This is a genomic window from Streptomyces sp. NPDC085596 (genome assembly GCF_044541565.1).
Lineage (GTDB): Bacteria > Actinomycetota > Actinomycetes > Streptomycetales > Streptomycetaceae > Streptomyces.
The window spans coordinates 233,622-405,756 of record NZ_JBITTC010000003.1 but is presented as its reverse complement, the minus strand read 5'-3'; the positions used below and the strand labels follow the sequence as shown (position 1 = coordinate 405,756).

The 172,135-nt window shown below is 73.0% G+C and carries 154 protein-coding genes and 3 pseudogenes (1 of these 157 running past the window's edge); 71 read left to right on the top strand and 86 right to left on the bottom strand.

The annotated features are described in order from the left end of the window. Positions 1-143 precede the first annotated feature (143 nt). The gene (locus ACIGA3_RS11815) at positions 144-683 is read right to left on the bottom strand and encodes a hypothetical protein (protein ID WP_399713393.1); all 540 of its coding nucleotides are present in this window, start codon (positions 681-683) and stop codon (positions 144-146) included. Here ACIGA3_RS11815 and ACIGA3_RS11810 point away from each other — a divergent pair. Further along, positions 640-792 (top strand): annotated as a pseudogene (locus tag ACIGA3_RS11810) (helix-turn-helix domain-containing protein); the annotation flags it as partial. The gene ACIGA3_RS11815 and the pseudogene ACIGA3_RS11810 sit on opposite strands and share 44 nt — an antisense overlap. 56 nt (positions 793-848) lie before the next feature. Here ACIGA3_RS11810 and ACIGA3_RS11805 read toward each other — a convergent pair. The 3 genes from ACIGA3_RS11805 to ACIGA3_RS11795 form a co-directional block, all read right to left on the bottom strand. After that, complete coding sequence (locus ACIGA3_RS11805) at positions 849-1,154, bottom strand: hypothetical protein (protein ID WP_399714031.1); 306 nt, start codon at positions 1,152-1,154, stop codon at positions 849-851. Between the two features lie 478 nt (positions 1,155-1,632). Next, positions 1,633-2,598, bottom strand: coding sequence for a pirin family protein (locus ACIGA3_RS11800; protein WP_399713390.1), 966 nt, complete (start codon positions 2,596-2,598; stop codon positions 1,633-1,635). A gap of 47 nt (positions 2,599-2,645) precedes the next feature. Continuing rightward, the gene (locus tag ACIGA3_RS11795; protein WP_399713387.1) at positions 2,646-3,431 is read right to left on the bottom strand and encodes a pyrroline-5-carboxylate reductase family protein; all 786 of its coding nucleotides are present in this window, start codon (positions 3,429-3,431) and stop codon (positions 2,646-2,648) included. Positions 3,432-3,545: 114 nt separating this feature from the next. On the opposite strand from ACIGA3_RS11795, the gene ACIGA3_RS11790 reads away from it, so the two are divergent. From ACIGA3_RS11790 to ACIGA3_RS11780, 3 genes are read left to right on the top strand one after another with little or no spacing between them, the layout of a single operon-like run. Then, complete coding sequence (locus ACIGA3_RS11790; RefSeq protein ID WP_399713384.1) at positions 3,546-4,226, top strand: ABC transporter permease; 681 nt, start codon at positions 3,546-3,548, stop codon at positions 4,224-4,226. Then, a complete protein-coding gene (locus ACIGA3_RS11785; protein ID WP_399714012.1) occupies positions 4,223-4,894 on the top strand; it encodes an ABC transporter permease in 672 nt (223 codons plus the stop codon). The genes ACIGA3_RS11790 and ACIGA3_RS11785 overlap by 4 nt, the downstream gene beginning before the upstream one ends. Positions 4,895-4,920: 26 nt before the next feature. Continuing rightward, a complete protein-coding gene (locus ACIGA3_RS11780; protein WP_399713382.1) occupies positions 4,921-5,862 on the top strand; it encodes an ABC transporter substrate-binding protein in 942 nt (313 codons plus the stop codon). A gap of 1 nt (position 5,863) precedes the next feature. Here the strand turns inward: ACIGA3_RS11780 and ACIGA3_RS11775 are convergent, their stop codons facing one another. The 4 genes from ACIGA3_RS11775 to ACIGA3_RS11760 all read right to left on the bottom strand — a co-directional run bounded on the left by ACIGA3_RS11775 (position 5,864) and on the right by ACIGA3_RS11760 (position 9,951). Further along, a complete protein-coding gene (locus ACIGA3_RS11775) occupies positions 5,864-7,018 on the bottom strand; it encodes a betaine/proline/choline family ABC transporter ATP-binding protein (protein ID WP_399713380.1) in 1,155 nt (384 codons plus the stop codon). Between the two features lie 64 nt (positions 7,019-7,082). Beyond that, on the bottom strand, positions 7,083-7,724 hold the full coding sequence (locus ACIGA3_RS11770; RefSeq protein WP_399713378.1) for a lactate utilization protein C: 642 nt from the start codon (positions 7,722-7,724) through the stop codon (positions 7,083-7,085). Then, positions 7,721-9,199, bottom strand: coding sequence for a lactate utilization protein B (locus ACIGA3_RS11765; RefSeq protein ID WP_399713376.1), 1,479 nt, complete (start codon positions 9,197-9,199; stop codon positions 7,721-7,723). The genes ACIGA3_RS11770 and ACIGA3_RS11765 overlap by 4 nt, the downstream gene beginning before the upstream one ends. Next, on the bottom strand, positions 9,196-9,951 hold the full coding sequence (locus tag ACIGA3_RS11760) for a (Fe-S)-binding protein (RefSeq protein WP_399713373.1): 756 nt from the start codon (positions 9,949-9,951) through the stop codon (positions 9,196-9,198). Before ACIGA3_RS11760 ends, ACIGA3_RS11765 begins: the two co-directional genes overlap by 4 nt. A gap of 95 nt (positions 9,952-10,046) precedes the next feature. Here ACIGA3_RS11760 and ACIGA3_RS11755 point away from each other — a divergent pair, with 95 nt between their 5' ends. Then, positions 10,047-10,871 (top strand): pentapeptide repeat-containing protein, encoded by an 825-nt coding sequence (locus ACIGA3_RS11755; RefSeq protein ID WP_399713371.1) that lies wholly within the window; start codon positions 10,047-10,049, stop codon positions 10,869-10,871. Here the strand turns inward: ACIGA3_RS11755 and ACIGA3_RS11750 are convergent. Next, complete coding sequence (locus ACIGA3_RS11750; protein WP_399713369.1) at positions 10,833-12,347, bottom strand: cytochrome P450; 1,515 nt, start codon at positions 12,345-12,347, stop codon at positions 10,833-10,835. The two genes, ACIGA3_RS11755 and ACIGA3_RS11750, sit on opposite strands and share 39 nt — an antisense overlap. Before the next feature lie 144 nt (positions 12,348-12,491). Between ACIGA3_RS11750 and ACIGA3_RS11745 the strand changes: the two genes are divergently transcribed. Next, complete coding sequence (locus ACIGA3_RS11745) at positions 12,492-13,097, top strand: TetR/AcrR family transcriptional regulator (RefSeq protein WP_399713365.1); 606 nt, start codon at positions 12,492-12,494, stop codon at positions 13,095-13,097. A gap of 108 nt (positions 13,098-13,205) precedes the next feature. Further along, positions 13,206-13,931: a DUF2470 domain-containing protein gene (locus ACIGA3_RS11740; RefSeq protein ID WP_399713363.1), complete on the top strand. Its 726-nt coding sequence runs from the start codon at positions 13,206-13,208 to the stop codon at positions 13,929-13,931. Here ACIGA3_RS11740 and ACIGA3_RS11735 read toward each other — a convergent pair. From ACIGA3_RS11735 to ACIGA3_RS11720, 4 genes are all read right to left on the bottom strand, one after another. After that, the gene (locus ACIGA3_RS11735) at positions 13,899-15,083 is read right to left on the bottom strand and encodes a lactonase family protein (protein ID WP_399713361.1); all 1,185 of its coding nucleotides are present in this window, start codon (positions 15,081-15,083) and stop codon (positions 13,899-13,901) included. The genes ACIGA3_RS11740 and ACIGA3_RS11735 overlap by 33 nt on opposite strands. Positions 15,084-15,231: 148 nt before the next feature. After that, entirely contained in the window at positions 15,232-16,491 is a 1,260-nt protein-coding gene (locus tag ACIGA3_RS11730; RefSeq protein WP_399714010.1) for an aromatic acid exporter family protein, read from the bottom strand. A gap of 96 nt (positions 16,492-16,587) precedes the next feature. Beyond that, on the bottom strand, positions 16,588-17,082 hold the full coding sequence (locus ACIGA3_RS11725) for an FBP domain-containing protein (protein WP_399713358.1): 495 nt from the start codon (positions 17,080-17,082) through the stop codon (positions 16,588-16,590). Between the two features lie 135 nt (positions 17,083-17,217). Then, a complete protein-coding gene (locus ACIGA3_RS11720) occupies positions 17,218-17,862 on the bottom strand; it encodes a PAS domain S-box protein (protein WP_399713356.1) in 645 nt (214 codons plus the stop codon). 231 nt (positions 17,863-18,093) lie between these two features. Between ACIGA3_RS11720 and ACIGA3_RS11715 the strand changes: the two genes are divergently transcribed. Together ACIGA3_RS11715 and ACIGA3_RS11710 are read left to right on the top strand one after the other, a co-directional pair. Next, the gene (locus tag ACIGA3_RS11715) at positions 18,094-21,267 is read left to right on the top strand and encodes a cytochrome P450 (protein ID WP_399713353.1); all 3,174 of its coding nucleotides are present in this window, start codon (positions 18,094-18,096) and stop codon (positions 21,265-21,267) included. 115 nt (positions 21,268-21,382) lie between these two features. Continuing rightward, positions 21,383-22,672: an ROK family protein gene (locus ACIGA3_RS11710; protein WP_399713351.1), complete on the top strand. Its 1,290-nt coding sequence runs from the start codon at positions 21,383-21,385 to the stop codon at positions 22,670-22,672. Between the two features lie 177 nt (positions 22,673-22,849). On the opposite strand, the gene ACIGA3_RS11705 is transcribed toward ACIGA3_RS11710, so the two are convergent. Next, entirely contained in the window at positions 22,850-23,878 is a 1,029-nt protein-coding gene (locus ACIGA3_RS11705; protein WP_399713348.1) for a PHP domain-containing protein, read from the bottom strand. 123 nt (positions 23,879-24,001) lie between these two features. Between ACIGA3_RS11705 and ACIGA3_RS11700 the strand changes: the two genes are divergently transcribed. Continuing rightward, positions 24,002-24,262, top strand: coding sequence for a hypothetical protein (locus tag ACIGA3_RS11700; RefSeq protein ID WP_399713345.1), 261 nt, complete (start codon positions 24,002-24,004; stop codon positions 24,260-24,262). Positions 24,263-24,296: 34 nt separating this feature from the next. Here the strand turns inward: ACIGA3_RS11700 and ACIGA3_RS11695 are convergent, their stop codons facing one another. The 3 genes from ACIGA3_RS11695 to ACIGA3_RS11685 form a co-directional block, all read right to left on the bottom strand. Continuing rightward, a complete protein-coding gene (locus ACIGA3_RS11695) occupies positions 24,297-25,529 on the bottom strand; it encodes an RICIN domain-containing protein (RefSeq protein ID WP_399713342.1) in 1,233 nt (410 codons plus the stop codon). Between the two features lie 117 nt (positions 25,530-25,646). Then, complete coding sequence (locus ACIGA3_RS11690) at positions 25,647-26,231, bottom strand: VanZ family protein (RefSeq protein WP_399713339.1); 585 nt, start codon at positions 26,229-26,231, stop codon at positions 25,647-25,649. An 84-nt stretch (positions 26,232-26,315) separates the two neighbouring features. Then, complete coding sequence (locus tag ACIGA3_RS11685) at positions 26,316-26,945, bottom strand: DUF4230 domain-containing protein (RefSeq protein WP_399714007.1); 630 nt, start codon at positions 26,943-26,945, stop codon at positions 26,316-26,318. A gap of 247 nt (positions 26,946-27,192) precedes the next feature. Between ACIGA3_RS11685 and ACIGA3_RS11680 the strand changes: the two genes are divergently transcribed. Continuing rightward, positions 27,193-27,816 carry a ribose-phosphate diphosphokinase gene (locus ACIGA3_RS11680; protein ID WP_399713336.1) on the top strand — a complete coding sequence of 208 codons (624 nt, stop codon included), beginning with the start codon at positions 27,193-27,195 and terminating at the stop codon, positions 27,814-27,816. On the opposite strand, the gene ACIGA3_RS11675 is transcribed toward ACIGA3_RS11680, so the two are convergent. Together ACIGA3_RS11675 and ACIGA3_RS11670 are read right to left on the bottom strand one after the other, a co-directional pair. Further along, the gene (locus tag ACIGA3_RS11675; RefSeq protein WP_399713333.1) at positions 27,813-28,181 is read right to left on the bottom strand and encodes an anti-sigma factor antagonist; all 369 of its coding nucleotides are present in this window, start codon (positions 28,179-28,181) and stop codon (positions 27,813-27,815) included. The two genes, ACIGA3_RS11680 and ACIGA3_RS11675, sit on opposite strands and share 4 nt — an antisense overlap. Before the next feature lie 176 nt (positions 28,182-28,357). Next, a complete protein-coding gene (locus tag ACIGA3_RS11670; RefSeq protein ID WP_399713331.1) occupies positions 28,358-28,675 on the bottom strand; it encodes a DUF4235 domain-containing protein in 318 nt (105 codons plus the stop codon). Between the two features lie 201 nt (positions 28,676-28,876). On the opposite strand from ACIGA3_RS11670, the gene ACIGA3_RS11665 reads away from it, so the two are divergent. Further along, on the top strand, positions 28,877-29,806 hold the full coding sequence (locus tag ACIGA3_RS11665; protein ID WP_399714005.1) for a cation diffusion facilitator family transporter: 930 nt from the start codon (positions 28,877-28,879) through the stop codon (positions 29,804-29,806). Between the two features lie 75 nt (positions 29,807-29,881). Here the strand turns inward: ACIGA3_RS11665 and ACIGA3_RS11660 are convergent, their stop codons facing one another. Further along, positions 29,882-30,331 (bottom strand): nitroreductase family deazaflavin-dependent oxidoreductase, encoded by a 450-nt coding sequence (locus ACIGA3_RS11660; RefSeq protein ID WP_399713329.1) that lies wholly within the window; start codon positions 30,329-30,331, stop codon positions 29,882-29,884. A gap of 351 nt (positions 30,332-30,682) precedes the next feature. Between ACIGA3_RS11660 and ACIGA3_RS11655 the strand changes: the two genes are divergently transcribed. From ACIGA3_RS11655 to ACIGA3_RS11645, 3 genes and pseudogenes are all read left to right on the top strand, one after another. Then, positions 30,683-31,912 carry a cytochrome P450 gene (locus ACIGA3_RS11655; RefSeq protein ID WP_399713327.1) on the top strand — a complete coding sequence of 410 codons (1,230 nt, stop codon included), beginning with the start codon at positions 30,683-30,685 and terminating at the stop codon, positions 31,910-31,912. A gap of 13 nt (positions 31,913-31,925) precedes the next feature. Further along, on the top strand, positions 31,926-32,126 hold the full coding sequence (locus ACIGA3_RS11650) for a ferredoxin (protein WP_399713325.1): 201 nt from the start codon (positions 31,926-31,928) through the stop codon (positions 32,124-32,126). Positions 32,127-32,162: 36 nt separating this feature from the next. After that, positions 32,163-32,654, top strand: a pseudogene (locus tag ACIGA3_RS11645) (flavoprotein); the annotation flags it as partial. A 24-nt stretch (positions 32,655-32,678) separates the two neighbouring features. On the opposite strand, the gene ACIGA3_RS11640 reads toward ACIGA3_RS11645, so the two are convergent. Further along, positions 32,679-33,491 carry an endo alpha-1,4 polygalactosaminidase gene (locus ACIGA3_RS11640; RefSeq protein ID WP_399714003.1) on the bottom strand — a complete coding sequence of 271 codons (813 nt, stop codon included), beginning with the start codon at positions 33,489-33,491 and terminating at the stop codon, positions 32,679-32,681. Positions 33,492-33,953: 462 nt separating this feature from the next. On the opposite strand from ACIGA3_RS11640, the gene ACIGA3_RS11635 reads away from it, so the two are divergent. Beyond that, on the top strand, positions 33,954-35,681 hold the full coding sequence (locus ACIGA3_RS11635; RefSeq protein WP_399713322.1) for a ricin-type beta-trefoil lectin domain protein: 1,728 nt from the start codon (positions 33,954-33,956) through the stop codon (positions 35,679-35,681). 17 nt (positions 35,682-35,698) lie between these two features. On the opposite strand, the gene ACIGA3_RS11630 is transcribed toward ACIGA3_RS11635, so the two are convergent. The 4 genes from ACIGA3_RS11630 to ACIGA3_RS11615 all read right to left on the bottom strand — a co-directional run bounded on the left by ACIGA3_RS11630 (position 35,699) and on the right by ACIGA3_RS11615 (position 39,862). Continuing rightward, on the bottom strand, positions 35,699-36,214 hold the full coding sequence (locus ACIGA3_RS11630) for a universal stress protein (RefSeq protein WP_399713320.1): 516 nt from the start codon (positions 36,212-36,214) through the stop codon (positions 35,699-35,701). Positions 36,215-36,244: 30 nt separating this feature from the next. Next, positions 36,245-37,498, bottom strand: coding sequence for an arsenic transporter (locus ACIGA3_RS11625; RefSeq protein WP_399714001.1), 1,254 nt, complete (start codon positions 37,496-37,498; stop codon positions 36,245-36,247). A gap of 91 nt (positions 37,499-37,589) precedes the next feature. After that, on the bottom strand, positions 37,590-38,294 hold the full coding sequence (locus ACIGA3_RS11620) for a DUF4232 domain-containing protein (RefSeq protein WP_399713317.1): 705 nt from the start codon (positions 38,292-38,294) through the stop codon (positions 37,590-37,592). A 188-nt stretch (positions 38,295-38,482) separates the two neighbouring features. Continuing rightward, positions 38,483-39,862: a serine/threonine-protein kinase gene (locus ACIGA3_RS11615; RefSeq protein ID WP_399713316.1), complete on the bottom strand. Its 1,380-nt coding sequence runs from the start codon at positions 39,860-39,862 to the stop codon at positions 38,483-38,485. Between the two features lie 47 nt (positions 39,863-39,909). Between ACIGA3_RS11615 and ACIGA3_RS11610 the strand changes: the two genes are divergently transcribed. Beyond that, positions 39,910-40,458 carry an RNA polymerase sigma factor gene (locus ACIGA3_RS11610; RefSeq protein WP_399713314.1) on the top strand — a complete coding sequence of 183 codons (549 nt, stop codon included), beginning with the start codon at positions 39,910-39,912 and terminating at the stop codon, positions 40,456-40,458. Positions 40,459-40,497: 39 nt separating this feature from the next. Here ACIGA3_RS11610 and ACIGA3_RS11605 read toward each other — a convergent pair whose 3' ends face one another. Next, a complete protein-coding gene (locus ACIGA3_RS11605) occupies positions 40,498-42,114 on the bottom strand; it encodes a multicopper oxidase family protein (RefSeq protein WP_399713312.1) in 1,617 nt (538 codons plus the stop codon). A 162-nt stretch (positions 42,115-42,276) separates the two neighbouring features. Between ACIGA3_RS11605 and ACIGA3_RS11600 the strand changes: the two genes are divergently transcribed. From ACIGA3_RS11600 to ACIGA3_RS11590, 3 genes are all read left to right on the top strand, one after another. Continuing rightward, on the top strand, positions 42,277-42,519 hold the full coding sequence (locus ACIGA3_RS11600; RefSeq protein WP_389000448.1) for a hypothetical protein: 243 nt from the start codon (positions 42,277-42,279) through the stop codon (positions 42,517-42,519). A gap of 6 nt (positions 42,520-42,525) precedes the next feature. Further along, the gene (locus ACIGA3_RS11595; protein ID WP_399713309.1) at positions 42,526-42,903 is read left to right on the top strand and encodes a toxin Doc; all 378 of its coding nucleotides are present in this window, start codon (positions 42,526-42,528) and stop codon (positions 42,901-42,903) included. Between the two features lie 323 nt (positions 42,904-43,226). Further along, the gene (locus tag ACIGA3_RS11590) at positions 43,227-44,834 is read left to right on the top strand and encodes an RICIN domain-containing protein (RefSeq protein ID WP_399713306.1); all 1,608 of its coding nucleotides are present in this window, start codon (positions 43,227-43,229) and stop codon (positions 44,832-44,834) included. On the opposite strand, the gene ACIGA3_RS11585 is transcribed toward ACIGA3_RS11590, so the two are convergent. The 4 genes from ACIGA3_RS11585 to ACIGA3_RS11570 form a co-directional block, all read right to left on the bottom strand. Then, the gene (locus tag ACIGA3_RS11585; protein ID WP_399713304.1) at positions 44,831-46,000 is read right to left on the bottom strand and encodes a lactate 2-monooxygenase; all 1,170 of its coding nucleotides are present in this window, start codon (positions 45,998-46,000) and stop codon (positions 44,831-44,833) included. The two genes, ACIGA3_RS11590 and ACIGA3_RS11585, sit on opposite strands and share 4 nt — an antisense overlap. A 48-nt stretch (positions 46,001-46,048) precedes the next feature. Beyond that, positions 46,049-47,335 carry an MFS transporter gene (locus ACIGA3_RS11580; RefSeq protein ID WP_399713301.1) on the bottom strand — a complete coding sequence of 429 codons (1,287 nt, stop codon included), beginning with the start codon at positions 47,333-47,335 and terminating at the stop codon, positions 46,049-46,051. Positions 47,336-47,404: 69 nt separating this feature from the next. After that, complete coding sequence (locus ACIGA3_RS11575) at positions 47,405-48,550, bottom strand: tetratricopeptide repeat protein (RefSeq protein ID WP_399713298.1); 1,146 nt, start codon at positions 48,548-48,550, stop codon at positions 47,405-47,407. 38 nt (positions 48,551-48,588) lie between these two features. After that, entirely contained in the window at positions 48,589-51,906 is a 3,318-nt protein-coding gene (locus tag ACIGA3_RS11570) for a CHAT domain-containing protein (RefSeq protein WP_399713295.1), read from the bottom strand. A gap of 141 nt (positions 51,907-52,047) precedes the next feature. On the opposite strand from ACIGA3_RS11570, the gene ACIGA3_RS11565 reads away from it, so the two are divergent. Then, positions 52,048-52,470, top strand: a complete 423-nt coding sequence (locus tag ACIGA3_RS11565; protein WP_399713292.1) for a hypothetical protein — start codon at positions 52,048-52,050, stop codon at positions 52,468-52,470. After that, positions 52,467-53,375, top strand: a complete 909-nt coding sequence (locus tag ACIGA3_RS11560; protein ID WP_399713289.1) for a hypothetical protein — start codon at positions 52,467-52,469, stop codon at positions 53,373-53,375. Before ACIGA3_RS11565 ends, ACIGA3_RS11560 begins: the two co-directional genes overlap by 4 nt. Positions 53,376-53,439: 64 nt before the next feature. Here ACIGA3_RS11560 and ACIGA3_RS11555 read toward each other — a convergent pair whose 3' ends face one another. Further along, positions 53,440-55,005 carry a purine-cytosine permease family protein gene (locus ACIGA3_RS11555; protein ID WP_399713286.1) on the bottom strand — a complete coding sequence of 522 codons (1,566 nt, stop codon included), beginning with the start codon at positions 55,003-55,005 and terminating at the stop codon, positions 53,440-53,442. 453 nt (positions 55,006-55,458) lie between these two features. Here ACIGA3_RS11555 and ACIGA3_RS11550 point away from each other — a divergent pair, with 453 nt between their 5' ends. After that, positions 55,459-55,881, top strand: a complete 423-nt coding sequence (locus ACIGA3_RS11550) for a subtilase-type protease inhibitor (protein WP_399713284.1) — start codon at positions 55,459-55,461, stop codon at positions 55,879-55,881. A gap of 188 nt (positions 55,882-56,069) precedes the next feature. Here ACIGA3_RS11550 and ACIGA3_RS11545 read toward each other — a convergent pair whose 3' ends face one another. From ACIGA3_RS11545 to ACIGA3_RS11530, 4 genes are all read right to left on the bottom strand, one after another. Next, a complete protein-coding gene (locus ACIGA3_RS11545) occupies positions 56,070-58,886 on the bottom strand; it encodes an NHLP bacteriocin export ABC transporter permease/ATPase subunit (protein ID WP_399713281.1) in 2,817 nt (938 codons plus the stop codon). A 1-nt stretch (position 58,887) separates the two neighbouring features. Next, entirely contained in the window at positions 58,888-61,122 is a 2,235-nt protein-coding gene (locus ACIGA3_RS11540) for an NHLP family bacteriocin export ABC transporter peptidase/permease/ATPase subunit (protein ID WP_399713279.1), read from the bottom strand. After that, positions 61,119-61,925 (bottom strand): HlyD family efflux transporter periplasmic adaptor subunit, encoded by an 807-nt coding sequence (locus ACIGA3_RS11535; protein WP_399713276.1) that lies wholly within the window; start codon positions 61,923-61,925, stop codon positions 61,119-61,121. The genes ACIGA3_RS11540 and ACIGA3_RS11535 overlap by 4 nt, the downstream gene beginning before the upstream one ends. A 107-nt stretch (positions 61,926-62,032) precedes the next feature. Continuing rightward, positions 62,033-62,248, bottom strand: coding sequence for a hypothetical protein (locus ACIGA3_RS11530; protein ID WP_030805100.1), 216 nt, complete (start codon positions 62,246-62,248; stop codon positions 62,033-62,035). A gap of 654 nt (positions 62,249-62,902) precedes the next feature. Here ACIGA3_RS11530 and ACIGA3_RS11525 point away from each other — a divergent pair. Continuing rightward, positions 62,903-64,285 carry a S1 family peptidase gene (locus ACIGA3_RS11525; RefSeq protein ID WP_399713273.1) on the top strand — a complete coding sequence of 461 codons (1,383 nt, stop codon included), beginning with the start codon at positions 62,903-62,905 and terminating at the stop codon, positions 64,283-64,285. A gap of 115 nt (positions 64,286-64,400) precedes the next feature. On the opposite strand, the gene ACIGA3_RS11520 is transcribed toward ACIGA3_RS11525, so the two are convergent. Next, positions 64,401-66,533: a SpoIIE family protein phosphatase gene (locus ACIGA3_RS11520; protein ID WP_399713999.1), complete on the bottom strand. Its 2,133-nt coding sequence runs from the start codon at positions 66,531-66,533 to the stop codon at positions 64,401-64,403. 206 nt (positions 66,534-66,739) lie between these two features. Between ACIGA3_RS11520 and ACIGA3_RS11515 the strand changes: the two genes are divergently transcribed. Further along, on the top strand, positions 66,740-69,202 hold the full coding sequence (locus ACIGA3_RS11515; RefSeq protein WP_399713996.1) for a SpoIIE family protein phosphatase: 2,463 nt from the start codon (positions 66,740-66,742) through the stop codon (positions 69,200-69,202). 125 nt (positions 69,203-69,327) lie between these two features. Beyond that, complete coding sequence (locus ACIGA3_RS11510; RefSeq protein ID WP_399713270.1) at positions 69,328-69,597, top strand: hypothetical protein; 270 nt, start codon at positions 69,328-69,330, stop codon at positions 69,595-69,597. Positions 69,598-69,667: 70 nt separating this feature from the next. Here ACIGA3_RS11510 and ACIGA3_RS11505 read toward each other — a convergent pair whose 3' ends face one another. Further along, positions 69,668-70,252 carry a hydrolase gene (locus ACIGA3_RS11505; protein ID WP_399713267.1) on the bottom strand — a complete coding sequence of 195 codons (585 nt, stop codon included), beginning with the start codon at positions 70,250-70,252 and terminating at the stop codon, positions 69,668-69,670. A 58-nt stretch (positions 70,253-70,310) separates the two neighbouring features. Beyond that, complete coding sequence (locus ACIGA3_RS11500; protein WP_399713263.1) at positions 70,311-70,748, bottom strand: MarR family winged helix-turn-helix transcriptional regulator; 438 nt, start codon at positions 70,746-70,748, stop codon at positions 70,311-70,313. Positions 70,749-70,836: 88 nt separating this feature from the next. Between ACIGA3_RS11500 and ACIGA3_RS11495 the strand changes: the two genes are divergently transcribed. Then, a complete protein-coding gene (locus tag ACIGA3_RS11495; protein ID WP_399713261.1) occupies positions 70,837-71,331 on the top strand; it encodes a metallophosphoesterase family protein in 495 nt (164 codons plus the stop codon). A 90-nt stretch (positions 71,332-71,421) separates the two neighbouring features. After that, the gene (locus ACIGA3_RS11490; RefSeq protein WP_399713258.1) at positions 71,422-72,450 is read left to right on the top strand and encodes an alcohol dehydrogenase; all 1,029 of its coding nucleotides are present in this window, start codon (positions 71,422-71,424) and stop codon (positions 72,448-72,450) included. 207 nt (positions 72,451-72,657) lie between these two features. On the opposite strand, the gene ACIGA3_RS11485 is transcribed toward ACIGA3_RS11490, so the two are convergent. Continuing rightward, positions 72,658-73,023 carry a nuclear transport factor 2 family protein gene (locus ACIGA3_RS11485; protein WP_399713256.1) on the bottom strand — a complete coding sequence of 122 codons (366 nt, stop codon included), beginning with the start codon at positions 73,021-73,023 and terminating at the stop codon, positions 72,658-72,660. A 172-nt stretch (positions 73,024-73,195) separates the two neighbouring features. On the opposite strand from ACIGA3_RS11485, the gene ACIGA3_RS11480 reads away from it, so the two are divergent. From ACIGA3_RS11480 to ACIGA3_RS11455, 6 genes are all read left to right on the top strand, one after another. After that, entirely contained in the window at positions 73,196-73,495 is a 300-nt protein-coding gene (locus ACIGA3_RS11480) for a hypothetical protein (RefSeq protein WP_399713253.1), read from the top strand. Between the two features lie 171 nt (positions 73,496-73,666). Further along, entirely contained in the window at positions 73,667-74,755 is a 1,089-nt protein-coding gene (locus tag ACIGA3_RS11475) for an S-(hydroxymethyl)mycothiol dehydrogenase (RefSeq protein WP_399713250.1), read from the top strand. Beyond that, a complete protein-coding gene (locus ACIGA3_RS11470) occupies positions 74,755-75,384 on the top strand; it encodes an MBL fold metallo-hydrolase (protein ID WP_399713247.1) in 630 nt (209 codons plus the stop codon). Before ACIGA3_RS11475 ends, ACIGA3_RS11470 begins: the two co-directional genes overlap by 1 nt. A 77-nt stretch (positions 75,385-75,461) precedes the next feature. Next, positions 75,462-76,268 carry an SDR family NAD(P)-dependent oxidoreductase gene (locus tag ACIGA3_RS11465; protein ID WP_399713245.1) on the top strand — a complete coding sequence of 269 codons (807 nt, stop codon included), beginning with the start codon at positions 75,462-75,464 and terminating at the stop codon, positions 76,266-76,268. Between the two features lie 143 nt (positions 76,269-76,411). Further along, positions 76,412-77,107 carry a L,D-transpeptidase family protein gene (locus ACIGA3_RS11460; RefSeq protein WP_399713242.1) on the top strand — a complete coding sequence of 232 codons (696 nt, stop codon included), beginning with the start codon at positions 76,412-76,414 and terminating at the stop codon, positions 77,105-77,107. Between the two features lie 142 nt (positions 77,108-77,249). Next, positions 77,250-77,435 (top strand): hypothetical protein, encoded by a 186-nt coding sequence (locus ACIGA3_RS11455; protein ID WP_399713239.1) that lies wholly within the window; start codon positions 77,250-77,252, stop codon positions 77,433-77,435. Between the two features lie 82 nt (positions 77,436-77,517). On the opposite strand, the gene ACIGA3_RS11450 is transcribed toward ACIGA3_RS11455, so the two are convergent. Together ACIGA3_RS11450 and ACIGA3_RS11445 are read right to left on the bottom strand one after the other, a co-directional pair. Beyond that, the gene (locus ACIGA3_RS11450; RefSeq protein ID WP_399713237.1) at positions 77,518-78,894 is read right to left on the bottom strand and encodes a S1 family peptidase; all 1,377 of its coding nucleotides are present in this window, start codon (positions 78,892-78,894) and stop codon (positions 77,518-77,520) included. Positions 78,895-79,030: 136 nt separating this feature from the next. Continuing rightward, complete coding sequence (locus ACIGA3_RS11445) at positions 79,031-79,873, bottom strand: SAM-dependent methyltransferase (RefSeq protein WP_399713234.1); 843 nt, start codon at positions 79,871-79,873, stop codon at positions 79,031-79,033. A gap of 142 nt (positions 79,874-80,015) precedes the next feature. Here ACIGA3_RS11445 and ACIGA3_RS11440 point away from each other — a divergent pair, with 142 nt between their 5' ends. Further along, a complete protein-coding gene (locus ACIGA3_RS11440; protein ID WP_399713231.1) occupies positions 80,016-80,408 on the top strand; it encodes a PPOX class F420-dependent oxidoreductase in 393 nt (130 codons plus the stop codon). A 15-nt stretch (positions 80,409-80,423) separates the two neighbouring features. Here ACIGA3_RS11440 and ACIGA3_RS11435 read toward each other — a convergent pair whose 3' ends face one another. Together ACIGA3_RS11435 and ACIGA3_RS11430 are read right to left on the bottom strand one after the other, a co-directional pair. Next, positions 80,424-80,837 (bottom strand): Zn-ribbon domain-containing OB-fold protein, encoded by a 414-nt coding sequence (locus ACIGA3_RS11435; protein ID WP_399713229.1) that lies wholly within the window; start codon positions 80,835-80,837, stop codon positions 80,424-80,426. A gap of 87 nt (positions 80,838-80,924) precedes the next feature. Then, positions 80,925-81,701: a TetR family transcriptional regulator gene (locus tag ACIGA3_RS11430; protein ID WP_399713226.1), complete on the bottom strand. Its 777-nt coding sequence runs from the start codon at positions 81,699-81,701 to the stop codon at positions 80,925-80,927. A 176-nt stretch (positions 81,702-81,877) separates the two neighbouring features. Between ACIGA3_RS11430 and ACIGA3_RS11425 the strand changes: the two genes are divergently transcribed. Further along, complete coding sequence (locus ACIGA3_RS11425) at positions 81,878-82,729, top strand: hypothetical protein (RefSeq protein WP_399713223.1); 852 nt, start codon at positions 81,878-81,880, stop codon at positions 82,727-82,729. A gap of 67 nt (positions 82,730-82,796) precedes the next feature. Further along, positions 82,797-83,480, top strand: a complete 684-nt coding sequence (locus ACIGA3_RS11420; protein ID WP_399713220.1) for a peptidoglycan-binding protein — start codon at positions 82,797-82,799, stop codon at positions 83,478-83,480. A gap of 3 nt (positions 83,481-83,483) precedes the next feature. On the opposite strand, the gene ACIGA3_RS11415 is transcribed toward ACIGA3_RS11420, so the two are convergent. The 5 genes from ACIGA3_RS11415 to ACIGA3_RS11395 form a co-directional block, all read right to left on the bottom strand. Continuing rightward, entirely contained in the window at positions 83,484-85,832 is a 2,349-nt protein-coding gene (locus ACIGA3_RS11415) for a SpoIIE family protein phosphatase (RefSeq protein ID WP_399713993.1), read from the bottom strand. 123 nt (positions 85,833-85,955) lie between these two features. Further along, the gene (locus tag ACIGA3_RS11410; RefSeq protein WP_030805039.1) at positions 85,956-86,336 is read right to left on the bottom strand and encodes a hypothetical protein; all 381 of its coding nucleotides are present in this window, start codon (positions 86,334-86,336) and stop codon (positions 85,956-85,958) included. 176 nt (positions 86,337-86,512) lie between these two features. Beyond that, on the bottom strand, positions 86,513-87,454 hold the full coding sequence (locus ACIGA3_RS11405; protein ID WP_399713218.1) for a MurR/RpiR family transcriptional regulator: 942 nt from the start codon (positions 87,452-87,454) through the stop codon (positions 86,513-86,515). Between the two features lie 53 nt (positions 87,455-87,507). Next, positions 87,508-89,181: a phospholipid carrier-dependent glycosyltransferase gene (locus ACIGA3_RS11400; RefSeq protein WP_399713215.1), complete on the bottom strand. Its 1,674-nt coding sequence runs from the start codon at positions 89,179-89,181 to the stop codon at positions 87,508-87,510. Between the two features lie 164 nt (positions 89,182-89,345). Next, positions 89,346-90,011 (bottom strand): nucleoside/nucleotide kinase family protein, encoded by a 666-nt coding sequence (locus ACIGA3_RS11395; RefSeq protein WP_399713212.1) that lies wholly within the window; start codon positions 90,009-90,011, stop codon positions 89,346-89,348. 103 nt (positions 90,012-90,114) lie between these two features. On the opposite strand from ACIGA3_RS11395, the gene ACIGA3_RS11390 reads away from it, so the two are divergent. Together ACIGA3_RS11390 and ACIGA3_RS11385 are read left to right on the top strand one after the other, a co-directional pair. After that, complete coding sequence (locus ACIGA3_RS11390; protein ID WP_399713210.1) at positions 90,115-90,855, top strand: HAD family hydrolase; 741 nt, start codon at positions 90,115-90,117, stop codon at positions 90,853-90,855. Further along, positions 90,852-93,203, top strand: coding sequence for a glycoside hydrolase family 65 protein (locus ACIGA3_RS11385; RefSeq protein WP_399713208.1), 2,352 nt, complete (start codon positions 90,852-90,854; stop codon positions 93,201-93,203). Before ACIGA3_RS11390 ends, ACIGA3_RS11385 begins: the two co-directional genes overlap by 4 nt. Positions 93,204-93,211: 8 nt before the next feature. Here ACIGA3_RS11385 and ACIGA3_RS11380 read toward each other — a convergent pair whose 3' ends face one another. Next, a complete protein-coding gene (locus ACIGA3_RS11380; RefSeq protein WP_399713205.1) occupies positions 93,212-93,622 on the bottom strand; it encodes a BlaI/MecI/CopY family transcriptional regulator in 411 nt (136 codons plus the stop codon). A gap of 155 nt (positions 93,623-93,777) precedes the next feature. Here ACIGA3_RS11380 and ACIGA3_RS11375 point away from each other — a divergent pair, with 155 nt between their 5' ends. Next, positions 93,778-94,767: a lysylphosphatidylglycerol synthase domain-containing protein gene (locus ACIGA3_RS11375; RefSeq protein ID WP_399713202.1), complete on the top strand. Its 990-nt coding sequence runs from the start codon at positions 93,778-93,780 to the stop codon at positions 94,765-94,767. A 36-nt stretch (positions 94,768-94,803) separates the two neighbouring features. Here the strand turns inward: ACIGA3_RS11375 and ACIGA3_RS11370 are convergent, their stop codons facing one another. Beyond that, the gene (locus ACIGA3_RS11370) at positions 94,804-95,010 is read right to left on the bottom strand and encodes a hypothetical protein (protein WP_399713199.1); all 207 of its coding nucleotides are present in this window, start codon (positions 95,008-95,010) and stop codon (positions 94,804-94,806) included. 148 nt (positions 95,011-95,158) lie between these two features. On the opposite strand from ACIGA3_RS11370, the gene ACIGA3_RS11365 reads away from it, so the two are divergent. After that, a complete protein-coding gene (locus ACIGA3_RS11365; RefSeq protein ID WP_399713197.1) occupies positions 95,159-96,997 on the top strand; it encodes a glycoside hydrolase family 15 protein in 1,839 nt (612 codons plus the stop codon). 2 nt (positions 96,998-96,999) lie between these two features. On the opposite strand, the gene ACIGA3_RS11360 is transcribed toward ACIGA3_RS11365, so the two are convergent. The 5 genes from ACIGA3_RS11360 to ACIGA3_RS11340 form a co-directional block, all read right to left on the bottom strand. Continuing rightward, positions 97,000-99,738, bottom strand: a complete 2,739-nt coding sequence (locus ACIGA3_RS11360; RefSeq protein WP_399713194.1) for a SpoIIE family protein phosphatase — start codon at positions 99,736-99,738, stop codon at positions 97,000-97,002. A gap of 159 nt (positions 99,739-99,897) precedes the next feature. Further along, on the bottom strand, positions 99,898-100,188 hold the full coding sequence (locus ACIGA3_RS11355; protein ID WP_399713191.1) for a YkvA family protein: 291 nt from the start codon (positions 100,186-100,188) through the stop codon (positions 99,898-99,900). A gap of 80 nt (positions 100,189-100,268) precedes the next feature. Further along, positions 100,269-101,438 (bottom strand): hypothetical protein, encoded by a 1,170-nt coding sequence (locus tag ACIGA3_RS11350; protein ID WP_399713188.1) that lies wholly within the window; start codon positions 101,436-101,438, stop codon positions 100,269-100,271. Positions 101,439-101,671: 233 nt separating this feature from the next. Further along, the gene (locus tag ACIGA3_RS11345; protein ID WP_399713185.1) at positions 101,672-103,036 is read right to left on the bottom strand and encodes an FAD-dependent oxidoreductase; all 1,365 of its coding nucleotides are present in this window, start codon (positions 103,034-103,036) and stop codon (positions 101,672-101,674) included. 115 nt (positions 103,037-103,151) lie between these two features. Next, positions 103,152-104,879 (bottom strand): NlpC/P60 family protein, encoded by a 1,728-nt coding sequence (locus ACIGA3_RS11340; protein WP_399713182.1) that lies wholly within the window; start codon positions 104,877-104,879, stop codon positions 103,152-103,154. A gap of 467 nt (positions 104,880-105,346) precedes the next feature. Between ACIGA3_RS11340 and ACIGA3_RS11335 the strand changes: the two genes are divergently transcribed. Beyond that, entirely contained in the window at positions 105,347-107,320 is a 1,974-nt protein-coding gene (locus ACIGA3_RS11335; RefSeq protein WP_399713991.1) for a DUF1996 domain-containing protein, read from the top strand. Between the two features lie 56 nt (positions 107,321-107,376). Here the strand turns inward: ACIGA3_RS11335 and ACIGA3_RS11330 are convergent, their stop codons facing one another. Then, positions 107,377-108,018 (bottom strand): class I SAM-dependent methyltransferase, encoded by a 642-nt coding sequence (locus tag ACIGA3_RS11330; RefSeq protein ID WP_399713180.1) that lies wholly within the window; start codon positions 108,016-108,018, stop codon positions 107,377-107,379. 109 nt (positions 108,019-108,127) lie between these two features. Here ACIGA3_RS11330 and ACIGA3_RS11325 point away from each other — a divergent pair, with 109 nt between their 5' ends. The 4 genes from ACIGA3_RS11325 to ACIGA3_RS11310 all read left to right on the top strand — a co-directional run bounded on the left by ACIGA3_RS11325 (position 108,128) and on the right by ACIGA3_RS11310 (position 112,591). After that, positions 108,128-108,580 (top strand): flavodoxin family protein, encoded by a 453-nt coding sequence (locus ACIGA3_RS11325; protein WP_399713178.1) that lies wholly within the window; start codon positions 108,128-108,130, stop codon positions 108,578-108,580. A 213-nt stretch (positions 108,581-108,793) separates the two neighbouring features. Next, complete coding sequence (locus tag ACIGA3_RS11320; protein ID WP_399713175.1) at positions 108,794-110,878, top strand: acetoacetate decarboxylase family protein; 2,085 nt, start codon at positions 108,794-108,796, stop codon at positions 110,876-110,878. Between the two features lie 22 nt (positions 110,879-110,900). Continuing rightward, positions 110,901-111,218 (top strand): hypothetical protein, encoded by a 318-nt coding sequence (locus ACIGA3_RS11315; RefSeq protein ID WP_399713172.1) that lies wholly within the window; start codon positions 110,901-110,903, stop codon positions 111,216-111,218. 128 nt (positions 111,219-111,346) lie between these two features. After that, positions 111,347-112,591, top strand: coding sequence for a beta-ketoacyl-[acyl-carrier-protein] synthase family protein (locus tag ACIGA3_RS11310; protein ID WP_399713170.1), 1,245 nt, complete (start codon positions 111,347-111,349; stop codon positions 112,589-112,591). Here the strand turns inward: ACIGA3_RS11310 and ACIGA3_RS11305 are convergent. Continuing rightward, the gene (locus ACIGA3_RS11305) at positions 112,588-113,763 is read right to left on the bottom strand and encodes a glycosyltransferase family 4 protein (protein ID WP_399713167.1); all 1,176 of its coding nucleotides are present in this window, start codon (positions 113,761-113,763) and stop codon (positions 112,588-112,590) included. The genes ACIGA3_RS11310 and ACIGA3_RS11305 overlap by 4 nt on opposite strands. A 152-nt stretch (positions 113,764-113,915) precedes the next feature. Here ACIGA3_RS11305 and ACIGA3_RS11300 point away from each other — a divergent pair, with 152 nt between their 5' ends. From ACIGA3_RS11300 to ACIGA3_RS11280, 5 genes are all read left to right on the top strand, one after another. Continuing rightward, a complete protein-coding gene (locus ACIGA3_RS11300) occupies positions 113,916-114,665 on the top strand; it encodes a class I SAM-dependent methyltransferase (protein ID WP_399713165.1) in 750 nt (249 codons plus the stop codon). 34 nt (positions 114,666-114,699) lie between these two features. After that, positions 114,700-117,384 (top strand): NACHT domain-containing protein, encoded by a 2,685-nt coding sequence (locus tag ACIGA3_RS11295; RefSeq protein ID WP_399713162.1) that lies wholly within the window; start codon positions 114,700-114,702, stop codon positions 117,382-117,384. Continuing rightward, positions 117,381-118,187 carry an SDR family NAD(P)-dependent oxidoreductase gene (locus tag ACIGA3_RS11290; RefSeq protein WP_399713159.1) on the top strand — a complete coding sequence of 269 codons (807 nt, stop codon included), beginning with the start codon at positions 117,381-117,383 and terminating at the stop codon, positions 118,185-118,187. The genes ACIGA3_RS11295 and ACIGA3_RS11290 overlap by 4 nt, the downstream gene beginning before the upstream one ends. A 67-nt stretch (positions 118,188-118,254) precedes the next feature. Then, complete coding sequence (locus tag ACIGA3_RS11285) at positions 118,255-119,232, top strand: acyl-CoA desaturase (RefSeq protein WP_399713157.1); 978 nt, start codon at positions 118,255-118,257, stop codon at positions 119,230-119,232. Between the two features lie 56 nt (positions 119,233-119,288). Next, positions 119,289-119,786: a hypothetical protein gene (locus tag ACIGA3_RS11280; protein ID WP_399713155.1), complete on the top strand. Its 498-nt coding sequence runs from the start codon at positions 119,289-119,291 to the stop codon at positions 119,784-119,786. 55 nt (positions 119,787-119,841) lie between these two features. On the opposite strand, the gene ACIGA3_RS11275 is transcribed toward ACIGA3_RS11280, so the two are convergent. The 7 genes from ACIGA3_RS11275 to ACIGA3_RS11245 all read right to left on the bottom strand — a co-directional run bounded on the left by ACIGA3_RS11275 (position 119,842) and on the right by ACIGA3_RS11245 (position 126,330). Then, positions 119,842-120,831, bottom strand: coding sequence for an aldo/keto reductase (locus ACIGA3_RS11275; RefSeq protein ID WP_399713152.1), 990 nt, complete (start codon positions 120,829-120,831; stop codon positions 119,842-119,844). A gap of 189 nt (positions 120,832-121,020) precedes the next feature. Beyond that, on the bottom strand, positions 121,021-122,247 hold the full coding sequence (locus tag ACIGA3_RS11270) for a cytochrome P450 (RefSeq protein WP_399713149.1): 1,227 nt from the start codon (positions 122,245-122,247) through the stop codon (positions 121,021-121,023). Continuing rightward, complete coding sequence (locus ACIGA3_RS11265; protein ID WP_399713147.1) at positions 122,244-123,464, bottom strand: cytochrome P450; 1,221 nt, start codon at positions 123,462-123,464, stop codon at positions 122,244-122,246. Before ACIGA3_RS11265 ends, ACIGA3_RS11270 begins: the two co-directional genes overlap by 4 nt. Beyond that, the gene (locus tag ACIGA3_RS11260) at positions 123,464-124,045 is read right to left on the bottom strand and encodes a GTP-binding protein (protein ID WP_399713988.1); all 582 of its coding nucleotides are present in this window, start codon (positions 124,043-124,045) and stop codon (positions 123,464-123,466) included. The genes ACIGA3_RS11265 and ACIGA3_RS11260 overlap by 1 nt, the downstream gene beginning before the upstream one ends. A 13-nt stretch (positions 124,046-124,058) precedes the next feature. Then, positions 124,059-124,406, bottom strand: a complete 348-nt coding sequence (locus tag ACIGA3_RS11255) for a DUF742 domain-containing protein (RefSeq protein WP_399713145.1) — start codon at positions 124,404-124,406, stop codon at positions 124,059-124,061. After that, entirely contained in the window at positions 124,403-124,810 is a 408-nt protein-coding gene (locus tag ACIGA3_RS11250; protein WP_399713142.1) for a roadblock/LC7 domain-containing protein, read from the bottom strand. Before ACIGA3_RS11250 ends, ACIGA3_RS11255 begins: the two co-directional genes overlap by 4 nt. After that, positions 124,807-126,330, bottom strand: a complete 1,524-nt coding sequence (locus ACIGA3_RS11245; protein ID WP_399713139.1) for an ATP-binding protein — start codon at positions 126,328-126,330, stop codon at positions 124,807-124,809. Before ACIGA3_RS11245 ends, ACIGA3_RS11250 begins: the two co-directional genes overlap by 4 nt. A gap of 318 nt (positions 126,331-126,648) precedes the next feature. Here ACIGA3_RS11245 and ACIGA3_RS11240 point away from each other — a divergent pair, with 318 nt between their 5' ends. Beyond that, positions 126,649-127,470, top strand: a complete 822-nt coding sequence (locus ACIGA3_RS11240; protein WP_399713136.1) for a hypothetical protein — start codon at positions 126,649-126,651, stop codon at positions 127,468-127,470. A gap of 76 nt (positions 127,471-127,546) precedes the next feature. After that, positions 127,547-130,921, top strand: a complete 3,375-nt coding sequence (locus tag ACIGA3_RS11235; protein ID WP_399713134.1) for a pyruvate carboxylase — start codon at positions 127,547-127,549, stop codon at positions 130,919-130,921. A gap of 58 nt (positions 130,922-130,979) precedes the next feature. Here the strand turns inward: ACIGA3_RS11235 and ACIGA3_RS11230 are convergent, their stop codons facing one another. From ACIGA3_RS11230 to ACIGA3_RS11220, 3 genes are all read right to left on the bottom strand, one after another. Then, positions 130,980-131,429, bottom strand: a complete 450-nt coding sequence (locus ACIGA3_RS11230) for a hypothetical protein (protein ID WP_399713132.1) — start codon at positions 131,427-131,429, stop codon at positions 130,980-130,982. A gap of 91 nt (positions 131,430-131,520) precedes the next feature. Next, positions 131,521-132,291: a polysaccharide lyase family 7 protein gene (locus ACIGA3_RS11225; RefSeq protein ID WP_399713130.1), complete on the bottom strand. Its 771-nt coding sequence runs from the start codon at positions 132,289-132,291 to the stop codon at positions 131,521-131,523. 129 nt (positions 132,292-132,420) lie between these two features. Beyond that, positions 132,421-133,635, bottom strand: coding sequence for a chitinase (locus ACIGA3_RS11220; RefSeq protein ID WP_399713127.1), 1,215 nt, complete (start codon positions 133,633-133,635; stop codon positions 132,421-132,423). A 289-nt stretch (positions 133,636-133,924) separates the two neighbouring features. Between ACIGA3_RS11220 and ACIGA3_RS11215 the strand changes: the two genes are divergently transcribed. The 3 genes from ACIGA3_RS11215 (at position 133,925) to ACIGA3_RS11205 (ending at position 137,915) form a co-directional block, all read left to right on the top strand. Continuing rightward, on the top strand, positions 133,925-135,016 hold the full coding sequence (locus ACIGA3_RS11215; RefSeq protein ID WP_399713126.1) for a GNAT family N-acetyltransferase: 1,092 nt from the start codon (positions 133,925-133,927) through the stop codon (positions 135,014-135,016). Between the two features lie 201 nt (positions 135,017-135,217). After that, the gene (locus ACIGA3_RS11210; RefSeq protein ID WP_399713123.1) at positions 135,218-137,377 is read left to right on the top strand and encodes a discoidin domain-containing protein; all 2,160 of its coding nucleotides are present in this window, start codon (positions 135,218-135,220) and stop codon (positions 137,375-137,377) included. 301 nt (positions 137,378-137,678) lie between these two features. Then, complete coding sequence (locus ACIGA3_RS11205; protein WP_350902580.1) at positions 137,679-137,915, top strand: chaplin; 237 nt, start codon at positions 137,679-137,681, stop codon at positions 137,913-137,915. Positions 137,916-138,031: 116 nt separating this feature from the next. Here the strand turns inward: ACIGA3_RS11205 and ACIGA3_RS11200 are convergent, their stop codons facing one another. Beyond that, entirely contained in the window at positions 138,032-139,207 is a 1,176-nt protein-coding gene (locus tag ACIGA3_RS11200) for an acyltransferase family protein (protein ID WP_399713121.1), read from the bottom strand. 417 nt (positions 139,208-139,624) lie between these two features. On the opposite strand from ACIGA3_RS11200, the gene ACIGA3_RS11195 reads away from it, so the two are divergent. The 3 genes from ACIGA3_RS11195 (at position 139,625) to ACIGA3_RS11185 (ending at position 143,113) form a co-directional block, all read left to right on the top strand. Beyond that, on the top strand, positions 139,625-140,065 hold the full coding sequence (locus tag ACIGA3_RS11195; protein WP_399713118.1) for a Fur family transcriptional regulator: 441 nt from the start codon (positions 139,625-139,627) through the stop codon (positions 140,063-140,065). 34 nt (positions 140,066-140,099) lie between these two features. Further along, positions 140,100-142,340 (top strand): catalase/peroxidase HPI, encoded by a 2,241-nt coding sequence (gene katG, locus ACIGA3_RS11190; RefSeq protein ID WP_399713116.1) that lies wholly within the window; start codon positions 140,100-140,102, stop codon positions 142,338-142,340. A 170-nt stretch (positions 142,341-142,510) separates the two neighbouring features. Then, a complete protein-coding gene (locus ACIGA3_RS11185) occupies positions 142,511-143,113 on the top strand; it encodes a hypothetical protein (protein ID WP_399713114.1) in 603 nt (200 codons plus the stop codon). Positions 143,114-143,120: 7 nt separating this feature from the next. On the opposite strand, the gene ACIGA3_RS11180 is transcribed toward ACIGA3_RS11185, so the two are convergent. Then, positions 143,121-144,044 (bottom strand): serine hydrolase, encoded by a 924-nt coding sequence (locus ACIGA3_RS11180; protein WP_399713111.1) that lies wholly within the window; start codon positions 144,042-144,044, stop codon positions 143,121-143,123. Continuing rightward, complete coding sequence (locus tag ACIGA3_RS11175) at positions 144,041-144,904, bottom strand: LysR family transcriptional regulator (protein ID WP_399713109.1); 864 nt, start codon at positions 144,902-144,904, stop codon at positions 144,041-144,043. Before ACIGA3_RS11175 ends, ACIGA3_RS11180 begins: the two co-directional genes overlap by 4 nt. A 134-nt stretch (positions 144,905-145,038) precedes the next feature. Between ACIGA3_RS11175 and bla the strand changes: the two genes are divergently transcribed. The 5 genes from bla (at position 145,039) to ACIGA3_RS11150 (ending at position 149,223) form a co-directional block, all read left to right on the top strand. Then, a complete protein-coding gene (bla, locus tag ACIGA3_RS11170; protein WP_399713106.1) occupies positions 145,039-145,947 on the top strand; it encodes a class A beta-lactamase in 909 nt (302 codons plus the stop codon). A gap of 260 nt (positions 145,948-146,207) precedes the next feature. Continuing rightward, positions 146,208-147,134 (top strand): hypothetical protein, encoded by a 927-nt coding sequence (locus tag ACIGA3_RS11165; RefSeq protein WP_399713104.1) that lies wholly within the window; start codon positions 146,208-146,210, stop codon positions 147,132-147,134. A gap of 234 nt (positions 147,135-147,368) precedes the next feature. Continuing rightward, positions 147,369-147,551 carry a hypothetical protein gene (locus tag ACIGA3_RS11160; protein WP_399713101.1) on the top strand — a complete coding sequence of 61 codons (183 nt, stop codon included), beginning with the start codon at positions 147,369-147,371 and terminating at the stop codon, positions 147,549-147,551. A gap of 110 nt (positions 147,552-147,661) precedes the next feature. Next, entirely contained in the window at positions 147,662-148,069 is a 408-nt protein-coding gene (locus tag ACIGA3_RS11155; RefSeq protein WP_399713098.1) for a YciI family protein, read from the top strand. 8 nt (positions 148,070-148,077) lie between these two features. Further along, on the top strand, positions 148,078-149,223 hold the full coding sequence (locus ACIGA3_RS11150) for an RNA polymerase sigma factor (protein ID WP_399713095.1): 1,146 nt from the start codon (positions 148,078-148,080) through the stop codon (positions 149,221-149,223). Positions 149,224-149,410: 187 nt separating this feature from the next. On the opposite strand, the gene ACIGA3_RS11145 is transcribed toward ACIGA3_RS11150, so the two are convergent. Beyond that, complete coding sequence (locus tag ACIGA3_RS11145) at positions 149,411-150,400, bottom strand: phosphotransferase (protein ID WP_399713093.1); 990 nt, start codon at positions 150,398-150,400, stop codon at positions 149,411-149,413. A gap of 42 nt (positions 150,401-150,442) precedes the next feature. Beyond that, the gene (locus ACIGA3_RS11140) at positions 150,443-151,561 is read right to left on the bottom strand and encodes an ROK family protein (protein WP_399713091.1); all 1,119 of its coding nucleotides are present in this window, start codon (positions 151,559-151,561) and stop codon (positions 150,443-150,445) included. Between the two features lie 92 nt (positions 151,562-151,653). Here ACIGA3_RS11140 and ACIGA3_RS11135 point away from each other — a divergent pair, with 92 nt between their 5' ends. After that, positions 151,654-152,949 (top strand): DUF1479 domain-containing protein, encoded by a 1,296-nt coding sequence (locus ACIGA3_RS11135; protein WP_399713088.1) that lies wholly within the window; start codon positions 151,654-151,656, stop codon positions 152,947-152,949. A gap of 7 nt (positions 152,950-152,956) precedes the next feature. Here ACIGA3_RS11135 and ACIGA3_RS11130 read toward each other — a convergent pair whose 3' ends face one another. Further along, positions 152,957-153,733: an isoprenyl transferase gene (locus tag ACIGA3_RS11130; RefSeq protein WP_399713085.1), complete on the bottom strand. Its 777-nt coding sequence runs from the start codon at positions 153,731-153,733 to the stop codon at positions 152,957-152,959. 196 nt (positions 153,734-153,929) lie between these two features. Between ACIGA3_RS11130 and ACIGA3_RS11125 the strand changes: the two genes are divergently transcribed. Next, a complete protein-coding gene (locus tag ACIGA3_RS11125; protein WP_399713083.1) occupies positions 153,930-154,898 on the top strand; it encodes a TAXI family TRAP transporter solute-binding subunit in 969 nt (322 codons plus the stop codon). Here ACIGA3_RS11125 and ACIGA3_RS11120 read toward each other — a convergent pair. From ACIGA3_RS11120 to ACIGA3_RS11105, 4 genes are all read right to left on the bottom strand, one after another. After that, positions 154,877-156,274, bottom strand: coding sequence for an ATP-binding protein (locus tag ACIGA3_RS11120; RefSeq protein ID WP_399713080.1), 1,398 nt, complete (start codon positions 156,272-156,274; stop codon positions 154,877-154,879). The genes ACIGA3_RS11125 and ACIGA3_RS11120 overlap by 22 nt on opposite strands. Continuing rightward, positions 156,271-156,969, bottom strand: a complete 699-nt coding sequence (locus ACIGA3_RS11115) for a response regulator transcription factor (RefSeq protein ID WP_399713078.1) — start codon at positions 156,967-156,969, stop codon at positions 156,271-156,273. Before ACIGA3_RS11115 ends, ACIGA3_RS11120 begins: the two co-directional genes overlap by 4 nt. A gap of 70 nt (positions 156,970-157,039) precedes the next feature. Next, the gene (locus tag ACIGA3_RS11110) at positions 157,040-158,404 is read right to left on the bottom strand and encodes an MFS transporter (RefSeq protein ID WP_399713075.1); all 1,365 of its coding nucleotides are present in this window, start codon (positions 158,402-158,404) and stop codon (positions 157,040-157,042) included. 119 nt (positions 158,405-158,523) lie between these two features. Continuing rightward, positions 158,524-159,282, bottom strand: a complete 759-nt coding sequence (locus ACIGA3_RS11105) for a GNAT family N-acetyltransferase (RefSeq protein ID WP_399713073.1) — start codon at positions 159,280-159,282, stop codon at positions 158,524-158,526. Between the two features lie 167 nt (positions 159,283-159,449). Here ACIGA3_RS11105 and ACIGA3_RS11100 point away from each other — a divergent pair, with 167 nt between their 5' ends. Together ACIGA3_RS11100 and ACIGA3_RS11095 are read left to right on the top strand one after the other, a co-directional pair. Then, complete coding sequence (locus ACIGA3_RS11100) at positions 159,450-160,073, top strand: transcriptional regulator (protein ID WP_399713070.1); 624 nt, start codon at positions 159,450-159,452, stop codon at positions 160,071-160,073. 49 nt (positions 160,074-160,122) lie between these two features. Then, positions 160,123-161,091, top strand: a complete 969-nt coding sequence (locus ACIGA3_RS11095; protein WP_399713067.1) for a threo-3-hydroxy-L-aspartate ammonia-lyase — start codon at positions 160,123-160,125, stop codon at positions 161,089-161,091. 58 nt (positions 161,092-161,149) lie between these two features. Here the strand turns inward: ACIGA3_RS11095 and ACIGA3_RS11090 are convergent, their stop codons facing one another. From ACIGA3_RS11090 to ACIGA3_RS11060, 7 genes are all read right to left on the bottom strand, one after another. Further along, on the bottom strand, positions 161,150-161,641 hold the full coding sequence (locus tag ACIGA3_RS11090) for a peptidylprolyl isomerase (RefSeq protein ID WP_399713064.1): 492 nt from the start codon (positions 161,639-161,641) through the stop codon (positions 161,150-161,152). 212 nt (positions 161,642-161,853) lie between these two features. Beyond that, positions 161,854-163,098, bottom strand: a complete 1,245-nt coding sequence (locus ACIGA3_RS11085) for a cytochrome P450 (protein ID WP_399713061.1) — start codon at positions 163,096-163,098, stop codon at positions 161,854-161,856. 143 nt (positions 163,099-163,241) lie between these two features. After that, complete coding sequence (locus ACIGA3_RS11080) at positions 163,242-163,397, bottom strand: DUF6131 family protein (RefSeq protein ID WP_135793346.1); 156 nt, start codon at positions 163,395-163,397, stop codon at positions 163,242-163,244. Between the two features lie 128 nt (positions 163,398-163,525). Next, the gene (locus ACIGA3_RS11075) at positions 163,526-164,599 is read right to left on the bottom strand and encodes an NAD(+)/NADH kinase (protein ID WP_399713058.1); all 1,074 of its coding nucleotides are present in this window, start codon (positions 164,597-164,599) and stop codon (positions 163,526-163,528) included. A gap of 98 nt (positions 164,600-164,697) precedes the next feature. Continuing rightward, complete coding sequence (locus ACIGA3_RS11070; RefSeq protein WP_399713055.1) at positions 164,698-165,576, bottom strand: CAP domain-containing protein; 879 nt, start codon at positions 165,574-165,576, stop codon at positions 164,698-164,700. 377 nt (positions 165,577-165,953) lie between these two features. Next, the gene (locus tag ACIGA3_RS11065; RefSeq protein ID WP_399713052.1) at positions 165,954-166,130 is read right to left on the bottom strand and encodes a hypothetical protein; all 177 of its coding nucleotides are present in this window, start codon (positions 166,128-166,130) and stop codon (positions 165,954-165,956) included. Positions 166,131-166,344: 214 nt separating this feature from the next. Continuing rightward, entirely contained in the window at positions 166,345-167,256 is a 912-nt protein-coding gene (locus ACIGA3_RS11060; protein WP_399713049.1) for an alpha/beta hydrolase, read from the bottom strand. A gap of 194 nt (positions 167,257-167,450) precedes the next feature. On the opposite strand from ACIGA3_RS11060, the gene ACIGA3_RS11055 reads away from it, so the two are divergent. Further along, the gene (locus ACIGA3_RS11055) at positions 167,451-168,332 is read left to right on the top strand and encodes a helix-turn-helix domain-containing protein (protein ID WP_399713046.1); all 882 of its coding nucleotides are present in this window, start codon (positions 167,451-167,453) and stop codon (positions 168,330-168,332) included. On the opposite strand, the gene ACIGA3_RS11050 is transcribed toward ACIGA3_RS11055, so the two are convergent. Further along, positions 168,324-169,175, bottom strand: coding sequence for a helix-turn-helix transcriptional regulator (locus ACIGA3_RS11050; protein WP_399713044.1), 852 nt, complete (start codon positions 169,173-169,175; stop codon positions 168,324-168,326). The two genes, ACIGA3_RS11055 and ACIGA3_RS11050, sit on opposite strands and share 9 nt — an antisense overlap. Positions 169,176-169,261: 86 nt before the next feature. Between ACIGA3_RS11050 and ACIGA3_RS11045 the strand changes: the two genes are divergently transcribed. After that, on the top strand, positions 169,262-170,053 hold the full coding sequence (locus ACIGA3_RS11045; RefSeq protein WP_399713041.1) for an SDR family NAD(P)-dependent oxidoreductase: 792 nt from the start codon (positions 169,262-169,264) through the stop codon (positions 170,051-170,053). Positions 170,054-170,074: 21 nt separating this feature from the next. On the opposite strand, the pseudogene ACIGA3_RS11040 reads toward ACIGA3_RS11045, so the two are convergent. Beyond that, positions 170,075-170,877 (bottom strand): annotated as a pseudogene (locus ACIGA3_RS11040) (DUF1206 domain-containing protein). A gap of 131 nt (positions 170,878-171,008) precedes the next feature. On the opposite strand from ACIGA3_RS11040, the gene ACIGA3_RS11035 reads away from it, so the two are divergent. Continuing rightward, positions 171,009-172,135 carry the 5' portion of an MFS transporter gene (locus ACIGA3_RS11035; protein WP_399713038.1) on the top strand. 79 nt of this gene lie beyond the right edge of the window, so only the first 1,127 of its 1,206 coding nucleotides appear in the window; its start codon is at positions 171,009-171,011; its stop codon lies beyond the right edge, outside the window.

Below are 172,135 nucleotides of genomic sequence, written 5' to 3'. Positions count from 1 at the left end.
TTCCATCGCGGGGGGGCGCCCCGGGCGAGGGGGGCCACTTTGACCCGGGCTCTGACGTTCAGGTTGATGTTTTTCTTGATCTTGCCCCCCGGCGGCGTCGCCCGGCCGCTCGCGGGGCGACGCCTCATTGGGTTGGGTGAGAGCTACCGGGCCATGAGACCGACAGGCAGGCGCGGGTGTCGCAGGAAGACACGGGTCGCGGCGCGCATCGGGAGCTCGCGGGCGAAGTTCGGTGCGAGTTCGGTGTGCTGCCGGACCGGTTGAGGGATGTGTCGGTCCGGCGTGAAGCCGAGCATCTTGGAAAAGGCGGTCCACGCGCGGGAGTCGGCGTTGGGCCCGGTTGCCGCGTGGTGGGCGGCGAGAAGGTGCGCGGCGAGCGCGTCACCGGCACCGGCGGCGAATCGCCACCAGTAGGTGGCCGACTCGCGTTTGTCGAGGCTGTAGGGCAGGCATCCGAAGGTTCGGGCGCCAGCCTCGTCGTAGTCGGCTGCGAAGGCTTCGAGGGTGTCGATCTCTGCGGAGCGCAGGACGGTGCTGCACAGCTCGGTCACGTAGCTGAAGGCGAAGCTCTGGCTGGCCTTCAGGTCGAAGGGGTTGATGGGGGTGGGGCGGCGCCGGCGCGAGCGCGGCCGCGCAGCTCCCGCCCCGGCGGAACGTGCCCGGCTTCGCGAGGCCGCCGGCATCACCCAGGCCCGCCTCGCGGCTGCGCGGAAGACCACGACGCAGACAGTCAAGAACTACGAGAACGGCCGCTGCCAGCCGAAGTCGCCGCGCCTGGAGGCGTACCAGCGGCCTGCCGCCGTCGTGAATGATCAGTCCGTACTCCTGGAACTTGGCGCTGTAACCGATCAGCGCGTCCGGGCAGGCGAAGGGGGTCGTGCTGGTCGCAGGCCGAAGGTGAGGCGGTCGACGATGGCCGCGCAGATCCGGGGGTCGGTGAAGGGCTTGGTCCGGCCGGAGAACGACTGCCCGGCCGCCGCCGCGATCCGCGCGGCGGCCGCCGCCATCCCGTCCGGACCCTTCAGCCAGCGCTCGCCGCCGTCGACGGCACGTGGCGGGATCGGGCGCAGCAGCCGGGCCGCGTCCAGCACATCGGCCAGACGGTGCTGACCGGTATCGGCGTGGCGCACCGCGTTCGAGACGACGACCGGCACTCCGGCGTGATCTCGGCCGACGGTGCTTGGCCTCCACTGGCGTCTCCGGTGGAGTCGGGTCGTCCCAGGGCACGTGTTGTGCTGCGTCGGGGGGGTGTGACGCGCCCCGCGCTGCGTTTGTGGGAACCCCATAACAGGGGCCTTAGGTCAGCATCGTTCCGATGAAGGCGGCGTTTCGAGCTCGCCGGGCGAGCGCTGCGCCGCTGGCGGCTCGCGGCGCGACTTCGAAAACGCGGTGGTGAGAGGGGTGCGGGATGAGCGAGTACCCCCTTCCGCAAGGACCTGACTGCCTGTCGGCAAAGTCAGCATTGGGTCAGCATCAGTCCGAGCAAGGGTGGTTAAGCCTGGCGAAACTTGCACTTCGAGGGTGGGTGGAATGAGTGGCTGGAGAGGCGTTTGCTTGTGCAGTGCGAACGGGCCGGGCGGGGCATGTGTCCCTTCGCCTGGCTGCGCGTACTCCCGTCCAGAAAGTGCCAGGTCAGCGCACTCGACCCCGTGGTTTCAGTGGCACGGACGGCAGTTCAGGCGCGAGCAGTCGCTCCCCCTCGTACCCCTTCACCTCACCAAATCGCGAACCCCTCATCCAGTCCTCCCGAGCCCGGCTGATGTCCTCCTGCGTCCGCCCCACGAAGTTCCACCACATGATCAACTCCTCCGCGAACGGCTCCCCGCCCAGCAGCATGATCGAGGCGTCGGAATCCGCATGGAGGGGGAGGTCGGTGCGGCCGCAGCCGAGGTAGAGCATGGAGCCGGGGGTGACGGGGACGCCGTCCACGTGGACCTCGCCGGACATCGACAGGACGCCGTACTCGAAGTCGGGGTCGAGGGGGAGTCGGGTTCGGGTGCCCTCGGTGAGGGCGAGGTCGGCGCCGACGAGGGGGGTGTACGTGGTGCCGGGGGACGTCGTGCCGTCCAGAGAGCCCAGGATCACCGTGGCCGTCAGGCCCGGTGCGGTGACCGTCGGCAGGTCCGCGTGGTACTCGAAGTGCGGGTCGGTGTGGCGGTGTTCGTCCGGCAGGGCCACCCACAGCTGGGCTCCGTGCAGGTAGCGCGCGTGGGACCTCGGGCTCTCCTCGGAGTGGCTGATCGCCCGCCCCGCCGTCATCAGGCCCAGCTCACGCGGGCGGATGGTCTGGCGGCTGCCGGTCGAGTCCCGGTGCAGCACCTCGCCCTCGTGCAGCCAGCTCACCGTCTGGAGGCCGATGTGCGGATGCGGCGGCACCTGCATGCCGGGCTCGTCCGCGATGTCGTCCGGGCCGTAGTGGTCGACGAACGCCCACGCGCCGATCATGCGGCGGCCCAGGTTCGGCAGCAGGCGGCGGACCTCGGTGGACTCCCCGAGCTTCACCGTACGGGGGCTCAGCAGTTCGCGGACCGGTTCGGCGACGACGAAGCCACGGCCACCGCATGCGCTCGGCTCCGGCGCGAGGTCAAGGTTGCTCATGCGGCCAACCTAGCGCTCACTCCACCGGCCGGTGGGGCCGCGTCCCCTCACCCCGCCAACTCCCGCGCCCGCTCCGTCGTAGCCTCCAGTGCCGCCCGTACCGATTCCCCCACCCGGTGTTCCCGCAGCGTGGCGATGCCCTCTGCCGTTGTTCCGTGCGGGGTGCTCGCCTGGCGGTACAGGGATTCCGGAGTCACCCCCGGCTCCGTCAGGAGGTCCGCCGTTCCCCGCAGGACCTGGCTGGTCAGCACCAGTGCGTCCGCCGCGGCGAACCCCGACCCTCGGGCGAAGCCCATGAAGGACTGGGCGAGGTAGGCCACCAGGGCCGGGCCGCTGCCCACCAGCGCGGTCGCCGCGTCCAGCAGGGACTCGTCCCGGACCACCAGCACCCGGCCGATCACCGACAGCGCCCGCTCCGCGCGCTCCACCCCATCCGGACGCACCTGGCCACCAGGGCACAGCACCGTCATGCTCTGGCCCACCCGCGAGGCGAGGTTCGGCATCGCCCGCAGCACCGCGTCCGTGCCGAGGGCCGACGCGAGCGTCTCCAGCCGTACCCCCGCCATGATCGAGACGACCGTCGTGTCCGCGCACGCCTTCGGCGAAAGGCCGTCGGCGAAGGACTCGAACGCCTGCGGAGGGATGGCGAGGACGAGAAGGTCGCCCGGCCGGGGATCGTACGCCGCCGCCACCTCCGCGCGGCCGTCCGGCGACGCCCGGCGTTCGGCCGAGGGCTCCACGATCACCACCTCGACCCCCGGCAGCCCGTCCAGCAGGCCCCGTACGATGACCGACCCCATGTGGCCGGCACCGACGACGACGATTCGTTCCACAGCCGCCACACTCCTCGCTTCGGATGCCAGAAGTGATACCAAAAGGGATGTTCCGGCCCCCGTACGGGCCACCACAACGCGCCGACCCCCTGCCCCGGCCGGTGCAATGGACGGGTGACCGCCGCCCCGGACGACTGCCTCGCGCGCAACGAGTGGATCTGCGGCGACTATCTGAGCACCCGCCGCCAGATCCTCCTCGACGCGGTCGGGCAGCACCTGGCGCTGACGGCGCTGTCCGTGCTCATCGGGCTGGTCATCGCGCTGCCGCTCGCCGTGCTCGCCCGCCGCTGGGGCTGGGCCGCGGGGCCGGTGCTCGCCGTCACCACCGTCCTCTACACCATCCCGTCCCTGGCGATGTTCTCCCTGCTGCTCCCCGTCTACGGCCTGTCCGCCACCCTCGTCGTCGCCGGGCTGGTGCTGTACTCGCTCACCCTGCTGGTGCGGAACATCCTCGCCGGACTGCGCGCCGTGCCGGAGGAGACCCGGGAGGCCGCGCGCGGGCTCGGCTTCGGGCCCGTCCGGCTGCTGCTCACCGTCGAGCTGCCGCTCGCGCTGCCCGCCGCGATGGCCGGGCTGCGCATCGCCACCGTGTCGGCGGTCTCCCTGGTGACGATCGGCGCGATCGTCGGCTTCGGCGGGCTCGGCAATCTGATCTACGCGGGCATGAACACCTACTTCAAGGCCCAGGTCCTCACCGCGTCCGTGCTGTGCGTGATCATCGCCGTCGCCGCCGACCTGCTTCTGCTGGGCGTGCAGTGGCTGCTCACCCCGTGGGCGAGAAAGGGCCGTACATGAACGTGCTCGGCTCCACCTGGGACTGGCTCGCCGACCCCGCCCACTGGTCCGGCGACGACGGTGTCTGGCACCGGCTGCTGCAGCACCTCCTGCTCACCGTCGTCTGCCTGATCGTCAGCTGTCTCATCGCACTGCCCGTCGCGCTGGTCCTCGGCCACCTCGGCAGGGGCGGCGCGCTCGCCGTCAACATCTCCAACGTCGGCCGGGCCGTACCCACCTTCGCCGTGCTGGTGCTGCTCCTGCTGACCCCGGTCGGGAAGTGGGGGGAGGGGCCCACCGTCGTCGCCCTGGTGCTGTTCGCCGTGCCGCCGCTGCTCACCAACGCCTACGTCGGCATGCGCGAGGTCGACCGTGGCGTGGTGCAGGCCGCGCGCGGCATGGGGATGACCGGGCGGCAGACGCTGGTCCGGGTCGAGGTGCCGCTCGCGCTCCCGATGATCCTCAACGGGGTGCGGATCGCCGCCGTCCAGCTCGTCGCCACCGCCACCATCGCCGCGCTCGCGGGCGGCGGCGGCCTCGGCCGGATCATCACCGCGGGCTTCAACCTGGCCAGCACCCCGCAGGTCGTCGCGGGCGCCATCCTCGTCGCCCTGTTCGCGCTGCTCGTGGAGGGCGTCTTCGAGATCGTGGAACGGCTCGGCCCCACCTGGGCGAAGGGCGGCCGGTGAAGGCCCGCCAGGGCGAACGGCGGCCGATGAGAGCCCGCGCGGCCCTCGCCGCCGCCGCCCTCGCCACCCTCACCGCCTGCGCCTCCGGCCCCTCCCTGGAGAACCAGGGCGCCGTCACCGCGCCGCCCGGCGACAGCCACCACCTCACCATCGGCTCGGCCGGTTTCACCGAGAGCGACCTGCTCGCCCAGCTCTACGCCCAGCTCCTCGACCAGGCCGGCTACAAGACCTCGCTGATCACCGTGGCCAACCGCGAACTGTACGAACCCGCCCTGGAGTCCGGGCAGATCGATGTCGCCCCCGAGTACGCCGCCACCTTCGCCGACTGGCTCAACGCCAAGGAGCACGGCGCCGACGCGCCCCCGGCCGGCTCACCCGACCTCGCCGCCACCATGAGGAACCTGCGCGCCCTGGCCACCCCGCGCGGACTCACCGTCCTCCCGCCGGGCCGGGCCGTCGACCAGAACGCCTTCGCGGTCAGCGCCTCCTACGCCCGCCGCCACCACCTCAAGACCCTCAGCGACCTCGGCGCCTCCGGGCTCGAGGTGCGCCTCGCGGCGGGCGACGAATGCGTCAAGCGGCCGTACTGCGCCCCCGGCCTGAAGAAGGTGTACGGGATCGACATCACCGCCGTCGATCCCAAAGGTGTCGGCACCACCCCGGCCAAGCAGGCCGTGCAGTCCGGCCGGGACCAGCTGGTGCTGACCACCACCACCGACGCCACCCTCGGCTCCTTCGGCCTGGTCCTCCTCGCCGACGACAAACACCTCCAGAACGCCGACTACGTCGTCCCCGTCGTCAACCGCGCCCGCGCCGGCAGCGAGCGGGTCGCCAAGGCGCTCGGCAAGCTCAACGACGTACTCACCACCCAGGACCTCGCCGACATGAACCGGCAGGTCGACAGCTGGCGGCGGCTGCCCGCCGACGTGGCCCGCACGTACTTGCAGGACCACGGCCTGATCAAGTGACCTACGCGTCCGACACCGAGTCGAACGGCACCTGCCCCCGCGCCACCCCCAGCGCGTCCGCGTCCACCGACCGGCGCAGCGCCTCGTGCAGCTTGGCCGGGGTCAGCACGCCCAGCAGCCGGGACCCGTCCAGCACCGCGACCCACCCGGCGTCGTACTGGAGCATCACCCCGAACGCCTGCTTCAGCGGGGCGCCCACCGGTACCCACGCCGTCATCCGGTGGGCCAGCTCACCGACCGTGCCGCCCGCCGCCAGCTCGTCCAGCCCCACCCAGCCGTGCAGATCGCCGTCCGCGTCCAGTACGACCGCCCAGCGCGCCCCCTCCTCACGCAGACGCCGGGCCGCGCCCTCGGCGGGCTCGTCCGGTCGGGCCACCGGCGGCTGCTCCAGGTCATCCGGCTCGATCGCGGTCACCGACAGCCGCTTCAGCCCCCGGTCGGCGCCCACGAACCCGGCGACGTACGGGGTCGCGGGCGCCCCCAGGACCGCGCCGGGGGTGTCGTACTGCTCGATGCGGCCCTCGCCGTACACCGCGATGCGGTCACCGAGGCGGACCGCCTCCTCGATGTCGTGCGTGACCAGCAGCACCGTCTTGCGCACCGCCTGCTGCATCCGCAGGAACTCGTCCTGCAGCTGCTCGCGCACCACCGGGTCGACCGCGCCGAACGGCTCGTCCATCAGCAGGACCGGGGGGTCGGCGGCGAGCGCCCGCGCCACCCCGACCCGCTGCCGCTGCCCGCCGGAGAGCTGCTCCGGGTAGCGCGCGCCGAACGTCTTGGGGTCCAGGCCCACCAGGTCCAGCAGTTCGGCGGCGCGCGCCCGGGCCTTGGCCCGCTTCCAGCCGAGCAGGGACGGCACGGTCGCCGTGTTGTCCAGCACCGTGCGGTGCGGGAAGAGGCCGACCTGCTGGATGACGTACCCGATCCGGCGGCGCAGCCGGACCGGGTCGACACGCGCGATGTCCTCGCCGTCCACGACGATCCGGCCCGCGGTGGGCTCGATCAGCCGGTTCACCATCATCATGGTGGTCGTCTTGCCGCAGCCGGAGGGGCCGACCAGCGTGACGAGTTCGCCCTCGGACACCTCGAAGGACAGGTCGTCCACGGCCGTCGTACCGTCCGGGTAGCGCTTGCTGACCTGCTCGAACCGGATCATTCCCCCACGCTAGCCGGGGTCCCGGCCCCCCGCCCGGCCCCGCTGGCCGAAGGGATGACACGGCTCAGCCCAGCAGCACGACCTCCAGCGTGCGCGGCCCGTGCACGCCCTCCACCCGGTTCAGCTCGATGTCGCTGGTGGCCGACGGGCCGGAGATCCAGGTCAACGGGCGGGCGGGGGAGAGGCGTTCGAGGGCCTGCGGCACGGACGCCACCACTTGGCCGGGGACCCGGACCACGCAGATGTGGTGGTCGGGCACAAGGGTGATCCGGCGGCGGCCCTGGCCGGGCCCGCCGTCCAGGACGAGGGTGCCGGTCTCGGCGACGGCCACCGCGCAGCCGGTCACCACACTGTCCACGGTGTCCAGCTCGTACGGGGTGCTGTCCGCGCGGTCGGGGACGTGCACCGGGTCGGCGGCCGCGAGCCACGCCGACGGCAGCCCCTCCGGCACGAGAACACTCCGAGCGCCTCGTGCCGCCAGCAGCCGTGCGATCAGGGGCGAGAGTTCGGCCTCCCCGCAGCGGTGCACCACGGCCCGGTAGTCGGCCAGGTTCGCCGCGAGCAGCTCCACCGTCTCCTCGGGGGTGCGCTCGCCGTGCTCGCGCGCATAGTCGCGCGGGACCGCCCGGTCGTACGGCGTGTCGTCCTCGGGTACGTCGGCCAGCGCGCGCCGGACCCGGCCCAGGACGCGTTCCCGGTCGCTCACTTCGTCTCCTCCTTGCCGCCTCGGGTGCGTACCCACCAGTCCCGGAACGGCTCGGCGGGCAGCTCCGGCAGATCGCGCGTCGCCGTCCACGCCGCGCCGGGGCCCGGCAGGGTGCGCGGGCGCAGGCGGCGGGCGCGGGAGGCGAGGCGCTGGCCGGTGCGCAGGGCCGTCGGCCGGGTGAAGGTCCAGCGGGCTGCCCGCATGGCCGTCCGTTCCGCCGTGTGTCCCTTGGCCGGCTTCAGCACCACCCGGTTGCCCTCGCGCACCGCCGGGCCGCCCTGAACGACCCGTTCGCGCAGCCGGACCAGTACCTCGGGGATGTCGATGGCGACCGGGCACACCTCGTAGCAGGCCCCGCACAGCGAGGACGCGTACGGCAGCGAGGCGTCGATCTCGCTTGCCGTACCGCGCAGTTGGGGGCTGAGGATGGCGCCGATCGGGCCGGGGTAGACCGAGCCGTAGGCGTGGCCGCCCGCGCGCTCGTACACCGGGCACACGTTCAGGCAGGCCGAGCAGCGGATGCAGCGCAGGGCCTGACGGCCGACCTCGTCGGCGAGGGTGTCGGTGCGGCCGTTGTCCAGCAGCACCAGATGGAAGGTGCTCGGGCCGTCGCCGTCGGCCGTGCCGGTCCACATGCTGGTGTACGGGTTCATGCGCTCGGCCGTGGAGGAGCGGGGGAGGGTCTGCAGGAAGACCTCCAGGTCACGCCAGGCGGGGATGACCTTTTCGATGCCGACCACCGAGATCAGGGTCTCCGGCAGGGTCAGACACATCCGCCCGTTGCCCTCGGACTCCACGACCACCATCGTGCCGGTCTCCGCGACCATGAAGTTGGCCCCGGACACCCCGACCTTGGCCCGCAGGAACTTCTCCCGCAGATGCAGCCGCGCCGCCTCCGCCAGCTCGGCGGGGCTGTCGGACAGGCCCTCCGGAGCGGGACGGCCCCAACGGGCCATCGCGGTACGGAAGATGTCGCGGATCTCGGCCCGGTTGCGGTGGATGGCCGGGACCAGGATGTGCGAGGGGCGGTCCTCGCCCAACTGCACGATCAGCTCGGCGAGATCGGTCTCGTAGGCCCGGATGCCCGCCGCCTCCAGCGCCTCGTTGAGCCCGATCTCCTGCGTGGCCATCGACTTGACCTTCACGACCTCCGACTCGCCCGTTTCATGGACGAGTCGGGTCACGATCCGGTTGGCCTCAGCCGCGTCCGCCGCCCAGTGGACCGTGCCGCCCGCCGCGGTGACCGACTCCTCCAACTGCTCCAGATACCGGTCGAGATGGCGGAGCGTGTGCTCCTTGATCCGGCTGCCCGCCTCGCGCAGCTCCGCCCAGTCGGACACCTCCGCCACGGCCGCCGCCCGCTTGGCGCGGATGGTGTGGGTGGCGTGCCGCAGATTGGCGCGCAGGGTGTCGTCGTCCAGCGCTTCCCGTGCCGCCTCCGGGAAGGCGGGCATTCCGACGAAGGTCTCGTTCACCGGGCCGGTTCCTCCTCCGTGCTCGCCAGGATCTCCGCGATGTGCACCGGCCGTACCGCCGAGCCGGCCCGGCTCATCGTGCCACCCAGGTGCATCAGGCACGAGTTGTCGGCCGCGCACAGCACCTCGGCGCCGGTCGACTCGGCGTTGCGCATCTTGTCCGCGCCCATCGCCGCCGACACCCCTGCGTTCTTGACCGCGAAGGTGCCGCCGAACCCGCAGCACTCGTCGGCGCCGGGCAGCTCGACCAGTTCGAGCCCTCGCACGGCCTCCAGCAGACGGCGCGGCCGGTCACCGAGGCCGAGAGAGCGCAGGCCGTGGCAGGTGGGGTGGTAGGTGACCTTGTGCGGGTAGGCGGCGCCGACGTCGGTGACGCCCAGCACGTCCACCAGGAACTCCGTCAGCTCGTACGTCTTCGGCACCACCGGCGCCAGTACGTCGGCCAGGTCCTCCCCCCGGCCCTCCGCGCGGGCCCGCTCGCCCAGCCTCGGGTACAGCTCCCGCACCATCGCCGCGCACGAACCGGACGGCGTGACGATCGCGTCGTACTCCGCGAAGACCTCCGCGAAGTGCCGGGCCAGGGGTTCCGTCTCGTGCCGGTAGCCGGTGTTGTAGTGCGCCTGCCCGCAACAGGTCTGCGCCAGGGGGAAGTCGACGTCGACGCCGAGGCGGCTCAGCAGTCTCACCACGGCGCGGCCGGTGTCCGGGTAGAGCGTGTCATTGACACAGGTCAGGAACAGGGCGACACGCATCGCGGCTCCTCGGGCCTCGAAGATCGGACAGGGGCAGCGTAGTCAGGCCGGAGCCCGGCGGAAGAGGGACCGCGCAGGTCAGTACCCTTGCCGCGATGCCTGATCACATACCCGTCCTCAGCGCCGATTGTGCCAACTGCTTCGGCCTCTGCTGTGTCGCCCTGCCCTTCGCCCGCTCCGCCGACTTCGCGCACGACAAACCCGCCGGGAAACCCTGCGTGAATCTGCGCGAGGACCACGCCTGCGGCATCCACACCGAGCTGCGCGCCAAGGGGTACGCGGGCTGCACGGTCTACGACTGCTTCGGCGCCGGTCAGCGCGTCTCCCAGGTCACCTTCGGCGGCCGCGACTGGCGCACCGGCGGCAAGGCGCAAGCCCGGCTGATGTACGAGGTGTTCCCGGTCGTCCGGCGCCTGCACGAACTCCTGTGGTACCTCACCGAGGCGCTCGGTCTCGACGCCGCCCGCCCCCTCCACCCGGAGCTGCGCGGCGCGCTGGAGCACACCGAGCGCCTCGCCGAGCAGGAACCCGAGGAACTGGCCGCGCTGGACCCGGCCGCCCACTGGCACGAGGTGGCCGCACTCCTCCTCCGGGCATCCGAGTTGGCCCGCAAGGGGGTCGGCCGCAAGAAGGGCCGGGACCGGCGGGGCGCGGATCTGGCGGGCGCGCGGCTGGGGGGTGCCGATCTGCGCGGGGTCAGCCTGCGCGGCGCCTGTCTCATCGCGGCCGACCTGAGCGGCGCGGACCTGCGGCACGCCGATCTGATCGGGGCCGACCTGCGGGGCGCCGACCTGGCCGACGCCGACCTCACCGGTGCCCTGTTCCTCACCCAGCCGCAGGTCAACGCGGCCCGAGGGGGACCCGGCACCCGGCTGCCGGGCTCACTCGTCCGCCCCGCGCACTGGACAGCGTCCCGCTGAACCGGCGTCCGGCTCCGGGGCGCCCACCGGCGCGGCGGCGGGGACGCTCCGGCGTTCCAGGCCGAGGCGCAGGCCCTCCGGCATCAGGGTCAGGCGCTCGGTGACCTTCAGCCGGTAGCCGGGGTCGGGGATCAGCTCGTAGCGGCGCAGCAGCAAACCGAGCACCAAGGTGGCTTCGTGCAGGGCGAATTGACGCCCCACGCAGGCCCGGGCGCCCGTGCCGAACGGCTTGAAGGTGTGCGGCGGGCGGGCCCGTACGGCCTTGGCGTCGAAGCGGTCCGGGTCGAACCGCTCGGCGTCGTCGCCCCACACCTCGGGGTCGCGGTGCAGCATCGGGGTGAGCACCAGCGCCCAGCCGCCCCGGCGCATCGGATGCTCCCCGGCCAGCACGGTGTCCCGCGTGGCCTCACGGGCGAAGGCCGGCGCGGTCGGCCAGAGCCGCAGCGACTCGTCCAGCACCCGGCGCAGATAACGCAGCCGGGCCACCTGCTCGTAGCCCGGCTCCGGGGTGTCGCCCCAGACGCGGTCCACCTCGGCGCGGGCACGGGCGGCGACCTCGGGATGCTCGGCCAGGTAGTACAGGGCGAACGACAGCGCGCCCGAGGTGGTTTCGTGGCCCGCCACCAGGAACGTGATCACCTGCTTGCGGACGTTCTCCGGTGACAGCCGCTCCCCGGTCCCGGGGTGGGCCGTCTCCAGCATGCGGTCCAGCAGGTCGCCGTCCCCGCCCCCGGAGCTGCGGCGGGCGGCCACCAGCGCGTCGACCGTGTCGTCGAGGTAGGCGATGTCGGCGGCGTTGCGCCGGGCGGCGCCGCGCTGGAGCAGCGGGGGCATCGGCACGCTGTTGAGCCGCTGGGCGTGGGCGAGGGTGCCGACCATGGCGGTGACGAACGGGTGCGGCCGGTCGCGTTCGAAGGAGCCGAAGTCGTGCCCGAAGCCGGTGCGGGCGATGGTCTCCAGCGTCAGCCGGGTCATGTCGCCGGGCACGTCCACCGTGCGCCCGGCGGCCAGCTCGCGGTCCCAGTGACCGGTCAGCCGGCCGGCGACCGCCAGCATCATCGCGTGGTACCCGGCCATCGCCTCCCTGCTGAAGCCGGGCGCGAGCACGTCGTGCGCCAACTGCCAGTTGGGCTCGTGGTTGTACGCGGTGAACAGCCCGTCCCCGGCGACCGGGCGCAGGTTGGCCACCCCGAGGCCGACGTGCTTGGCGAACCGGGTCTCGTCCGCCAGATCGGCGGCCAGCTTCGCACCCCACAGGAACACGAACTCCCGGTCGAGCACCCGGCGCCGGAAGATCGGGCCCAGCTCGCGCGCCAGGCGCATCGAGTCCTGGACCGGGGTGCGCCGGTCGACGCCCAGCACATCGCCGAGCAGTGGCAGTCTGCGCGGCGGATGCGGGATGCGGTCCAGCTCCGGCCAGCCCTGCTCGGCACTGCGGAACCCCTTGGGCAGCGTCGCCCCCGTCGTCTCGGCCATGACGCGATCTCCCTTGATCCGGTGGCCTGTTGACCGTCCGCCACGCGCGTGTTGAACGCCAGTTCAATAGTGCTGGCAGTCTGGTCCGCCTACTGAACCGACGTCAAGCAACGTGCCGCAGGGGGTGTCCAGTAGGGTGACGGCATGCCCGCGAACCAGGGGGAACGCGCCCGGCGCAGAATGAGCACCGAGGAGCGCCGCGAGCAACTGCTGGCGGTCGGGGCGCGCCTGTTCTCCGAGAGCCCGTACGACGACGTCTGGATCGAGCGGGTCGCCGAGATCGCCGGGGTCTCCCGAGGTCTGCTGTACCACTACTTCCCGACGAAACGGGACTTCTTCGCCGCCGTGGTGGAGCGGGAGAGCGAGCGGATGCTGCGGATGACCGCGGCCGTCCCCGGCGTGCCGGTCCGCGAACAGCTCGGCGCCGGGCTCGACGCCTATCTCGGGTACGTCGAGACGCACGCCCACGGCTTCCGCGCCTTCCACCGCGCCGACGCGGCCGGTGACCAGGCCGTACGCCGGGTGTACCAGCGGGCGCTGGCCGCGCAGGAGCGGCAGATCCTCGCCGCGCTGGCGGCCGACCCCGAGTTCGGGCCCGCCTTCGAGGGCGCCCCGCAGGCCCGGCTGGCCGTGCGCGGCTGGCTCGCCTTCACCACCGCCGTCTGCCTGGAGTGGCTCCGCGAGGGCGAACCGGGCCGGGACAAGGTGCGGGAACTGTGCGCGCGGGCGCTGCTCGGCGCCATCGCCTGACGTCGCGTTCTACGGAACTCCGTCCGCGTCACCCGATCGGCGCGGCGCGGTTGGCGTATACCCGGATCTTCGATAAGTTAGGCAAGGCTTACCTAAGGAGGGCTCGGGATGGGTGACACGCAGGACTGGGCGGCAGGACCCGGAGCGGCGGAGCGGGCGCGGTCGGTCCTTGCGGCCGCGTGGTCGTGCGCGGTGACCGCGGACGGCGCCCGCGAGGAGTACGTCGGCGCGCACACCGTGACCGGGGAGGGCGGAGTGCTGCTCGACGTGCCGGAGGACAGCGCCCTGTTCGCCGCCGCGCTGTGCGCCCCGCGCGGCGAGCCCACCGCCGTGCTGGAGTTCGCCGACGTGTCCCCGGTGCCGGTGCGCCAGCGCATCCGGGCCCGGCTGTGGCTCGCCGGCTGGTTCACCCAGCGCGGCGCGCGGCTGCTGTTCCAGCCCACCCGGGTGGTGCTGCGCCAGCCCTCGGGGGCCGTCCTGATCGGTCTCGAGGAGTTCGCGGCCGCCCGGCCCGACCCGCTGGCCACCGCCGAGGCGCAGCTGCTGACCCACCTCGCCGACTCCCACCCGGACGCCGTGGAGCGGCTCACCCGGCTGGTCCGGCCGGAGAGCCTGCACGCCGTGACCCGCGTGGCACCGCTCGCGGTGGACCGGCACGGGCTCACCCTGCGCATCGAGCGCACCCGGGCGCACGGCGACGTACGGCTGGCGTTCCACACGCCCGCCGATGACGTCTCGCAGCTCACCGAGCGCATGCACGCGCTGCTCACCCAGGCCAGCGCCGCCGCCTGCCCGCGCGCCCTACAGCGGCACCGCGCAGACGGCGACGGGTGACGCGTACGGCTCACCCGCCGGGCTGAGCGCTCCGGTACCGGTGTCGACGTGGAACACGCTCACCGTGCCGGAGCGCTGGTTCGCCGTGAACAGCAGGCGGCCGTCCGGCGTGAGCGCGAGCTGGCGGGGGAAGTCCCCGCCCACCGGCACCGTGCCCAGCAGCCGCAGCCGGGCGCCGTCCTCCTCGACGGCGTACCGGGCGACAGTGTTGTGCCCCCGGTTGGCGAGGAACGCGAAGCCGCCGTCCGGCGTCACCACGAACTGCGCCGGGTAGTTGGTGGCGTCCCCGGTCGAGCCCGAGGACTGCGGCTCGCCCACCGTCAGCCGGCCGGTCGCGGCGTCGTAGGTGCAGACGGCCACCGTGTCGTCCACCTCGTTGGCCAGATACGCGTACCGCCCGTTCGGATGGAACGTCAGATGGCGCGGGCCCGCGCCCGGCCTGGTGTGCGCCTGGGACACCTCGGTCAGCGTGCCCCGCCGCTCGTCCAGCCGGTAGGTGTAGACGGTGTCGGTGCCCAGGTCGACGGCGAGCACATGGCCGCCGTCCCGGCTGGTGATGAACTGGTGCGCGTGCGGGCCCTGTTGGCCCGGTCCCGGCGCCGGGTCGGTGTGCGTGACCAGCGCGGTGCGCTCGCCGAGGGCGCCCGAGGCGTCGACGGGGTGCACGGCGACACTGCCCGAGCCGTAGTTCGCGCTCAGCAGCCAGCGGCCGCTCGGATGCACAGAGAGATGACAGGGCCCCGAACCGCCCGTGCTCCGGCTGCCCAGCACCTTCCGGTCCGCCGGCCGTACGGCGGTGACCGCGCCGTCCTCGCGCTCGTCGACCGCGTACAGCGTGTGTCCGTCCGGGTGGACGGTGAGATACGACGGGTCGGGGATCTCGGCCAGCGGCTCCGCGTCGGTGATCGCGCCCGACACCGGGTCGTACCGGGCCACGGACACGCCCTTTCCGCCGCCCTCCACGGAGGTGTAGGTGCCCAGGTAGAGCGGGCGGGTCCCCGGTTCGGCCCGGTGGGGCCGCGGCGCCGGTGCGCTCTCGGGGGGCGGCGCCGCGGGTGCGGGCACCGTCACGACGGCGGCCGTGCCCGCCATGGCGCCGACGAAGCGCCGCCTGCTCCAGCCGTCCCGTTCCGCCCGCGCTTCGCTGTCCATGCCGCCCCTACCGTGCTCACCCGTCACCGTGGTCCCGGCCACCCTGTCGCGGACCGGCCGCCGAAGGCAAGACGGACCGGCAGGCAAGACGGGGCGGGCGGTGAGGGCAAGGCGGGGCGGGCGCCCGCCAGTCCCCTCCGGTGTCCCCTCAGCCAGAACGCCCGCCGACCCCCGTACGGTTCCGCCACAGGTCCTCCTGGACGCCCAGGCGCTGGCGCAGCCGGTTGATGCGGGGCATCTTCGCGCGCTGCTGGCGGGACACCCGGTCCAGCTCCTCCAGCAGGCGGTGGCTGCGGTGCTCGGTGTCCAGCTCGTCGATGATCCGGCTGACCTCGGTGAGGACCGCGCCGAGCAACTGCCAGTCCTCGAAGTCCTCCTCGACATGCGCCTGGAGCTGTTCCGCGAGCCGGTCGCGGGTGGCGGCGGCCATGTGCAGCTCGGCGGTCAGCCGGGACTCGGCCGACTCGGCGTTCGCGCTCAGGTCGGTGGTCACCAGCACCGCGAAGCTCACCACCGCGTCCGCGATCTCGGACAGCACCTGCTCGACGGTCGCCCCGATCGGCGGCGGGAACAGCTCCTTGGCGCCCCGTGACTTCGCCAGGTCCGTGAAGGAGCGGGCCAGGACCCGCAGGACGACCGTGCAGATCTCCAGCGTGTCCAGGCCGGTGCGCAGCACCACCCGGTGCAGCAGGCCCTCCTTGACGCGCGGGTTGAGCCGCAGGCTCTCCTCGGCCTGCCGCAGGGCCGCGTCCACCTGGATGATGTCGTGGTCCAGCCGGCGCGCCTCGTGCAGCCGCTCGGCCGCCCGCTGCCAGGGGATGGTGCCCGCCGCTTCCTCACCCATACGGAGCATCAGCTGACGCACCCGGCGGGCCAGCCACTCGATGGAGCGGCCGGCCGCGTCCACCCACACCGGGGGCGGCAGCAGCAGATTGCAGGCCATGCCGATGATGGCGCCGATCAGGGTCTCCACGATCCGCGCCCAGGCGGTGTAGCCGACCGTGGTGACGCCGAGCACGAGCATCGCGCTGATCGCCACCTCGTTCACGTACTCGTGCACGCGCACCAGATGACCCACGCTCAGCGCGGCCACCAGCAGCAGCGCCAGGCTCCACCAGGTCAGGCCGACCAGGAGGCTGAAGACGATGGCGACCAGGACACCCGTCACCACCGCGTTCACCCGGCGGATGCCGTTGGTGAGCGTGGCGAAGAAGGTGACCTGGACGACCAGCAGGGCGGTCAGGGGCGCGGTCAGCGGCGCCGGTTCCGGGCTGAGCCGCAGCGCGATCACATAGGCGACCGTGGCCGCCGCGGCCGACCGCAGTGTCTGGACGACCACCGGCTCCCGGCGGCGCGCGACCAGGCGCCGCAGCGCGTCGGCCCACTTGCGTCGCTGCGGCGCGTCCATCCACTTCCGTACGTCTGGCATCCTTTGGCGTCTTCCCTTTCCGTCACCGCGCCGAACGGGGCCGTTCGAGCACCGTGTACGCGAAAGGGCTTCCCCTCAGGCGTACAGCTGATCGACGAAGGCCGTCAGGTTGCCGCCCGCGCGGGCGATCTGCTCCTCCGTCGTGAGGCTCTCCTCGAACCTGCTCCCCGACTCCGGCACCTTCTTCCCCCGGAGATACAGGGAACACGCCAGGTCGGCGCACATGTACACGCCGACGGAGTTGCCATCACGGCCCGCCGGGCCCACCTTGCGGGCGGTCATGAGGGAGACACCGCCGCCACGATGGGTCGTCAGGCACACCGAGCACATGCTGCGGTGCTGGAACCCGCGACGGACCGTCGGGGAGCGCAGCGCGATGCCCACGAGGCTCTCGCCGCGTTCGAGCACCAGATAGCCGCGGTCGGGTGCGCCCGGATCGCGCCAGCCCAGGAAGTCGAGGTCGTCCCAGGGGCGTTCGCCCAGGTCGCGGGGGACCGCCAGCCGCTTGGCGTCACCCTTGGAGCAGTTGACGAAGGAGGCGCGGATGTCCTGCTCGGTGAGGGGGCGCATCGGGGGAGTCCTTCTGTTGTAGCCACGAGCCTAGGGGGTCTAGGTTTTACGAGGTTACAGAGAGCGGGCGCGCCGGGCCAAGGGGTTTTCCGCCCGCCGCCCGCCTGCTGCCCGTCCACCGCCCGCCCGCGACCCCTACTCCGCCTCGGCTCCCCGGACCCGTGGCGGCCACACGCCCGGCGCGAGCACGCCCAAGGCGTAGGCGCGGGCGACCAGTTCCGTCCGGTTGGCCGCATGCCAGCGGGCGGACAGACGGCGCAGGTGATAGGTGACACCGTCCCGGCTCAGGCCCAGCTCACGGGCGGCCCGGCCGGTCGTGGCACCCCCGGCCAGCAGCGCCAGCACCGCGCCCTCCACCGGGGTGACGGGCACCGGCTCGGGGGCGGGTTCCGGCTCGGTCTCCCCGAGCACCCGGAGCATCACCAGCAGTGCCGGAGTCGCGTCCACGCGGTCGCTCACCGGGTCGGCGGTCAGCTCCCCGTACCGCTCCGCCCCGCCGGGCGTGCTCCAGCTCACCGACACCTGGTAGCGGGAGCGGTGCCGCAGCCGCAGGGCCTCCGCGATCCGCTCCACCTGGCCGGCCTCCTGCGGCCGGAACAGCTCCAGTACGTCACGACCGCGCAGCTGCCCCGGTGTCGTACCGCACTCGGCGGCCATCGCCGGGTTGGCCAGCACCACCTTGCCGTACACATCGCAGACCGCGACCGGCACCGCCACCCGGTCGAAGAGCGTCAGGGCCCGGTTGCGCCACACCACGGCATCCGCCAGCCCCCATTCCACGCCAGCCTCCCAGGTGCCGAACCGTCCCCACCATCCAAGACGAAAACCCAGGTCAGCGGCAACTTAGGACGTACTTCAGAGCCGGTGCGCAAGTACTGGCGCCGACTTTCCACTGCACGTTCGTGTAGTGGCCCGGCATGGGCGCGCCCCGCCGCTGGAGCACGCTGGAAAACGCCAGTCCCGCCCCCCGCGAAACACTAGTCCCGCCCCGCGAAAGGCAGTTGCCGCGCCATGCCCCCCACCGCACCGCACCCCGAGCCCCCCGCACTCACCGGCGTGCCGGTCGTCGACATCACCGCCACCGGGCCGACCCGCACCCCCATCCAGCAGGTCATGGAACTGATGCGGACCCACGGGCCGGTGCTGGTGCGCCGCCTGCACGGGCGCGACGCGCTGTTCGTCGCCGACGCCGACCTGATCGCCGACCTCGCCGACGAGGACCGCTTCGCCAAGCACATCGGCCCCGCGCTGGAGAACGTGCGCGCCTTCGCCGCCGACGGCCTGTTCACCGCGTACAACGACGAGCCGAACTGGGCCAAGGCCCACGACATCCTGATGCCCGCCTTCGCGCTCGGCTCCATGCGCGCCTACCACCCGGTGATGCTGAAGGTGGCCCGGCGGCTCATCGAGGCATGGGACCGCTCCGCCCGCGCCGGACAGCCGGTGAACGTCCCCGACGACATGACCCGGATGACGCTCGACACCATCGGCCTCGCCGGGTTCGACTACGACTTCGGCTCCTTCGAGCGCGCCGAGCCGCACCCCTTCGTCGAGTCGATGGTGCGCTGCCTGGAGTGGAGCATGACCCGCCTGGCCCGCGTGCCGGGCGGCGACTACACCACGACCGACGCCGCCTTCCGCAAGGACGCCGACTACCTCGCCGGAGTCGTGGACGAGGTCATCGCCGCCCGCACCGGCACCGACCAGAGCGAGGCCACCGACCTGCTCGGGCTGATGCTCACCGCCCAGCACCCCGCCGACGGCACCACCCTGGACACCGCGAACATCCGCAACCAGGTCATCACCTTCCTCATCGCCGGCCACGAGACCACCTCCGGCGCGATGTCCTTCGCCCTGTACTACCTGGCCAAGCACCCCACCGCGCTCCGCCTGGTCCAGCGCGAGGCCGACGCCCTGTGGGGCGACGCCGCCGACCCCGAGCCGTCCTACGACGACATCGGCAAGCTCACCTACACCCGCCAGGTGCTCAACGAGGCGCTCCGCCTGTGGCCGACCGCCGCCGCGTTCAGCCGGGAGGCCCGCGAGGACACCCTGCTCGGCGGGCGCGTTCCGCTGCGCGCCGGGCAGGCCGTCAGCGTGCTCGTGCCGATGCTGCACCGCCAGCCCGTCTGGGGCGACAACACCGAGCTGTTCGACCCCGACCGCTTCACCGCAGAGGCCGAGGCGGCCCGCCCGGTGCACGCCTTCAAGCCCTTCGGCACCGGTGAACGCGCCTGCATCGGGCGGCAGTTCGCGCTGCACGAGGCGACCATGCTGCTCGCCATGCTGGTCCACCGCTACCGGCTGCACGACCACGCCGACTACGCGCTGGACATCAAGGAGACCCTCACCCTCAAGCCCGAGGGCTTCACCCTCACCCTGACCCCGCGCACCGACGCCGACCGCGTCCACTCCCCGCTGCCCGGCGCCGCCGCCGTGACGGCCGCCGAGGACACCGACGCGCAGGGTCTCCCCGCCCGCGTCCGCCCCGGCACCGCCGCCCTGTTCCTGCACGGCAGCAACTACGGCACCTGCCGCGACTTCGCCGGACAGCTCGCCGACGAGGCCGCCGCGCTCGGCTGCGCCACCGAGGTCGCCCCGCTGGACGCCTACGCCGACGGCCTGCCCACCGACCGGCCCGTCGTCATCGCCGCCGCCTCCTACAACGGCCGCCCCACCGACGACGCCGTCGCCTTCGCCGCCTGGCTGGAGGGCGACCACGACCTCACCGGCGTCACCTACACCGTGCTCGGCGTCGGCGACCGCAACTGGGCCGCCACCTACCAGCACATGCCGACCCGCATCGACGCCCGCCTCGCCGAGCTGGGCGCCACCCGCCTGACCGGGCGCGCCGCCGCCGACGCCTCCGGCGACCTCACCGGCGCCGTCCGCGACTACACCACCGCGCTGCGCACCGCCCTGCTCACCGAGTACGGCGACCCCGACGCCACCACCCCCGCCGACGAGCCCGACACCGCCTACGAGGTCCGCGCCCTGACCGGCGGCCCGCTCGACGCCCTCACCGAGCGGCACGAACTGGTCCCGATGACCGTCACCGAGGCGTACGACCTCACCGCGCCCGGACACCCGCGCGTCAAGCGGTTCCTGCGCGTCGCCCTGCCCGACGGCGTCACCTACCGCACCGCCGACCACCTCACCGTGCTGCCCGGCAACGCCCCCGAGACCGTGGAACGGGCCCTCGCCGCGCTCGGCGCCGACCCCGACGCGGTACTCGACATCCGCGCCACCCGCCCGCGCCGCGACGGACTTGCCGTGGACCGCCCGCTGACCGTGCGCGAACTCCTCACCCGGCATGTCGAGTTGCAGGAGCGGCCCACCGCGCGCCAGCGCGAACTGCTCGCCGCGGCCAACCCCTGCCCGCCCGAGCGCGCCGCCCTCGCCGCCCTCACCGGTGACGACCCGCGCACCCTGCTCGAACTGCTGGAGGACCACCCCGCCCTGCGCGAGGCGCTCGACTGGCCCCGCCTGCTCGACCTGCTCACCCCGCTGCGCCCGAGGCACTACTCCATCTCCTCCTCCCCGGCCGCCGACCCGCGCCACGCCGACCTCATGGTCTCCGTGCTGGACGCCCCCGCGCGCTCCGGCAACGGCCGCTACCGGGGCACCGGTTCGGGGCACCTGGCCGGTCTGCGAGCCGGTGACACCGTGTACGCCCGCGTCCAGCCCTGCCGCGAGGCGTTCCGCACCGACACCTCCACCCCCATCGTGCTGATCGCGGCCGGCACCGGTCTCGCGCCGTTCCGCGGAGTGGTCATGGACCGGGCCGCCGCCCGCGCCCAGGGCGCCGAACTCCCGCCCGCGCTGCTCTACTTCGGCTGCGACGCCCCCGACGCCGACTATCTGCACGCGGCCGAACTGGGTGCCGCCGAGACCGCCGGAGCCGTCTCGCTGCGCCCCGCCTTCAGCGCGGCCCCCGTCGACGGCGCCCAGTTCGTCCAGCACCGCATCGCCGCCGAGGCCGACGAGGTCTGGGAACTGCTCGGCGCCGGGGCGCGCGTCTACGTCTGCGGCGACGGCGCCCGCATGGCACCCGGCGTCCGGGAGGCGTTCCGCGCCCTGTACCGCGAGCGCACCCCCGGCACGGACGAGGCGGCGGCGACGCGCTGGCTGGACGAGCTGGTCGGCGCCGGCCGCTACGTGGAGGACGTGTACGCGGCCGGCTGAGCCGTGCCCGCACCCCCTAGAAATCTCACAGCATGAAATAAGGGGGCCCGCGAAGTCGTGTCCGGCCTGTTCCGAGAGGTATGTTGCAGGCCGGGCACGGGTCGGAAGGGGCCACATGGCGGGGCGGAACGGGCGCACGGTACGCGATCTGAGGCGGGGCAACCGCACGGCCGTGCTGCACAGGCTGTACTTCGACGGTCCCCTCAGCCGCTTCGAACTGGGCCCGGCCACCGGACTCAGCTCCGGCTCGGTGAGCAACGTCGTCGCCGACCTGATCGCGGACGCACTCGTGGAGGAGGCCGGCAGCGTCGACTCCGACGGCGGCCGCCCGCGCACCCTGCTCCGTGTCGCCCCGCACAGCGGCCAGATGATCGGCGTGGACGTCGGCGAGACCCGCGTCCGCGTCGAGCTGTTCGACCTCGCCCTGACCGAACTGGCCCGCGCCGAGCGCCCGTTGACCCGGCCCGGCTACGACGTCGACGACATCACCGGCCACATCCGCGACGGCGTCGCCGAGGTGCTGGCCGCCGAGGGCGCGCGACCCGAGCGGCTGCTCGGTGTCGGCGTGGGCGTGCCCGGCATCGTGGAGCACACCGCCGACCGGGGCGCCGTGGTGCACGGCCAGACCATCGGCTGGGACGCCGTCCCGCTGGAGCGGCTGCTCCGCGCGACCTCCGGGCTCCCCGAGAGCGTGCCGTACTTCATCGACAACGGCGCCAAGACGCTCGGCCAGGCCGAGATGTGGTTCGGCGCCGGGCGCGGTGCCCGCAACGCCCTGGTGGTGCTCTTCGGCTCCGGCGTCGGCGCCTGCCTGGTCACCCCCGAGGTGGAGCACGGCCGCGCGGTGGAGTGGGGGCATCTGACGGTACGGGTGCGCGGGCGCCGCTGCCGCTGCGGGGCGCCGGGCTGCCTGGAGGCGTACGCGGGCGCCGAGTCGCTGCTGGCCCGCTGGCGCGAGGAGGGCGGACGCCCGCCCGAGGGCACCGACGAGGAGACCGCGCTCACCGCGATGCTCGCCGCCGCCTACCCGGCCGGGGACGCGGAACCCGACCCGGTCGCGCTCGCCGTGCTGGAGGAGACGGCCGAGTACCTGGGCGCGGGCCTCTCCGACCTGATCAACCTCTTCCAGCCCGAGCGCATCCTCATCGGCGGCTGGGCCGGACTCCAGCTCGGCACCCGCTTCCTGCCCGCCGTACGCCGGCACGCGGCCACCTACGCGCTGCGGTACCCGGCGGACCAGGTCACCATCGACCTGGGGCGGCTCGGGCCCGACGCGGTCACCGTCGGCGCGGCCATCCTGCCGCTGGCCGACTTCTTCGGCCGGGGCGGCCGGCGCGCCGAACCGGCCCCCGAGGACCGTCCGCCCGCCTGGCGGGCCGCGCTGGACGAGCGCACCCCGCGCTGACCCGGGCCGGGAGACGAAGATGCCCCGGCCGTGACGGGGGAATCACGACCGGGGCGGTCCATCAGCGGACGGGGTCCAGGTCAGGTCGGGCCCACGTCCACGTCTCGTTCAACGGACAACCACGGGGTGGCGTTCCCGTCCGGCGGAGTGATCCGGGTCACGCGCGCAAATGCCTGGTCAGGACGCCGGAATCCGCCCCTCGCGGGTCCACTCCAGCAGCTCGTCCGCCGTCCAGGTGTTCACCACCCGCTCGGCGGGCACCCCGCACTCCTCGGCGCGGGCGCAGCCCAGGATCTGCCAGTCCAGCTGGCCCGGCGCGTGCGCGTCGGTGTCGATGGCGAACAGCGTCCCGGCCGCCACCGCCTCGCGCAGCAGCCGTTTCGGCGGGTCCAGCCGCTCCGGACGGCTGTTGATCTCCACGGCGGTGCCCGCCCCGGCGCACGCGGCGAACACTTCGTCGGCGTCGAAGGCGGACTCGGGCCGCCCGCGCCCGGTGATCAGCCGGCCGGTGCAGTGGCCGAGCACGTCGGCGTGCGGATCGGACACGGCGGCCACCATCCGGCGGGTCATCGCGGCGGCGTCCATCTTCAGCTTGGAGTGCACCGAGACCACCACGACGTCCAGCCGCTCCAGCAGCTCCGGCTCCTGGTCCAGCGTGCCGTCGTCCAGGATGTCGCACTCGATGCCGGTGAGCAGCCGGAAGGGCGCCCAGCGCTCGTTCAGCGTCTCGATCAGGCCGAGCTGCTCGCGCAGCCGCTCGGGGGAGAGGCCGCGGGCCACGGTGAGGCGGGGGGAGTGGTCGGTGAGCGCGGTCCACTCGTGGCCCAGCCCGGCCGCCGCCCAGCCCATCTCCTCGATGCCGCTGCCGCCGTCCGACCAGTCCGAGTGGGTGTGGCAGTCCCCGCGCAGCAGGGCCCGCAGTTCCTCGCCGCCGTCCGCCGTCAGCGGGCCCCCGGCGTCCTCCTCCAGCGAGCGCAGATACGCGGGCGTCTCCCCGGCCACCGCCTCCTCGACCACCCGCGCGGTCTTCGGCCCGATCCCCTTGAGCGTCTGGAGCGTCCCGGCCGCCGCCCGCCGGGTGATCTCGTCCTCGGGCATGTCCTTCAGCACGCGTGCGGCCGTGCGGAAGGCCCGTACCCGGTAGGTGGGCGCGAGCGAGCGCTCCAGCAGGAAGGCGATCCGGTCCAGCGCCGCGACGGGTTCCATGGCCACCTCCCGGCTCCGCACGGACCTCCAGGGTTGCCCACGGGGGCGTCCGCCGCACGGCGGCGGCCCGGACGGCCCGTGCGGACGAGTCGTCCGTCCGCCTCGCGTTCTAGGCTCTAAGACATGACCGAACAATCAGCTCCGTACATGTCCAATCCGCGGATTCGGGTGCTCGGGGTGTGTCCGGGCAAGCCCGGCTCGCCGCCCTTCCGGATCATGGAGATCGACGGCGAGGTGATCGGCGAGGTCACGTCGATCACCGGTGTGCTGGAGGCCGCCGCCGCCCGCGGCATCGTCATCCACGATCTGGACGACCCCGACGTGGTCCGCTGGGTCGGCGGCGACAAATTCACCTGGCGGGTGCGCAGCACCAAGAGGCACTAGCGGCACCCGGAGGCACTGGCGGCACCAGGAGGGGCTAGCCGACCGTCCACTTCTGGGCGGCGGTGCCGTTGCAGGTCCAGAGCTGGAGCCGGGTGCCGTTGGCCGAGTTGGCGCCCGTCACGTCCAGGCACTTGTTGGCCTGCGGGTTGACGATGTCGTTGGCCGAGGAGACGACCCACTTCTGATTGGGGCCGCCCGCGCAGTCCCACAGTTGCAGGACCGTACCGTCCGCCGTGCCGTTGTCCTTCAGGTCCAGGCACTTGCCGAGCGCCCGGATCGTGCCGTCCGAGCCGACGGTCCACTGCTGCGCGGCGCTGCCGTTGCAGTCGTAGAGCTGTACGGGGGTGCCGTTGGCGGAGCTTGCCGCGGCCACGTCCGCGCACTTGCCGGCCAGGCCTCGGATGGCCTTGCCGCCCGTCGAGCCGCCGCTCGTGGTCACCGACACCGAGTCCACCACCAGCTGCGCCGGGAACTGGGTCGAGCCGTCCGGGTCGCCGGGCCAGTAGCCGCCGACGGCCAGGTTCAGGATCAGGAAGAACGGCTTGTTGAACACCCAGGTCTTCCCGCCCAGGTCGGCCGGGGTGCGCCGCTGGTAGACGTTGCCGTCCACCGTCCAGGTGATGGAGTCAGGCGCCCAGTCGACCGCGTAGGTGTGGAAGGCGTCGGCGAACGCCTGCCCGTTCGGCAGCGAGTAGCCCGCGCCGATGCCGCCCGCGCCCGAGTAGCCGGGGCCGTGGATGGTGCCGTGCACGGTGGAGGGCTCGAAGCCGACGTTCTCCATCACGTCGATCTCGCCCGAGTCCGGCCAGTTCACCGGCGTGCCCAGCATCCAGAACGCGGGCCACATGCCCTGCCCGCGCGGGATCTTCATCCGGGCCTCGACATGCCCGTACTGCGCGTTGAACTTGCCCGAGGTGTTCAGCCGGGCCGAGGTGTACTGGCAACTGCCGTACCAGCACTGGTAATTCGCCGGGTTCTCGCGCTTCGCGGTGATGACCAGGTGGCCCTGGCCGTCCAGCGCCGCGTTCTTGGTGCCCGAGGTGTAGTACTGCCGCTCGTGGTTGTTGACGTTGTCTCCGGTCTCCAGCGTCCACTTGGAGCCGTCGACGGCCGAACCCGCCGCGCCGTCGAAGGAGTCCGAGAACGTGGCCGCCGCGGCGGCCGGGGCGGCCGTCTGCGCCCTCGCGGGAGCGACGGCCGCCGAGCCGACCAGCGCGGCGGAGACAGCGGCCAGGAGGCATCTGCGGAGCAGGCGTGGGGATGCCATGACTCTCCGTTTCACATGGGGGGAGTGATGCCTCTTGTTGTAGAGATCGGGACCGGGGCCGTCAATACCTTGGTACAGACCAGTGGTCGGCCGACCGGACAAACCGGTGGAGGGCGCTCACTCCGCCACGACCTTGCGCCGCCGCGCGTGCACCCCCCGCCCCAGCCGGCGCCCCAGCAGCAGCCAACCCAGCAGCGCACCGGTGGTGTTGAGGATGACGTCGTCGATGTCGAAGGCGCGCCCGGTGATCAGCGCGCCCTGGGTCAGCTCCACCATCAGCATCACCAGGGCGGTCAGGAACAGGACTTGGAGCATGCCCCGCGCCCGCGGAGCCAGCACCGGCACCAGTACGCCGAACGGCACGCCCAGCAGGACGTTGCCGCCGATCTGCTTCAGGGTGTCGCGCACCGTCCCGTAATCGAAGTACGCCTTCAGCGAGTTGCCCGGCCGCATGTTGCTGTGCGTCAGCGCCTCCGACGCGGGCGACGGCTCCAGTGTGATCCGGGCCAGCGCGATGGCGAACGCCACCATGAACACGAACGCCAGCAGCATGATCGGCAGCCGGATCGGCAGCGGCAGCGGCCTGTGCTCCGGCACCACCGGCGCCGGGTCCGTCACCGGCTCCGGCTCGGTCTTCTCCAGGCGCTCCCGCCGCCAAGGGGTGCGCAGTACGGTCGGCAGGCGTAGGGCGGAACGGGCCATGCGGTGGTCCTCCAGTCGTGAACATCCCCGTGAGAAGCAGCGAGTGCCCCGAGGACGGCCGGTGATGCCGGTCGGGGCGAGGCTTCAGGAGCCGTACGAGACGCGTACGTCCTTGAAGCCGAGGGAGCGCAGCAGGCCCTGGAGCATGCCGGTGGTGTTGGACTCGGCGCGCGTGGTCAGCTCGCTGTCCTGGGCGGCCTCCCCGATGTGCTTGACGGCCAGTTTCTGCACCGCCTGCTCGCCGTTGGGGTTGTCCGAGAACAGATCGCCGAGCCGGTCGAGCAGGCCGCGCTGCTTGGACACGGCGTAGGAGCGGTCCGGGTCCAGCGCGGGCTTGCCGAGCTGGGCGTGCGGCAGCTTCAGGACGGCGGAGGTGCGGTCGTCGTTGACCGTCACGTCCTTCTCGCCGACCTTGCCGAGGTCCACATAGGCGTCCACGGTGCCCGCGCCGACGTACAGGGTGCGGGTGCCGCGCAGCGCGTCGGGCAGGTACTTGGCGTTCTTCTCCAGATCCACGACGACCTGGAAATTGCCCGAGGCGGCCTGGTAGCGGCTCATGTCCTGGATGGACTGCAGCAGCGCCGGGCCCGAGCGGTCGCGGGACTCGGTGCCGAACAGGTCCTTGATGCCGGGCAGCACGGCCAGTCGTATGCCGGCGAACAGCAGCACGAGCACCAGGGCGATGCCGGCCAGCACCTTGGCCCAGACCGGCATCCGCCGGGGCCGCTGTTTCACCGAAGTCGTCCTGCCGGCCGTAGTCGTCTTGTCCACGGTTCTCCCTTCCCTCTCCTCGGATGCCCACCAAGTAAGCGAACAGGCAAGCGAGTTGACCATCCCGTCCCGCTGACGTACGTACCCCCGCCATCCCCGTACGAGACCCGCCGCGCCAGGCGTCCGGGCGGGGCGGGGGACGGCCGATAGCATGGCCGCCCAGCCGTACCGATCATGCGAGGAGCGGATCGTGCGAGACATCGCCGTCTTCAGCGGCAGCGCCCACCCCCGGCTGGCCGAGGAGGTGTGCGCGCACCTGGGCGTCCCCCTCAGCCCGGCACGGGTCAGCAGGTTCGCCAACGACTGCCTGGAGGTCCAGCTCCGGGCCAACTGCCGGGAACGGGACGTGTTCCTGCTCCAGCCGCTGGTGAGGCCGGTACAGGAGCATCTGGTGGAGCTGCTGATGATGTGCGACGCGGCCCGCGGCGCCTCGGCGGCCCGGATCACCGTCGTCATGCCGCACTACTCCTACGCCCGCTCCGACAAGAAGGACACGCCCCGCATCTCGCTCGGCGGCCGCCTGGTCGCGGACCTGACGGTACTCGAACTTCTCGACCGGCTGCGGGAGTTGGGGCCCCGCTCGATCCGGGTCGCCTGCACCCACGGTCTGTTCGCCGCGGGCGCCCTGAAGCGGCTGGGCGAGCAGCCGGACGTACTGGAGATCGTCTGCACCAACACCGTCCCGGTCCCGGAGGACGAGCACTCCGAAAAGCTCCGCGTGCTGTCCATCGCCCCCGCTCTCGCCGAGGCGGTACGGCGCATCCACGACGGGGAATCGGTGAGCGCGCTGTTCGAGCAGCCGGCGGAAGCCTAGGGGGTGTCCGAGGCTCGCAGGGCCGATTCCAGGGTCGGGTGCGGGGGCAGGATGCGGGTCAGGCCCGTGGCCCCGAGGACGCGGAGGGTCAGGGGGTGGACGCAGACCAGATGGAGGCGGCCGCCGCGTTCCAGGACGCGGCGCCGGGCCCGGTTCACCAGGCGCAGCCCCGAGCAGTCGAAGAACTCCACGGGGCGCAGATCCAGTACGACATGGGCGTGTTCGCGGCCGGTGAGCCGGTCCAGCAGGGGCGAGATCTCCGCCGCCGAAGCGATGTCGATCTCACCCCGTAACTCCAGCACGGTGTACCCGCGGTCCTCGTGCACGCGAAGATGCCGGGTGGGCGGGGTGGGTTCCTCCCGCACGACGGCACCACCTCCCACCCGTGCCCGCGACGCACCGCGCCGTCCGGCAACCAAGCTCGACAGGAGGAATTTGAGCATGTTCGCTTGACATATGTCTTCGGGTTTGACGTAGCTGGTTCGAATCTGCGCGTTTGTGATCGACCGGCTGCCTCGGGCTCCGCTGCCGGCCGTGTGACTCAGCGCTTGGCGGGCGCGGCGTTCGGGTGCGGCCAGGTGCCCGTGGAGCGCGCGACCGCCTTGGCGCGCGTACGGTCCACCACGCTGCGGGCCACCGCGAAGATCGCGCCCTGCACCGCCGCCGCCAGCAGGATCTCCCCCCAGCCGCGGTCCGGGTCCAGCGGGTCGGGCGCCTCCTCCTCGTGCCGGATCACCATCCACGCCTTCCGGAACGCCAGCCCGGCCAGCGCACCGCCCGCCCAGCTGATCGCGAAGCCGACCGGTTTGTGGAGGAGGGGCGCCTTGACCTTGCTCATGTTCTTGTTTTTCTTCGCCATGTGTCACTCCTTCCTCACCGGGTCCGTGTCCTCTCCTGAGAGCCCCCGACCTCCCCCGTCCGGGCCCGTGTGATCCTCCCCGCCGGGGGCATTCGGCGACAGGTGAGCGCTACTTCGGAACAGCAGCCGGACACGAAGACCGGCGACAGTGGCGGCCAGGAGGCCGCCAAGACCGACAGACACACCCGCGTCACCGTCCTCGTGGCACTCGCCGCGAATCTGGTGATCGCGGTCGCCAAGGCCGTCGGTGGGATCTTCGCGGGCTCGCCCGCCCTGCTGTCGGAGGCCGCGCACTCCGTGGCCGACAGCCTGAACGAGGTGTTCCTGCTGGCCGCGCTGCGCCGCAGCCGTCGCCCGCCGGACGCCCGCCACCCCTTCGGCTACGGCAAGGAACGGTTCTTCTGGTCCCTGCTCGCCGCGGTCGGGATCTTCGTCATGGGTGGCTGCTTCTCCTTCTTCCAGGGCTTCGAGGCGCTCAAGGGCGGCAGCGAGGAGAAGTTCAGCGGCTACGTCGCCGGCCTGATCGTGCTCGGCGTCGCCTTCGTCGCCGAGGGACTGTCCCTGCTCCGGGCGGTTCGCCAGGCCCACCGGCAGGGCGGCGGCGTCGGCGACGTACAGGACCCGGCGCTGCGCACCGTGCTCGCCGAGGACGGCACGGCGGTGCTGGGCGTGACGTTCGCCGCCATCGGCATGGCGCTGCACATGCTGACCGGACAAGCAGTCTGGGAGGGCTGTGCCTCCATGGTGATCGGCGCCCTGCTGGTCTACGTCGCCTACCGGCTCGGCCGCGACGCCCGCGACCAGCTCATCGGCGAGGCCGCCGACCCGGAGCTGACCGCCCGGATACGGGAACTGCTGCGGGCCCAGCCGGAGATCGACAGCGTGGAGGCCCTGTTCACGATGAAGACCGGCATCGACTCCGCCCTCGTGGCCGCCCGGATCGACCTGGTGCCGGGCATGGACAGCGAGGAGGTCGAGGAGGTCGCCGTCCGCATCAAGCGGTCCGTCGCCGAGATGTTCCCCGACGCCGGACAGATCTTCCTCGACGTGACCGACCGCGACGCGAGCGACCGCCCGCCCGGCGAGGCATACGAAAGCCCCGCCGCGACGGGGGAGCGCGGCGGGGCCTGACCCCCGCGTGCCCGCCGGGGGACGGTTCACACCCGCGATGCGCGGGATGTGCGCGAACCGTCCCCCGGCGGCCAGTCAGCTCGCGTCGGCGGGCTCCAGGACGAAGAGCGGGATCTCCCGGTCGGTCTTCTGCTGGTACTCGGCGTACGGCGGGTAGGCCGCGACGGCCCGCTCCCACCACTTCGCCTTCTCGTCGCCCGTGACCTCGCGGGCCCGCATCTCCCGCTTGACCGGCCCGTCCTGGAGCTCGACCTCGGGATCGGCCCGGACGTTGAAGTACCAGACCGGGTGCTTGGGTCCGCCGCCCACGGACGCGACCGCCGCGTACGTCCCGTCGTGCTCCACCCGCATCAGCGGCGTCTTGCGGATCTTGCCGCTGCGGTTGCCGCGCGTGGTCAGCACGATCACCGGCAGCCCGGTGTCACGCAGCGTCGTCCCCTCCTTCCCGCCGGAACTCTCGTACAGCTCGACCTGATCGCGCACCCATTGCTCCGGGCTCGGCTCGTACTCGCCCTCAAGAGGCATGGCTTCGTCCCCTTCGTCGTGTCGACGGCTTCACTCCTGCGGTCCACCGCAACACCGGGGGCCGCAGGAATCATCCGTACCGCGCGTTCTATGGGCCACGCGGGTGAATAGCCGGATCTCTCGGTCAGGCCAGGGCCGGGGGTGGCCGAAAAGGGGCGTACGCGACGACACTGGGAGGACCGATGTGCGTCGGACGACCGGATTCCGGTGCCCGGACACCTCCGGCGGACGCGCTTCTTCGGCCAGATCCGACGGGTTGCCGATCTGGCCGAACTTGGCGTCGCCCCATAGGTGCCCCGGGCATCTAATGAAGATCGGTACGAGGCACCTCTTCGTCTGCGAGGTCTATCCATGACGGAACTTACGGACACCACCGGCCCGGCGAAGGCGGCCGACCCCGTCGCCTTCCCGCAGGACCGCACCTGTCCTTACCACCCGCCCACCGGGTACGGCCCGCTGCGCGAGGGGCGGCCGGTCTCCCGCGTCACCCTGTACGACGGCCGGGAGGTCTGGGCCGTCACCGGGCACGCCGCGGCCCGCGCGCTGCTCGCCGATCCCCGGCTGTCCAGCGACCGGTGCCGCCCGGAGTTCCCGATCCCCACCGCCCGGTTCGCGGGCGTCCGGGACCGCAGGGTCGCCCTGCTGGGCCTGGACGACCCCGAGCACCAGATCCAGCGGCGGATGATGATCCCGTCGTTCACGGTCAAACGGGCCGCCGCGCTGCGCCCCGTCATCCAGGAAATCGTCGACGACCTCCTGGATGCGATGATCGAGCAGGGCCCGACGGCCGAGCTGGTGTCGGCGTTCGCGCTGCCGGTGCCGTCCATGGTGATCTGCGGCCTGCTCGGGGTGCCGTACGCCGACCACGAGTTCTTCGAGGAGCAGTCCCGCAAGCTGCTGCGTGGGCCGACGGCCGAGGACAGCCAGAACGCCCGCAAGGAACTGGAGACCTACCTCGGCGGTCTCATCGACGCCAAGGCCGCCCACCCCGAGCCGGGCGAAGGGGTACTGGACGACCTGGTCCACAAGCAGCTCAGCGAGGGCGCGCTGGACCGGCGCGAACTCGTCTCGCTCGCCGTCATCCTGCTGGTCGCCGGGCACGAGACCACCGCCAACATGATCTCGCTCGGCACCTACACCCTGCTCCAGCACCCCGAACGGCTGGCCGAGCTGCGCGCCGACCCCGCACTGCTGCCGACCGCCGTCGAGGAGCTGATGCGCATGCTGTCCATCGCGGACGGCCTGGTCCGGGTCGCCGTCGACGACATCGAGATCGACGGCGTCACCATCCGCGCCGGGGAAGGGGTGATGTTCTCCACCTCGGTGATCAACCGCGACGACTCCGTGTACGCGGACCCCGACGCCCTCGACTGGAATCGCTCCGCCCGTCATCACGTCGCGTTCGGTTTCGGCATCCACCAGTGCCTGGGCCAGAACCTGGCGCGCGCGGAGCTGGAGATCGCCCTCGGCACCCTGCTCGCCCGGCTGCCCGGCCTGCGCCTCGCGGTTCCGGCCGAGGAGATCCCGTTCAAGCCCGGCGACACGATCCAGGGGATGCTGGAACTCCCCGTGACCTGGTAAGAGGCTTCTCGCCATGCACACCGACATCGAGATCGACAAGGACCTCTGCATCGGCGCGGGCCAGTGCACGCTGGCCGCGCCGAGCGTCTTCACCCAGGACGACGACGGCTACAGCACGCTGTTGCCCGGCAGCGAGGACGGCGCGGGCAGCCCGATGCTCCGCGAGGCCGCCCGAGCCTGCCCGGTCGGCGCGATCACCGTCACCGACGACTGACCCCCGCCCGCCACCCGCCGCTTATAGGGTTTCCCGGTGACCGAACCCGCCGGGAAACCCTTTCTCCACGTCGTCGTCTGCGCGGCCGGTGTCGCCTCCGGCGTCGGCACGCTGATCGCCGAGGCCCAGGAGCGGGGCTGGGAGGTGGGTGTGATCGCCACCCCGGCGGCGATGAACGGCTTCTTCGACGCGGCCGGCGCCGAGTCCCGCACCGGCCGCCCGGTCCGCTCCGCCTGGCGCTCACCGGCCGACCCGCGCCCCTTCCCGCCGCCGGACGCGGTCGTGGTGGCCCCGGCGACCTTCAACACCGTCAACAAGTGGGCCGCGGGCATCGCGGACACCCTGGCTGTCGGCACCCTCTGCGAGGCGCTCGGGCTGGGCGTGCCGGTCGCGGTGCTGCCCAGCGTGGGCGAGGCGCTGGCCGCCCACCCCGCCTACCAGGAGAGCCTGATCCGGCTGCGCGGTCTCGGCGTGCGCTTCGGCGAGGGGCGGGTGCCGGGGGCGGGTTCGACTGGACACACGGGCTGGAGCTGCTGGAGCGCCCCTGAAGCGTCAGCCCGTCCGGCGTACGTACCCCGCCTCGCCCGGTGTGGAGACGTCCAGGTCGCGGCGGACGATGCTCAGCCGCGAACCCCACCCGGCCGCCGCTTTACGCAGGCCCGGGTCGGTGTACTCGATGTCCAGCACCCGGTCGTCGTAGGCGCGGGCGTAGGTCCCGCACTCGTCGTACTGGCCGCACTCCTCGGCCACCGCGAAGTCCAGCCCGGCGCGCTCGCGTTCGCCGGCCAGCTCCGGGGTGTTCTTCTGGCCGACGGCCAGGTGGCGGGCGTGGGCGTGCCGGGTGAGCAGGCGCATGAACGCGGTCGCGTCGGCGGGGGTGAGCAGGTGGCGGGAGCGGGTGTAGCTGTCGTAGTTGTCGGGCTCGACGGCGTCGTAGCCGTTGTCCGCGCAGCCGTCGATCCAGCGGTTCACCCGGTCGGCCACCCGTTCCCGTCTGGCCGGGGTGCCGATGTCGAGCAGGGGCTCGTTCCAGTCCTCGTCGACGACGACCCGGCCCGCGCGGTCGCGCAGCAGCAGGTCGGCCGGCCAGTCGGCGCGCTCCTGCGGCTGGGCCTGGAAGGCGTTGACGTAGCAGACGTTGTACAGGCCCGGCGCGGGGGAGTCGGCGCGGTCGCGGGTGACGACACGGACCCCGGCGGGCGGGGTGTAGGCGCCCCCGATCTGGTAGTCGAACCCGGCGTGCCGGGGCGGCAGCCGGGGAGCCTCAGGTGCCGGGGCCCCGCTGCCGCAGCCGGTGAGAGCGAGCAGCGCGGCGCCGGCCGCGACGCGTACGGCGGTCCGGCCCGGTGGCCCTGCTGTACTCATCCCGATCGACACGGGCATGATCCAACCGGGTGCACTTCGACGGCGTCAACTCGCGGCGGGAGCGTGGAGTGCGGGAATTCCCGGGCGGTTTTCTTTGACCGGGCAACGATTTGCGTCGACTGAATATCAGTCAAAGATCTTCCTGGCGGGAGGTTCCACCGCGGGAGATCCCTTGTTCCGTGCCGCCGCCCTGTGTAAAAGTGTGCGTCGCCACAGCGCGGGCAATTTCCGGCCACCGCATGACGCAGGCCGCTCCGATGTGATTCGTATGCCTCAAGTGAGCTGGCCTCGGCTTGAGTTGGGGTTGCCCGCCCACCGTCCTGCCGTTTGGTACGGACCTGATTCCGTGTGGATTCTGGGAGGAATAGAGCCGTGAAGGGCGAAGGACCGTCGAATTCCCCTGATTCCCCTGATTTCGCGAGGCCGTTCGGGATCTCCGACGGCGAACTCAGCGCGGAACTCATGAAGTGGACGGGAACGACGCCGGGGCTCCATCCCGTGGGCGAACTCCTCGACCGGCACTGGGCCGCCGCCTTCGCCTACGCCCGGCTGTGCGCCGACGGACCGCGCGCGGCGGGCATGCTGACCACCGCCGCGTTCACCCGGCTCTTCGGCGAGTCGCTCCGCCAGGCCGGGCCGTCCGCCGCCTGGCGCCCCCAACTCCTGGTCGCCGTAAGGCGGATCGCCGCCGAATGGGACACCGACGGCCGGCAGGAACTCCTGCACCCCGCGCTGCGGCCCGACCCGGCGAGCGGGGAGCGCGCCGCCGCCCGGCTGCTCCCGGCGCCCGGCAGGCGGCTGCTGGCGCGCGCGTTCCAGCGGCTGCCCCAGCCCTCCCGCGCGGTGCTCTGGCACACCGAGGTCGAGGGCGAACCCCTCGCCGTGCCCGCCGCGCTGCTGGGGCTGGACGAGGAGAGCACGGCCGTCGAACTCGGCCGCGCACGCGACCGGTTGCGCGAGGAGTGCCTCCAGACCCACCGCGAACTGGCCCCCGACGCCGAGTGCGGGCGCTATCTGCGGATGCTGGACGTCACCTTCCGGCGCGGCGGCGGGCTCGCCATGGACCCGGACCTGCGCGGCCACCTCGACGGCTGCGGCCACTGCGCCCGCACCGCCGACCAACTCGCCCGATTCAACGACGGGCTCGGCCTCGCGCTCGCCGAAGCCGTGCTCGGCTGGGGCGCCGCCGCCTACCTCGCCGCCCGCGCCGACGACAGCGCACCGCCGCCCGTACCCGCGCCGCCCCTGCCCTCCGGCGGCGAGGACTTCGCGCCCCCGGCCGCACCCGTCGTAGTCGACGAGGCCCCCAGCGGCCGTACCGTCCACCGCGCGGCCCGGCGTGTCCGCCGGCGCAACCTCTCGCTGGCCGTCACCACCGTGAGCGCCCTGGTCGCGCTGCCCCTCGTCCTGTGGTCCGTGCTCGGCCCCGACGACGGCCCCGCCACGGCCCACGGCGCCACCCCGTCCCCGACACCGGGCACCTCCAAGCCCGCGCCGCAGCCGTCCTGGGCGGGCGCGGACGGCAACCGGCCCACGGTGCGCGGCCGGCTGCACAACGTGGCCTCCGGGCGCTGCGTGGGCATCGTCGGCCAGAACGCCGTCGAGGGCGTCGAGACCGAAGTCGTCACCTGCTCCTCGGCACCCGGCCAGCGCTGGCGGTACGAGGCGGACGGACGGCTGCGCAGCGACGCGGCGCCCGCCCTATGCCTGGACTCCCGCCTCGGCTACGCGGTCCGGCTCGCCCCCTGCTCGGCCACCGGCGGCGACGGCCGCTTCATCCGCTACGACTTCACCCTCCAGGGCACCCTCGTACCCCGCTGGGACCAGAACCTGGCCCTCACCCCGGCCGCCACGGACGGCTCCGGCGCGCTGGTGCTGAAGAACCGCGCCGAGACCGCCGTCCAGCGCTGGGTCGTGGACACCGCCCGGAACGACCCCCAGATGGAGATCGTCAACTGGGACAAGGGAGCCACGAAGACCCCGGCCCGCCGCACACCGGCGAAGCCGGCCCCCGCCGAGCACCCGGCGAGCCCGACACCTACCCCCACCCCCACTCCCACGCCCAGCGCCAGTCCGACGCCCAGCGCGACGGACGACGACAACTGCTCCTCGTACCGGGACCGCTGCGGCTGGGACGGCGGGGGTGGCGGACGCCATGACGGGGGCGGCTACGGGGGCCGGCACCGCTGAACCGTCCCGCACGCGGCTCAGTGGTGGTGCGGGGGTGGGGGGATCGTGCCGAGGCCGGGGGTCTGTTCGGGCCAGACCAGCAGGACCGGGCACGGGGCGTGGTCGACCGTGAAGCGGGCCGCCGGGCCCAGGCTGTGGGGGCCGAGACGGGAGCGGTCGCCGTCGCGGGCCAGCACCAGCAAGCCGGCTCCCTCGGCCGCCGCGACCACCTCGCGCTCCGGCCGCCCCGACCGCTCCTCGCGTACGCACGGGCGGCCCAGACGCTCGGCGGCCGCGTCCAGCAGCTCCGCCGCCGAGCCGTCGCCCAGGGCCTCCAGGCGGTCCCCCGGATCGGCCTCCCAGCCCTCCGCCGGACCCTGCCCCCAGGCCCGCCCCCGCCCCATCAGCCCCGCGAACGCGCCGTGCGCCACACCGGGCACCTCGGGCCCCGTCACATGCAGCAGCACCACCTCACGGGCGTGCGGGGCGTGCACGCGCACGGCGTCCACACAGGCGGGCCAGGTGCCCTCGACGAGCCAGACGACCGCACGCATCCGATGTCCTCCTCGGTCCACGCCACCCCGTCAGAGAATCCGCAGCGCCCCCCACAGTGCCACCACCGACACCGCCAGCGCCGAGGGCACGGCGATCAGACCCAGCCGGGTGAACTCCCCGAGGTCCACGCCCTCGTCGTGCTGGTGCACGATCCGCCGCCACAGCAGGGTGGCCAGCGAACCGGCGTAGGTGAGGTTGGGGCCGATGTTCACGCCCAGCAGCACCGCCAGCACCGCGCCCGCCCCGCCCGGCGCGGCCAGCGGCAGCAGCACCAGCACGGCGGGCAGGTTGTTGATCAGGTTGGCCAGTACGGCGGCCAGCGCGGCGATCCCCAGCAGCGCGGGCAGCCCGCTCCCGGACGGCAGCAGCTGCCCGAGCGCGTCCGAGAGCCCGTTGTCCACGACCGCCCGCACCACCACACCCAGCGCCAGCACGAACGCCAGGAACGGCGGCGCGGCCGCCCGCACCACCGACAGCGGGGTCGCCTGCCGCCGTACCACCGCCCGCCCGGCCAGCACCAGCGCCCCCGCGGCCGCCGCCCACGCCGGATCGACGCCGAACGCCGACGCCACCACGAACCCGGCGAGCGTGCAGCCCACGGTCACCAGCGCGAACACCGGCAGCGACGGCTCCTCCCCGGTGTCCCGGGCCGTCGGCGCCGCCGCCGACAGATCGCGGGCGAAGAAGCGCCGGAACACCACGTATTCCACGCCGATCGCGGCCAGCCACGGCAGCGCCATCAGCGCCGCGAACCGGGTGAAGGACAGCCCGCTGGCCGCGAACGCCAGCAGGTTCGTCAGATTGGACACCGGCAGCAGCAGTGACGCCGTGTTCGACAGATGCGTGCACGCGTACACATGCGGCTTGGGGCGGACGCCGGAGCGGGCTGCCGTGGCGAACACCACCGGGGTCAGCAGCACGATCGTCGCGTCCAGACTCAGTACGGCCGTGATCACCGAGGCCAGCGCGAACACCGCCGTCAGCAGCCGTACCGGCCGCCCCCGCGACCAGCGGGCCATCCACGCACCGCACGCCCGGAACAGTCCCTCCACATCGCAGAAGTGGGCCAGCACCAGCACCGCGGCCAGGAACCCCACCACCGGGCCCAGCCGGGCCACCTCGTCGCGGGCGTGGTCCAGGGAGATGGCGCCGGTGAGGAGGGCGACGCCGGCGGCGGGCACCGCGAGCACGGCCTCCGTCCACCCGAAGGGCCGTACGACCGCCCAGGCGAGCACGGCGACGAGCAGGACGGCCGACAGGGCCTCGGCGAGCGGGGTGTTCAGGGCGATCCTCCGGACCGGTGGTGATGTGCCCGCTCATGAAAACAGACGCCGGTGCGCCGGGCCGACCGGGCCCCGGCGCCGTCGTGCCCGGTCAGGCGCCCGAGCCGGGGGCGAAGACGGTCAGGCGGACCGAGGACGCGTTCCCCGATACCGGCACCGCGCCGGCCGTCCACGTCACCTTCAGCGGGTCCCGCTCGTCCGGCGGGGTGACCACCAGCGAGGCCGGCTTCTCCGACTTCGCGCCGCTCACCTGAGGGTTGGAGAAGGTCAGCCCGGCCCACGCGCTCTGGCCGGGCCGGAGCGTCACGGTCACCGGGGAACCGGGGGTGCGCTCGGGGTCGCGGCCCAGCTGGGTGCCGGAGGCGTTGACGAAGGCCGCGCCCGGATAGCCGCGCAGGGTGCAGGTGCGGGACGACTTGTTGGTGAGGACGACGGGGAAGTTCTCCTGCCCGGCCCCCGGATCGTTGCGGCCCACGGCGGCCCGCAGCTCGGAGGTGTGGCATCGGGTGCTCTTCGCGGTGTCGGGCTTGGCGGTCCTCGTGACCGTGTCCGGCGCGGAGCTGGGGGTCGAGGTACCGCCGCTCTGCGTCACCGGGGAGGGCGTGTCGGCGGGGTCGGGGGAGCCGGTGGACTCGCCCGCGCCGGAGGGCTCGGTCGCGGGCGCCGCCGAGCCGGACACCGTCTTCGCCGGTGCCGCGCCCATGTCGCCGTTGCCGCAGGCGGTCAGGAGGCCCAGTACGGCGGCGGTGCCCACGAGCAGGGTCCCGCGCCGCCTGGCCGGGGATGAGTTCGCCATGTCGCGTAAGCCTCCCTGAAATCCACGGCACACGGGGTCCGCGTGCCGTCGGCGCCCGATGCGCCGTCACACCTTCCGATGCGCCGTCCGGCGGAAAAGTTCGGGACGTGGCGGAAAAAACTTCCGCGCCCGCAAAAGTCTCCGCTCACCGGGGCCTCGCCGCCACGCCGGACGACGGTTCCCCCCGATCAGGTGACCCGCAGCGAGCGGAGTATGCCGTCGGTGGCGTCCGCGTCGCCGTGCTGACGCACCTGTACGTACACCTGCGGGCCGCGCGCGCCGTCCGAGGGGCGCAGCGCGGACTCGGTGACCGAGCCGCCGCCCGCGCAGCCGCTCCACACCCGGACCGTGCCCCGCCAGCCGGGCCCCGTGAACGTGCGCCGGTCCGCGCCCCGGCAGCCGGAGTGCGCGAGCGCGTCCACCCGGCCGGTGAGATCGCCCTCGCCGACGCCGACGAACACGCCGTTCACCGGCTCGCCGAGGTCGGACCAGCGGGACAGGTCGTCGGCGACCACCAGCCCCGGTTCCCGCCCGGCCGGCAGCCCGAGCGCCCGCGGGTCCCACCCGGAGTCGCGCAGCTCCCGGTCCCAGCCCGCGGGCACCTCCACCGCGATCCGCCCGGAGGCGTCCCGTACCCGCGCCGCCTCGGCAGCGCCCCCGGCGGGCCGGTGCAGCACCAGCGCCACCGCGCCCCCGGCGGCCACCAGGGCGACCGCGGCCGCACCGGCGAGGACCGCGCGCCTGCCCCGCACCGCGCCGGACCAGCGCGGCTGGCCGGTGCCCGCCGCCAGCCGGTCCAGCTCGTCCGCGAACGCCCGCGCGGACGGCCAGCGCCGCTCCCGGTCCGGCTCCAGCGCCCGCAGCACGGCCCGCTCCACGCCGGCGTCCAGCTCCGGCCGCAGCCGGGCGGGCGGTACCGCCTTGCCCGGCTGCCCCGGCACGGTCCCGGTGAGCAGCTCGTAGCCCACCGCGCCCAGGCTGTAGACGTCGGCGCGCTCGTCGATGCCCGCGCCCGGCTCGGCCTGCTCCGGGGGCTGGTAGCCCGCCGAACCCGCCGCGAGGGTGAGCGCCGACGCCTGCGCGAGGCTCTTGGCCAGCCCCAGGTCGGCCAGCAGCAGCCGGCGCCCGCCGTCCGGGGCGGTGCGCAGCAGCAGGTTGGTCGGTTTGATGTCCCGGTGCACGATCCCGGCCTCGTGCAGCGCGGCGGCACCCCGCGCGGCCAGCGCCGTCAGCTCAAGAGCCTCGGGCACCGGCAGCGGACCGTCGGCGAGCAGATCGGCGAGGGTGCCGCCGTCGGCGTACTCCATGACGAAGTACGGCCTGCCGTCGTCCAGTTCGCCGATGTCGTAGACCTGCACCACCCGGCTGGAACCGGCCCGGCGCAGCAGCCGCGCCTCGGAGAGGAAACGCTCGCGCACATCGAGGCGGTGGGACCAGTTGTCGGCGAGGACCTTGACCGCCACCAGGGCGTCGAGTTCGTCGTCGTGGGCGAGCCACACGGTGGCGAAGGCGCCGCTGCCCAGGCGCTGTTGAAGGCGGTACCGGCCGATCCGCTCCGGGGGGTGCATACGACTATCATGCCTGCCCTGAGATCGACTCCGAGGGGGGAGCGGACGTGCCGGACGCGGCGAGGGCCGAGGAGCTGGCCCGCCTGGCGGCGGCGGGCGACCGGGCGGCCCTGGACCGGCTGCTGACCGAGCTGCGGCCGGAGGTGGTGCGCCGCTGCGGGCGCTTCCTGCCCTGCCGGGAGGACGCCGAGGAGGCCGCCCAGGACGTACTGCTCCAGCTCGCCCGGCACATCGGCGGGTTCGAGGGGCGCAGCCGCTTCAGCACCTGGCTGTACACGGTCGTCGCCAACTGCTGCCGGCAGAAGTACCGCGAGCTGAAGCGGCGGGCCGCCGAACAGCCCGCGCCGGCCGAGGTGCCGGAACCCGTCGACCCGCGCACCACCAGCGTCATCGCGGGCTCCCGGCTCGACCTGCTGGACGCGCTGGACCGGCTGGAGCGCGAACACCCGCACCTGGTCGCGCCGCTGGTCTACCGGGACCTGTGCCGGCTGGACTACGCCGAGGCCGCCGAACGCGCGGGCATCCCGCTCGGCACCCTGAAGTCCCGGCTGCACGAGGCCCGCAAGCGGGTGCGGCCCTGGCTGCGCGCCCACTGACCCGCCGCCGGGGCGGGTCCGGGGACGCGGGTCATCGGCTCACTTCTTGTAGCCGACGATCGTCATCATGCCGCTCTCCGAGTGGTACTGGTTGTGGCAGTGCAGCATCCACAGGCCGGGGTTGTCGGCGTCGAAGTCGATGACCAGCTTGCGGTGCGGCAGCACCACGGCGGTGTCCTTGCGTGCGCCCACCGAGTCGATCCCGGTCAGCGCGAAGGTGTGGCCGTGCAGATGCAGCGGGTGCCACATGTCGGTGGCGTTGATCAGGGTCATCCGGACCCGCTCCCCGGCGCGCACCGCGTGCCGTTCGCGCACGTCGTACTGCTTGTGGTCGAAGCCCCAGTTGTACTTCTCCATGGTGCCGGTGACCCGGATACGCATCTCGCGGTCCGGCTCGCGGTGGTCCAGGGCGACGGAGTCGGCGGGCAGCAGACGGCGCGCGGGGACCACCTCGCGGTCCAGCTCGGGCAGCTTGACGTCGGCAGGAGGAACGGTTCTGCCGTTGTCGGTGCGGAGCACCGCCAGCGCCTGGCCGACCTTGCCCTCGGCGAGCGCGACCAGCGGGAACACCCCGTCCTTGGCCGTGATCAGCACGTCGTACCGCTCCGCCATGCCGACCAGCAGGGCGTCCGTCTCCCGGTGCTGGACCGGGTAGCCGTCGGTGTGCGTGACCGTCAGCTTGTGGCCGCCGAGCGCCACCCGGAAGGCGGTGTCCGAACCCGCGTTGATGATCCGCAGCCGCACCCGCTCACCGGGACGGCACTTGAACGAGGTCGGCGCGCCCGGCCTGCGCCCGTTGATCAGGTAGATGGGGTACGAGACATTGCCGCCGACCCCGTCCAGGATGCCGCTCTTCGGCCCGTGCAGCATGCGGTCCGGGCCGGTGTTCTTCGGCGGGTGGGGCATGGCCGACTTCGGGTGCTCGTGCGGGTGGGCGGTCGGGCGCTCAGGGCCCATCATCGCCATGCCGCCACCCGGCTTGAGCTGCTCCAGCACCTTCTCCGGAGTGGAGCCGTCGACACCGTCCACCCAGTCGTCGAGGACGATCACCCACTCCTTGTCGTACTTCAGCGGCTCCCTGGGGTCGTCCACCACGAGCGGCGCGTACAGGCCCCGGTCCGGCTGCATGCCGACATGGCTGTGCAGCAGATAGGTGCCGGGGTCGGCGACGGTGAAGCGGTAGTTGAAGTCCATCCCGGCCGGAATGGACTCCTGGGTGAGGCCCGGCGCGCCGTCCATGTCGCAGCGCAGCCGGACGCCGTGCGAGTGCAGGGTGGTGGTCTCCGGCAGCCGGTTGGCGAGCGTGATGCTCAGCACGTCACCGGCGGTGGCCCGCACCAGCGGTCCGGGCAGCTCGTCCTGGTACGCCCAGGTGCGCACGGACCGGCCGCCCAGGTCCAGCGTGGTCTCGCCGGCCGTGAGCGTGAACATACGCACCCGGCCCGAGCCGCGCCGCCGCTCGGCGGCCCGGACCTCCGGACCCGACGGTTCCACGTAACCCGCGGGCCCCGGCGGGACGAAGTTCCCCGCCGCCATCGTCGTGCCGCGCGGTCCGGGACGGGGCCGGGGACCGGAGTCGGAGCAGGCGGCCAGGAGTCCCGCGCCCGCGGCAGCGAGCGGGACGCGGAGGAGAGTACGCCGCGAAGGTGTATGCATGAAGGAAATAAGACACTTTTTGTGCTCATATGTGATGGATCTGAGGGCGGCGCGTCTGCTGGTGTCGGGCTCGCCGACCCGTCAGGAGCCCTGGGTACCGGGGGAGTGGGCGCCTGATCCGGCTCGATTTACGGGTGAGTACCCTCGCGGTACCGTGAGGGCATGCCAGCTCTCAACGTGGAGTTCAGCGAGCGCGAACTCGCGGACCTGCGGCAGATCGCCAAGGAACGCGGTACGTCGATGAAGGCCCTGGTGCGGGAGGCGGCCGCGGCGGACATCGCCCGGCACCGGGCGCTGAAGGAGGGCGCGGAGACCTTCCGGGCCTTCTTCACCGCGCACGCCGCGGAGTTCGCCGCCGCTTTCCCGGACGACGAGGCAGCCCCGGCCAGGGGCGAGGCCGCCTGAGCGGCGATGCCCCCCGTCATCCACATCGACGTCCCCTGGCTGCTCCAGCGCCATGAGGACGTACTGCCCGAGCAGCCCTCGGTGGACGACTTCTCCGCCCTGGTCGCCGCCGTCGCCCGGCACCGCGTGGACCCGCCCCGGCTGGGCGTCGACTCCGACCCGGCCTGGCGCGCCGCCGCCCTGCTGCACACCCTCGCCGTGCTCCGCCCGCTGCCCGCGGCCAACGCCCGCTTCGCCTGCGCCACCGCCGTCGCCTACCTGCACATCAGCGGCGCCGGCATCGACCCGCCGTACGGCGCCCTCGTCGACCTCGTCCGCGATGTGACCGCCGGCCGCGCCGATGTGTACGGCGCGGCCGACCGGCTCAGGTCCTGGCGGATCTGACACCGCCCCGGCGGACGGGGGAAGCCGTACGGCCGTCGGCCGGGGCGGGCGGCCGTCGCGTGCGCGGGCTTCACACGGGGCGCGCGAAACCCACCCGACTCCGACTTCCCTGCAAACCCGTCGATGTGGGACGTGCTCCTTGTTGCGTGTGGAGATGTTGTGCGAGGGTGACACTCCCGTGCGGGGGGTGAAGTCCGGGACCGATTCGGCAGTTGGGCGACCGGGCCGGAGCCACGCCGATTGTGGGCCTGTGGGTCCCCGCTCCCCGTGCGCATCCCGGAGGTCAGCTCCCACGCTCCGCACGCGCCAAAGGAATCCGCTCAGTGACCACCCCTCAGCCTCCTCTTCCCCCCTACCTGCCCGGCATGGCGGCGGGGGAGTCCGACGAGTCCACGGCCGCCTCGCTGCGCGCCGGTTCGGACACGGAGGCGTCCCGGTCCGCCGCCCTGCTGATGGCCCGGCACTGGCAGCCCGCCGCCGACTACGCCGTCATCTGCGTCGCGGGTCCCGGACCACTGGCCCAGATGGTCACCGCCGCCGTCTTCCACCAGGCCCTGGACCGGCTCACCCTCGGCGAGCCCGCCGAGGCGCTGCGGCCCCGGCTGCTGGTGGCCGTACGGGACACGGTCCTCGACTGGGCGGCCACCGACCGGGTCACCGCCGCCCTGCCCGGCCTCGGCAAGCCCGCCGGGGGGCGCGGCATGCGCGCCGCGAACTCCCTCACCCCGGAGAACCGCGCCCTCGCCGAGCGGGCCTTCCACATGTTGCCCCGGCTCGAACAGACGCTGCTGTGGCACACCGAGGTGGAGGCCGAACCCGTGGCCGTACCCGCGGCCCTGCTCGGCGTGGACCCGGTCGGCGCGGCCGCCGCGCTCGAACAGAGCCGGGAGAAGCTCCGCGCGGGTGTGCTGCGCGCACACCGCGAGCTGGCCCCCAGTGGTGAGTGCCGCCACTACAACCGGCTGCTCGACGTGCCCGTCCGCCGGGGTGGCGCCGTGCTGCCCGACATCCGGCAACACCTGGACGCCTGCTCCTACTGCCGGTACGCCGCCGAACAACTCGGCCAGATCGACACCGGCGCCGGGCTGCTGCTCGCCGAGGCGGTCCTCGGCTGGGGCGCCCGCCGCTACCTCGACTCCCGCCCCGGCCGGGGGCAGGCCGCCACCCAGGGCGACGCCGCTCCGCGCTCGGGCGGGCGCCGGCGCGGCGGCAAGCGGGGCGCACCGGCCCGTGGCGCCCGGTCCGGGCGCGGGCGCGGCACCGGCTGGTCGCTGCGTACCGGGGCGGGCGTCGTCTCGGCCGGGCTGCTGGTGACCGGCTTGGCCGTCGCCGTGTGGCCCGAGGACGCCGGCGGCCGTACCCCGGTGGTGTCCGCCGGGGCCGCGCCCGCCGCCGACCCCCGTACCGCGCAGCCCTCGGCGCCCGCCGCCGCGCCCGTTCTGCCGCTCGCGGGCCGGCCCACCCGGCTGCGCAATGTCGCGGCCGGGCTCTGCCTGGGCATCAAGGGCGAGCCCGAGCGCGGCGCGCTGGTGACGCTGGCCCTGTGCTCCGGCGCCGTCACCCAGCAGTGGACGTACGACGCCGACGGCCTCCTGCACAGCCAGGCCGACCCCCAGCTCTGCCTGGACTCCCACGCGGACGCCGCCGTCGTCATCCTCGGCACCTGCGACGACGCGGGCACCGAGCGCGGGAACGACGTGCGCTACGACCTCACCGTGCAGGGCGAGTTGCTGCCCCGCTGGGACGAGACGCTCGCGCTGGCCTCGGCCGACGCGCGTCCCGGCGCCGACATCGTGGTCTCGCTCCGGGACCGCTCGGCGGCCCAGCACTGGCTGACCGACACCCCGTCGGCGGCCCCCGGCTCGCTGTCGATAGCGGAGACTCCCGAGGTTCCGGCCCGGCAGGCGGAGGCGCCGGAGCAGGGTGCCTAGGCGGGTTCGTCCGTGAGGGTGGCCGGGTCCAGGGTGGCGGGGGTGGCGTGGCCGGAGAGGGCCAGGGTCAGGTCGAGTTCGGCCAGGATGCTGCGGATGACGTGTTCGACGCCCGCCTGCCCGTCCAGCCCCAGCCCGTAGACGTAGGGCCGGCCGAGCAGTACCGCGCGGGCGCCCAGGGCGAGGGCCTTGGCGATGTCGTCGCCGGTGCGGATGCCGCTGTCGAACAGCACGTCGAGCCGGTCGCCGACCGCGCGTACGACGCCCGGCAGCGCGTCGGCGGCCGCGATCGAACCGGCGACCTGGCGGCCACCGTGGTTGGAGACCACCACCCCGTCCATCCCGGCCTCGGCGGCCTCGCGGGCGTCGTCCGGGTGCAGGATGCCCTTCAGGACGATGGGGCCGTCCCAGTGCTCCCGGAGGAACGCCAGGTCCGGCCAGGTGTGCCCGGCGTCCCCGAACAGGCCGAGGAAGTGCAGGACGGCCGCGTCCGGGTCCTCCTCCACCGGCTTGGCCAGCCCTGCCCGGAAGGCGGGGTCGGTGAAGTAGTTGGCGGTGCCCACCCCGTGCAGGAAGGGCAGATACGCCCGGTCCAGGTCGCGGGGGCGCCAGGACAGCAGCGGGGTGTCCAGCGTGACGACCAGCACCGAGAACCCGGCCGCCTTCGCCCGGCCCAGGAAGCTCCGGGTCACCTCACGGTCGCTGCCCCAGTACAGCTGGAACCATCGCTCGGCGTCCCCCATCGCCTCCGCGACGGTCTCCATCGGTGTGCTCGACGCCGACGACAGGATGTACGGCACACCTTGCGCGGCGGCGGCCCGCGCGGCCCCGCACTCCGCGTCCGGGTGCATGATCGACAGCACGCCGACGGGCGCGAGGGCCAGCGGCGCGGGCAGCGTACGGCCCAGCACCCGCACGGAAAGGTCCCGTTCCGACACGTCCCGCAGCATGCGCGGCACGATCCGGCGCCGCTCCAGCGCGGCCCGGTTGGCCCGCTCGGTGCTCCCGTCCCCGGCGCTCCCCGCGACATACCCGACCGGCCCCGGCCCGAGCCGGTGCTCCGCCAGCTCCTCCAGCCGCGTCAGATCGGTGGGCAGCCGGGGCGCCGTCCCGTTCATCCCGTTCAGATAGATCTCGTACTGAAAGTCGGCCCACCGAGCGCCCACGCCGCCGCTCCCTCTCCGTCTACGGTGTCATGCTCAGCTCAGTGTGCCTCAGGGGGCGGGCTGAGCAGGAGTCCGGTCGCCGGTCCGGCCGGGGTCTTGCGCGCGGGGGAGTTCCCGCAGGGTGCGCAGGGGTGAGAGCAGAGCGGGCAGCAGGCTCAGCGTCATCCCCGCAGCGCCTACGCACAGGGTGAGCCGCGCGCCGAGGAGCGAGCCGACCGCGCCGCCTAGGAGGCCGCCCAGGGCGAGCCCGCCCCAGGACACGAACCGGGCCGTGGCGCTCATCCGGCCCATGAGCCGGTCCGGGGTGTGGGCCTGCTGGAAACTCGCCTGCGCCACCATCCGGACGACTCCGCCAAGCGAGAGAGCGGCCAGTCCGAGGGCCGCCACCCCGACGCTCCAGCCGGGCCGCGCCAGCGCCATCAGAGCGGTCAGCGGGCAGGTCACCAGCGGCGCGAGCCAGATGACCGGACCCTGCCCGACCCACCGCGACAACCTCGCCGCCAGCAGTGCGCCCAGCAGACTCCCGCACCCCATGCCCGACAGGACGAGCCCGATCCCGAACGACCCGAGGTGGATCTCCCGCGCCAGGAAGACCATCAGCATGGTCTGGTACATCACCAGGAAGACGTTGAACGCCCCGTCCGTCAGCACGGTCGCGCGGAGCACCGGCCGGTGGAGGACGAACCTCAGCCCCTCCTTGATGTCCCGCCCCAGCCGGGACCGCTCACCCGGCCCGGGCCTCGGCTCCCGCTTGCGGATGCCCATCGCGAGCAGCCCCGAGGCGGCCATCCCGGCCGAACTCACCAGCACCGCGACGGGAGCCCCGAGCCAGCCGACCAGCGGACCCGCCACCGCCGGACCACCGATACTCGTCACCGAACGCACCGCCGAGAGCCGCGAATTGCCCTCGACAAGATGCTCGCGCCCCACCAGATGCGGCAGATAACTGACGTACGCCACATCGAAGAACACGGTCAGCACACCATGCGTCAGCGCCACCGCGTACAGCCACCAGACCGTCAGCACACCCGCCCACCAGGCGACCGGCAACGACAGCAGCACCAACGCCCGCAGCAGATCGGTACTGATCAGCACCGACCGCTTCCGCACCCGGTCCACCCAGGCCCCCGCCGGCAGCCCGACCAGCAGCGAACCCGCCATGGTCGTCGTACTCAGCAGCCCGACCTGCAACTCACCGACGTCCAGCGCCACGATGGCGATCAGCGGCAGGGTGAGGAACACGACCCGGTCCCCCAGTTGCCCCACCGCCGTCGCACCGAACAGCCGCCGGAAGTCGGGCTGACGGAGCAGGCCGAGGCGGTCGGGTGAGGGCATGCGCACGTCCTTGAGGGTGGGAGGAAGGGCTGGTCAAGCCAACATCGTGTGTGCTCAAGAGGGCAACACTCAGGGCGAGTTGTCCCGTAGCCACGCCAGTCGTTCCGCTGCCGTGCGGGTGAGGGGGTGGTGGGGGCCGAAGACTTGGGTGTAGTCGGCTTGGCAGCGGGTGAGGAGGGTGGTGGCCTCCTTGTGGTCGCCGTTGTCGATCAGGACGTTGGCCAGGTTGTCGCGGGCGTGGAGGGTGTCGGGGTGGGCTTCGCCCTTTCGGCGGGATACCAGGGACAGGACCTCGCGCAGGATGTGCGCCGACTCCGCGTAGCGCTGGCGGGCGTGGAGTACGGCGGCGAGGTTGTTGCGGGTGGAGAGGGTGTCGTCGTGGTCCGGGCCCTTGGCGCGGTGCTGGGCGGTGAGTACGGAGCGCATCACCGTCTCCGCCTCGTCGAGACGGTCCAGCCGGCACAGCGCGGCGCCCAGATTGGCTCGCGCGGCCAGACCGATGTCTTCGTCCTGGAGGTTCCGCCGCTCCAACCGGGCTACCAGTACGCGCAGTTCACACTCCGCCTCGGCCCAGTGGCCCGCCTTGACCAGCGCCGCCGCATGGCTTCCGGCGGCGGAGAGGACCGCCGGGTCGTCCGGGCCGAGCAGCCGCTTCCGGCGCTCCAGCACGTCCCGGCGCAGCGCGGCCGCCTCCGCCTCCCGGCGCAGGTCCTCCAGCACCGAGGCCAGTGACGACGCGCTGTCCAGGGTGTGCGGGTGGTCCGGGCCCAGGAGTTCGGCGCGGCTGGTCCACACGCTGCGCCACACCTCCTCGGACTTGCCCAGCTCGCCCGTGGCGTGCATCAGACCGGCCAGGTCGGCGGCGGTCGTCAGGGTGTCCTCGTGGACGTAGCCGATGGTCAGGGACTGGATACGCACCAGGTCCCACAGCCGCTCACGCGCCTCCTCCTGACGGCCCTCCATGTGCGTCAGTACGCGGGCGTAGTCGCGGAACGCCAGCAGGGTGTCCGGGTGTTCGGGACCGAGCCGCTGATGGGCCGCGTTGGCACGCATGCCGTAGAACTCGTGCGGGGGCAGACCGACCCGGGTGATCTCCTGCTCGCTGCCGTCGTCGTTGAGCAGCGTGACGACCAGGTCGGCGGCCGGGGGGAGTTCCGGTTCAGGGGCGTCCCGTTTCTCGTCGTCCTCGCGCTTCCTGCGCCATCCGAGGGCCATGTCCCGACCCCCTCCTTTCCTCGTCCGGTTCCGCGGCTTCACGCCCCGGAGTGCACATGGGCGGCCCACAGGCTGGGGCTGCCGGGGAAGGCCGTCCGGCACTCCCGGACCGCGTGGTGCAGCGCGAGGGCCGCCCGGTCGGCATCCAACTCCACCGAGTCAGGCCGGTGTTCGCCGCGCAGCCCCCGGTACAGGCTCCGGGTCACGCGTACCGCGACCGCGTCGTGCACCGGCCAGAGGGTGCCGATCGCGTGGGGATACCCGGCGATCTGGAAGGACGAGGTGATGTGGATCGCCTCGTCCGCCAGCCGCTCCGAGCCCCGCGCGGTCTCGCAGGCCGACAGCACGGCCAGCCGGGCGTCCGGCAGCTCCAGCCGGGAGATATGACGTACCGTCAGCGGATGCTCCCGGTGGTCGTGCACCAGCAGCCGTGCCCGGGACGGGTCGTCCGGCTCGCTCACCCCGTGGCAGGCGAAATGCACGTACGGATGCGCGGGCAGCGCCGCCATCACCCCGGCGAACGTGGCGCGCGGGCCCGCGACCACCTCGGTCGGCAGCAGCGCGCTCAGCTCCCGTACCTCCCGGCGCACCCCGCCGAGCCTGCGCGCGCCGGGGGCGTCCGGCACGACCACCGCGAGCAGGCGTCCGGCCGGCGGGCGGCCCGCCGCGCGGGCGCGGGCGTAGGCCAGGGCGCGGACGGTCGGCGTGTAGGAGGAGACCGCGAGGTCCAGCACCGTACGGGAGCGGTCGCCGTGGTGACCGGCCGCGTGCAGCGGCAGCGCGGCGAGCGGGCCGCCCGGCGACCACCACAGCCTCGGCCACGCGCCGTCCGTGGGCGGAGCGGACAGCCCCAGCGCGGCGAGGACCGGCCCGGTCACGTGGTCCCACGTCCAGGCGAGCACACCCGCCACCGCCTCCTGGGCGGCCCGCTCCCCGTCCGGAGCGGCCGCCTCCGCGAGCGCGGCGGCCAGGCGTCGTACCTGAGTCTCCACGGCCGGAAGCCCCGCGTCCGGCAGCGGGACCAGGAGGACCCGGTCCGGCAGCAGGACCAGCGCGTCGCTGCGGTACGGGCTCGCGTACACCACGACCACGGGCCCCCGCTCGGCGCACGCCCGGACCTCGGCGGTGGTCGGACCGTCCAGGAAGTCGCTGAAGCCCGGCAGCGCGCGGATCTCGGCGACCAGCCGCTCCCACCGGGCCGCGAGCGCGTGCCGCTCGTCGGTGTTCTCGTCCTCCGCGGAGTCCAACCCGTCGACGAGATCGCGCAGCCCCACGAAACGCTCGGCCGCCTCCGGGTACGCGGCACGCAACCGCTCCAGTTCGGCACGCGCCGCGATGGTCTGCCCGAGCAGCACCCCGCGCCCCTGCTCCAGCAGCAGCACCGCGTGGTCGAGCCGGCCCAGGTGCACGGCACACGCGGCGGCATCGGCGGCCAGCCCCTGCACACTGGTCAGCCCGTGTTCCTGGTCGCTGCGGGTCAGCCGTCTGGTGATGCTGAACGGCAGCAGGGCGAGAGCGAGTTCGAACCCTTCGAGCGCCTGTTCCCAGCGGCCCGCATCCCCCGCGGCGATGCCCCAGGAGTACGCGGCCCTGACGCGCTGCGCGGCGGGCAGCGCCGTGATCCGGGCGACCTGCCGGTAGGCGTCCTCCGCCGCGAGCAGCACGGCCGGGTCCTTGGTCACCAGATGCAGGGTGCGCAGCGCGGAGGCGTACGACTGGAGGCGGCCGGCGGTGTTCGCCGCGCCGGGGGCCGATGCCCACACCGCCCGGCCCAGCGTGGTCACCGCCTGGTTCAGCAGCGCCGGGTCCTCGGCCGCGCGGGCGCCGGTGAGCTGGGACAGACCCAGGTTGTGCAGATAGTCGGCGTGCACCGGAGTGCCGTACGCCGTCCGTTCCACGGCCTCGGTCAGCATGGCGACCGACTCCTCCAGATCGGCCGGTGCGCCGCCGGACTCGAACCGCTTGAACAGGGCGTTGCCGAGGTGGTTCAGCCGCATGGCCCGCTTCGCGCCGCCCGGCGGGGTCCGGGCGAGCACCCGGCGGGCCGCGTCGACGGCCTCGGTGGCGGCGCCCGCCTCGCCCGTCCGGTCGTACCAGGTCTGGAGGATCACCCCCAGGTTGGCGAGCTGGGTGTCGGAGTCCGTCGGTGTACGTGGGGTGCTCAGCGCCAGCCGGGCCAGCCGGGCGGCCTCGCGCAGCGTCTCCAGGTCGCTCGTCTGGTGGTAGCGCTCGCGCAGGGCCAGGGCGAGGTTCGCCACCCGGTCGAAGTGGTCCGCCTCCTGAGGGGAGGGCTCCGCGATGGCGGCGCGCAGGACGCGTACGGACTCGTCCAGGAGGGCCGCGTCGCCGGTGCGTTCCCCCAGCCGGTGCAGGGCGTTGCCGAGACTGTTCAGCCGGTGCGGGCGCGGTCGGCTCCCCTCCGGGGTCTCCCGTACGGCCTCCCTCAGCAGGGCCACGGATTCCCGCAGCGGTTCGGTGCCCTCGGTGTGCTCGGCCGCCAGCCGGAGCGCCACGCCCAGCCCGGTGAGGGTCCGCACCCGTAGGGGGTGCCCCCTGGGGGTCTTGGCGTGGGCCGCGCGGTGTGCGGCGACCATGGCCTCGATGTCAGCGGGGTGGGAGGTCAGTTCGGCCTTCGTCTGCCATGCCGTGGCCAGGTGGAGCAGTGCCTGCGGACGGCGCGGCGAGCCGGGCGGAGTGCCGGCGAGGGCCGCGCTCAGCAGTTCCACGGCCTCCCGTGCCTGGGCCGGGTTCCGGTGGATCTCGGCGGCGTGGCGGAGGGTCGCCGCCAGGTTGTTCCGTACGGTCGGCAGCTCCGGGGAGTCCTCGGACAGCAGAGTCAGGGCCACCCGGCGCAGCCGCTCCGCCTCGGCGAGATCGGCATCGCTGCCCGTCGCCTCGCCGCGCTCGCCCAGCAGGCCGCCGAGCGTGTCGAGGATGAACGGCCGGTTGTCCCAGCCGCGCATGGGCAGCTCGGCCGCGCGCCGTAACGCGGTGATTCCCGCTTCCAAGTCGGCCGAATCGTGGCTGAGTTCGTAGCGCTCGGCCAGCATGCGGCCCAGGAGGCGGAGGTCCTGCTCGTGGGGTGCCGGACCCTCGGCGAGCAGACGCCCCACGGTGATCGACTCGTCCAGGTCGCGCTGGTCGCGGAACGCCGACCAGCGCATCACGAGGGTGCTGCGCAGTCCCGCCCGGCACGCGGTGCGCCCGGGGCCGTCCGCCGGCGCGCTGCGCAGGGCGTCCCGGCAGACGCCGACCGCGCGGTCCAGTGGGTGGCGGTCGCCCGAGCGGTCGAACTCGTGCATCAGAGCGGCGACTTGATGCAGCGCGTCGTTGACGGCTCCGTGCGCGTCCGGCATGACGGCCCCCGTATGTCTCGCCGTGGGCTCTCGCCCGTGGCGTGTCCCACGGGAGTCCCTGAGCCCGATTTTACCCAAGTGGTCCACCGGAAGCCCTCGTTATGCTGAGTCGTCTGTCGGCTGGTACAGGGAGGTACGGCGATGAGCGGGCTCGACGGCGACGACGGCGACGACGGGCCGGGCCACGAGCGGCTCGCGGCGCTGTGCCACCGGCTCACCGCGACCTCGCACGCACCGGAACTCGGCGCCGAGGGGCGCCGGTTGATCGACCACATCACCGCCGAGGTGCGGGGTGGACGCTCGCCGGAGGAACTGGAGGACTCCTTCGACGAGCTGGAGGATCTGCTGCTGGCCGCCGGGTTCACCGCGGGCCTCGGCTCGTACCGGACGGACACACCGCCCGGCTACCGGCGGTTTTCCGGCGCCGGCCACCCGCTGCTGCACGTGCTGGCCTGTCCGGGCGGGTGCTGCGCCCGGGTCGAGGCGCCCGCGCCGGAGGGCGGTCCGGCCGCACAGTGCCGGATCTTCGGACGGCCGCTGCGGGAGATCGGGCTGCGCCCGTGACCGCGTTCCTCAACGCGCTCGGCGGCAAACTGGCCGAACGCTGGCTGGCCCTGCTGGCCATCCCCGGCCTGGTGTACCTCGTCGCCCTGGCCACCGCCGTCACCCTCGGCCAGCGGCACTGGCAGGACACCGGGCGGCTGCGGGAGCGCCTGGACGCCCTCGCGGCCGCGCCGGGAGCGCACAGCGCGGGCGTGCTCGCGGTGGTGGCGGTCGGTGTGCTGGCCGGGGCCGCGCTGACGGGCACCGGTGTGCAGGCATTGGGCGCGCTGGTCGAACGGGTCTGGCTGACGGGGCCGCGCGGGCCGGTGACGCGGTGGCTCACGGCACGCCGGCTGCGCCGGTGGCGGGCGGCCGACGACGCCTACCGAACGGCGCTGGTCGCGGCCGGCCGGGCCCGGCTGGGCGGCGCGGCCGACGCGGGCGCTCTCGCGGACGAGGCGGAGGCGCGGTACGCTCGCCGGAACGAGGCCGGCCTCGTCGCACCGCGCCACCCCTTCTGGACCGGCGACCGGGTGACCACCCCGGACCGGCGCGTGTGGCGGGCCTACCGCCTGGACCTGACCGTCGCCTGGCCTCATCTGTGGCTGCTCGCCCCCGACAGCACGCGGGTCGAACTCGGTACCGCCCGTGCCGCGTTGAGTGCCGCCGCGCGTCTCACGGCCTGGGGCCTGGCCTACCTCCTGCTGGGCGCCTGGTGGTGGCCCGCCGCGCTGGCCGGCGTGGTCACGGCGGCGACGGGAGCCGTACGGGGCCGCACGGCGGCAGCGTCCTTCGCGGAACTCGCGGAGGCACTGGTCGACCTCCACGGCAAGGACCTGGCCCAGGCGCTCGGCCTGGAGTGCGAGGGCCGCCTCACCCCGGCGACGGGTGAGGAAGTGACCCGCCTGCTGAGCAAACCGGACTGACTTCGCGCGATCCCGGGCCGGCGGAAGGCGCCGACATCGCGCGCCGCCCGCCCGTCCCTCGGTCTCAGCCGCTCGCCGCGGCCAGAACGGGCGCCTCCGTGATCGGCGGCACCGGCATCTCCCGCGTGGGCACCCATCGCGCGCCCTCGGGCCCGTAGGCCGCTCGAGGCTCCGGGAACAGCCACAGCAGGGACAGGTACAGCACCGCCGCCACGGCCAGCGACAGCGGCAGGCTGATGTCGACCCCGTTCGCCAGGTCGCCCAGCGGGCCGACGAACTGACCGGGGATGTTCGTGAAGAGGACGCCCAGCACCGCCGACACCCACCACGCGGTCATCCCGCGCCAGTTCCAGCCGTGGGTGAACCAGTAACGGCCGCCCCGCTGGCGGCGGTTGAAGACCTGGAGGGCGTCCGGGTCGTACCAGCCGCGACGGGTGAAGAAGCCGAGGATCATCACGACCATCCATGGCGTGGTGCAGGTGATGATCATCGTGGCGAAGGTGGAGATCGACTGCACCAGGTCCAGGGCGAACCGGCCGATGAAGATGAACGCGATCGACACCATGCCGACCAGCAGCGTCGCCCGCACCCGCGACAGCCGGGGGAACACCGAGGAGAAGTCGAGACCGGTGCCGTACAGCGCGGTCGTGCCCGTGGACATGCCGCCGATCAGGGCCAGCAGACACACCGGCAGGAAGAACCAGCCCGGCGAGATCGCCAGCAGCCCGCCCACGAAGTCCGGCGCGGCCGGGTCGACGTACTTCGGTGCCTTGGTGGCGATGATGCTCGCCGTCGCGAGCCCGAACACGAACGGCAGCAGCGTGGCGAGCTGGGAGAGGAACGCGGCGCCGACCACCCGCCGGCGCGGGGCGTCCGCCGGGATGTACCGCGACCAGTCACCGAGGAACGCCCCGAACGACACCGGGTTGGACAGCACGATCAGGGCCGCGCCGATGAAGGACGGCCAGAACATCGCCTGCGTGGCGGCGTCCGCCGAGTCGGTGAACGAGCCCGCGTACGACGGGTCGAAGTCACCGCCGAACGCGACCGCGCCCAGCAGGAAGAGCGCCGTCGCCGACGTCACCGCGATCTTGTTGACGAACAGCATGAACCGGAACCCGTACACGCACACCGCGAGGACCAGCCCGGCGAACAGCGCGTACGCGACGACGTACGACGGCGTGCCGCGGCCCAGGCCGAACAGCCGGTGCGCGCCGCCGACCAGGGCGTCGCCGGAACTCCACACCGAGATGGAGAAGAACGCCACCGCCGTCAGCAGGGAGAGGAAGGAGCCGACCACGCGGCCGTGCACGCCCAGGTGCGCCGAGGAGGACACCGCGTTGTTGGTGCCGTTCGCCGGGCCGAACATCGCCATCGGACACAGGATCAGGGCACCCGCGAGCACCCCGAGGACGGTCGCCGCGAGACCCTGCCAGAAGGAGAGCCCGAACAGGATCGGGAACGCGCCGAGTACACAGGTGGAGAAGGTGTTGGCGCCGCCGAAGGCGACCCGGAACAGATCGAACGGGGTCGCGGTGCGCTCCGCGTCCGGAATGCGCTCCACGCCGTAGGGCTCGACCTCGGTGAGCGAGGGCGCCGGGGCGGGGGAGTCGGTGGGCTGTGAGGTCAACTGGGGCTCCAGGTACGGGGTCTGCCGACGGTACGGCCGGATCGGAGCGTGGGGCCAGGGGATGTTTCATCCATCCTCGGCCGCTTCGATGGAGGGTTCACCCACCCGCCTCGCCCGGCGAAACCCGTGCGAACAAGAGGAATCGTGAAGGTGTCACGGGCGGATCGTGAAAGTGGCCCCGACGCGGGGGAGCGGAATGTTTCAGGCCGATTGCTCAGGCGGTGAGTTCCGGCCATCGGACCGATGCGCGTGTTCGGAAAGCCCGGCGTTGAGGGGCCGACGTGTTCGAATTCCGTGACTTCGCGCCACTGATTCAATACGCAATGTTACTGAAAGTCATGGGTGGGATGTGTGTTCCGGCGACGGACTCGGCAGAGTGGCGCACGCCGCTCCGGCGCCCCACCGGGCCCGGCCGGCAAAACCCTCAACTGATCGAGCGGAAGGATGCACACCATGCGGAACACCGCGCGCTGGGCCGCGGCCCTCGGCCTCACCGCCGCCGCCGTCTGCGGACCCCTGACCGGTTCCGCCGTAGCCGCGCCCGCCTCCCTGTACGCGCCCTCGGCACTGGTCCTCACCACCGGCCACGGCGACAGCGCGACCACGGTCACCCCGGAGCGCGCCGTCACCCTCGGCTGCGCCCCGACAGCCACCGGCACCCACCCCGCGGCGGCCGCCGCCTGCGCCGAACTGCGCGGAGTGAAGGGCGACTTCACCGCCCTCAAAACCCGCGCCGACGTCCACTGCACCCGGCTGTACGACCCGGTGGTCGTCACCGTCCAGGGTGTCTGGCAGGGCCAACGGGTCGCTTATGAGCGCACGTTCGGCAACGCTTGCGCGAAGGACGCGCTCGACAGCAGCGTCTTCGCGTTCTGAGACCGGGATCGCACGGGCTCCGTGCCACAGGGCCGGTTTCGCGAGTGGGGAGTGCGGCCCCTGGAGCGGAGCGACCGGCGATCCCGTACCGGGAGGGCGAGGCGGAGTGGGGCCGCCGCCTTCCGGACCCACAGCCGCTTCCCGGCCAGGTCCGTGGGGGGCCTCGCCGGGAAGCGGCACATCTTTCCCTACGCCATTTGCCGTCGCACCAGTTCGTGCAGCCGGCCGCCGGTGTCCGCGAGCAGTTCGGCGGGGGTGCCCTGCTGGATCACCTTGCCGTCCTCCATCACCACCACCCGGTCCGCGTCCATCACGGTGGACAGCCGGTGCGCGATCACGATCCGGGTGGCGTTCAGCTTGCGGGTGGACTCGATGACCGTGCGCTGGGTGTCGTTGTCCAGGGCGCTGGTCGCCTCGTCGAAGAAGAGGATGCGCGGCCGGCGGATCAGCGCCTGCGCGATCATCAGCCGCTGGCGCTGCCCGCCGGAGACCGCCCCGCTGCCGGCGACGATGGTGTGCAGCCCCATCGGCATCCGCTGCACGTCCTCCGCGAGGCCCGCCAGCTCGATCGCCGCCATGACCTCCTCCGGCGTGTACGGCTCGGTGCCGCACACCACGTCCATGATGGAACCGTTGAACGGCTGCGCGTGCTGGAGCACCACCCCGCACTGCCGCCGCACCGCCGACTGGTCCAGCGCGCCCAGGTCCTGACCGTCGTACAGCACACTGCCGGAGACCGGCTTGTCGAAGCCGATCAGCAGACGCAGCAGCGTGGACTTGCCGCAGCCGCTCGGGCCGACCACCGCGACGAACTCGCCCGGCCGCACCGAGAAGGACACGTCGTCCAGGACCAGCGGGCCGTCGTCGGAGTACCGGAAGGACAGCCGCCGGGCCTCCAGCGCGCCGGTCAGCGGACCCGGCCGGGTGCTCCCCGCCCGCACCTCCGGGGTGGCGTCCAGCACCGGGCGGATCTCCTCGAACAGCGGCAGCGCCGCCACCCCCGACACGAAGGCGCCGGTGAGCTGGGTGACCGAGGTCAGCACCATCGTCACCGCCGTGCTGAAGGTGAGGAACGACGCCGCCGACATCGCGCCCTTCGCCGGGCCCGCCAGCAGCATGAACATCACCAGCGTGCACACCGGCAGATACACCGCGCCCAGCACCGAGCTGAGGTTCTTGATCCGGCCGACCTTCTGCTGGAGCTCCCGGCTGCGCGCGAACTCACTGGCCCAGGCGGCGTACGCGTAGTTCTCCGCCGACGCCACCCGCAGCTTGGGCAGACCGCGCAGGGTCTGGAACGCCTGGTTGTTCAGCTTGTTGCCGAGCGTCACCAGCCGCCGCTGCCAGCGCACCTGCCACAGTCCGAGCCCGAGGAAGACGGCACCGATCACCACGAGCATCCCGATCGCGGCCAGCGCCATCGGCACGCTGTAGTACAGCAGCAGCCCGACGTTCATCGCGCCGATCGTCACCGACTGCGCCACCACCGGGCCGACGCCCGCCAGCAGCCGCCGGATCGAGCTGATGCCCATCGCGGCACTCGCCAGCTCACCGGTGGACCGCCCGCTGAAGAACCGGGTCGGCAACCTCAAGAGCCGGTCCCAGACCGCCGGTTGGAGCGCCCCCTCGATCCGGCCCTCCAGCCGCAGGATGGTCAGGTTCTCCAGCAGCGTGAACGCCGCCGACACCACCCCGCTCAGCATCACCGCGAGACACACCTGCGCGATCAGGTTCTCCCGCGCCTGCGGCACGTACTCGCCGAGCACCTTGCCCGTGGCGATGGGCACCAGCGCGCCGATCACCACCGTCACCAGACCCGCCAGCAGCAGGTTCAGCAGATCGCTCCGCGTCCCGCCCAGGCTGAACCGGAGCAGGCCCAGCGGGCCGAGCCGCCGCTCGGGCAGCGGCCGGTAGAACATCACCGCACGCGGCTCGAACTCCTCCGCGTTCGCCTTCTCCACCGGAGTCTCCCGGCCGGTCGCCGGCTGCACCGCGACATAGCCGCCGCGCCGCCACAGCAGCGCCACCGGCGCCCCGGACAGCGCCCGGTGCCCGACCAGCGGGCCCACGTTCTCCCGCCACCAGCTGCCCTCGAGACGCACCGCCCGCACCCGGACCCGCGAGGCCAGCGCCACCCGCTCCACCGGGTCGAGCCGCTCGCTCTCGCCGATCCCGCGCGCCGGATCGGCCAGCGTGATCCCGGCCGCCTGGGCGACCAGCTTGCAGGCCGCGTACCCGGCGTCCGCGTCGGCGGCCGTCGTCCGCCGCGCCGAGCGCTTGCCGATGGAGGCGAGCAGCGTCTGGTCGGCGTGGGCGCGTACCGCCTCACCGGCCTTGATACCGGCCGCCGCCCGTGTCTCGTGGGTGCGCTCCAGCTGCTCGATCCACCGGTCCAGCGCGGTCAGCAGCCGGTACTGCTGGTCGACCAGGCTCTGCCACAGCGCCGGGTCCATCAGCAGATCCGCGACCGCCTCCGCGCCGTACATCGAGCCGTACTGCGCGCTGCCCGGCGGCACCTGCATCCAGAACACGTCGTCGTCCGACGGCGCCACCGACCGGTCCTCGGCCAGCGGCGCCTGGAACAGCACCGACAGGCCCCGGCCGACGCCGAGCGCGAGGGCGTACTCCAGCGGGCTGGAAGAGGGCGGCACGTACTGCGGATTGCCGTACTCGTCGTACGACCAGGTCTCGGTGTGCGCGCCCTGGTACAGCTCGCGCAGGTTCACCCGGTGCACCACACAGTCCCGCACCGGGCGGGCCACCAGGGTGTGCTGGGGCCCCGCGACCGGGCCCAGCAGCAGCGCGCCCGCCTCCACCCGGCCCAGGTGGTGCCAGTGGCCCTGCTCGGCGGCGTCCACCGCGAACAGGTCGAGCGCACCGGCCGCCACCAGCCAGAGCACCTGCGGTCCTTCGAGATCCAGCCGGTTCAGCCCGGCGCAGTCGACCCGCGTGCCCAGCGAGCCGAGGGCGCCCAGCACCAGATCACCGTCGTGCGTGGACGTCATCTCACCGCTCCCTGACCAGCGCCGCGTACGCGCCACCGCGCGCCACCAGCTCCTCGTGCCTGCCCCGCTCCACGACCGTGCCGTGCTGGAGCACCACGATCTCGTCGCTGTCGCGGACCGTGCTGAGCCGGTGGGCGATCACCACACAGGCGCAGCCGCGCCGGCGCAGGTTGTCCATCACGGTCAGCTCCGTCTCCGCGTCCAGCGCGCTGGTCACCTCGTCCAGCACCAGGACGCTGGGACGGCGCACCAGCGCCCGCGCGATCTCCAGCCGCTGACGCTGGCCGCCGGAGAAGTTCCGGCCGTCCTGCTCGACCTTGCTGTGCACCCCGCCCGGCCTGCGCGCCACCACGTCGTACAGCGCCGCGTCCCGCAGCGCCTCCTCCACGGCCTCGTCCGGGATCGAGGGGTCCCACAGCGCCACGTTGTCGCGGACCGAGCCCTCGAAGAGGAACACGTCCTGGTCCACGAAGGACACCGAGGCGGCGAGCGCGCCGCGCGGGATGTCCTCCAGCCTGCGGTCGTCGATCCGGATCACGCCCTCCCACGGCGCGTACAGGCCCGAGATCAGCCGGGACACCGTCGACTTGCCGCTGCCCGAACCGCCCACCAGGGCCACCTGCTGCCCCGGGCCCACCGTGAGGTCGAAGTCGGTCAGCAGCGGCTTGTCCAGCGGGCTGTAGCCGAAGGTGACGCCCTCCAGCTCGACGTGCCCGCGCAGCCTGCGGGTGGAATCGGCGCCGCCGGGGCGCGCGTACAGCGGGTCGGCCTGGAAGTTCTCCACGTCCTTCAGCCGGGCCACGTCGGCCGCGAAGTCCTGGATGCGGCCCGCCACGCCGTTGAGCCGGGTGAGCGGCGCGGTGAAGCGGGCCACCAGCGCCTGGAACGCCACCAGCAGACCGACCGAGATGTGCCCCTCGACCGCCCTCAGGCCGCCGATCCACAGGATCAGCGCGCTGTTGAAGGTGGCCAGCGTCGGCGCGACCACACCCAGCCAGGCGCTCGGCACCCCGAGCTTCTGCTGCTCCTCCAGCGTCGCCGCGTGCTGCCCGGCCCACTTCCGGAAGTAACCGTCCTCCCCGCCGGTCGCCTTCATCGTCTCGATGAGCTGGAGTCCGGTGTACGAGGTGTTGGTCAGCCGCGCGGTGTCGGCCCGGAGCTTGGCGGTACGGGTCGCGCGCAGCCGGATCACCAGCCGCATCGCCACGATGTTCAGCAGCGCCACGCTGATACCGACGAAGGTCAGCTGCGGGTCGTAGGTGTAGAGCAGCACCGCGTACAGCACGACCACGATCGCGTCCACGCCCGCCGCCGCGAGGTCGCGGGCGAGGGTCTCGGCGACCTGGTCGTTGGACTGGAGGCGCTGCACCAGGTCGGCGGGGGAGCGCTGGGAGAAGAAGGTGACCGGCAGCCGCAGCAGATGGCGCAGGAAGCGGGCGCTGGACAGCGTGGAGGAGATGATCCGGCCGTGCAGCAGATTGGCCTGCTGGAGCCAGGTCAGCACCAAGGTCAGCGCCACACAGGTCGCCATCGACGCGAACAGCACGCCGAGCAGCGAGGTCTGGCCGCCGATCAGGAACATGTCGATATAGGTGCGGCTGAGCGCGGGCACCGCCGCGCCCACCGCGACCAGCAGCAGGCTCGCCAGTACCGCCGCGGGCAGCGTGCCCGCCGTGCCGCGCAGCCGGGCGGGCATCGCGCCGAGCACACCGGGCTTGCGGCCGCCCTTGCTGAAACCGTCGCCGGGCTCCAGTACCAGGACCACACCGGTGAAGCTGCCGTCGAACTCCTCCATGGGCACGAACCGGCGGCCCTTGGCGGGGTCGTTGATGTACACCCCGCGCCGGCCGAAGCGGCGGCCCATGCCGTCGTAGACGACGTAGTGGTTGAACTCCCAGAACAGGATGGCCGGGGCGCGCACCTCGGCGAGCGCCGCCAGGTCCATCTGCATGCCCTTGGCGGTCAGCCCGTAACTCCGGGCCGCTTTCAGCAGGTTGCTCGCGCGCGAGCCGTCGCGGGAGACACCGCAGGCGATGCGCAGCTCCTCCAGCGGGACATGGCGGCCGTAATGGCCGAGCACCATGGCGAGGGAGGCGGCGCCGCACTCGACGGCCTCCATCTGGAGCACGGTGGGCGTACGGACCGTGCCGCCACGGGGTTTGGGCACCGGACGGCGGGCCGGCGCGGCCCGTCTGCGGCCGCGGTTCTCCTGCGCGGTGTCGGTCGGGGCGGTCACGGGAGCAGCCAATCGATCGGGCGCTGGTCGGTCAGATGGACCGAACCGGAGGCCAGGGTCATGGAGTCGAGCCCGAACGGCGGCCCGCCGGCCGACGACCAGCGGTAACCGCTCTTCGCGGACGCCGACTTGTCGAGCGTGACGAGGACGGCTACCGGACGGCCCTTGCTGGTGAACTGCCGGCCGAGCTGGCTGTCGCCGAGGAACGCGCCGATCGACTGCGCGGACTGCGCCGTACGGTCCACCGACTTCACCCTGCCGCGCAGCACGCCGTAGCGCTCGGCCGGTACGGAGGACAGGGTCAGGTCCACGGTGGCGTGCGCCGGGATGGCGGCGGCGTTCTCGGCGGGGACGTACACCGTCGCGTACAGGGGGTCCGAGTCGTGCGCGACCTTCTCCACGGCCGCCACGTCGGCGCCGGTCCGCACGATCTGCCCGATGGTCGCGGCCAGCGCGGTGATCCGTCCCGCGGCGACGGTACGGATCACCGAATCGCCCTGCGCGGTACGGACTTTGAGCACGGGCGCGTTCGCGGGCAGCTGCTGCCCCTGCTTGGCGAGCACGCCGGTGACCTGACCGGCCACGGGGCTCTGGAGGACATAACTGCCCTGCCCGTGCGTGAGGATGGCCGGAGCGCTCACGGTGGAGGCGACCGAACCGGTCACCGCCCACACGGAGGCGGCCGCCATCACGACGACGGTGATGCCCAGGACGAGCCACCCCTGCGGACGGGCCAGCCGCACCGGGAGGTCGAGATCCTCCGGCGACTGGAGCTTGGCGAGGGCCTGTTGGCGGAACTGCACGGAACTTCCCTCACCCGAGGAGAGACGATGTCACGGAGTGTTTCGGGACGCCCGAGAGTCCCGGACCCGCGAGGGGTTCCGGGACTCTCGGTGACACCGAGGTGCGGTCAGAGACCGGCGACCAGGCCGGTGACCGGGGCCGTGTTGAGGCCGGTGACACCCTCGACGGTGCCGACGGCGGTGTCCACCAGGCCGGAAACCGGGGCGATGCCGTTGACGGCGCCGGTCACGGTGGAGAGGGCGTTCACGGACAGGCCGCCGGAAACGTTGTCCAGCTCGGCGTCCGAGATCTCGACGGTCTCGACACGGGGGGTGGAGTTCATGATGGAACTTCCCTTCGTATGGGTCTTCACAAGGGGGGAGCGGCCCCCTCTGGGGACAGATGACGGCCGCGGCCGCGAGGAGTTCCAGACCTTCCGGCCGCCGTCTCCGGCAGCCATGGGGCGGTTCCTGCGATGCGATGGATCAAAGCACGCACGCCGCGCCCGATTCCACTTACTCAGGGCTCTCACCAGCGAGTTCGGTGCACAGTAGGGTCCATTCGTGCAGGCGTGCGCACGCGGTGCCTGGCACTCCTTCACATTCCCCGCGCCATCGTCGCGCCGTCTCCACTACCGCCGGTAACGCGAATCCGGCACACCTCGCCAAAGGCGCGTCCGGGACATGGGTGCCGGCGCGTGAACCCCGTTGTCCGTGACCTGCCTGGGTGCGGGATGTGCAGATTCCCTGAAGCGGGGATTCCGCTCCGCGTGTTCGACGGAGGGCTACTTGCCCGTGACTTGCGGTGATCGAGGTGCCGGTGTGTCAGGTCCGGCGCGGTCGTGGCTGATTCCCCACGCACACAACGAAGTTGGCAAATGGAATTGAACGCGCCGGGCCGACCGCCCGTACCTGTAGCCAGCCGGCACCCCCCATCGAACTGCCCGACAGCGGCAGACCCCCGTACCCAGGAGGTCGAGAAGTTGAGTCACAAGCGCATGCCCAAGAGGAAGGCCGCGATAGCGGTGGGCGGTGTCGCGGCGCTCGGAGCGGCGGCCCTGCTGCTGCCCAACGCCAACGCCTCCCAGGACAAGGACACGGCCACGGCGGGCACCGCGAGGACCCTCAAGACCACCGACGCGACCACGCTCGCCGCCCAGTTGAAGCAGTCCCTCGGCGGCCAGTTCGCCGGCGCCTACTACGACAGCGCCAAGCGGCAGCTCGTCGTCAACGCGGTCGGCGACGGTGACGCCGTCGCACGTGCGAAGAGTGCGGGCGCCGTCGTACGGCAGGTGGAGAACAGCACCGCCGACCTCCAGTCCGCGGCCAGGACACTGCGGACCAAGGCGGCCATCCCCGGTACCGCCTGGGCCGTGGACCCGCGCACCAACAAGGTGATCGTCAGCGCCGACAGCACGGTGACCGGCGCCAAGTGGGACCGGCTGGAGTCCACCGTCGACGGTCTCGGCTCCGGCACGGCCACGCTGAAGAAGACCGGCGGCACCTTCAAGACCTTCGTCTCCGGCGGCGACGCGATCTTCTCCCAGGTGCAGGGCGGCAACGTCCGCTGCTCCCTCGGCTTCAACGTCACCGCCTCCGACGGCAGCCCCGCCTTCCTCACCGCCGGTCACTGCGGGGTCGCGGCCAAGCAGTGGTCCGACTCCGAGACCGGCCAGCCCCTCGCCACCGTCGACCAGGCGACCTTCCCCGGCGAGGGCGACTTCTCCCTCGTCAAGTACGACGACCCGGCGACCGAGGCGCCCAGCGAGGTCAATGCGGGCAACGGGCAGATCGTGCAGATCACGCAGGCCGCCGAGGCCACCGTCGGCTCCACCGTGTTCCGCATGGGCTCCACCACCGGACTGCACGACGGCCAGGTCACCGGCCTCGATGCCACCGTCAACTTCCAGAGCGAGACCGACCCGGGCGGCGTCGACACCGTCACCGGCCTCATCCAGACCGACGTGTGCGCCGAGCCCGGCGACAGCGGCGGCTCGCTGTTCACCCAGGAGGGCGCGGCGATCGGCCTGACCTCCGGCGGCAGCGGCGACTGCACCAGCGGCGGCGAGACCTTCTTCCAGCCGGTCACCGCCGCCCTCGCGGCCACCGGTGCCACCCTCGGCGACGCGGGCGCGGGCGCGGGTGCCGGTGCCGGTGACGACCAGGCGGGCGCCGGTGACGAAGCCGGTGCGGGCGACCAGGCCGGGGCCGGCGACCAGGCGGGTGCGGACGACCAGGCGGGCGGCGACCAGGCCGGTGCGGGCGCGGGTGCGGGTGCCGACGACCAGGCGGGCGCGGGTGCCGCCGAGGAGAAGGGCACCAAGCACCACCAGCGCAACGGTCAGCGCGGCGGGACCTCCTCCCTCACCGGCTCCAACTGACCCATCGCGGCTCCGCTGAGCCGCGCTATCGACTCCCCGCCCGGCCGCACGAGGGTTCCGGGCGGGGACGGTCCGGCCCTCCGGCGGGAGGGCCGGACCATCTGTGTGCCGGGGCTCAACTCCCGTCCCGTGCCCGGAGAAGCAGCACCGCCACGTCGTCCACCCGCTCCCGGCCGGCCGTGCCGTGCCGGACCAGCGCGTCCGCCAGCTCCTCCAGCGGTCCGTCGCCCACCTCGGAGAACAGCGCGCCCAGGTCGATCAGCGCGTCCTCGATGTCCACACCGGGCGACTCCACCAGTCCGTCCGTATAGAGGGCGAGCACCGAGCCCGGCGCCAGCGTCACCTCCGTCGTCGGGTACGCCGCCTCCGGGTCGATGCCGAGCAGCGGGCCCCCGGCCAGGTCCAGCACCCGTACCCGGCCGTCCGGCCGTCGGAGCAGCGGCGGCGGATGTCCGGCCCGCGCCATCACGGCCCGGCCGTGCGCCGGGTCGAGACGGAGATAGAGGCAGCTGGCGAACAGTTCGGTGCCGAGGTCGATCAGCAGCCGGTTGATGCTGCCCATCACCTCGCCCGGCGCCTGCCCCACCGCGCTGTACGCGCGGACACCGGTGCGGATCTGGCCCATCAGCGCGGCCGCCGTCACGTTGTGCCCCTGGACGTCGCCGATCACGGCGGACGCCTGCGGCCGGGTCGGCACCAGGTCGTAGAAGTCGCCGCCGATGTCCATGCCCCGCGTCGCCGGGAGATAGCGCGCGGCCGCCTCGATGCCGGGCGGCGGGGTCAGCGAGTGCGGCAGCAGCGCCTCCTGAAGCCCGTGCGCCAGCCGGTGCTTGGCGTCGTACAGCAGCGTCCGCTCCAGCGCCTGGGCGATCAGGCCGCCGAGGCTGGTCAGCACGGCCCGCTCCTCGGCGGGGAAGGGGTGCGGCTCCGGGTACGCCAGCACACACGTCCCCACCCGGCGCCCGGACGCGACCAGCGGCAGGAAGGCCCAGGCCGCGAAGCCGTCACGGGACTCGCGCCGGACGGGATACAGCCGCTCCAACTGCTCCCTCGACTCGAAGAACGCGGGCACTCCACTGCTCAACGCCTGGGTGCCCGGGGTCCGTTCGCTCAGCGGCAGCCCGTCGAACCACCCGGCCACCCGCTCGTCCGGATAGCCGCGGTGCCCGAGCACCCGCATCCGCCCCTCCTCGGCGGCGAGCAGCATCAGCGCATGACTGCCGACCGCCGGACCCACCTCCTCCGCGATCAGTTGGACCAGATCGTCCACCGCCACCGCCTCGGTCAGCGCCCCCGTCAGACTGAGCAGCCGCGAGATCGTCACCAGCCGGTGGGGGCGCGCCCCGTCCGGCATGCTCGTACGCTCCGTCAGCACCCGGACCCGGGTGATGCGCACGCTCAGCCCGGTGCTGCCCGGATAGAGCCGGAAGGACAGCCAGTGGCCGGGCGGTCGCAGCGCCACGAACGAGGTCGGGCGGCGGCTGATCAGCGCGGCCCGGTAACGGTCCTCGTACAGCGGGTCGTTGAGCCACGGCACCGACACCCAGGGCAGGGTGCCGAGCAGTTCTGCGGCGGGACGGCCGAGCAGTTCGGCGGCGGCCGCGTTGACATGGCCGATCCGGCCGTGCAGGTCCAGCGACACCAGCCCGTACGGCAGCCGGGCCACCATCCGCGCCGCCTCCGCCGGACCCGGCGTGTCCGCGACGGCCGCGTCCGGCGCCGCCACCAGATCGCGCTCGGGGCCCAGCGTCCGGTTCTCGGCCGAGGCCCGCTCCAGCAGCCGGGTCAGCCGCTCGCACCCCGCCGCCAGCAGCGTCCACTCCCGCTCGGACAACTCCGGGCCGTGCCCGGCCGGCCAGGTCACGAACACCGAGCCGTGCACGGTGTCGTCCGTCGCCAGCGGCAGCGCCGCCAGCGCGAAGGGGTACGGCAGCACCACCGCGACGCGCGGGAAGCGGCGCGCCATCTCCTCCCCGCCCGCGACCCACACCGGCCGCCGCTGCCGCACGGCCTCCGCGACCGGGATCGGCGCACTCACCCCGACCCGCTCCCACGGCGCCGCGAACGCCCGCGGCAGGCCCGCCATCACCGCCATCTCCAGCACCGGTACGTCCGGCCGAAGCAGATAGACCGCGCCCGAGTGCGCGCCCACGTCCTCCATCATCGCGGTCAGGGCGACCGAGAGCAGGGGGCGTGCGGCCTCTGCGGGCTCCCGCGCGGGGTCCGGCGCGTCGGACACGCCGACCACCTCCTCGTACGGCCCCTCGCGCCCTGGCCTGCGGACGAGTCCCACATCTGGGGATACGTCCGAGTACCCCGTCCGGACACGGCTCATGCCGGGCGCGGAAAAGGCGGGTGCGTGCCCCTTCGGGGCTTTCAGGCCAATCGCGCGGTAGGGAAAAACCGCGCGTGGTCGGTGCGCAGGGGCTGCGCCGCGCGCCCGCACGCGCTGTAATGGCCAACGTGGCGAGTGAGGGTGCTGCGGTGCGCAGGACAGGAGCCGGGCGTGCCGAGCACGTCCTCACCACACTCATGGCCGCACCCGCCTCCCCGGACCGGCTCCGCCGCGTCCTGGAACAGGCGCTCGTCCTCGCCGGCGCCGCGTTCGCCGGGGTGTACGTGCCCGGTGACGACCCCGCCGTGCTGCGGCTGGCCGAGTCCGCCGGTCTGCCCCGCACGCTCTACGGGCTGCGCGAGGGCTACCCCGCCGACAGCGACGCGCCGGTCGCCGAGGCCCACCGCACCGGCCGCCCCAGCTGGCTCGGCCCGAACGAACTGGCCGACGGCGCCGAGTCCCGCCGTACCCCGTCCCCGGACTTCTCCCTGGCCGTGCTGCCGCTCGCCGGGCCCGGCAGCGGGTGCCTGCTCGCGGTCGCGGAAAGGCCCGGCGGGTTCGACCCCGACGAACGAGCCGCGCTGGAACTGATCTCCCGCGCCATCGCCGTCCCCGAGCCCGACCCGGCCGACTCCCGCGAACCCGCCGCCGACGCCTTCAGCCTCGCCATGGACACCGGCCGGGTCGAGGTCGGCGACGAGATCCTGCGGCTGTTCGGCATAGCGCGCGACGACTTCGACGGCAAGGTGGAGACGCTGCTCGGGCTCACCGTGCCCGAGGACCTGCCCGCGCTGATGTCCGTGGTCGAGCCCGACCACATGTCCCTCGACTCCCTCGCCGAACGCGAGCTGGAGTTCCGCGTCCGCCAGCCCTCCGGCGTGCCGCGCTGGCTCCGGCTGCGCGGCCGCACGCTGGCCGGCGGCGAGGGCCGCCCCGCCCGGCTCGTCGGCACCGTCGCGGACGCCTCCAAGCTGCGCTCCGACGTCACCGACGTGGCCCGCGTCCAGCGCCTCGCCGCCGACCTCGCCACCGCGGGCACCGTCAAGGACGTCGGCCAGGCCGTCGTCGACGCCCTGCGCAAACCCCTGCGCGCCGACCGCATCGCCCTGGCCGAACTGGAGAACGACCGGCTCGTCGTCACCGTCCTCGACCCGCCCGAGCCCGAGGCGTGGCCCGAACTCTGGCGGGCCGAATGGCGCGGCGAGTGGCCCGACGCGCCCGTACGCGCCATGCCCGCCCTCGCCGCCGCGCTGCGCGACGGCCGCGCGCACATCTGGCCCGCGGGCTCCACCCTGGAGCCCGGCCTCGCCGGGGTCGGACCCGGCGGCCTCGCGGTGCTGCCGCTGCCCGCGGCCGGCCGGATGGCCGGGGCCTGCCTGATCGGCTGGGACCGCCCGCACGACTTCGCCCCCGACGAACGCGCCCTGCTCACCGCCTGCGCCGCCCTCGCCGGCCAGGCCCTGCGCCGCGCCCACGCCTTCGACGCCGAGCACGAACTCGTCGGCATGCTCCAGCGCACCCTGCTGCCCCGCCGGCTGCCCCTGCTGCCCGGCGCCAAGGCGGTGGCCCGCTATCTGCCCGCCACCGAGGGGCTGGAGGTCGGCGGTGACTGGTACGACGTGATCCCCCTCGCCGACAACCACGTGGCCTTCGTCATCGGCGACGTCCAGGGCCACAACGCGGGCGCCGCCACCCTCATGGGCCAGATGCGCACCGCCCTGCGCGCCTACGCCGCCGAGGGCCACCCGCCCGACGTGGTCGCCGCCCACGCCAACCGGCTGCTGCTGGACATGGAGAGCGACCTCTTCGCCACCTGCGTCTACGTCGACATCGACATGGAGCAGGGCACCGCGCTGTGCGTACGCGCCGGGCATCCGCAGCCGGTGCTGCGCCACCCGGACGGCAGTACGGAGATCGTGCAGGCGGAGGGCGGACCGCCGCTCGGGGTGCTCACCCGTGCGGAGTATCCGATGACCCCGCTGAAACTGAAGCCCGGCACCGTCCTCGCGCTCACCACCGACGGCCTGGTCGAATCCGCCGACACCGATCTCGACACCGGCATGGACCGGCTCGCCCGCGACCTCGCCGCCGCCGACCCCGCCCACCTCGGACAGACCGCCGACGCCCTGCTCGCGGGCGCCCACCGGGGCGACGACGTGGCGCTGCTGCTGGTGCGCTACGACGGCATGGCCGTACGCCCGCGGCGCGAGAGCTGGAGCGTGTGGCGGGTCCCGGAGGCGGTCCGGCACGCCCGCCGCTTCGTCCGCCGCACCCTGCGGGTCTGGGACCTGCCGAGGGACGCCACCGACACCGCCCTGCTGATCGTGTCCGAGCTGGTCACCAACGCCCTCGTGCACACCGAGGGGCAGGTGCGGGTCGATCTCAGCCTGGTCGGCGACCGGCTGCGCATCGCGGTGACCGACTCCTCCCCGCGCGGACCCCTCAAGCCGACCAGCGTCGGCTGGGAGGCCACCGGCGGCCGGGGCATCCTGCTGGTCGAAGCGGTCTCCAGCGCCTGGGGCACCGTCCCGGTCAGCGGCGGCAAACAGGTCTGGGCGGATCTGGTGACGAACGAGGCGTGAGGGACGGGTGGGGGATGAAGGACCTTGACGAGGCGGGCGACGACGCCCGGAGACGGACCCCGGCGAACGGCGCGGACGGCGGCCCCGAGTGGCGCGTTCGCCCCGCGTGCCTAGGGTCGGTTGGTGTGGCACACACCTTCGAAGAACTGGTCCAGAAGCAGCGCGCGGCCGACGCGGCACACGCCACCGTGGACGAGCTGCGGGACACCTACGGGCCCCCGGCCGAGCGGGCGATGACCGGCGCGCAGTCCGGGACGTACGAGACCGCGCTGCGCGCCTGGCGCGATCTGGCCCGCGATGTGCAGACCGCCCTGAGCGACTACGCCCGCGAGACCGGGCGGGCCCGTGCCGAGGTCGAGGCCGAGGTCGAGCGGGCGGCGGCCGCCGGGGACTGACCGGACGGGAGAACGGAAGGGCCCGGCACCCCGCTCGCGCAAGGTGCCGGGCCCTTCCCGCCACGGCCGCTCAGGCGTGGGTCTTGGCCAGCAGGCCGAGGATCTCCGCCGTCGTACCGCTCTCGCCCAGGCGGGGGAAGATCCGCTCGACGCTGTTGGTGTGCGCGTCGGCGTCGGCGTCGGACATGGCGTCCGTGGCCAGGGTGACGTTGTATCCGGCCGCGTACGCGTCACGGGCGGTGGACTCCACACCGATGCTGGTGGCGATGCCGGTCAGCACGATCTGCGTGACGCCCCGGCGGCGCAGCTGCACCTCCAGGTCGGTGCCGAACAGGGCGCTCCAGTTGTGCTTGGTGACCTGGATGTCACCGGGGTGCCCGGCCAGTTCGTCGACGACGATGTCCCAGCCCTCCGGGAAGGACAGGCCGCGCGCCTGGCGCTCGGTGCGGCCGGGCACGGCGTCCGCGCCGTCGGCGGCGAAGGAGACCCGGACCAGCACCACGGGCAGGTCACGGGCGCGGAAGGCGTCGGCCAGTCCGGCGCTGCGGGCCACCACGTCGGCGGCGGAGTGCGGCTGGACGGGCATGGCCGTGATGCCGGCCTGGAGGTCGATCACGACGAGGGCGGTACGGGGGTCGAGCGTGGTGACGGACATGCGTCGGCCTTTCGAAAAGGGTGAGCAGTGGGGGGGGGGGGGGCGGGCGGGCCCGGTGTCAGGGGCGTGACAGCCGTTCCAGCAGCTCCAGCGCGGTCAGGACCGTCTCCCGCTCCTCCTCGGTGAACCGATCCTGGAAGGCGCGGGCCAGCCACTCCTCGCGCAGCTGCCGGTTGCCCTCGACGCGGGCCCGGCCCGCCTCGGTGAGCGTGACCAGCTGACGGCGGCCGTCGTCCGGGTCGGGGGCGCGGCGGATCAGCCCGTGCTGGTCCAGTGCCGCGAGCGTGGCCGCCATGGACTGCGGCCGCACACCCTCCGCCGCCGCGAGGGCGCTCGCCGTCGCCGCGCCGTGCTTGCCGACCAGGGAGAGCGCGGACTCCTGCGGCGGCGTGAGGTCGGCGTCCCGCGCCACCTCACGGATACGGCGCCGCAGCCGGCTGAACACCACCCGCAGATCGCGTGCCGCGCGGGCGGCCGAGCCGGAGATGTGGACCATGCCCGCCACCGTAAGGAGCATCAGCCCAGCCTGTCCAGTTGAGACTGTTCAGTTTTACCTGTCCATTGCGCTTCCCTACGCTGGAGACGTGCGCCTCCTCCTCATGTCCGACACCCATCTGCCCAAGCGGGCCAAGCGGCTCCCGGACCGCCTGCTCGCCGAACTCCCGCACGCGGACGTGGTGTTCCACGCCGGCGACTGGGTGGACACCGCCACCCTCGACCTGCTGGAGTCCCACAGCCGCCGGCTGATCGGCGTGTACGGCAACAACGACGGCCCCGACCTGCGCGCCCGCCTCCCCGAGGTGGCGTACGCCGAGCTGGGCGGCCTGCGCTTCGGCGTGGTGCACGAGACCGGCCAGGCCACCGGCCGCGAGGCCCGCTGCGCCGCCCGCTTCCCCGGCCTCGACGTCCTGGTCTTCGGGCACAGCCACATCCCCTGGGACACCACCGCCCCCGGCGGCCTCCGCCTGCTCAACCCCGGTACCCCGACCGACCGCCGACGCCAGCCGCACGCCACGTACATGACCGCCACCGTGGCGGACGGCGCCCTGACCGACGTCACCACGCACACGCTGCCGTGACCCCCCGCTTCGGCGCGCGGGATCGGGGCACTGCTGGTCTGCTGGAGCGAGGGCCCTCGCGGGCTGCCGTGACGTTCTCCGGAGAGGCGTATGAGTACCTATCGAGTGGCGCAGGTGACGGAACCCGGCGGCAGCTTCGAGCTGGTCGAGCGGGAGGTACGGCAGCCGGGCCCCGGCCATGTGCGGATCGCCGTGGAGGCGTGCGGGATCTGCCACAGCGACGCCCTGTTCGTCGAGGGCGGGCTGCCCGGCATCACCTTCCCCGAGGTCCCCGGACACGAGATCGCCGGACGGATCGCGGAACTCGGCGAGGGCACCGCGGACCGTGACTGGCAGGTCGGCGACCGGGTCGCGGTCGGCTGGTTCGGCGGCAGCTGCGGCTGGTGCAAGCCCTGCCGCGAGGGCGACTTCATCACCTGCGTCCGCCTCCAGGTGCCCGGCTGGGCCTACGACGGCGGCTTCGCCGAGCAGGTGATCGTCCCCGTCGACGCGCTCGCCCGCGTCCCCGAGGGCCTTGCCGCGGCCGACGCCGGGCCCATGGCCTGCGCGGGCGTGACCACCTTCAACGCGCTGCGGCGCACCGACGCCCGGCCCGGCGGCGACCTGGTCGCCGTCCTCGGGATCGGCGGGCTCGGCCACCTCGGGGTGCAGTACGCGGCCGCGATGGGCTTCGAGACCGTGGCCATCGCGCGCGGCGCCGAGAAGGCCGACTTCGCGCGGGAACTGGGCGCGAACCACTACATCGACAGCACCGCGGGCACTCCGGTCGCCGAGGCGCTCCAGGCGCTCGGCGGCGCCAAGGTGGTGCTGGCCACCGCCGGGAACTCCGACGCGATGTCGGCCACCGTGGACGGCCTCGCCCCGCGCGGCCAGCTCGTCGTCATCGGCGCCACCACCGAGCCGCTCGACATCAGCCCGGTCCAGCTGCTGATGGCCGGCCGCGAGGTCAAGGGCCACCCCTCCGGCACCTCCCAGGACGTGCAGGACACCATGGAGTTCAGCGTGCTGCACGGCATTCGCCCGATGAGCGAGTCGGTGCCGCTGGGCGACGTGGACGCCGCCTTCCAGAAGATGCTCGCGGGCAAGGCCCGCTTCCGCATGGTCCTCACCACCGGCTGACGGCTCAGCGCGACCGGTGCGTCAGCGGCAGCCGCGGACGCACCGCCCGCAGCACCGAGCGCGCCAGCCGGGCCGAGGACCGCACCACCCCGGCCGGGCGGGCGGCCACCTGCCGCGAACGCCCGGGACGGACCGGACCGAACCCCGCGCGGGCCGAGAAAGTCCAGGTCAGCCTGGAACTGACCTGGACCCGCGCGACCCTCGCGCCTACTCGTCCCACGCCTGGATCAGGATCTGCTCGGAGATACGGCCGTCGCGCAGCGTGACCATCGACTCGGCGTACACCTTGTTGCCGTCGGGGTACTGGCACGACTCGGTGAACGCCGCGTGGTCGCCGTCGATGACGCACTGGTCGAGCCGGTGGATCATCTCTCGGCTGTAGATGTCGGCGAGCATCTCCTCGATCTCGCCCCTGCCGCGCAGCACCTTGGGATGGCTCGGCTGGTCGGCGTGGTCGATGACGCGGATCTGCGCGTCGTCCTCGTACAGCGCGAGCAGGCCCTCTCCGGAGTCCGCTTCGATGGCCTCGCGCAGTGCCTCCGTGGTGAAGGCGGAGTCTTGTCTGCTGCCCATGGTGACCTCCTTGGTACGCCCGCGGCCCGGCGGGCGGCGGACCGCAGGGGCCCACATCCGAGACTCCTCCGCCCCGGCGGACACGGCAAACGCAAGAGACGCAGGTCCGCCTGTCGGGTGACCGACGGCCACCGCCCGTGTCCGGCGACGGGGTACGGGCGTTGCTCAAGGCATGATCTCAACACGACGCATCGTCGCCGCCGTCGGTCTGGCCGTCGGTGTCACGGGCCTTGCCGTACCCATGGCGAACGCGGCCGACGCGAGCGCACCGGCGGGCGGGCAGCTCAACCCGATGACCGTGCTGGACGACGTCGCCGTCAGCGAACTCCCGCCGCAGGCCCAGAGCCAGGTCCCGCGCGTCGGCGAGCAGTTGCGCGGCCTGAACCAGGTGAGCGAGCTGAACCGGCTGAACGAACTGCACCAGGTCACCGACCTCGCCGCCCCCGTCACCGGGCTGCTCCCCGGCCTCTAGGACGGGCCGGCGCCAGGTCTGAACAGCCGTACCCAGGAGGGCCGTCCGTGACCGGGCGGCCCTCGCCCATGCCGGGAAACCCGCTGGTCCACGCCCTCACCGAGCCCTCCCGGCGGCGCACGGTGGCGTAGGGTCGAGAGCACAGGGACACCGACGAAAAGGGGCCAGACCATGGCGCAGGAAGTACGCGGCGTTGTCGCACCGGGGAAGGACGAGCCGGTACGGATCGAGACCATCGTGATCCCTGATCCGGGCCCCGGCGAGGCCGTCGTGGACATCCAGGCATGCGGGGTCTGTCACACCGATCTGCACTACAAGCAGGGCGGCATCTCCGACGACTACCCCTTCCTGCTCGGCCATGAGGCCGCCGGCGTGGTCGAGTCGGTGGGGGAGGGCGTCACCGATGTGGCGCCCGGTGACTTCGTGATCCTCAACTGGCGTGCGGTGTGCGGCAATTGCCGGGCCTGTCTGCGTGGCCGCCCGTGGTACTGCTTCAACACCCACAACGCGAAGCAGAAGATGACCCTCGCCTCCACCGGCCAGGAACTCACCCCCGCGCTCGGGATCGGCGCCTTCGCCGAGAAGACGCTCGTCGCGGCCGGCCAGTGCACCAAGGTCGACCCCAACGTCTCCCCGGCCGTCGCCGGACTGCTCGGCTGCGGTGTGATGGCGGGCATCGGCGCGGCCATCAACACCGGCGCCGTCGGCCGCGGTGACTCCGTCGCCGTCATCGGCTGCGGCGGTGTCGGGGACGCGGCCATCGCCGGAGCGGCCCTGGCCGGGGCCGGCCGGATCATCGCCGTCGACATCGACGACCGCAAGCTGGAGACGGCGCGCACCCTCGGCGCCACCCACACGGTCAACTCCAAGGAGACCGACCCGGTCGAGGCGATCCGCGAACTCACCGGAGGCTTCGGCGCCGACGTGGTGATCGACGCGGTCGGCCGCCCGGAGACCTACCAGCAGGCGTTCTACGCCCGCGACCTGGCCGGCACCGTCGTGCTCGTCGGCGTGCCCACGCCCGAGATGAAGCTCGAACTGCCCCTGCTGGACGTCTTCGGCCGCGGCGGCTCCCTCAAGTCCTCCTGGTACGGCGACTGTCTGCCCTCGCGGGACTTCCCGATGCTGATCGACCTGCATCTCCAAGGGCGCCTGCCGCTGGACGCGTTCGTCACCGAGACCATCCAACTGGACCAGGTGGAGCAGGCGTTCGAGCGGATGCACCACGGCGACGTGCTGCGCTCGGTGGTGGAGTTCTGATGACCGCCCGCATCGAACGCCTCGTCACCTCCGGCCAGTTCACCCTCGACGGGGGAAGCTGGGACGTCGACAACAACGTGTGGATCGTCGGCGACGACCATGAGGCCGTCGTCATCGACCCGGCCCACGACGCCGAGGCCATCCTCGCGGCCGTCGGTGACCGCCGGCTCACCGCGATCGTGTGCACCCACGCGCACAACGACCACGTGAACGCGGCCCCCGCCCTCGCGGACCTCACCGGCGCCACCATCTGGCTCCACCCGGACGACCTGCCCCTGTGGCAGCAGACCCACCCCGACCGCGAGCCCGACGAGCATCTGGTCGACGGACAGGTCCTGGAGACCGCCGGAGCCGACCTGACCGTGCTGCACACGCCCGGCCACGCCCCCGGCGCCGTCTGCCTCTACGACCCCGGTCTCGGCGCGGTCTTCAGCGGCGACACCCTCTTCCAGGGCGGACCCGGCGCCACCGGGCGCTCGTACTCGCACTTCCCGACGATCATCGACTCGATCCGCGACCGGCTGCTCACCCTCCCCCCGGAGACCAAGGTGCTCACCGGCCACGGCGACCCGACGACGATCGGCGAGGAGTCGGGCCACCTCCAGGAGTGGATCGAGCGGGGTCACTGACCCGCCCGGCCTGAGCGGGGACCACCGCGACCGTACGGCCTCTGTCGCGGTGGTCCCCGCTGCCCTACCGTCGGCCCATGACCGATCTCACCCACCGCTTCACGGGCCACGGCGCCCTCGTCACGGGCGCGGGCCGGGGCATCGGCGCGGCCGTCGCCCGGCGCCTCGCGCAGGAGGGCGCCCAGGTCCTGGTGACCGACCAGGACGCGCCCGAGGCGGAACGCACCGCGGCCTCCTTGCGCCAACAGGGGCTCACCGCGGAGGCGTTGGTGTGCGACGTGGCCGACCGGGCGTCGGTGGAGGCGGCCGTCGCCCGCGCGGTCGACGCGTTCGGCTCGCTCGACGTGCTGGTGAACTGCGCCGCCCACTGCTCGCCGGACGGCCCGGCGTTCGAGGACGACCCGGACGACTCCTGGGCCCGTGATCTCGACATCACCCTCGGCGGCGTCCGCCGCTGCTGCCAGGCCGCGCTGCCCCACCTCGCCGTCTCCGGCCACGGTGCCGTCGTCAGCATCGGCTCGGTCAACGGCCTGATGGACTTCGGCAACCACGCCTACAGCGCCGCCAAGGCCGGCCTCATCTCCCTCACCCGCACCCTCGCCGGACACGCCGCCGCCCGCGGGGTGCGGGTGAACCTGGTCGCGCCGGGCACCGTGCGCACCTCCGCCTGGGAAGGGCGGGACGACGACCTGGACGCCGTGCGCGACTGCTACCCGCTCGGCCGGGTCGGTGAGCCCGAGGACATCGCGGCGGCCGTCGCCTTCCTCGCCTCCCGCGACGCCGCCTGGATCACCGGCACCACCCTCGTCGTCGACGGCGGCCTGACCACCGTGCACACCGGGTTCCGTACCGCGCTGGGCGGGAGGCCGGCCGGCCGGAGGTAAAGTTCACCGTTTCGTCACAGCATGCCGGAAACACAACCATCCGGCCGATGAGCCGGTCTAGTAGGCCGAAGCCTCGGAACACACGAGGCGACCGCCCGGGGGACGTCCCTGGGACCCGCAGGGGAGAAGGGATGGGGCCGACCATGGGCGACATACGCAGACGAGGGGCCGTCGTACTCGGGGTCGGCGCGCTGGTCGCGCCGCTGACGCTCGCCGTCACCGCCGCACCGGCCCAGGCCGCGAGCTGCACCAGCAAGGCGGGTCCGTACCAGAAGCAGGTGGAGCGGTTCCTCGGCCGCAAGGCGGACGGCAAGCAGTCCTCGGGGGACTGCACGGCCATCCGCAGCTTCCAGAACAAGCACGGCATCACCCCGAACATCGGCTACGCCGGGCCCGTCACCTGGGGGGTGATGGACCTCATGAACCGGCAGAAGGCCGTGGGGAAGAACCCCAACAAGGACGGCAAGTGCCCGGTGAACAAGGGCCGCATCGCCTGTGTGAACCTCACCCTCCAGCTCAGCTGGGTCCAGGACGGCAAGAAGCTCGTGTACGGCCCCGTCCCGGTGCGCACCGGACGCGACAAGTACGAGACCCGCACCGGCCTGAAGAAGGTCTACTGGCGTGACATCGATCACGTCTCCAGCATCTACGACGTGCCGATGCCCTACAGCCAGTTCTTCGACGGCGGGCAGGCGTTCCACTCCGTGGGTCTCAGCATGTGGAACCCGCCGGGCTCCCACGGCTGTGTGAACATGACCACGAAGGACGCGAAGAAGTACTGGTCACTGCTGAAGAACGGCGACGACGTCTTCATCTACGGCCGCAAGCCCGGCACCTGAGCCGGACCCGCGTGCGGACGGGCGGGGCGACCGGCGGAACCGAACTCGCCCTTCCGCACGGCTTCTTGACGTGATGAGCAACACGGTCCGAAATGCCCGAATAGCGCGTACTTATTCACGCCGCCTTCACTGGGACCGGCATATGCTTCACACCATGTCCACCACTGCTGAAGCCTCCTGCGGGCGCTCGGCCGCGGAGGTCAACGAGGAGATCCGGGCCCTGTGGCGCCGGTCGGGCGGCATCCTGACCAGCGAGCAGCGCGCGGAGTACCAGCGCCTCGTGATGGAGTGGGCCACCGCGGCCCCCATGCCGCGCCGCTCGGTCTGACCGGACCCCGCAGCCACCGTCGTACCGCCGAGAGGGCACCCGTGACCGGGTGCCCTCCTTTGCCGCGCCACCGGCCTTCGGGTCAGCCCCAGGTCGCGGAGTAGTACCGCTGGTACGCCTTGCGGTCCTGCTCGGCGCGGATGTACCGGGTGGCGATCAGCGCGATGACGCTGCCCGCGATCACCAGCAGTCCGGGGCCGACGTTCCGGGTGTCGGTGAGCCGGGCCAGCAGGGTCTCTCCGTCGACGCCGGTCACCGGTGCCGAGGATCCGGGGCGGGCCGCGCTCGGTGTCATGCCACCCTGGCCGGCCTCCGTCGCGGGGGCGGGGGAGGCGCTCTGGGCGGCGCCCGGGGGCGGGGTGGTGGTGATGAGCTTGACGTTCAGCGCGGTGAGCGCCTTGGTCACCGGCTGGAAGAACGTCGTACCGCCGGTGGTGCAGTCGCCGTTGCCACCCGAGGTGATGCCGAGCGCGACACCCTCGGAGAACATCGGGCCGCCGCTGTCGCCGGGTTCGGCGCACACGTTGGTCTCGATCAGCCCGGTGACCGTGCCCTCCGGGTAGTTCACGGTGGCGTTGAGCGCGGTCACCTGGCCGTCGCGCAGCCCGCTGGTGCTGCCGCTGCGGAACACCCGCTGGCCCACGGCCGCATCGGCCGCCCCGGTGATCCGTACCCCCTTGCCACCGCCGACCGCGACCACGTCGGCACCCTGGCCGGCCTTGCCGGTGTCGTACTGGACGAGGGAGAAGTCGCCGCCGGGGAAGCTGCTGTTGACCGTCGCGCCCAGTTGCCGGGTGCCCTGGCCGTCGGCGAACCAGATGGAGCCGGTCGGCCCGCAGTGCCCGGCCGTGAGGATGAACTCCCGTTGTCCGTTGGTCACGTTGAACCCCGCCGAGCAGCGGCCGCCCGTCGACAGGATCGGCTGGGCGCCGTTGAGCCGCGTGGTGAACATGCCCTCGGTCCGCTCCATGGTGACGAAGTCGCCGATGTGCGAGGCGACCTGGGTCATCCTGGTCCAGTCGCCGGACGACACCGTACGGTCCCCGCGCACCACGATCCGGTTGGTGCGGTAGTCCACCGCCCACGCGGTGCCCGTCACGCGGGGCGCCGAACGCAGCGCGCCGGTGGCCGACTTGAGCTCGTTCATGCTGTGCCCGACGACCTTCGCCTGCGCCCCCGCCGCGCGTACCTCGGCGGCCGCCCGCTCGTCGGTCACCGCGACGACCGGACGGCCCTCGGCGTCCACCCAGTTGCCCGCCGAGCGGGCCGTGCCGAGCTTCGCCGCGAGCGCCGCGCCCTTGCCCCCGGCGGTACCGGCCGCGCTGAACGTCGTGGCCGGCGCGGCCGGGGTCTCGCTCGCCATGGCCGCCTGCGCGACCATCCCTCCACCCAGGAGGAGTCCGCCGACCGCAGCCAGCCGTGTCACTCGCCGGACGACCCGCCGTCGTGCGTGCCTCATGCCAGACTCCCGAACCCCGAGCGCGCGCCGCCCGTACCGGCGGCACGGGGCCCTCCGGTCATGAGCGCCCCCTGTCAGTACGGGACCGGGGCCGGGAGCGTTCACCGGACGGCACGATTCCGCCCGCCTGCCGGGGTCAGTTCTTGCGGGCCACCCCGCCGAACATGGCGACCTCCTCCGGCTCGCCCTCCCCCGAGCCCTCCCCGGCACCCTCCGGACGCCAGCGCGAGCAGGACACCACGCCCGGCTCCAGCAGCTCCAGACCGTCGAAGAAGCGGGTCACGTCCTCGGGGGTGCGCTGGGTGAGCTTCGGGGTGCCGTGCTCGTTCCAGAACTTCACCGCCTCGTCCACGTCCGGCATCGACGGGCTGGTGACGGTGTGCGACAGCACCAGATAGCTGCCCGCCGGCAGCCGCTCCAGCAACTGCCGGACCAGGCTGTACGGGTCCTCCTCGTCGCCGATGAAGATGACCACACCGAGCAGCATCAGGGCCACCGGCTGGGTGAAGTCCAGGGTCTTCGCGGCGTGTTCGAAGATCGCGTCGACGTTGCGCAGATCCTCGTCCAGATAGTCGGTACGGCCCTCGGGGGTGCTGGTGAGCAGGGCACGGGCGTGCGTGAGGACCAGCGGGTCGTTGTCGACGTAGACGACCCGCGTCTCCGGAGCCACGCCCTGCGCGACCTCGTGCGTGTTGTCGGCGGTGGGCAGACCGGTGCCGATGTCCAGGAACTGCCGTATGCCGACCTCGCCGACCAGATGACGCACGGCACGGCCCAGGAAGAGACGGTCATGGCGGGCGTACTCCCCGATGCCGGGGTGCAGTTGACGGATCTGGTCGCCTGCCGCGCGGTCGACCTCGTAGTTGTCCTTGCCGCCGAGCCAGTAGTTCCAGATCCGGGCGGTGTGCGGCTGGCCGGTGTTGATACGGGCACGCAGCGACACGGCCACGTCGTTGGTGGCGGCCGGGTTGTCGGTCACGGGGGTCAGCTCCTGGGGTGCCTGGTGCGAGAGGTGCCGGTCAAGACGCAATCTAGACGCCGGAGTTGATCCTCGCCGCAGGTCCGCGGCATTGGGGGGTGTCGACCGGGGTCCGGGGCGGCTCGCCTCGTAGACTCGGGGCATGGACGACGCGCTTGTGTCCCGGCTCGGCTCGGGCAAGTATCTGCTGGTCACCAGCTACCGCAAGGACGGCACCCCGGTGGCCACCCCGGTCTGGGTCGTGCCGGACGGCGACGCCCTCGGCGTCTGGACATCCGCCGACAGCTACAAGGTCAAGCGCATCCGCCGCCGCGCCGACGTCCTCGTAGGCCCCTGCGACATGCGCGGCCGCCCCACCGGAGTCCAGCACCCCGCCACCGCCGAAATCGCCGACCCCACCACCACGGCCCGCTACCGCACCCTGATCGCCCGCAAATACGGCATCACGGGCCGCCTCACCCTGCTGGGCAGCAAGCTGCGGCGGGGTACCGAGGGCACGGTGGGTATCAAGGTGACGCTCCCGCCCCAGTCCTGAGCGGATCGGCTCCCGTCAGGTCCACGCCCGGCACGCCTCGTCCAGCAACTGGAACACCGGCTCCCCGCGCACCGGGTCCCTGGTCGTGGACAGGCGGACGCGGTCGCCGCTGTGGATGCCGACCAGGGGGCCCATGACGCGGCCGCGTACGACGAAGCCCTCCGCCAGTTCGACCAGGGAGACGTTGCGGGCCGCGGGGGTGTTGCGGTGGACGATCGTGGAGTGGCGGACCGTGCCGATGCCCTCGCTGCGCTCGGTGCGGAGGTCGCTGCCCTGGCAGACCGGGCAGAGGAGGCGGTGGTACATCGCGGTGCCGCACCAGCCGCAGCGCTGGTACTGGATGGAGTCACCGGAGTCGACGGGCCGGTCCGTGAGAAGGCCCGCCGAGCCTGCCACCGGCTGGGCCGTTCCGCTTGAGTGGTGGTACACGCTCGTCAACTCCCTGCACTGGGCCGGAATCCGCTCGTGCCCGATGCCGTGCCACCGTGCACGAGCGACAGCGTATGGCACTCAGTGTCACTCGTAAAGGCACTGCGTACCCTGAATTGCGGGCGTGTTTTCCCCTCGGCTCTCGCCCTGTGCCGCCTCGAACTGCCGCACCACCTGCCAGAGGGGAGCGTCCCGGCGGGCGACCAGTACCACCACGTCGTCGGGCCGCGGTGACTCGGGCGGAAAGGGGGAGGGTGCGGGCCGGGCCGGCGCGTCGGCGAACGCGGTCTGTACACAGCCCAGCGCGTGGTCCACGGCCGCCTCCGCGTCGCCCTTGCCGTCCGAACGCAGCCAGGAGCGCAGGGCGTTGTTGTGCGCGGCGACCACCGCGGCCGCGATCACGTCCGCCCGCAGCGTGCCGTCCGTCCGCCCGGCGAACCGGCCCCGCAGATACGCGGCGAGCGCACGCTCGTAGCGCCACACCACCGACAGCTCGTACGCCCGCAGCCCCGGCACCCGCCGCGTCAGCCGGTAGCGCTGCACCGAGAACGCCGGGTTCTCCGCGTACATGCGCAGCACCAGCCGGGCCGCGTCGGACACCCGCCGTACCGGCTCCTCGTCGCCGCCGCCCGCCGCCAGGAACGCGGTCATGTCGGCCAGGCAGCTCTCGTGGTCGGGGAAGACCACGTCCTCCTTGGAGGGGAAGTAGCGGAAGAACGACCGCCGTCCGACCTCCGCCAGCGCCACGATGTCGTCCACCGTGGTCTGTTCGTACCCGCGCTCCAGGAAGAGCTGGAAGGCGGCCGCCACCAGGGCGTCGCGCATCGGCGGCTTCGCGGGCGGCGCCGCACTGCTGGTGCTCATGGACGGGAAAGTAGCACCCGGGGTGCGAGGATGGCACTCAGTGCAGGGACCAGCGGCTCGCAAGGGAACCGAGTGCTGCGGACGGCGGTCGCACGGGCCCGGCGATCATCATCCCCGGCCTGCGACGTAACCTTTCTCCACCCTGTCGGCACCCGGCCCGTCCGAGGAGATCCCGTATGCCCTCCGCCCGCCCCCGCCTGCTCTACGTCACCGACCTGGCGTACCCGGCCCGAGGGCGCCGCTACGGCGACGAGGACGTCTTCCTCACCTCCCGGCTGCGCGCCCACTTCGACCTCGCCCTGTGCCACCCGATGGACGCGGCCGCGCTGATGGAGGGCTTCGACGCCGTCGTGGTCCGCAACAGCGGCCCCGTGCTGGGCTACCACACCGAGTACGAGGCGTTCCGCGCCCGCGCGCTCGAGACCGGCACCCGTGTCTACAACCCGCTGACCGGCAAGGCCGACATGACGGGCAAGCGGTATCTGCTCGACCTCACCGAGGCCGGACTCCCGGTCATCCCCACCGTCGACCGTGCCGAGGACCTGCACCGGCTGCCCGCCGCCGACCGCTATGTGGTCAAGCCGACCTACGGCGCGGACTCCCTCGGACTGCGCACCGTTCCCGCGAGCCGCGTCGCCGAGGCTCCCCTCGCGGACGGCTCGGTCCTGGTCCAGCCGCACATCGACTTCGTCCATGAGGTGTCCTTCTACTTCGTGGACGACGACTTCCAGTACGCCCTCTACGCCCCCGACCCCCGCGACCGCTGGGACCTGAAGCCGTACCGGGCGACCGCCGCCGACCTGGAGTTCGCGCGCGGCTTCATCGACTGGAACGCGCTCGGCCACGGCATCCAGCGCGTCGACGCGTGCCGCACCCTCGAGGGCGACCTGCTCCTGGTCGAGCTGGAGGACCTGAACCCCTATCTCTCCCTGGACGTCCTCGGCGAGGAGGACCAGGACGCGTTCGTGGGCACCCTCACGGCGTCCCTGAGCCGCTTCGTGCTGGAGGGAGCCCTGGCTCCGGCGTGACGGGGGCATGCTGAACAACGCCGCCCCGCGCTCCGTATCCCCCGGCGAGGGACGGAAGGAGAGCAGCGTGCCGACACCCCCCGATCCCGAACGCCCGCGCCCCGCAAGGGTCGTGGAACCCATACGCGTCCTGCGGGCCCGCCCCACCGACGCCCTCGCGGAGCTGATGCGCGAGCTGATGCCGGAACCAGGGGCCGGGGTGCGGAGCGAGCCGCTCGCCGCGCACCCGGCCGAGGACGACACCGAGGAACTGCCACCGGTACCGCCCGACGACACAGGCCCGGGCACCGGCCCAGGCGCAGGCACACCGTCCGGCTCCGCCCACCGGCGCTGGGCGGTCGGACTGGGCCTGGCCGCGGCCGCCCTCGTCGGCTTCGGCGGTGCCCTCCTGCTTCCCGGCCGCGAGGAGGCCACCGCGCGCCCCGCGCCGTCACCTGCCCCGACCACCGCCCCGGCTGCTCCAGCCCCAGCCACCACAGCCCCCGCCACCACCGCGCCCTCGGCCACCGATCCCGACGGCCCCGGCACTCTCCGCCAGGGCGACTCCGGCCCCGGGGTCACCGACCTGCGCCGCCGCCTCCTCCGTATCCCCGACGTCTTCCGCGACGGCGCCGCCACCGGCGACTACGACCCCCAACTCACCGCCGCCGTCGCCCGGTTCCAGCTCTGGTACGGCATCCGGGGTGACGAGACCGGTGTCTACGGCGACGACACCCGCCGCGCCCTGGAGTCCCGCACCGGCCTGGAGTGACCCTCACTCCACCGGCAGCCGGATGTCCACCACGCACACGTCGTCGCGGTGCTCGTCGACCAGCATCATGCCGAGCAGGCTGTCGAGGCTGTCCTCGCCGTGGGTGCGGACCGTCTCGGCGAGGCGGGCGAAACCCGCGTGGACGTCCTCGCCGGGGCGTTCCACCAGGCCGTCGGTGAACAGCAGCAGCCGGTCGCCGGGCTCCAGCCGGGCCTCGGCCGCCTCGAAGACCGGGGTCGCGCTCGCGCCGAGCAGCATGCCGACGGGCCGGGTGAGGAAGCGGGCAGTGCCCCCGCGCACCAGCAGCGGCGGCGGGTGCCCTGCCTGGGCCCAGGTGAGGACCCGGGTGGTGGGGTCGTAGCGGGCGAGGACCATCGTCGCGGTGGAGCGGCCGTCCCGTGAGTGCAGCAGCAGCGTGTTCAGCCGGGTCAGCGCCCCGGTCAGCGAGGAGCCCGTACCCACCATGCCCTTGGCGGTGAACCGGAGCTGGGCCATCGTGGCGACCGCCCCGATGCCGTGCCCCGCCACATCGCCGACCACGAACAGCGCGGCGTCGTCGGAGAGTTCGATGGCGCTGAACCAGTCGCCGCCGACCTGGATGCCCGACTGGGCGGGCAGATAGGCGACTTCGACGCGCAGCCCGGCCAGCCGCACCGGCCCGGCGGGCAGCGGCAGCAGCGCGTGCTGCAACCGGTCGGCCAGCGCCCGCTCGGCCTGGAGCACCCCGCGCTGGAGGAGCATCGCCCGCTCGCTCTCCACCAGCGCGAGTTCGGCGCTGCGCTGGGCGGTGAGGTCCTGAACGAACCCGTGCACCTCGGCGGGTGTCCCGTCCGGCTCGGTCACCGCCTCCGCGACGATCCGCAGGTGCCGCACCCCGCCCGGCGCGTCGATGCGGAAGGGCACGTCGAAGGGGCGTGCGTGGCGGACGAGTTCGGTGATCGCGCCCCGCAGCGGCCCCGCGTCCTGCGGCGCCACCAGCGCGGGCAGCTCCGCCAGCGGCACCGGTCCGCGCGCCGCGTTCAGACCGAGCACGGCATACGTCTGCGCCGACCAGGAGATCTCCCCGGTGACCAGGTTCCAGTTGGCCCAGCCCAGATTGCCCAGCCGCTGCACGTCCCACAGCCGCTGCTCCTGCCGGTCCACCGGGTCCAGCCTGAGCCAGGTCACCAGCAGCCCGTCGCCCAGCGGCGCCGCCCGCACCGAGTACGTGGCGGTCAGCGGCACCCCGTCCACCACGTCCTGGTAGGCGAACGGCGCGCTCTCGAAGGGCACTCCGGTGGTCAGCGCCGTCAGATAGCCGTGCCACAACTGCTCGCCCGCGACGGAGGGATAGCTCTCCAGGATGTGCCGGCCGAGCATCTCGCGTCCGGTGTTGCCGAACACGTCGACCGCCTCCGGGCTCACCGCCTCGATGCGGTAGTCCTCCACCGCGCCGGAGGCGGCGCGCAGCGGGCGCAGCAGGATCGCGGCGCCCGGCAGCGCGTCGAGCACCGCCTGCACGGACTGGGTGGTCCCAGCCGCCTCTCCGTTCCGCGCGGTGTCGAAGGCGCGCAGCCGCCCCGCGCACAACCGGGCAGCCGCCAGCAGCAGTTGGCGTTCACGCGGCTCGAACGGCCCCTCCTGGGTGCGCAGTACGCCGAGCGCCACACCGGAGCCGTGCCCGGCCGGCACCGGTAGCCAGGCCCGCGACAGCCACCGGTCGGGCGGGTCCCCGAGCAGGTACTGCCGCCGGTCCGCCCCGAGATCCTCCAGCCAGCGCGGCTCGCCCGTGCGCAGGCAGTCCAGCGGGGCCAGCCTGCTCAGCGGCGGCATGTGGTGCCAGCGCCCGGCGAGGGCGGCGTCGATGCCCGCGTACCCGATGAGTTCGAGACCGTCCTCGGGCACGCGCTGGTACAGCAGTACGGCGTCGGCGGCCGCGTCGGGGCCCAGGTGGCGCAGCAGATACCCGGCCAGCTCCTGCGGCGAGCCGACCCGCACCAGGTCCCGGCTCAGGTCGCCCAGGACGTCCGCGAGGTCGCCGGGCGCGGTGGGCGCGGGCTGCCGGGAGGCGGCCGACGAGGGCTCCAGCACGCCGGGCGGTTCCGTGTCCGGCGTGGTCAGCTTGGGGGGCTCCAGCGCGCCCAGGGTGAGCCAGCACTCCTCGATCAGGGTGCGGCGGCCGGCCTCGGCGCGAGCGAGCAGCTCCTCGTGGGCGGCGTCGGCGGACCGGCCGGTCAGGGCCATCAGCGCGCCCTTGGCGCGCTCCAGCACCGCCGAGGAGGCGGCGAGGTCGCGCACCCGCTCCATCTCGGCCCGTTGCCGGGCCACGACTTTGGCCAGCGCCGCGACATCGGCGCCGAAACCGGGGTCCACGGAGGGTGTGGGCTCGCTCGTCACGCGATGAGCATGGCACACCCCGGCCGTTCGCTCACTTGTCCGGCACAGCCGTTCCCATCAGGGACGGCGGGCGTAGGACCGGGGGTGCGAAAGGCGGGGTCAGCGGCCGGTGCCACGGGTGCCCAGGGCCTCGGAGACGGCGCGGACACTGCGCGCGATGTGCTGGAGCTGGAGCAGCTCGGCGGCGTACAGCTTGATGGTGTGCTCGATGACCGATTCGGGCAGTCCGAGCATCGGCAGCTCGGCCCGGGCGGTCTGGAGCGCGGTGCGCGCCACCCGGATCTCCTGCCGCACCTGGAGCCCGGCGTGCCGGGCGAGCAGCACGGGGTGCCGGATCAGCGCCGGATAGCTGGCGTAGCGCGCCGGGATCAGCTCGCGCAGCCACTTGGCCGCCGAGCGTTCCCAGTCGTAGCTGCCCGGCTGCTTGACCTGGCAGGGCCAGTCGGGGCTGATGCGCGTGGTGGTGATCGGCATGCTCATCGCTTCCGGTGTGCCTCGTCGTCGGGGAGGGTGGTCCGACGGGTGGGGGCGGCCCTGGCCCGGACGGGCCGGGCGGGACCGCCACGGAATCCGTGAGCAGTATTTATATATGCCAACCGCTTTTCAAGACGGATGAAAACATTCATCCGCGCCGAAGAAGGAAGCGCCGCGCCGGCTCAGTCCCGCAGGAAGAACTGCTGCTGGTCGGCGACCTGCTCGTACTTCTCCAGGCGGCCCTGGGCGCGCTCCGGGTCGGCGTCGGTCATCGCCTGGAGCAGCGCGGCGGCCAGCAGGCCCGGAGCGGCGTAGGAGTCGAAGACCAGCCGCGAGCCGGTGCCGGTGGCGAAGGTGACATCGGCCTCCTCCGCCAGCGGGCCCAGCGCGAGATCGGTGACCAGCGCGACCTTCAGCCCCGCCTCCCGCGCGACCCGCAGCGCGGCGAGCGTCTCCTGCGCGTGCCGGGGCATGGCGAACGCCAGCACCCAGGTACCGCCCGCCTCGCGGGACTGGAGCAGCGCGTCGCACGCCACACTGCCGCCCCGCGTCACCAGCCGCACATCGGGGTGGATACGCCGGGCCGCGTAGCCGAAGTACTCCGCCAGCGACGCCGAGATGCGCAGCCCCAGCACGGTCAGCGGGGTGGAACGGGACAGCTCGCGGCCCACCCGGATCACCCGGTCCGGGTCGGCCAGGTCGCGGCGCAGATGCTCCAGGTTCTGGATCTCCGCGTCCACCGCCGCCTGCAACTCGTTCGCCCCGTCCTCCTCACCGGGGCCGCCCGCCAGCGCGCCCAGCGCGATCGACTGGAGCCGCTCCCGCAGCGCCGGATAGCCGCTGAAGCCCACGGCGGCCGCGAACCGGGTCACCGAGGGCTGGCTGACCCCGGCCCGGTCGGCCAGCTCCGTGATGGACAGGAACGCGGCCTCGGTGAGGTGCTCTATCAGGTACCGCGCCACCCGGCGCTGTCCGGGGGAGAGCCGGGGCCCGTCGAAGAGCGCCCGCAGCTGGGAGGTCGGCGCGGCCTCGGCACCCGTGACGGACCCGCCCGAGGTGATCGCTGATGCCTGGGCGCGCGCCTGTTGCGGCGAGGGCGCCGGACCGTCGACTTTGTCTCCCACGACGAGTCAACATAGCTCACCGCCCCAGGCCGGCCAGTGTGTCGCCCCGACGCTCAGCGCCGGTACAGCGTGATCGAGTGGCCCACCTCGCCGACCGGGCGGCTCGTGCGGATCAGCTCCGCCAGCCGCCCCCGCGCCTTGGCGACGGCCGAGTCCGACACCGCCAGCAGCCCCCGTACCCGCTCCGGCGGCACCGTACGGGGATCGCCGGCGTGGATGCCGTAGTACGACGGGACCCCGCTGCCCTTGTACACCAGCCACACCCGCTCGTCCGGGTACCGCTCCCGCAGCCGGTCCGCGAGCGCGCCCAGGTCCTGGCCCCAGTCCACGTTGGAGTCGTGCAGCAGCCGATGTGTCCGCGCCGGGCCGCCGAACGCCTCGTTGGCGTACGGGAGGTAGTACGGGAACGCCCGCAGCGAACTCACCGCCACCCACAGCACCAGCATCCCGGCCAGCGCCTTCGCCCACCGGCGCCGCCAGACCGCGACACAGCCCCCGGCCAGCGCCAGGAACACCGGGACGAACAGCGCGTACCGGGTACCGAAGTCCCGCGCGCCCGTCATCGCCACCGCCAGCAGCAGCGAGGGCGGCAGCAGCAGATACGGCGCGGCCGGACGCAGCCGGGGCACCGCCAGTACGGTCACGGCGCCGGCCGCGCCCAGGGCCAGTACCCCGAGCGGTGTCTTCACCAGCAGCGCGACGGGCAGGTAGTACCAGAGGGCGCCCGAGTACATCCGGCCGAAGAGGAAGCCCTTCCACGGGTAGTACTCCAGCGCGAACTGCATCCGCAGCCCGGCCCCGTACGCGGGCGGCAGCGGCAGCAGACCGCTCACCAGCGCGCGCTTCCCCGCCAGCGGCGGGATCGGCTCGGCCGGCGCGAAGCCCAGCCGGGGGTCGACGACCAGATACGTGGCCCAGACGACGGCCAGTGCCACCAGCAGCACCGTGCCCGCGCCCCCGAGCGCCGTCAGCACCCGGCGCCGCCGTCCCACGGCCGCCCGCGCGTGCCACACCGACCAGGCGGCCAGCAGCATCAGCAGCGGGATCGCGGGCAGCGCGCTCATCTTGGTCGCCGCCGCCGCGCCCAGCGCCGCCCCGGCGAGCGGCACGTACAGGCGCGGCCGCCGGCGCGCCCGCCACAGCAGCCAGACCGAGGTCAGCAGGAAGGCCGTCATCGGCATGTCCAGGGTGGCCAGCGAGCCGTGTGCGATGACGTCGGGGGAGAAGGCGTACAGCGCCAGCGCCACCAGAGCGGCCACCGGGCCCGCCACGTCCCGCGCGAACGCGAACACCGCGAGCCCGCACAGCAGCGTCAGCGCGATCACCGGCAGCCGCGCCCACAGCATCAGCCGCCAGGGGTCGTTCCCCGACTCGTACAGCAGGTGCCGGCCCGCGTCGCCCTGGGTGCCGGGGGTGTCCGGGTCGTAGCGCGGGGAGGCCACCGCGACCCCGGCCGCGATCAGCAGCTTGCCGAGGGGCGGGTGCTCGGGGTTGTAGCGCAGCCGGTGCTCGTGGAGATAGTCGGTGGCCGTCACCACGTACACCGGCTCGTCGATGGTGGGCGTCTGCCGGACGGCCGTGGTGACCATCGCCGCCGCCATCTGGGCCAGGAGCAGCGCCACGAGCAGCGGCACCAGCCACCGGCGTCCTCGCGGAGGGGGGAGCGGTGGCGCCGGGGGTGCCGGTGCGGGGATCGTCCCGGTCCCGTGGTGTTCGCTTGCCATCATCCGCCCCACGGTGGCACGGGCCGCACCGGTCCCGGCGGCGACCGGCCCCGGTCAGGGCCGTGTCCGCGCACCGTTCCCGCGACCGGCGGTGCCACCGTCCCGCCGGTCCCCTCGGCGGACCCTCCGCCGCGCACCCACGGATACGGCCCCGGAGCCGCGCCGGTTCAGCCCCGGCCGGGTACGGGCAGTACGGAGGCCGGTATCACCAGGTCCGCCCGCTCCCGGGTCGTCGCGATCAGCTCGGCGTTGCGCTGGTCGGTGCCCAGTACCCAGGCCACCGCCGCCGTGTGCTCCTTGCCGAACTCCACATGCCGGGCCACCAGCCGCCGTACCCGCTCCGGCTCGTCGACCTCGCAGTACCAGACCTCGTCCAGCAGCGGACGCACCCTGCCCCACGAACCCTCGTGCAGCAGAAGGTAGTTGCCCTCGGTCACCACCAGGCGCGCGGACGACGGCACCGGGATCGAGCCCGCCACCGGCTGCTCCAGGTCCCGCTCGAAGGCGGGCGCGTACACCACCTCGTCCTCGTCGGCGGGCGTCTCACGCAGCCGCCGCAGCAGCGCCGCGTACCCGGCCGCGTCGAAGGTGTCCGGCGCGCCCTTGCGGTCCCGGCGGCCCAGCCGGTGCAGTTCGGCGTCGGCCAGATGGAACCCGTCCATCGGTACGTGCGCCACCCAGGGCGGTCCGTCCGCGTTCAGGGCGCGCACGAGGTGTCCGGCGAGGGTCGTCTTGCCCGCGCCCGGACCGCCCGCGATACCGAGAACCGCGCGCCGCCCGCCCGTGACCAGGCTGCGCGCGCGGAGGAGAAGATCGTCGAAGGTCGGCGGCATGCAGCAGAGTGTGCCACCGGGCGTGCGCGGGGCGGTCGCCGGGCGCCCCGTTTCCGCTCCGAACGGCGTGATCGCCGTGCCTGATCCGGGGAAGGGAGCAGGTATGACTCAGCTCGGACTGCCCGACACCATCCAGGCGTGCCTGTTCGACCTCGACGGAGTGGTCACCAGGACGGCCGTCGTGCACGCGGCCGCCTGGAAGGAGACCTTCGACGCCTTCCTGCGCGACCACGAGGGCCCGGACGCGCGGCCGTTCGACGAGGTCGCCGACTACGACGAGTACGTGGACGGCCGCCCCCGCGCCGACGGCGTCCGCTCCTTCCTGAAGTCCCGCGGGATCAAGCTCCCCGAGGGCGGCCCCGACGACCCGCCCGACGCGAACACCGTGCGGGGTCTCGGCAACCGCAAGAACGAACTCCTCCTGGAGAAGATCCGCACCGACGGCGTGGAGGCGTACGAGGGCACCCTGCGCTATCTGGCCGCCGTACGCGAACACGGGCTGGCCACCGCCATCGTCTCCTCCAGCGCCAACTGCCAGGACGTGCTGCGCGCGATCGGCGCCGAGGACCTCTTCGACGTACGGATCGACGGCGTGGTGGCCGCCGAACGGGACCTGCCGGGCAAGCCGGCACCCGACACCTTCCTGGCCGCCGCGAAGGACCTGGGCGTGCCCCCGGAGCGTGCCGCCGTCTACGAGGACGCGCTCGCCGGGATGGACGCGGGCCGCGCCGGAGGCTTCGGATACGTGGTCGGGCTGGACCGCACGGGGCAGGCCGACGCGCTGTACGCCCACGGCGCGCATATCGTCGTGAAAGACCTCGCCGAACTGGGAGGGAAGCAGTGATCAGTGAGCGGGCGTACACGGTCGAGCCCTGGCACGTGCGCGAGACGAACCTCGATCTCGACGTGCTCGCCCAGAGCGAGTCGGTGTTCGCGCTGTCCAACGGCCACGTCGGCTGGCGCGGCAACCTGGACGAGGGCGAGCCGCACGGCCTGCCCGGCAGCTACCTCAACGGCGTGCACGAGGTGCACCCGCTGCCGTACGCGGAGGCCGGCTACGGCTATCCCGAGTCCGGGCAGAGCGTCATCGACGTCACCAACGGCAAGATCCTGCGGCTGCTGGTGGACGACGAACCCTTCGACCTGCGCTACGGCCGCCTGGTCTCCCACGAACGCGTCCTCGACATGCGGCGCGGGGTGCTGGAACGCACCTGCGAATGGACCTCGCCGGCCGGCTCCACGGTCCGGGTGCGCTCCACCCGGCTGGTGTCCCTCACCCAGCGCGCGGTGGCCGCCATCGCCTACGAGGTGGAGGCCGTGGGCCGCCCCAGCCGGGTCGTGATCCAGTCCGAGCTGGTCGCCAACGAGAGCCTGCCGGAACCCAACGGCGACCCGCGCGCCGCGATGAGCCTGCGCTCGCCCCTGGAGCAGGAGGACGGCTTCGCCTCCGGGGAGCGGCTGCGGCTGGTGCACCGCACCAAGCGCAGCGGTCTGAGGGTCGCGGTCGGCGCCGACCACGTCGTCACCGGGCCCGGCCGCACCACCAGCCGCAGCGAGAGCGGCACCGACGTCGCCCGGCTCACCGTCACCTCCGTGCTGGAGCCGGGTCACACCCTGCGGGTGGAGAAGCTGGTCGCGCACGGCTGGTCCGGCACCCGCTCGCTGCCCGCCATGGCCGACCAGGTGGACGCGGCCCTCGCCGCCGCCTCCCACGACGGCTGGGAAGGGCTGCTGGCCGCCCAGCGCGAGGCCCTCGCCGACTTCTGGGCCCGCGCCGACGTCGAGGTGCACGGCGACGAGGAGATCCAGCAGGCCGTCCGCTTCGCCCTGTTCCACGTCTTCCAGGCCGGCGCCCGCGCCGAGCAGCGCGCCATCCCCGCCAAGGGCCTCACCGGCTCCGGGTACGACGGGCACGCCTTCTGGGACACCGAGATGTTCGTGCTGCCCCTGCTCACCCACACCGCCCCGCGCGCCGTCGCCGAGGCGCTGCGCTGGCGCCACAACACCCTGGACGCGGCCCGTGAACGCGCGGCCCAGCTGGGGCTCGGCGGCGCCGCCTTCCCCTGGCGCACCATCGAGGGCTCGGAGGGCTCGGCGTACTGGCCCGCGGGCACCGCCGCCTTCCATGTGAACGCCGGCATCGCCGACGCGGTCGTCCGCTACGTCGAGGCCACCGGCGACGTCCGCTTCGAGCGCGAGGTGGGCATGGAGCTGCTGGTGGAGACCGCCCGGCTGTGGCGCTCGCTGGGCCACCACGACCATCGCGGCGCCTTCCACATCGACGGCGTCACCGGGCCCGACGAGTACAGCGCGGTCGCCGACGACAACACCTACACCAACCTGATGGCCCGGCAGAACCTGCTCGCCGCCGCCGACGCCGTGGAACGCTACCCCGAGGAGGCGCAGCATCTCGGCGCCGACGAGGAGGAGAGCGCGGCCTGGCGGGACGCGGCCGAGGCGATGAACATCCCCTACAACGACGAACTCGGCGTCCACGAGCAGAACGCCGGATTCACCCGCTACCAGCGCTGGGACTTCGCCGGGACCCGCGCCGACCAGTACCCGCTGCTGCTGAACTTCCCGTACTTCGACCTCTACCGAAAGCAGGTCGTCAAACAGGCCGACCTCGTCCTGGCGATGTACACCTGCGCCTCCTTCTTCGACGACGAGCAGATCGCCCGCAACTTCGCCTACTACGAGCCGCTCACCGTGCGCGACTCCTCCCTCTCGGCCTGCTGCCAGGCCGTCATCGCCGCCCAGGCGGGCCATCTGCGGCTCGCCTACGCCTACACGACCGAGGCGGCGCTGATGGACCTGCACGACCTGGAGCACAACACCCGCGACGGACTGCACATCGCCTCGCTGGCCGGAACCTGGATGGCGCTGGTGGCCGGGTTCGGCGGGATGCGGCGGGTGCTGGAGGGCCCGGCCGGGATGAGCTTCGCGCCCCGGCTGCCGGAACGGCTGCGCCGGCTCGCCTTCCACCTCCAGTTCCGGGGGCGGCGGCTGCGCGTGGAGATCGGCGCGGACAAGGCGACGTACACCCTGCTCGAAGGGCCGCCGCTGATCATCGAGCACCACGGGGAGACCGTGACGCTGGAGGCCGACGAGCCCGCCGTGCGGACCGTGCCGCCGCTCACACACCGGCCCCAGCCGGAACAGCCGCCGCACCGGGTGCCGAAGGGGCTCTAAGGCGCCGGTCAGTGGCCGTCGCTGTCGTCGCTGTCGCCACTGTCGCCGCCGTCGGCGAGGAGGTCGCGCAGGGCGCGCTCCTCGTCGGCGGTCAGGCCGGCCGCGAACCGCCGGAGCGCCGCGATCGGGTCCGGGCTCCGGTCCAGTGCCGCCCGCATCGCCTCGGCGGTCAGCTGCGCCGCGTCCTTCGCCGGACGGTACGCGCCGCGCCGCCCGTCGGCGTCCCGCAGCACCAGCCCCTTGTCGTACAGACGCTTGAGGATGGTGTGCACCGTGTTGTAGGCGAGCCCGCCGATCTCGGCCTGGATCTGCGCCGGGGTCAGCGCCCGCCCCGCACCCCAGAGCGCCGCCAGTACCTCACCCTCCAGCGCCCCCGCACCCCGCCGCTCCGCCCTGCCGAGGGGACCTGCACCAGCCATGTCTTCCACCTTACGGCGCGTAGGGCCAGGGCCGGATGGCGGTACGCGGGCGGCGGGCGGCGTCGATCCGCGTTAGTTTGACCGTGATTTCGCCGCGGCATCCCGTTCTCCCGGATGCCGGCGACGGGTGCTTTTGTGGAGGGGGAGGGGTGCCGATGACGGACACGCGCGCCGTCCGCGACGGTCCGGCCCCCGAGGCGCTCCCGGTTCCGGACGGCCGACCGGGGCCACGGCTGCGGGGCCTCGCCTGGCAGGTGGCCCTGCTGCTCTGCGTACTGCTCTTCCTCGCCTACCTCACCCAGCGGCACTGGCCCACCGTGCGCAGTGGAGCGGTGCGGCTGACGCTGGCCGACCAGGGCTGGCTGTCGGTCGCGGCCGTCGCGGCCGTCGGGACCTGGGCGGCCTCGGCGCTCGCCCAGCAGGGGGCCGTCATCGAGCGGCTGCCCGGCGTCCGGCTCGTCGCGGCGCAGTTCGCCGCCTGCGCCGCCAACCATCTGCTGCCCGCCGGGATCGGCGCCGGGGCGGTCAACCTGCGGTTCCTGCTGCGCTGCGGGCTGACCATGGGCCGCTCCGCCGGTGCGCTCGCCGTCAAGGGCGGGGCCCAGGGAGTGTCCAAACTGGCGCTGATCGCGCTGCTGGTGCCGTTCTGCCCGGGGCTGCTGCGCGTACCCGAGCTGCCCCTGATCTGGCTCGTCGGCGCACTCGGCGCGGCCGCACTCGTCACGGCGGTCGCCGCCGGGCCGCTCTGGCCACGCTGCCGCCGCGCGCTGACCGCCCTGATGGCCGACGTCCGTGCCGTGCACGCCCGCCCGACGCGCGCCGTCGCCCTGTGGGGCGGGTCCCTCGCCTTCGCCGCGCTGCACTGCGGAGTGCTCGTCGCCGTGGCGCGTGCCGTCGCGCTGCCGCTGCCCGCGCCCGAGGTGGCCCTGCTCTACCTCGCCGCGAGCGGCGCGGCCGCCCTGCTGCCCACGCCGGGCGGGCTCGGCTCACTGGACGCGGCGCTCGTCCTCGCGCTCACCACATCCGGCGCTCCCGCCGCGACGGCCGCGTCCGCCGTGCTCGGCTACCGCATGCTGACCGTCTGGCTGCCCCTGCCGCCCGGCCTGCTCACCCTCGCCGTGCTGCTGCGCCGCAAGGCGCTGTGAGGCGCTGTGCTGTGCTGTGCTGTGCTGCCCGGCCCGCTAGGGCAGGAGCTTCTCGACCGCCGCCGAGCCTTCCGTCTCCAGCTTGCGGCGGGCCCAGTCCAGAGTCTTCGGGGTGACGTCCCTGCCCGCCGCCATCACCAGGTCCTCCGGGGTGATGCCGCCGGCCGGGGCGGTGTGCAGCAGGGCGTCCGGGGTGCAGTGGTCGTCGATCGACCGGGACTCTTCGGGCGTGGAACTCGACATGATGCCTCCTCCTCGGGCCGGATGGGCGCATCCGTGCCGGTGCCGCCGAACGGGGCACACTCTCACCATCGGATGCCGGGCCGCCGCGCGCATCCGGAGCGGCCTACGCTGGATGGGCAGCCGCACACCATAACGGGAGGCCGCAGCGATGGCCGAGACGCCCTTCCAGCAGGAGACCCGGCAGACCCACCGCTACCTGCCGATCGCCGAGCACGGCCTCATCGGCGACCTGCGCAGCGTGGCCCTCGTCGGCAGTGACGGCACCATCGACTGGTACTGCTCCCCGTCCTTCGACGCTCCCAGTGTGTTCGCCGCCCTGCTGGACGCCGAGCGCGGCGGCCGCTTCGAGCTGGCGGCCTCCGTCCCGGCGCACACCAAGCAGTTCTACTTCCCCGACACCAATGTGCTGATCACCCGCTTCTTCACCGAGGAGGGCGTCGGCGAGGTACAGGACTTCATGCCGGTCGGCACCGCCCGGCCCGGCGAGGAGGCCCGGCACCGGCTGATCCGCCGCGTGGTCTGCGTACGCGGCACCGTGCCCTTCCGGGCCCTGGTCGCCCCCCGCTTCGGGTACGGCGCCGAACCGCACACCGTGCGCGAGGAGGAGGGACTGTGGCTGTTCGACGCCGGTGAGCGCTCCCTCGCGCTCACCGCCACCGTCGCCATGGAGTGCGACGAACGGGACGCGCGGGCCGAGTTCAAGCTCGGCGAGGGCGAGACGGCGGTGTTCGCGCTGGACCAGGTGGGCGAGGAGATCGCCCCGCGCGGCTGCGCGCACGCCGAGGCCGAGCACGAGTTCAACGCCACCGTCGACTACTGGCGCCGCTGGCTCGCCCAGTCCCGCTACCGGGGCCGCTGGCGCGAGATGGTGCACCGCTCCGCCCTCACCCTGAAGCTGCTCACCTACGCCCCCACCGGCGCCATCGTCGCCGCCCCCACCACCAGCCTGCCCGAACAGCTCGGCGGCGAGCGCAACTGGGACTACCGCTACGTCTGGGTCCGCGACGCCGCCTTCGCCGTCTACGCCCTGCTCCGCCTCGGCTTCACCGGCGAGGCGGAGGCGTTCATGCGCTTCCTCACCACCCACATCAGCCCCGGCGACGGCGCGACGGAGGGCCCGCTCCAGATCATGTACGGCATCGACGGCCGCTCCGAGCTGCCCGAGAGCGAACTCCCGCACCTGGAAGGCTACTTGGGCTCCGCCCCGGTCCGCGTGGGCAACGCCGCCGCCCCACAGCTCCAACTCGACATCTACGGCGCCCTGATCGACTCCATCTACCTCTACGACAAGTGGGCGCAACCCATTTCGAGCGCCCAGTGGGACGACGTGTGCCACCTGGTCGGCTGGGTGTGCGACCACTGGGACCAGCCGGACGAGGGCGTCTGGGAGACCCGGGGCGGCCGCAAGAACTTCCTGTACTCCCGGCTGATGTGCTGGGTCGCCATCGAACGCGCCATCCGCCTCGCCAACCGCAGGGGCCTGCCCGCCGAACTGCCCCGCTGGCGCCAGGCCCGCGACGACATCTACCGCCGCATCATGGACCGCGGCTGGTCCGAGCAGCGCGGTGCCTTCACCCAGTGCGAGGACAGCGACGTACTCGACGCGTCCGTGCTGATGATGCCGCTGGCCAAGTTCATCGCGCCGACCGACCCCAAGTGGCTCTCCACCCTCGACGCCCTCACCGAGGACCTGGTCTCCGACTCCCTCGTCTACCGCTACGACCCCGAGGCCAGCCCCGACGGCCTGCGCGGCGACGAAGGCACCTTCTCCATCTGCTCGTTCTGGTACGTCGAAGCCCTGGTCCGCGCCGGCCGCGTCGACGAAGCCCGCCTGGCTTTCGAGAAGATGCTCACCTACGCCAACCATCTCGGCCTCTACGCCGAGGAAATAGGCCGCACCGGCGAACAACAGGGCAACTTCCCCCAGGCGTTCACCCACCTCTCCCTGATCAGCGCGGCCTTCAACCTGGACCGGGCGCTGGGCTGAGGTCACGGCAACGGCTGTTCCGCCCAGATGATTTTTCCGGTCGGGGTGTAGCGGGTGCCCCAGCGGTCGGAGAGCTGGGCCACCAGGAAGAGGCCGCGGCCGCCCTCGTCGGTGCTGGCGGCGTAGCGGAGGTGGGGGGACGTGGTGGTGCCGTCGGAGACCTCGCAGATCAGGGAGCGGCCGCGCAGGAGACGTACCCCGATGGGGCCGCGGCCGTAGCGGATGGCGTTGGTGACCAGTTCGCTCAGGATCAGTTCCGTGGTGAAGGTCAGCTCCTCCAGGCCCCAGTCGGCGAGCTGCCGGGTCACCTTGGCACGGATCTCCGACACCGCCGCCGGATCGGCCGGCACCTCCCACTGCGCGACCCGGTCCTCGCCGAGGACGCGGGTCTCGGCCACGATCAGCGCGACGTCGTCCGTGGGGCGGACCGGCAGCCGGTCCAGGACGACGCGGCAGGTCTCCTCCGGCGAGGCGCCGGGCGCATGCCGCAGGGCGTCCCGCAGCATGTCCAGCCCCTCGTCGATGTCCCGCTCGCGGTCCTCCACCAGCCCGTCCGTGTACAGCACCAGACGGCTGCCCTCCGGCAGCTCCAGATCGGCCGTCTCGAACGGCAGCCCACCCAGGCCCAGCGGGGGACCGGCGGGCACGTCCGGGAACTCGACCGTGCCGTCCGGCAGGACCAGCGCGGGCGGCAGATGCCCGGCCCGCGCGATGGTGCAGCGCCGGGACGCCGGGTCGTACACCGCGTACAGACAGGTCGCGCCGGTGACGGCGGCCGCGCCGTCCTCCGGGGTCTCGTCCTGGTCGAGGCGGGCCACCAGCTCGTCCAGCAGGCCCAGCAGCTCGTCCGGGGGCAGATCGAGCGAGGAGAAGTTGTGCACGGCCGTACGCAGCCGGCCCATCGTCGCCGCCGCGTGCAGGCCGTGCCCCACCACGTCGCCCACCACCAGCGCCACCCGCGCGCCCGGCAGCGGCAGTACGTCGAACCAGTCGCCGCCCACCCCCGACTGCGCGGGCAGATACCGGTAGGCGATCTCCAGCGCGTCCTGCGCGGGCAGCGTGCGCGGCAGCAGACTGCGCTGGAGGGTCACCGCCATGCTGTGCTCACGGGTGTAGCGGCGGGCGTTGTCGATGGACACCGCCGCCCGCGCCACCAGCTCCTCCGCCAGCGCCAGATCCTCGGAGTCGAACGGCTGCGGCTTCTCCGAACGCCAGAAGTTCGCCACCCCCAGCACCAGGTTCCCCGCCCGCAGCGGGACCGTGATCAGCGAGTGGACGCCGTAATCGATGATCTGCTCGGTGCGCTCCAGGTCCTGCGCCTGCCAGCCCGGCGCCTCCCGCAGATCCGGCTCCACCACGGACTGCCCGGTGGCCAGGCTGCGCGCCTGCGGCGAGGTCGGCACGAACCGGATGCGCTCACCCAGCGGATACAGCGGCGCGTCCTTGCGGATGCCGCTGAACGCCGCCCGCCGCAGCTCCGTGCCCGGCTTCGGCTCCTCGCCCTTCAGCACCGCGTCGAACAGGTCCACCGTGACGAAGTCCGCGAACCGGGGCACCGCCAGCTCGGCCAGCTCCTCCGCCGTCCGGCTCACGTCCAGGCTGGTGCCGATGCCCACCCCGGCGTCGTACAGCATGTTCAGCCGCTCGCGGGCCACCTCCGCCCGGCCGGACAGGGCGCGCAGCTCGGTCGAGTCGCGCAGCGTGGTGACGCTGCCGGGCGGGCCGCCGCGCAGATCGGTGGGGCGCTGGTTGATCGCCAGCAGCTTGTCCTTGACCAGGTGCACCTCGTCCGTGGCGACCCGGCCGGAGGCGAGGAGCCCGGCCGTCTCGTCGTCCAGCCCGAGGTCCAGCACGCTGCGCATCTCGGCGTCCTCGGGCAGGTCCAGCAGCCGGTGCGCCTCGTCGTTGGCGAGCAGCAGTTTGCCGTCCCCGCCGACGATCAGCACACCCTCCCGGACCGCGTGCAGCACCGCGTCGTGGTGCTCGTACATCCGGGTCATCTCGTAGGGGCCGAGACCGTGCGTCTGGCGCAGCAGACGCCTGCTGACCAGCGCCGTGCCCGCCGTGGCCAGCGCGAGCGCCGCCGCGGCCGCCGCGAGGAGCAGCGGCACCTGCTGGTCGGCCGCCCCGCCGACGTGTGCGGTGGTGATGCCGGCCGAGACCAGCCCGACCACCTTGCCGCCCGAATCCCGCACCGGGACGACCACCTGGACCAGCGGCCCTATCGTGCCGGTCAGCTCCTCCACCACCGTGCCCCCGTGCAGGGCGGGCCCGATGGTCCCCACGAACTTCTTGCCGATCCGGTCCCGGTCGGGGTGGGTGTAGCGGATGCCCTCGGTGTTCATCACGACGATGAAGTCCACCTTGGTCGCCTTGCGGGCCGCCTCCGCGCTCGGCTGGAGGATCGCCGTCGGATCGGGCGAGCGCAGCGCGGCCGCCGTACCCGGGGCGTTGGCGAAGGCGCCGGCGGCGGACAGGGAGCGGTTACGGGCCTCCAGATCGCTGTCGTGCCGCACCTGGAGCACCTGAGCCACCACGGCCGACACCACCAGCAGCAGCACGATCACCACCTGGAGCAGGAACACCTGTCCCGCCAGGCTGCGACCCGTCATCGCCGCGCGCAGCACTCCGGGCGGACCGCCGTCGTCGTCACCGCCCGGATGCCGCGCGCCGAAGGGCGCGCGCGGATGCCCGAAGGAACGGGGCGCCCGCGTGTCGGGTCGGCCGGGCAGTCGCACCATGTGCCCATGTCTACACTGCCGCGCTCCGTCAGGCGAGGCCATCCCCCGAGGTCGGGGGCCTTGCGCCGCCGATCCCCGCCCACCCTGCCGGGGGAAACCCGTACGGGGTTCCCCGAACCATCCCAAGCCGCCGGACACCGCTGAGCCGCCGGACACCGCTCAGAGGTCGCCGGGCTTCCCCGGCAGCGGACGCGTCGCGGCGCGCATGCTGCGCAGGGCGAGCAGCAGGACGCCGATGTCGTCCAGGTAGACCGGGTCGGGGAGCAGATCGGTCGGCAGCACCAGATAGAGGACGGCGCCCCAGAACACCCAGCGCGGCCCGGTGGGCAGCCCCGCGTCGCGCAGCGAGCGCCGCGCCCGGACCAGCCGCACCAGCAGGACGACGGCGAGAACCAGCACGGCCGCCGCCGCCACGGCAGCCGCCACCAGCACGATCGTGCTCTTGTCCATGCGCACTGTCCCCTCCGGCATCCGCGGCTCGCCCGCGCCCTCTTAGCTACTGCCCGCTGTGGCGCGCGCCAGCCGCCGGGTCACACCCGGTCGCCGCCCTCGACGGCGGGCTCGGTGCCGGGGGTGTCCTCAGCGGCCTCGGGCCGCTGCCCCCACGCCGGGAGCCGCAGCCGCTCGAACGTCCGGGTCAGCTGCTGCAACGGCGACTGGGCACGGGCCGAGGGCCGCTGCTGGGGAAGGACGGGCAACGGGGTGTCGCGGTAGGCGGCCAGCGCCTCGTGCGCCTGCTCGGCGGCCTCCCGGTACAGATCCCGCGACTTCGTCATCGCGTCCAGCGCCTCCCGGTACCGGACGACCCGGCGCCGCTCCCGCTCCAGCTCCTCCTGCGGGGTCATCAGCGTCCAGTTCTCCCGCAGATCGGTCAGCGCCGCACCGAGCCCTCGGGGCCGCGGCCTGGACAGCGCGGCGAAGTCCCGCAGGGCCGCGACCAGGTCGGCGGGCTCCGAGCCGTCCAGGAAGACACTGCGCACGCTGTGCGCCTGCCGGTCGTAGCCGTCCGGCGCCGGGTCCGGGGGCAGCAGCACGGCACCGCCGCGCGGCACCTCGACCCCGAGATCCTTCAGGGCCCAGTTGACCGCCCGGAACTGCTGCGGAGTGGCCCGGTGCTCGATCACCCGGTGCCGCAGGCCCGGCGGCAGCAGCCGCGCCAGCGGCAGCTTCCCGCGCTCGTCCGGCGTCATCGCCTCGTGCAGGACCAGATTGACGCACCATGCCTCACGGGCCGCGTCCCGCAGCCGCCGGCGCATCTCCTTGTCGTCCAGCGGCAGCGCGTTGACCTGCCGGAGGCGCAGACCCGGCACGGTGGGATGGTGGTCCCACTCGCCGTCACCGTCGGACGCCGTGCCGCCCTCGGGCCAGAACAGCGTGGCCGGCGAGGGCCATGCCTCCTCCCACGGCTGCTCGGCCTCCGCCACGAGCGTCCACTCGTGCCCCGGCCGCTCCGGCCTGAGGACGAGGGTGAGCCGGGCCCGCACGGTGACCGTGCCCCAGGCGCGCCAGCGGGCCTCGAAGACGCGGTGCGTGGAGTCCCCGGGTGCGGGCGGCTCCGAGAAGTCGTCCAGATCCCCGCTCCTGTGGCGTTCTCTCAGGGTGCGGCGTACGACGTCCTCGGGGGTGGGACCGGTGTGACGGCCGCGGGCCGCCCAGAGTGTCTGCGGGACGGGGGCGCGGTCGGTGGCGGAGTTCGACATGGGCCAATCTGCAGGTGGGGGCCAGTGCGCGTTCCAGTATCACCGCTCGGCGGCGCCACCGGGGCGCCGGGGCCCGGGGCGGCGCGTCGGATGGGGGCGCGCGCGGTCGTGTGCGCCCCTGGTGCGCTTCGTACGCGCCCCGTAGGGGCCGGGCCCGGAGCGCGCGAGACCCCGACGAGGGCCGGGGAACCGGTCTCGTCGGGGTCTCGCGGTGTTCAGCGGGCGCTACGGCCTCAGGCGCCGCTCTCCCGGAGCATGTCCTCGCGCTCGACGAGCTTCACGCGCTCGCGGCCGTGCGGCTCACCGAGGGCGCGCTCGGCGGCGTCCAGCTTGTACCAGCCGTCCCAGGTGGTGAAGCGGATCTCGCGCTCGGCGAGGAACGCCTCCACCGCCTCCGGCTCGGGTGCGGTGGGGGTCTGGAGACGGCCGCCCGCGTGGTCGGCCAGCAGGTTGGCCACCGTCTCGTTGGCGTCGCCCTTGGTGTGACCGATCAGACCGACCGGGCCGCGCCTGATCCAGCCCGTGACGTACGTGGACGCCAGGTGGGCGCCGCTCTCCTCGATGACCCGGCCGCCCTCGTCCGGGACGGTGCCCGTCTGGAGGTCCCAGGGCAGCTTGGGCAGCTTCTCGGAGAGGTAGCCGACCGCGCGGTAGACCGAGGTGACGTCCCAGTCCTTGAACTCGCCGGTGCCCTTGACGTTGCCGGTGCCGTCCAGGGCGGTGCGCTCGGTGCGCAGGCCGACGACCTTGCCGTCCTCGCCGAGGATCTCCGCCGGGGACTCGAAGAAGTGCAGGAAGAGCTTGTGCGGGCGGTCGCCGACGTCGCGGATCGCCCAGTTCTCCAGCGTCTTGGCGACCATGTCGGCCTGCTTGTTGCCGCGCCGGGTCTCGATGGAGCCCGCGTCGTAGTCGATGTCCTCGGGGTCGACGATGACCTCGATGTTGGGGGAGTGGTCCAGCTCGCGCAGCTCCATCGGGCTGAACTTCGCCTGCGCCGGGCCACGGCGGCCGAAGACGTGGACCTCCAGGGCCTTGTTGGCCTTGAGACCGTCGTAGACGTTCTGCGGGATCTCCGTCGGCAGCAGCTCGTCCGCGGTCTTGGCGAGGATGCGGGCCACGTCCAGGGCGACGTTGCCGACGCCGAGGACGGCGACCTTCTCGGCCTCCAGCGGCCAGGTGCGCGGCACGTCGGGGTGGCCGTCGTACCAGGAAACGAAGTCCGCCGCGCCGTACGAGCCGTCCAGGTCTATGCCGGGTACGGACATCTCGCGGTCGGCCATCGCGCCCGTGGAGAAGATCACCGCGTCGTAGAAGGCGCGCAGATCGTCCAGGTTGATGTCGCGCGGGTAGTCGACATTGCCGAAGAGACGGATCTGCGGCTTGTCGAGCACCTGGTGCAGGGCGGTGATGATGCCCTTGATGCGCGGGTGGTCGGGCGCCACGCCGTAGCGGATCAGGCCGAACGGGGCGGGCATCCGCTCGAAGAGGTCGATGGACACGCCGGGGTCGGCGGCCGTCTCGGACTTCAGCAGGGCGTCGGCGGCGTAGATCCCGGCGGGGCCGGCTCCGACGATGGCTACCCGCAGGGGGCGCGGCATGATCAGGTTCCCTTCGAGCGTGGACAGGCGACTCGATCAGGAAGCCTAAGCTAAGGCAGCCCTAAGTTAGTACACGGGTCCGGTCTATGAGCTCATAAACAGGTTTTATGGGCGTTCAGACGGGCCTGATCACCCGGTGGATGGCGGCCTCTCCGGCGCCGTAGACCGACTCCTCGCGGATGGTCGCACCCGGCCCCGGCGCGTGGATCATCGTGCCGTTGCCGACGTACAGGCCCACATGCCGGTCGTCCTCGAAGAACAGCACCAGGTCGCCGGGGAGCGCCGCGGCGAGCGCCACCTCGGTCCCGGCCGCCGCCTGCTCGTGCGCGGCCCTCGGCAGCTCGACCCCGGCCGCCCGCCAGGCACCCTGGGTGAGGCTGGAGCAGTCGAACGAGTCGGGCCCGGTGGCACCCCAGACGCAGGGCTTGCCGACCTGGGCGGCGGCGAAGGCGATGGCCTTGGCGGCACGGACGACGTGCGCGGATTCGGAGGCGGGCTGGGCGGCGGGGAAGGTGCCGGTGCTGAAGGCGGGGGGCTGGGGGGTGGGGAAGGGGCTGGATTCGTACGCCGGTGCTGGGGCCGGGGCGGGTGCCGGGGCCGGCTGGGCCGCTGGGGGTGCGGGCTGGAACGCGGGTGCCGCCGGGAACGCGCCTGTGCCGTACGTCGGGGCCGGGGCCGGGGCCGGAGCCGCCTCGGCAACCGGTGGTGCCACCAGGAATGCCCCCGTGTCGTACGTCGGCGCCAGGGAGCCCGCCGCCGGGAACGCCCCGGTGTCGTACGCGGGCGGCGGCGCGGCCGGGTAGGCGAAGGCGCTCGTGTCCACGGCGGGCAGCGTGCCGGTGTCGGTCTGCGGGGCCGGGGCCAGATAGCTCAGGCCACCGGTGTCGGTCAGCGGGCCGGGGATCGGGTACGGCAGCGAGCCGGTGTCGCCCAGCGCGTCCGGCATGGGGTACGTCAGCGGGCCGGTGTCCGTGACCGAGGCCGGCGGTGCCGTCCACCGGCCCGTCGGAGCGGCCGGTGCCTGCGCCGCGCCGGAGCTGGCGATCCCCGGCGCGGCAGTCTGTGCGGCGCCCGGTGCGGGCGCCTGCGGGGTGCCGCCTCCCCATGCCTGCGACGGAGCGGCGTTCCAGGAGTGGCGGGACAGCATGTCCCTGGCGGAGGCGAGCTTGCGGCGGTTGCCCGCCTTGAGGTCGGCGGGGGAGGTGCGCGCCGGCCCGGCGGGCTCGATCGGCAGCACTCCGGGAGCACCGCCGGGCGGTCCGGGCGGTGTCGGTGCGGGGGCGCTCGGGAGGCCCGGCATGCCCGGCCCAACGAGGTCCGGTCCACCGACCGGCATGACCGGGGGAGTCAACTCGGGTGCGCTTGGCGGGAGTTGCGCGACCGGTGCGGCAGGGAGCGCGGCCATGGGTGCGGCCGGAGGGAGCGCGGTTGCCGTACCCGCCTCCAGTGCCGGGGTGGACGGGCCGCCCGTCAGCTCGGCCACCGGGCGCTGCGAGGGCCCGGCGGGCAGCGCGGGCGTCTCGGGCTCACCACTGGGAAGGCCCAGCTCGGCGGCGGTCCAAGTGCGTTCCACGACAGGGGGGTTGTCGGGCATCCGGTCGGCGGGGAGGACCGCGGGCATGGTCGGGCCGGCCTTGGCGCGGGCCGCGTCGAACCACTGCCGGGTCACCGCGTCGAGTGCCGGGTCCTGACGGCTGCCGGACCGCTTGGCCAGCGGGACGCCCCGCTTGCGGGTGGCCGCCGCCATCGCACGGGTCGCGTTGTAGTTGCCCGTCGCGGTCTCGGCCCGTGCGTAGAGGGAGTCGATCCGCTGCCGAACCTCTTCGTGACTCTCCGGCGCCATGGGAGACGTACTCCTTCCTCGCCCCGCGGGGCAATTGGCCCGGCGCGCCCGGAAGTCGGTCGAATCTCCCGTACCGGACGCCGCTGCGGGCTCACTGGAATGGGGGAGCCGGGCGGCCTGCGGTCAACCTAGCCAACTTGTGTCACTCGTGTGAAGGTCGCCGGGTGGAATGTCCGATACGTATTTGTGATGTTCGCCGCCGTGTTCGGACGGGCAGACTAGGCGCCCACGCGGCCAACTGCCTTTTATCGGTGTGCGCGTGGCCTCGCGAGCCTCATGTGGCCCGGTTTTCTTGAGAGTTCGCCATGAAATCCGGGCCGGGGTGAACGCGTCGGCGCCACCCCGCGTATGGGTGTGGGGCGCCACATGCCCCCACCGACCACGACTCGCAGGGGACGATCTTGGAACCGAACAGGCGCAGGCGCCCGACCGGCGCACGACGCGTGACCCTCGCCGCGGTCGCGCTGATGCTGGGCGGCGGCGGCCTCGTCGCGGCGAACGTCTACGCGTCGGCCAGCGAAGGCGGCTGGGGCGGACAGGGCTCCGGCGACGCGGCGAACGCATCTCTCAGGTCGGCCGGAATGGCCACCATCGACTGCCCCGACGTGGGCACCCAGCTGACCGACGTACCGGAGGCGGCCCGCGCGGACGTCGACCGTGAACTGGCCCAGCTGGACCAGCAGATCGCGGAGGCGTACCAGCGGCTCCAGCAGTCGGCCGACGCGCTCCGCCAGGACCCCTCGGCCGCCGACAACTCGGTGATGAACCCGCTGAAGGACAAGCGGACCGCGACCCTCGGCCGTATCGCCGACGCCATCGGCCGCGCCGGGAACCGCCCCGACAAGCTCGACGCGCTCGCCGCCTGCACCCTGCGCCCCGCCGAGGCCGCCCCCGGCGGCGAGCAGCAGGGTTCAGCCGCACCTTCGCAGAGCGCGGGCGGGGACCAGGGCCAGAACCAGGACCAGGGCCAGAACGGTGGCACCGGGCAGGGCGGCAACGGGCCCGTCGCCGCCGACTACGCGGACATCAACTCCGTACAGCCCAACGCCCCCAAGGCGCCCCCCGGCGGCACCTTCCGCACCGAGTGCGGGGTCAACGAGAACGGCCTGTTCAACTCGGACAACGTGATCGTGGCCCCCGGTGTCTCCAACGGCGCCCACCACTTCCACGACTACGTCGGCAACCAGTCCAACACCGCCTTCGCCAGCGACCAGGACCTCGCCGACGCCAAGACCAGCTGCGCCGACCAGGGCGACAAGTCCACGTACTACTGGCCGGTGCTGCGCCTCCAGAACGGCACGCAGGAGCGGGACGCCGGGGCGCCGGGCGGCGGCACCGAGGGCAACGCGGGCCAGATCGTCACGCCCAAGGAGGTCACCCTGACCTTCGTCGGCAGCCCGAGCGGCCAGGTCACCGAGATGCCGCGCCTGCTGCGCGTCATCACCGGCGACGCCAAGGCGTTCGTCAACGGGCCCGCCAACGCCAACGCCTCCTGGAGCTGCACCGGGTTCGAGGACCGGCAGCTGAAGGACAAGTACCCGCTGTGCCCGTCCGGCAGCGACGTGGTGCGCAGCTTCCACTTCCAGAGCTGCTGGGACGGCCGTAACGCCGACAGCGCCAACCACCGCACCCATGTGGCCTTCGCCGACGCCCAGGGCAACTGCCCCGCGGGCTTCAAGGCCATCCCGCAGCTGGTCCAGCGGATCGTCTACGACGTGGACGCGCCGAGCCTGGCCGACGGCGGCAAGGGCACCCCGCTCTTCGCGGTCGACTCCTTCCCGGAGCAGCAGCACAAGCCGGTCACCGACCACGGCGACTTCATCAACGTCTTCGACGAGAACCTGATGCGCACCATGGTCGACTGCATCAACTCCGGCCGGAACTGCGGCCCGGGCGACGACGGTCAGGGTGACGGCGGCAAGGGCGACGACGGCGGTACGGCGAACCCGGGCGAGGAGCCCGGCGGCCAGGACACGGCCGAGCCCGGCGCGAGCACCGCGCCCGAGAAGCCGGCCGAGACGAGCCCGGAGAAGCCCGCGGAGCCCCAGCCGGAGAAGCCGGAGCAGCCGGAGCAGCCGGGCAAGCCTGCCGAGACCGCCCCGGCCCAGCAGCCCGCGCAGTCCAACCCCGTGGAGGCGCCCCGCGTCGACGCGACGACCGCGCCGGCCAACACCACCAAGAACGACGGCGGCAAGGGCAAGCGGGACGAGTCCAGCGCCCCGGCGGCCCCGGCCACCACCGCGGCGCCCCAGGTCTCCGAGTCCGCCCCGGCACAGGCCGGCGCCGTCACCACGCCGCCGCCCGCGAACCTCGAGCCGCAGGCGGTCGGCAACGGTGGCCTCGCGGAGACCGGCGCCAACCTGTGGCCCGCCGCCCTCGGCGTGCTGCTGGCCGCGTCCGGCCTGGTGATGCTGCTCCGCGCCCGGCGTCTGCGCTACTGACCCGAGCCCGGCCCGAGCCCCCGGTTCCCCTGCGGGACCGGGGGCTCAGTGTCTTTTCAGTGCGCCGTACGCCGGCAGTACAGGAACAGATGCGGCTCCGGCCCGGCGTCGGGGTGGGCCGGTACGAAGGTGGCGTGCCCCTCGTACAGCACCGTCAGCCCCGCGTCGGTGGCCAGCCGCGCGAACTCCTTTGGGGAGAAGCTGCTCACCCGCACCGGCTGCCCCATGAACTCCGTCTCCGTGTCCGCCACGTCCACCGGGACGGTGGCCAGCACCGCCAGACCTCCCGGCCGCAGCGCCCGCGCCAACGCGCCCACCACGTCCCGCTGTTCGGCACGGGACATCTGGAGCAGCGAGAAGTACACGCAGATCGCTTCGAACGACCCGTCCTCCAGGGGAAGTTCACGGATGTCGGCCACCTGGAACTCCGCGTCCGGCACCTGGCGCGCGGCGAGGTCCACCATCACCGGGGACACATCGACGCCCAGCACCCGGTGCCCCGCCCTGGCCAGTGCCTCGGCGGTCGGCCGGCCGGTCCCGCTGCCCACGTCCAGCACCCGGCTGCCCGGCATCAGATGGTCCAACAGCCAGCTCAGCGAGGCCAGATGCGGCCCGGAGGTGGCGAACGCCCGCTCGTACGCGATGCCCAGCGTGTCGAACACCACCGCTGCCGGTGCCCGCTGATCTTCCTCGGCCAAGACGGCTCCTCCCGTGTTCCGTACCGGTGCCCGGCATCGTCGTACCCATGCCCGCGTCCCGCGAAGCCCGCGTTTGCGGAGGGAAGCGCCGACAGGGCAGGGTGCGGGCGTGCCCACCTTGCTGATCGTCCACCACACGCCCTCGCCGAACTGCCAGGAGCTGTTCGAGGCCGTCGTGTCCGGCGCCACCGCGCCCGAGATCGAGGGTGTCCGCGTCGTCCGGCGCGCCGCCCTGGCCGCGACCGCCTCCGACGTGCTGGCCGCCGACGGCTACCTCCTCGGCACCCCGGCGAACCTCGGCTACATGTCCGGCGCCCTCAAGCATTTCCTCGACCAGATCTACTACCCGTGCCTGGACGAGACCAGGGGCCGCCCCTTCGGCTACTGGGTGCACGGCGGCAACGACGTGACCGGTGCCGCCCGCGCCGTCGAGGCCATCACCACCGGCCTCGGCTGGCGCCGCGCCGCCGAGCCGGTCAGCGTCACCGGTGCGCCGGGCAAGGCCGACACCGAGGCGTGCTGGGAACTGGGCGCCGTCCTCGCGGCGGGCCTGGCCGGCTGACGCCGGGGTCGCCCGTTCGGCGGCGCCCGCGCGTATCCCTCGTGGCCCCCGCCCGGCCCGGCACCGGACCGGGAAAGCGCTGGTCCCGCCGCCCCGGACCGGCCGGACGAAGGTGCGGGCGCGGGACGCCTGGCCGACGATGGGTCACGAGGCCGCGTCCCGCCGGACGCGGTCGCATCCCGTCGTACGTCGTCTGAATCGAGGGAGCGTCGGATGCGAGCGGACGGCCACGCACCCGGACGGCCCGCGCCCGGCGGGCAGGACGCCGACCAGCGCACCACCGAGGAACTCCTGCGCGAAGGCGCCCGCGAGATCGCCGAGGTCGCCGAGGGCGTCCGCGCCGTCGCCGAACGCACCGCGGACGCCCTGCTCGCCCCACCCCGCAAGGACTCCGCCCGCCACCCCCGCACGGGACTCACCGCCCGCTGGGCGCTGCTGCGGGCCCTCACCGACCCGCGCTGCCTGGGCGCCCCGGCCGGGCCGGCCCGCAGAAGACTCACCAGGCTGCTCGGCGCCCGCCGGGGCGGAGAGCCCCTGGCCGCGCTGACGGCCGTCACCTCGCTGCGGCTGCGGATCGCCGCCGTCCTGGCCGGCCACCCCGAACTGGCCCGCGACCCCGGCATACGCCGGCTCACCGCGGCCCTCGGCACCCAGGGCGACCGGGAGGCGGTACGCGCGCTGCGCACCCTCTTCCAGGACCCCGGCGCCCAGCGCGCCCTGGCCGCGCTCGCCCCCGTACTGGCCGAACTCCTCACCGTGCGATCCCTGTTGGACGCCGAGCCGCGCGGCGAGACCGAACCGGACCCCGGCGCGGAACACGGCGCCGCCGAGGCCGTCGACCTCACCGACCGGGAGAGGCAGACCCTCGCCACCGAGGGCTCGCTCCTCGGCTTCCTCCGCAACATCGACATCCTCGCTCCCGAGGGCCGCGTCCTCGTGCAGAACGTGCGCGGCCCCGACGGCGTCGTCCGGTACGTCGTCCAGGCCCCCGGCACCAGCCCCGGCCGCCCCCGCCACGGCTCCCCGCGCGATGTCGTCGGCGCCTGGCGCGAGCAGCTCACCGCCGACTCGCCCTACACCCGCGCACTCCGGCCCGCCATCGAGGACCACGGCATCCCGCGCGGCGCCGAACTCGCCCTGATCGGGCACGGCGAAGGCGGCACCGCACTGCTCAACCTCGCGCGGGACGCCGCGTTCTGCCGCGCCTACCGGCTCACCCATGTCATCGCGGTCGGCTCCCCGGCCCCCGCCGGAAGACCCGCCGACCCCCGCACCTGGACCGGCCACCTCACCAACGAGCACGACCTCGTCCCCGCCGCGACCACCGCCGATCCGCACCCGGGCCGGTACGAGGCCCGCTACACCGGACCCACCCGCGCCTTCCCGGAGTCCCACCTGCTGCGCGAGTACATCGGGCACCTGCGCACCGTCGCCCCCGAAGCCCGCGAGCACATCGACGAGGCCCTCACTCCGTACCGGGGCCCCGTGGTGCGCAGCCAGGCGTACCAGCTCAAGGACCCGGCCCGGCCGCCCGAGGGCCACCCCTTCCTCACCCTCCCGACCGCCTCCGTCCCGACGACCACCGGCCCGGTCGGCGTGCCCGTGCGCTACCAGGACTCCGCCGCCGCCCACCTCTGCTTCCCGGTCGACACCGAGGCGGTCCGGGCCCTGCTGCCCGACGTGCCCTGGATGCGGCCCAGCGGGATCGGCCGGCACACCCTGGCCGTGCTCTCGCTGTACGAGCACCGCTGCTCCACCCTCGGCCCCTACACCGAGATCGCCCTGTCCGTCCCGGTGGACGACCTGTGGCGGCCCCGCCCGGCCGACCTCGCCACCGACGTGCTGCGCCGCGCCGACCTGCGCCGCACCGGCCGCTACGTCCTCTCCCTCGCCGTCACCACCGAGGAGGCCCGCGTCGCGGCGCGCGAACTCTGGGGCCTGCCCGCCGTACGCGCCGCCGCCGAGGTCCAACTCACCGGCCACCGGCTCCGGCTCAGCGCACCGGGCCTCGGCATCGCCGTACTCGGCCGTCTCGGACCCGGCGTGCGCTGCCCCGAGCCCGACTGGGCCCTGTACGGCCGACGCGGCGAGAGCACCGTACGCACCGCGATCCGCACCTCCGGGCGCCCCCGCCTGCACGCCGGGGCCGGGGTGCGGCTCCGGCTGGACACCGCCGCCGCCGAACCCATGGCCGGGCAGCTGCGCAGACTCGGCATCGACACCGCCCGGCCACTGTTCGTCGTGGCCTGCCCGCAGTTCATGGTCCACCGTGCCGCGGGCGCCGTCCTGCCGCGCTGAACCTCCGCCACCGGGAGCCATCATGGTGCGCCACTCCACCCACGCCCAGTCGATCGCCGCCGAACTCCTCGACCGGATAGCGCAGTTGCGCGCCGACGCCGAACTGATGGACGGCTACGCCCGACGCCTGCTCGCCACCGCCGCCACCCTGAGCGGCCGGGTCGCCGCACCGGAGTGGAGCAGACCCACCCTCGCCCGCCAGGCCGCCGCCTGCCGTACGACCGCCCGCCAACTGCGCACCGCTGCCGAGGCGTTGCTCAGCCAGAGCGAGCCCGGCCGGTCCCGGCCCCGCCGCCGCCCGGCCGTGCCCGCCGTGCTCCCGGCCACCGGCCGGAAGTGACCCGCGTCCGGCGGCACGCCAAGGACGTTCGGGCATCCGGGTGGTAGCCGGTGCCGTCCTGGGCCGAACGGGTCGTGGCGGCCGGGCGAGCGCCCCGAAGGTCCGGATAATCACCGCTCATGCAGCTCGTGAACGCAGGTCAAGCGACCCGGCGCGCCCCCGTGGCCGTCACCGGACTCGGACTGGTCACCCCGGCCGGCGTCGGACAGGCGGCCGCCTGGGAGGGCCTGTGCGCCGGAATCTCCACGGCCACCGCCGACCCCGGACTCGACGGGCTGCCCGTGGCGTTCTCCTGCCAGGTGCCCGACCTCGACGCGCCCCGGCTGCTCGGCCACCGGCTCAGCCGCCGCCTCGACCGCTTCACCACCTTCGCCCTGCTCGCCGCGCGCGAGGCCGTCGCCGACGCCGGACTCACCCCCGGCGACTGGGACGGGCCGCGCATCGGCATCGTGATGGGCGTCGGCACCGGCTCGATGCAGGGCTGGCAGGCCGAGTTCGACCGGCTCGCCGCCCGTGTCCCCGACCGGGTCTCGCCGCTCGCCCTGCCGCGCAGCGTGCCCAACATGGCCGCCGCCGAGATCGCCCTCGACCTCGGCGCCACCGGCCCCAACCTCGTCGTCTCCACCGCCTGCGCCTCCGGTACCAGCGCCATCGGGCTCGCCCGCGACCTGCTGCTCTCCGGCGCCTGCGACCTCGCCCTGGCCGGCGGCAGCGAGTCCGCCCGGCTGCCGATGACCGCCGCCTGCTTCGCCCAGATGCGCGCCCTGTCCCGCCGGTCCTACGCCCCGCACGAGGCGTCCCGTCCCTTCGACCGGGACCGCGACGGCTTCGTCCTCGGTGAGGGCGCCGCCGTCCTCGTCCTGGAACGCACCGCCGACGCCCGCGCCCGCGCCGCCCGCCCGGCCGCCCTGGTCGCCGGGTACGGCGCCTCCTGCGACGCCCACCACTTCACCTCCCCCCACCCCGACGGCGACGGTGCCGCCCGCGCCATCCGCAGCGCCCTCGCCGACGCCGGGCTCGCCCCCGAGGACGTCGACCACGTCAACGCCCACGGCACCTCCACCCCGCAGGGCGACCTCGCCGAACACAACGCCCTCCACCAGGTCTTCCACCGTCCGCCCCCGGTGACCGCCGTCAAGGGCACCATCGGCCACGCCATCGGCGGCGCCGGCGCCATCGAGGCCGCCTGCACCGCCCTCACCCTGCGCCACCAGCTGATCCCGCCCACCGCCAACCTCCACACCCTGGACCCCGCCATCGACCTCGACGTGGTCACCAAGGCCCCCCGCCCCCTGCCGATGCACGCCGCCCTCAGCAGCTCCTTCGGTTTCGGCGGCCAGAACGCCGTACTGGCGTTCACGGCGGCCGATTAGGTCTGGCGCACCGGCCGGGCCAGCAGATCCGCCGTCTGCCACGCGGTGGTCTCCCAGCGCAGGTTCGCCACCGAGCGGGCCGCCGCTTCGCCGAGGCGGCGGCGCTGGTGGTGGTCGTCCAGCAGACCGCTGATGGCCGCGCCGAGGTGGGCGGCGCCGACCAGGAGGCCGGTGGCGCCGTGCGTCACCGCGTCGCGGTGGCCGGGTATGTCGGTCACGACGGCGGGCGTGCCGCAGGCCGCCGCCTCGCTGATGGTCAGTCCCCAGCCCTCCGCCGAGGACGCGCTCACCAGCACCCAGGCGGAGCGGTAGCGCCGGATCAGCTCGGCCTGCTCCACCCGGCCCAGGAAGGTCACGGCGGCCCGGCGGCCGAAGCAGACACCGCTCAGCCGCTCCAGATCGCCGCGCTCGGGCCCGTCGCCGATCACGCAGAGCCGTGCCGACGGGTGGCGCCGGAGCACCTCGCGCATCGCCCGGACCACCAGGTCGATCCGCTTGGACCGCACCATCCGCGCCACCACCAGCACCAGCGGAGAGGTCGAGCGGCCGCTCTCCCCGCCCCCGCCGAACGCGCGGTCCACACCCGGCGGGACCACGCTGATCGAGGACGGCGGCAGCGCCAGCCGCCGCACCAGGTCGTCGCGGGTGGAGTTCCCCGGCACACAGATGCGGGCCCGTCTGTAGAGGACGGGCGCCAGCCGGGACTCCGTCAGCCGGCCCAACCGGCCCAGCACCGGGCCGAAATGCTGCTGCCACACCTGCCCGTGCACATGGTGGAACCAGGTGACCGAGGGGCCGGTGGCCCACAGCGGCGACAGCCAGGGCACGCCGTTCCAGACCTCCACCACCCCCGTGCCCGGCCGCCGCAGACGCGCGCCCTCCGCGAGCAGCCCCGGAAACACCGAGTACCGGCCGCCCCTGCGCAGCACGCGGTACCCGTCCCGGACCGTGTGCTCCGGGCGCCCCGGCACCCCGGAGGTCCGCAGCAGCACCTCCACGCCCGCCTCCGCCCAGACCCTCGCCATGGCGCTGGTGTGGTACTCGGACCCGCCCGCGTCATCGTCCTCGGCGTCGCGCCAGGCCAGCACGAGGATTCTGCGGATTCCGGCCTCCGACAGGCGTTGCCGCAGGCTTTCCGGCCCGGTGATCGGAGGTGTTCCGTGCTGCCGCAAATTCGCCCCCCTGTCCCCACCGCGCGGACGCCGGGCGCTTCGCAATTCCCGTCAACTGCGCAGTTTAGAGGGCATCTTGACAGGCATTCCGCCGACTGTCACGCTCGGTCAGCGGTCACGGATCGGGGTGGCGAATGAGATACCGGCCTGCGGTGCCCACGGCGGAGGAACCCGTCCGGCGGATCGTCTCCCAGGTCACGGGATGGCTCACCCTGGAGCAGGCGAAAGTACTCTCCGAGCTGGCCGGCCGCATCCCGGACGGCACCCACGTCGTCGAGTTCGGATCTTTCCTCGGGCGGTCCACGCTCTGCCTGCTGGCGGGCGCCCCCGAACACGTCACCGTCTACGCCGTCGACCCCTACACCGGCGACGAGGTCGGCCCCAGACCCGGCCGTACGGCGGACGGCGGCCGGGACCCCGAAGCCGTGCACCGCGCGTTCCACCGGAACCTCGCCGACGCCGGAGCCGCGGACCGCGTGACACACCTGCGGATGCGCTCCGCCGACACCCCGGACGAACTCCTCCGCCGCGCCGGGCTGGTCTTCGTCGACGGCTCGCACCGCTTCCGGGACGCGGCGGACGACCTGCGGCGGGTGTGCGCCCGGCTGCGGCCCGGCGGCTGGCTCGCGGTGCACGACGCCTTCTACTCCGTGGAGGTCACGCTGGCGATCATGACCGTGCTGCTGCGCCGGCCCGACTTCGAGTACCGGGGGCGCCGCGGCAGTCTGGCCGTCTACCGGCGCACCGCCACGACCCCCGGCGGACCGGCGCCACGCCGGGGCCATCGCCTCCGCCAGGCCGCCGAGCTGACGACACTCGGCGCGGTCTGCGCGCGAAAGACCTGGCTGCTGACCGGCGCGGCCGGCCGGGGCGGCGGCATCGACGCGCACTGGCCGCACTGAGCGGCGGCACGGGGACACGGACGCGGAGGCGCGGGTGCTGCGAAGAGGGCTGACGACGGCGTTCTCCAGGATCGGTGATCTCAGGCCGTTCTGGTGGCCGTCCGCACGGCGCCAGCGGATCGCCTCCGCGGCCGTCACCTGCCTCATCGTGGCCGCGACGGTCATCGGGCACCGCATGCTGCGCGGTGGCGACATCAACGGTGTCTGCACCCGCCAGCCAGTGGCCTGCGGCCTGGTCACCAACCTGATGTCCAGCATCATCGTCGCCCTGCTGGTGTCCCTGCTGTGGATCGGCACCGTCTCGCGCCGGCTCGTGCTGCGCCGCCATCTGCGCCGGATTCGCGCCGACCCGCGGCGGCTCCTGGCAGGCATCGGCGCGGACACCGGACCGGACGACTTCATCGAACCGCCCGGATTCTTCGCCATGCTGGAGACCGAGCTGCGGTTCGGGCCCGCCGGAGTGCCGCTGATCGTCACCGGACCGGCCGGCTCGGGCAAGACGATGCTCCTCACCAGGCTCGCCGTACGGCTGGCCGGGCAGGGCCTCGTACCGGTGCTGCTCTCCATGCGCGGCCGGGCGCCCGACGTCGGCATCGCCGCGCTGGCCAGAGAGAGCTTCCTCCAGCAGATCGACCGCTTCGTCGGCCGGGAGGACGACGGCGACCGGATCTGGCGCAAGATCAGGGCGCAGCGCCGGGTCGTCGTCCTGGTGGACGCACTGGACCAGATGGGCGCGGACACGGGCTACGTCGACGTACGGGAGCTGACCCGCACCCTGCTGGACCGGGTCGCCGACGAGGACGTCGGGCTGGTGCTGGCCGCCCGGCCTGAGTCGCTCCCCGCCGTGCTGCCCGGCTACCGGTTCCCCGTCCCCGCCCTCCCGGTCGCCCGGACGGTCGCCCGGCTCACCGCGCGCGGCGTCCCCCCGGCGCTCGGCCGCGAACTCACCACCCGCCTGGAACTGCACCGGGTCCCGTTCTACGTCGCCCTGTGCCGGGAACTCCCGCTCACCGAGCTGGCCGAGATCGCCGCCCTCCCCGGCTCGGTCCTGGACCACCGGATCGCCGTACTGGACCGGGTGATCGCCCGGCGCACGGCGGACGCGGCCGTCCCCGGCGAATTCGGCCGCGTGCTCGGCGCGGTCGCCTGGACCCAGATCCGGCTGGGACACGGCGGATGCGGGCTGGACGAGTACCTGTCCGCCACCGACGTGCCGACCCCGGACGGACGGCCGCTCAGCCGCGCCGCGCTGCTGACGGTGCTGCGCGCCGCGCAGGCCATCGGACTGCTGCGCATGGAGGACGGCGGACAGGTCACCTTCCGCCACCCGCTGATCCTCAGCCACCTCGCCTCCCTCAGCGCCGTGGAGAGCCTGGGCAGCGGACGCGGACGACGGTTGCTGGCCGCGACACTGGCCGGGACCGCCATGCGCGAACCCGTCATGGCGCTGGAGACGGCACTGTCCCGCGAACCCTCCGCCGCCCGCGTCCGGCGCCTCATGGACCTCGTCCTCCAACTGCCGCCCACCGCGCCCGTCCTGCGCAACCTGTCGGTCCCGAACATGCTCGCCTCGCTCGCCGCCGCCCTGCCGGACCCGCGGCTGCGGCGGCGCTGCCTGGAACTGCACCGACACCAGTGGGCCCTGGCCCGCCCGGCGGACAAGGGCGCGGCCGTCCCCTTCATCGGCCTGCTGGACGTGCCCGGCACCGGCGACTTCCTCTGGTCGGTCATGGACGCCGACGACAGTTACGTGGCCCGCTGGGCCTGCGCCCGGCTCCTCGCCGAGCCGGACACCGACCGCTACCTGAGCGTGGCCGACGCCGTGGACGGCTTCACCGGCCGGATGCGCAGCCCGGTGGGCCCGGTGCTCGGCAGCGACATCGTGGAGCGCGCCTTCTGGTTCGTCCCGGCCCTCGCCGACGGCCTGCCACCGGGCCCCGCCAGGGACCGGGCGGCAGGCCAACTCCTGGAGCTGCGGCGCTGCCTGGAGCAGATCACCCGCGCCGAGGCGCCCGGCGCGCTCGGCGCCGAGTCCTCGCTCGCCCAGGGGTACAAGCTGGCCGCGTTCCGGCACCCCACTCTCACCCCGGACCAGGGCGCCTGCGACATGCTGCGCACCGGCCGGTTCTGGTACGCCCGGCTGGAGGCCGTACAGGCGGTGGGGCGGCGGCTGCACCACCACCCCGGCGATCCGCGGGCGCTCGGCGCGCTGCGCGAGGCCCGGCGCGACGCCCACCCGTTCGTACGGGCCATGGCCGCCCTCGCCCTGCGGTGCGGCGCAGAGCCCTGGTCACGGCTGCTGTGGTATTCAGAGGGGAGCCTGAGCGGCGCCGAGGTGTCGTCGCTGGCCCCGGAGGCGCTGCAATTGCTGGGTGAGGTCACCCTCTGGCTGAACCACAACGAGCGGGCCGGCCAGGGCGAACGAGATGCCAACAGTCTGCGGAACTCGCTGCCCGCGTGCATGGCCAGGCGGGCGCACCGTTCGCGTCTCACCGGCGGCGGAGCGTGCGGGGACGAGTGCGGCTTCGGCCTCTGCCCGTACACCGCGGACGTGACCGGCCGGCACTCCCGCGACCTGCTCAACGAGGCCGTCTGCCGCTCCATCCGGCAGGCCGGACTACGGGCCGGCACCCCACCCTGGTACGACTCTTTCCGAAGGAAGGACTACACGGCGGTATGGACCACGCTGGAGACCTTCTACCAGAACCGGACCCGGTGACCCCGCGACGGGACGGCGGACGCTTCGGCGGCAAGCGGGTCCTGGTGACGGGCGCCGGGCACGGGATCGGTCTGGCGATCGCCCGCGCCTTCCTGGACGAGGGGGCCACCGTCTGCGCGGTGGACGTCTCGCGCGAGAACCTGACGGCCGGTCTGGGCGGCGAGGAGCGGGCCGAGCCGGTGTGCGCGGACGTCGCCGCCGACCCGCGGGGGCTCGCGGCGCGGCTGCTCGCGGGCGGCCCCGTCGACGTGGTCGTGAACAACGTCGGTGTGCGGTCGGGCAAGTCCTTCCTGGAGATGGAGCCCGAAGACCTGCGCACCACCTATGCCGCCAACATCGAGGGACCCTGGTTCCTCACCCGCGACCTGGTCCGGCGCTGGGTGGAGAGCGGCCGGCCGGGGTCCGTCGTCTTCGTGCTCTCGCTGCACGCCGAGGCGGTCCGCATGAACCCCGACTACAGCACCTCCAAGGCCGCCCTCACCATGCTCGTCAAGGAGCTGGCCGTCGAACTCGGCCCGCACGGCGTGCGCGTGAACGCCGTCGCGCCCGGCGCCATCGACACCTGGTCGAACGACAGCGAGCGGTCCCGCGCGCACGTCGAACGCTCCAGCCGCGCCGTCCCGCTGGGCCGCCTCGGGACCGCCGGGGACGTGGCGCACTGGGTGCTCGCCCTCAGCGACGACCGGCGGGCCGGGTACATGACCGGTTCCGTCATCACGGTGGACGGCGGCCTGCGACTGCACAACTGGCTGCTCGACCTCTACGCCGACGCGGCGGACGAGCGCGACACCACGGACTTCTAGCGCGTCCCGGCCATCCGGCGCGCCCGGACTCCGGGCGCGCCGGCGCAACCCCCGAAAGGCCCCACCCGTGTCGGACTCCCCCCACCCGCATCCACTCCCGCCCGCCGCACACGAACGGTCCTGGCCGAATGCCGAGCAGGTGCTGGTCGGCGTGTTCGTCGCCGTTCCCTTCCTGGCGCTCCTCGCCGCGGTCCCGCTGGCCTGGCGGAACGGGCTCAGCCCCACCGACCTCGTGCTCGCCGTCGTCTTCTACGTGGTCAGCGGGCTGGGCATCACGGTCGGCTTCCACCGGCACTTCACCCACGGCTCGTTCAAGGCCCGCCGCCCGCTGCGCGTCGCCCTCGCCGTCGCCGGGAGCCTCGCCGTGCAGGGGCCGCTGCTCACCTGGGTCGCCGACCACCGCAAGCACCACCGCTACTCCGACCGCGACGGCGACCCCCACTCGCCCTGGCGGTACGGCCGTACCCCACGCGCGCTCGCCAAGGGCATGTTCCACGCCCACCTCGGCTGGCTGTTCGACGCCGACCACGCCTCCACGCGGACGTATGCGCCCGACCTGGAACGTGACCCGGCGCTGCGGCTGATCTCGCGGCGCTTCAACACGTTCGTGGTCCTCTCGCTGACGCTGCCGGCGCTGCTCGGCCTGCTGATCACCGGGACCTGGACGGGCGCGGCGACCGCGTTCTTCTGGGCCGGGCTGGTGCGGATCTGCCTGGTGCACCATGTCACCTGGTCCATCAACTCCATCTGCCACGCGGCCGGTTCACGCCCGTTCCGCAGCCGGGACCACTCCGGCAACGTCTGGTGGCTGGCCCCGCTCTCGTTCGGCGAGTCCTGGCACAACCTCCACCACGCCGACCCGACCAGCGCCCGGCACGGTGTCCTCACCGGCCAGCTGGACGCCAGCGCCCGGCTGATCCGCTGGTTCGAACGCCTCGGCTGGGCCTACGACGTGCGCTGGCCCGACGCCGTCCGGGTACGGGCGCGACGCCACGAAGCCAAAGCGCCGGAAACGGGAACCGGCGCGCGAGAATTGCGGTCTTAGGCACCGTCAACGACCGGGATCGGCCCGGCCGCGTGGAATACGGGGAATCGAGCCACATGTCCATCCGCACTCGTACGACTCCGCTGACCGTCGTCGCCCTCGCCGCGGGCCTCGCCCTGGCCGCCGTGACCCCGGCGCTCGCGGGCACGACCGCCTCCGCCGCCCGGCCCGCCGCGGTGTCCACCGCCCAGGGCGACCCCCGCAACGTCACCCAGCGGGTCACGGACTTCTACGGTGCCTACATCGACGCCGTCTGGGACAACGAGGACCCGGCGGCCGCCGCCGACGCCAAGGCCCTGCGCGACTTCTACCTCTCCGCCTCCGCCCGCAAGAAGGTCACCGCCTGGGAGAAGAAGAACCACGCCGACGGCATCCTCTTCGCCCAGAACGTCCCCGTGAAGTGGAAGGTCACCTACACCGGCTCCGGCATGGGCCACGCCACCAGCCGCGTCACCCTCACCTGGAGCGACGGCAAGCACCCGGAGGTCACCCGGATCGACGTCCAGTCGGACCTGACGACCCGCAAGATCACGGATCTCAAGCCGGCGAAGTGAGCCCCGCTCGGCCGGGACTCGACGCAGGGCGCAAGTCTCGGTCGGGCGTAGAGGTTCAGCGGTTGACCGCCCGCATCCCCGCCTCGTCATAGCGTTCACCCGAGACCTCGGGCAGCTCCGCGTCGATCTGTGCCAGCTCCTCCGGGGTGAGGACGATGTCGACTGCGGCGGCGTTCTGTTCGAGGTAGGAGCGGCGCTTGGTGCCGGGGATGGGGACGATGTGGTCGCCCTGGGCGAGGACCCAGGCGAGGGCCAGCTGGGCCGGGGTGACGCCCTTCTTCTCGGCGATCTCCTTGACCTTCGCCGCGAGGCGCAGGTTGGCCTGGAGGTGCTGGTCGGTGAAGCGGGGGCTGCTGCGGCGGTAGTCGTCCTTGTCCAGCTCGTCGGGGGAGGAGAAGCGGCCGGCGAGGAAGCCCCGGCCGAGCGGCGAGTAGGCGACGAAGCCGATGCCCAGCTCGCGGCAGGTCGGCAGCACCTCCGCCTCCACGTCCCGCGACCAGAGTGAATACTCGCTCTGCACTGCCGTGATCGGGTGCACCGCGTTGCCCCGGCGCAGCGTCTCCGCGCTCGCCTCGCTCAGCCCGATGTGCCCGATCTTGCCCTCGGCGATCAGCTCGGCCAGCGCGCCCACCGTCTCCTCGATCGGCACGTTCGGGTCGACCCGGTGCTGGTAGTACAGGTCGATGTGGTCGGTGCCCAGGCGCTGGAGCGAGCCCTCCACCGAGGCCCGGACGTGCTCGGCCGAGCCGTCCTGGCGGCCCACGCTGGACATGTCGCCCGGTACCGCGTCGTCCATCCGGAAGTTGAACTTGGTGGCGAGGACGTAACTGTCACGGTGGCCCCGGATCGCCTCGCCGACCAGGGACTCGTTGGTGAGCGGCCCGTACATCTGGGCCGTGTCGAGGAAGTCGATGCCCAGCTCGCGGGCGCGGTGGATGGTGTCCACGCCCTCGTCCTGGTCGGCCGTCCCGTAGAACGCGGACATTCCCATGCAGCCGAGGCCGATGGCCGATACCCGCAGATCCCGCAGACTGCGCTGTCGCATGTGGTGTTCCAGCCTTTCGCACGCGCTCGATCGTCCCTCCGGACGACTTCTGGCCCTGAGTGGCCCCGCGCCGGGGACCGGGCCCCCTCATCCATCTAGCGACGGATCTGGCCGCCCGGCATCCCGTGGAGGGACGCCGGGCACCGGAGCGATTGCGACGCTACGAGCTGAAGCGCGCTCGAAGTCAAGTCACCCGTTCAGGCGTACCGGAAGCTCGAACAGGTCGTTCTGGGTGACCACGGGCTTGTTGCGCAGTTCGGCCGCCGGGACCGCCAGGTCCAGGTGCGGGAAACGGGCGTACAGCGCGGGCAGGGCCACGCCCGCCTCCAGCCGGGACAGCGCCGCGCCGGGGCAGACGTGCGGGCCGTGGCCGAAGGAGATGTGCCGGTTCTTGATCTCCCGCGTGATGTCGAACTCCCCGGCGCTCGGGCCGTGCGCGTCCTCGTCACGGCCGAGCGCGCCGTACGACACGATGAGCGCGTCCCCGGCCGGGATGACCCCGTCGCCGACCGGAACGTCCTCGGTGGCGAAGCGGATCAGCACGTGCGAGGTCGGGGTGGACCAGCGCAGCGTCTCCTCGACCACCGCCGACCAGTCCGCCTGCCCGGACAGCACCAGCTCCCGCTGGTCCGGGTGGGTGGAGAGGTTGACGACGGCGTTGACGATCAGGGAGATCGTCGTCTCGTGGCCGGCCGCGATCATCAGCTGGAGGGTGGCGACGATCTCCTCGTCCGTGAGGTGGTCGCCGTCCGCCGAGGCGAGGATCAGCGCGCTGGTGAGGTCGTCGCCCGGCTCGGCGCGCTTCGCCGCGACGGTCGCCGCCATGATCCCGGCCAGCTCGGTCAGGGTGGCGATGACCTCGGCCGGCGGGGTCTGGGTGGAGAAGAACTTCTCGAACAGCACCTTCAGCCGGGGCAGCGACGACTCGTCGATGCCCATCAGCTCGGCCACCACGTACATCGGCAGCGGATAGGCGAAGGCCGCCTTCAGGTCCACCACCCCGGCGTCGGCGGGCAGCGCGTCCAGCAGGTCCTGGGTGAGCTTTCCGATCCGCTCCCGCATCAGCTCCACCCGGCGCGGGGTGAGCGCCTGCGCCACCAGCGTGCGCATCCGGCGGTGGTCCGCGCCGTCCACGGTGAGCATCGAGCGGCCCGGATTGGCGAGGCCGATCAGCGGCCAGTCCGCCGGGATCTCGCCGCGCCGCCAGGCGCCCCACACATTGATGTCCTTCACCAGGCGCGGATCGGTCAGCAGCGCCTTGGCCTCGGCGTGCCGGGTGACGGCCCAGACGGGCACCCCGCCGGGCAGCTCCACCGCCGCGAGCGGTCCGGCCGCGCGCAGGGCCGCGCTCTCGCCGTCCAGATCGGTGACGAAGGGGTCGAGGGCGATACGGGAAATCCCGGTACCGGTGGTCATCGTGACGTGCCTCCCAGGGCAGGGGTCGAAGTGAACCGCACGGGCAGCTCGGTCAGCCCGCGCAGCCAGGGCGAGGGCCGGCGGGTGAGGGACCCGGCGGGCACCGCCAGGTCGATGTCCGGCAGGCGGTCGAGGACGACCTCGATGCCGGTGCGCGCGATCACCTCGGCGATCTCCTGCGCCGGGAACGGGCAGCGGTGCTCGCCGTGCCCGAAGGAGAAGTGCGCGTTGTTGCCGCCGGTCAGCGCGGAGGCGTCCGTACGTACCTGAGGGTCGGAGTTGGCGCCCTGGAGACCGAGCAGCAGCAGGTCACCGGCGCGGACCCGGCGCCCGCCGAGGTGGGTGTCGCGCGCGGCCCAGCGGCCCGCCACGTTCTGCGTGGGCGTGTCCTCCCACAGCACCTCGTTCATCGCCTCGGCGACGCTGTTGCGGCCGCCGAACAGGGAGGCGGCGAACCGGTCGTCGGTCAGCATCAGCCGCAACGAGTTGCCGATCCAGTCGGCTGTCGGCTGGTGGCCGGCCGCCATCATCACCATCAGGTCCTGGACGATCTCCTCGTCCGTGAACCCGCTGTCGTCCGCCAGCATCCGGGAGACCACGTCGTCGGCGGGCTTCTCGGTGCGGTCGGCGACCAGCCGGGCCATGGAGGAGGCCAGATGGGACTGCCCGGCCAGCGCCCGCTCCCGGCCGTCGATCATGTCGTTGAGCGCGGTGACCAGGCCAGGCCCCTCGTCGTCCGGGAAGCCGTAGAGGTGCGCGAGGACGCGTACGGGCAGCAGTCCCGCGTACTGGGTGACCAGGTCGGCCTCGCCGGAGAGGCAGACGGTGTCGATCAGCTCGTCCGCGAACCGCTCGGCCTGGCGCCGGAGTTCGAAGGGATCGACGGTCTCCAGCGCGTTGCTGATCATCGCGGCGCGCTGCCGGTGCCGTTCCCCGACCGTGTAGAGGATGGACGGCTGGCGGTGTCCGATCATCGGCAGCAGCGGCCAGTCGTCCGGGATGTTCTCCCACTGGTTCCACAGCTCCGAGTCACGGCTGAACAGCACCGGATCGCCGGTGACCTGATGCAGCTCGCGGTAACCCAGCACCAGCCAGGCCGGGATGCCGCCGTCCAGCTCCACCGGGACCACGGAGCCGTGGTCGCGCCGCATCTCCCGGTAGAGACAGGCGGGTTCGGTCTGGAAGCGGGGTCCCCCGAGCGGTACGGCCTCGGACATCACACCAGCTCCCCTCTGGCCCCGGCGGCCTTCGCGTACCGGGTCTGCACATGGCGGACCAGGGTGATCAGGACCTCCTTGGCCGACTCACGGGAGCGGGCGTCGCAGTCGATCAGCGGTACGTGCGGGTCGAGGTCCAGGGCCGCGCGCACGTCAGCGCCCGCGCGCACCGGGCCGCCGAAGTCGTTGCAGGCCACGATGAACGGCGTGCCGTGGTGCTCCAGACGGTCGATGGCGTACCAGGAGTCGTCGATCCGGCGGGTGTCGACCAGCACCACCGCGCCGAGTGTGCCGGAGAACAGCCGGTCCCACAGGAACCAGAACCGCTCCTGGCCGGGCGCCCCGAACAGGTACAGCACGTTGTGCGCGTCCAGCGTGATGCGGCCGAAGTCGAAGGCGACGGTGGTGGCCGTCTTGCCGCCCACGTGCGCGATGTCGTCCACCGACTCGCCCGCCTGGGTCATCGTCTCCTCGGTGTTGAGGGGACGGATCTCGCTGACCGAGCGGACCAGAGTGGTCTTGCCGACGCCGAAGCCGCCCACGACGACGATCTTCAGGCCGTTGTCGGCGGAGGCACCCAACGGGGTGCGCGCGTCAGAGATTGCGGAGTCCAACGAGCACCTGCTCCAGGATGTCGGGGTCGGTGATGGCGGGGCGGCGCGGATGGCGGGCGCTGACATGCCCCGTGGCCAGAAGGTCGGACAGCAGCACCTTGGTGATGCTGACGGGCAGGCGCAGCTCGGCGGCGATCTCCACCACCGAGGTGGGGAACTCCGCCAGCCGCAGGATGGTCACATGCTCGGACTGCATGCCGGTGGCCGCCGCCGACTCGGCGACGATCAGCGTGACCAGGTCCAGCGGGCTGCCGGCGCCGGTCCCGATCCGTCCCTGCGTGATGGTGTAGAGACGGTCGGGAGCGTCGTCCCTGCCCGGTCGGCTCATGAGGAGCGGGGCGGAGCGGTCAGGTGCTCGCCGAGCTGTTCCACCAGTTCGCTCATCGTGTGGCCGACCACTCCGGGGTCGGCGTCCTCGCTGGTCACCACGGCCAGGTGGGCACCCTGGCCCGCCTCGACGATGAACAGCACACCGCCGTAGAACTCGGCCATCGCCGAGCGGACGCCGCCGCTGCCGTCGCCGAACTCCACGGATGCCCCGTGCGACAGCGACTGGATGCCCGCGGCGATCGCGGCGAGCTGGTCCGCCTGGTCGACGGACAACTCGGGTGAACGGCACAGCTTGAGGCCGTCACGGGAGAGGACTAGCGCGTGCCGGGCGCCCGGAGTCTTCTCCAGCAGGCCCTCGAGGAGCCAGGTGAGCGTGTCGTCGGCGGTGGTCGGGCCGGTCATGAAGTGGTGTCGCCTTCCAGGTGCGTGTGCGGTTGCGTGGGGGGACGGGAGAGATCGGGGGTGTCGGCCGAGTCGCTTTCGTGCGCGTCGTCGGGCCGGGTGTGCGGGGCCGGGTCCTCGGGGCCGGTACCGGGCCGGACCGCCTTGCGGAAGCTGCTGAAGCGGGCCGCGCGGACCTTGGCCTGGTCGGGGTCGGGCGCGGTCGGCCCGGTGTCGTCGTGCGCGGCCGACCGGGACCGCTCGGCCTCGGCCAGCGTGCGGCCGCGACGCCGCTTGGGCAGCCCGTTCACCTCGTCGGCGGGCGGCGCGGGGGGCTCGTCGACCGGGGAGACCGGGGCGGCCGGCGCGGCGGGGCGCTCGGCCTCCGGGGCCTGGGCTGCCGGGGTGGCGGGAACGGGGCTGGTCAGGATCTCCTGCGGTACGAGCATCAGCACGCCGGTGCCGCCGCGCGCCGAGGGGCGGAACGACACCTTCAGGCCGTGCTTGCGGGCCAGCCTGCCCACCACCGCGAGCCCGAGCCGGGTACCGGTCAGACCGCCCAGTCCGGACACGTCACCGGTCACCGCCCGCTCGGCGCGCCGCAGTTGTACGTCGCCCATCACCAGGCCGCTGTCCTCCACGGAGACGATGGCCCCGGCCGGGACCTCCTCCACATAGACATGGACCTCGGCGGTCGGCGGGGAGAAGTTCGTGGCGTTGTCGAGGAGTTCGGCCAGCGCGTGCATCACCCCCTCGGCCGCGTGCCCGGCGACGGCGATTGCGCTGACGGAGTGCACCCGCACCCGCCGGTAGCCGCCGATCCGGCCCATGGCGCCGCGCAGGATGGACTCCATGGCGATGGGCCGCGCCCACCGCCGTCCCGAACGCGCCCCGGTCAGCACGGCGATGGAGTCCGCCAGCCGTCCGGCCTGCGCGGTGCGGTGGTCCAGATGCAGCAGGTCGGCCAGCACGTCCTCGTCGCTGTGCCGCTCCTCCATCGCCCGCAGGTCGGCCAGGGTGGCCGTGGCCAACGCCTGCATCCGGCCCGCCGTGTTGGAAGTGGCCGAGACGGCCGCCGCCCGCTCGCGCCGGGCCTTCTCCAGTTCCCCGGACAGCCGCAGCACCTCCCGGCGCAGCCGCTCCGCCTCCCGCGCGCCGTCCTTCTCCAGCCGGACCCGCTCGGTGCTGAACTCCGCTCGCTGAGCGGCGAGTTCGTCGATGAGACGCTGCTGCTCCCGGCGGGTCTCCTCGGTCGCCGAGGTCCGCTGCCGCTCCAGCCGGGCCACGTCGGCCAGCGCGTTCTCCAGCCGGCGCCGGGCGCGGCGGGCGGTGTGCCGGGCATGGGCGGCCACGGTCACCGCGACACAGAGCACCACCGCCGCCGAACCCCCGGCCCACAGCAGGGCGTTGCGCGCCGAGTGGGGCGCGGCCGCCACCACCGCGCCGAGCGCGAGCACCGACACGGCGGCGGTCGCGGCGAGGGCGAGAGCGGGCGGGCGGAGGGCGGGGCGGTCGTCGCCAGAGGGTGTGGGCGCGGTCATCGGTCCGGTCTGGTCCTCGCGGCAGATGGGGTGGTCGGGAGACGAGAATCACTGGTTTGAGTGAACCGGCGGTCACTATACGAGAGTTGATGATCAAAGTGGAAAGAAAGCAGCGGCCTTCCATGAAGTGGACGTTCAAATCGTGGCTTTGACCGCGAACCGGGCGCTGGTCGCGTATCCGTCGAAGCCGTAGATCTTGACGCCCGTTCCCCGGCCCGCTGAACTGTGACCGCCCGACCCGACGGGGTCACGGCGAGGGGGGAAGGTGCGAAGGGGGAGCGGCACGTGTCGGGGGATCTTGGGACATGGGGCCTCCTCGTGCGCCTTGCCCGGTTCACCGGGCGCACCCTGATCGGCGAATGGCACGCCATCGTCGTCGACCCGGTACGGCGCCTCGCGCATCGCGGACTGTCCGGGCTGACGCTGGCCTTCGTCGCCGCGTTCGGCGTCATCTTCTTCCACGACCTGGCCCAGCACCCCCTCGGCGCCACCTGGGTCCGGCGGCTCGGCGGCGTCAGCGCCGACCTACCCCTGTGGCTCTCCCTGCTGCGCACCCCCGTCTCGCTGTACGTCCCCGCGCTCGACCTGCCGGTATGGGCGGGCATCACCCAGCTGTTCCTGGCCTTCGCCCTCGCCGAACTGGTCCTCGGCCGCACCCGCACCCTGGCCATCGCCTACGTCACCACGCTGGCCGGCACCCTGACCGCCCGGCTGATGATCGAGCTGGGCCCCGGCTGGTGGGGGTTCGGGCTGCCCGCCGAGTGCGGCGCCGTCCTCGACACCGGCCCGTCGGCGGCCGTCGTGGGCCTGTTCACCTATCTGGCCGTGGTCCGGCGCGCCCCCGTGGTTTTCACCCTGACAGGCGGATCGATGGTGTGGGAGTCCATCGCCGTACCCAACCTCGCCGGGCGCGAGCACCTCATCGCCGTGTCCGCCGCGGTCGTCCTCGGCCTGCTGCGCGGCCGCCGCCTCCGCCTGCCGTACGCCGGGAAGCCCGGGCCCCGGCCGGTACCCCCTCCCGCCGCCCCGCCCGTGGTTCCGGTCCCGAATCCCCGCATCCCGCCCGTACTTCTGCCCGACCCGGCGCGGACACGTCAATGTGATGGTTTTCGCACTTCGGCCGGCGCGCGCACCCCCTAGTGTTTCCGCGAAGTACGGGGGCAGTACGTGGCTGACACCATGGTGTTCGTCGCCGGCAGGCTGAAGGGAATCCCAGATGTTCCGCAAGGTGCTGGTAGCCAACCGCGGAGAGATCGCCATCCGCGCTTTCCGGGCGGGCTACGAACTCGGCGCGCGCACGGTGGCCGTCTTCCCTCACGAGGACCGCAACTCGCTGCACCGGCTCAAGGCCGACGAGGCGTACGAGATCGGCGAGCCCGGACATCCCGTCCGCGCCTACCTCTCCGTCGACGAGATCGTGACCGCCGCCCGCCGCGCCGGGGCGGATGCCGTGTACCCCGGCTACGGCTTCCTCTCGGAGAACCCCGAGCTGGCCCGCGCCTGCGAGGAGGCCGGCATCACCTTCGTCGGACCCGACGCCGACATCCTCGAACTCACCGGCAACAAGGCCAGCGCCGTCGCCGCAGCCCGCGCGGCCGGCGTACCCGTGCTCGGGTCCTCCGCGCCCTCCAACGACGTGGACGAACTGGTGCGCGCCGCCGACGACATCGGCTTCCCCGTCTTCGTCAAGGCGGTCGCGGGCGGCGGCGGCCGGGGCATGCGCCGGGTCGAGGAACCCGCCCAGCTCCGCGAGTCCATCGAGGCCGCCTCCCGCGAGGCCGCGTCCGCCTTCGGCGACCCGACCGTCTTCCTGGAGAAGGCCGTCGTGGACCCCCGCCACATCGAGGTGCAGATCCTCGCCGACGGCGAGGGCAACGTCATCCACCTCTACGAGCGCGACTGCTCGCTCCAGCGCCGCCACCAGAAGGTCATCGAGCTGGCGCCCGCCCCCAACCTCGACCCCGAACTGCGGGACCGGATCTGCGCCGACGCCGTGCGCTTCGCCCGCGAGATCGGCTACCGCAACGCGGGCACCGTGGAGTTCCTGCTCGACCGCGACGGCAACCACGTCTTCATCGAGATGAACCCCCGCATCCAGGTCGAGCACACGGTCACCGAGGAGGTCACCGACGTCGACCTGGTCCAGGCCCAGATGCGCATCGCCGCCGGGGAGACCCTGGCCGACCTCGGCCTCGCCCAGGACCGGATCACCCTGCGCGGCGCCGCCCTCCAGTGCCGGATCACCACCGAGGACCCCGCCAACGGCTTCCGCCCGGACACCGGCCTGATCAGCGCCTACCGCTCACCGGGCGGCTCCGGCATCCGGCTCGACGGCGGAACCACCCACGCCGGCACCGAGATCAGCGCCCACTTCGACTCCATGCTGGTCAAACTCACCTGCCGGGGCCGGGACTTCCAGGCCGCCGTCGGCCGCGCCCGGCGCGCGGTCGCCGAGTTCCGCATCCGGGGCGTCGCCACCAACATCCCTTTCCTGCAAGCCGTGCTGGACGATCCCGACTTCCGCGCCGGACGCGTCACCACCTCGTTCATCGAGGAGCGCCCGCATCTGCTGACGTCCCGTCACTCGGCCGACCGGGGCACCAAACTGCTCACCTTCCTCGCCGACGTCACCGTCAACAAGCCGCACGGCGAACGCCCCGAACTCCTCGACCCGGTAACCAAGTTGCCCGCACTCCCGGCGGGCGAGCCCCCGGCGGGCTCCCGGCAGCGCCTGGTCCACCTCGGCCCCGAGGGCTTCGCCCGCGAGCTGCGCCAGTCCCCGGCGCTCGGCGTCACCGACACCACCTTCCGTGACGCCCACCAGTCGCTGCTGGCCACCCGCGTGCGCACCAAGGACCTGCTCGCCGTCGCCCCCGTCGTCGCCCGCACCCTGCCCGAACTGCTGTCCCTGGAGTGCTGGGGCGGTGCCACCTACGACGTGGCGCTGCGCTTCCTCGCCGAGGACCCGTGGGAGCGGCTGGCCGCGCTCCGCGAAGCGGTGCCCAACATCTGTCTCCAGATGCTGCTGCGCGGCCGCAACACCGTCGGCTACACCCCGTACCCCACCGAGGTCACCGACGCATTCGTGCAGGAGGCGGCCGCCACCGGCGTCGACATCTTCCGCATTTTCGACGCGCTGAACGACGTCGACCAGATGCGGCCCGCCATCGAGGCCGTGCGCGAGACCGGCACCGCCGTCGCCGAGGTCGCCCTCTGCTACACCGCCGACCTCAGCGACCCCGCCGAGCGGCTCTACACCCTCGACTACTACCTGAAGCTGGCCGAGCGGATCGTCGAGGCCGGCGCGCATGTCATCGCCATCAAGGACATGGCGGGCCTGCTGCGCGCCCCGGCCGCCGCGAAGCTGGTGTCCGCGCTGCGCGGCGAGTTCGAGCTGCCGGTGCATCTGCACACCCACGACACGGCCGGCGGCCAGCTCGCGACCTACCTCGCCGCGATCCAGGCGGGCGTCGACGCGGTGGACGGCGCGGTCGCCTCCATGGCCGGGACGACCTCGCAGCCCTCGCTCTCGGCCCTGGTCGCCGCCACCGACCACTCCGAGCGCCCCACCGGCCTCGACCTCCAGGCCGTCGAGGAACTGGAGCCGTACTGGGAGGGCGTGCGCAAGGTCTACGCCCCCTTCGAGGCGGGCCTCGCCTCCCCGACCGGGCGCGTCTACCACCACGAGATCCCGGGCGGCCAGCTCTCCAACCTGCGCACCCAGGCCGTCGCCCTCGGCCTCGGCGACCGCTTCGAGGAGATCGAGGCGATGTACGCGGCCGCCGACCGCATCCTCGGCCGCCTGGTCAAGGTCACCCCGTCCTCCAAGGTGGTCGGCGACCTCGCCCTGCACCTGGTCGGCGCGGGCGTCTCACCGGACGGCTTCGAGGCCGACCCGGACCGCTTCGACATCCCGGACTCGGTGATCGGCTTCCTCCGCGGCGAGCTGGGCACCCCGCCCGGCGGCTGGCCCGAGCCGTTCCGTACCAAGGCGCTGCGCGGCCGCGCCGAGGCCAAGCCGGTGCGGGAGCTGTCCGCCGAGGACCGCGAGGGACTCGCCAAGGACCGGCGCCCCACCCTCAACCGGCTGCTGTTCCCCGGCCCGACCGGCGAGTTCGACACCCACCGGCAGGCGTACGGCGACACCAGCGTGCTGGACAGCAAGTCCTTCTTCTACGGACTGCGCCCGGCCAAGGAGTACGCCGTCGACCTGGAGCCCGGCGTGCGGCTGCTGATCGAGCTGCAGGCGATCGGTGAGGCCGACGAGCGCGGTATGCGCACGGTGATGTCCACCCTCAACGGCCAGCTGCGGCCCATCCAGGTCCGCGACCGCTCGGCCGCCAGCGATGTGCCGGTGACGGAGAAGGCCGACCGCTCGAAGCCGGGCCAGGTGGCGGCGCCGTTCGCCGGGGTGGTGACGCTCGCGGTGGAGGAGGGCGCCGAGGTGGCGGCCGGGGAGACCGTGGCCACCATCGAGGCGATGAAGATGGAGGCGACGATCACCGCGCCGAAGGCGGGCCGGGTGTCCCGGCTGGCGATCAACCGCATCCAGCAGGTGGAGGGCGGGGACCTGCTGGTCGAGCTGGCCTGAGCCGCCGGTGTCCGCTCCCGCCCTCAACAGGGCCGGAGCGGACCGTGCGCGGGCGGGATCAGCCCCAGAGCGGGTAGACCATGGTCTGCGTGAAGCCCTTCGGGCGCGCGTCGTCGTACGTCACGCTCATCCGGGTGTAGCGCTGGACGTCCGGGTCCTTCTTCCACTCGGCCGGACGGTCGAGGCGCACGGTCACGTGGTAGGAGCGGAAGACGCCCTTGGCGCAGTACGGTTCGCAGTCGTTGACCACGTTCAGGCCCTCGGCCACGGCCGACTCCGAGTCCCACTTGTACCACTTCAGTCCGCTGAGCCGGCTGTTGCCGTCACCGCAGGCCAGGAGGAAGTCGGCCGGGCGCACGTCCTTCTTCCACTGGCAGTCGACGAGCACGGGCGCGGTCCGGTGTGGCTGGGGGGCAGTCGGCGGGCTGGCCGACGCCGTCGTCATCGCCGCGGTGAGCAGGGCTCCCGCCGCCAGGGTGACCGTCGTTCCCACCAGTGATCCGCGCATGGTCGCTCCCACCTGTCGTGCTGTGTCCGACCGTGAGCCGACGCTACGACCGTTCGCCCGAATGCACCACTCGCGCAGGTGGGAGCGTGGGTCAGCCGTGCTGGACGGTCAGCCCGTAGAACGCGACACGGGCGCCCTTCGTGGTGGAGTCGGAGGAGGACTGGTTGTAGGACCCGGCCTTGAAGTACTGCTTGTACGGCTTGAAGGACGCGGGGATGCCGTAGCGGGTGGTGCTGCCGTTGACGGTCAGCTCGATGGTGTTCCCGCCGGTCACGGCGATGCTGTACGTCCAGGTCTTGCCGACCGGGACCTGGCCCACGGTGTGCGCGGTCTGGCCGCCGGAGGGGGAGTTCTCGGTGCCCAGGACGATCTCGCCGTCCGCGTGGTAGTACAGCTCCAGCAGCGGCTTGGTGGAGGAACCGCCGGAGCCCAGGTGGATCTGTCCGACGCAGACGTTCTTGGTCACCGACACCACCCGGAGGGTCGCGTTCATCCGGTGCGTGCCGGTGAGCGCCCAGTCGGCCGCGCCGCCGTCGCGGTTCATCTCGCGCAGCTCGGAGCGGGCGTAGTTCGAGTTCGGGGTGGTGACGCCCTTCTCGGGCGCCCAGAAGGTCATCGCGCCGTCGCGGGTGTCGGTGTAGAAGTACGAGTCCTGGTAGCCGTTCGCGCCGCGCAGCCGGGACGAGGAGATCGTGGTGGGGGAGCCGGGGGAGCCGACCGGCTCCTGGAGCTGCCAGACGGACAGGTCGAAGTTGCCGCCGGGCGCCACGTGCGGGTCGGCCGCGTGCGCGGTGCCGCCGAAGGCGCCGAGGGTGAGGGCGAGGCTCGCGGCCGCCGCCGTGAGAAGCCGGGAACGGATCATGTGGGGGGTCCTCCCGCCGGGCCGGATGCGTTCAGTATGGTGAACGCCGAACGCATCCTTGGACGTCGATGACCCGTGAAGCTAAAGGTCCGGTCCAGGCCCGTCAAGAGGCAGGGCCCCGTCAGGAGGTCAGCAGGAGCCCTCGTCCTGCCACGGACCCCAGTCGGAGCCGTTCGGCGTCTCGTTCTGGGTCCACCACTTGGCCTTCCAGTTGTGGTGGTTGTAGGAGACCTCGTCCCCGCTCACATACACCGCCGACGAACTCCACGCCGACTTGCAGGAGTTGCCGGGGTTCGGGGGTGTGGGGGTCGGGGTGGGCGTGGAGCCCGGCGGGGTGGCACCGGCGAACTTCACCGAGAACTTGGCGAAGTCCCAGGCGCTCTGGGCCACGCTGGAGCAAGTGCCCGAGGTGCGGCCGCCGTTGTCGGCCGGGGTGCACTGACGGTCCCGGTTCAAGCTCCAGAACGTGAAGCGGTCCATGTGGTGGCCGGTGGCGAAGTCCAGCACCGTCTGGAAGTCGGCCTGGGAGAAGTACTCCCCGGTGTCGCTGCGGCCGTTCATCCCGGAGAAGCCCTCGTGCGCGTACGCCGTGGCCTCGTCCCAGCCGAAGGTGGAGCGCAGGATGCCGTTGAAGTTGGCCAGGGCGCTGGTCTGGCTCGCCGCGCCGTTGAAGCCGCCGTCGAACGGCATGATGGAGAAGTTGTTCGGGGTGAAGCCCTGGGACTTCGCCTCCAGCAGCATCTGCTTGCCGAACCAGCCGGTGCCGTCCGCCGTGCCGGCCGTGGTCACCGAGACGTAGAGGCCGGGGTTGTTCTGCTGCAGGATCTTGGCGGCGCCGATCTCGTTGTGGATGGCCGCGGTGTTCTCGTACTCCGGTTCCTCCAGGTCGAAGTCGATGGCGTGCAGACCGTACTTGGTGATGACCTGCTGGTAGGCCGCCGCCGTGGCCGCCGGGTCGGCGCAGGTCTGGCCCAGCTTGGTGCCGCCGTAGCCACCGATCGAGATGGAAACGTCACCGCCCTTGGACCGGATGGTGTTGATCACCGACTGCACGGCGGTGTCCGAGGAGACCGGCGAGGTGCCGCCCCAGGTCGGGGAGCAGCCACCGCCGTTCGGTGCCAGCACGAACGCGAGCTGGAACGCCTTGAGACCGGTGGCGTCCATGATGGCGGCCGCGTTCGGCGGGTCGTTGTCCGTCGGCATCAGATAGGGGGCCGCCGCGTACCAGCGGTTGTCGAGCGCGCTCGTGGCGCCCGAGGCGCTGCCCGCGACCAGTGCCGTCGTGCCGGCCGCGGCCAGCGTGACGGCGGCCGCCGCGCCCAGACATGCCCGAAGACGTCTCACTAAGAGCCTCCAGAGGGGGGTGGGGGATGGGGGAGTGCAAGACTCCTGGACAGCGTCCGCCTTGGTCTAGTCCAATACGCGTCTTTGGACTGGACCAAACCGTCTCTTTACCGAGGGGTAAGTGAACGCCCCTCCTGTGCAGGGCACTTGCCGAACCGGCCGATCTGCGCGGAACCGTGGCGGAGCGTCCGCCCTCTGAGGCACCCTTGACGCTGTGCGTACTGTTTCGCCACGTTTGAGCGGCGGTGCGCGACGGGGAGCGATCACACGAAGGGCGGGGCGAACCACGGTGGAGATCACCATTCACAGACCCGGCGAACTGACCTCCGCACTGCGCGGGGCCTGGCACCGGGCGATGGACGAGTCACCCGAGTACGCCAACCCCTTCCTCGCACCGGAGTTCGCCATCGGAGTGGGCCGCCATCGAAGCGGCGTACGCATCGCGGTCTTGCACGAGGGCGGCGAGCCGGTCGGCTTCCTCCCTTATGAACGCGGGCCGTTGGGCACGGGACGGGCCATCGGCCTCGGACTCTCCGACTGCCAGGCCCTCGTGCACCGGCCCGGCGTCACCTGGGACGCGGCCGAACTCCTGCGCGCCTGCGGGCTCAGCATCTTCGAGTTCGACCATCTCGTCCAGGTGCAGCGGCCGTTCGCCCCGCACCTCACCGGCACCTTCGCCTCACCCGTCATCGACGTGAAGCCCGGCGACGGCACATATGCCGAGTGGCTGCGCGCCACCTATCCGGGGCTCGCCAAGACGACCCTGAAGAAGGAGCGCAGGCTCGGCCGGGACCTCGGCGAGGTGCGGTTCGTCTTCGACGAGCGCGACCCGAACGTGCTGCGCACCCTGATGCGCTGGAAGTCGGCCCAGTACCGCCGCACCGGCCGCATGGACCGGTTCTCCCGCCCCTGGATCGTGGATCTGGTCAACCACCTCTTCCATGTCCGCGAGGAGCACTTCACCGGTGTGCTCTCCGTGCTGTACGCGGGTGACCGTCCGGTCGCCGCCCACTTCGGGCCCCGCTCCAGCACCGTCCTGGCCGCCTGGTTCACCGCCTATGACCCCGAACTGCACTACTACTCACCGGGGTTGATGATGCACCTGCGCACGGCCGAGGGTGCCGCCCGCAGTGGGGTGACCCTCGTCGACCTCGGCCGGGGCGACAAGGAGTACAAGGACTGGCTCAAGACCCGCGAACTGCGGGTCGGCGAGGGCTTCGCGGCCCGCGCTCATCCGGTGGCCATGGCCCAGCGGATATGGCGCCGGCCGGTGCGCGGACTGCGCAACACCGTGCTGGCCCACCCTCAACTACTGGCGCCCGCCGATCGGTTGCTGAAGACGGTCGGTCAACTACGCACCCAGGGGCGGCCGGGCCGCTGACCTCACCGGGCGGGGCTGTCGGGACCAAAGCACATGGTCCGGACAGTCCCGCCCTCATGTGAACGGCCGCTGGGTGTGAACGCCCTTGTGCGGAAAGGATTTGGCTTCCGAAGGCTTGCGCCCGTTTGGTTCATCCCTTAAATCAAAACATGAACTAAGTAGGGGCCGGTCCCCCGGTCCCGCAGTCGCAGGGAGCCGCACATGAGACTGAGATCCCTGGGGACAGCGCTCGCCGCCACGGCAGCACTGCTCGCCCTGCCCACCTTCCAGCCACCGGCCGCCGTCGCCGCGACGGACGCCGCCCAAGCCGGCTGCAACACCGCGAACGTCGCGCAGGGCAAGCCCGCCACCGCCTCCTCCAGCGAGAGCGCGGGCACCCCGGCCTCCGCCGCCTTCGACGGCGACGCGGGCACCCGCTGGTCCAGCGCGTTCGCCGACCCGCAGTGGCTCCGCGTCGACCTCGGGTCGGTGCAGGACCTGTGCGGCATCGACCTGAACTGGGAAGCCGCCTACGGCAAGGACTTCCAGCTCCAGAGCTCGACCGACGGCACGAACTGGACCACGCTCAAGTCCGTCACCGGCGCCACCGGCGGCACCGCCTCGTACGCGGTCAGCGGCTCCGGCCGCTATGTCCGCATCAACGGCACCGCCCGCGGCACGGCCTACGGCTACTCGCTGTGGGAGATGGCCGTGCACACCGGCACCACCGGTGTCCCGCCGGTGCAGGGTGGCGGCGACCTCGGCCCGAACGTGATCGTCGTCGACCCGAGCACGCCGAACCTCCAGCAGAAGTTCGACAGTGTCTTCGCCGGCCAGGAGTCGAACCAGTTCGGCTCCGCGCGCTACCAGTTCCTGATGAAGCCCGGCACGTACAACAACATCAACGCCCAGCTCGGCTTCTACACGTCGGTCTCCGGCCTCGGCCTCAACCCCGACGACGTGCAGATCAACGGTGACATCACCGTGGACGCCGGCTGGTTCAACGGCAACGCCACGCAGAACTTCTGGCGTTCGGCGGAGAACCTCGCCATCCGCCCGGTCAACGGCACCGACCGCTGGGCCGTCGCCCAGGCCGCCCCGTTCCGCCGTATCCACGTCCAGGGCGGACTCAACCTCTCGCCCAACGGCTACGGCTGGGCCTCCGGCGGCTACATCGCGGACTCGAAGATCGACGGCACGGTGGGCCCGTACTCCCAGCAGCAGTGGTACACCCGTGACAGCTCGGTCGGCGGCTGGACCAACGGCGTCTGGAACATGGTCTTCAGCGGCGTCCAGGGCGCGCCCGCGACCAACTTCGACAGCGGCCCGTACACCACGCTGGACAACACCCCGGTCTCGCGCGAGAAGCCGTTCCTCTACCTCGACGGCTCCACGTACAAGGTGTTCGTCCCGGCCAAGCGCACCAACGCGCGTGGCGTGTCCTGGCCCGCCAACGCGGGGACCTCGCTACCGCTCGACCAGTTCTACGTGGTCAAGCCCGGCGCGACCGCCGCCACCATCAACACCGCCCTCGCCCAGGGCCTGAACCTGCTGTTCACGCCCGGTGTCTACCACCTGGACCGGGCCATCGAGGTCAACCGCGCCAACACCGTGGTCCTCGGCCTGGGGCTCGCCACCATCGTCCCGGACGGCGGCGTCGACGCCATGCACGTGGCCGACGTGGACGGCGTCCGGCTCGCCGGCTTCCTCATCGACGCGGGCAGCGCCAACTCCGACACCCTGCTGCGGATCGGCCCGGCCGGCTCCACCGCCGACCACTCGGCCAACCCCACCACCATGCAGGACGTGTTCGTGCGCATCGGCGGTGCCGGACCCGGTCTCGCCACCAACTCGGTCGTGGTCAACAGCAACAACGTCGTCATCGACCACACCTGGCTCTGGCGCGCCGACCACGGCAGCGGAGTCGGCTGGGACACCAACCGTGCCGACTACGGACTGCGCGTCAACGGCAACGACGTACTCGCCACCGGCCTGTTCGTCGAGCACTACAACAAGTACGACGTGTACTGGGCCGGTCAGCGCGGGCGCACGATCTTCTTCCAGAACGAGAAGGCGTACGACGTGCCCAACTCCGCCGCCATCACCCATGACGGCATCGTCGGCTACGCGGCCTACAAGATCGCCGACTCGGTCACCTCGCACGAGGCGTGGGGTCTGGGGAGTTACTGCAACTTCACCACGGACTCCTCCATCGTCCAGGCGCACGGCTTCCAGGTCCCGGTGAACTCCGGGGTCAAGCTGCACGACATCCTGGTGATCTCGCTCGGCGGCAAGGGCCAGTACGCCCACGTCGTCAACAACACCGGAGCCCCCACCTCGGGGTCGGACACCATCCCGTCCAAGATCACCCAGTTCCCGTAGCGCGGGTGCGCGGGGCCCGGCAGGCGGGGTCCGCGCGGCGCGCCTAGGGTGGCGTGCACGGAGGGCCGCGCGGCCCTCCGTCACGGCCCCCGGCCCGGTCAGGCGTCCGAGCGGCCGGTCGTCCAGGACAACTCCTGTGCGGCCGGGCCGACTTCACCCACCGGGAGCCCTCCGCTCCCATCTCGGACGACCTCCGGACCGGGGGCTCCTGTCCCGAACGGAGTAGTACGGCGGGCGCCCCGCCTGAGCTGCCGCTGTGATGGAAGGGTCCCAACCTCGACCAGTGAGGCACCTCATGCGTATGCGCAAGCTTGCTGCAACAGCCGTTCTCGCGGGCGCCCTTGCCCTCTCCGGCGCCACGGCGGCCCAGGCGGCCGACCCGGACCCGACCACCGGTGTCGCCGCCAACAGCCCCGGCGTCGCCTCCGGCAACGTCATCCAGGTCCCGGTGGAGATCCCGGTCAACCTGTGCGGCAACACGATCGACGTCGTGGGCCTGCTGAACCCCGCGTTCGGCAACATCTGCGCCAACTCCTGACGGCGGGGTAGGGCCTGTCTTCCGGATCAGGCAGGCTCAGGTCGGCAAGATCCGGAAGGCAGGCCCTGAGGGATGCCGGTCCCTCCAGCGAGGGGCCGGCACCCGGCTGTCGTGGCTCAGTCGCGGCCGGCCGCGACGGTCTCCTTCCCGGCCGGCGCGGCCGGCCGTACCTCCGGCCGCCGGCTACGCAGCAGCAGGCGCCGCACCGGGCGCTCCACCCCCTCGAACAGCGCCCAGGACAGCCCGAGCGACACCGCGAACGCGGCCGCGGTCACCCCGATCCCGGCCGCCGCGCCGAACCGCGGCTTGTCGCCCAGCACGGAGATGCCCGCGCGCAGCACCAGCAGATGCACCATGTAGAACGCGAACGACAGCTCCCCGAGCCGCACCAGCCGCCGTCCCCGCCACAGCGAGGGCAGCCCGCGCAGGTCCGCGACGGCCGCCGCCGGGATCAGCGCCGTGAACCCGGCCAGGGTGCAGGACGTGGCCGCGTAGCCGGGCGCCACCTGAGGGACGAGGAAGTAGCCGAGGATGGCCAGGGCGAGCGAGCCCTCCAGGCCGGGGCCGCGCCAGCGGTCGAGCAGCACCAGCCGCGCCGTGACCGTACCGAGCACGAACTCCGGCAGCCGGGCCGCGGGCAGCGAGTACAGCGGCTGGTTCAGCCAGTGGTGGGCGTCCGCCCAGGCCAGGATCAGCGCGACCATCGCCGCCACCCCGCCGAGCACCAGCGTCCCGCGCGCGTTCAGCCTGCGCAGCAGCCAGTACAGGGCCGGGAAGAGCGCGTAGAAGAACGCCTCGCAGGCCAGCGACCAGCTGACCGGGTTGAGCGTCTGCCACCAGGGCTGCCACCAGGAGTGCACCAGCAGCAGATTCGCCAGGGTCTGCTTCCAGGTCGGGAGCCCCGGACGGCCCATCGCGAAGGCCAGGGCGAGCGCGAGGAGGGCGGTGGCCACATGCACCGGGCAGACCCGTGCGATCCGCCGCCGCCAGAAGCCGGGCGCCCGATCATTCGGCCGGGCCGACCAGGTCAGCACGAAGCCGGACAGGATGAAGAAGAACGACACCCCGGTGCCGCCGGGCGTGAAGGCCCAGGAGACGAGCCGCCCGGCCTGGCCGCCGAGGTAGCCGAAGTTGTTGATGTGCAGTCCGAACACCAGCAGGGCCGCCACCCAGCGCAGCCCGGTCAGCGAGGGCAGCGAGGGTCTGACGCCGCCCGGTGGGGAGGAGCGGGCGGTGGCCGCGTCGGGTCGGCCGGGCGGCGTCCGGGGCGTCCGGGTCGTCGCCGTGGTCATCCAATCACCTGCCGCTGGAGGTTCGCGTGGGGCATGAAGGGGACTGCTGCCCTGCGGCACCCCCACATTCACGTCATGCCGGAAACGTCACACTGCTGCCGAACGAGACACCCCTCGCCCTGCCACGGATGGCGGGCCCGGAGCACCCGGACGAGTGAGCGCCGCTGTCGCGCGCGGAGGGGTGCCGGGCGCTTGCGCGAGGGCGCGGCGGGGAACCAGAAGGTTGAGTTCCGTTTCGGGTTCCGTTCGCCCGTGCGGGGGACCGTGCGGCTCGGCGCACCCGTGGGCGGGGGGCCGGGTCACATGATGCGGGCACGGCCGGGCACGGACCGGCATCCGCCAGTCACACTAAGAAGTCAAAAAACTGTTTAGCTCGTTTTCTTGAATCTCTCGTGTTTATGACGGTAGGTTCGTCCCATGACCGCAACCCAGCCTCCGACCACCGCCGCCGCGGAGCTCCGCGGTGCGGGCCTCCGCGTCACGGCGGCCCGCGTCGCGCTGCTGGAGACCGTCCGCGCGGGCGACCACCTCGGTGCCGAGGCGATCGCCTCCCAGGTCCGCGAGCGCGTGGGCCACATCTCCGTGCAGGCCGTCTACGAGGCCCTGCACGCGCTCACCGCCGCGGGCCTCATACGCCGCATCGAGCCCGCGGGCAGCCCCGCCCGGTTCGAGGGACGCGTCGGCGACAACCACCACCACGCCGTGTGCCGGTCGTGCGGTGCCGTCGTCGACGTCGACTGCGCGGTGGGCCACGCGCCCTGCCTGACCGCCTCCGACAACCGGGGCTTCGCCATCGACGAGGCCGAGGTCGTGTACTGGGGCACCTGCTCCGACTGTTCCACCGGCCGCAGCTCCTGAGCGCCGGGTTTTCGTCCGTTACGGAAGGATCGACATGCCTGCCAACGAAGACGCGATCGTCACTGACCCGAAGGACGAGGGGACCGGCGGCTGCCCCGTCGCCCACGGCGGTACCGCCACCTCCCTGCACCCTGCCCTGGGCAGCGGCAACGACCGCTGGTGGCCCAAGCAGCTCAACCTGAAGGTCCTTGCCAAGAACCCGCCCGTCGCCAACCCGCTGGGCGAGGAGTTCGACTACGCCGAGGCGTTCCTCGCCCTCGACCTGCCGGCCGTGAAGCGCGACCTCGCGGAGGTGCTCACCACCTCCCAGGACTGGTGGCCCGCCGACTTCGGCCACTACGGCCCGTTCATCATCCGGATGGCCTGGCACAGCGCCGGCACCTACCGGACCAGGGACGGCCGCGGCGGTGGCGGCACCGGACAGCAGCGCTTCGCCCCGCTGAACAGCTGGCCGGACAACGCCAACCTGGACAAGGCCCGCCGGCTGCTGTGGCCGGTGAAGAAGAAGTACGGCCAGAACATCTCCTGGGCCGACCTCATGATCCTCGCGGGCAATGTCGCGCTGGAGACCATGGGCTTCAAGACCTTCGGCTTCGGCGGCGGCCGCGTGGACGCCTGGGAGCCCGACGCCGACGTCTACTGGGGTCCCGAGACCACCTGGCTCGGCGACGAGCGCTACACCGGCGACCGTGAGCTGGAGGAGCCCCTCGCGGCCGTCCAGATGGGCCTGATCTACGTCAACCCCGAGGGCCCCAACGGCCACCCGGACCCGATCGCCGCGGCCCGCGACATCCGCGAGACCTTCGCCCGCATGGCGATGAACGACGAGGAGACCGTCGCCCTGATCGCGGGCGGCCACACCTTCGGCAAGACCCACGGCGCGGGCCCGGCGAGCGATGTCGGCCCCGACCCGATGGACGCCCCGATGGAGCAGCAGGGCCTCGGCTGGAAGAGCAGCTTCGGCACCGGCAAGGGCCCCGACACCATCACCTCGGGCCTGGAGGTCACCTGGAACTCCACGCCGATCACCTGGGACGTGAACTTCTTCGCCACCCTCTTCGGCTACGAGTGGGAGCTGACCGAGAGCCCCGCCGGCGCCAAGCAGTGGAAGCCGAAGGACGGCGCGGGCGACGGCACCGTGCCCAGCGCCTTCGACCCGGCCAAGAAGATCGCGCCGAACATGCTCACGACGGACCTGTCGCTGCGCTTCGACCCGATCTACGAGCCGATCTCCCGCCGCTTCTACGAGCACCCCGAGGAGTTCGCGGACGCCTTCGCCCGTGCCTGGTACAAGCTGACCCACCGCGACATGGGCCCGAAGTCGCTGCTGCTCGGCCCCGAGGTCCCGCAGGAGACGCTGCTGTGGCAGGACCCGCTGCCCCAGCCGCAGGGCCAGCCGATCGACGCGGCCGACGCCGACGCGCTCAAGGGCAAGATCCTCGACTCCGGTCTCACCGTGTCGCAGCTCGTCAGCGCCGCGTGGGCGTCCGCGTCCACCTTCCGCGGCAGTGACAAGCGCGGCGGTGCCGACGGCGCCCGCGTCCGTCTGGAGCCGCAGCGCGGCTGGGAGGTCAACGACCCGGACCAGCTCGCCCTGGTGCTGCGCACCCTGGCGGGCATCCAGGAGGAGTTCAACGCCTCCGCCGGTGCCAAGCACGTCTCCCTGGCCGACCTGATCGTCCTCGGCGGCGACGCCGCGGTGGAGAAGGCCGCCAAGGACGGCGGGTTCCCGGTCGACGTGCCCTTCACGCCGGGCCGTGTGGACGCCAGCCAGGAGCAGACCGACGTCGAGTCCTTCGAGGCGCTCAAGCCCGCCGCCGACGGCTTCCGCAACTACGTCGGCAAGGGCGCCAACCCCGGCCGCGCCGAGTACGCGCTCGTCGACCGCGCCAACCTGCTGACCCTCAGCTCCCCGGAGCTGACCGTCCTCATCGGCGGTCTGCGGGTCCTGGGCGCCAACTACCAGGACTCCAAGCTGGGTGTCCTCACCGAGACGCCGGGCGTGCTGACGAACGACTACTTCGTCAACCTGCTCGACCTCGGTACGACGTGGGGCTCCACGTCCGAGGACGAGGCCACGTTCGAGGGCCGCGACGCGGCCACCGGCGCGGCCAAGTGGACCGGCACCCGTGCCGACCTGGTCTTCGGCTCCAACGCCGAGCTGCGCGCCGTCGCCGAGGTGTACGCGAGCGACGACGCCAAGGAGAAGTTCGTCAAGGACTTCGCCGCCGCGTGGCACAAGGTGATGAACCTCGGCCGGTTCGACCTCGCCTGAGCCTTCGCATCCCACCGTGGGCGCCCCCGAACCGACCGGTTCGGGGGCGCCCCCTTGTGCGCGGCACCCCCTGCCGCCCGCGGTTCCTCCGCTCCAGCCGTCCGGTACTGCGGGCTCGCCGGGTCAGGTGCACGATGGTGGTGTGGGCAGGCGAGAGGAGGCGGCTGCCGATGACTCGGACACCTCCCAAGACGATCACCCCTGTACGGCTGTGGCGCTGGCGGCGCAATCCACTGCGACGGCGCGGCGACCTCGTCGAGGCGTGGGTCGTGCTCCTCACCTGGATCTTCGTCGTACTGGGCGGTGTGCTCGCGGGCTGGGCCGCCGCGAGTTCCGTGGACTCCTCGCTGTCCGCGCGCCGCGACCAGGTGCACGAGGTCCGCGCGGTGCTCACCGGGCCGGCGACGAAGACCCAGCCCTCGGGCGGTGGCTACGACGACGACCGGGTGTGGGCCACAGTGCGCTGGACGGACGGCAAGGGCACCGTGCACACCGACCGCGCCAAGGTGAACCCCGGCACCCCGGCCGGCACCACGGTCAACCTGTGGACGGACGGCACCGGACGCACCGTGCCGCCGCCCGCCTCCATGGCCGAGGCCATGCTCCAGACCGTCCTCACCGGCGTCCTCGTCGCCCAGATCACCGGCACGGTCGTCTGGGCCTCCGGACGGCTGGCGTGCAACTCGCTCGTCCGGCGCCGGCTCGCGCAGTGGGACGAGGAGTGGAAACGCGTCGGGCCGGAGTGGCGCCGGCTGAGCGGAGGCCGGGGCTGAGCCGGGTTCACCCTCGCAGTGCCTCGAAAGCGCGCCGGGCTCCGACCCCGATGGCCAGGTCGATGTCCGGCGCCAGGGACGCCCGGCGGTCGGCGCGGGTCAGCGCCGCCAGGGCCACCCGGTCGCCGGAATCCGCCTCCACCACACCGATCTCGTGCCGCAGATGCAGGAACGTACCCGTCTTGCCGCTGAACCGGAGGGAGTCCGCGCGCAGCTCGCTCACCATCCGGTGGGCGAACACCTGGAAGCCCATCAGACGGCGCAGCTCGGCTGTCGCGCGCGGATCGGAGATCTCGTCGCGCCACACCCGCTCCAGCAGGGACACCAGGGCTCCGGCCGTCCCGGTGCTGGCGTGCGCCGGGTCGAGCGTCTCGATGGTGTGACGGCCGGTGCGCTCGTCGCGTACGGCCAGCTCCAGCGCGAGCGAGAAGTCGTTGCCACAGGCTCCGGCCGCGCAGGCGTACATGTGCCGCAGCCGGTGCCGTACCCGCAGGCCGGGGCAGTTCCAGGAGCGCAGCCGGGCGGCCACCTCCGGCACCGGCACCAGATCGAGGAGCAGGTCGGCCGCGGCGTTGTCGCTCACCGAGAGCATCATCAGCAGCAGGTCGCCGACGGCCAGCGTCGCCGGATGGCGGAACGCGGCGAGCCCGGTCGGACCGGCGCCGTTCGCGGAGGGTACGAAGGTCACGGGCCGGGCGGGGTCCAGTTCCCCGGCCGCGATCCGGTCCAGCACCACCAGGGCCAGCGGGACCTTCACCACCGAGGCGAGCGGCACCGGCACGTCGACGTCGAAGCCCAGCTGCTCGCCGGTGTCGATGTTCCGGGCCAGGAACGAACCCCGTACCCCGAGCGCGTCCCACTCGCGGGCGATGCCGTCCGCCACGTCGCGCAGGGGGCTGTCCGTGGCGGCGTAGGTGACCTCGGTACTCATCCGGCCGCCTCCGCCAGTGTCTTCGCCAGCCACGCCGGGACCGAGCCCGTCTCCCCGTGGCACTCGCTCGCGCCGACCTCGTACCCCCGGTGCAGGGAGGCGTCGGCCAGCGGGGTCCAGCTCGCGCCGTGCTGACGGGCGAGCGGCTCCGCGCACAGCAGCCGCGCCCGCCCGGCCAGCGTGTCGGCCAGCGCGGCAGCGGCCGGGCCCGCCGGTCCGACCAGGGTCCCCGGCAGCCCGGCACGGGCGGTGGCCCTGCCCAACCGGTCCTGCGCGTACGGCACTTCGTCCTCCTCCAAGGTCAGGATCGGCAGCCCGGCCGCGCCCCGGGGCGGGCGCAGGTCCTCCAGATGGACGGTGCGCCGTGAGGGCTGTTTCGCCTCCGCCAGGCCGAGCGGGACCCGCAACGCGGCCCGCTCGGGGGCCACGCGGAGCAGGGCGTAGGCCAGAGAACCGTCACCGAGCGCCGACTGCCTCTGCCGAGGCGGGAGTTCGCGTACCGCCAGGGTAATGCCGTGCTCCGTACCGGCGCGGATCACCCCGGCCAGCGCCATCGGCGCGCAGTGCGCGGGCACTCCCACGACGCGTACCCGCGCGGCACGCGCCGAACGGGCGGCCTGCCCGAGCCGCTCGGCCCGCTCCAGCACGTCCCGCGCGTACGGGAGCAGGGAGCCGCCGAACTCCGTCACGGCGACCTGCCGCCGCGACCGGTCGAACAACTGGCCGCCGAAATAAGCCTCCAGCGACTTGATACGGCGGCTGAGGAGCGGCTGCGCGATCCCCAGCCGCTCGGCCGCGCGCGAGAAGCTCACCTCGTCGGCCGTTGCGGTGAACGCCGCCAGATGCGCGAGCAGATCCATCCAGGAGTCATATCAATAAGTCATGGCACGTTCAAAGTTCACTCTTGGACATGAGCGGTGCCCTGCTGTTTCGCTGTCCCCCCGTCGGAGATCCAACGGTCCCGACGGCCCAACTCCCCTGGAGGAAACCGCACATGACCCGTGCCACCCCCGTCCCGCGCCGCAGTCTGCTTCGCGCGGGCGCCGCCCTCACCGCGGCCGCCGCCGCGACCTCCGCCGCCCCCGCGTGGGGCGCCTCGAACGGTCCGGCCGCCCTGCGCCCCGAGCTGACCGCGCTGGAGAAGCGGTACGGCGCGCGGCTCGGCGTGTACGCGCACAACCCGCGCACCGGCGCGACGGTGGCGTACCGCGCCGACGAACCGTTCGCCATGTGCTCGACGTTCAAGGCGATCGCCGCCGCGGCCGTCCTGCGCGACCACGGCGGCCGCGCCGCGCTCGGCGAGGTGATCCACTACCCGCCGGCGGACATCCTGGCCAACTCCGAGCAGACCAAGGCCCATGTGGAGACCGGGATGGCGCTGGGCGACGTGTGCGCGGCCGCCATCCAGTACAGCGACAACACGGCGGGCAACCTGATGCTCCGCCGCATCGGCGGCCCGGCCGGCCTCACCCGCTTCTTCCGGTCCCTCGGCGACCGGGTGAGCAGGCTCGACCGGTGGGAGACCGATCTGAACACCGCCGTACCCGGCGACCCGCGCGACACCACCACCCCGCGCGCCCTCGGCCGCACCTTCGAACTGCTCACCCTGGGAAGCGCGTTGGCCGACGCCGACCGGGAACAGCTCGTCGGCTGGCTGCGCGGCAACACCACCAGCGCCAAGCGGTTCGGTGCCGGTCTGCCGCCCGGCTGGCTCCTCGCGGACAAGACGGGCACCGGCTCCTACGCCAGCGCCAACGACCTCGGCGTCGCCTGGACCAGCAAGGGGACGCCTCTGCTCCTGTCCGTGCTGTCCACCAAGCCCACCCCCGACGCAACCGTGGACGACGCCCTGATCGAGGAGACGGCACGCCTCCTCGCGGCCACCCTGGCACCGGGCGAGTAGCCGTCTTTGGCGGGGCCGATCCGCGCAATTCGGGGATGTCGGGTCCCGTACCGAAATCTGCCGCCCGTTCTGACCTGCGCAATCGGTCCCGCCCCGACTGTGATGAGGCTCAACTCGTGGAAAATTGACGGGAGTTGTAAAGGCGACAAGACTCTGACCGTCCTCGCTCCGCCTCGGGCGGGCGAAGGGACAAGGGCGCCGCGCGCCGGTTCGCGCGCGCCCGGCCACCTCCCACACCTTTGAACGGACAGAGGCTCACCTTGGCACGCTCGCAACCAGCCAGATTTCTCGCCACGTCCGCCGCGGCCTTCCTCGCTGCGGCCGCCGCGCCCCTGATCGGCGCCACCACCGCCCACGCCCAGGACGGCGGCGCCTGCTCGTCCGCCACCGTGCAGTACCGCCTGGTCGACGCCGACGGCAAGGTCGTCGGCCCGGACTGGTCCTCGCAGGGCGGGTTCCACCAGTGGGACACCGTCCCCGGCACCGTCGAGGTCCGCCTCGCGCCGGGCCAGACCGTCGGCGAGGGATGCGCTTACCCCGTCTCCCTGGCCGAGTACACCACCGAGGGCCCGAGCTGGGCCTCCTCGGGCCGCCAGGAAATGATCGACAAGGCCACCGTCCACCTCACCGCCAAGGACGTCGCGGGCAAGGACGACGACGGCCGCACCTGGCAGAAGCTGAGCGTCAAGGCGCCTGCCTGCTTCGGGCAGATCGACCTGTACGGCGAGGACGTGGCCTACGACGGCAAGGAGGGCGAGGGCCACGGCCCGCTGCCCGACGTGCGCGCCGGCGTCCTCACCCCGTACCACCTGATAGCCGCCTGGAACGGCGGGGACAAGCGGTGCGAGTCCGGTACGCCGGAGTCGGCCACCCCCAGCCCGTCCGCGCCGGAGACCTCCGCGAGCCCGGCGCCGAGCGCGCCGCCCGCCGGGAGCGAGCCGAGTGCCCCCGCCGAGGGCGGCAAGCCCCCGGTGAGCCCGAAGCCCGGCGCGACGCCGTCCACCAACCCGGACGTGCCGGCGGCCCAGCCGAGCGCGCCCGCCCCCAAGTCCTCGCCGAACGGCGGCAACCCGCCGCTGGCGGAGACCGGTGCGGGTGCCCCGGTCGGCATGCTCGCGGGTGGGGCCGCGCTCGTGCTGGCCGTGGGAGCCGGAACGGTGTACGCCTCGCGCGCACGCCGTTCCTGACCCCTCCCGCGTCACCGGCGCGGGAAGGGGAGGCAGGAGGGGGAACCGTCGGCGGACGGTTCTCCCTCTTTCGGCGTTACTACGCCTTTGACCTGCGCGGACGTACTGCGTACCCGATCTTTGCCAGGGCCGGTTTCCCAGTACCGGCAGTAACATGATGATCTTTCTCCGGAAGTTACTAGCCAGTCAACCAGGCGTCGTCCGCACGGGCGCGCCCTCCTTTCGGAGATGACCATGTCCTCTGCCGATGAGGCGTTGGAAAACGCCCGTACCACCTATGAGCAGCACGTGCGGACCTGCCGCCAGTGCCGTGCCGACGGCGCGGCCTGCGCCGTCGCCAAGGTCCATCTGCGCACGTACAACAACGCCCGCCGCGACCATCTCCGCGCCACGAGCGGCACGGCTCACAGAGGCTGACGCTCCACGAGAGCCGGAAAAAGCCGGCCGGCGATGTCGAGAACCCGTGTCCGGCTCCGTCCCCGCTGCGAACGCGACCACAATGGGTCGCATCGGCGAGGAGGACCACGATGGCCAAGTACCTGCTGCTCAAGCACTACCGCGGCGCCCCGGCCCCGGCCAACGACGTGCCCATGGACCAGTGGACACCGGAGGAGATCTCGGCCCACGTGCGGTACATGAACGACTTCGCCGCCCGCCTCCAGGAGACCGGCGAGTTCGTCGACAGCCAGGCACTCGCCCCCGAGGGCACCTTCGTCCGGTACGACGGCGAGGGGCGTCCGCCGGTCACCGACGGCCCCTTCGCCGAGACCAAGGACCTCATCGCCGGCTGGATGGTGATCGACGTCGACAGCCACCAGCGGGCCCTCGAACTGGCCGGGGAACTGTCGGCCGCCCCCGGAGCCGGCGGCAAGCCGATCCACGAGTGGCTGGAGCTGCGCCCGTTCCTGGGCGACCACTGCACCGTCACGGACTGACCCAGGCCATGGACGAGGCGCTGCCGCGCAGCCTCACACCGAAGGTGCTCGCCGTCCTCGTACGCCGCGGAGCGGACTTCGCGGCGGCCGAGGACGCCGTCCAGGACGCGCTGGTCGAGGCGCTGCGCGTCTGGCCGGCCGACCCTCCGCGCGATGCGAAGGGCTGGCTGATCACCGTCGCCTGGCGCAAGTTCCTCGACGCCAACCGGGCGGACACCGCCCGTCGCCGGCGCGAGGACCTCGTGGACGAGGAACCGGCACCCGGCCCCGCGGCCACCGGGGACGACACCCTCCAGCTGTACTTCCTCTGCGCCCACCCGTCGCTGACGCCGTTGTCGGCGGTCGCGCTCACCCTGCGCGCCGTCGGCGGGCTCACCACCCGCCAGATCGCCCGGGCGTACCTGGTGCCCGAGGCGACCATGGCGCAACGGATCAGCCGCGCCAAGCGCACCGTCTCCGGCGTACGCCTCGACCGGCCCGGCGACGTGGCCACCGTGCTGCGCGTCCTCTACCTGGTCTTCAACGAGGGCTATTCAGGCGACGTCGACCTCGCCGCCGAGGCCATCCGGCTCACCCGGCAGCTCGCGGCCGCGATCGACCACCCCGAGGCGGCGGGACTGCTCGCCCTCATGCTGCTCCACCACGCCCGGCGCGCCGCCAGGACCGCGCCCGACGGCAGCCTGGTGCCGCTCGCCGAGCAGGACCGCGGCCGGTGGGACACCGCGGCGATCGCCGAGGGCGTCGCCGTCCTCCAGGCGGCTCTCGCCCGCGACCGGCTGGGCGAGTTCCAGGCCCAGGCCGCCATCGCGGCACTCCACGCCGACGCGCCCACCGCCGAGGAGACCGACTGGGTGCAGATCGTCGAGTGGTACGACGAGCTGGCGCGCCTGACCGGCAGTCCGGTCGTACGGCTCAACCGCGCGGTCGCCGTCGGGGAGGCCGACGGACCACGCGCCGGACTGGCGGCGCTCGCGGCACTGGACGACTCACTGCCCCGGTACACGGCGGTGGCGGCGTATCTCCACGAGCGGGACGGCGACCCGGCGACGGCGGCACGTCTGTACGCCGAGGCGGCCCACCAGGCACCCAACCTCCCCGAGCGCGACCACCTGACCCGCCAGGCCGCCCGGCTGAACGCCCGCCGGCCCCGCTGACGCTCAGAGCGGGGGGAGTGCCGCCGGTTCCCAGCCGCGAGCGGGCGCCGTTCAGGGCGGTGGGCGCGGCTCCGGTCACGGATGCCGCCAGCCGGCTCCGGGCGGCCCGCGAGGCGCCCGATCCCGCCGGGCATGACCACCTGATCCGCCCGGCTCGACGCCCGCCGCTCCCGCTGACGGGCCGCGCTCAGAGCGGGGGAGTGTCGCCCGTCTCCAGCAGTGAGCGGGCGCCCTCCGCGGCGGTGGGCGCGGCCGGGGCCGCGGAAGGGAAGAGCCGGCTCCAGGAGCGGGCGCGGCCCAGCGCGCCCAGCCGCCACGCGAGCCGCACGGCGCGCCGGAGTTCCGCCGCCGACAGCCCGATGTCCGTCCAGGGCTCCAGGTAGGCGTCCCGCAGCCGTGGCAGCACCTCGGGCCCGTACCGCTCGCACGCCCGCAGGGCCGGGACGCGCAGGCTGGCGAAGGGGTGGGAGACGACGGAGTCCCCCCAGTCGAAGTAGGTGAACCGGCCCGGCCCGGGGTGAAAGAGCTGGCCCTCGTGCAGATCGGCGTGGTCCAGGGAGTCGGGGACGCCGAATGAGGCCAACTCCGCGCACCAGTCCACCAGTCGGGGCCGCAGGGCGTCGAGCCGCGCCCGCTGGTCCGGGTCCAGGGAGCCGTTCGCGGCACGCAACCGGTCGAAGGACGCGGGTACTTCGGTCACGCGCACCCTCGGCACGCCGAGTCCGGCGAGTTCGTCCGCGCGCGGGACCAGGGCGCGCTGCATCCGGGCGTACCCGGTGAGCAACTCCTCCCACGCGCGCGGCGGCACATCGCCCCGCACCTCGCGGAAGAGCGGGCCGCCGTCCGGCAGCAGCGACCAGCCACGGCCGGCGTCCACGGCCAGCGGCCGCAGCACATGCTCCGGCACCCAGCGGGACAGCGCGGCGGTCAGCGGACCCTCGAAGAGGCTCGCGGGCGGGTTCGCCTTGAACCACACCGGGGCACCCCCGGCCACCGGAATCCGCATCGACACCGACCACGGCCGCACCCGAACCCGAGACACCCCGCTCAACCGCAGCCCATGAGCGGTGAGTTGGCCTTCGACCCAGTCGAAGACCGCGCCCCGCCACGTCGCCTGCTCCCAGGGCGTCACCACATCCGGGTACGAACCCCGGTCCACGTCAACCGTGCGTTCCATCGGGCCATCCCAGCACGCGAAATCGCCTCCGGCCAGGGGTTTTCACCGCTCTGCCGACCGCGCGGACCCCACGATCAGCTCCCGCAGCTCCGCCACCGCCCGCCCGCGCGCCGCCGTCAGCTCCGGTGACTCGACCGTCGCCGCGGCCACCCGGACGGGACGCGGCCCGTGCGCGAGCTGCCGGTCGATCGCCGCCCGCATCCGGGGCAGGCGCCCCCATTCGCCGCCGAGCACGATCAGCGCCGGATCGGCCAGGGCCACGGCCGCGCTCAGCACCCCGGCGACCGCGCGCGCCAGCGCCTCCGTCGTACGGTCGTCGGCGCCGACGGCCGCCTCCAGCGCGTCCACGTCGATGGCCGTCGAGTCCGCCCGGCGCAGGCCGAGCGCGGCGAAGACCTCCGTCAGCGGCATCGCCGTGCCGTCCGGGCCGGTGGTGCACACATGGGCGATCTCCCCGGCGAGCCCCCGGTGCCCGCGCCGCACGGCGCCGTCCGCGACCACGGCGCAGCCGAGGCCCTCGCCGAGATGGACGTACACGAAATCCTCTACGCCCACCGCCTCGTGTTCCGCGCGGGCGGCCCAGTTGACGTCGTTGTCCACCAGTACGGGGCCGGTGACGTGCGGGGCGAGTACGGCGGCCGGATCGAGGGCGCCGACGAGGAACGGCGCGTCGGGCAGCCGGACCAGTCTGCCGGTCGCGCGGTCGACGGGGTCGGCGGCGCTGACGACGGCGAGCCGCGCGCCGCCCGGCTCCGGCTCCGTGAGCCGGGCCGCCGCCTCGGCCAGCGCCCTGGCCGCCTGGTGCTCGCCCGCGTTGCGTCCGAGGCCGGCGCGGGCCCGCCCCACGGTGTCCCCGAGCGCGTCCACCGTCTCGGCCGTCACTCCGAGCGGCGAGATGCTCGCCACCAGCGCGGTGCCGAGCCCCGGCGCGAGCGCGTAGTACGAGCCCGACCGGCCGCGTCCCGTCGTCCGCTCGCCGGTGTCCACCACCAGTCCGGCGGCCGCGAGCCGCTGCACGGCGTCGGAGATGGTCGGCTTGGAGATGCCGGTCCGGGCCGCGATCTCCGCGCGGGTGAGGCGCCGGTCGGCCATCAGGGCGCGCAGCACGTTCTCGTCCGTGAGCGCGCGCAGCATCTCCAGCGAGGGCTTGGCGGGTGTCATGCGCAGCAGTCTAGTAAGGACTCTTGCCCAAATGCTCCGCCTTGCCTACCGTGGAATTGGTAAGGAGCCCTCACCAAAGGAGCCGGGCCGCCATGACTCTCACCGCCGGACACCAGCCCACCCGCAGCGACCTGCCGCACTGGGAGACGATCCCCGCGAACCTCCCCGCCGCGGTCCGCGAGATCAAGACCGCCCTCCGGACCCGGATCGAGGCGTCCGGCCGCAGCGTCGGGGAAGTCTTCGCCGCCGTCGAGCGACGAGTGGCCGCACGCGTCGCGGAGATCGAGGCGGAGCGGGCGGCCGGGGACACCGTCTGGCCGGTGGTCGACTACGCCGACATCGAGAACGGCACCGTCAGCCCGGAGCAGTCGGCCCGGATCGGCACGCGCGGCTGTCTCGTCGTACGCGGCCACTTCCCCCGCGAACAGGCGCTCGCCTGGGACGCCGGGATCGTGGACTACGTCGAGGGCAACCGCTTCTTCGAGAACTACACCGGCCCCGGCGACGACTTCTTCGGCAGCGTCGGCTCCAAGCCCGAGATCTACCCCGTCTACTGGTCCCCGGCCCAGATGGAGGCCCGGCAGAGCGGGCGCACGGCCCGGGTGCAGTCCTTCCTCAACTCCTTCTGGCGGCACACCTCCGACGGCGTCCAGTGGTTCGACCCCGACCGCGACGCCCTCTACCCCGACCGCATCCGGCGCCGCCCGCCCGGCACCGACTCGGCCGGACTCGGCACCCACTGCGACCCCGGCACCCTCGACCTGTGGATGACCGGCGCCTACCAGCGGGCGTTCCGCCACCTCTTCGACGGCACCGTGGAGGAGTACGACCCCTGGGACCCCGCCCACCGCACCTCGGGGCCCCAGTACCCCGGCTCCACCATGTGCTCGGCGTTCCGCACCTTCCAGGGCTGGACCGCGCTGTCCGACATGGACCACGACCAGGGCGTCCTGCACACCGTGCCGATCCCCGAGGCCATGGCCTACCTGATGCTGCGGCCGCTGCTGCCCGACGTGCCCGAGGACGACATGTGCGGGGTCACCGTCAACCAGGTCTTCCCCGCGAGCGAGAAGTGGCACCCGCTGCTCATGCGGGCGCTCACCGGCATCCCCGACGTCCGCGCGGGCGACTCCGTCTGGTGGCACTGCGACATGATCCACAGCGTGGCCCCGGTCCGGGACCAGAAGGGCTGGGGCAACGTCATGTACATCCCCGCCGCACCCTGGTGCCCGCGCAACGAGGCGTACGCCTCCTCGGTGCGCGAGGCGTTCCTCACCGGCTCCAGCCCGGGCGACTTCCCCGAGGAACACTACGAGCGCACCTGGCCCGACCGCTTCCCCGCCGACGGCCTCAACGCCACCGGCCGCCGGGGACTCGGCCTGGACTGACGCCCGCTCAGCGGCCGTAACGCCGCTCGCGGGCCGCGTACGAGCGCAGCGCGCGCAGCAGGTCGATCCGGCGGAACGCCGGCCACAGCACGTCCACGAAGTGCACCTCCGCGTACGCCGACTGCCACAGCAGGAACCCGGACAGACGCTGCTCGCCGGAGGTGCGGATGACGAAGTCCGTGTCGTGCCCGGCGGGGGAGTACAGGTTGTCGGTGATGTGCTCCAGGTCGAAGTCGGCGGCCAGGTCGCGCGGGTCGCCCCCGGCGCGGATGTGCTTGTCGAAGGCGGCCCGGACCGCGTCCACGATCTCCCGGCGCCCGCCGTAGCCCACCGCCACGTCGACCTTCAGGCCACCCCGGCCGGCCGTCGTGGCGGCGGCCTCCTTCAGTACCCGCGCGGTGTCGCCCGGCAGCAGGTCCAGCGCGCCGATGATCTCGATCTCCCACGGCGCGTCCGTGGCGCAGACCCGGCGCACGGTCTCCTCGATGATGTCGAGCAGCGGGCCGAGTTCGGCGGCCGGACGGTGCAGATTGTCGTCGGAGAGCATCCACAGGGTGACGTGGCTGATCTCGGCGTCGGCGCACCAGTGCAGGAAGTCCGTGACCTTCGCGCCGCCGACGCGATAGCCCTCACGGACGTCCGTGTGACCCGCGCCGCGCGCCCAGCGCCGGTTGCCGTCCAGCATGATCGCCACATGCCGGGGCCGGGGCAGACCCTCCAACTTGCCGTGCAGCCGCCGCAGATACACGGCTTCCAGCGCCGAGCGCAGTGCCTTCCATGCCACGCCGAGATCCCTTCCAAGACCGGGGAACCAGGGCCCGTTGTCCGGATCTCGCAGGGGGCGCGCCGAAGGCGCCATCGGCCCGAGCGGGCCTGATCCGGAAGAAAGCCCCTAGGGCGCAAACGATAGCGGCATCCGCCGGGAGCGGGCCGACCGGCCGCCCTCCAGCGGGCTTCGGCGGGGGCGTTACGCTGCCGCGGTGACCGGCCGACCGATCAGCCGACGTGGGCTGCTGCGGTCCGCCCTGCTGGGCGGACCGGCCCTCGCGCTGCCCGGCTGCGCCCGGGACGGCGGCCCGCACCGGCGGCTCACCCTGGCCACGGGCGCGCCCGGCGGGCCGTACCACGCCTTCGGCCACGCCCTCGCCGAGCAGGCCGAGCGCACCCCGCCGCACCCGCGCATCACGCCGGTGAGCACCGCCGCCAGCGTGGACAACCTGCGTCGCCTGGCGTCCGGTTCGGCCGACCTCGCCATCGCGATGGCGGACGCCGCCGAGCAGGCGCTGCACGCAGAGGCGCCCTTCACGGCTCCGGCCCGCGTGACCGCGCTCGCCCGTGTCTACGTCAACTACACGCATCTGCTGACGCGTGCCGACGGGCCGGTGCGCTCCGTGGCCGACCTCGCGGGCCGCCCGGTCGCCACGGGCGCCACCGGCTCCGGGGCCCAGGTGCTCGCCGGGCGCCTGCTGGGGGTGGCGGGGCTGACGGGTGGGCGGGCGGTGCGCGAACAGCGGCTGGGGCTCGCCGAGTCGGTGACCGCGCTGCGCCGGGGCACCGTGGACGCCGTGGTCTGGGCGGGCGGGGTACCCACCCCGGCCCTGTCGGCCCTCGCCCGAGAACTCCCCTTGCGTTTCGTGTCGTTGGAGGCCGAGGCGGAGGCACTGCGCGAGGCGTACGGCCCGGTGTACTCGGCGGTCACCCTTCCGGCGGGGGCCTACGGGCTCACCCGGCCGGTCACCACCATCGGCGTCGGCAACTATCTGCTGGCCCGCGCCCAGGTCCCGGAGCGGGAGGCGCGGGACGTGCTGCGGGTGGTGTTCGACCGGTGGCGGGTGCTGCTGCGCGAGGTGACCGCGGGCGCGCGACTGGAACCCCGATTCGCCGTCGCCACCGGCGATCTCCCGCTGCATCCGGGGGCCGTGGCGTACTACCGGTCCGTGTACGGCTGACCGCTCAGGGCGCCCGGCAGCCGCAGCTCCACCAGCAGACCGCGCGGAGTCGCGGCCCGTACCGTCAGCCGTCCGCCGCTGAGCCGGGCGATCTCGTCCGCGATGGCCAGACCCAGGCCGGTGCCGGGCACGTTCTGATGCTCGGGAGCACGTACGAAACGCCGGGTGAGGAGAGGGAGTTGGTCCTCGGGGACACCGGGCCCGTCGTCGGACACCCGCACCACGACCTGACCGTCCCCGTCGCTCTCGGCGGACACGGTCACCCGGCCGCCGGACGGCACGAACTTCACCGCGTTGTCCAGCGCCGCGTCCAGCACCCGCCCCACCGCGTCCGGCACCGCCCGCACCCGCAGCCCCGGTGGCACCCCGTCCCCGGTGAGCGTCAGCTCCGAGGCGTCGAACACCGGCTCCCAGGCCGCCACCCGTGCCGTCACCGCGCCGGACAGGTCCTGCTCGACCTGCTCGGCCGAACCCGACTCCACCCGCGCCAACGCCAGCAGCCCGTCGAGAAGTTCGGCCAGCCGCTCCGTCTCGTCCAGAGCGCGGGCGTGCTCCTGGCGGCCGGGGCCCGGCGCGAGATGCGGTTCCACGTTCTCCAGTTGCAGCACCAGCGTGGCCAGCGGATTGCGCAACTGGTGCGAGGCATCCGCGACAAAGGCCCGCTGGCGCCCGATCGAGTCCGCGACCGCCTCCGCCATGGCGTTGAACTGCTCCCGCAGACTGCGCAGTTCGGGAGGCCCGGTGTCCGACACGGCCCGCGCCTCCAGCCGGCCCGAGGCCAGCCGCGCCACCGCGCGGTCGAGATCGCGGACCGGACGCATCAGCCAGCGGGTGATCCCCGCCGCGACCATGCCCGCCGCCGCGAAAGCGGCCAGCGCGCCGCATGCGATCAGCAGCCAGCGCACGGTCACGTCCCGGCGCGCCGCCCCGGTCGGCACGGCCATCAGCACCGCCCCGCTCACCCGCTCGTCCCGGCCCACCGGCTCGGCCAGCACCAGCCGGTGCGGACCCCACGGCCGCACCGTGGGCAGCCGCTCGGTGGACCGCCCGGTCAGCGCCCGGCCCAGCGCCTCCCGCGCCGCGGCCGACGGCACCGGACTCCCGGCCCGCGCGACCGTCCGGCCCGCCGTGTCCGACACCGCCACGGAGGCGCCGTACAGCCCCGCGTACCGGCGGATCTCGGTGGACAGCTCGGTGCGGTCGGCGGGGGAGCGGACCCGGTCCGCGAGGTCGGCGAACCGTACGGCGTCCGCCCGCCGTTGGAGCAGCAGATGCTCGGTGCGTCCCGCGGCGTAGGACTCGGCCAGCGGGACGGACAGCAGCAGTGCCGCCGCCCCCATCAGCACCATCAGCACGGCCAGCAGCCTGCGCCTCATCGCGTACCCGGCTCCCGCCCCGGCGAGCCCAGCTGGTAGCCGAACCCCCGTACGGTACGGACCAGTTCGGCCCGGCCCGTCTTGGCGCGGACACCGGCCACATGCACATCCAGCGAGCGGGACGCGGCGAGGAACGCGTCCCCCCAGATCCGGTCGAGGATCTCCTCGCGGGAGTGCACCTCCTCCGGCCGGGCGGCCAGCACCGCCAGCACATCGAACTCCCGCCGGGTCAGCCGTACTTCCGTACCCGCGACGGTGACCGTGCGGCCCGCGAGGTCCACCTCCACGTCCCCGGCCCGCACCGGACCCCGGCCGGCGTCCGCGCGCGACGGCGGCATCGCCGCGCCGGTGCGGCGGCGGACGGTGTCGATGCGGGCCATCAGCTCGTTCATCCGGAACGGCTTCACCACGTAGTCGTCCGCGCCCGCCCGCAGCGCCTGCACGATGTCCCGTTCCTCGCAGCGGGCCGTCACCACGATCAGCGGCGCGCCGCATACGGTGCGCAGCCGCCGCAGCAGCTCCAGACCGTCCAGGTCGGGCAGTCCGAGATCCAGCAGCACGAACTCGGCCTCCCGCACGTGCCGCAGCGCGTCCAGGGCGCGGGCGGCCCGGCGCACGGTGTGGCCGCGCTGGGCCAGGGCCGTGGTCAGCGCCTGGGCCATCCGGTCGTCGTCCTCGACGAGCAGCGCGTGCATGGGAAGTCCTCGTGCCGTGGTGACCTGGGCCGCAGCTTATGCCGGCCGGCCGGGCCCGGACCGCACCGGGTCAGCCGGCGGCCTTCGCGGGGGTGAGCCCGGAACCGGTGTCCGACTCCGCCTCCGCCTCCGCCTCGGCCCGGCTCAGCGCGGTGTCACGGGTGTCCGGCATCAGTACGTAGGTGACCAGCGAGACCAGCGCGCACCCCGACACGTACCAGAAGAACATCTTCTCGTGACCGGCGTCCTTGAACCACAGCGCCACGTACTCCGCCGTCCCGCCGAACAGGGCGTTGGCCAGCGCGTACGGCAGGGCCACGCCGAGCGCGCGGACACGGGTCGGGAACAGCTCCGCCTTCACGGCCGCGTTGATCGAGGTGTACCCGGTGACGATCACCAGCGCCAGCAGCGAAAGACCCAGCGCCGACCAGTACGAGTGCGCCGACCCGAGCGCCGTCATGATCGGATACGTGCCCACCGTGCACCCCACCGCGAAGGTGATCAGCAGCGGCCTGCGGCCGATCCGGTCGGAGAGCATCCCGGCCAGCGGCTGGATCGCCGCGAACACCGCCAGCGCGGTGAAACTCACCAGCGTGGCAGTCGACTTGGCCATGCCCGCGCTGCCGATCAGATACTTGGTGAGATACGTGGTGTACGTGTAGTAGGCCACCGTGCCGCCCAGGGTGAGCGCCATCACCAGACCGGCCTGCCGACGGTGCTCCCACAGCGCCTTGAGCGAGCCGCGCGCGGTGTCGGCGCCGCCGCCCGTCTCCTCGGTGAACGCCTCCGTCTCCGTCAGCCGCCGCCGCAGCCAGAACACCACCAGCGCGAACACCGCGCCCAGCACGAACGGCACCCGCCAGCCCCAGCTCTGCAGCTGCTCCGTGGTCAGGGTGTGCTGCATCGTGATCAGGATCGCCAGGCCCAGCAACTGCCCGCACGTCATGGACACATACTGGAAGGACGAGCCGAGACCGCGCCGGTTCCGCGCGGACGCCTCGGTCAGATAGGTGGCGCTGGCCGCGTACTCGCCACCGATGCTCAGGCCCTGGAGCAGCCGCGCCAGCAGCAGCACCAGCGCGCCGAAGTAGCCCGCCTGGCCGTAGGTCGGCGCGACGGCGATCAGCAGGGCCGCCACCGACATCATGGTGACGGTCAGGGTCAGCGCGCTCTTACGGCCGTGCCGGTCCGCCGCCCGCCCCAGCACCCAGCCGCCGACCGGCCGCATCAGGAACCCGACCGCGAAGATGCCGGCCGTGTTCAGCAGCTTGGTCGTCGGATTGTCACCGGGGAAGAAGGAGTCCGCGAAGTAGATGGCGAAGCTGGCGTAGACGAACCAGTCGTACCACTCCACGAGATTGCCCAGCGAGCCGCCGATCAGGGCGAAACGGCGGGCGGCGGGTGTCACCGTGGGTGGGGCGGCGGACGCGGACATGGCGGCTCCAGACGAGGGGGACGGGGCCCGCCGCCGTGGGACGCCGGACCCGAGTGCCGCCCGAGCATGCGCCGCGCACCCGCCCCGGACAAGGGACGACGCGCAGATCTAACACGCCGCTAAGGAAGCGGGCGCCCCAGCCGTAGATACAGCCGGGTGCCGCCCGGCCGGAAGCCGACCCGCTCGTACACCCGCCGGGAGCCGTCACCCGAGTACTCCAGCCACACCGAGCCCGCGCCCCGCTCGAACATCACCCCGGCCAGCGCGGAAGTGACGGCGGCCGCCACGCCCCGGCCCCGGTGTGCGGGACGCGTGCCCACCCCGGCCAGCTCGGCCGTGCCCTCGGCGGGCGCCGAGCAACTGGCCGCCCCGGCACAGCCGTCGTCGTCCGCGCGCACGAACCGGACCGCCCCGCCGCGCTCCTGGACCCGCCGTAGCCGTGCCGCACCCTCGGCGGACGCCGGGAACTCCCCGCCGAACGCCTCGGACAGCGCCGTGTCGATCTCCGCGAACTCCTCGTCCGAGCAAGGGGCCTCCGCCCGGGGAAGGCCGGCGGGAAGGGTCAGCGTGGCCGGGGTGCAGACCAGGTACTCGTGCACCGCTTCAGTGGCGAAGCCCGCCCGGCGCAGCGCCGGTGCCACCTCCGGCGCGGCGTCCGGCGCGAACTCCAGCCGGGGGAGCAGCCCGCGCTCGCGGAACTCGCCCACCAGGGCCACCACTTCGGCATCCGTCGGCGCGAAGCCGGGCAGCGGGGTGGCGTAGTTGACGTACGGGCTGGTCGTGGCAGGGTCGAACCCCGCCACGAAGCCGCCGATCCGGACCGGCTGCGGGCGGCGCAGGAGGTTGGCGGCGGCGAAGCTCTGGACATCGACGGGCACGGACACGACCTAGGAGTGAGTAGGGGTTCTACCGGCCGCGCACGCTGCCACAGTCACCCTGCCCGGCCAACCGGATTGATCTGCGGTCGCTGAAAAACCATGGTGCCGAGGGCCGGGGCAGAGGTATCGTCCAGAACTGGAAAATCCGTCCAGCATGAGGGGTGTCGGTGGACGAGGACGAGCATCTGCTGGGCGAGGCCGAGAAGATCGCCGTCGCCCTGGGGCGGATGTTCCCCGGCCTGTGCGAGGTCGTCCTGCACGACCTGCGGGACCCGGCGCACGCGATCCGGGTCGTCGAGAACAACCTTTCCGGCCGCGCCACCGGCGATCCCGCGACCGAACTGGGCCTGGCCCGCATCGCGGACCCCCGCTACCCCGATGTCGTGCAGAACTACCCCAACCGGTTCCCCGACGGCCGCCCCGCCAAGAGCACCTCCATCGGCATCCGGAACAGCCGGGGCGACTACATCGCGGCCCTCTGCCTCAACCTCGACGTGTCCGTGCTCTCCCCGGTCGCGCTCACCCTGGCGGGCCTCGTCGCCACCGGCACCGAACACGGCGCCGAGCCGTTGGAAACACTGCGGGACCGGCACGCGCGCGAGCTGCGCCGGGCCGTGGAGGCGCTGGCCGCTCGGCGCGGGGGCACCCCGAGATCGCTGGGCCGCGACGCCAGGCGCGAGCTGGTGCGGCAACTGCGCGAGGACGGCTGGTTCGACTCGCGGGACGCCGCCCAGGCCATCGCCGACCTGCTCGGAGTCTCCCGAGCGACCGTCTACAACTACACGAAGTAAGAGCCCTTCCACCGAGCCCTTCCACCGATCACTCCCTGGGGGACCCACCATGCCCGCCGAACCGCACCTCACCCTCGACGACGTCCGCGCGGCCGCCGCCCGCCTGGAGGGCATCGCCCACCGGACCCCCGTCCTCACCTCGCGCACCCTCGACGCCCGCGTCGGGGCGGAGGTGTTCATCAAGTGCGAGAACTTCCAGCGGGTCGGCGCCTTCAAGTTCCGAGGCGCGTACAACGCCGCCGTGCAACTGCCGCCGGAGCAGCTCGCCAAGGGCATCGCCGCCTTCTCCTCCGGCAACCACGCCCAGGCGGTCGCGCTGGCCGCCCGTGAACTGGGCACCACCGCCGTCATCCTGATGCCCGAGGACGCGCCCCGCTCCAAGCTGGAGGCCACCCTCGGCTACGGCGCCGAGGTCGTCACCTACGACCGCTACAAGCAGGAGCGCACCGCGCTCGGCGAGGACCTGGCCAGGGACCGGGGGCTCGCCCTGATCCCGCCCTACGACCACCTCGACGTCATCGCCGGCCAGGGCACGGCCGCGCTGGAACTCCTCGAGGACACCGGGGAGCTGGACGCGCTGGTGGTTCCGGTGGGCGGCGGCGGACTCATCGCGGGCAGTGCCGTCGTGGCGAAGTCCCTCCACCCGGCGGTGCGGGTGATCGGGGTGGAGCCGGAGGCGGGCGACGACACCAAGCGCTCGCTGGAGTCCGGCGCGCGCGTCACCATCCCGGTGCCCCGCACCATCGCAGACGGGCAGGTACTGCCGACCCCCGGTGAGATCACCTTCGCGCTCAATCAGCGGCTGGTCGACGCCATCGCCCTGGTCAGCGACGAGGAGATCGTCGACGCCATGCGGTTCGCCTTCGAACGCCTGAAGATCGTCCTCGAACCGAGCGGTGCCACCCCGCTCGCGGCCCTGCTGTCCGGGCGCGTCGAGAACCTTCCGCCCCGCGTGGGCGTCATCGCCTCGGGCGGGAACATCGATGCCCGGCGCTTCTCGGAACTCACCGGGGGCTGATTCGGGCACCGGCCGCCGTGCCCCCGGAAAGCGGGGGCACGGCGAGTGGCGGGGCGGATCAGACGGTGCCGCTCGCGGAGACCGCCACCTTGGCCTTGGGGGCGCCGCTGCCGCTGCCGAGGGACTCGACGCGGTCCACGATGTCCTGGCCCTCGACGACCTCGCCGAAGACGACGTGCTTGCCGTCCAGCCAGGGCGTGACGACCGTGGTCACGAAGAACTGCGAGCCGTTGGTGTTCGGGCCCGCGTTCGCCATGCTCAGCAGGTACGGACGATCGTGCTTGAGGTTGAAGTTCTCGTCGGCGAACTTCTCGCCGTAGATGCTCTTGCCGCCGGTGCCGTTGCCGTTGGTGAAGTCGCCGCCCTGCAGCATGAACTGCGGGATGACGCGGTGGAACGGGGAACCGGCGTAGCCGAAGCCGTGCTTGCCGGTCGCCAGCTCGCGGAAGTTCTTCGCGGTCTTGGGCACGACGTCGTCGAAGAGGCGGAACACGATCCGGCCCGCCGGCTCGTCGTTGATGGTGATGTCGAAGTACACGTTGTCGCTCATGGAGATCAACCTACCGCCGGTCGGCCCCGGACGTTCGCCGGAGCGGGGCAGCACGCACCGGGGGAGGACGGTCCGGGTGCGCGCGCTCGCGTCAAAATCTGCAACTGCAAATATGCTGAGAGCGCGCTTTGTCGCCCAGACTTCCCCTTTTTCGTGTGGTGATGACCCTGACCTGGGTGTCTCGCGTACGCAAGGGCAAACTTCAGGGTCGGCTACCAGCTCACCGGCAGTGTTCTCGGACCGCGAATCAGGCCGTCCCGCTGGAACTCGACGTCCTCGGGTGGTACAGCGAGCCGGAGGGCGGGGAACTCGTCCAGCACGGCCTTGATCAGCACCTCGGCCTCCATCCGGGCCATCAGCGCGGCCAGACAGAAGTGCGGTCCGTGCCCGAAGGCCACATGCCCCGCGCCGGTGCGGTCGAAGTCCAGCAGGTCCGGGGCGGGGAAGGCGGCGGGGTCCCGGTTGGCGGCGACGTAGGCGTTGTAGACCACCTCGCCCTCGCGGATCAGATGGCCGCCGATCTCCACGTCCTCGGTGGCGATACGGGGGATGCCGACGCCGTTGCGGTGCGGGACGAACCGGAACAGCTCCTCCACCGCCCTGGGCAGCAGCTCCGGCTCCCGGCGCAGCCGCGCGAACTGGTCCGGATGGGTGAGCAGCGCGTACATCATGGAGCCGCTGTTGTTGCGCACGGCGTGCCCGCCGCTGACGTACACGGCCATGGCCAGCGAGATCGCCTCGTCGTCGGTGATCTCACCGCTCGCCGCGGCGGCGGCCAGCACTCCGGCCAGGTCGTCGCGGGGCTCGGTGCGGCGGCGCTCCAGCAGCGCGACGACCCGGCTCCGGGTGTCCTGGCGGGCCGCCTGGTTGCGCTCCTTCGCGTCCGTCTTCGTCAGCAACGCCTCGGAGTTGCCTGCCCAGTTGCGCCAGTCGTCCTCGTCGGCGCCGAGGAAGGCGCAGACCACCGCGATCGGGAACGGCGTGTACAGATGCTCCATGAGGTCGCCGGGGGCGCCCGCGCGCCGCATGCCCGCCAGCATCTGGTGGGCGGTGCGCTCCGCCAGCGGGCGCAGCCGCGCCATGCTCTTCGCGGTGAACGCCCGCGCCACGACCCGGCGCAGGACGGTGTGCCGGGGCGGGTCGATGTACTGGAGGCCGGCCGTCTGCGAGGCCACGGTCTGCGGCGCCATGGTGGTCACCGAGCGGCCCACCAGCTCCGCACGGGAGAAGCGGGGGTCGGACGTGACCATGCGGACGTCCTCGTACCGGGTGACCAGCCACGCGTGCCCCTCCCCGTAGGGCAGGCGGATGCGGGTGACCGGCTCGTCGCGCAGGAGCGTGTCCAGGAACGGATCGGGGTCCAGCGCGGGCAGGTCCTCCACCAGCCAGGGCCGCACCGGCGGCGGGGGCGGTGAGGACGGGGGTACGGGCTCGACGGACGCGGAGTCGAAGGTCATGGCGGGTCCCTTCTCAGCTGTGTCCGTAGCCTCCCGCAGCCTCAGGGGTCCCGCATGCGGGGTTCGGCCACACCAGCGGTCCCCCTGCCGCGCGGGAGCGCGATCAGGGGGACCGGACGGGCCGAGAGGTCACCACCGAAGGGTCACCAATAGTGCCGTCGGCCGGCGACCGCGTGGCCGGTGGCGCCCAGAATCCACAGGATGGCGCCGATCACCGCGAGGATGATGCCTATCGTCCACAGGATCGAGATCCCGGTGAGGAAGCCGATGATGAGCAGAATGACACCGATGGCGAGCATGGTGTGCCTCCAGCCTTGAAGGAGTACCTGCTCTCCTAGTGCCCCGAAGCCGGACACATTCTCACCGCGGATCGCGAAACCTGGACATCCTTTCGGCCTCGCTCGCGCGGAGTCCCCATATCCGCAGCTCAGCGGCGCGGCGGGCCGTCCTCGGGAGTCGTGGGCAGCGCCAGATGGGCGAGATCGCCGGGCGGCGCCGAGCGCACCGGCCACAGTGGGGCGGCCTGCCCGTCCGCGACCGCCGCGGGCGCGTCGGTCAGGTTCATCCGCTCGCGCAGCCGGCCGTAGAAGTCCATCGGACCCAGTCGCACCGCCCGCAGCCGCCGGGGGGACGCGTACACGCCGATCCAGTCGCCGGGGTTGAGCACGCCCCGCACCTGGCCGTCGATGCTGACGGCTGCCCGGCCGGAGCGCTCCAGCACCCGGAACGCGATCGGCTCGTCCGGCGCGGCCAGCACCGAGCGGTTGAACGTCATGTGCGGGGCGACCGGCGTGAACAGCAGCCCCTCGGCGCGCGGTGAGACCACCGGGCCCCCGGCGGCGAAGCTGTACGCGGTCGATCCCGTGGGGGTCGCCACCAGCAGCGCGTCGGCGGAGTACGAGGCGAGCAGCTGGCCGGCGATGTACACGCCCACCGACACCTGCCGATCCCTGGCCAGCTTCTCCACGACCACGTCGTTCAGCGCGGTGACGTTCAGGGCCACGCCCCAGTCGTCCCCGGTCTCGCACTCCGGGCGCACCCGCGGCGGGGGCAGCATCGGCCCGCGCCCGTAGTGCACCAGGTCCGCCATGTGCGCGGGCACGCCCAGCGGGCACGAGGCCCGCAGGGTGAGCAGCATCCGGCTCTCGACCTCGAACCGGCCCGCGTACACCGCGTCCAGCGCGGCCCCCACGGCCGGGGCGGGCACCTCGGTGAGGAAACCGACCCGCCCGAGGTCGACCCCGAGCACCAGGGCGTCGTTCTCGGCCGCCAGCCGGGCGCCACGCAGGAAGGTGCCGTCGCCGCCCAGGGTGACGATGAGGTCCGGGTCGCCCGCGCTGTCGACCTCCTCGCGGGCGCTGTGCCGCGCGCCCTCCTGCCAGACGTCGATGTCGGCGCAGCCCACGGAGTGCTCGGCGCACCACTCGCGCACCGCGTCCGCCGCGGCGAGCGCGGCCGGGCGTCCGGCGTGCACGACCAAGCCGATACGGTTCACCGTCATCCCGACACCCGCCTCCCAGCCGACCTGCGCGACGCCCCATCCTCGCGGCGGGGCGGACACGCGTCCCGCCCGCCACGCCGCGCGGCGAGGGGTACGTGCTACCGGGCGGTGCCGAAGTCCTGGGTCCAGTAGCTGCCGGGCTGGGCCAGGCCCACGCCGATCTCCTTGTAGGAGCAGTTGAGGATGTTCTCCCGGTGGCCGGGGCTGTCCATCCAGCCGGCCATGACCTGCTCGGGCGTCGCGTAGCCGTACGCGACGTTCTCGCCGTACGCGCTCCACTGGTAGCCGGCGGCGGTGATGCGCGAGCCGGGGTCGGAGCCGTCGGAACCGGTGTGCGACATGGTGTTGTGCGCGGCCATGTCGGCGCTGTGGTCCTGCGCGGCCTTGGTCAGCGTGGAGTTGAGCTTGACCGGGGAGCAGCCGACCTTGGCGCGCTCGGCGTTGACCAGTTCCACGACACGGGCGACGTCGCCGGAGGCGGTCGCGGCGGGCTGCGGGGTGCTCGGCGCGGCGGTGGTGGCGGTGGTCCGCACGGGGCGCGGCTCGGTGGAGACCGGGCGCACGGCGGGCGCCGAAACGGGCTTCGCGGGGGCCGACTTGGGGGCGGCGGGCTTGGCGGTCTGGGTGGCCCTGGTCGTCTTGGGGGCCGTCGCCTGGGCGGTGCGGTGGTGGGTGGGCGCCGGGGCGGGCCGGTGCTCGGTGCGGGTGCGAACGCTCGGGGAAGCGGAGGGCGTGGCGGAGGCGGGCGACGCGGAGGCGGCCGGGCGGTGGTCGCGCCGACCGTCCTGCTTCGGGACGCGGGGCGACTCGTGACGGGCGCTCTGTTCCGTCTGCCAGGCGGTGGCCTCCGTCTGCTGCCGGGGGTCGTCCTTCCAGTCGACGCAGGCCACGGCGGCGGTCGGTACGCCCACCGCGCCGACGGCGACGGCGGCTATCAGCACCCGCCGGTACTGCTGGTTCTTACGGTGCTTTCCCATGCGTGAAACCTCATTCGGTAGACGCCGGGCGCCGCCGCGCGGCTTCCTCTGGGTGGAACCCGCCTCCCGAACAGCAAAGACGCCCTGCGAGTCGTCATTCTTAGGACGACCACACAGGGCGTGCAAAGAGACTGTCGTACTAATGCGCTTCGTAGACCTGTGAGCCCCTTGCCAAGGTCACGAAGGCGTGCCGACCCGGCGGCAGCGGCTTCCGCACGCTGCTGCCGGGCCGTCAGAACCCCTCATGATTTGCGAAAGCGAGGGTCCACGACGAGGGGACCGGCCGGCCCGGGGGACAGCATGATCCAAATCCATGCCAAGACGGACAAAGCGCACTTGTCGTCACGGTCCGTCACCTACTAAGGGGGCCCCGTAGGTCATCGGAGCCTGTGAGGGATGTCACCCACGATGACCTGGAGCGGCTGGGTCAGCAGCACCTCGGCCAGGTGGAACGCGTCGAATCCGAAGGCCGCCTCCAGCCCCGCGAGGCGCAGCTTGTCGGGGGAGTCGGGGTGCTGCCCGCGCGGTGTGCGGTAGTACTCCACGGCGTTCACGATGTCGATGTCCTCGATCCCGGCCTGCTCGCGCTCCCCGGGGGAGCCGGGAATGCAGCCGGTGATCAGCGGCTCGGGTGGGCGCGGATGATCGCCGGGTACTTCTTGGCAGGGTCGAACCCCTCGGGGAGACGCAGCTCCGCCGCCACGTCCCAGGTGCGGTTCTTGAACCGTGCTGATTCCATGTGCGTTGCTCCTTAAGGGTGTTGCGGGGTCAGGCGAGGTGGGTGCCGAAGAAGTCCGCCAGCTTGGCGGCCGCCGGGGTGACGTAGGCGTCCTCGTCGTACAGGGCGACGTGGGTGGCGCCGTCGACGACGAACAGCTCCTTCGGCTCGGCCGCCTTCTCGATCGCCTCGCGGCTGAAGTAGGCGGTGTCCGCCTCGGAGCCGACGATCATCAGCAGCGGGCGCGGCGCGATCAGCTCGGCCATCGCGTACGAGTCGTACTGGGCGATCTGGTCGATGCTGCGCAGCACCCACTCGTTGGTGGAGTGGGGGTGGCCGCCGCGCGGGGTGCGGTAGTAGTCCTGCGCCTCGCGGTAGAGGGTGGGCGCCTCGTCCAGGCCATCGGCGCTCTCCGGCGCCCAGTTGAGCGTGGCCGGGGCCTCGCCGCGGGCCTCGGCGGTGCGCAGGGCGCCCGCCTGGTCGAGGAGGGCGCTCAGCACCTCGGGGCCCTGGGTGCGGCCCAGGCCCTCCACGAGGAGGCTGCGGATGTCGACCGCGCTGACCGTGGCGACCGCCTTGACGCGGTGGTCGGTCTGCGCGGCGAACGGCACGTAGCCACCGGACGCGCAGATGCCGAGCGCGCCGACGCGGGCCGGGTCGATGTCGTCGCGGGTGGTCAGATACGTGACGGCGGCCCGGACGTCCTCGGCCCGCTGGAAGGGGTTCTCCAGACCGCGCGGGGTGCCCTCGCTCTCGCCCTGGTACGCGGCGTCGAAGACCAGCGCGGCGAAGCCGGCGCGGGCCAGCCGCTCGGCGTAGACGCTCGCCGTCTGCTCCTTCACACCACCGCCGGGGTGGGAGACGACCACGGCGGGCAGGGGAGCGCCGGTGTGGTCGTCCGGCGTGAAGAGGATTCCGGCGAGGGCGAGATTGTTGCTGGGAAAGGTGACCTTCGTCTTCACTGTGCGCAGACCATTCTTCGGGGGGAAACTGAATGTGCGGTGCCCGGAAATCCGAGGGGTCCATCCGGGGCCTCCGGATCAACATTCACACGAGTCGTCCCCCCGGACAATGGGCCGCTTCGGTCCTGGACCGGGTTGTCCAGGGACAGTTCTGGCCCCCTCACACCGGCGGCGTTCTCTGCGACACTCGACCCATGAGCGGTCAGAGCGACTCCAACGAGCTGGGGGAATTCCTCAAGGCCCGGCGGTCCGAGGTGAGCCCCCGCGAGGCCGGCCTGCCCGAGGCGGGCGCGCGGCGCCGGGTCCAGGGGCTGCGCCGCGAGGAGGTCGCCCTGCTGGCCTCGATCAGTACCGACTACTACACCCGCCTGGAGCAGGGCCGCAGGCAGGCTTCCGCACCCGTGCTGAACGCCCTCGCCGAGATCCTGCGCCTCTCCGACGAGGAGCGGGCCTATATGTTCGAGCTGGCCGGCAAGACCACCACCCGGCCGCCCCGGCGGACCGTACAGAAAACGCATCCGCAATTGCGACGGGTGCTGAAAGACCTCACCACGTCACCCGCACTCGTCATGGGCCGCCGTATGGACATTCTCGACTGGAATCCCATGGCCGCCGCACTCCTCACCGATTTCTCGCGTATTCCGGAGAAGAATCGCAATTACGCGTGGCTCATCTTCTCCGACCCGGCGATGCGCGAATTGCACGCCGACTGGGAACACACCGCGCGATCCTGTGTGGCGATGCTCCGGATGGAGGCCGGACGCCATCCGCAGGACCAGCGGATGGCCGCGCTGATCGGTGAACTGTCCCTGCGGGACGACGACTTCCGGCGCTGGTGGGGCGACCACCGGGTGGCCAACCGGAGCCGGGGGAGCAAGGTGCTGCGGCACCCCCTGGTCGGTGACCTCACCCTGGACTGGGACGCCCTCGCCTGCGTCGGTGACCCCGACCAGCAGCTGGTCGTCTGGACCGCCGAACCCGGCAGCCCCACCCACGACGGCCTGCGCATCCTGTCGTCCTGGGCCGCGGACGCCGGCCACGACGCGCCGCAGGGGCAGCGCGGCCGCTCAGCCTGACACGTCCATCCGCTGCGTGCCCACGACCGACAGCAGCCGCAGTGCCTCCTCCGAGGCGGAGCCCGGCGTGGCGGTGTAGAGCACGATCCGCTGGTCCCGGTCCTGGACGTGCAGGGCATCGCAGTTGACGGTCACGGGGCCGACCAGCGGGTGCTGGAAGGTCTTGCGCAGGGTGGGCGGCGCGGACACGTCGTACGCGGCCCAGAGCCGGGCGAACTCCTCGCTGCCCGCCAGGAGTTCGGCCACCAGCCCGGTCACCTCGGGGGAGCCGGGGTAGCGGGCGGAGGCGGCGCGGAGCTGCTGCGCCGAGTTGCGGGCGAACGCGCCCACGTCCGACACCCCGTACAGCGGGACGCCGTCCCGGTGCGGTCCGAGGAAGACACGGCGGGTCAGGTTGCGGTCGCGGCGCGGCAGTGCGGAGAAGTCCTCCATGAGCGCGGCCGCCAGCTCGTTCCAGGCCAGCACCTCGCCGATGGCCGAGGTGACGATGGCCGCCGTCTGCGGCAGCCGGGCCAGCAGGTCCAGGACGCTCTGCCGCACCTCGCGCGGCGGACCGGGCGGCGGGGCGGGCGGGGCCCCGGCCAGATGGTGCAGGTGGTCCCGCTCGGCGTCCGTCAGCCGCAGCGCCCTGACCAGCCCGGACAGCACCTCGCGGGACGGGCGGGGGCCGCGCGCCTGCTCTAGCCGGGTGTAGTACTCGGTGGAGATGAACGCCAGTTGCGCCACCTCCTCGCGGCGCAGCCCCGGCGTACGGCGGCGCGGCCCGGCGGGCAGCCCCACCTCGCTCGGGCTGATCCGCTCGCGCCTGCCCCGCAGGAATGCCGCCAGTTCTCCTCGGTCCACGCGTCCAGTCTGCGCCGGGCGCGCGGCGCCGGCCAGGTACCGCCTGTGCCTGGATGAGCGGGGCCGAGCGGCGCAGGCTCGAAGGCATGGACCACACAGCAGCAGACACTTCCGTGGCGCCCGGCCTGCTCCCCGGCAAGGTCGCCTTCATCACCGGAGCCGGACGCGGCATCGGCGCCGCCGCGGCCCGGCTCTTCGCCCGCGAGGGGGCACGGGTCGTGCTCGCCGCCCGCAGCGAGGACCAGCTCAAGGCGGTCACCGAGGAGATCCGCGCCGGGGGCGGCACCGCCGACCACGTGGTGTGCGACCTGGCCGACGCCGACGCGGTGCGCGCCGCCGTCGACCGCGTCGTACAGCTCCACGGACGCCTGGACATCGCCTTCAACAACGGGGCCGCCAATCAGGCGCCCGGCCCGCTGGACGAGCTGTCCGAGGCCGAGTTCGACCGGCTCTACACCGTCAACCTCAAGGGACAGTGGCTCGCCATGAACGCCGAGGTCGCGGCGATCCGGGCCACCGCCGGCACCGGAGCCATCGTCAACAACTCCTCCGTCGGCAGCCTGCGCGGCAACCCCGAACTGCCCGGCTACGGCGCGATGAAGCGGGCGCTCAACAGCCTCACCGAGTCGGCCGCGGTCACCTACGGCCCCGAGGGCATCCGGGTCAACGCCATCGCGCCGGGCAACACCAGTACCGAGATGATGCGCGCCTGGGAGGCCAAGTCGCCCGGTCTCCAGGACCGGCTCCAGGCGCACACCCCGCTGCGCCGGGCCGCCCGGCCCGAGGAGATCGCCGAGGCCGCCGCCTGGCTGCTGAGCGACCGCGCCTCCTTCGTCACCGGCGCGGTCCTCAGGGTCGACGGCGGCGCCCTCACCTGAGGTGGGGCACCCCCGTCCGGGTCACACCTCGCGCCAGCGGGCGTTGCACCAGGAGAAGACCCCGAACGCGGCCAGCCCCAGCGCGATCAGCGCCAGCAGCCAGGGCCCGGCGGGCAGATCGCGGAACGACCGCAGGGTGTCGTCCATCCCCTTGGCCTTGCCCGGCTCGTGCTGGACGGCCGCGACCAGGGCGAACACCCCGGCCATGCCGAAGATCAGCCCGCGTGCCACGCCGCCGCCCATGCCGAGGACGTCGGTCAGCCGACGCGCGGTGCGGGACATCTCGCCGGTGCGCAGATGCTTGCGGAACTTCCTCATCGCGGCCCGGACCAGCATCCACACGCCCGCGCCGATCACGGCGATCCCGGCGGCGCCAACGATCCACTGGCCGCCCGGCCACTTCAGCGCCATCGCCGTCACATCGTCGCTCTGCCGGTCCGAGGAGCCGCCGCCGCTGCCCTTCTGCCCGGCCGCGTAGGACAGCACCGAGTAGCCGCGTAGGACAGCACCGAGTAGGAGACGAAGGCGTAGAACACGGCGCGCGCGGCGGCCAGCGCCCGCTTCGACGCCTTCGCCCCGTCCGGCCCGGCGCCGCCGAACACCGCCTCCGACAGCCGCCACAGCGCCATGCCCGCCAGCGCGATGCCGACGATCCACAGCACGGCCGCGCCGAACGGCTTCTCGGCCAGTTCGGCGAGGGCGCCGCCGCGGTCGGCCTGTTTCCCGCCGCCGTCACCGCCCAGGGCTATCTGCAGGGCTATGACCCCGACGAGCAGGTAGATCAGTCCACGGGCGACGAAGCCTGCCTTCGCCGCCGCGGTCATCACCGGGCTGTCGGCCGCTCGCCGGGCCTGCCCCCGACCGCGCTGTGCCAGAACACTTGAGTCCATGACACCCCCGATGCCCCGGCGTGTCCGCGTCACGCCTGACCGGCGCCCGCGTGCCAAGGTGAGGTGTGATCGACTCCGACACAGAGCACTCCCGGAGACGCGTCCGGCCCGGCTACAAAGCCGCCGCGGGCGTCTTCGCCGTGGGCATGATGGGCACCACGCTGCCGACCCCGCTGTACGGGCTGTACCGGGAGCGGATCGGGTTCTCCGAGCTGATCGTGACCGTGGTGTTCGCGGTCTACGCGGTCGGCGTCATCGTCGCCCTCCTGCTCGCCGGAGGCGCCTCCGACGTGCTGGGACGGCGTCCGGTGCTGATCGGCGCCCTGGCGCTGTCCGCGCTCAGCGCGGTGTGCTTCCTGCTGGAGGGCGGGCTGCCGCTGCTGTACCTCGGCCGGGTGCTGTCCGGGTTCTCGGCGGGCCTGCTGAGCGGCACCGGTACGGCCGCCGTCCTCGACCTGGCGCCGCCCGAGCACCGGGGGCGGGCCGCGCTGGCGGCCACCGCCGCCAACATGGGCGGGCTCGGGCTCGGGCCGCTGGTCTCCGGGCTGCTCGCCCAGTACGCGCCTTGGCCGCTCATCCTGCCCTTCCTCGTCCACCTCGCACTGCTCGCCGTCGCCCTCGTCGTCACCCTCCTGCTCACCGAGACCGTCCACCACGACGGGACCCGGCCGCCGCTCAGGCCGCAGGGGATGCGGGTGCCGCCCGAGGTGCGCGGGGTGTTCGGGCCCTGCGCGCTGGCCGCGTTCGCGGGGTTCTCCCTGCTCGGCCTGTTCACGGCGGTCGCGCCCGCCTTCCTCACCGAGACCCTCGGCGAGCACAACCTCGCGGTGACCGGCGCCGTGGTGTTCAGCGTGTTCTGCGCCTCCACCGGCGGCCAGCTCCTCATGGGCCGCATCGGCGCCCGCGCCGCCCTCCCGTGGGGCTGCGCCGTACTCGCCGCCGGCCTCGTCCTGGTCGGGACCTCCCTCCTGGTGGAGTCCCTCCCCCTCCTGCTCGTCGGCGCGGTCACCGGCGGCGCCGGGCAGGGCATGGCCTTCCGCGCGGGCCTCACCGCGGTCGGCGCGGCCGCGCCCCCGGAACACCGGGGCGCCACCATCTCGGCCTTCTTCGTCGTGGCCTACCTCGGCATCTCCCTCCCGGTCGTCGGCGTGGGCGCCCTGACGGTGGGCCTGGGCGTGCGCGGGGCCGGACT

Excerpts from the sequence above, each read along its gene's own strand:
- ACIGA3_RS11815 (WP_399713393.1), bottom strand. The coding sequence starts at position 683 with ATGCCGGCGGCCTCGCGAAGCCGGGCACGTTCCGCCGGGGCGGGAGCT.
- ACIGA3_RS11800 (WP_399713390.1), bottom strand. The coding sequence starts at position 2,598 with ATGAGCAACCTTGACCTCGCGCCGGAGCCGAGCGCATGCGGTGGCCGT.
- ACIGA3_RS11785 (WP_399714012.1), top strand. The coding sequence starts at position 4,223 with ATGAACGTGCTCGGCTCCACCTGGGACTGGCTCGCCGACCCCGCCCAC.
- ACIGA3_RS11780 (WP_399713382.1), top strand. The coding sequence starts at position 4,921 with ATGAGAGCCCGCGCGGCCCTCGCCGCCGCCGCCCTCGCCACCCTCACC.
- ACIGA3_RS11775 (WP_399713380.1), bottom strand. The coding sequence starts at position 7,018 with ATGATCCGGTTCGAGCAGGTCAGCAAGCGCTACCCGGACGGTACGACG.
- ACIGA3_RS11760 (WP_399713373.1), bottom strand. The coding sequence starts at position 9,951 with ATGCGTGTCGCCCTGTTCCTGACCTGTGTCAATGACACGCTCTACCCG.
- ACIGA3_RS11755 (WP_399713371.1), top strand. The coding sequence starts at position 10,047 with ATGCCTGATCACATACCCGTCCTCAGCGCCGATTGTGCCAACTGCTTC.
- ACIGA3_RS11750 (WP_399713369.1), bottom strand. The coding sequence starts at position 12,347 with ATGGCCGAGACGACGGGGGCGACGCTGCCCAAGGGGTTCCGCAGTGCC.
- ACIGA3_RS11745 (WP_399713365.1), top strand. The coding sequence starts at position 12,492 with ATGCCCGCGAACCAGGGGGAACGCGCCCGGCGCAGAATGAGCACCGAG.
- ACIGA3_RS11740 (WP_399713363.1), top strand. The coding sequence starts at position 13,206 with ATGGGTGACACGCAGGACTGGGCGGCAGGACCCGGAGCGGCGGAGCGG.
- ACIGA3_RS11735 (WP_399713361.1), bottom strand. The coding sequence starts at position 15,083 with ATGGACAGCGAAGCGCGGGCGGAACGGGACGGCTGGAGCAGGCGGCGC.
- ACIGA3_RS11730 (WP_399714010.1), bottom strand. The coding sequence starts at position 16,491 with ATGGACGCGCCGCAGCGACGCAAGTGGGCCGACGCGCTGCGGCGCCTG.
- ACIGA3_RS11725 (WP_399713358.1), bottom strand. The coding sequence starts at position 17,082 with ATGCGCCCCCTCACCGAGCAGGACATCCGCGCCTCCTTCGTCAACTGC.
- ACIGA3_RS11715 (WP_399713353.1), top strand. The coding sequence starts at position 18,094 with ATGCCCCCCACCGCACCGCACCCCGAGCCCCCCGCACTCACCGGCGTG.
- ACIGA3_RS11710 (WP_399713351.1), top strand. The coding sequence starts at position 21,383 with ATGGCGGGGCGGAACGGGCGCACGGTACGCGATCTGAGGCGGGGCAAC.
- ACIGA3_RS11705 (WP_399713348.1), bottom strand. The coding sequence starts at position 23,878 with ATGGAACCCGTCGCGGCGCTGGACCGGATCGCCTTCCTGCTGGAGCGC.
- ACIGA3_RS11700 (WP_399713345.1), top strand. The coding sequence starts at position 24,002 with ATGACCGAACAATCAGCTCCGTACATGTCCAATCCGCGGATTCGGGTG.
- ACIGA3_RS11695 (WP_399713342.1), bottom strand. The coding sequence starts at position 25,529 with ATGGCATCCCCACGCCTGCTCCGCAGATGCCTCCTGGCCGCTGTCTCC.
- ACIGA3_RS11690 (WP_399713339.1), bottom strand. The coding sequence starts at position 26,231 with ATGGCCCGTTCCGCCCTACGCCTGCCGACCGTACTGCGCACCCCTTGG.
- ACIGA3_RS11685 (WP_399714007.1), bottom strand. The coding sequence starts at position 26,945 with ATGCCGGTCTGGGCCAAGGTGCTGGCCGGCATCGCCCTGGTGCTCGTG.
- ACIGA3_RS11670 (WP_399713331.1), bottom strand. The coding sequence starts at position 28,675 with ATGGCGAAGAAAAACAAGAACATGAGCAAGGTCAAGGCGCCCCTCCTC.
- ACIGA3_RS11660 (WP_399713329.1), bottom strand. The coding sequence starts at position 30,331 with ATGCCTCTTGAGGGCGAGTACGAGCCGAGCCCGGAGCAATGGGTGCGC.
- ACIGA3_RS11655 (WP_399713327.1), top strand. The coding sequence starts at position 30,683 with ATGACGGAACTTACGGACACCACCGGCCCGGCGAAGGCGGCCGACCCC.
- ACIGA3_RS11650 (WP_399713325.1), top strand. The coding sequence starts at position 31,926 with ATGCACACCGACATCGAGATCGACAAGGACCTCTGCATCGGCGCGGGC.
- ACIGA3_RS11640 (WP_399714003.1), bottom strand. The coding sequence starts at position 33,491 with ATGAGTACAGCAGGGCCACCGGGCCGGACCGCCGTACGCGTCGCGGCC.
- ACIGA3_RS11635 (WP_399713322.1), top strand. The coding sequence starts at position 33,954 with ATGAAGTGGACGGGAACGACGCCGGGGCTCCATCCCGTGGGCGAACTC.
- ACIGA3_RS11630 (WP_399713320.1), bottom strand. The coding sequence starts at position 36,214 with ATGCGTGCGGTCGTCTGGCTCGTCGAGGGCACCTGGCCCGCCTGTGTG.
- ACIGA3_RS11620 (WP_399713317.1), bottom strand. The coding sequence starts at position 38,294 with ATGGCGAACTCATCCCCGGCCAGGCGGCGCGGGACCCTGCTCGTGGGC.
- ACIGA3_RS11615 (WP_399713316.1), bottom strand. The coding sequence starts at position 39,862 with ATGCACCCCCCGGAGCGGATCGGCCGGTACCGCCTTCAACAGCGCCTG.
- ACIGA3_RS11605 (WP_399713312.1), bottom strand. The coding sequence starts at position 42,114 with ATGCATACACCTTCGCGGCGTACTCTCCTCCGCGTCCCGCTCGCTGCC.
- ACIGA3_RS11600 (WP_389000448.1), top strand. The coding sequence starts at position 42,277 with ATGCCAGCTCTCAACGTGGAGTTCAGCGAGCGCGAACTCGCGGACCTG.
- ACIGA3_RS11595 (WP_399713309.1), top strand. The coding sequence starts at position 42,526 with ATGCCCCCCGTCATCCACATCGACGTCCCCTGGCTGCTCCAGCGCCAT.
- ACIGA3_RS11580 (WP_399713301.1), bottom strand. The coding sequence starts at position 47,335 with ATGCCCTCACCCGACCGCCTCGGCCTGCTCCGTCAGCCCGACTTCCGG.
- ACIGA3_RS11575 (WP_399713298.1), bottom strand. The coding sequence starts at position 48,550 with ATGGCCCTCGGATGGCGCAGGAAGCGCGAGGACGACGAGAAACGGGAC.
- ACIGA3_RS11570 (WP_399713295.1), bottom strand. The coding sequence starts at position 51,906 with ATGCCGGACGCGCACGGAGCCGTCAACGACGCGCTGCATCAAGTCGCC.
- ACIGA3_RS11565 (WP_399713292.1), top strand. The coding sequence starts at position 52,048 with ATGAGCGGGCTCGACGGCGACGACGGCGACGACGGGCCGGGCCACGAG.
- ACIGA3_RS11550 (WP_399713284.1), top strand. The coding sequence starts at position 55,459 with ATGCGGAACACCGCGCGCTGGGCCGCGGCCCTCGGCCTCACCGCCGCC.
- ACIGA3_RS11545 (WP_399713281.1), bottom strand. The coding sequence starts at position 58,886 with ATGACGTCCACGCACGACGGTGATCTGGTGCTGGGCGCCCTCGGCTCG.
- ACIGA3_RS11530 (WP_030805100.1), bottom strand. The coding sequence starts at position 62,248 with ATGAACTCCACCCCCCGTGTCGAGACCGTCGAGATCTCGGACGCCGAG.
- ACIGA3_RS11525 (WP_399713273.1), top strand. The coding sequence starts at position 62,903 with ATGCCCAAGAGGAAGGCCGCGATAGCGGTGGGCGGTGTCGCGGCGCTC.
- ACIGA3_RS11515 (WP_399713996.1), top strand. The coding sequence starts at position 66,740 with ATGGCCAACGTGGCGAGTGAGGGTGCTGCGGTGCGCAGGACAGGAGCC.
- ACIGA3_RS11505 (WP_399713267.1), bottom strand. The coding sequence starts at position 70,252 with ATGTCCGTCACCACGCTCGACCCCCGTACCGCCCTCGTCGTGATCGAC.
- ACIGA3_RS11500 (WP_399713263.1), bottom strand. The coding sequence starts at position 70,748 with ATGGTCCACATCTCCGGCTCGGCCGCCCGCGCGGCACGCGATCTGCGG.
- ACIGA3_RS11490 (WP_399713258.1), top strand. The coding sequence starts at position 71,422 with ATGAGTACCTATCGAGTGGCGCAGGTGACGGAACCCGGCGGCAGCTTC.
- ACIGA3_RS11485 (WP_399713256.1), bottom strand. The coding sequence starts at position 73,023 with ATGGGCAGCAGACAAGACTCCGCCTTCACCACGGAGGCACTGCGCGAG.
- ACIGA3_RS11480 (WP_399713253.1), top strand. The coding sequence starts at position 73,196 with ATGATCTCAACACGACGCATCGTCGCCGCCGTCGGTCTGGCCGTCGGT.
- ACIGA3_RS11475 (WP_399713250.1), top strand. The coding sequence starts at position 73,667 with ATGGCGCAGGAAGTACGCGGCGTTGTCGCACCGGGGAAGGACGAGCCG.
- ACIGA3_RS11470 (WP_399713247.1), top strand. The coding sequence starts at position 74,755 with ATGACCGCCCGCATCGAACGCCTCGTCACCTCCGGCCAGTTCACCCTC.
- ACIGA3_RS11465 (WP_399713245.1), top strand. The coding sequence starts at position 75,462 with ATGACCGATCTCACCCACCGCTTCACGGGCCACGGCGCCCTCGTCACG.
- ACIGA3_RS11460 (WP_399713242.1), top strand. The coding sequence starts at position 76,412 with ATGGGCGACATACGCAGACGAGGGGCCGTCGTACTCGGGGTCGGCGCG.
- ACIGA3_RS11455 (WP_399713239.1), top strand. The coding sequence starts at position 77,250 with ATGCTTCACACCATGTCCACCACTGCTGAAGCCTCCTGCGGGCGCTCG.
- ACIGA3_RS11450 (WP_399713237.1), bottom strand. The coding sequence starts at position 78,894 with ATGAGGCACGCACGACGGCGGGTCGTCCGGCGAGTGACACGGCTGGCT.
- ACIGA3_RS11440 (WP_399713231.1), top strand. The coding sequence starts at position 80,016 with ATGGACGACGCGCTTGTGTCCCGGCTCGGCTCGGGCAAGTATCTGCTG.
- ACIGA3_RS11430 (WP_399713226.1), bottom strand. The coding sequence starts at position 81,701 with ATGAGCACCAGCAGTGCGGCGCCGCCCGCGAAGCCGCCGATGCGCGAC.
- ACIGA3_RS11425 (WP_399713223.1), top strand. The coding sequence starts at position 81,878 with ATGCCCTCCGCCCGCCCCCGCCTGCTCTACGTCACCGACCTGGCGTAC.
- ACIGA3_RS11410 (WP_030805039.1), bottom strand. The coding sequence starts at position 86,336 with ATGAGCATGCCGATCACCACCACGCGCATCAGCCCCGACTGGCCCTGC.
- ACIGA3_RS11400 (WP_399713215.1), bottom strand. The coding sequence starts at position 89,181 with ATGATGGCAAGCGAACACCACGGGACCGGGACGATCCCCGCACCGGCA.
- ACIGA3_RS11395 (WP_399713212.1), bottom strand. The coding sequence starts at position 90,011 with ATGCCGCCGACCTTCGACGATCTTCTCCTCCGCGCGCGCAGCCTGGTC.
- ACIGA3_RS11390 (WP_399713210.1), top strand. The coding sequence starts at position 90,115 with ATGACTCAGCTCGGACTGCCCGACACCATCCAGGCGTGCCTGTTCGAC.
- ACIGA3_RS11380 (WP_399713205.1), bottom strand. The coding sequence starts at position 93,622 with ATGGCTGGTGCAGGTCCCCTCGGCAGGGCGGAGCGGCGGGGTGCGGGG.
- ACIGA3_RS11375 (WP_399713202.1), top strand. The coding sequence starts at position 93,778 with ATGACGGACACGCGCGCCGTCCGCGACGGTCCGGCCCCCGAGGCGCTC.
- ACIGA3_RS11370 (WP_399713199.1), bottom strand. The coding sequence starts at position 95,010 with ATGTCGAGTTCCACGCCCGAAGAGTCCCGGTCGATCGACGACCACTGC.
- ACIGA3_RS11365 (WP_399713197.1), top strand. The coding sequence starts at position 95,159 with ATGGCCGAGACGCCCTTCCAGCAGGAGACCCGGCAGACCCACCGCTAC.
- ACIGA3_RS11360 (WP_399713194.1), bottom strand. The coding sequence starts at position 99,738 with ATGGTGCGACTGCCCGGCCGACCCGACACGCGGGCGCCCCGTTCCTTC.
- ACIGA3_RS11355 (WP_399713191.1), bottom strand. The coding sequence starts at position 100,188 with ATGGACAAGAGCACGATCGTGCTGGTGGCGGCTGCCGTGGCGGCGGCG.
- ACIGA3_RS11350 (WP_399713188.1), bottom strand. The coding sequence starts at position 101,438 with ATGTCGAACTCCGCCACCGACCGCGCCCCCGTCCCGCAGACACTCTGG.
- ACIGA3_RS11345 (WP_399713185.1), bottom strand. The coding sequence starts at position 103,036 with ATGCCGCGCCCCCTGCGGGTAGCCATCGTCGGAGCCGGCCCCGCCGGG.
- ACIGA3_RS11340 (WP_399713182.1), bottom strand. The coding sequence starts at position 104,879 with ATGGCGCCGGAGAGTCACGAAGAGGTTCGGCAGCGGATCGACTCCCTC.
- ACIGA3_RS11335 (WP_399713991.1), top strand. The coding sequence starts at position 105,347 with ATGCTGGGCGGCGGCGGCCTCGTCGCGGCGAACGTCTACGCGTCGGCC.
- ACIGA3_RS11320 (WP_399713175.1), top strand. The coding sequence starts at position 108,794 with ATGCGAGCGGACGGCCACGCACCCGGACGGCCCGCGCCCGGCGGGCAG.
- ACIGA3_RS11315 (WP_399713172.1), top strand. The coding sequence starts at position 110,901 with ATGGTGCGCCACTCCACCCACGCCCAGTCGATCGCCGCCGAACTCCTC.
- ACIGA3_RS11280 (WP_399713155.1), top strand. The coding sequence starts at position 119,289 with ATGTCCATCCGCACTCGTACGACTCCGCTGACCGTCGTCGCCCTCGCC.
- ACIGA3_RS11275 (WP_399713152.1), bottom strand. The coding sequence starts at position 120,831 with ATGCGACAGCGCAGTCTGCGGGATCTGCGGGTATCGGCCATCGGCCTC.
- ACIGA3_RS11270 (WP_399713149.1), bottom strand. The coding sequence starts at position 122,247 with ATGACCACCGGTACCGGGATTTCCCGTATCGCCCTCGACCCCTTCGTC.
- ACIGA3_RS11265 (WP_399713147.1), bottom strand. The coding sequence starts at position 123,464 with ATGTCCGAGGCCGTACCGCTCGGGGGACCCCGCTTCCAGACCGAACCC.
- ACIGA3_RS11255 (WP_399713145.1), bottom strand. The coding sequence starts at position 124,406 with ATGAGCCGACCGGGCAGGGACGACGCTCCCGACCGTCTCTACACCATC.
- ACIGA3_RS11250 (WP_399713142.1), bottom strand. The coding sequence starts at position 124,810 with ATGACCGGCCCGACCACCGCCGACGACACGCTCACCTGGCTCCTCGAG.
- ACIGA3_RS11245 (WP_399713139.1), bottom strand. The coding sequence starts at position 126,330 with ATGACCGCGCCCACACCCTCTGGCGACGACCGCCCCGCCCTCCGCCCG.
- ACIGA3_RS11235 (WP_399713134.1), top strand. The coding sequence starts at position 127,547 with ATGTTCCGCAAGGTGCTGGTAGCCAACCGCGGAGAGATCGCCATCCGC.
- ACIGA3_RS11230 (WP_399713132.1), bottom strand. The coding sequence starts at position 131,429 with ATGCGCGGATCACTGGTGGGAACGACGGTCACCCTGGCGGCGGGAGCC.
- ACIGA3_RS11225 (WP_399713130.1), bottom strand. The coding sequence starts at position 132,291 with ATGATCCGTTCCCGGCTTCTCACGGCGGCGGCCGCGAGCCTCGCCCTC.
- ACIGA3_RS11210 (WP_399713123.1), top strand. The coding sequence starts at position 135,218 with ATGAGACTGAGATCCCTGGGGACAGCGCTCGCCGCCACGGCAGCACTG.
- ACIGA3_RS11205 (WP_350902580.1), top strand. The coding sequence starts at position 137,679 with ATGCGCAAGCTTGCTGCAACAGCCGTTCTCGCGGGCGCCCTTGCCCTC.
- ACIGA3_RS11200 (WP_399713121.1), bottom strand. The coding sequence starts at position 139,207 with ATGACCACGGCGACGACCCGGACGCCCCGGACGCCGCCCGGCCGACCC.
- ACIGA3_RS11195 (WP_399713118.1), top strand. The coding sequence starts at position 139,625 with ATGACCGCAACCCAGCCTCCGACCACCGCCGCCGCGGAGCTCCGCGGT.
- katG (WP_399713116.1), top strand. The coding sequence starts at position 140,100 with ATGCCTGCCAACGAAGACGCGATCGTCACTGACCCGAAGGACGAGGGG.
- ACIGA3_RS11185 (WP_399713114.1), top strand. The coding sequence starts at position 142,511 with ATGACTCGGACACCTCCCAAGACGATCACCCCTGTACGGCTGTGGCGC.
- ACIGA3_RS11180 (WP_399713111.1), bottom strand. The coding sequence starts at position 144,044 with ATGAGTACCGAGGTCACCTACGCCGCCACGGACAGCCCCCTGCGCGAC.
- ACIGA3_RS11175 (WP_399713109.1), bottom strand. The coding sequence starts at position 144,904 with ATGGATCTGCTCGCGCATCTGGCGGCGTTCACCGCAACGGCCGACGAG.
- bla (WP_399713106.1), top strand. The coding sequence starts at position 145,039 with ATGACCCGTGCCACCCCCGTCCCGCGCCGCAGTCTGCTTCGCGCGGGC.
- ACIGA3_RS11160 (WP_399713101.1), top strand. The coding sequence starts at position 147,369 with ATGTCCTCTGCCGATGAGGCGTTGGAAAACGCCCGTACCACCTATGAG.
- ACIGA3_RS11155 (WP_399713098.1), top strand. The coding sequence starts at position 147,662 with ATGGCCAAGTACCTGCTGCTCAAGCACTACCGCGGCGCCCCGGCCCCG.
- ACIGA3_RS11150 (WP_399713095.1), top strand. The coding sequence starts at position 148,078 with ATGGACGAGGCGCTGCCGCGCAGCCTCACACCGAAGGTGCTCGCCGTC.
- ACIGA3_RS11145 (WP_399713093.1), bottom strand. The coding sequence starts at position 150,400 with ATGGAACGCACGGTTGACGTGGACCGGGGTTCGTACCCGGATGTGGTG.
- ACIGA3_RS11140 (WP_399713091.1), bottom strand. The coding sequence starts at position 151,561 with ATGACACCCGCCAAGCCCTCGCTGGAGATGCTGCGCGCGCTCACGGAC.
- ACIGA3_RS11135 (WP_399713088.1), top strand. The coding sequence starts at position 151,654 with ATGACTCTCACCGCCGGACACCAGCCCACCCGCAGCGACCTGCCGCAC.
- ACIGA3_RS11120 (WP_399713080.1), bottom strand. The coding sequence starts at position 156,274 with ATGAGGCGCAGGCTGCTGGCCGTGCTGATGGTGCTGATGGGGGCGGCG.
- ACIGA3_RS11115 (WP_399713078.1), bottom strand. The coding sequence starts at position 156,969 with ATGCACGCGCTGCTCGTCGAGGACGACGACCGGATGGCCCAGGCGCTG.
- ACIGA3_RS11110 (WP_399713075.1), bottom strand. The coding sequence starts at position 158,404 with ATGTCCGCGTCCGCCGCCCCACCCACGGTGACACCCGCCGCCCGCCGT.
- ACIGA3_RS11095 (WP_399713067.1), top strand. The coding sequence starts at position 160,123 with ATGCCCGCCGAACCGCACCTCACCCTCGACGACGTCCGCGCGGCCGCC.
- ACIGA3_RS11090 (WP_399713064.1), bottom strand. The coding sequence starts at position 161,641 with ATGAGCGACAACGTGTACTTCGACATCACCATCAACGACGAGCCGGCG.
- ACIGA3_RS11085 (WP_399713061.1), bottom strand. The coding sequence starts at position 163,098 with ATGACCTTCGACTCCGCGTCCGTCGAGCCCGTACCCCCGTCCTCACCG.
- ACIGA3_RS11080 (WP_135793346.1), bottom strand. The coding sequence starts at position 163,397 with ATGCTCGCCATCGGTGTCATTCTGCTCATCATCGGCTTCCTCACCGGG.
- ACIGA3_RS11075 (WP_399713058.1), bottom strand. The coding sequence starts at position 164,599 with ATGACGGTGAACCGTATCGGCTTGGTCGTGCACGCCGGACGCCCGGCC.
- ACIGA3_RS11070 (WP_399713055.1), bottom strand. The coding sequence starts at position 165,576 with ATGGGAAAGCACCGTAAGAACCAGCAGTACCGGCGGGTGCTGATAGCC.
- ACIGA3_RS11055 (WP_399713046.1), top strand. The coding sequence starts at position 167,451 with ATGAGCGGTCAGAGCGACTCCAACGAGCTGGGGGAATTCCTCAAGGCC.
- ACIGA3_RS11045 (WP_399713041.1), top strand. The coding sequence starts at position 169,262 with ATGGACCACACAGCAGCAGACACTTCCGTGGCGCCCGGCCTGCTCCCC.